Origin of the sequence: Achromobacter sp. Root565 (genome assembly GCF_001427425.1) — a bacterium.
Classification (GTDB): domain Bacteria; phylum Pseudomonadota; class Gammaproteobacteria; order Burkholderiales; family Burkholderiaceae_B; genus Achromobacter; species Achromobacter spanius_D.
Map to the genome: position 1 here is coordinate 2,657,621 of NZ_LMGO01000001.1, position 205,043 is coordinate 2,862,663.

Below are 205,043 nucleotides of genomic sequence, written 5' to 3' on the forward strand. Positions count from 1 at the left end.
GCGGGCGTCTCGACCGCCACGCCGGGCGACTTCACGGCCGGCAGGTAGAGCGTAAACGTGGTTCCCATGCCCACGGTGCTGTCCACCGTGACATCGCCGCCGGACTGCTGCACGAAGCCCTGCACCTGGCTCAGGCCCAACCCGGAATTCTCGTGCTGTCCCTTGGTCGTGAAAAAAGGCTCGAACACGTGCGCCAGCACGCCGGGCGCGATCCCCGCGCCAGAATCCTGCACCGACAGGGCGACGTGCGGACCGTTGAGTTTGGAGTGGCCTACCAGTTCCGACGCGTCGGGCACGACCTGGGCCAATATCTTGAGCTGGCCACCGGATGGCATGGCATCGCGCGAGTTGATGACCAGATTCAACAAGGCCGATTCCAGTTGCCCCGGATCCGCGAAGATCGTGCAGTCGCCCGGCCCGAACTCATAGCTGATCGCGACCGACGACCCGACCGAGGTCTCGAAGAGCTGGCGCATCGACGCCAGGCTGTCGCGCACATCAAACACGTGGGGCTGCAGCGGCTGCCGCTTGGCGTAGGCAAGCAACTGCCGGGTCAGCTGGGCCGCCTTTTCGGTGGTGTCGATGATGATGCCCACATAGCGCATCAACGACGGGGGCAGCTCCGGATAGCGCTTGATGAACTCCGCCGAAAAGCGGATCGCCGTCAGGAAGTTGTTGAAGTCGTGCGCGACCCCGCCGGTCAGGCGGCCGATGGCCTCCATTCGCTGGGCGTGGTGCATGGAGTCGCGCGCTTCCTGGAGCTGCTCGCGCCGCTCCTTCTGTTCGGTGATGTCGCGCGTGATCTTGGCGTAGCCCACGAGGACGCCGCGGTCGTCGTGGACCGGGTCGATGACCACGCTGCACCAGAAGGTGCTGCCGTCCTTGCGGACGCGCCACCCTTCGGCCTCGAAGCGACCCTCCAACCGCGCCGTTTCCAGCGCGCGCCGCGGCACCCCGGCATTTCGGTCTTCGGATGTGTAAAAAACGGAGAAATGCTGACCGATGATCTCGTCCGCGCTGTAGCCCTTGAACCGTTCAGCGCCAGGATTCCAGCTGCTTACCCGACCTTTGGCGTCGAGGAGATAGATGGCGTAGTCCCTCACAGCGCCTACTAGAAGGCGATAAGGGTCCTCGGACGGAAAATCCGGTAACGAAGTCATGCAATCTCCCCACCTGCATATCTATTCATATTCAGTGCGCTCAGCAAACGCCGTGCCGTCCGCGCAATCCTATTACAGCAATCGCCAGACGGGCACGGAATTTGCTGTAACGCATGTCAGTGGGCGGTCCATTCGAGGCGCCGTCCGGGCATAGAGGGCCTGAGCAATGCAACCGATTCGTAAAGCTGTGTTCCCCGTCGCGGGCCTCGGCACCCGCTTTCTTCCCGCCACCAAGGCCATGCCCAAGGAAATGCTGCCCATCGTCGACCGGCCGCTGATCCAGTATGCCGTCGAAGAAGCGGTCGCGGCAGGCATTACCGAACTGATCTTCGTCACCGGCCGCAACAAACGGGCGATCGAGGATCACTTCGACCGGGTGCCCGAACTGGAGTACGACCTGGAGGCGAAGAACAAGAACGCACTGCTCGAGACCGTCCGCAACGTCATCCCGGACAGCGTCAAGTGCGTCTACACCCGCCAGCCAGCCGCCCTGGGGCTGGGCCATGCGGTGCTCTGCGCGGCGACCATTGTAGGCAACGAACCGTTCGCCGTGCTGCTGGCGGACGACATGATAGATGCAGACGCCCCCGTGATTGGCGAGATGATGAAGGTGGCCCGGGAGTTCGAGGGGAGCGTCCTGGCGATCCAGCAGGTTCCCAAGACCAATACGCACCAGTACGGGATCGTGTCCGGCAGCCGCAAGGCGCATGGCGTCATGAGCCTGACCGGCATCGTGGAAAAGCCCAAGCCCGAGGATGCGCCGACCGACCTGGCGGTGGTCGGGCGCTACATCCTTGAGCCCGAGATCTTCGCGCTGCTCGAAGCCACCCAGGCGGGCGTGGGCGGCGAAATCCAGCTGACTGACGGCATCGCCGCCCTGCTCAAGTCGCGCAAGGTCTTCGGTTTCGAATACGAAGGCGTGCGCTATGACTGCGGCAGCAAGGAAGGCTTTTACCGCGCCACGATGGAGATCGGGCGCAAGTATCACAACCTGGCTTGAGAAAGGAATCTTCCCATGACTGACTCGAAACCCGCTCCCCCGCCCAATCCGCCGCCCTCCCCCCACGTCGAGCGCGCCGACACCGGTTACACGGGCCAGCCGGCCGTGGACGGTCCGCCGTCGGGCGATGTCAATCAGAACCCGGACTCCAATTCGGGGTACCCCGCCGGCGGCTCGCAAGCGCCGGCCGGCAAAGATCCGTACGGACGTCCCAAGAAAGCCGGTTCCTGAGCCAGCCCACCCGGATTTGCCTTGCGCCTTCAGCGACCGCACGCGGCCTTCCGCGTGCGGTCGCTGCCCTATGCCCGTTCTTTCCGCTGTCTGAAGATACGGCCGACGCGCGCGCCGTTCCCGCCAAGTTGTAGATGAATCAGTTGCCGATGAGCCCCCTCTTTACCCATTTGGCGAAACGCGCCGCCGCTTACCGCGCCGCCATCGCCGAGGACAACGTCCGCCTTCCGCTGCAAACCGTCGCGGCGGTGCTGCTGGCCTACGGCTGGATGACGTGGTGGCAGATGCCCGACGTCGCCTGGGGCGCCTTCTCCGCCCTCTTTGTGGTGCGCGCCACGCTCGAGGGCACGGTCGGCGAGGCCGCTGCCCGCATCCTGGGCGCGCTGATCGGGGTGGCGTTGGGCATCACGCTCGTGCCGCTGGCCCACGCCGCCAACATTCCCGCGCCGTGGGCCATCGTGGCCGGCGTCGGCGCCGCCGCCTGCCTGTCGATCCGCTGGCCCACGCTGAACTACAGCCTGGTCACCGCGACCATCCTCACCGTCACGCCGGACGCCGACATCGTGGCCGGCGCGGTGAACAAGACGCTCGCCATCGTCGTGGGGTCCATTGCCGGAATTCTTGCCGCCTTCGCGGTGCTGCCCCTCTCGGCTCGATACAGCATGCGCTACAACCTTGCCGCCTCGCTGCAGCTCTACGGCGAGCTGCTGGTCGAGTGGGCCGCCGCGGTCAACGAAGGGCGTGCCCGCCCTCGGCCGCGCGACAAGCCCGCGCTCGAACGTACCCACTGGCGCGCTCGCGACATGGCGAGCCAGTCGCGATCGGTGCCCATTCGTATCCTGGGCGCGGACACGCAGGCCCATCGGCTGCAGGAACGGATCGAGGAACTGTGGCTGACCGTGCCCTTGATGGAACGCGTCGGCGGCATGGAACTGACCGACAACGTCTGCCTCCGTCTGGGCCCCGCGCTGCACGACGTCGCGCAGGCTGCGCGGCAGCAGATCGACGGGCTGGCCCGGGTGATTCGCGACAAGGGCGCCGAAGCGCCCATGTGCAGCACCGGCGAGCCATTTGCCAAACTTGATGCCGCCGTGGAGGAAGCCGCGAGCGGCGGCGGATTCACGGCCCGCGAGCGCGTGGCCGTGGATCTCATCCGCTGGTCCTGGCACGAAGTCACGCGGGAACTTGACGCCTTGTGCGACACCGTGCAGCCGGAACCCTGACAATCGCAAGGCCGGATGCGGGACATCCGGCCTCGGGTGGTCAAAGCGTCAAGGCGTCAGCACGACCTTGATGCAGCGGTCCTCCTTGTCCCGGAACGTCTTGTACAAATCAGGCCCGGCCTGCAGCTTGGCGCGATGCGTGATGACGAACGACGGATCGATTCTGCCCTGCACGATGAGGTCCAGCAGCTCGTCCGTCCAGCGCCGCACGTGGGTCTGGCCCATGCGCCAGGTCAGACCCTTGTTCATCGACGCGCCAAACGGAATCTTGTCGATCATGCCGCCATACACCCCCGGCACCGAGAGGATCCCGGCGGGCTGGCACACGTACATCATTTCGCGCAGCACGTGCGGTCGGTCGGTCTCGGCGCCCACTGCCTGCTTCACGCGATCGTACAGATGCTCCATCGAGCTGCTGGCATGCGACTCCATGCCGACCGCGTCGATGCATTTCTCCGGACCCTTGCCGTTGGTCAGCTCCTTCAACCGTTCCACGACGTCCTCGTCCTGAAAGTTGATCGTGACCGCACCGCAATCGCGGGCCATCTGCAGGCGCTCCGGCACGGACTCGATGCAGATCACCTGGCGCGCGCCCAGCAGAATCGCGCTCTTGATCGCCATCTGGCCGACGGGGCCGCCGCCCCACACCGCCACCGTGTCGGTCGATTCGATGTCGCACTGCTTGGCCGCCTGCCATCCGGTGGGCAGGATGTCCCCCAGAAAAAGCACCTGTTCATCCGACAGTTCATCGGGCACCTGCACGTGCGTCGAATCGGCAAACGGCACGCGCACGTATTCCGCCTGGCCGCCGGCGTAGCCGCCTGTCAGATGGGTGTAGCCGAACAACCCGGCCGTCGTGTGGCCGAACATCTTGGCCGCCTGTGCCGCGTTGCGGTTGGTGAGTTCGCAGACCGAGAAGTTGCCGCGTTTGCACTGGTCGCATTCCCCGCAGGTGATGGTGAACGGGATCACCACGCGGTCGCCGATCTTCAAGTTCTGCGCCTGCGCGCCGACTTCCACGACTTCGCCCATGAACTCATGACCCATGACGTCGCCGGACTTCATGCCGGGCATGAATCCGTCGAACAGATGCAGATCGGATCCGCAGATCGCGCACGCGCTCACCTTGATGATCGCGTCGCGCGGATGCTCGATGACGGGATCGGGAACGGTGTCGTAGCGGATGTCGTGTTTGCCGTGCCAGCAAAGTGCTTTCATCAGAATCTCCTTTGACGTGACCGCAACACGCGATCAGGCGTGGCGCAGCAACTGCCATGCCGCGCGACGATTCATCAAAAACGTTTGCGCGGGCGCACGAGCCAACGCAGATCCTGCGACGGCGGTCGAAAAATATCCACGGCGAGCCTACGCCTTGCCCCGCAATGGCCGGTGATCCGCGCAATGCTTTCAAGCCGCGCGGCCCGCGCGAGATCGGCACGATGCTTGCGGAGGGCCTTATTCCAGGAGCCCTAATGAAACTTGTCCGCCCTCCGCCGACACCACCGTCATCGCGCTGCGGCCCGGCGCGTCGCCCGGGGCGATGTTCCAGGCGCTGGCGGATACCGATGCGCGGGTCGTCTGGGCGGATTCGCAGGGATCAGTGTGGGTGATGACCGCGATCCCGACGGCGAAGAAGTTGCGCTTATTTGCCTCGGGCGCGATGTACGTCAGCGGGTCGGTGGCACCGGCCGGGTGTTCGGCGTGGTTGAAGGCGGGCACGGCCAGTTGAGGTGCGTTTTTCTTATGGCCGGTGTCAGACACCCCGCATAACGACCCGCAGTTTGAAGGACACCGCGTAGGGGTGTCAGACACCTGGGAGCATCCGCATCCGCGAGCGCGAAGCGTCATCGCCGGACGCAAGACACAGCGTAAGCTCCACCAGGCCGCCCGCGCGGCCGCCGTGGGGCGGGCCCCGCCAAACGCTCCATGCCCACACGGACGCCGGCAAGAACCTTAAGAACTCAACTCGCCCCAACGCCCGGCAAGTTCAAGCCACCGGAGCCCGGCGTGGCGTCGGCCTGGGGTGCGCGGGGCGTGTAGATGCGCCCGAGGGAATCTGAAGGCAGTCGCCGAAGGCGACAACGAAGATGACAACGGGGAAGTCCGGAGCGAAGGCTCCGGACCGCAATCGTAGCCCCGCGCGCCCCAGGCCGACGCCGCGCCGGGCGTCAAAACAGGCGCCTCTTCTTCGCGGACGCGTCGCGCGGCATGTCGTCGCCCTCGCGTGCTTTCCCCCGCCCTGGCGGCCGGGCGAATTTCATTTTTTACGATCTGGCGGCTGCCCTTCTCCGGACCGGTTGTCCACGGGCGGCGCATCCGGTGTGGCGCGACCAGGATCCCAGACGTCCTCGGGATCCATGCCCGGCGGGAACTGCCGCCCCGCGCCGGTGCGGTTCGGATCGGCCGGGCGGTCCGACAGCGTGCGTTCGCCAGGCGGCACCGGCTTGCGGCCCGCGTCGGCGGGATCGTCCTGATGGGAATGGGGTTTAGTGCTCATGATGCATCTCCTTGGGTTGTAGTCAGGGCCAAGACGTTTCCTTCATCGGCAACACCATAACCTCGGGCACCACGGTCTCCGGCGGTTGCGTCAGCACGAAGCGCACAGCACGCGCCACGTTGGCGGGGTCCTGCAGCGTGCCCGTGTCGATATCCGGAAACCGGTCCAGCAAGAACGGCGTACGCATACCGCCCGCGATGACCGCGCTGACCTTGATGCCCATGCCGCGCAGTTCGGCATGCAGTGCATGCGACAACCCCATCAACCCCCACTTGCTGGCGTGATAGGCACTGGCATTGGGCCACGCGCGCCGCGCGGCGGTCGACGCCACGTTCACGATATGACCACCCGGACTAAGCCGGTTTTTACCCAGCTTGGCCATCAGGAAAGGTCCGGTCAGATTCGTGCGCAGCACGCGCTCCCACACATCGGCGTCAAGCTGGTCGATGGAAGCCGTCACATCGATGCCGGCACTGTTAACGATGGCGTCCAACTTGCCGAAATGCCGCACGATCGCGTCCATGCACTCGGCAACGTCGGCCGCCACGCCCACGTCCATGATGCAGGCCATGACGTCTGCGCCCCCTTCCTTCAACTTGCCCGCGACAGCATTTGCGCGCTGCTCGTCGATGTCGCTGACCGCGACACGCGCACCTTCGGCCGCAAGCTGCTCACACAGCGCCGCACCCAGTCCGCTGCCCCCGCCCGTCACAAGGATTACCCGCCCGTCAAGGCTCTCGAATTCGTGCATGGTTGCGCTCCTTTAAGCCGCGATGCGTGCGGCGATCCGATCTTCCCGCGACGCATCGGCCACCATGCGTCCCTTCAAGCCCTGGCTGATGCTGCGATGCGTATTGACCACGCAGAGGCCGCATGCACCAATAGCCCGAACGGCGAACAGGAGGCACACATGGCAAACCCAGCATACAAACGTGTCATGGAGGTGGTGGCAGCCGCTGCCGATGGCAGCACCTACCGGATCGACAGATACTGCTCACAGCCCCAGGGCGACCAGAAGACCAGCTCTTATTGCTGCCTGCCCGACGGCCAACTCGTCACGTGGCAGGGCGATGGACATTACAAGCTGCCGGACGGCACGGTCGTCACGATGGTGGCATCGAGACTCTGCCAATAGCCGGCGCGCCTGACACGAACCCCGCGGCTACATCCCGCGAATCAGCAGTCCAACGATGAACAGCACGGCCACGGCGCCAATCCAGACAGCTAGCATCAGCCAGGGTCCCCGGCCAGTCTTGGCGCCGCGCCGCGCCGGGCGGGCGCGAGTGGAAGAATCGTCAACAGGTTTCATGATGCGCTCCCGGATACCCGCCCCCGGCTCGTGACCCGATCACGGCCCTGTGCCGAAAGGAAACAGGGCCGCATTCATCGCCACCGGCTTCATGCAGGTTGCAATTACTTCGCCTTGCCTACCTTGGCCGCTTCAGCATTGGTCTGCTTCAGCGCCAGCATGCTCAGCTTTTCGTCGGTGGCCTTTTCTTCGGCCAGCGTTTCCTTGAGCAGCGTCAACGCCTCCGTCTCGCCCAGTTGCTTGGCGAAGGTGCAGAGTGTGCCGTAGCTGGCGATCTCGTAATGCTCGACCTTCTGCGCCGCAGCAATCAGCGCGGCATCGCGCACCGGGCCTTCTTCGACGTCTTCGATGACGTCCTTGCCTTCTTCCACCAGCCCTTCCATGGCGGCGCACTTGATGCGCTTGAGCCGGAAGTCCGCACCTTCAACGATCTTATCGATGCGTTCAATCTGGCCGCGCGTTTCCTCAAGGTGCGTGGTGAAAGCCTCCGCCAGCGTGGGATCAGTGGCGGCGCGAGCCATCTTCGGCAACGCGCGGGCCAATTGCTTTTCGGCGCTGTAAATATCCGATAGCTCGTGAATAAACAGGTCCTTCAACGTCTTCTGGCTCATGATCACTCCTGTGTTCGGAATCACTTCTTGGCAGACACGCTTTGCTGCAGCGTTTTGGCGGCCTGCAGATGCTGCTGCAAGCTGGGCAGCGTTTCGATCGCAAACTGCTTGACCTCGGGGTCCTTCACTTCCTTCGAGGCCTTCTCAAAGAGCTTGACCGCATCCTCGTGCGCGTCCACGCCGATCTCGTCGGCATACGCCTTGTCGAACCCTTCGTCACGCAGCCCCAATGCCTTGAGCTTGGCCGTCTGCATCAACGAAGGATCCTTGGGCGGTTCAAAACCCTTACTCTTGGCCAAGGCCTCAAGCTGCTGGCCCACCTTGGTGTGATCGTCAATCATCTTCTGCGCAAATTGCTTGACCTCGGCGTTCTGCGACTTTTCAAGCGCCATCTTGCTGCCGGCAATCTCAAGGTGGCCGGACTCCGCCGCGTCGGTCAGAAAGCCGCGAGCCTCGCTATCCAGCTTGTTCGTTGCAGCGGGAACCTGCGCGCCCGGGGCAGCCGGGGTTTGCGCGAGCACAACCGAACTCATGCCAAGGACAATTGCAGCGCCAAGCCCTGCCTTCAAAAGACGGTTTTTCATTCGGACCTCCAGTAGTAAATAAGTCGCCGGCTGCCGGCCTGATGCCGTCCGGCGCACGAGGGCCATCCAGCAAACGTCATGCCCGGTGAAGCAGCGCGGCGCGGCCCGTGGGCCGCATTGCTGCGTTCGCCATCAGCCAAAATCGCCTTCGCCCACCTGGATGGGTCCGTCTGCCGGCACCCACTGCGCGCGGTGCGCCAGCTCGCGCAGCGCGTCGGCGCCGCTCTCGAATGCCCGCAGCAATTCCGGCGCGGAGTCATCGGCGGCGCCGAACCGCTGCCGCAGCACATCGCCCGATATTTCGAACTGCCGTGTCACGCCCGCCGTCTCCATCTCGAACACAATTGCATCGCCTTGCGCTTTCGCGTGGGTCGCTTTGGTGAATTTCATTTCAGTTCTCCTGGCGCGTTTGTTGATGAAGACGCGCCGCAGGACGGCGCGCCGGCCATCAGGGCCAGCAAGTCGTGTTCCGTTCGCGCGGCGCACGTCAAATCTTCCGATCATGTAGAAATCGCATCGGTACGCACGCATCAACCGGCGACCCGGCCCGCAGTCATCTTGCCGCCATGCGAGACGGGAACAATAGTTGCGGCTGCTCGCGTGTCACAGCGGCAGGGTTACCGGGCTCTGGTTGGGGAGTCTGGTGGCCGGCACGGCCTCGCCACGTCGCTGTGACGTTTGCGTTTTGTTTGGACCGTGAATCTTCGCCCCGCACCGCGGGGCGCTTTTTTCGCGGGGGAAAACAAGAGTCTTACGACGATGTAACAAGGAAACGCCGCGTTACACGCACTTCGTTGCGCGAGCGATGTGCCATCGGCACACTAGCCGCTCGCATCTTTTGGGAGAGTTGCCATGCAAGTGGATATCCAGGAGTTGGGAGCAGACGCCGCGCGCCAAGGGTTGACCCTTTTGGATTGCCCCTACCTTCGCACCGCAGCCATGCCTGCGCAGACCGGCGAATCAGTCAATGAATGGCGCAGCCGCGTCGAGATGTGGAAAGCTGGGTGGAAAGACGGCGTCAGATCTCGCGTCGTCGGCCGCGCGCCGTCATCCCCATTCATGATCACGCGCAGGTAGCGACTGCCTGCGACGCATATCCCGCCAGGGCCCTGGACATCGTCCAGGGCCCAATTCATTTGACCGTCCGGCGGACACGTGGCGGCGCACTTTCATGGCCGAAATCGCCGGCTCGGACTGGTCGGGAATTCTTGCACTTTGTTGCACCCCCCCAGAGGCACTTTTCGGAAAATCCCGAGCAGGAAAATTCCTGAACACCACTCTCTGGAGCGCACGATGAATACTGAAAATGGTATTTGCGTAGATGGATTCAAAGTCCACTGCGATGTCATTGAGTTGCCAAGCGGCAAGTACCGGCTCGACGTCACGACCCGACGTGACGGCGACCGCGGCGGGAAGGCGGTCTGGCCCATCCCGAGCGGCAAACTATTTGCCGCGCAGCACGAAGCCGAGCGCCACGCCAAATGGATCCTGAAGGGCATCCGGCGCGTGGACGCCAGCGGCGCCCCGCAGTTCTGCCTGACCTGATCGCTGTCTGACCCAGCGCCACACGCGCGTAAGTCTTCTGGAGCGCCCTAGGGCGCTCTTTTTCATTGACCGCGGCCACGCCCCCGGGCCGGGCACGCGCATTGCTAGAGAGCGTCACAGCCCTGTAGCATCAGCGCGCTATTTCAGCGCCGCACGACCGCAGCACGATTTGCCGGCAGCCCCCACAACGGCGTGCCGGCCTTCACCCGAGGAGCATCATGGAACGGCCATGCCACCGCACGCACAAGGACTCAGCGCTTACGGCAGACGCATGGCCAGCTTGGGCGCTGACGCCGCCACGCTTTCCGGGATCGCCTTAAGTGCCCCGCCACGCCGCGCAGGACGGCCAAATCCTGCCGGATCCGCGCGCATCCATGCTGAAGGGCCTGCTCGGAACCTCTCTGCTCGCACTCAGCGCGTTCGGCGTCTTCGCGCTGTGGCGCTACCTGGACACATCGCATCCGGCGGTGGGCGCGGCGCTACTGGGCGGCTTGCTCGCCGCTGGCGCGACCGCACTGGGCGCGTTGCCGGTCGCCTTCTCGCAACGCGTGCCCGAGCGCGTGCAGGACACATTGTTGGGATTCGGCGCCGGCATCATGCTGGCCGCGTGCGCCTTTTCCCTCATCATTCCGGGCCTGGATGCCGCCCGCGAGCTGGGCAGAGGACCATGGGGCGCCGGACTCTCCATCGCCGGCGCCATCCTGCTCGGGGCGTCGGCGCTGCTGGTTCTGGACCGCGTGCTGCCGCACGAGCACTTCATCAAGGGCAAGGAAGGCAAGCCAGCCCGCAACCTGCGGCGCACGTGGCTTTTCGTCTTTGCGATCACGCTCCACAACTTTCCCGAAGGCCTGGCGATCGGCGTCGGCTATGCCGGCGCAGACCCCGTGCAGGCCGGCTCCCTGGCCATGGGCATCTCGATTCAGGACGTGCCCGAAGGCTTGGTGGTGGCGATCGCGCTGCTGGCCGCCGGCTACCGGCGCGCGTTCGCGGTGGGCTTCGGCATGGCCTCTGGCCTGGTCGAACCGCTGGGCGCGGTGCTGGGTGCGGCAATCGTCGGCTGGTCGGCGTCGCTGCTGCCTTGGGGATTGGGCTTTGCTGCGGGCGCGATGCTCTTCGTCATCAGCCACGAAATCATTCCCGAGACCCACCGGAAAGGGCACGAAGTGCCCGCCACCTGCGGCCTGATGCTGGGCTTTGTGCTGATGATGGTGCTGGACACCGCATTGCAATGACGACCGCCTGACGATACGGCGTAACCGGTATAAAAGCCTCACTCCACCCTTCGGTGCACAGTTGCGTTGACGACGCTCATCCGTTTTCAGTAATTTAGGACGGTGAGCCTGCGCTCACGTTTTTTGTATATGCCGTTTTTGTCTATTTCTCATTAAGCCGTTTCGTCTGCAAGCCAACCCCAGGAGCTCGAATATGAAGAAGCACCTACTGATGATTGGTCTTATTGGCTCAATGACCTTCGCGGTCACCGGCCAGGCAGCTGATGCAAAGAAGCCTCTTGCGCTGTGGCAATGCCAGGATTTCCTAGGCGTTCAAGAGACCTATCGCCCCGTCGTCGTCAGCTATGCAGAAGCGCTTAACAACAAGGGCAAGCCCGAAGAGGCCGTGCTCGACGTCGAGGGCATCAGCACCCGCACGCCGATGCTGGTCAAGCAGTGCAACGAAAACCCTAAGCAAATGCTCCGCGACGCCCTGGCGGGTCTGAAGAAATAATCGTTCCCACTCCCCTGGGGCCTCGCGCTCTGGGGGAATCGTGTGCTCGCAGTTATAACCCCAACGTAAGCAGCATCAGGAAAGCGCCAAACAGCACGAAGTGCGTCAGGCCTTCGATCGCGTTGGTCTGGCCGTCGTTCAGGTTGATGGCCGCGACGATCAACGTCACCAGCATCATCAACGTCTGCAGCGGCGTCATCGCCATGTCGATCCGCTGGCCGGTAAAGAGAGCCAAGGCTTCCATCGCGGGCACGGTCAGGATCACCGTCGACAACGACGCGCCGAGCGCGATGTTGACCACCGACTGCATGCGGTTGGCCAGCGCCGCCCGGAACGCCGTCAACATCTCGGGCGCGGCCGAAATGCCCGCCACCACCAGCGCGATCAACCCAACCGGCACGTCCATGCCTTCCAGACCGCGGTTCAGCGCATGCGACATCAATTCGGCCAGCGCGCCCACCGCAATGATGCCGACAGCCATTACCGCAGCCGAATGGCGCCAGCCGGGACCACCGCCGGGCGGCACGGGCGTGCGTGTCTTTTTCTCGGGATAGCTATAGCTGAAGAAATAGCTGTGAGGCCCGGTCTGCATCCGCACAAACACACCGTACATCAGCAACATCGACACGACGGTGAAGGCGCTGTAGGCCCGCCAACTGGGCTGCGGCACGAACTCGGGGATGATCATCGACACCGTGACGGCAGTCAGGATCATCACGCTATACGTGCGCGCCGAATCATCGTTGTAGGCCTGCTCGCCGTGCTTGAACCCGCCGATCAAGGCCGCCACGCCCAAGATGCCGTTGATATCCAGCATCACCGCAGAATAGATGCTGTCGCGAACCAGCGTCGGCGATCCCGCCTTGGACGCCACGATCACCAGCACAATCACTTCGACCAGCACCGCCGACAACGTCAGGATCATGCTGCCGTAAGGGTCACCCAGCCTCTGTGCGATGCGTTCCGCGTGGCGCGCAACGCTCAGCGATGCGGCAAGAATCGCCGCGATCAACACGGCGGTCTCCGCCAGGCTTGCAGCTTGCCCAAGCCCCTCCAGTTGCGGGTCGACCACGAACCCCGCGACCGCGAGCAAGCAGGCCAGCAGCAGGAACATTTCGGATTGCAGTAGGGATTTCATCGCAACCTGACGGGCTGGAACACCGAGAGCCTAGCACGCGCCGTTCCGCCAGCGGCGGTGCCAGCGCGTGGGCACACGGCTTGCTGTGTTCAGAGCCCGTGCATGTATGGATGGAGCGCCATGCCGACCAGGAACGCAGTAAAGCGGCCGTCCGGATCCAGGTCGCGATCACGACCCGGGAAGACCGGCAAACGCAATCCGGTCTCCCATTTTTTTGACCGGTTCGCAACCCTCGTGACCAAGTGGGCGGGCTCGCCCGTCGCCTTCGGCATCGCGCTGATCGCGGTCGCCCTGTGGGCGACTTCAGGGCCTGTGTTCGGCTTCTCCGAGACCTGGCAGTTGGTCATCAACACTGGCACGACCATCATCACGTTCCTGATGGTTTTCCTGATTCAGCAGAGCCAGAACAAGGATAGCGAGGCGCTTCACCTGAAGCTGGACGAGCTGCTGATTGCGGTCAAAGGCGCCGACGAGCAACTGGTCGACGCCGAGCGTCTGGACGAAGACAAGCTTCTTGCCTTGGCGTCCGCATTGACGGCCCGCGCCCGGAAGCAGCATCGTCAACGGGCGCGCAGCCGCCGGCAACGCTGACAGGTTGCCCGGGCCGTCAGGCGCGCACACCGCGACGGTGGGTGTGCAGCCAGATGGCCCGTGCAAAAAATGGTGCGCGCCTTCGCACGCGCCCTTCCAGGATCAGGCCGACGCCGCGATCTGCCGGATAGCGGCCTGCGTGATCGCTGCAAACGCCTTCGGATGGTTGAACGCGCGCGCCGTCAGCATTGCGCCATGCACGGTGGACATGAAGGCCTGCGCCTCGACCTGAGCGCTATCGCGCAAATGAAACCGCCCCGCCTTCGCCCCGTCTTCAAGCACTGACGCGATCCACGCGGTCAGGTCCTTGAAATAAGCCCGCACCTCGGCCGCCACTTCCGGCGGAATCATCGGCGACTCCGCCGCCAGCATCGCGCAGATGCACATCGAGGCGCTGCCTTCGCGGATGCACTTGGCCCAGTAATCCGTGTAGGCAGTCAGACGCCCCACCGGATCCGCCACGTGCTGATCCAGCGCCGCCAGGCCGGCAAGGGCCTCTTCGCGATGACGCATGACGACCGTCAGGACGAGCTCGGCCTTCGTCGGAAAGTGATGGTGAATGCTGGGTTTGCCGATGCGCACGCGCTCGGACACGTCCGCGTAGCTGAACCCGTGATAACCGCCTTCGGCGAGCAGCAGTTTCGTGTGCGCGACGATCTCGACGGCACGGGCAGAAAGTTCCAGGGCTACGGCCAAAATGACTCCGATTGGCGGGATGGCGCACGTCGATACGAATGGCCGCCAATCTACTAGTTGGTCGGTAGGATGTCAAGACGGGCTCGCCGCCTCCCGGACCGTCTCCAACTACGGAATCGCCGACACGTCCCGCCCCGTGGGCGCCGCGAGGCTGCCCGAGGGCAACGAGGGATCCGGCGGACGCGCGGGAGCCGGCTGACGAGACGGATCCGAAGGCCGCATCGGACGCGAGGTCTGCGCCGCCAGCAACGCCCGCGCCGTCCGCAGCCGCCTCACCTGATCGTCAAGCTGCGCCCGCAGACGCTCGATCTCCGCGTCATCGGCCGAACGCTCGGCCGCCGCGCGCACCGCTTCGACCATCTTCTCCAGACGCGCCATGTCGGGATCAGGCATCGGATTGCTGACGCGCCGCACCTGCATGCGGCCCATCAATTCGGAGACGCGGTCGCGCATCGCCACCGCAGCCATGGCGCGCAAGGGCTGGCGCAAAAATCGCGGCCATCCCAGCGTCGCCCCCGCGGCAAGCGCCGCCGTCCGGGCCCACGCCGCGCCCACCGTGCTGCGGGGCGCGCTGCGCCGCATGGGAACGGCGAGCGCCTGGCGGTCGCGCTCCATCTTGGCCAGAAGGGCCACCTTGTCAGCCAGCGTGGTTGTCATAATGGCTCCGTGCAGCAGCGGTATCGAGGCGCACCTGATGGCTCAGTTCCGCAAAGGGTGATCCCTTCGGCGCGCTACGTGTTGAAATGGCGAGCGAAATGAGCGTGATGAGCAACCACGCGCCGGCAACAAGCCACGCCGCCAGCTTGCGATGCTCGGTATCCCAGAAGCTCACGATGGCGGCGACGGACACGAACCCCAACGTGCCCAGGCCGCAGAAAACCAGGGCCACACTGCTGATGACCGTGGCGACCAGCGCGGCCCGGTATAGGGACAATTCAATACCCACCAACTCGACATAGTCCCCCGAGCGTTCGGCGGCAAAGGCCGCGATGCGGCGCAATCTGCGTAATCGTTCCGAAATCATGGCGTCTCCTTGGGCTTGGCCGTCCCTGTCAGCAAATTGCATTCCGGCGGCATTCTGCGCGGTCTCTTATGCCCGCCCGGCCGCGCGTCGCCCGGTCAATCGGAGCAACAGCCCCGCCAGCTGCTCCAGCCGGTAAGGCTTTGACAACAGCGGAATACCCTCTTGCCCCGCCCTTTTCACTTCCTCGCCCAGAAAGCCGGTCATCAATGCGACCGGAAGATCCGGCCGTTGGGCGCGGACTTCCCGAGCCAATTGAATACCGCTCTTGCCGCCGGGCATCATGGCATCCGTCAGCATCACATCGATGACGGCGTTGTTGCTTAACACTTCCAACGCTTCGGCTGCACTGGCGGCGGGCGTCACCACATAACCCAGTTCTTCCAGCATGCTGGCGGTCAAGGTCGCAACGGCAGCGTCGTCTTCGACCAGCAGCACGTTCAACGCCGCAGGCCGCTCCTGGACCGTGCCGGCCTCAGCCGACTTGCCCTGCGCAGCCAGCCGCCTTTTTGACCGCGGCAGGCAGACCGAGACGATGGTTCCAACGTCCATCTCCGTGGAGAGCTCGATGGCGCCACCCGACTGTTTGGCAAAGCCGTACGCCTGCGCCAGCCCCAGCCCCGACCCCTTGCCGACGTCCTTGGTGGTGAAAAACGGCTCAAACACGCGTTCAGCTACCGCCGCGCTCATGCCCGTTCCGGTGTCTGACACCCGCAATGCGATGTGGTCGACGGTCAATTCACCCTTTCCGGATGCCGCCACGTTCTCCGTCCGGATTTCGATCACGCCGCCGTCCGGCATGGCGTCGCGCGCATTGACCGCCAGATTCAAGATGACGAGTTCCAGCTCGCCGGGGTCCACTTCGACCGGCCAGAGATCGTCAGCCAGCGCCAGCGCAATGACGATGTCGCCGCGCAGGCTGCGCTCCAGCATCTCGAGCATGTTTCGAACGACCACGTTCAGGTCCAGAACCTGCGGACGCAAGGCCTGGCGACGTGCAAACGTCAGCAGTTGACGCGACAACGACGCGCCCCGATCCACCGCCTGTCTCATCGAGGAATACAAGCGGGTGCGCCGCGCGTCGTCGATTGGTCGCTGCAACATTTGCAGCCCGCCTGAAATGACCATCAGCAGGTTATTGAAATCGTGAGCCACCCCGCCCGTCAGCTGACCCAGCGCTTCTAGCTTTTGCGCCTGACGAAGCGATTCTTCGATCTTGCTGCGTTCGCGCATCTGCTGCTGAAGTTCGGCATTGGCCACTTCCAGTTCGCGCGTTCGGCTTGCGACGACCGACTCAAGCACCTGGGCAGCCTGCTTCTCAGCCTGAAGCAGCGAGCGGATTTCATATTGCCGCGTCCGGGCCCGCGCCGCCGTTTGAACCATGGTGGTCAATGCAAGGCTATGAACTGGCCGCTCCAGCAGCGAAACGTTGCCCAGCAGTTCGATCATTCGCTCCCGCCACCGCACAACCGGGCCGGTCTGCGTCTTGCCCGTCAACACGACAAACGGCAGCCCGGACCACGCCGGCTGGGCCTTCAACCACTCGGCTACCCGCTCCAGGCTTTTGCCGAACAGGCCTTCCTCGGTCAGGCAGACGGTCAGGACGCCGGTCTCGGCCTGCGTCAGCAGGTCCTCGATATCCCGGCAAACGAGCGTGTCGAAGCCCGCGCGCTGCAGCAACCGCGCGGCGGCCTCCCCGTCGCGGCCGATCGGCGCATAGACCAGCACACGCGCTTCGGCATCCTCAGGTCGGCGCATCGGGATTATTCAGCAGAAGGCGCAGGTCGTCGCCCGTGTATTGCGGCTGTCCGGAGAATATTCCCTGAAAGGAGGTCAATGGCGGGCCGACGACCAACCCTTCTCCCGACATGCTGAATTCGCGGATGGCATGCTCGTGTGCGCCACTGCGCTTCTTGACGACGGAAATGGCGCGTCGGACGCGTCCCTCAAACTCGAAGTATCGCAGCATGATCACCGTGTCACTGAGATAGCTGATGTCCATGGGCGTTTCCATCGGTCCCACCATACCGTGCTGCGCCAGGATCATCACCGTTGTCACGCCCTGCTGCCCAAGGTAGCTCAACAGTTCGTGCATCTGCAGAATCAAGAAGCGGCCGTCAGGCATTGCGTTCAAATAGCCGTTCAGGCTGTCAAACACCACCACCCGCGCCCCGTCCTCCTCGACCGCGCGGCGAACCAGCGCCGTGAATTCGCCTGGCGCCATTTCCGCGGGATCGATTTGCTTGAAGGTCAGAAGACCCGCTTCCCGCGCGGATTCCATCGGCAATCCCAACGCGCGGGCGCGCGCAAAAAACGTAGCGCGCGACTCGTCGAACGCGAAGATGGCCGCATGCTCGCCGCGCTGCGTCGCCGCCAGCGCATAGGTCGCCGCAAGCGAAGACTTTCCCACCCCCGCGGCGCCAATCAGCAGAACATTCGTGCCGCGATCCAGCCCTCCGCCCAACAAGCTATCCAGTTCGGCATTGCCGCTGGGCGTGGGAATCGGGGCAAACTCTTTGTGATGCTCCGCCGCGACGAGCCGCGGATAGACCTCCAGCCCACCCCGCTTGATTGTGAAGTCGTGGTAGCCGCCGCGAAAATCCATGCCGCGCATTTTCAATATGCGCAGCCGCCGCCGCTGGGCGCCGTAGTCGACCGCAATCTGCTCGAGTGCGATGACGCCGTGCGAGATGGAGTGCAATTGCAGGTCGTCCTCTTTGGCCGCCTGGTCGTCCAGCAAGATTACTGTGCACGAGCGATTCGCGAAAAAGTGCTTCATCGCCAGGATCTGGCGGCGATAGCGCAGCGAACCCTGCGCCAGCAGACGCAGTTCCGACAGGCTGTCAATGACGACCCGCGCCGGATCAAGCGATTCGACCTTGTCCAGAATCAGGCGCGTGGTCTCGGTAAGCTCCATCTCGGCGGGATGCAGCACGGTGAGTTCCCGATCGGGGTCCAGAACCTCTTCGGAAACCAGCTCAAGGATCTCGACACCGTCCAAGGACCATCCGTGGCGGTGCGCGACCAGTCTCAGTTCCGCTGGGCTCTCGGACAGCGCGACATAAAGCGCGCGCTCGCCTTGGCGCACGCCTTCCAACAGGAATTGCATTCCCATGGTCGTCTTGCCTGTGCCCGGCCTGCCTTCGCAGAGATACATTTTGTTGGGGTCCAAGCCGCCGCCAAGGATGTCATCAATGCCGGTGTTTCCGGTCGAAATCCTTGCGTCAGGCTTGAAAGCCGCAGTCTGTTCTTCAGTCATTGCGCTCATGGCTTTCCCGTAGTACGAGTCAGAGAACAAGCATATCGCCAACGCCAACCGCGAATGGCATCCAGCCGGAAAGATATGTTACGTACTGAATCGCCCGTCTGAGGGACGATATCGCGGTCGCCCCCCCTGGAAGGGCCTCATGACCGGACGTCAACGGCAAACCAATGTCGCGGGGCGCCTCCCGTCTCACGATGGGAGGCGTTGGCAACCCGCACAAAACTGAAACGCCCGCCTTCTGCATACAGCATGCAGAAGGCGGGCGTCTTGTAAATCAGCTCAGGTTATTCGAACGAAATCTGAAGCTGGGGATTTATCTTCCATTCGAATCGGGCGCTGGCTTCGCCGCCGCCGGCGTCTTGGGCCAGCACCACGTACCGGCCTTCCTGCGGCGTTGGTGGCACCAAACCGCGCAGCGTTCCGGTGGCCTCGTCAAACTTCAGGCCTTCCGGAAGCCGGGCGGGCGTCGTGCCGTCCTTGTCGAACAGCGCGTAGCGCACGGCGCCGCTCCCGCCATTGGCGTTCACCACAGGCAGCGCCGCCGGCATCGTGGCGCCCGCGGTCAATTCAATCGGATGGGTCGAGATTTCCAGCGCCGGCGCCAGGTTGAAATCCACGGGAATGGAGACTCGGGCACCGCCCTCGTCGCTGATGGTGGCCGTGAGCCCCACCATTTTTTCCGAGGACTTGGGCACGGCGCCGCTGACACGGCCGCTACCGTCAAGCACCAGACCAGAAGGCATGCGCATGGCACTGCCGTCGGGGTTCGAATAGGAAACGGCGTAGTTGCCCGTACCGCCGCTGACGTTGATGAACTTTACCGGGCTCTTGATTCGTCCACCCGCCGTGGCTTGAATGGAACCGCCCTCGACGTTCAAGGGCGGATTGATGGTCAATTGCACCGTACGGCTGGCCTTGCCGCCACCGCTGTCTTCGACCTGGATGAGATACGTCAACGTCTTGGGGCTGGCGACCGAGGGCGCCGCGCCGGACAGCGACCCATCGGATCCAAACACCAGGCCGGCGGGCAGCTCCGCAGGTTTGCCGCTGGTGTCGAGCAACCGGAAATTCAACGATCCTGTGCCGCCCGACGTGCGCACCCGGATCAGTTGGGAATTGAGTGTTGCACCCGAGGTGATGGAAAGGCCCTTGTCCGGCGCCGCGGCCGCCGCACGAGCACGGGCGATGTCCTGACCCCCTGTGGTCGCGCCGGACGCTGCCGGGGCGCTCGTGGAAGCTGCCGGTGCCCCTTTGGCGGGCGCTGCACGTTGCGTGATCTTTCCCACGGGCGGTTTGAAGTCTTCGGCGGCGATGACTTGGCCTGGCTTGACTGCGATCAGTCCAACAGCGACTCCCAAGCACGCGAATCGGGAGATCATTTTCTTGTTCATAACGGTCCTTGTGACTTAATCAACGATGCGCTGTGCGCGTTAAACATTTCTCGACAAGCCGGGCGCAGCGGCGCCCACTCTTCGAGACCCCAATCACCTCGTGTCCTTCAGGCAGACCTTGATGCTCCGTTTTGGCGCTTTGCATTGACATCACGGATGTCGTGCAAGGCTGCAGGCCACGTTCAGCGTCAATGAATCTGAAAACTGGGCGTCACATTATTTCAAGATCGACAGACCGGAATGCAGAGTAAAACTACCCTTTTGCAGGCACGTAATCCGGGTCTTCCTCAACGAAACGCCAGTCGTTGCCGGGCTTTATCAGACCAATGAAAAGGCGTGCCAACGCGAGCGAGGTGTTGATGTTCAGCTTCGAATAAACCCGCGCCTTGTGGTTGTCGACGGTTCGGACCGATATATGGAGATGCTCTGCGATCTCCTTGCTGGAGTTTCCGGCGATCACGCCCTGAACGATCACCAGTTCGCGCGGCGTGAGCATCGCTTTCCGCGCTTCTTCCTCGTTCGCCCGGACCCGATTCAGGTAAGCGCCACGACTCAAGCGCAGCGCAAAGTGAATGGATTGGCAGAGCCGGCTTGAATTCAAAGGCTTTGCAAAGAAGTCGACCGCGCCGCGCCGCATCGCTTCAACCGCATCCCCGAACTCAGGCTCGGACTTGATGAAGATAGTTGGCAAGGCAGCGTTCGCCTGCACCATGTCGCGCTGCAAGGCTGTGTCGGCCGCCTGCTTTTCGAAATCCATGATCAGGCAGTCGCACTCGCCCGCCGAATAAATGGACAAGAAATCGCGGACCGTTCGGCTCTGCACGACCTCAATGGAAAAATCCCCAAGAATCCGCCGGACCGCCCATGCCGACGATTCGTCCTCGTCAACGATATATGCCTTGGCGCCAGCAGGGTTGGCAGTGGGGGTGGGATTGGAATCGGCCGGGGATGCTGCTTTGACCCGCGGCGCGAGGCGGGCATCTTGGAAAAAACGCGGGCGATACTGCCCCCACCTCAGCGACTGTTCGAAATACGGCATCATCAGTAATGGCAAGAATGCAAAGCGTCCGACATAGCGGCAAGCCGTTGCAGACCGCACTGACGATTACCTTGCGGCCACCTCGCTTGATCGCGTGGCATGCAGGCCGCAATGGACTTGCGCGATCAAAGGTGTAGGCACCGGGATACTTACGCTGTATCGGCCTGGCACGGCGATAGCGGTGAAGCGCATCCGGAAATCTGCATCGGCCTGCACACGAGTGACGAAGTATAGGAACGAGGCGGGCCGCGTTCCCATCAGAGGATTTCTAATTTTGGAGAGATACGTCGCGACCGGGACCGCGTGACAGCCAAGTGGTTGGCATGTCGTCACCAAGGGTATGGTCCCGAGGCAGGATCAATCCCCAGCTATCAGCTTAGGATTCTCGCGAAGACTCGCCTCGCCGCCTCTCGCCGTGAGAGCGAGGCTGGACTTGGCCACGGAGCCCAACTGCTGTTGGGCGCTGGACTTCATGCAAGACGCGCGCTATTGCGGCCGACGATTCAGAACGCTGAACGTGATCGACGAAGCCAACCGGGAAAGCCGAATCAAAACGCCTTTATCGAGCGGTTCAATCGCACTTATCGCACTGAAGCTCTTGATGCACATCTGTTCGCCAACCGTCAGCAGGTTCAAGCAATTACCGACCGATGGCTGGTCGATTACAACGAGTACCGCCCACACGAATCGCTGGGTGGCCTACCGCCGGTGCAATGCATGCCTCGATTAACCCTTGCTCCGATCGGCTATCGGCCAATGTCTACTTGACAGAGTTGCTTGCGGGGTCAGATATCAGTTTCTGCAAGCGCGCGCCGAGGGCGGCGCGCCAGCCCGTGCGAACAAAGAGATCTCTCAAATGGCGACCATCTGCCATTTCGGCGTCCGGTGGGATTTGATGGACAAAAACCCGTTCAAAGAATCGCATTGTGAAAAGAAAAAAGGCACTTCGCCTTCGCGTAAGTGCCTGATTTCACAAGAATTCTTGGGGTGGCTGATGGGGCTCGAACCCACGACAACCGGAATCACAATCCGGGACTCTACCAACTGAGCTACAGCCACCTCTGGTACTGCTTTGCACTTCAGTTTCCCTCAGTGCTTGACTTCACTACCTTCATCGCCGTGCGTCCTTGAAATCTGGTTCGAAAGATGCTCAACAACGAAGAGGCCGAATTCTAGCACGATTTTTTGAAGGATGTGAAATCGCCTACGAAAAGTAGTCTTGCCACGGGCGGCAGCCTTGCTATTCTTGCGCTTGGTTAAACACTGGAGGCCGTGTCTCAAGCCATCGCCATGGATCGCATACACGCATTTTTGATCGAATACTGGCCTCATGTTGCCTTTGCCATCAGCATCGTGGCGGGTACGGGCGCGGCGGTGCATGCCGCGATGACCAAGCAGGATGTGCGGGCGGCCATTGGCTGGGTGGGGGTGGCGATGTTCTCGCCGATCCTTGGGGCGCTCTTCTATTTTGTGGCGGGGATCAACCGTATCCGCAAGACGCGGGTGTCGCAGCAGCGGGACGACGCGATGCTGGAGGATGCCGGACAGGTCGCGACGGCGCCGGTGGATGTGGTGCCGATCTCGGGCGAGCAGTTCGCGTCTTTGAAAGTGCTGGGTGACCGCGTGAGCCGGTTCGAGCTTCTGGGCGGCAACGAAGTGCGGCCGCTGTCGGGTGGCGACGAGACGTATCCCGCTATGTTGCAGGCCATCCGCGAGGCGCGGCACTCGGTGGCAATGCAGAGCTACATCTTCGATAACGATCCGATCGGGCGCGAGGTGGCCGAGGCGCTGATCGAAGCGCAGGCGCGCGGCGTGCAGGTGCGGGTGCTGATCGATGCGGTGGGGTCGAAGTATTCCCGGCCGCCGATCGTGCGCATGCTGGCGCAGGCGGGCGTTCCCGTGGCGCGGTTCATGACCAATCCGATGGGTGTGCTGCGCATGCCCTACGCGAATCTGCGCAGCCACCGCAAGGTGCTGGTGGTTGACGGACGCGTGGGCTTCACGGGCGGCATGAACGTGCGCGCGGCCTTTGTTAGCGCGCTGGCAGGGGATGCCACCAACCACGATACGCATTTCCGCGTGGAAGGACCGATCGTGACGCAGCTCATGTCGGTGTTTGCGCATGACTGGAACTTCACGACGCACGAATCGCTGTCCGCCAAACCGTGGTTCGATCCTGATTACCTGCCGCCTTCGGGCCGCGTGCCGATCCGCTGCGTGCCGTCCGGTCCGGACCGCGCGCTGGGCAGCACGCACAACATGCTGCTGGGTGCGTTGGCCGTGGCGCGGCGTCACGTGCGGATTCAGTCGCCCTACTTTCTGCCGGATCAGACGCTGATCGGGGCGCTAGCCACGGCGGCGCGCCGGGGGATCGTGGTGGACATCGTGATCCCGGGCAAGAACAATCTGCGCCTGGTGGACTATGCGATGACGGCGCAGCTGGACCAGGTGGTGCGCACGGGCTGCCGCGTGTGGCGATCGAGCGGCGCGTTCGATCACTCCAAGTTGATGACGGTGGACGGCTCCTGGACTTACGCCGGGTCATCAAACCTGGACCCGCGCAGCCTGCGATTGAATTTCGAGCTGGACACCGAGATCTACGATCCCGAGGTGGCGCGCTGGATCGGCGCGCGCGTTGATGCGTTGATCGCCAATGCGCACCGCGTGACGCTGGAGGATCTGCTGCAGGCGCCCTTTACGAAGCGCCTTCGCAACAAGGTGATCTGGCTGGCCACTCCTTATCTGTAGCGCGGTGCACGGTACGGAATGCCGGGTGATCGGCGTATTCCCAACCCGCAAACCTGTGCTGCCGGCTATGCCGGCTTCGCCGGTTAGCCGTCCGAAGCAGGCACCGCTGCATGCCGCACCGCGAACACGGCGCTGGCCTTGAGCATGACGCGGCCTTCCACCTGCAGGCGGCAGGTCGCGTAGATGAGACGCTTGCCCTGCTTGTCGATCTGCACGTGGGCCTCGAGCCAGTCGCCTGGATTGACGGCATTGAGGAATTCAACGGACATCTGCGCCGTGACCACAGACACGTGGGCATCTTCGGAAATGACGAGGCCGAGCGCGCTGTCGGCGAACGTGGCCAGAAATCCCCCGTGCGCCATGCCGTGCATGTTGCCGTGCGCCGTGGTGACACGCAGCGCCAGCACGTTGTCGGCCTTGCGGCGGTAGAACGGGCCGAGGTCGTTCAGGTGGCGCATGAACTGGCTGCTGGGATACCAGGGCGTGAAACCGGCGGGAAGAGAGTCTGTCATGGCTGGCGATGCAAGAGTCCCGAAGGACGATCCCCGAAAGTATTCCAGACGCGCGGGCGCAGGCATAGCGCGGTGATCGGCGCGCGGACGCATGCGGAATTCTCAACACGCGCCCCCCATGGAGGCGGACAGTCGCCGCGCCCTCCCGGCCCCGCCCGCACCTTCTGAGGGTAAGATTTACGGCACAACGATCACCCTACATGGCAGGAGCATTTGAAGATGGCGAAAGTCGGCATGGTTGGTATCGGCCTCATGGGCCACGGCATTGCAAGCAATCTGGTCAAGCATGGTCACGCGCTGACCGTGCTGGAACACCCGGGTAACCAGCCGCTGGACGCGCTCAAGGCGGCCGGCGCGGTCAGCGTGGCCAGCGGCGCCGAGCTCGCTGCACAGTCGGATGTGATCATCCTGTGTGTCACGGGCAGTCCGCAAGTCGAAGCCGTGCTGCTGTCGCCGGCCGGCGTGCTCGAAGGACTGCGTCCCGGCACCGTCATCATCGACTGCTCGACGGCCATCCCGTCGTCGACCGTGAAGGTTGCGCAGGCCGTCACCGAAAGCGGCGGACGCTTTCTGGACGCGCCCATGACGCGCACCCCGAAGGAGGCCGCCGAGGGCCGACTGAATCTGCTGGTGGGCGGTGACGCGGCGCTGTTCGAGGAATGCAAGCCGCTGCTCGCCTGCTTTGCCGAGAACATCACGCATGCCGGCCCGGTGGGCGCAGGCCACCGCATGAAGCTGCTGCACAATTATGTGTCGCTGGGCGTGGTGGCGCTGCTGTCCGAAGCCGCGGCGTGCGCGCTGCGCTCGGATATCGACCCGGCTGTCTTTGCCGAAGTGCTGGCCAAGGGCGGCGGCGGTGGCGTGGCGCTGGAGCGCATCAAGCCGTATCTGCTGGAACAGGACCCCTCGTCGCTGCGCTTTTTCATGTCGAACGCGCAGAAGGATCTTTCGTACTACAACACCATGGCTGCCGAATCCGGCGCGGTCCGCGAGATCGGCGCCGCCGTGCAGCAAACGTTCGATCAGGCGGTCGCGCAAGGCGGCGGCGAGCGTTATGTGCCCGAGCTGGTGTCGTTGCTGAAAGACCGTTAACGCCTGCGGGCCGGGGGTGCGGCGCACCCCCGGCATACCGCCGCCACGCGGGCGATTCAGCGTCCGGCGGCAGGCACCGCGCTTGGCGCGCGCATGACCCCGCGCGGCGGCAGGCGCATCGAGATGAACGCGGCCAGGAACAGCAGCGTGCCGGCCGCCCCGAACGCCACCCAGTGCGTGCCAAATGTCTCGAACGCCCAGCCGCCCAGCCATGAGCTGATCATGCCGCCGATCTGGTGGCCCAAGTACGTCAGGCCGTAGAGCATGCCGACCAGGCGTATGCCATACACGTCGGCCAGGATGGCCGAGGACAGCGCGATGCTGCCGGCCCAGACGATGCCGCCGATGGTGGCGGCCAAGTACAGTTCCCAATGCGCGCCCACCATGACCAGCGCGAAGAAACCCAGGCCCCGCACCAGATAAATCGCGGCAAGGATGTTGCGGCGTTCGACCTGATCGGACATGCGGCCGAGCACCAGGGTGCTGAAGATGGCGACCAGGCCGATCAGGCCGATGCCCAGCGAGCTGGTGGTGGCGTCAAAGCCGTGGTCCATCAGCATGGGCATGCCGTGCGTGCCCAGCAGGTTCATGCTGAAACCACAGGCGAACAGGCCCAACGCAACCTGCCAGAACGGCAACGTTCGCAGGGCATCACCCAGCCTTGGCGCGGCCGCCTTGGCTGCCGGCCTGGCCGCGCCGGTCTCTTCGATGATCTGGTGGGGCAGCAGGTCGGTGTGCTCGGGCGCCTCGTCGCGCATCACAAAGAGCGCAACCGGCACGGTCAGCAGCGCAAACAGCACCGCAAAGCCCAGCAGCGTTTCCTGCCAACCCACGGCCGAGATGGCGTAGGTGAGCGTCGGGGTCATCAGCGCAATGCCGGCCATCGACCCCGTGGACAGGAAGAAGAGCGCCATGCCGCGCTGGCGCGTGAACCAGCGGCTGATCACGGGCGTCAGCGCGACCGGGCTGGTGAAGGCCAGACCGATGGACAGCGCGACGCCGAAGGCCAGCAGGAATTCGAGTGGGCCGCGCGCGAAGACGGTCCAGATCGAGGCCAGTACAACGATGGCCGTGCCGGTCAGCAGCACGAAGCGCGTGCCGCGCACGCTGACCAGATAGCCGGCGAGCGGCATGCCCAGGCCATAGCACAGCATGCCGATGGCGACGATGCTGGAGAGCAGGCTGCGCGAAAAACCCAGCCCCTCGGCCATGGGCAGGAAGAACGGTCCGATGCCCATGCGCAAGCCGACCGTAAACAGGGTGAGTACCGTGGCGGCGCCGACGATGTTCCAGCCGAAATACCAGCCGCCCGACTCTTGCTTGTCCAATCCTCTTCTCCTCGATGTCTTTTTTATGGCCGCTTGCGCGCCAGGACTTGCAGACACCGAGGGCAGGCACGGAGGGACGCTCCGCTGTCGACAGGGGGTGGGAAGGACCAGGCGTGAATCGGCTTGCTCGCGCCGGCGGACTGACTCCGCCGGACGCGTCATATTACTCCCGGCTATATGTGAATGCGACGGAGATCCGCAAATGCTGTCCGGTGAGCGGCCAGGCCTGCTCCGCCCCGCTCTGCCCTAACGCAGCACGTTGCGCACGAACCGCAGTCGGACGTCTTCCCCGTTGTAATAGGCGGCGTTGAAGAAGGTGTGACGCGCTTGATGGTTGATTGCTATTGGGCGGTGTCAGACGCCTGGCGCCGGTGGCCTTTGGTGGGTGTCTGACGCCCAGGGCACGGCGGCGGGTTATCGCGGCGGCTCGTGGATCAGCCCGCCTGCTCCAAAAAGGCCTGCAATGCGGGCACGGTGTTCAGCACGTGCTGGCGCATGGCGGCTTCGCACCGGGCCGCGTCGCGGGTTTGTAGCGCGTCGATGAGTTCCTGGTGCGATTCGCGGACGCGCAGCACGCGGCCGGGTTGGGCGGCCCATAGGCGCATGTAGGGTTCGACGACCGAGTGCAGTTCCGAGATCTGGTTCAGCAGGCGCGGTTGTTTACAGAAGCTGCACAGGTATTCGTGGAATTCGCGGTGGGCGGCGGTCCAGTCGAGGTCTTCGTTTGCGCCCTGGTCCAGCTGCTCAAGCATGTTGGTCAGGCGGCGGATGTGTTCGGGTCCCATGTTGGCCACGGCATTGCGTGTGGCCAAGCCTTCGAGGACCGAGCGCATTTCGAAGACCTCGAGCATCTCCTGCTGATTCAGGCCGCGCACCACGGCGCCGCGGTTGGCGCGGATTTCGACCAGGCCTTCCGAGGCCAGGCGACGCAGCGCGCCGCGCACCGGCATGCGGCTGGTGCCGATTTCGGCGGCCACCACGTCAGGCACGAGGCGCTGGCCGGGTGCATAGCGACCCAGGCGGATTTCGCGTTGTAGATGCAGGTACGCCTCGTCTTCGGCGCTGATGGCTGTCTTCTGGAATTGCAGCACTGACGTCCCCGGGCTGGAAAAGCCGCCATGATAGATAAGGGCGAAAATAACACAAATTGGATCCAATGATCCATGGATGCAAACACTAATGGCCGGGGGTTCGCTCCTTGCGTTTAATTCAGGCCAGGACGCGGCAGACCGCGCCTGCGCGGCCGGAACGGGCAAGAGATCCGCCCGGCCCACACGCTTTCCATAACGCGATCAAGGGGAATCCATGAAATTTCGTCTCATCCGGGCGCTGGCAGGCGCCGCCGCGATGGCCTTCGGGGCGCAAGCGGCCGCGCAAGCCACGGACTGGCCGCAGCATCCCGTGCGCATCGTCGTGCCCTTCCAGGCCGGCTCGGCCACGGACCTGATCTCGCGCCAGCTTGGCGCGGCACTGTCCGCCGAACTGGGCCAGCCTTTCGTCATCGAGGCCCGCCCGGGCGCTGCCGCCGCGATCGGCAGCGCGTCGGTCGCGCGGTCGGCGGCGGACGGCTACACGTTGCTGATGGGCGGCCCGGCGGCCGTCGTCACCAACCGCTTCCTGCAAAAGCGCCTGGCTTACGACCCCGATGCCTTCGAGCTGGTGTCGATGGTGGCCTACACGCCCAACATCCTGCTGGCCAATCCGTCGCAGCCGTTCAAGACGCTGCCCGAAATGGTGGCCTACGCGCGCGCCAATCCCGGCAAGCTGACGTACGCCTCGTTCGGCACGGGCACGACCTCGCACATGGCGGGCGAGATGCTCAAGTCCGTCGCTGGCATCGACATTCTGCACGTGCCCTACAAGGGCGCCGGCGAAGCGATCCCCGCCCTGCTGAGCGGTCAGGTGTCGATGTACTTCGACACCATCATGACCGGCCTGCCCCAAGCCAAGAGCGGCTCGCTGCTGGCGCTGGGCATGTCCAATTCGCAGCGCTCGGCGCTGGCGCCGGACATCCCCACGATCGCCGAGCAAGGTTTCTCGGGCTACGACATCGCGCCGTGGTACGGCCTTGTCGCGCCGCAGGGCACGCCTGCGCCGATCCTCGACAAGCTGAACCAGGCCGTCAACAAAGTGCTCGCCGATCCCGCATTGCGCGGTAAGCTCGCCGAAGCCGGCGCCGAGCCGCGTGGCGGCAGCCGCGAGGAATTCGCCGCCTTCATCAAGGCCGAGATTCCGCGCACCAAGCAGCTGATCGACCAGGCCGGTATCACCCCGCAGTAATTTTTCTAACGAGTTCCAGCATCCATGTCCTCCCCCTTCGATTGGTCTTTTCCGTACGCTTCCCGAAAAATGCCGGTCCTGGCCGCCAACGCGGTCGCGACCAGCCAGCCGCTGGCTGCGCAGGCGGGACTACGCATGCTGCTGGCCGGTGGCAATGCCGTTGACAGCGCCATTGCCACCGCGATCGCCCTGACCGTCGTCGAACCCGTGATGAACGGGATCGGCGGCGATATGTTTGCCCTGGTCTGGCATGACGGCCAGCTCCACGGTCTGAACTCCAGCGGCTGTGCGCCGGCCGCGTGGACGCCCGACTACTTCAAGGGACGCGACGCCATGCCGGGCACCGGCTGGGGCACGGTCACCGTGCCGGGCCAGATTGCCGGCTGGAAGGCGCTGTCCGACCGCTTCGGCAAGCTGCCTTTCGCCAAGCTCTTCGAACCCGCCATCGCGTACGCCGAGGAAGGCTTTGCGGTGTCGCCCACCATTGCGCGCCAATGGGCCAACCAGGCGCCCAAGCTCGCGGCCGAGCCCGGCTTTGCCGAGGCCTTCCTGCCGCAGGGCCGCGCGCCGCAGGCGGGCGAATGGTGGCGCTTTCCGGACCAGGCCAAGACCCTGCGCGACATCGCCGAAACCGGCGGCGAGAGCTTCTACCGAGGCGAACTGGCCCGCAAAATCGCGGACTACGCCAGCAAGACGGGCGGCGCGCTCAGCGCCGTAGACCTGGCCGAACATCAGGCCGAATGGGTCAAGCCTATTTCGCAGTCGTTCCGCGACTACGAGCTGCACGAGATCCCGCCCAGCGGCCAGGGCATTTCGGCGCTGATGGCGCTGGGCATGCTGGAACAATTCGACCTGGAAAGCATGGGCCGGGACAGCGCCGACTATTATCACGTCAGCATCGAAGCCATGAAGCTGGCGTTTGCCGACCTGCACCATCACGTCGCCGATCCGCGCCACATGCGCACCGACGCGCGCGCCCTGCTTGACCGCGCCTATCTCGCCGAGCGCGCCCGCCTGATCTCGATGGACCGCGCCAGCGTACCCACCGCAGGCACGCCTGCCACCGGCGGCACCGTCTACCTGACCGCGGCGGACGCCAGCGGCACGATGGTGTCGTTCATCCAGTCCAACTATCACGGCTTCGGCTCGGGCGTGGTCGTGCCGGGCACCGGCATCAGCCTGCACAACCGCGGCCTGAACTTCGTGCTGACGCCCGGCCACGTCAACCAGGTCGCGCCTCGCAAGAAGCCGATGCACACCATCATCCCCGCGTTCGTGACGCGCGGCGGCCAGCCGGTCATGTCGTTTGGCGTGATGGGTGGCTCGATGCAGGCGCAAGGCCATCTGCAGATGGTCACGCGCCTGGCGGCCTTTGGCCAGAACCCGCAGGCCATGAGCGACGCGCCGCGCTTCCGCGTCGAGAAGGGCCCGGTCGTGAACGTGGAATCGCATCTGCCGGCCGACGTGGTCGATTCGCTGCGCGCGCGCGGCCACAACGTCGCGGTGGCCCCGGTGGACAGCCTGGAGTTCGGCTCGGCACAGCTCATCTGCCGCCTGCCGCAAGGCGGCTACGTGGCGGCGTCGGACTCGCGCCGCGACGGGCAAGCGGTCGGCTTCTGACGCATTGCGGGGCACGCCGGGCTTTTCCTGGTGGAAGTTCGGCGACAATCCGTGACCTGCCGGCGCGCGCCCGCGCGCTGGCAGCCAGCCGCCCTCGCGCGCCGTCACATCCCTGCAGCAGCGCCGTCCGATACTCCCGCGTCGCTGTATGAAGGACCGAAATGCCCCACCCGGATTCACCGCCCCGCCTTAAACGCGCGCACGCCACGCGGCGCGCGCTCCTGATCCTGCAATGCCTTCCCGCCACGCTGGCCGCCGTCAGCCTGCTTGTATTGGCGTCGGCGCCCCTGCCCGGCCGCGCCGCGCTGCCTGTGGCCGTCGGCGGCCAACCTCTGCCCTCGCTGGCGCCGATGCTCGAACGCGTCACGCCGGCTGTCGTCAACATTTCAGCCTCCAGCGACGCTGCGGCATCGAGCGGTGGCCGCTCCGCAGCGCCCGGCAGCCTGCGGCAGAACGTGGGCTCGGGCGTCATCGTGGACGCCAGCCAAGGCAACATCCTGACTAACCATCACGTGGTGCGCGGCGCGTCCGCCATCCGCGTGTCGCTTCAGGACGGGCGCACGTACAACGCCACCGTGGTGGGTAGCGACCCGGATACCGACCTGGCCGTGTTGCGCATCGCCGCGCAGAACCTGCAAGCGCTGACGCTGTCCGACTCCAGCGACCTGCGCGTGGGCGATTTCGTGGTGGCGATCGGCGATCCCTACGGCCTCGGACAGTCCGCGTCGTCCGGCATCGTGTCGGCGCTGGACCGGTCCAGCCTGCGCGCCGCGGGCTACCAGAACTTCATTCAGACCGACGCGTCCATCAATCCCGGCAACTCGGGCGGCGCGCTGGTCAACCTGAACGGCGACCTGGTCGGCATCAACACCATGATCTATACGCCCTCGGGCGGCAACGTGGGCATCGGCTTTGCCATCCCGTCGAATCTGGCGGGCGAAGTCATGCAGCAACTGCTGCAGCACGGGCAGGTGCAGCGCGGCGGACTAGGCTTGGACACGCTGGACATCACGCCGCGCAATTCCCGCCAGCTTGGACTGGCGCCGGGATCGACCGGGGTCGTCGTGGCGCGGGTCGCCGATGGCTCGCCCGCGCAAAAGGCGGGCGTCCAGGCCCGCGACCAGATCCTGTCCATGGACGGCAAGACGATCGGCTCCAGTGCCCAACTGCGCAACGCTGAAGGCCTGTTGCCGGTGGGCCGCCAAGTGCGTCTGGGTTTATCCCGCGCCGGTGCAAAGACCGAGGTCCTGCTTCGCATCGAGCCCGAACAGAACGAGCGGCTGCATGCCGGATCGCTGGACGCCCGGATGATGGGCGTGGAGTTTTCCGAGGTGGGACGCGCGCAACGCGTGCAGGGCAACGACGGCGCCACGGTCAGCGCCACTTTTCCCGATCGCGGTCCTGTGGCAGCGCGGCTGCAGCGCGGGGATATCGTCATCGGCGTGAACCAGCGGCCGGTCAGCACGCTTGCCGACCTGCGCAACCTGCTGGCCGGCGCAGGCGCGCAGCCACTGGTGCTGACACTATTGCGCGGCCGAACCGCCTACATACTGCAGGTGAATTGAGCGATGCGCTGCCCGGGAATCGTGGCAGAATGGCCCGACCCGGCGCTCAGCGCCGGTCCTCGGGCAAGCCATCACGACATACCAATGCCATCGCGGGCGCGCCCGGCCCGCCACAAGGAGCATGGATGAACTGCATTCCGACTCAAACGCGCCTGAAGCTGACCCGCCTGCTGCTGACGGCAGGCCTCGCGGTGATCGCGACCGGCGCAGCCGCACAGGACAAGGCGCCGCAGATCATGCAGGTGCCCGCCGACAACCGCATCATCTGGCAGGCGCCGGCAGAAGGCGCCATCACGTACGAATGCCGGTTGACGCAAACCGACGGCGCGCGCTACGCGTGGGTCATCGCGGGCGCAGCCGCCACGCTGGGCGCGGGCCAGTCCGGCCAGACCGGCACCTACAAGAGTCCGCCGGAAACCTGGCGGGCGGCCGACGGGTCGACCTTGACCGGCATGGAAACCGTGCGCGCCAATGCCGGGCCTGACCGTCTGTACGACCAGCTCGTCCTGGCCAATCCGTCGTCGGGCGTAGGTTTGTTGACCGGCGTGACCTACATCCAGCGCTTCGTGCGCGCGGGCGGCGGCGTGCCGCAGGCGCCCTGCTCGGCGGCCAACAAGGGCCAACGCGAGCAGGTCAAATACCAGGCCGATTACGTGTTCTGGAAACCGAACTGACGTCGGATCGGTGAGCGGACGCACGGCGGCGCAGGCACTTGCGCCCGCCGTCCGTGCACCGTCATCGGGCAAACACAGGGTGTCACGGCGCCACCGACATGCCCTGCTTCAACGCATTGACCAGCCCGGGATGCCGGGCTTTTTCTTGCGTGAGTGTGTAGGCGGAAAACGTCACCACCTTCTTGCCTGAAGCGGCAAACAGCGCCGTCAGCTCGGCCGGACGGCCCGATAGCTTGCTGGTCGCGTCCAGCTGAAAAACGCCGATGTTGCCGACCTTGAACGCGCCGTCGCCCGTCTTCTTGAACGTTGGCACCGCTTCCTTCTGCTGCGACTGGAAGCCCGCCGCCATCGCGCCCAACGTGAACGCGTCGTCGTCGCCGACGGCCAATTCGACCGGCACATCGATCACGATGATGGCCTGCATGGTGGCGCGGTTCAGATAGATCTTGCCGGAGACCTCGGGCGTTGCCGGGTCCGCCGGAAATTCGGTTTCGGTGAAGCCAGCGGGGATGAGGACCTTGAGCTTGCCGTCAAGCACCTGCAGCGTCTGCGGCTGCGGCGGGGGAGCGGAGGCGGCATCGACCGCCGCACCGTTAGGGTCCTGTTGGGCGGCCGGCGATCCGGCGGCGGGTGAACCCGCGGCCGGCGAACCCGCGGCCGGCGATCCGGAGGGCGGAGGCACCGCTGCCGGCGCTGTTGGTGCCGGCGCTGTTGGAGCCGGTGCTGCCGGTGCCGGCGATGCAGGAGTTGGCGCCGCGGGTGCCGGCGTCGCAGGCGCTGGCGACGCCGGCGCTGGTGCTGCGGGCGCTGGTGCTGCTGGCGCTGATGCTGCGGGCGCAGGCGCAGGCGCCGACGCTGCTGGCGCTGGCGCTGCGGGGGTCGCTGGCGCTGCAGGCGCCGCCGCAGCAGGCGCCGGTGCCGCTGCTGCCGCCGCATCCGCCGACTGAACATTCTGGGCCTGCGCCGATGCGCCTACGCCCATGGCCAGCGCCAACGCCAATGTCGTTTCCGCGAGCCGTGCGTTGTGCGTGTGCATAGCTATCCGATGATTAGGCTGAGCGTTCAATACTACAACGACACTCCTCTGCCCTAACGCGATGACGGTCCGTCAGGGTGATCCAAAATGCTACGCAATCCGGCATCCGCAAATGGCAAAGCCCGCGCGAAGCATGCGCGGGCTTTCAGATTGCCGTGATCGGAGTTCGGGTGAGCGGACTGGGAGTGGAGCTAGGGAGGTGGCCGCTTTTTTCGCGTCTGTGGCCGGGTAAGACGCCCAATCCGCTCAGTGCAACCGCGGTGCAGGGCGCAAGCGGCGCGCGCCGGGCGCGCGCCGCTCATCACGTCTGCCGCTTAGAAGCGGTGACGGACACCGACCATACCCACCGTGCTCTTCACGCCGTCGATGAACGCGAAGTCCGTGGCGTAGGAGCCCAGCGCGTACAGGTTCGTACGCTTGGACAGGTTGTACGTGTAGCCGATGCTGTACACGTTCATGGCCGAATCGCCACCGGTCAGCAGATCGCTGTCCGGATCGGCACGTTGCCACGAAGCCAGGATGGAGCTGGCGCCCAGCGGAACGGTCACGCCGACCATGTACGAATTGGCCTTGAAGTCTTCGACGCCAACGTTCGAGCGGAAGCCATCGGCGATGGTTTCAGTGCTGCCGAAGGCGTTGATGCTTTGGCCGGTGAACCAGCCGTCACGCGTCTGGCCGAAGGCGGCTGCCAGCTTCACGACTTCAAAGTCGTACGAACCGGCGATGCTCCACGCCTTGGGCGTGGCGTCGTTGCCGAGCTGGTTGGCGGGGTTCAGCTGGTCGTACGTCAGGGCGACGTTCAGCGGACCGTTCACGTAACGCACGCCGGCGGTGATGGCGCGGGTGTTGTCAGCGGTGCGGAAGCCGGTCTGGGCAGCGGTCGTGTCGGCGATGTTGAACGAGTAGCCGATGCCAGCCTGGAAGCCGCCGAACGACGGGGTCGAGTACTGGACCATGTTGTCGTAGCGGACGGTGTTGGCCGCGCTGAACGCGTTGCCGATGTTGGCCTGGCCATAGCTGGCGCCGAACGGATCGATCGAGCCCAGGTACTTGGAGGCGATGTTGGTCTGGCGGCCGAATTCCAGCAGGCCCCACGACGAGCTCTTCAGGCCGATGGTAGCTTGACGGCCGAACAGGCGGCCGCTCTGGCCCGATTGGCCGTTGGCCGAGTTGAAGCCGCTTTCCAGCGTGAACACGGCGGAGAGGCCGTCGCCCAGGTCTTCGGAACCGCGCAGGCCCCAGCGCGAGCCGCTCGAAACGCCGTTGCTCATGCCGACCTTGGATTCATGGAAGCCATCGCCCTTGATCCGCTGATAGCCCACGCCCGTATCGATCAAGCCGTACAGCGTCACCGAGGTTTCCGCCTGCGCCATGCCGGACAGCGCGGCGAAGATGGCGGTGGCGAACAGAGTCTTTTTCATTACAGATTCCCATTGATGTGAACAGACATGCGCATGTAGCCAGACCCGCATTGCAGGCGGCACAGTGATGCACACGGCGCATGGCAGGAACGGATTCTAGGGACGCAATATGTCAGTTCTGGGGACACAAGCGATTTCGCGGAAAGAAATGGAAATAATCGCTTTTCTGTGGCGCGAGGCCGACAGCGGCGCGCGTGTTTGCCACGCCAGAAGGCGTGTCATGCGCGTGTGTTATGAAGACAGGATGCGGGTTGCGCGCTTAGCGGCTTGCGGACGTAACGCTGCGCGCAAAGGTGCGCAGCAGTTGGCGCGCATCGTGCGTGGGAACAAGGCCGGCCACCATCGCGGTCACGTCGAGCCCCTCTGCCTCGAACACTGGCGCGCGGCGCGACAGGCACGCCGACATCAGCGCCGGCGAGAACTCGGGATGAAATTGCACCGACCACGCTTTCGGGCCATATCGCAGGACCTGGTGCGGATCATGCCGCGAACGCGCCAGGACTTCGGCGCCCGGCGGCGGCGTCAGCACGCTTTGCTCGTGCGTCAGATTGGCCAGAAAGCGCCGCGGCAGCGCGCCAAGCAGCGCATCGTCGCCCACGTCCGTGCAGAAGTCGATGGCATGCTGGCCAATCTCGCGGCCCTGCGGATGAAAGTCGACGACGCCGCCGAGCGCGTGCGCCATCAGTTGATGGCCGTAGCAGATGCCCAAGAGCGGCAGCCGCGCGTCATGCGCGCCGCGCAGCCATTCGGCCGTGCGCTCGCTCCAGGGTTCGCGGTCCGTCACCATGGACCACGATCCCGTCAGCACCGCACCGGACACGTCGTCCCACGCGGGCAAGGCTTCATCGTCGTGGGGCTTTACGACCCGCACCGGCAGGTCCGGGGCGTCCAGCGCGGCCAGCATCCAGTCGGATTGTTCGCCCTGCGCCTGCCGCAGGTCTTCGGGCGGGCGGCCCATCTGAATGATGGCGAGCGGTTTTCGGGTCATGGACAACGATTCTGCGGAGGGGGGATGTCGGAGTTTACTTTCCGAACAGGCGCCGCAGGCGCTGGGACTCGGCAAGGTTCAGGCGCTTGGCTTCGTCTTCGGCGTAATCCCGCTCGCCGACATCGTAGGAGCCTTCGTGCAGGCATTTCTTGCGGTTGGCCTTGCACTCATTACTGGCCCGGGCCGGCGTGGCTTCCGACATGCTGGCCTTCTCCGCTGGCGTCGGCTTGCTGGACGAGCATCCCGCCACCAGCGCGACAAAGAACAACGCCGCGCCGCAGCGGCTGATCGAGAGGATCGACATTTTTCCGGCCCTACAGAAACGCTATAGCCACTTTTATAGCAAAGCCGGGCGGGGAAAGACGTGTTAAGTCGTAGCAGAAATGCGCGCGGGCAGGTGGGGAAAGATGCTAGAAGGATCAAACAATGCCTTGATGCGCTGCTCGAGCGCGACAGCCCGGGAATCACCGCCGGACTGCATTTCCGCCGCGGCGGCCTGCCCGGGAGGGGTGGCGTCGAAGGTGAACTGCTCCACCCAGGCCAGCGTTCCCCGGCTGCCCGCCAGCAAACGGGCCATATCCGGCGCCCGCCGATGATCGACGCGCAGCGCATCCAGCCGATAGCGCGCCGGCCAGACGTCGGACGCGCACCAGGACTGCATCAGCGGCTCGCACAACATCTGGAACAGCACGGGGATCAAGCGCTTTGCCATGGGGCTGTGCACACATGGCACGCCCCCCGCCCCCATTTGCCCGAACCGTTCCCGCGATCCGTCCGACAGCATGACATCCACCGACTGCAGATGCCGGCTGCGGCCGCTGCGCGCAAACCAGGCCGCCAGGGTCTGACCGGGATGCGCGTGCGGATGGGAAAGCAGCTCATCGGCAATCGCCGCGGGCAGACCGCCTATCGTGCAGCCGGGTCCGGCCCGCCACAGCCGGCCGTTTTCGCTGGACGTTAAATCTGCCAGATGACGGCGCACGTCCACGCATATCGTCGGCGTGGCCGGATCCACCCGGGAGATCAGGTCCCGCGGAGAGTCGTGTTCGAGCGCATCGTCCAGACCCCCGCTAACCCCGGCGGGGACCAGTTGCAGCTTGAATTGGGCACACCACTGGAACAGCATTCGCACCTGGTTGGCATCGGCGGGGCTGACCCAAGCCACCGGCGCCACCGCGCCATCGCCCGGGTCGAAACGAGCGCCGGGCATCGACTGCGTCAGCCTCAGAAGCGCCTGCACGTCTGCATGGGGCATCGGGCGGCCGGTCAGGAAGGCCCTACGTGACGCAAGCACGGTGACCCTCTCTGTATCGATGCAAGGCCCGCGCACGGAAAAGCAAATGGGCCATCAGCGCGTCCATCGGTTCAATTGTGGCAAAGCGAACTGGCGGCGAATGTCTCGAAGTCCAGCTCCAGTTGGGATGCCGGCCGGCGCATGGCAGGTGAGGCTGTCGGTGACCTGCCCGCCGCATCCGCGGCAAGCGACCGGTTCGGCGCGCGGCCGGCCGGCGATTCCACATTGGGCAACGCGGCCTTGGCGGGAGGGCCGCCGTCGTCGGCATTGCACGACGCCAGCATGAAGGTGAAGAGTGCCGCGCCAGCCAGCCGGAACACGTTGCTGCAGTTTCCCATGACAGTTTCTCGCAACAATGGCCATCAGAACCACGGCGCGCGCGACATCACGTTGCCGTAATACAGCATGCGCCCGGCGAACTCGCCGCTGAACAGCACGGCCATGTAACCCACGGAAGCCGCGACACCCCAGTTGCTGCCCAATCGCCGTCCGACATGCAGCGCGAGAAGGATGCCGGCGCCGGCCAGCGTGGCCAGGATCTGCCACCACAACAGATAGCTGGTGGCGTCCGCACCGGGAATCTGGAACCGGATGATCAGCGCGGCGCTGACGAGCAGCCAACCGAGTCCCAAGCCCCATTTCAGGATGCCCGCGGGCGTCTTCTTGAGGGCGCCCAGGATCAGCAGGACCGTTGCAAAGCCCATCAGCAAGGTCGTGCCGTAGAAGCCCAGCCAGGTTGCGGGGGTGCGCCACAGCGGATGGATCTTGAGCTGGTAGTAGATCATCGTCATCGCGGCCAGCGTGACGAGGCCACATGCGGCAGCGAGCCAGCCCAGCAGCAGATTGCGCCGCGAGGCCGTGGGAGTCACCCAGCACGACAGCAGCCAGAAAAACGCCACGCCGTTCGTCACCATGAACAACAGGGCCTCTCGCGTCAGCCAGGAACTACCGGGGTTGTTGAACCCGCGATAGAACCAGAATGGCGACCCGATATGGGCCACGGACGCCAAGGTGCCGAAGCACAGGGCGATCCACACCAGCACCGCCGCGATCCGCAGCGACTTGCCCTGCAACACGTTCTCCGCGCCGGCAAAGGCCTGATGGCAGGTCAGCGCCAGAATGCCGCCAATGCCCCATTGGGAAAATGTCGTGAAGAACACCAAGGGGAACTCATAGTGGTTGGACATGATCACTTCTCCCTGCTGACAACGACGATGCTGGGCCCGCTGATGGTGGGGTCGGGCATGCCGTACAGCGCTTCCAATTCGACCCAGCCGGTGGCGTGCCGCTTGCGCAGTTCCTCGATGTCGCCAAATTGCAGCGCCGCCGCAGGACAGGATTCCACGCAGCGCGGCATCAGGCCCTGATCGATGCGGTCCGCGCACATATTGCACTTGCTGGTCTTTCCCTCGACGGGATCGAACACCGGCGCGTGGTAAGGACAGGCCATGATGCACATCTGGCATCCGATGCAGTCGTCATGGTTCTGGATGACGATGCCGTCGTCGCGCTTGGAGTAGGTGCCTGCGGGGCACACCCGCATGCACTGGGGGTCGGCGCAGTGATTGCACGACATCGTGATGAAGGACTGCGCGTTCGGAAGGTCTTCGTTGAACTCCCGTACCTTGCGCCACAACACGCCGGACGGCGTCCGGTTTTCGGACTTGCACGCCATCATGCATGTGCGACAGCCGTTGCAGTCTTCCATGTTGATATAGAAACCATATTGCTTGGCCATGATTACGCCCTCACATTCACCAAGGTGCTGTTGCAGCAGTGACCAGCACTCAACGGCTCGTAAGCGTCATTCGTGACGTGGCTGCTGCTGCCGCCCTGTTGTTCCCACCAGCCGTTCTCGATGGAGACAACGCCCTTCTTGATTCGCGTGCTGACATCCGCGATCGCCCGCCACTCGCCCCGGTCGTTGTAGACCGTCACCCATTCACCATGGCGGATGTTGCGTTCGATCGCATCGTCGCGATGGATCATGACCTGCGGCTTGTTGCGCTGGACTTCCAGAATCCATTCGTTGGCGCCGTGGCTGGAGTGGATGCTGCGAGCCAGCTTGCGTTGCACGGCCATCAGCGGATACTTCTGCGCCAGGTCGGGCGCCCCCTTCGGCGATTCCTTGACGGGGTAATAGGCAAGCACCGGGGAATAGCCCTTCTTCTGCCAATCCTCGACGAAGAAGTTCGCTTTGGTCGTCGACGTCCTGAACTTGCCGTCCTTCCAGGGAATGACGTCGCCCTCATGGGGCTTGATCGGCCCCTTCTTGAGCATCTCGCGCGTGATGCCCGTGCCCGCCAGCACCGTGTCGATGTAATGCTCGATCGGCTGGTTGAACACCTCGCCAAAGCCGAAGCGTTCGGCCAGACGCGCGAAGATCCAGTAATCGGGCTTGGCCTCGCCGGGCGGCTCGACCGCCTTCTCCATCAGTTGCACCTGATGGCTGCGGTCCGCGGCCATCAGCGATACATCCTCGAAGATCGTCGTGACGGGTAGGACCAGGTCCGCGTACAGCGTGGACGAGGTCATGAGGTTGTCGGCCACCACGACAAACGGCACCTTCTTCATGGCCGCCTTGACCACGTTCGTGTTGGGCATCTGCGTCAGCATGCCCATGGTCATGATCCACCAGAAGCCGATCGGACCGGGCTTGTCGTTTAGCACCCATTCGCCCACCTTCGGAATGGGAATCGGCGGAATCTTCTTCAGATTGGGCGACGGCGGAATGGGCGGATTGAACCGCGCCAATTGCTTGGCGCCGCCGGCATCGCAGACGCCCGCGCCCGGCTTGCCGATGTTGCCCGTGAGCAGCGCCAGATAGAACTGGCTGGCCGCCACATACGTGCCGTGTTCGGTCCGCTGGGCGCCGCTCATGTTCTGGATGATCATGGCAGGCATCGTGGTGGAATAATCGCGCGCCAGACGCAGGATGGTCTGCACGGGCACATCCGTTTCCCGGCTGACCTCGTCCAGGGTCCAGGGCTTGGCCTCGGCATACACATGATCGAAGACCGTGGCGTAATCCGCGCCGTCGGGCAGTTCCGACCGGAACAGCGCCGGCCGCACGCCCGGGGCGTCATGGCGGGCCAGTTTGCCGCTGGCCAGGTCGTAGACCAGGTAGCTGTCCGGGTCGGTTGCGCTTTGACGCATCAGTTGCTGCTTGGCATCCACCAGATAGACCGCGCCGGTGCGGGCCCGGAGAAAGGCGTCGTCGATCCGCCCTTCCTCGATGATGATCTTCATCATCCCCAACGCCAATGCGGTGTCCGTGCCGGGGATGATGGGAATCCATTCGTCGGCCTTGGCGGCGGTTTCGCTGTAGCGCGGGTCGATCACCACCAGGCGGGCGCCGTTCTTGCGGGCCTCGTTGTAATGGGTCCAGTACGCCTGCATCGTGACCGCGGGGTTGTTGCCCCAGCATAGGAGATACCGGCTGTCCGCGATCGTGTCGCGCGTGTCGGCATAACGCAGGCCCAGCATCGGCATCATGGCTGCCGTCACGGCGACACAGCACAGGCTGCCGAGCTGCTTGGTCGCCCCGCCCAGATAGTCGAAGAACGCGTGGCCCATGGCGTTCTTGATGTTGTCCATGTTGCCTGCGTGAGTCGACAGCAGCATGCCCGCGTTGCCGTGCTGCTTGATCGTGGCGCGGATGTTCTTTTCGATCAGGTCGAAGGCCTCGTCCCAGGAGATGGGCTTGAACTTGCCCTCGCCCTTTTCGCCGACGCGCAGCAGCGGCGTGGTGACGCGATCCTTGTGCTGGACCCATTTGGTGCGGCTGATGCCGCGCAGACAGCCATTGATGTGCCCAAGCCCTTGTGTGTTCTGCGCCTCGACTTTGACCAGTTCTCCCTTGTACGTATAAGCCGTCAGGTTGCAGTGCAGGCACTCCATCGCACAGGTCGAATGAAACGACTCCAGTTCGGAGTACTTGTACCGAGGCTTGCCAGGCGGCACCCACACGCCCTTGGTCTGCGGCGTCGGAGAGGCAGGGTCGGCCTTTCCTTCCGGCATATGCAGCACAGCGGGCGATGCCGCGACCAGACCTGCGCCGCCCAGGCCCTTGACGACGGTCCGACGCTTGAATTTGACCTTGCCGATATCAAACATGCTTGACTCCAACGATCAGTCCAGAAGGCAAAACCACACTGCTAATATGGTTTTATTCATGGTAGACCTCATTGACTACATCGCACGGTCTAGTGCTTCTTGTGGATTGACTCAGGTCAAGCAACGCCAAAGCGTTTTCAAACTGGAACGATGGACATCTACAGCCCCGAGGCGACGGCTTTATCAAGGGGATCAACGCATCCGGTAATGTTTGGGCAAGATTTCGGACGTGAAGGGCCTTGATCCGGCCCCCCGGACCGAGGCAAGCTTGTCATGCCTTCATACCAGGACCTCCGATGACGCAACGGCGAACCCGCGGCCGGACCACGCGCGACAGGCATGCCCCAAACATTCGCAAGGAGCACGCCGATGGAAAGCGTTGACGTGCGCGTACTTCGCGCCGCGCGCGACTGGCAGGTGGCCGGGCATCGGCTGATGCTGGCCACCGTCGTCAAAACGTGGGGGTCGTCGCCGCGGCCCGTGGGTTCAATGATGGTGCTGCGCGAGGACGGCCGCTGCATCGGCTCGGTGTCCGGCGGCTGCATCGAGGACGACCTGATCCACCGCTACACCCGCGCCTACGGCGACGGGGCCATACCGCAGTCGGCGCCCGAGCTCGTCCGCTACGGTGTCACGGCCGACGAGGCGTACCGGTTCGGACTGCCCTGCGGTGGCACGCTGGAATTGCTGCTCGAGTTTGCGCCGGACGCGGTGACGCTGGATGCCCTGGTCCACCGACTGGAAGCGGGACAGCTCGTGCAACGGACTGTCGAATGCGCCAGCGGCGCGGTCACGCTGAGCGGCGCTTCGGTGCCCGAGGCCCTGCATTTCGATGGCGTCACCCTGTCCAGCACGCTTGGGCCCCAGTATCGCCTGCTGCTGATCGGCGCCGGATCGTTGGCCGAATACCTTGCGACCATGGCGCTGTTCAATGACTTTGCGGTCACCGTGTGCGATCCGCGCATCGAGCACCTGGGCACCTGGTCCGTCGACGGCGTGGCGTTCACCACCGAGATGCCCGACGATGCGGTGCGCGCGCTGAATCCCGATTCCCGCACCTGTATCGTGGCGCTCAGTCATGATCCGAAGCTTGATGACATGGCCCTGCTGGAAGCGCTGCACAGCGCAGCCTTCTACGTCGGCGCCATCGGCTCGCGCCGCAATGCCGCCAGCCGCCGGCAGCGGTTCATCGAGCATCTGGACGAAACGGAAGCATCGATGCAGCGGCTGCATTCGCCGGTCGGCCTGCACATCGGCAGCAAGACGCCGGCAGAGATCGCGGTCAGCGTGATGGCGCACATTCTGGCAGTGAAGAATGGCGTGATGGGGGGATAGCGGCGCGGCCGTTCGCAAGCGATGTGTACCTGTCTATACTAGAGCCCACATCTCCACGCGCCGACGCGTCGCACATCCAGGATCCCACGTGGCCGCTTCTCCTCCCCGATTGCCCGTCCAGGCCAATGCCCTGCCCGCCCCGCTGTACGCGCAAGTCAAACAGATGATCGCGCAGCAGATTCGCAGCGGCGCCTGGCCCGCGCATTACCGCGTCCCGTCCGAGGCCGAGCTGGTCGATGAACTGGGATTCAGCCGCATGACGATCAACCGCGCGCTGCGCGAACTGACCGCCGAAGGCCTGCTGGTGCGGATGCAGGGGGTCGGCACGTTCGTCGCGCAGCCCAAGGCGCGCTCGGCCCTGTTCGCCGTGAACAACATTGCCGACGAAATAGCGGCGCGCAATCACCGCCACCACAGCCGCGTCGTTCGTCTGGTCGAAGAACCTGCTGGCGCCGAGCAAGCGCAAGCATTGGACATCCGCGCCGGGCAGCCGGTCTTTCATTCGCTCATCGTCCACTACGAAGACGACGTGCCGATCCAGCTTGAAGACCGTTACGTCAATGTCCGCTTTGCACCCGACTACTTGCAGCAGGACTTCACGCAAAGCACGCCGTACGAATACCTGACACGCGTGGCGCCGCTGAGCGCCGGCGAGCACGTGGTCGAGGCGATTCTGGCCAAGCCGCGCGAGTGCCAGTTGCTGCAGATCGACCGCGAAGAACCCTGCCTGCTCATCCGCCGCCGCACCTGGTCCGGCGACCGCGCGGTGACGCTGGCCCGTCTGATCCACCCGGGTTCGCGCCACCGGCTGGAAGGCAAGTTCACGACGTGACCTCCGCCGCTTTCCGCCACGTTTGCGAGTGACTGCACGGGTCTTTCCCGGCTGAACTGCAACGCGCCATCACGGCGCCCTCCCGCACGCTGCTTCCCATGCCGAAACCTCACAGGTTTCGGCATTTTTCATTGGGGTAATCCCTCAGTCAAAAATCAGTCATCTACTATTGTATATACAACCATAGTCATTCTAAGATTTGTCGACCTTGGCGCTGGATCACCGCGCGCCTCGACCCGATCCAGGAGACTGATTTGAACCCTTCCCCCCGATTCCGCGACGCCGTCGTCCGTGCCCCGCGCGGCAACCAACTGAACACCAAGAGCTGGCTGACCGAAGCGCCCTTGCGCATGCTGATGAACAACCTCGACCCCGATGTGGCCGAGAACCCGAACGAACTCGTCGTCTACGGCGGCATCGGCCGCGCGGCCCGCGATTGGGACTGCTACGACAAGATCGTTGAATCGCTCAAGGCCCTGAACGACGACGAAACCCTGCTCGTGCAATCTGGCAAGCCGGTGGGTGTGTTCAAGACGCACGCCAACGCGCCGCGTGTCCTGATCGCCAACTCCAACCTTGTCCCGCACTGGGCCACGTGGGAACACTTCAACGAACTCGACGCCAAGGGCCTGGCCATGTACGGCCAGATGACCGCCGGCAGCTGGATCTACATCGGCAGCCAGGGCATCGTGCAAGGCACGTACGAAACCTTTGTGGAAGCCGGCCGCCAGCATTACGGCGGCAACCTTGCCGGACGCTGGGTGCTGACGGCCGGCCTGGGCGGCATGGGCGGCGCGCAGCCGTTGGCAGCCACGCTGGCGGGCGCGTGCTCTCTGAACATCGAATGCCAGCAGAGCCGCATCGACTTCCGTCTGCGCACCCGCTACGTGGATGAACAGGCGGCCAACTTGGACGACGCACTGGCCCGCATCGCCAAACACACGCAGGCCGGACGCGCCGTGTCCATCGCGCTGTGCGGCAACGCCGCCGAGATCCTGCCCGAACTCGTGCGCCGCGGCGTCAAGCCCGACATGGTCACCGATCAGACCAGCGCGCACGACCCCTTGAACGGCTACCTGCCCGCCGGCTGGTCCTGGCCGGAATACCGCGACCGCGCACAGCGCGAACCGGCGGCGGTCATCAAGGCCGCCAAGCAATCCATGGCCGTGCACGTTCAGGCCATGCTGGCGTTCCAGCGCCAGGGCATCCCAACCTTCGATTACGGCAACAACATCCGCCAGATGGCCAAGGAAGAAGGCGTTGCCGACGCGTTCGACTTTCCCGGCTTCGTGCCGGCCTACATCCGTCCGCTCTTCTGCCGGGGCGTGGGTCCCTTCCGTTGGGCGGCGCTGTCCGGCGATCCGCAGGACATCTACAAGACCGACGCCAAGGTCAAGGAACTGATTCCCGACGATGCGCACTTGCATCACTGGCTCAGCATGGCCCGCGAGCGCATCAGCTTCCAGGGCCTGCCCGCGCGCATCTGCTGGGTCGGCCTGGGCGAGCGCGCCAAACTGGGCCTGGCTTTCAACGAAATGGTGCGGTCAGGCGAACTGTCGGCGCCCATCGTCATCGGCCGCGATCACCTCGATTCCGGCTCGGTCGCCAGCCCCAACCGCGAAACCGAATCCATGCGCGACGGCTCGGACGCCGTGTCCGATTGGCCGTTGCTCAATGCCCTGCTGAACACCGCCAGCGGTGCGACGTGGGTGTCGCTGCATCACGGCGGCGGCGTGGGCATGGGTTTTTCGCAGCATTCCGGCATGGTCATCGTGTGCGACGGCACCGACGCCGCCGCCGAGCGCATCGCCCGCGTGCTGACCAACGACCCGGCCACGGGCGTGATGCGGCACGCGGACGCCGGCTACCAGATCGCCATCGACTGCGCACACGAACAGGGTTTGAACCTGCCCATGGTGACCGGCAAGCGCTGACACCCGCGCGGCGCTGCCTCCCGACGGACCGGCCGGCGCAACAGATCGCTTAACAACGATTGCAAGCAGCCGGACCACCGGCGTAGGAGAAGAGGAATGGAATTGCATGTGAAACCGGGCCAACTGACGCTGGCCGACCTGCGGGGCGCCTATCGGCAGCCAGTGCGCCTGACGCTGGATCCCGGCGCCGCGCAGGCCATCGACGCCAGCGTGGCCACGGTTGAACGCATCATCGCCGAAGGCCGTACCGTCTACGGCATCAATACCGGTTTTGGCCTGCTGGCCTCCACCAAGATCGCGCGCGAAGACCTGCAGGCGTTGCAGACTTCGCTGGTTCGTTCCCACGCGGCGGGCGTGGGCGAAGCCCTGGACGACGCCATGGTGCGTCTCATCATGGTGCTCAAGATCAACAGCCTGGCGCGCGGTTACTCCGGCGTGCGCCGCCACATCATCGACAGCCTGATCGCGCTGGTCAACGCCGGCGTCTACCCACACATTCCGCTCAAGGGTTCGGTGGGCGCGTCGGGCGACCTGGCCCCGCTTGCGCACATGTCGATAGTGCTGCTGGGCGAGAGCCAGGCACGCTACCAAGGCAAATGGCTGCCCGCGCGCGAGGCGCTGGCGCGCGCGGGCCTGGAGCCGCTGACCCTGGCCGCCAAGGAAGGGCTGGCTCTCTTGAACGGCACCCAGGTGTCCACGGCATTCGCACTGCGCGGCCTGTTCGAAGCCGAAGACCTGATGGCGGCAGGCCTTGTGTGCGGCAGCCTCAGCGTCGAGGCCATGCTGGGCTCGCGCGCGCCGTTCGATGCCCGCATCCACGCCGCGCGTGGCCAGCCTGGGCAAATCGACGTGGCCGCCGTCTACCGCAGCCTCTTGGGCGACGACAGCGAGGTCGGCCATTCCCACGCCGATTGCGGCAAGGTGCAAGACCCCTACTCCCTGCGCTGCCAGCCCCAGGTGATGGGCGCCTGCCTCACCCAGATCCGCCATGCGGCGCAGGTCCTGGAAATCGAATCGAACGCCGTGTCCGACAACCCCCTGGTGTTCGTCGAACAAGGCGACGTCATCTCGGGCGGTAACTTCCACGCGGAACCGGTGGCGCTGGTCGCCGACAACCTCGCACTGGCGCTGGCCGAGATCGGCGCGCTGGCGGAACGGCGCATCGCGCTGATGATGGACAAGCACATGTCGCAGTTGCCGCCGTTCCTGGTGCGCAAGGGCGGCGTGAACTCGGGCTTCATGATCGCCCAGGTGACCGCGGCGGCACTGGCAAGCGACAACAAGGCATTGGCGCATCCGGCCAGCGTGGACAGCATGCCCACGTCGGCCAACCAGGAAGACCACGTGTCGATGGCGCCCAACGCGGGCAAGCGGTTGTGGGCCATGGCCGACAACGTGCGCGACATTCTGGCCATCGAATGGCTGGGCGCGTGCCAGGGCCTGGACTTCCGCGAAGGGCTCAAGACGTCACCGCAACTGGAAGCCGCCCGCCGCGCCTTGCGCGAGAAGGTGCCCCACTACGAAGAAGACCGCTTCTTCGCCCCGGACATCGCAGCGGCCAGCGGGCTGATCGCCGCGCAAGTCATGAACGCCCTGATGCCGGCGGGGCTGCTTCCCAGCCTCTGACCCTGCCCCCCGGCCGGACGCATCCGGCCGCCATTGCCACGCCGCGCGCACGGGCCCATCAGAAGGCGACTGCGCGGCGCTTCACGCGAGACCGACCAAGGAACCGAGAGAGACAACGATGCAAGCATCCTCGCAGTCAGACACACCGGCAGAAGCGCAGACACTCAAACGGGGCTTGAACGCCCGGCACATCCGCTTCATGGCATTGGGCTCGGCCATTGGCACGGGCCTTTTCTATGGATCTGCCGAGGCGATCCAGGCGGCGGGCCCTTCGGTGCTGCTGGCCTACATGGTCGCCGGCGCCGCCGTCTACATGGTCATGCGCGCCCTGGGCGAAATGTCGGTGCGCAACCCCGTGTCTGGCTCGTTCGGCCACTACGCCACCCAATACCTGGGCCCGCTGGCGGGCTTTCTGACGGGCTGGACCTACGCATTCGAGATGATCATCGTCTGTCTGGCCGACATCACCGCGTTCGGGGTGTACATGGGATTCTGGTATCCCGACGTGCCCCGATGGATCTGGGTCTTGTCCATCGTCTTCTTCATCGGCGCCATCAACCTGCTTTCCGTCAAGGTATTCGGCGAACTGGAGTTCTGGCTGTCACTGCTGAAAGTCGGCGCCATCGTCGCGATGATCGCCGGCGGCCTGGGCATCATGCTGTTCGGCATGGGAATGGGCGCGGACAGCGCCGCAACCGGCATGCACAACCTGTGGGAACACGGCGGCTTCATGCCCAACGGCGTGGGCGGGCTGATTGCATCGTTTGCCGTGGTGGTGTTCGCCTTCGGCGGGATCGAGATCATCGGCATCACCGCCGGCGAAGCCAAGGACCCCGGCCGCACCATTCCACGCGCCATCAACGCGGTCCCGATGCGCATCCTGCTGTTCTACGTGCTGACGCTGTTCGTGCTGATGTCCATCTTCCCGTGGACGCAGATCGACAGCAAAAGCAGTCCGTTCGTGCAGATCTTCGACAGCCTCGGCATCAGCTCAGCGGCCACCATCCTGAACATCGTCGTGATCTCGGCGGCGGTATCGGCCATCAACAGCGATATCTTCGGCGCGGGCCGCATGCTGTTCGGCATGGCCCAGCAAGGCCAGGCGCCTCGCGGCTTTGCCGCCGTATCGGCCAACGGCGTGCCATGGATGACGGTGGTGGTGATGTCCGTGGCGCTCCTCGTGGGCGTATTGCTGAACTATCTGATCCCAAAGAACGTCTTCGTCCTGATCGCCTCCATTGCCACGTTCGCCACGGTCTGGGTGTGGCTGATGATCCTGCTGTCGCAAGTGGCGATGCGGCGCAAGATGAGCCCGAAGCAGGTCTCGCAACTGAAATTCCCGGTTCCGCTCTGGCCGCTGGGCCCCTTGCTCGCCATTGCCTTCATGGTCTTCGTGATCGCGGTGCTGGGCTATTTCCCCGGCACGCAGAAGGCCCTGGGCGTGGGCGTCGTCTGGATCGCGCTGCTTTGCCTCGCTTATCGCCTCTGGGTATATCCCAGGCGCCTTCCCGAACGCGAGCCGGTTCCCGCAGCCCAGGGTTCCGATTGATCGACGCGGCGCCAGCCGGCGTGGTTTGCGCCTGCGAGCCCCTGCTGCAAGGAGACATACATGAGACAGGTCTGGCGACATTGCCACGCCACCACGATGGCGGACGGCACGTATTCCATGATCGAGAACGCGGCCATCGTGACCCGCGCCGATCGCATCGAATGGATCGGCCCCGATTCAGAACTCCCCGCCGTGGATGCCGCGCATGTCCATGACTTAGGCGGCGCCTGGGTCACGCCGGGCCTCGTCGATTGCCACACCCACTTGGTGTTCGGCGGCGACCGCAGCCGGGAGTTCGAACAGCGCCTGCAAGGCGTCGACTACGCCACCATCGCCGCCCAGGGCGGCGGCATCGCCAGCACCGTCCGCGCCACGCGCGCGGCGACCGAAGACGAGCTGTACGCCAGCGCCCATCGCCGTGCGCTGCATCTGCTGCGTGACGGCGTCACGACGTTGGAGGTGAAGTCCGGCTACGGGCTGGACTTGGAGAATGAACGCAAGATGCTGCGCGTGGCGCGGCGGCTGGGCCAGACGCTGCCGCTGACCGTGCAGGCAACCTGCCTGGCCGCGCACGCGCTGCCGCGCAAGTATCACGGCCGCCCAGATGAATACATCGACGAAGTTGTGCAGCACATGCTGCCGGCGTTGGCGGCCGAGGGGCTGGTCGATGCCGTGGATGCGTTTTGCGAACACCTGGCATTTACGCCGGAGCAGGTGGAGCGGGTGTTCCAGGCGGCGATGCGGCTGAACCTGCCCGTGAAGCTGCATGCGGAACAACTGTCGTCCCTGCACGGGGCGAGTCTGGCGGCGCGTTATGGGGCGCTGTCTGCGGATCATCTGGAGTATCTGACCGAATCCGACGTATTGGCGATGGCAAAGGCCGGAACGGTGGCGGTGCTGTTGCCTGGGGCGTTCTATGCGCTGCGGGAAACCCAATTGCCGCCGGTGGATCTGCTGCGGCAGCACGGCGTCCCGATCGCGATATCAACGGATCTGAATCCGGGGACGTCGCCAGTGCTGTCGCTGCGGTTGATGCTGAGCATGGCGTGTACGTTGTTCCGGATGACACCGGAGGAAGCCTTGGCTGGGGTGACGGTGAATGGGGCGCGGGCGTTGGGGTTGTCAGCAACGCATGGGTCGTTGGAGGCGGGGAAAGTGGCGGATTTTGTGGCGTGGGACGTTACGCACCCGGCGGAGCTGGCGTATTGGGTGGGTGGGGATGTGCCGAAGCGGGTCGTTCGGCATGGGGCATTGCTGAGCATGTCGACGCTTTAGCATTCTGGAGAACGCCGTCGGGAACTCGGGCAGATCTTGGAGATAGCGTTCTCTTCCCCAAAAAGAAGATAACAAGTCGGCATTTCAACAATTGATGATGGCCGCCGACGTGCTCGCAATCAGGCTTGCCCCGCACGTGGTCTTCATCCCCTCCTGCGCAACCGGGATGCCGCCTATGTTGTAAGCGGCATTACCCTCAGCAATCGCGAAGACACCTTTGCACCTGGGGCAAGAGACCTTGTGACCCAAGCCGGCCAAAGGTCTCCCATCGAAGTTGGTGTGTTCAAAGCCCTCCAGCACCACGCCGCCATGGTCGGTCCCGTCGCCCTTGCGAATAATGTTCGGCATCGCCATGTCTCCTTCGCCTAGCCCTAGTTGCGCCTCGGCCCCGTTGGGCCGTCGCCGGGAAGCCCCGCAATAAAGTCATCAAGCATGCGCTGCTCCCGAGCGACCACTGCGGGGTTTCGGTAGAGCGGCGCATTGCGCTGCTGCTCCCGCTGAAAGTTAATTACCTGTTGACCGTGCCAGGCCTTGAACTCGGGGGAAGGCACTTCACTCAACGGCGAGTGCTGGGGCCGCAACGCCACGTCAAACGGGTCGTCAACTGGCTGCTTGCCTGGCGACGGCGCGCTGATGCCGATGAAGGTTGCGCGATCGGTGCGGCGCAACGGCACTACCATGCTGCTGTCCGCGTTGAGGTAGCTCGCCATCGTGGCCAGGGCCAGCCCAACGAACGGCGATGCGGCACCCGTGTCGCCCAGCCGCTGGGTCAGGTCGTAGCTTTGAGCCGAGTCGAGCAGATCTACCGGGTGCTGTGCTGCATGCAACGCCGGAGCCAGATCGGCGATGGCGCCAGCCGGCCTTCCCGTGTCGAAGAAGGCCCGCGCAGGTGGAGCGCCCAGCGCCGAAACCGCTTGGTCCCAGCCGCCGGCAAGCGCTTTATCGCGTGGAGCGCCCTTGAGCGGGATCGAGGTCTTTCCCTGCTGATGCAATGAAACCGTCACCGGCCGATGCAACCGCGCCAGCACCTTCAGCCGATCCCACTGTTCAAAACCGCGTTGCGTGATTGGGGTGGGGAAAAACGGACTGGGCTTGAAAGTATGTGGCGGCGTGCGCTCCCAACCGCTAAAGGCAGGGTCGATCGAGTCGGGTTTGGACTTCGTGTACTTGGCGAACTCGCGCAGCCAGGCGATGCGCTCGGGGCGGGCGACGACCAGCGCCACCACACTATCGGTCAGTTCGCCTGGTTGGCGAGGGCCCGTGCCAAGGCCAATGGGCTTTTCACCCTGACTCATCAGGATGCGAGCCATGTTGTAGCCCTCAACGACATACAGCAATAGCGCAGGCATGTCAGGGTTTTGCTCGAAGACGCCAAAGACTGCCTCGATCATGGCTTCTGGCGTGTCGTTGCAGATGACGCCATTTTTCAACTGTGTGATGCGGTGCCAATGCAGCCCCGCGTCTCCGAGCTCCAGGCTGGCCATGTCATTCAACATTTCGGCCGCTTCCTCGGGAAAAAGCCGCAGACGTTCCGCTTTGGGGTTATAGCCTCGAACTACCGTTATGGTGGGAATTCGCCAGCGCTCCGGGAAACTTCTCAGCGCGAGCTCGGTTGCGTTGGAAATTCGCTGTTGCCAGGCCATGTTTTTGAGCGTCGCATCGATTGGATAGTGCCTCGGATCCATTGGGAGTGCCGTGCTTAGACGCAATGTGTTGGGCTGGATCGCGTTTTGCTTTTGCAGTTGCGCCCAGACCTGGCCTTGTCGGAAGACATCAATGCTCACTCCCAAGCGAACGATATCTAGTGTTTCGAGGCGAGGAGATGTGCTCGGAGCATTGAAGTACATGGGAACACCTGATGGTAGTGAGTCAGCAGAAACAGGTTGCCAAGGCCTGTCGATGGGCGGGAGTGGACAAGAGATGGCGACCAGTGGATTTGCGGAACCTTCGACTGCAGAAGCGGAACCACTGGCTACTATCAGAAGTGCAACTAGGCTCGCGTAGTTCGATAGCCGCTTCATCGGTATGCTCCTGATACTCCGGGCGCCAAGTGCACGCTACGTTGGCGATCACCAATGGTTTCACTCTCGACCAAAGTGGGAATGGATGCGCTTAGGGCGCACCCTGGCAAGAATCCTCCGCCGCTAGACGCCGCAGAACCTGCACGGTCGTAATTCGGCTCACGATTGCTGCGATACAGATCGGTCGCATCGATAAGGTGTCTATTTACTTCGTTCTCGGCCCTATATAGTGCGACAAGCGCCTCATTGGGCAGGTCAACGTCACTTGAGTTGGGCGCGATCCCATTTCGACCGTCTCTGTAGTTCTTTTTCCAGCCAAGCCGCCAATCCGCCACCCTGCACAAATAGGCATAGAACACCTCATCGTCAATGCTGCAGGCCTGCCCAATAGCCAGGTCGTAAGCCACGGCGCGACGACTGTGCATGCCGCTCATCGGAATCGCCGAATGAAACGAGATGGCTTCGTTGCTGCCCGCCGGCGCATCCATCATCCGCCTGCGCGCCTGGTTTGGCGTCTCTTCGAACACCGCGTCGTAACGCCCTTGCCCCAACGGCTTGACGTGCGCAACACGGTGCCAGTCGGCGGCCCATGCGCTGTTTTCCGGGTCCAGGTAGGGGTTGCGGCTCGGGTCATTCAGGTCAGTCGCCTTTTCCTCCAGCGCCCGCCGCAGCGCCGTTCCGCTCAGGCTGTCCGTGGAAAGTGTCATCACCCGCGTGGTGTGGACATCAATGCCGCCGTTCGTGATGGAAATCGAAGCGTCGATAGGGTCGGTCGCAGTCCACACGGGTTTGACGCCCCGGGAACCTGTACGATCCAGCGTCGTGCCGCCGGCAACGAAATCCGGCAGAAATGGAACTGGCAGAGCGGGCGCTTGTACGGTGACGGTCTGTCCCGGCGCGAAGTCAGCGTTGGCGACCATCGTCCGCCCGGCACCGAGCTGGGTCCCTTCCCAAGTTCGCTCTCCGTGCCGCACCAGCTCGTAGGAATGAGATGGCGGCTTGCCGACCTCTTCACCTTTGCCATCTCGCTCGCGCATCGTAAAAATGCGTTGAAAGAAACGATCTCCGAGCGCCGGCAAGGCTGGGACTCTGACACGCCGGTACCCGCCTTCCTCCGAACTTGTCTGATAGGCCGGGTTGTAAGGTCTGGTCGTGGAGGCGTTAAGGTCGAAGACACCGTAACTTACGGCTTCCGCAACCCCCTGCCACCCGATGCCCTGGACGTTTGCCATCCCTACCGTCTGGTCCTGCGGCGAGAAGTACAGAAACACGCCACCGCGGTTGTCGCGTTCGGCGAACGTAACCGCGTTGCCATCGACCGAAGTTTCACATTGCTGTCCGGTCCAGCGCAGGCCACCGATACAGCTGTCCTTACCGGCATCGGCCATGTCGGCCAATGACGGCGTCGGATGGGGTTTCTTGCCGATAAAGTTGACGATGTTGCTTAGCGTCTTCACCCGCGCCGGGGCCGTCTGCTGAGAGTCGCCCAACTCGCTACGCTCGAAGAACGTCTCCGCCAGGCTGTAGGGCGGGCTCATCAGCACGAAACCATCAATCGGTCGCAAGCCCTCGTCGTGAAGCATGGCGTTGGCCAGCAGCGTAATGAGATTGCCCTGGCTATGCCCGACGACGTTGATGGTGTCGTCTTCGCCAGCGCGACCATCGGGATGCCGATAGGCGCGGATGATCCTGACCAACATCGCCAGCCGCTGCGCCGCCAGCACCATGTATCGCCGGGAGGGTGCGGGAAACAGCGGATGGTCGGGAGAACCAAACATCGCATTGGCAGGCATCCCCGCGACCTTGCCTGAGAATCCCTGGCCAAACATGTCCGGCAGGGTCGTGGTGGCATTGGCGAAAAAACCGCCTTCCTTGGTCCCGGCCTTGTCCAGCCGGTTGCCGAAACGGTCCAGCCACTCGCCATGCGGAGTCTGCTTCGTTATTCGGCCTTCCTCTTCCCGATATCCCCAATAAAAGGGGATCACCACGCTGCGCGAATGACCGCCATGCTTGCCCGCTGTCGCTCGGCGGCGGTAGTACACCGCATCAGGATCCGGCGCTTTACCGTCATCGTCCTTGGGCGATGTGTACCGGGCCGGATTGAGCGCAGCCGGGCTGCGCTCTCCCCGGTTGGTGAACAAATGGTCCAGTCGTTCGTTCAGGCCGGTGCAGATGCCTGTCTCCAGGTCGTCGTAAACACCAGCTAGATCATTGACGCCGTGAATCAGGATCACGATGCAAGGCTTGGGCTGCTGCTTCTGGGCGTAAGCGTCCGACGCGTTAGGCGCGACGATGGCGCGGGTCTTCCCGGTAATGGGGGGTGAGTGCATCCGGTAAATCTCCTCTTCTTTTAGGGCGGCGCGCTAGACGCCTCAATCCACTCGAGGCGCTTTCCGCCAGCCAGGCAATTCGTCAAACTTGCTTTTCCTTATCGGCCGCTGCCTGCATTGCCACGTCCGATGACCGTGAGGGCGACGCCGCTGAGCCATTTCGAGGAAGCAGCATTAACGAGGCAATGTGCATCGCCCCCATCTCCACCAGGCGCGTGCCGCCCTCGGCGTCTGTGACGCCATCAATCACATCCCCATTGCTGAGCGTGATTCTGTACGGATGCCCGGCGGCCGGCCGTTCGCCGTCAGGCAACGTCAATACAAAGCGCCGCTGAGTCGATCCGACATCAAACTGCGGCAACGCGCCTGTTTCGCTTGCCGCCCCCAACCAGTTGTAGCTACCCGATTTGAAGGTCATGGCCCCGGGGCAGCCGTACTCGATGTTGCCCCCTGCCATCTTGATATAGGCGCCATGGCATAACAGCGTGATGTGCTTGTCGGCGGTTACCAGAACATGTTCATTACTGGCGCTGACCACGACGCTTTTGTCTGCCAGCAGGTGGATCGACGCTTGTTGAGCCTGAACCCGCACCTGTCCTTGATGCGCGATGTGGCGCAGGTCGCCGCTTTGCGTGAATTGACTGATGCCCTGCCCGGCGTTCATGACGATGGACTGGCCTGCCGTGACATGCTGATTCTGCTCAGCGACCGCGTCCAGATGCTGGCCCGCAGCGAGCGTGATGGAGCGCGGCGTGGCGGCCGCAATGCCTGCCGGGCTGCTGAGACCTATCAGGGGTTGCCCACCGTTCCCGCCGCTTTCGTCGTTCGCCCCATGTCCCAAGTCGCGGACGGCGTTGGACAAGGTTGCCTGGGGTCCTGCATCGTGCGGCAGATTTTGATGCTGCTCGGCGTACTCACCCAGGTTCTTCGCCAACTCAAGCGCACTTTCCAGACATTGGACCAGTTGGGTGCGCGCAAGATGTCCCCCTTGGGCGTTCGGTTGTTCATCCGTGGTAAGCAGCAGGCCCCGTGCAGCGCGCAGCGCGCCGTGCAAGTCGGTACGCAGCTCGAAGCCTTCCCCACGGGGCTTTCCGCCGCGTGGGCGGGGGTGCGTCAGGTAGCCAAGGTGCAGATGACTGGCGCCATGATCGTTCATCAGCGCGGCGCTGATCTGAGAAGTGGTGTCGTCCAGCCGCAGCTCGCTGGCGCGGTTGCCTTTGTGTTCCTTGCTTTTGACCGTCGCCAGTTCCTTGAACTTTGGCAGTTCATACGGCGGCAACTGCAGGCGGTTGTAGGCCCTTCCCGTGATGATCGGCTGGTCCGGATCCCCATCCAGGAACTGGACGATGACCTCCTGGCCGACGCGCGGGATGGCCATGTGGCCCCAGGTTGCGCCAGCGATGTTCTGCGACACGCGGATCCAGGAGGAGCTGTGTTCGTCCTGCTTGTCCAGGCGGTCCCAGGGAAAATGCACCTTGACTCGCCCAAACGCGTCGGTATGGATTTCTTCGTTGGGTGGACCGACGACCAACGCGTTCTGTGGTCCGTCGAGTCGCGGCCTGGCCAGGGGCTCGGCGCGCCACTCGGCGTCATCGGGCACCAGTTCGGCCTCGTAGTGGTAGTAGGTGCCAAGCTGCGCGTCGGCGCTTTCCTCACCCTGGCTGGTGTGCTGTGTGCCCCGGTGGACGATGCTGACAGGACGCCAGCCGCGGTTCATGTCGTCTCGGGGATGACCGGCCAATGTAAAGGAGATGCCCGGCTGCAGCCGCGGGTCATTGCCTTCGACCAAGGCTATGCGCGCATCGCGCCGATGCCCTCGCAGGCGGTTCTCGGCGAAGGGCCTGCCGGCCTCGTCAAACTTGGCACGCGCCGGATAGTCGTAACGCTCGTAGCGGCGGCCTTGGTGAGCAAGGTCGTGTCCGTCGCGGCTGTGCTGGTGGGTGTAGCGAGGATTATGGAACGTGTAATCGCGCTGCGTCTGGAGCGCGGTGCGCACGTTCTCTGCGTAGGCAAACCGGCGCAGCGCAGGTTGCGGCTGGTCGCCGCCGGGCGTCGGGTTGTAATGAACCGGCTCGTCGCCCACTCGCCCGTGGATGAAGAGGCGATCGCTGTGGACCAACCGATGCCCCTCGGCGCTGTGGCGGAAGGAGTAGAAGAATCCCTCTTCGCGCATGATGCGCTCGACGAAGTCGTAGTCCGTATCGCCGGCTTGCACGCAATATTCGCGGGCCTGATGCTCGGTGGTATTGCGCTGCTCGTAGTCCTGGTTGAGGCCATGCGCCTTGAGCACCGCCTCCGCGATCTGCGGGACGCTAAGGGACTGGAAGATGCGCCAGTCGGAACTCAGCTTCAGTCGCGCAAGACGCGGCTCGACGATGACGGAATAACGGGTCCGGCGAAATCCGGTGTCGCGCTGAACAAAAGAGGAAACCGCGCCTTGGACGTAGCGCACTGGCGTATCGCCATGCCAGAGCGTAAGGAGACCGGGACGGTCGAGCACGCTGCCAAAGTCGATTTCGTGATTGGCGCTGGTCAGCTCGACGGCAAGATGGAAGGTCTGACTGAGGCCTTCCCGCAATTCAAACGCGACGACCTCGAAGTCGTCGCGCGCCTCACCGCCAATGATTTCGAAGGTAAAGCGCAGATGGGACTGGGAGGGCATGGCGAGCTTCCTGTGGGGACATGCCGCGCTGCTCGCTCTTGGCGACGCGCGGCAGTGTCCTTTTTAGAAGCTGCCCATACAAGTCGTAAATTGCCATCCGTCTTATTGATGCGCGGGAACGGTCCTATTGTGATCGGCCGGCCCGCACACGGGGATTCGCCCCGAAAGGCACTCAGGCGGTCAGGAACCGTACGACTTCCGCCCAATCATTCGTGGACAACGCCACATCTTCGTAGTCGCCTTCTTCCTCGTCCCAACGCGAGACGCAGTAGCGCTGGCTTCTGCCGGATTCGCGGTCAGCGTAGTTGGCGTAGTCGACATACACCTTCAAGCCGCGCTCCTCGTTCACGAAAGACGGGGCTGCGTCGATACGCTCGGACGCGTCTAAGTAGCCTTCGGGCAGCGTCGGAAGGGTGGTTATGTCGTAGCGGGGAAATTCGCGACGCAGTCGATCAAGGTTCATAAGAAAAGCCAGTGGAGCTGGCGCGGCAGGAGGGGCTCGAACCCCCACCCCGGGCTTGGAAGGCCCGTGGGAAACCCACCTAACGCCTTGATTTTACTCGGGTATTTGTGATCTGCGTTAGAACAAATCCCGGTTAGGGGCCCCGATTATATGCGGCTTTGCTGCCCCTCGTTCTAACGCGGCATGTCCTACTTCATCCCCCTATCGAGCATCCCGGAGGGTGCTGGGCCTGTATCCATTGACTTTGAATGCTTGTCGAGCTTGTGACTTACCTTCCTCTACCGAGGGACAACAATGGACCAGGACGCAGAAGTTACGAAGGTCAATGAGGCGCGAAATATTGCCCGAGCTTGGGCTGTGCGCAACGGTCAGAATGCCGATCGATGCGAAGTGCCAGCCGAAGGGTGGTTCGGGGCCGGGCATGATGTTTGCACCGGACGCGCGCTGGAAGCTTATTTGTCTAGCCGGCTGAAGTATTAACCGAGTCGGATATGTGCAGCCACTAGCAAACGCTAAAGGACGCCGAGCAGCTGCTATGGAATCGGCGGCAACTCGCGCGCCCGCTTCATACGCGTCTGCGTCTGCTCCGGGGACCGGTCGGTCGGAAAATGGTGTCGAGCAGCGACTTGCCACCTTCACCTCGCCTAAATATTGCTTGTTTCAAATGAGCGGTAGGGAAAGGCTTCGGAAGGTCGTACCGTGAAGAGATGGCATTTCGCCGCAATAGACCAACGGGTACATATATGAGTTTGACCGTTCGCATGAATTCGCCTGGTGACCAATCAGGCAGACCCAACGAGAAAGACTTGCCTGGCAAACACCTAGCGGAGCAACCTCGGCAACAACAGGAAGACGCCACGCAAGAGATCGCAGCTAGCGAAAAAAAGGAGTCCAACGTCGACAAGAATCCTTAACTCGAAGGATCGTGACAGTGTGCTGGACAGTCCGTCTGGCAAAGGCTCGCCCTCCTCTGAGTAGCGTGGTTTACGGCAATTAATCGGCAGACATGCCTACTTGAATGGGAGTTCCTCATGAAGAACTTAAGCAGTTCAGACTTTGACGTCGATGGTCAGCCTATGCGATTGAACGCATGCGATGTTGGTGGGAAACGTTCACCTCCATCCCACTCTTCGCCCGAAACGCAAACCCAAAGGCAGAATCAGACAGAGAGCCATGTGGCGCCCGGCCAGGAACGTCCTACAAAAGAGGAAGGTTCCAACGCGGTGAAAAATGGCCGCGGGCACGGTCCGCGCGCACACACCGACTGGAAGAAATAGTCCGCGTCGAGCCACAATTAGCGGGCGGCGCTACTCCCGGGAGTGGTGGATGCAATAGCGACTTGGCTCTCCGAGAATCGGCAGCGCTTGCCGAACGGCCACACCACCTTCCTAACATCTCAATCAGTCAGCACCTGAGCACAGTACTTGCGAGCCCCAAGGCGCTGCGGCGGTGGACACATCCTTCGGGCCCTCAGGCGAATGGCACCTCCGCCTGAGCCGCCGCAGCAACGCCTTCAAGTGTAAATATTGCCTGCACGGAATGACGAACTCCCGGCGCACACATCTGGAACCGAAGGTGGTCTGCCCTCGGTGCCAAACGCTCACGACCGCAGCTCCCAGGCCAGCAATGACGCGTCGCTCATGCTCGTCAAGAACCCCAGGGTCCAGCATCTTGACAAACGTAAGCAGTTGCACGCCACCCTCGTTTAGCCAGCGCTCAATCTCATGGTCATCTTGATGATCGTGCCAATGGTGAATCCTAAAAAAGATCACCCGTTGCGAGGCGCGCAATCTTCGCCTTTAACGCAGACTTAGTAAACGCTGCTTGAGCACTTTGACGATTTAGCACCTGTTGGCGCGCGTCAAGCGGAAGCTCATCCCAAAGGCTCAAAATTGACGCTCCAAGGAAGGCGAGAATTCGACGCTCAGACTCCTCATACTCCTCGATAGCAAATGATTTGGCGAGCGAAGCGAGCTGCGACCCCCCTTCATTGTCCCAACGCTCATGTGCGTTTACACCCGTTGACTGTGTCATGGCATCCTCCCGTCGGTTGCCTGAACTTAGTGTAGGCCAGGGACAGTCAGAGCCTTACGCTTGTTTCAATTGGGTCTTAGGACATACATGCCATTGGGCGTACCGTGAATAAGTGACATACGTCACGACAACTCAAGAGGTAGACAGCATGACATTCCCTACTCGCTTCGGCGCCGCCGGTCCTCCTTCGCAACCGGGTCAGGACGGACAGCCGATCAAACAGCAAGAGCAGCAAACCCAGGAACAAAAAGAAGAAGCCGCGCGCGAACAGGCTCAGGGTGATCCCACCAAGCAGCGCACGCCGCAGTAGCCTTGGGCATCAGTCGCTCTTGTGTAATTAGCCTCGGCACCTGTGCCTAGCATCCAGAGCAAGTCTATAAGCGCTGGCTCATCGCATGGACGCGAGAGCTGGCGAATGCGACGGAGTAACGTTCTAACGCAGGCATTTTTATTCTAATGATTGCCTTGTTAATCAACGCTAGAATGATGCAATAGCTTGATCTTCCTAGCTATTCTGGCGCGGCAGGAGGGGCTCGAACCCCCGACCCCGGGCTTAGAAGGCCCGTGCTCTATCCAGCTGAGCTACTGCCGCGCGGTGTGGTGACGCCCGGAACCCGTCCGGGCCGCGCATTTTACCCTGTTGCAGAAAAAGTGGGTCGTCCCCGAGCGGGCGTCCCTACTCCTCGCCAATGTCCGTATGCGTGGACACCCACAACACGATCGCATCCTCCGGGCTCAGACTGATCACCCGGTGCCCCATCCGGCTATCTATATAGAAGCTCTCCCCCGCTTTCAGCCGGGCCGGTTCATAGAACTCGGTATAGAGCTGAACCTCCCCTTCCAGCACATACACAAACTCCTCCCCCCCATGCCGGCTCCAGTCCTGGAACTCGTCAAAGGCCCGCGCCTTAACGCGGGTGTGAAAGGGCATCATGCGTTTGTGCGACAGCGCCGTGCACAGCAGGCGGTGGTCGTAATACGGGGTTTCGTACTGCCGGCCTTCGCCTTGGCGGCTCAGGCTGCGGCGGCCGGTGCCCATGTGGGCGTCGGAGGCGATGAAGAGTTCGGCTACATCCAGGTCCAGGCCCGCCGCGATCTTGATCAGGTTGTCATAGGTGGGGGACAGCAGGCTGTTCTCGATTTTTGACAGGGTGGACGCGGCCACGCCGGTGGCCTCGGCCGCCTGCTTCAGGGTCCACGCACGCGCCTGGCGCAAGGCTCGCAGCCGTTGTGCCAATGCGCTCTGTTTGTTGCCTTGCATCTGTATACCCTGTCATGCCCGCGATAGTCATGCCCGCGATTGACGCTCACGCCACCAGTCGCGCGCCTGGTAAGACCAATAAGTCAGTTGAACCGCCGCCGTGCCCAGGCTCCCGCCGTTCCAGGCCAACCCGAAAGGTTCGAAGAGCTTGTAGCGCTGCGTGTCGCCGGTGATCGCCTCGGCCACAACGCGTCCGCCAATGGACGTGGTGTTCATGCCGTGTCCGCCGAACGCGGTGCAATACCAGACGCCCGCACCCAGCAGGCCGATCTGCGGCATCAGGTGCCGCGCGTAGGCCATGCGTCCCGACCACGCTGCCTCCACGCGTACCCCTTGCAATTGGGGGTAGACGTTGAGCAGTTCGCGGCGCAGGGACTCGGCCAGATCGGGCGGGTCGTCGACACGGGTGGTGATTCTACTGCCCCAGCCGATGCGGCCGCCATCCAGGACGCGGTAATAGTTGCCGGCGCGCCGGTCGTCGCCGATGGCGGCGGTGCTGCGGATGGCTTCCCGCACGCGGTCGCCCAGCGGTTCGGTCAGCATGATGTAGGTAGCGATGGGCAGCATCGCGCGGCGCAAGGCGGGCACGACGTCGCCGGTGTAGCCGCCGGTCGCCAGCACCACGGTGGCGGCGTCGATCTGGCCCTGCTCGGTCTTCAGATGCTTGACCGGGCCGTCCAGCGTGGCCTGCACGACGGGTGAATCCTCATGGATGCGCACGCCAAGCCTCACGCACTCGCGGGCCAGCGCGCGCGCGTAGTTCAGCGGATGGAAGTGAAAGGATGAGGGGTCTTCGATGCCCTGGTGGTAGACGTCGGACACCAGCCGCTCGCGAACCTGGCTGCGCGAGAGCAGCCGCACGTCGCGGCCGAAGTCGCGCTGCTGGCTGTCGCACCACTGGCGCAGCGCATTGGTGGCCTCGTAGCGCACGACGCGCAGGCGTCCGTCGACCTTGTGGGCGTCGGCGATGCGCAGGTCGCGGATGTTGTCGCGGATGATTTCGACGCCCTCCATCGACAGACGGTAGAGCTGGCGATAGTGGTCTTCGTCGACGTGCTTGCGGATGGCGTCGGCTCCCGCGGAGAACGCTGGCGACACCGAGCCGCCGTTGCGACCCGAGGCGCCCCACGCGATGCGTTTCGCCTCAAGCAGCGTCACATTACGGCCTCGCCGGGCCAGTTCCAGCGCGGTGGACAGGCCCGCCAGCCCCGCGCCGATCACGCAGACGTCGGCGCTGGCCGCGCCTGCCAGCGGCGGATAGTAGGTGTCGCCGTCGGCGAGCGTGCGCTTGTAGTAGGTGTCGATGTACTCGGAGACCATGATGTCGGCTCAGTGCAGGCCCGCGCCTTGCAGGCCCCCGGTCAGGCGCCTTTCCAGCCAGTTGGCCAGGCGCAGGAGCGGGTAGCAGTAGATGAAATAGATGGCGGCGATCATGCCGTAGATGAACAGCGATTTGGCCGGAAAGGTGATGATGAACACTTCGCCCTGGCGCGTGAGTTCGGTGATGCCGACCACGGACAGGATGGCGGTGCTTTTGATCAGCATGACGTAGACGCCGCTCATGGGCTGCACGATCAGGCGCATGGCCTGCGGCAGAATGACCAGCCACAGGATCTGGAGCGGACGCAGGCCCAGGGTCATCGCGCCTTCGGTCTGGCCCCGCGGCACGGCCTGGATGGCGCCCATGACGATTTCCGCCACGTAGCAGGACGTATAGACCGACAGCGCCACGAAGGCTGCCGTGCCGGAATCCCAGTGCAGCAGTTCGATGCCGGAGCTGGGCAGCACGAAGTAGAAGATGTAGAGCTGCACCAGGAACGGCGTGCCGCGCAGAATATGGATGTACAGCCCCAGGATCTGATGCACGCCGCGAATGCGGTAGCTGCGGATCACGCCGATCACAAAGCCCAGCAGCGAGCCGGCAATGATGGCCACGAAGGAAATCTTCAGCGTCTCCCAGAAGCCCTTGAGCAGAAAGGGCAGCACGACGCCGGCGGTGGAAAGATAGGAGTCCAGCATGATTACCTCGCGTTCCAGGCCGGGCCGGCCAGCCACAGGCTTACGCCCTTGGACAGCAGCAGCATGACGCAGTAGATCAGCAGATAGCCTGCCGCGATGGTCAGGAAGGCTTCGTTGGGCACGATGCGTTCGCTGTTCATCTGCACGCCCGCGGCAACCAGTTCAAACACCGTGATCAGGGACAGCAGCGAGGTGTCCTTGATCAGCACGGCGGTCTGGCCCAACAGCGGCGGCAGCGTGTTGGCGAAGGCCTGCGGCAGCACCACATAGCGCAGGCGCTGGTGGTAGTTCATGCCGCAGGCCTTGGCGCCTTCGATCTGGCCGCGCGGCACGGACTCGATGCCGACGCGGATGATTTCGCTCATGTAGGCCGCGTGATGCACGGTCATGGCGAGGATGCCCAGCACCATCTCGCTCCAGCCCTTGGCGCCGGGCACAAGATAAGGCACCGCGTAATAGACCAGGTAGATCTGCACGAGCAGCGGCGTGGAGCGCACGAATTGCACATACGCCGCCACCGGACGCCACACCAGGGCGCGGGACGACATATGGGCAAGCGCCAGCGGAACCCCGGCCAGCACCGACAGCACCAGGCTTGCGCCCGCTGCAATCAGGGTATTGGCCAGGCCTTCGGCGAATTGGCCCGTGTACTGGCTGACGATGCGCCAGTTATAGAAATCGATCAACCAGTCCATGGGCGGTCCCGTCTCCGATCAGTGGTCTTTCTTCCAATCGGTGGAGTACCAGTACTGCACCAGTTCCGGCAACGTGTTGTCGGCGGTCTTGAGTGTCTGCCAGTTGTCCAGCCAGAACTTCAGGCGGAAAGCGTTGGGGCCGACGGCGAACGCCAGGGGCTCGCGCACCATCACGCCTTCCAGCACCCGCAGATTGCCGAAGTCGACGAGGAACTGGTTGGCGGTGGACAGCGACATGATGCCGGCGTCCAGCCGGCCGCTCGACAGCGCCTGGCCGACCGGGGCGCTGCCGCCCGAGAACTCCTTGAGCGTGGCCGTGGGCAGCATCTTCTTGCCGACTTCGGCGTAGGTGCTGGCGCCCAGCGCGCCGACGGTGACGCCCGACTTGTTCAATTCGGCGTAGTTCTTGTACGGCGAATCCTTGGGCACCACGGCGACGGTGTCGGCGTAGAACATGGGCAGCGAGAACAGCACCTGCGCGGCGCGCTGCGGCGTCGGGGTCATGTCGGCGGCCACCATGTCGGCCTTGCCCGACAGCAGCGCGGGCAAGAGGCCCTTCCATTCATAATCCTGCAGCACCAGCTTCACGCCCAGGTCGTCGGCCATGCGCTTGGCGACTTCCACGGCCAGCCCCGTACGCTTGCCCGTCTTATCCATGAAGCTCATCAGCGGCCCGGAGGTCTGCACCGCTACGCGCAATTCACCGCGCTTGATGATGTCGGAAAGTTCGTCCGCCTGTGCCGGCAGGGCCACGGTGGCGGCCGCCAGGGCGACGCTGGCCACGCCCAGCCATTGTTTGATTTTCAGCATTGCTAACCCCTTTGGTGATTGGACCCATATCGTTCCGGGCAAGGCACATCGCGCCGGCAGCGCCCGGATAAGCCGGACCGGCGGGACTACAGAATCTTTTCCAGGAAGGCGCGGGTGCGCGCTTCTTTGGGGTGGCCGAACACTTCGTCGGGTGTGCCCATCTCCACGATGCGGCCGGCGTCCATGAAGAGCGCGCGGTCCCCCACGTCGCGAGCAAAGCCCATTTCGTGCGTCACCACGGCCATCGTCATGCCGTCGCGAGCCAGGGCGCGCATCAATTCAAGAATGCCGCCCACCGTTTCAGGATCGAGCGCCGACGTGGCCTCGTCGAACAGCATGAGCTGCGGGTCCATCGCCAGCGCGCGCGCGATCGCCACGCGCTGCTGCTGGCCGCCGGACAACTGGCTGGGGTATCGGTCGCCGAATTCCGCCATGCCGACGCGGCCCAGGAGGTCGCGGGCGTAGCGTTCGGCGTCGGCACGGCTGCGCCCGCGCACCACGCGCTGGGGTAGCGCCACGTTGTCGAGCGCAGTACGGTGCTGGAACAGGTTGAAGTGCTGGAACACCATGCCGACGTCGGTGCGCCAGCGGTTGACGTCGGTGGCCGGATCCGTGAGCGACACGCCATTGACGCGGATCGTGCCGCTGTCGATGCTTTCCAGGCCGTTCAGGGTGCGCAGCAAGGTGCTCTTGCCCGAGCCGGACGGGCCGACCACGACCATCACCTCGCCGCGTTCGAGCTGGCAATCGATGCCGTCCAGCGCCAGATGCGGGGGATGCCCGTCGCGCTGATAGGTCTTCTTGACTGCCTGAACAACGAGCAACGGTTCCGCCACGAATCCACCTTCAGGTGCAGTGCGCCTCAAAAATATTTCGCATTTCACGTCATAGTTTCGTATAGTAAATTTTTTTCCAGAATCGCCACTTAGGCATAACCCTTAAGCGAAGACGCTGACTTCGCGAGGCATCGAAGGAACCGGCATGGACACTCCTCAAGACATCCTGCGCAATCTCGGACTCAATTCCAGTGCGCTCACCGGCGGCACCCTGATCGCCCGCAGCCCGATCGACGGCGCCGAGCTGGCGCAGGTGCATGAGCACACGGTGGCCCAGGCCCACGCCGCCATTACCCGCGCACGGCAAGCCAGCCTGGCATGGCGTGACGTCCCCGCCCCGCGCCGCGGCGAACTGATCCGGCTGTTCGGCGAAACCCTGCGCCAGCACAAGCAAGCGCTCGGCCGCCTCGTCAGCCTGGAAGCCGGCAAGATCGTCGCCGAAGGCGAAGGCGAAGTGCAGGAAATGATCGACATCTGCGATTTCGCCGTCGGCCTGTCGCGCCAGCTCTACGGCCTGACCATCGCGTCCGAACGCCCCGGCCACCGCATGATGGAAACGTGGCATCCGCTGGGCGTCGTCGGCGTCATCAGCGCCTTCAACTTCCCCGTCGCCGTCTGGTCCTGGAACGCTGCGCTGGCGCTGGTGTGCGGCAATGCCGTCGTCTGGAAGCCGTCGGAAAAGACTCCCCTCACCGCCCTCGCCTGCCAGGCGCTCTTCGCGCAGGCCGTCCAACGCTTCGGCGACGCGCCCGCCGGCCTGTCCGAGGTCCTGATCGGCGGCCGCGAGGTCGGCGAGGCCCTGGTCGACTCGCACACGGTGGCGCTGGTGTCCGCCACCGGCTCCACCCGCATGGGCCGCCAGGTCGGCCCGCGCGTCGCGCAACGCTTCGGCCGCGTCCTGCTTGAACTGGGCGGCAACAACGCCATCATCGTCGGCCCGACCGCCGACCTCGACATGGCCGCCCGTGGCATCGTCTTCGGCGCCATCGGCACCGCCGGCCAGCGCTGCACCACCACCCGCCGCCTGATCGTCCACGAAAGCGTCGCCGACGAACTGGTCCAGCGCCTGCACAAGGCCTATTCCAGTGCCCCCATCGGCAACCCGCTCGATAGCGGCAACCTCGTCGGCCCCCTGATCGACCGCGCCTCCTTCGATGCCATGCAAGCCGCCCTGACGGCCGCGCGCGAGCAAGGCGGCAAGGTTGCGGGCGGCGAACGCGTCCTTGCCGACCAATATCCCGACGCCTGGTACGTGCGCCCCGCCATCGCCGAGATGCCCAGCCAGACCGACGTCGTCTGCCACGAAACCTTCGCGCCCATCCTGTACGTGATGCGCTACAAGGACTTCGGCGACGCGCTCGCCATGCAGAACGGCGTCCCGCAGGGCCTGTCGTCCGCCATCTTCACCAACGACCTGCGCGAAGCCGAAACCTTCCTGTCCGCCGCCGGCTCCGACTGCGGCATCGCCAACGTCAACATCGGCACCTCCGGCGCCGAGATCGGCGGGGCTTTTGGTGGTGAGAAGGAAACTGGCGGCGGCCGCGAGTCGGGTTCGGATGCGTGGCGCAACTACATGCGGCGCGCGACCAACACCATCAACTACTCGCGGAATCTGCCGCTGGCGCAGGGGATCAAGTTCGGGGAGTGACAGCCAGGGCGCGGGCCCAGCACGAGCTCCATCCCCGCGCCCGCATACCCTCCAAAAAAAGCCCCGCGCATTGTCGACAACGCGCGGGGTTTTTGCATTTCTTACAGCCCATACATACGATTAGCCTGACTTACAAACTGTTGCCGGGGACGGTGCTACATTGCCTGATCACAAAAACCAGACACGTCCTCAATGACCTCCAGCCGTCCTTTTCACCGCTCTTCCGCCCCCCGCCTCCTTGCGGCCATCCTGGCCCTCGGCGCGGCCGGCTCCGCCGCGGCAGGCGTGTCTTACCGGCTGGACCGCCCGTCTGCCGCGCCCGGCGAGACCGTCACCATCGAGGCCGTGTTCTTCAACGAAGGCGGATCGCGCGTCGACTGGCAGGCCCCGCCTGAACTCGTCCTTCAATGGCGCAGCCCCGACGGCCAGATCGTCCGCAGCCTCGCCAAACTGAAAAGCGGCCGCGACAACTACAGCGTGCCCGTCAACAACTTCGCGCGCATGTCCTGGTCCGCCGAAGTGCCCGCTACCGCGCGCGGCCTGCAAGCTGTCTCCATCGAAGGCCAACCGTCCATGATGGCGCTCGATGCCACCGGCCGCGACAGCGGCACCCTCGCGACCACGCCCGCCCAGACACCCGTCGTCGACGCCCGCAGCGGCCAACCCATCCCGCCCGCCGCCGTCGCCGCCGCAGGCGCGTCGCCCGAAGCCGGCCCCGCCCCCGCCGCGACCATCGAACCCACCGTCGAACAAGCCGCCTTCGACAAATTCCGCAGCGCGTTCTCCGCCTACAAGCCCGTCTACTTCGCCGTTGGCACCCGCGGCCTCACCACCGCCCGGTTCCAGATCAGCGCCAAGTACCGCCTCATCAGCCCGCGCGGCGGCGAAGACACCTGGCACGACGACTTCTACCTGGGCTACACCCAGACCTCGCTGTGGGACCTGGAAAGCGACTCCAAGCCCTTCATCGACACCACGTTCAACCCCAGCGTTTTCTGGATGTCCGACGACATCTGGAAATCCGAGAACCAGAACTGGCGCTTCGGCATGAACACCGGCGTTGAACATGCCTCCAACGGCAAGGACGGCGAAGACTCGCGCTCGCTGAACGACGGCTACATCGAGCCGCGCTTCCATTACCGCTTCGACGGCGGCAGCACCCTCACCTTCGCCCCCAAGGTCAAAGCCTACTTCGGCGTCGCCAGCGAAAACAGCGACTACTCCGCCTACGCCGGCCACGTCGACTGGCAACTTCGCTGGGCGCAGGACAATGGCGCGGTTGTCTCGGCGATGTACCGCCAGGGAGATCAGAAGCGCCGCACGACGCAACTGGATTTTGCTTGGCCGCTACGCCGCACGTTCCTGAACTGGAACGGGTACTTGCATTTGCAGTACTTCAACGGCTACGGCGAGACGCTGCTGGGGTACAACCAGCGCAACGAAAGCCAGTTCCGCGTGGGGCTGTCGCTGATTCCGTAAACGCACAATGCGGCACGCAAGCGTCAAATGAAATCGCCGGCCTGACAAGCCGGCGATTTGCTTTGCGCGCGTATCAATGTGTCGCATCCGTCTGCATGCCGGTGTCAGACACCCAGGTAGCAGGACCGCTAGCACGTGACAGCAGTTCATCGGGTGTCAGACACCTTGGGCCATTCGAGCCGTCGACGCAAGACACCCGAACGCCAGATAAGGCCGCCCGCGCGGCCAAAATCTGGCAGCCCCGCAAGATCTTCCGGCCATCAACAAACCTACAGAAGAAGGCCAAGCAAGCCGCCCTCCCCGCCGGCCGTCCGACCTGATACGACGCAGCCCGGTGCGGCGGTGGCCTGGGTGCGCCGGGCGTGTAGATGCGCCCGAGGGAATCGGAAGGCAGTCGCCGAAGGCGACAACGACGATGACGACGGGGCAGTCCGGAGCGAACGCTCCGGACCGCAATCGTAGCCCCGCGCACCCAGGCCACCGCCGCACCGGGCGTCTCAAGATCCCACACCGAAGCCGCACCGGGCGACTCAAGAACCCGCACCAAACCACACCGGGCGACTCATGAACCCGCCCCGAAGCCGCACCGAGCGGCTCAAAAACCCGCCCCCCCCCCACACCGGTCGTCAAAAGAACCATCCCCCACGCCGACAAATTCAAAGAAGGGATTTCCCTCAATCCCCCCGCAACTCCCATCCTGTCCCGTAAACTCCGCGCAAAAGCGCAGCCAAAAATCCGCGCACCAAGGGGATCCGGGGCAATTCCCCCGGCAGATTCAACAAGCACCAGGCCATTCATGTTTGCCGACCTGAAGCACCTCTCGCACCACGCCGCCTGGCGCCGTCAGCTGGAAATGCTGCTCGAATCCGCCGGCGAAGGCATCTACGGCATTGATCTGCGCGGCCGCTGCATCTTCATCAACAGCGCCGGCGCCGACATGCTCGGCTACACCCCAGACGAGCTCGTCGGCCGCAACATGCACTACCTCATCCACCATTCCCACGCCGACCGCACCCTGATGCCGGTCCACGACTGCCGCATCTTCAAAGCCTTCCGCGACGGCCGCGGCGAACGCGCCGACGACGAAGTGCTCTGGCGGCGCGACGGCTCGTGCTTTGACGCCCAATACGCCTCGTACCCCATCCGCAATGATCAGGAAGTCGTAGGCGCCGTCGTCACCTTCTCCGACATCACCGCCCGCAAAGGCATCGAACGCGAACTGCAAAACACCCAGGCCCTGCTCGAACGCCGCGTCGGCGAACGCACCGCTGAACTCAGCGCCGCGCACGAATCCCTGCGCCGCCTGTCCTCCCACCTGAGCACCCTGCGCGAAGAAGAACGCGCCCACATCGCCCGCAACATCCACGACGACCTCGGCGCCTCCTTCACCGCCCTGCAGTTGGACTTGAACTGGCTGCGTCGCCAGCTAAGCGCCACCCCCGCCCTGCAAGCGCACCTGGACCGCATGCTCGACGTCACCCAGACTGCCATGGGCGCCACCCGCCGCATCCTCAACGACCTGCGCCCCGTCGTCCTGGATCACCTGGGCCTTTGGGCCGCCTTGGAAGCCCTGCTGCAAGACCTGCAAACCCGCAGCGGCCTCCAATGCCGCTACCTCTGCCCCCCCGACACCGAAACCCTGCGCCTGGACCGCAACGCCGAAATCGCCATCTACCGCATCGTCCAGGAACTGCTCACCAACGTGCAGCGGCACGCCCGCGCCCGCAGCGTCAGCGTCAGCGCCGCCTGGGGCGCCGACGGCCTTGTTCTCACTGTCGAAGACGACGGCGTCGGCATGCAACTGCCCGAAGACCGCCACACCTTCGGCATTCTCGGCATGCGCGAGCGCGCCCGCGCCATCGGCGGCGACCTTGCGCTCGACAGCGCCCCCGGCGCCGGCATGCGCGCCCGCCTGCGCCTGAACCCGCTGGCCGCATGAAGGAAACTCTGCCATGCCCCTGAACCTGCTCATCGTCGACGACCACCTCATCATCCGCCGTGGCCTCGCCCGCATCCTGGAAGAAGACCCGCGCGTCGCCCTCGTGCACGAAGCCGCCGACGGCCCCGCCGCCCTGCGCGCGCTGCGCCAAGCCCATTACGACGCCATCGTCCTGGATGTTGCCCTGGGCGAACGCGACGGCCTGGATGTGCTGAAAAGCGTACGCGCCGACCACCCCGGACTCGGCGTCGTCATGCTGTCCGTCTACCCCGAATCCCAGTTTGCCGTCCGCGCCCTGCGCGCCGGCGCCCACGCGTATCTCAACAAAGGCTGCGAACCCGAAGAACTGCTCGCCGCGCTGACCAACGCCGCCGCCGGCAAGATGTACGTCACCCCCACCGTCGCCGAGCTGCTCGCCCACACGGTGCGTCAGGACAGCTCCCGCCCGCCGCACGAACTCCTGTCCAACCGCGAGTTTCAAGTGCTGCAACTGCTTGTCGCCGGCCGCTCCGTCTCGGCCATCGGCGAACAGCTCGCCCTGTCCGTCAACACCATCTCCACCTACCGCAGCCGCATCTTCGAAAAGCTCAACGTCCGCACCCTGGTGGAACTGGTCTCCTACGCCAACACGCACCAGTTGGGTGCGATCTGAGCGCTTGCGCACTACCGCGGCGCACCGCGCGCACCACGTAGTAAGCCCCCTACACGCGTTTCGTTGAACCGGCGATACCGGCTGCCGCCGGGCAGCCCCATGATGGCTCCATTCCCGATCGAAGGAGCCACCATGTCCCTCTTCAGCAACCCATTCGACGCCAACAGCCGCCTTGCCTGCGGCTGCGGCCGCCATGCCTCGCAGGCCGAACACGAGCGCGCCGCGCAGGCCGCCGTGGATGGCGACACCACCGGCAACGCCGTCGAACAGGCCGTCATGCGCGCCCTGTTCCCGCAGGATGCGCTGCGCCGCCGCTTCCTGCGCGCCGTCGGCAGCGGCACCGCCATGGCCGCCATCGCGTCGATCTTTCCGCTGGCCGCCGCCAAGGAAGCCTTCGCGCAGACCGCCGGACCGCTGGAGAAACAAAAGCTCAAGGTTGGCTTCATCCCCATCACCTGCGCCACGCCAATCATCATGGCCCACCCCATGGGCTTCTATGGCAAGCAGGGCCTGGACGTAGAAGTCGTCAAGACCGCCGGCTGGGCGCTCATCCGCGACAAGGCCATGTCCGGCGAATTCGACGCCGCCCACATGCTGTCGCCCATGCCGCTCGCCATCTCGATGGGAGTCGGCGCCAGCCGCGCCGTACCGTGGACCATGCCCGCCGTCGAGAACATCAACGGCCAGGCCATCACGCTGTCCATGAAACACAAGGACCGGCGCGACCCGAAGGACTGGAAGGGCTTCAAGTTCGCCGTCCCCTTCGACTACTCCATGCACAACTACCTGTTGCGCTACTACCTCGCCGAGCATGGCCTGGATCCTGACACCGACGTCCAGATCCGCTCCGTGCCGCCGCCCGAAATGGTCGCCAACCTGCGTGCCGACAACATCGACGGATTCCTGGCGCCCGATCCTGTCAATCAGCGCGCGGTCTACGACGGCGTCGGCTTCATCCACACCCTGTCCAAGGCCATCTGGGACGGCCACCCCTGCTGCGCGTTCTCCGCCAGCAAGGAGTTCGTCACCACCATGCCCAACACCTACCAGGCCCTGCTGAAAGCCATCATCGAAGCCACGGCGTACGCCCGCAATCCCGCCAACCGCAAGGAAATCGCCACCGCCATCGCCGCGCCGAATTACCTGAACCAGCCCGTCACGGTGGTCGAACAGGTGTTGACCGGCACCTACGCCGACGGCTTGGGCAAGGTGCTGACCGATCCCAACCGCATCGACTTCGATCCCATGCCCTGGCAGTCGTTCGCCGTGTGGATCCTGACGCAGATGAAGCGCTGGGGCCAGGTCAAGGGCGACGTCGACTATCAGAAGATCGCCAGCGACGTCTTCCTGGCGACCGACGCCGTGCGCCTGATGCGCGAGGCCGGGCTGACCCCGCCCGCGGAAACCGGCAAGACCTTCAGCGTCATGGGCAAGCCCTTTGACCCGAGCCAGCCCGAGGCCTACCTCGCCAGCTTCAAGATCCGGAGGACCTGATGGGGTCCGTGCAACACTGGCGGGCCACGTTCCTGTCCATCGCCCTGTTCCTGGCGTTCCTGCTGCTGTGGCACGCCGCCACCCGCTCCGATGCGGGCGAGGCGACGGTGGACCCGGCCTACGCCGCGCTGGTCGGCAATGCCGCGGCCAGCGGGTCCAAGACGCCGTTTCCCGGCCCTGCCGAAGTCGGCGCGCAGTTGTGGCAGCACCTGAAGGATCCCTTCTATGACCGCGGGCCGAACGACAAGGGCATCGGCATCCAGCTTGGCTACTCCGTGGCGCGCGTGCTGACCGGCTTTGGTCTTGCCGCGCTGGTGGCGATACCGCTGGGATTCCTGATCGGCATGTCCCGAACGGTGTACCGCGCGTTCGACCCGTTCATCCAGGTGCTCAAGCCGATCTCGCCGCTGGCCTGGATGCCGCTGGCGCTCTACACGATCAAGGACGCCAACACCTCCGCCGTCTTCGTGATCTTCATCTGCTCGCTATGGCCCATGCTGGTGAACACCGCGTTCGGCGTGGGCGCCGTGCGGCAGGACTGGCTGAACGTGGCGCGCACGCTGGAAGTGTCGCGGCTGCGCACGGCGCTGCAGGTCATCCTGCCCGCCGCCGCGCCCACCATCATGACCGGCATGCGCATCTCGGTCGGCATTGCGTGGCTGGTCATCGTGGCGGCCGAGATGCTGATCGGCGGCACCGGCATCGGCTACTTCGTCTGGAACGAGTGGAACAACCTGTCCATCTCCAACATCATCTGCGCCATCGTCTTCATTGGACTGATCGGCATGCTGCTGGACAACCTGCTGGCGCGCGCCGCCCGGCTGGTGAGCTATCGGGAGTAACGCGCATGAGCCAATCTTTCCTGCAGGTCCAAGGGCTGGGCAAGCGTTACCCCGGACGCGATGGCCGTCCGCAGCCGCCCGTGTTCGAGAACATCGACTTCCAGATCGACAAAGGCCAGTTCGTCTGCGTCATCGGCCACTCCGGCTGCGGCAAGACCACCATCCTGAACGTGCTGGCCGGCATCGACGACAGCAATGAAGGCATCGTCATCATGGACGGCCGCCAGATCGCGGGGCCGTCGCTGGAGCGCGGCGTCGTGTTCCAGGCGCACGCGCTGCTGCCGTGGCTGACGGCGCTGCAGAACGTGGAATTCGGCGTGCGCTCGCGCTGGCCGGCCTACAGCCGCGAACAGGTGCGCGTGCACAGCCAGCGCTACCTGGACATGGTCGGGCTGGGCCACGCGGCCGGCAAGAAGCCCTGCGAACTGTCCGGCGGCATGAAACAGCGCGTCGGCATCGCCCGCGCCTTTGCCATCCAGCCCAAGATGCTGCTGCTGGACGAACCCTTTGGCGCGCTTGACGCGCTGACGCGCGGCGCCATCCAGGATGAGCTGCGCGCAATCGTCCAGGAAACCCGCCAGACCGTCTTCATGATCACGCACGATGTGGACGAAGCCATCCTGCTGTCCGACCGCATCCTGCTCATGAGCGCGGGCCCGTACGCCCGCATCGCCGAATCCGTCACTGTGGACCTGCCGCGCGACCGCACGCGCGCAAGCCTGCATCACGAACCTCGTTATTACGACATCCGCAACCATCTCGTCGACTTCCTGGTCGACAAGGCCATCCACAAGGAGTGAATCACCATGATGTCCCGCGCTGAAGTCACCGAACTCGTCGTCACCCGCAAGCTGGAAAAAAAGCTCTCGTGGGGCGCCATCGCCGAAGCCGTCGGCCAGAGCAAGGAATGGACCACCGCCGCGCTACTGGGCCAGATGACCATGACCGAGGAGCAGGCGCTGGCCGCTGCCCGCGTGCTGGATTTGCCGGCGGACGCCGTCGTGCAGCTTCAGGTCGTGCCCTACAAGGGCTCGCTGCCGTCCACGGTTCCGACCGATCCGCTGATCTACCGCTTCTATGAACTGATCAACGTCTACGGCACCACCTTCAAGGCGCTCATCAATGAAGAGTTCGGCGACGGCATCATGAGCGCCATCGACTTCAAGATGGACCTGTCGCGCGAGGCCGACCCCAAGGGCGACCGCGTGCAGATCGTGATGAGCGGCAAGTTCCTGCCGTACAAGACGTACTGATGCGGGTAAGGCGGGACGCGTCCCGCCCTTGGCTAGCCTTCGGCGGCCAGCTCTTCCCAGCCCAGTTCACGGGTGCGCTCCAGCGTCACCGTGACCTGGGCCGCCGCTTCGCGCACCGCCTCGATGAGGTCCTTCCCGTTCAGCAGCCGCGACGCGACGCCCGCCATGAACACGTCGCCCGTGCCGTGTACCGACGGCGGAATCGCGATCTCCGGGTGCGTCACCACGGTGGCGTCGTCGCGCGTCACGGCCACCAGTTGCAGCGTGCCGGGCGCGGCGGCCATCGGCGCGGCGCTGGTCGCGACGATCCATTGCGGCCCGCGCGCGATGAGCTCGCGCGCCGCGGCCACGACTTCATCCACCGACGACAGCGGCCGCCCGACCAGCAATTCCAGTTCGAAATGATTGGGCGTCATGCCCTCGGCCAACGGCACCAGCAGATCCCGGTACTGCGCGACCAGCCCTTCGTTCACGTAGAGCCCGTCATTGCGGTCGCCCATCACGGGATCGATGAACACCCGCAGTTCCGGACGCGATGCCCGCACGGCCGACAGCCATTGCGCCAGCAGGTTCGCCTGCCCCGGCTGCCCCAGATATCCGCAGACCACCGCGCGCGCCACCTGGCTTACGCGCCGTTCGTCCAATCCCTGCAGCAAGCCCTCGAACCAGTCCAGCGGCACCGCCCCGCCATGCAGCGTCGGATAGTGCGGCGTGTTGCTCAGGATGACGGTCGGCAGCGCGATCGCGCGCAGTCCCGCCTTGCGGAACACCGGCATCGCGGCATTGTTGCCCACATAGCCATAGACAACTTGGGATTGAATCGAGACGACATCCACCTGCGCGGTGCGGGCGGGCAGCGCTGCGCCTGGGGCGGGGGCAGCGGTAGTTGCGGTCATGAGGATTGCTCCTGGGTATGGGCCGAAGGCTTTCAGGCCATCCGAGTAATGAAATAGATCTTCTTGACGAACTGGTCCACTTCCCAGCGGCCCGTATAGCCTTCGGGCATGACGAATGCCTCGCCCACCGTCAGTTCATGCACCGTGCCGTCCGGGTCCACGAGACGCGCCGCGCCTTCGACGATGTAGCCAAATTCGATGTAGCCCGTGGTGTTGGACTGGAAGGAGCCAGCCGTACTTTCCCACACGCCGGCCTCTGCCTTGCCCGCGTTGCCTTCAAAGGCGGTCACGGTGCGAAAGGCCGCATCGCCCGACAGCGGACGGCGCGGCTTGCCGGGCACGGGGTTCTTCATGGGGCCGGCGTCGATGCGGACGAGCCGCGATTGATCGTTTTTCATCGGGGTTCCTGTGTCTTCCAAAAGCAATTCGATACGCCGCTCGCTCAGTGCGCCGCCACCACCAGCACTTCGGCCATGGCGCGGCTGACGGTGCGCATGCGGTGCGGCAATTCGGAGTCGAAATAAACGGAGTCGCCGGTTTCCAGGCGGAACTGGCGTTCGCCCACGTGGACCTCGATGGCGCCCTTGAGCACCAGCAGGAATTCCTCGCCCGGGTGCGGAAAGACCGCGGCGGCGTCCGGAAACTCGCGTGGCGGATGCACCACGAACGGCTCCATCGCCTTGACCTTGCGGCGGCCGGCCAACGACTCGTAATGATATTCGCTGCCCAGCCCGCGCCGCTGCAGGGCCTCGCGGTCAGCCACGCGCACCACGCTTACCACCTCGTCCTGCGCGGCGTCGTCGGCGCCGACCAGTTGCGACACGCCCACGCCATAGGCCTCGGCCAGGCGCAGCACCGTCGAGATGGAGGGCTCGCTCAGGCCCCGCTCCAGCTTGGAGAGATAGCTCTTGGTCAGTCCCGTGCGCTGCGCAAGCTGTTCCAGGGACAAGCTTTGCTGGCGGCGCAAGGTGCGTAGGCGGTGCGGCAGGTCGATCATGGGGCGGAAAGGCGCAAATACAACCGGTAAGAATGCCCGAAACGGGCGCTTCCGTCGAGCGCCCCCGCCCCATTCGCGTCAGCTCAGCACATTGGCGTGCGTCCGCAGCGCCCGGCGCGCGTAGTACGAAAAGCCCACCTGCGACCGCTTCGGCGTCAGGATCCAGTCGTGCGCCTCGTGTCCCAGTTCGGGCGGAATCGGCTGGATCTTGCCGGCGGCCATCGCCAGCAACTGCATGCGCGCCGCGCGCTCGAACTGCAGCGCCAGCACGCAGGCCTCTTCCACCGACCCGGCCGCGATCAGCATGCCGTGGTGCGACAACAGGATGGCGCGCTTGTCGCCCAGCGCTTTGGAAATGATCACGCCTTCCTCGTTGCCCACCGGCACGCCAGGCCAATCCTTCAGGAAGGCCACGTCGCCGTAAAGCGGACAGTTGTCCATGTGCGAGACCTCCAGCGGGACCTCCAGCATCGACAACGACGCCACATGCAGCGGATGCGTGTGGATGATGCAGTTCACGTCGGGACGCGCGCGGTAGATCCAGGAATGGAAGCGGTTCGCCGGATTGGGCATGCCGCCGCCTTCCTGCACCACCAGGTCCTCGTCGACCAGCAGCAGATTGCTTGCCGTGATCTCGTCGAAGCCCAGGCCCAGGCGCTGCGTGAAATATCGGTTGGGTTCGGGCGCGCGCGCGGTGATCTGGCCCGCCAGGCCAGAATCATGCCCGCCGTCGAACAGAATGCGGCAGGTCAACGCCAGCCGCTCGCGCAGCGTCCATTGTGGGGTCTCGAACTGGCGCTGCATCTCAGCCTGCGCGCGCGCGATCAGTTCATCCTTTCCCAGGTGCATCGTATCGGCCATCATGTCTCCGTCATGCCGTTTCGATCAACGGCGTAAATCCCGGCAGACTGCGCATGCGCGCCAGCCAGGCAGTGATGTGCGCAAAGCCGGACAGGTCGTAACCGCCCTCGCCCGCCATGCTCGTGTAAGGGTACAGCGCGATATCCGCGATGGTCGGCGCGGTACCCACCAAGTAGTCGCGGCCCGCCAAATGCGCGTCCATCAGCGCGGCGGCCTTCATGCCGGCCGCGCGCCACGCCACCATCGCCGGGTCGTCCGCCTTCGCCGTTTGGCGTAGATGGATCAACAGGCGCGGCTGCGCGAAGGCGTGCATGTGCTGGGTCTGCTCGAAGCTCAGCCAGCTCGACACCTGCGCCTGCGCCAGCCGGTCTTCCGGCAGCCAAGGCGTGCCCATGCCCAGATACCAGAGAATGGCCTGCGATTCCGCCAGCCATTGTCCCTCTGGCGTCAGCAGCGCGGGCACCTGCCGCCATGGGTTGATGCGCGCGAAGGCGTCGGTTTCCAGGTCGCCCTGGACGATGTCGAACGTTTGCCGCTTGACCGGCAGGCCCATCAGCCCGCAGGCCAGCCGGATCTTCCAGGCATTGCCCGATCGCAGCGTATCCGCCAGCTCCAGCGGCTTGCCCGCCAGCGGGTGCGTTACCCGAATATTCATGCGTGGCTCCATTTCATGTGCGCGGTTGCTAATCCATTCTGATGTTGGCGCGCTTCACGATCTCGGCCCACTTGCTCTTTTCGCCGCCGATGAAGCGCTGGTACTCGTCGGGCGTGCCCGTATAAAGCTGCGTACCCTGTGCCGCCAGCTTTTCCTTCAGCTCTGGCGACGCGAGTGTTTTCTGCAACGCCGCGTTCAGTGCGGCCATGACCTCGGGCGGCGTGCCCGCAGGCGCAAAGAACGCGTTCCACGAACTGATTTGCAGGCCCGCATCGCCCGCCTCGGTGCTGGCGGGCACGGCCGGAGCAGACGGCAGCCGCTTGTCGGACGCCACTGCCAAGGCGCGCAATTTGCCCGACGCCACATGGGGCATGATGACCGGACTGGCGTCCATCACCACATCCACCTGCTCGCCAATCGCCGCGTTCACCGCCTCGCTGCCGCTCTTGAACGGCACGTGGACGATATCGACGCCAGCCGTCAGCTTCAGCAATTCCAATCCAAGGTGCGGCGAACTGGCGTTTCCTGCCGAACCGAAATTCAGCTTGGCCGGATTGGCCTTGGCGTATTTGACGAACTCAGCAAACGACGCGGCGGGCACGCCCGCCCGCACGGCCAGTAGATACGGCGACCCGGACACCATGCCCACCGGCGAAAACTTGTCCGCGTCGTAGCTGAGCTTGGCGTAGATCAGCGGATTCACGACCTGCGTGCCCACCGTCCCCATGAAGATCGTGTAGCCATCGGCCGGCGCCGCGGCCGCCACCTGCGCCGCGATCACGCCACCCGCGCCGGGCCGGTTCTCGATCACGATCCCCTGCCCCAACACGTCCCCCATTCCCTTGCCCACCTGCCGGGCGACGATATCCGTGATGCCGCCAGCGCCAAACGGCACCACCAGCCGGATCGGCCGGTCAGGATATGCGGCCTGCGCGCCTCCTGACATACCTGCGGTTATCGCCAGCGCGGCTACCAAGCTCAAGACCTTCACCTTCATGCCATTCCCCTTGTGTGCGCCGTCGTGGCGCTATGACACAAAGTGTCCTATAGAGCATTGATTTTCCGCAAGAGGAATTTGATTAGGGAAATCCTTGAGCAGCAGGAATAGAGTTCGCCCTTTTTTGTTGAAGTTCGCCTTTTGGCTTTGGTGGGCAACACCGGGCTTTTGCACGCATCTTGCCCTCTTCTCTGCAAGCGGAGGGCCTACAGACCGAAGAAAGGCGAACTATGTGATAGACGAGCTTAGACTGGCACGACAGCCTTGAACTGTGGTGCTTGGGTGTAAAACCACGGCTGCTTTAATCGTGAAGTTGATGTCCCGCAGCACTAGGCTTTCAGCTGCGGTTATCAGAACCGGAAGCACTGCGGTTAATCTTGTTGGTTGGGCGCGCCCGTAGTTTTTAGCCGCATTCGCCCACCTCAACGACGGCTGTCGAAGACACAACGACAATGTCGACGCTCGCCCGCAAGTAGTAGCCGAAGTCGTCTTCGCTCACCAACTCCTTCATACGTTCATAACTCATAACGCTTTGCAGAGAGCAGTTCGGAAATACAAGATGATTGGGGCACAGCTGCACGAGCATCTGGTAGATGGTGAACTCACGCTGGCTGTTGAACACCTGTTTGACGGCACTAGTACCCTGAGACCGAACAATTCGTCCGATCACCGCGTGTTGAGATTCGCGCTCAAGTAGCGGTTCGATGTGAGGATTGACTCGAAATGTTCTTTCCGTAACTAAGAGCATTCCAAGGTCAACCAGTTTTACGTAATGTCGCCCAGCCCAGGTCAGATCCATGCCGGCGTACGTGGCAACCTCTTCTAGTCCCGTATAGCTTTTTATGCTGGCGAACACACTGAGTAGCTTGCGCGCCGGCGCGCTCAAAGATGGCCAGCGACTTACCGCTGTCCGCTCGAACTGGTCGCGCTTGTTTAGGATAGCAAGTCGTGCAACCGCGTCACTCAGGAGCTGTTGCACCACGTCAGCACGACTTGCCGTCCTTTTTGCTTCTTGGAGCCTTTCGACATACCCCTGCACTCGTCCCAGGTCCTCAGATCGCGCCCAAAGCAGCTTGGCGTTCTGAATGCCAGCCTCAGCAACATTTTTGGAAGTCTCGAGCTCGATGAGGTAGTAATGCAAGGCCTTATCAGCGTCGCCAACCACTTGCTCTAGGTATGCCAAGCGAAACGCATGCCCCGTCTCAAGAAGGTCGTCGCTGAAGGAACGCGCCAGTGGCAGCAACTGAATGCGAACCTTGTCGCCTGACTTGGACAACACACCGAAGATAGGGCCCGCGACCTGGCGCCAGAGGTCCTCGGTCTTTTTATCCATCTTCCCACGTACCGTCGCTAGCCGCTCCAACGCATCGATCAATGGTCCAGCCTCAGACTCGCCCAGGTCCTCGCCGTCGAAGTCCCCTGAGTAGTAGTGCTGCGAAGGCGGAACGCCAACATCTGTCGTTCGACGCATGGCATCGAGCAACAATCTCATCCGACCCGCCACCCCTTGAATGACGTAAGCTGCCGCGAACTGAAACGAGATACTCTGTTCGCACAACCAAGCAAGACCGGGCATTTCCTGATCGCCTTGGTCTTCGTCCTCCAGCGGGGAAAAATCTGCATTCGCAACAAAAATCCGGTATAGGCTTTCCAGCTCGTCTCGACGACAGAAGTCGTCGGGCGAATACTCGAACAGCCGCAGAAGCATTTCGCCGACCGAAGCAATGTGTAGCCCTCGCTGCCCCACGTAGATTTCGCGTACTTCATCGCCGACCGTCATTGTCAGATGATCACCGAACCAATGCGTGCCGCCATCCGAGAATTTCATCAAGGAGCCTACGGCGAGTGACAGATGCTCGTCCACTTCGTTGCGCGGCGCAACCAGAGTGCAGAGCACACGACGCACAGCTTTGGCCACAGCATCCAACACTAACTCACGATGGATAGTAGGCTTTGTCGCCCAGCCAACGATCTTTCGAGAAAAAAGATCCATGACTATGGCCAAGTAAAGCCAGCCTTGCCAAGTTCGAATGTAGGTGATGTCGGTTACCCAGACCTCGTTAGGCCTCGAAACGGTAAATTTGCGCTGCAACAGGTTGGGGATCAGCGGTGATGGCTTGGATTCTGGTATATGCCTCGTGCGATAGCCAAGCGTAGTAGCCAGCGCGCGAAACGCCAAGAACCCGGCACATAGCTGAGATGCTGTACTTGTCGCTGTGCGCTTCAATGAACTTATACGCTTGCCTTCCTTTACTTGGCGCCTTGTTCCCAGACATGAATCATCCCCAATCGGTTCAGATGCTACTCCTGTCCAACAAGCCGTGGTAACTCCACAAGCGCCTTGCTCAGATCGGTGGTCAGCTGGAAGCCGTCAAACCAGGATTCGCCATGTCCTGTATTGATGGCACGGAGGCGCTTGCGATCCGTGCCCGCTTGCGGCTGCGCATTCAATCGGTCGTTGCAACATGCTAGTCGTTCGTGGATGTCCAACGCAGTTGAAAGGTCATCCGCCAACAAAGGCGAACTTTGACGTAAATATCTGCAGTCCAAAGATGCTGTTTCCGGAAAAGGCGAACTTCTAGCTCGCAAAATTTCGAAATTCCTCCTAAGGTCGAAAAGGCGAACTTTATTCCTGCTACTCACCTTGAGCAGCAGGAATAGAGTTCGCCCTTTTTTGTTGAAGTTCGCGTTTCGGCTTTGATGGGCATCACCGGCTATTTCGCGCCCATCTTCTCTTATTCTTCGCGGATGGACGGCCTGCAGGCTGAAGAAAGGCGAACTTTGCAATAAACGCTATTGAACTAGCGCGACAATCCAAGCCGGCAGATTTGGGGCATGCCCGTACGGGCATTGGGGAAGAGACACGGGCGTTTCGAGCACTCCTGCTATAGGTTGGGAGCTGTAAAAGAAGAAAGCCGTGCGTTGTATGGACGGCCCGGAGGCCCTGTGGTCAGTGGCCGCTTCCGGCCAGAAACGGTCTGTCGCCGTAGCGGGCTCCAGACTAAGAACGACCATCGCAAGTGCTTCAAGCGACGGCCGTTGTAGGCTGAGTGCGGTGCGGCCGGTCAGCGACATATTCCGCTATCCACCAGCCGCCTCGGTCGATTCGACCGACACAGTGCGACCTCCTGCAGGTCTGCCCCTTCTCGCAAGGCGTTATGGTCGTGTCCTGTGTCCGTACCTACCCTGCGCTAGATTTGATCTGAGGATCCGTAGAGACTGCAGCGCCCCCAAACGTTCAATCCTGGCCGCACGAGCTGAACGGCAAGCTGGATGAACTTCTCGAACAAATGTTCAACCTGGATGCACTTTATGGCTAGAAAACCAACTGAGGTATTCGGGTCCGTTATCGCACCGAATGGCCAGGGGGTTTCCCCGCCAGCCGATGATCTGCTTGAGCGTGCGGATCACGCGCTCGGACGGCAACGAGAAGTCAACCTCAATGCCCAGTGCCTCGCGGTTGAAGTCGTCGATCACCTTGAACACGCGGATTTCAGTTCGAGTTCGCGATAGATCCGGTACACGCGCTTATGGTTCCAGCCGAAGCCTCGCACATTGCACAGATACAGGAAGCACAGACCAAAGCCCCAATTGCGGTGGTTGTCAGTTGGGGCCGCTCCTGAGTTGGCCGTAGCTGAGCTGGTCCGCGGCGTAGCAATCGCACGCCACCTGCTCCAGGCCTGGCCTGTTCAGGATCTCGATGTTTCCGCGGCGATACGCGATCAGCTTGCGGTGCTGAAGGGCCGAGGCCGCCACCGTTACGCCGACCCGCCGCACACCCAGCATATAAGCCAGGTATTCATGAGTGAGGTGAAAGCTGCCCGAATGCGCGCGGTCTTGCGTCATCAGCAACCAGCGCGCAAGCCTGCCCTCGAGGAAATGAGAATGCATGCAGACCGCGGTCTGGGCGAGCTGCTGCAGGATTACCACGGTATAGCGGCCGATCAGGCCGCGCAGCGCTGCACTGGCGTCCAACTCCTGCCGGAACAGATTCGCTTTCATGCGCAAGGCGGACCCGGCGCCCTGCACGACGGCGCGCAATTGCGAGGTATCGGCGCCCAATGAAACGTCGACGCTCCACATTCCTTCATTGCCGACCAGGCCCACCTCCAGGGAAGCACCGTGCTTCTGCGGCAGAATCAGGGAGATATAGCTCCCGCGCGGAAAGTAGACGTCGTTGATGCGGTCGCCGGGCTGAAGCAGGCATTGCCCGAAGTCCAGGTCAACGGACTCGAAGCGATCCAGCAAACGGGGCCGCTCCCGGCTGGGCAACGCGGCGAGCAGGCGGTTGGGAACATCGGCGATCGCGGGGCGCGGCAAGTTCTGCTCCTGGTTCCATCTCAGGCGCGGACCGCGCCGCCAGTTTGACTCAGCAGGCGCTGATACTCCTGCTGCACGACCATATAGCATTCGCAGACACGAGCCTCCAGCGCTGCGCGGTCCAACACGGTGATATGGCCGCGGCGATACCGGATCAGACCGGCCTCCTGCAGGTGGCCGGCCGCCTCGGTGACGCCTTCGCGCCGCACACCCAGCATGTTGGCGATCAGTTCCTGCGTCATGGCGAGTTCGTCGGATTGCAGTCGGTCCAGGCTGAGCAGCAGCCAGCGGCAAAGCTGCTGGTCCAGCGAATGATGTCGGTTGCACACCGCTGTCTGGGCCATTTGCGTGAGCAGCGCCTGGGTGTATCGAAGCAGCAGGTGCTGCATGGCCCCACCTCGGTCGAACTCGTCTTTCAGCGCCTGACCCTTCAACTGATAGGCGGACCCCGCGCTTTGGACTATCGCGCGGCTGGGCGTGGTTTCTCCGCCCATGAACAAGGAAATGCCAACGATGCCTTCATTGCCGACCACGGCAATTTCGGTGGAGGCGCCATCTTCCATGACGCACAGCAACGAGACAATGCAGTCGATCGGGAAGCAGACATGCCGCATTCGGCCGCCCGGTTCGTACAAGGCTTTTCCCAACGGCAGGGAGACGCGTTCCAGAAGCGGAAACAATCGTTCCATCTCCTGCTGTGGCAACGCCGCCAATAGTTGATTCTGAGGGGGATCGCGTGAATCAGGCATGAAGAGTCCCTCCAACAAGCCCAGTTGCAACGGCCCTATCCTGGGCCGCAACCCGAAAATCCTCCGGCACACTTTGCCCACTCGGCAGGGGCAATCGCCACGCGCTATGTGCGGTGGCGAACGGAGTCCTGCCCAGAGTAGCGCACTATTGGTCGCTGGCCCCGCTAAGCGGGCCGGCGCGGCCAGGTCAGGAATCCATCCCTGCGCTGACCCTGTCACGCTATGGGAAGCCCAGACTCAAGTCCGTTCGCTGGCGCACATAGCGCCGGCGGCCTTGGCATCCAGGTATTTCTGCACCAACGCGCGCGTGGAGCTGTCCAGCCCCTGTGCGTGGGCCTGCCCGGCCCCAAGCGCTTGCGCGATATGCGCGGCTAGCGTCTTGCCTAGCTCCACGCCCCATTGATCGAAGGAGTCGATGTCCCAGATTACGCCCTGAGTGAACGCGCTGTGCTCATAGAGCGCGACAAGCGCGCCCAATGTCCGGGGCGTGAGCTTCGCGGCCAGGAGCGTATTGCTGGGGCGGTTCCCCTGCACCTGCCGGTGCTTCCCTCGAGCCTGCGCGTCGCCAGGGCCGCCCCCCTCGTCCAGAGGGCGTCCGAAGGCCAGGGCCTGGGCCTGGGCGTACATGTTCGCCAGCAGTTCTTCATGGCCGCCCGCCGATGACGGCAGCGGCGAAAGGAATCCGATGAAGTCGCAGGGCACGATCTGGGTGCCCTGATGCAACAACTGATGGAACGAATGCTGGCCATTGGTCCCGCAGGCCCCCCAGTAGACCGGACTGGTTATGCTGCCGACCGGGGCTCCGTCTTGGGTTACGGACTTGCCGTTGCTTTCCATCATCAATTGCTGGACATAGGAGGGGAAACGTCTCAGATCATGGGCATAAGGCAGAATCGCAACGGATCGCGCCCCGAGAAAGTTGTTGTTCCACACGCCCATCAAACCAAGCAGAACGGGAAGATTCTGTTTCATCGGCGCGGACAGGAAATGAGTGTCCATGTCGTGGAAGCCGGCCAGCATCTCGCGGAAGGCGGCGGGCCCGATGGCGGTCAGCAGCGCCAGGCCCATGGCGGAACACAATGAATAGCGGCCGTTGACCCATTCCCAGACGTCGAATACATGCTCCGGCGCGAAACCAGCCTCGATGGCGGCGTCGCGATTGCCCGTTACCGCCACGAAATGCGCCCGCAGCGCGCCCTCGTCCTGGATGTCTTCCAGGCACCAGGCTCGCGCGGCGGCCGCGTTTCGCAAGGTTTCGGGTGTGTGGAAGGTTTTCGAGCAGACAATGAACAGCGTTTCGCGCGGGTCCAGATCACGTGTTGCCAGAAAGAAGTCGGCGCCGTCCATGTTGGACACGAAACGGAACTGCATGTCCCGCCGTCCGTAGTGCTGCAGGGCCGCGCAGGCCATTCCTACACCGATCGCGGAGCCGCCTATGCCCAGGTTCACGATATTCCTGATCTTTTTGCCGGTCCCGCCGAACCAGGTGCCGCTGCGCACCTTGCCGGCGAAATTTTCCATGCGGCGCAATACGCGCTGAACGTCAGGCACCACATCCCTGCCATCCACCCGCACGCTGGCATCGGCCGGCATGCGCAATGCGACGTGCAATGCCGCGCGGCCTTCGCTGGAATTGACCGGATCGCCGTTGAACATGGCGTCTATCTTCGCCGGCAGACGGCTCGTGCAGGCCAGGCGCAACAACAGCTCGAGCGTCCTGCGGGTGATCCGGTTCTTGGAGTAATCCAGGTACCAGCCGGCGGCTTCCTCGCTGAAGCGCTGCCCGCGCTCCGGGTCAAGCTGGAACAGGTCTCGAAGGTGCCGCGGGCGCACTTCGTCCAAGTGCTCGGCCAGCGTCTGCCAAGTGTGGGAGAGCGACACGTCGCTCGGGCCGCCCGTTGCTCGTCTGACCATTGCGCTGTTCCTCCAAGCCGAACGACCGGCCCCACAAGAATGCGGGGCTCGGGTCGCTTATGCCACAGGCTGTGAAGGGAGTCCGTGCGGTAGCGTACAGAGCCTGCGGTCGTGCTTGGTCAATCTATGGCCATGAAACCCATTGATTGGCCCTCGCTCGAAGCCGCGCCCGAGTGGATAGACCTGTTTACCCGAAGCAAGGCCACGCCGCACTCCGCCGAAAGCGAGCCGCCGTTGCGCGCGGAGTTGTTCAGCGCCCTGCAGATGGAGCAGCACGGCCAGGCCTTGGCCGGCGCGCATCTGGTGGGCACATCGCGACCGCCGGACACTTTGCTGCCGCGGTTGACTGAAAACCAGAAGTTGCTGGCCCAGGCCTGCGCGCTGCTGATGGAGTCCATGCGGCAGAACCGCCGGATCACGCCGGCCGACGAATGGCTGCTGGACAATTTCTACCTGATCGAAGAGCAGATCCGGCTGGCCAAGCGGCACTTGCCCAAGGGCTACAGCCGCAGTCTGCCAAAACTGGACGCGGGCCCCTCCAAAGGGCTGCCGCGGGTGTACGACATTGCGTTGGAGATGATTTCCCATAGCGACGCGCGGATCGATGCCACGGGCATCCAGGCGTTCGTGGCCGCCTATCAATCAATTGCGCCGCTGCAACTGGGGGAACTGTGGGCGGTTCCCATCATGATTCGCCTGGCCCTGATCGAGAACCTGCGCCGCGTCGCCATCCGCCTAGCGTACGCGAACATGAACCGCGGGCTGGCGGACACGTGGGCCGACACCATGCGCAAATCTGCCGAGGAGGATCCCACCGGTCTGATACTTGTCATCGCGAACATGGCGCGATCGAATCCCCCCATAGACGGTTCGTTCGTTGCGGAACTGGCCAGACGGCTCCAAGGGCACGGCCCGGCGCTGGCGCTGCCCCTGACGTGGTTCGAACAGCGGCTTGCCCAGTCAAACCTGACCATTGAACAAATGGTCCTCGCCGAGAACCAGCAGCAGGCCGCCGACCAGGTGTCGATCAGCAACAGCATCGGCAGCCTGCGCACTTTGTCGAAGACGAACTGGAACGACTTCGTGGAAGCCGTCAGCATCGTGGACCGGACCCTGAGCCAGGATCCCGCCAACGTCTACCGGAGCATGGACTTTCCCACCCGAGACCACTACCGCCATCGAGTGGAGCGGATGGCGCGCAATTCTGACCATGCCGAAACCGAGATCGCCGCCATGGCGATCGACCTGGCCGCCGCAGCGGCGGCCGACCCGACCCCTGGCGTCGATCCGCGTCGCGGGCACGTGGGCTTCTACCTGATCGACCAGGGCCAGGACGAGCTGGCAAAACAGGCCAAGGTTAGATCCAGCATGGCGGAAAGGCTGGCCCGCATCTCCCCCCGCGCCGCGCTGCGCCTGTATGCGGGCGCCATCATCCTCCTGACGGGCGCGGTCAGCGCGCTGCTGCTGGCGATGGCCCATGGGGCGGGAGCCGGCCCCTGGGCCATGGCGTGCTTCGCCTTGCTGTCCGTGGTGGCCGCCAGCCATCTCGCCGTGGCGATCGTCAACTGGTCCTTGACATGGCTGGTGCGCCCCCAGCGTCTGCCGCGCATGGATTACGCCAAGCGAATCCCCGACGATGCCCGCTGCCTGGTCGCCGTCCCCACGATGCTGATCGACCTGGATGACGCGGACACGCTCGCCGAAGCGCTGGAGATCCGCTTCCTGGCGAATCCCGGGGACAACCTGAGCTTCTGCCTGCTGACGGATTTCGCGGACGCCGCCTCGGAGCATCTGCCGTCGGACGCCCTGCTGCTGGAGCGCGCCAAGGCGCAGGTCCAGGCCCTGAACAAGAAATATCGGACGCTGGGACGCAGCCCGTTCTACCTCTGCCACCGCCCCCGCCGCTGGAACGAACAGGAACGGATCTGGATGGCCTACGAAAGAAAAAGAGGAAAGCTGGCCGATCTGAACGGCCTGCTTCGCGGCCAGGGCGCTGACGCATTTTCCTGCGTGGTGGGCGACTTGGCGGCGCTCGCCGGCACCAGGTACGTCATCACGCTGGACACCGACACCGACTTGCCTCGGGAAACCGCCTGGAAGCTGGTTGGCGCGATGGCCCATCCGCTCAATCAGGCGCAGTTCGACCCAGCGACGCGTCGGGTAACGCGCGGCTACGGCATCCTGCAGCCCCGGGTGACGGTAAGCCTGAACGACCTGTCGGCGTCGCCGTATGCACGCCTCAATGGTGGCGATCCGGGCATCGATCCCTATACCAACACAGTCTCGGACGTTTACCAGGACATCTTCAAAGAGGGGTCCTTCATCGGCAAGGGCATCTACGACGTGGACGCCTTCGATGCGGCATTGAAGGACTGCTTCCCGGACAACCGGATCCTGAGCCACGACCTGCTGGAAGGCTGCTATGCACGCTCGGGCCTGCTAAGCGACGTCCAGCTATTCGAAGGGCAGCCCGCCCGCTACGTCGCGGACGTCAGCCGCCGGCACCGTTGGATACGGGGAGACTGGCAGTTGCTGGGCTGGCTGTTCGGCCGCGCGCCCGCAGCCCCGGGCGCGGAACGCGGACCGCCCCTGCCTGCGCTGGCGCGCGCGAAGATCCTGGACAATCTGCGCCGCAGCTTGGTCCCGGCCAGTCTTGTGCTTTTGCTGGCGCTGGGCTGGATGCTGTTGCCGACCCCGTACCTGTGGACCGTCGCCTGCGTGATTATCCTGTTCCTGCCCGCCCTGTTCGCCTCCGCCTTGAGCGGGGTAAGGAAAGAAGAAGACGTCGAGCTGTCACGGCATCTGGTCGGCTGGTTGGCGCCCACGCTGCAGCAATTCACGCGGGCGGCGTTTTCCTTGACCAGTCTGGCTCACGAAGCCTTGTACAGCCTGGACGCGGTCATCAGGACGCTGTACCGGCTGATTTCGCGCCGGCGGTTGCTGGAATGGAAGGCGTCAAGCATCACCAACCAGGACAGCGGGACGCGTTCCGGTCCGTTCCTGCTTTCCGTCTGGGGCTCGCCCGTGCTCGCCGCCGCCATCGGCGCAGGTGTGATGCTGCTGAACCCATCGGCCTGGGTGGCTTCCTTGCCGGTGCTGGCACTATGGGTGGCGATGCCTGCCATCGCGTGGCGCTTGAGCCGCCCGCCGGTGCTTGCCCGGATCGACTTGTCTCTCGACCAAAACCAGTTCCTGAGAATGCTGGCGCGCAAGACCTGGTCATTCTTCGACGGCCACGGCGGCGCGGAAGACAACTGGCTGATACCCGACAACATCCAGGACCAGCCGTCCCCGGCCATCGCCCACCGCACCTCGCCCACCAACCTGGGGCTGGCGCTGCTGGCCAACCTGGCCGCTTACGACTTCGGTTACCTGCAGGCGGGCCGTCTGCTGGAAAAGACGCAGGCGTCGCTGGGCACCATGGCGACGCTAGAGCGCTATCTGGGCCACTTCTACAACTGGTACGACACTGTCACGCTGAAGCCGCTCGCCCCGCTCTACATTTCGACAGTGGACAGCGGCAACCTTGCCGGCCACCTGCTCACCTTGCGCCCCGGCCTGCTGGAACTGGCGCATGCGTCCATCCTGCATCCCCGAACATTCGAGGGTTGCGCCGACGCATTCGCGGTCTTGCGGGAAGCCGTCCCGACCGACGATTCGCCCGAATTGGAGGCGCTGGCCGACGCACTGGCGTCCGCCACCCTGGCAGGTCCCGCGACATTGGGGCAAGCCAGGCAACATCTCGACCGGCTATGCCAACTGGCCGCCGGCCTGACCGCACGCTACGCGGCGCCGGAATTCGCGCAGGCGCTGTGGCACGGCGAGGCGTTGTTGCGCCAATGCGAGGCCGCGCGCGATGAGCTGGCTCTGCTTGCGCCCTGGCGAGCCTCGCCCGCCGGCGTCGGATGGGGAGACATGCCCGAATTGAACGCCGTGCCGACCTTGCAGCAGGTCGCGGGTCAGGCCACGGGATTGCTGCCCGCCTTGCGCGCGCGGCTGTCGCTGCCGGAGACTTCCTCCGACGAGCGGGCATGGCTGCTGGAGACCGAGCTTTCCGTGGTCGTGGCGAGCGAGCGGGCCCGCGAACGCCTCGCCTTGATTGCCCTGCTGGCCGACACGCTGGCCGAGATGGCGGTGGCCGATTACGGGTTCCTGTACGACAAGGGCAGCCGCCTGCTGGCCATCGGCTACAACCTGACCGAGCGCAGGCGCGACGAGGGCCTGTACGACCTGCTGGCCTCCGAGGCCCGCCTTTGCAGCTTCGTGGCAATCGCGCAAGGCCAGCTCCCGCAGGAAACGTGGTTTGCCCTGGGCAGGCAGCTCAGCAGCGCCGCGGGCGGCACCGTGCTGTTGTCGTGGAGCGGCTCGATGTTCGAATACCTGATGCCGCGGCTCGTCATGCCGTCCTACGCGCATACTCTGCTGGAGCAGACCTGCAAGTCGGCCGTTCGCGCCCAGATCGAGTACGGCGACAAGCTCGGCATTCCCTGGGGCATGTCCGAAAGCGCGTACAACCTGTTCGACATCGGCATGAATTACCAGTATCGGGCGTTCGGCGTGCCGGGCCTCGGTCTGAAGCGGGGGCTTGCGGATGACGTGGTGGTGGCTCCGTACGCATCCATTCTGGCGCTGATGGTGTCACCCGACGAGGCGTGCAGGAACCTGCAGCGCCTGGCCAAGGAGAACCTGCTGGGTCGCTACGGGTTCTACGAGGCCATCGACTACACGCCGCGCCGCCTGCCGCCGGGCAAGACCGGCGCCATCATTTATGCCTACATGGCGCACCACCAGGGAATGGGGTTCCTATCGATCGCAAGCGTGCTGCTGGGACGCACGATGCAGGCGCGCTTTGAAGCCGATCCGTCCTTCCAGGCCACTCTGCTCCTGCTGCAGGAGCGGATCCCTCGCGCGGCGGCGGCCCACACCAAGGCCGTGGAACTATCGGTCATCCGCAGCACCGCGTCGGGACTGCCAGAGGCATCGGTGCGCGTGTTGGATACCGCCGACACCGCCATTCCCGAAGTGCAGCTCCTGTCCAACGGACGCTATCACGTCATGGTCACCAACAGCGGCGCGGGCTCGAGCCGTTGGAGAGACCTGGCCGTGACCCGCTGGCGCGAAGACGGTACCTGCGACAACTGGGGCACGTTCTGCTACCTAAAGGACAAGGACAGCGGCGCCATTTGGTCCACGTCGCACCAGCCTACCCTGACGCGGCCGAACCACTACGAAGTCATCTTCTCCGAGGGACGGGCCGAATTCCGCCGCACCGACCATCAGATCGACACGCACACCGAAATCGTCGTGTCGCCGGAAGACGATATCGAGCTGCGGCGCTGCCACCTGACGAACCGGAGCCGCGAACGGCGGACCATAGAAATCACCTGCTATGCCGAGATCGTCATCGCGCCGCCCATGGCGGACGAACTGCATCCGGCGTTCAGCAATCTCTTTGTGCAGACCGAGATCGTTCCGTCCGAACGCGCCATCCTGTGCTCGCGCCGGGGCCGCAGCCCGGCGGACAATCCGCCGAGAATGTTCCAGCTTCTGGCGATCCATGGCGGCAATCCCGGTACGGCGTCCTATGAAACCGACCGGTCCATCTTCCTGGGCCGAGGCCGCTCGGCGGCTGATCCCCAGGCGCTGGAGGGCGACGCGCCGTTGACGAACAGCCAGGGGTCGGTGCTGGACCCGATCTCCGCGATTCGCTGCGAGATCACCCTGGAGGCGGAGGAATCCGCGGTGATCGATCTGGTGCAGGGCGTGGGCGACAGCCGCAGCGCCTGCATGAACCTGATCAGCAAATACCGGGATCGCCACCTGGCCGACCGGGCCCTGGAACTGGCGTGGACGCACGCGCAGGTACTCGTGCGCCAATTGAACGCCACCGAGGCGGATGCCCAGCTCTATGCGCGGCTTGCCAACGCCATCGTCTACCAGAACCCGGCCATGCGCGCGGAGGCGGCGACGCTGCTGAAGAATCGCCGGGGACAATCGGGTCTGTGGGGATACGCCATCTCGGGCGACCTGCCCATCGTGCTGCTCCGGATCAAGGATCCGGCAAACTTCGAGCTGGTTCGCCAACTGGTCCAGGCGCATGCCTACTGGCGGCAGAAGGGCGTGGCGGTGGATCTGGTGATCTGGAACGAGGACACGGGCAGCTACCGCCAGGCGCTTCAGGACCGCATGATGGGTCTGATCTCCGCGGGCGTGGAGGCGCACATCATCGACCGCCCGGGCGGTATCTTTGTGCGCCCCGGCGACCAGATATCGGAAGAGGACCGCACGCTGCTGCTGGCGGTGTCGCGCATATCGCTCAGCGACGCGCTGGGTACGCTGGCGAACCAGGTGAACCGCCTGGGCCTGCCGGAGATCCGCACTCCGCCCATGGTGATCTCGACGCCGCCCCTGCCGCCTGCCGCGCAAGCGGCCGCCGCGCAGGAGCAGTCCGAGCTACTACATCACAACGGGCTGGGCGGTTTCACGCCCGACGGAGAGGAATACGTGATCACCACAAGCCGGGGCCAGCGCACGCCGGCGCCCTGGGTGAACGTCATTGCCAATGCCGGCTTCGGCACGGTCGTGTCCGAAAGCGGACAGGCCTATAGCTGGAGCGATAACGCCCACGAGTACCGCCTCACTCCCTGGCACAACGACGCGGTTAGCGACGCCTGCGGAGAAGCCTTCTACCTGCGCGACGAGATCAGCGGCCACTGCTGGTCCCCTGCGCCCTATCCGGCGGGCGGCGAGTCCGCCTACGTCACGCGCCACGGCTTTGGCTACACAGTGTTCGAACACTGGGAAGACGGCATCGAATCTGAACTGTGCGTCCATGTCGCCCAGGATGCGCCGGTGAAGTTCTACGCGTTGACGCTGCGCAACCGGTCGGGGCGGCGCCGTCGCCTGTCGGCAACCGGCTACGTGGAATGGGTGCTTGGCGACCTGCGCGCAAAGACCTCCATGCACGTCACGACCGAGATCGATCCCGACACCGGTTCACTGCTGGCACGCAACAGTTTCAATACGGATTTTGCCAGGCACATCGCGTGGTTCGACACCAGCAGCGCGAGCCGGACCATGACCGGCGACCGCAAGGAGTTCATCGGCAGGAACGGCACCCTGCGCCACCCGCAAGCGTTGCGCCGCAGCCGGCTCTCGGGCAGGACGGGCGCGGGACTCGATCCCTGCGCGGCCATCCAAGTCCCCGCCACGCTGGAGGACGGTCAGGACGTGCGAATCCTCTTTCACCTCGGCGCGTCGGCGCAGGGTATCGAACAAGTCAGGCAACTGGTGCGCCACTACAGCGAGCCGGGCGCGGCCGGAAGCGAACTCCAGGCGGTCAGGCGGTATTGGCGGGACACGCTGGGTGTCGTGCGCATCGACACCCCGGACGCGGCCGTGAATACGCTGGCCAATGGCTGGCTGCTCTACCAGACGTTGGCCTGCAGGCTGTGGGCGCGCAGCGGACACTACCAGTCGGGTGGCGCCTACGGCTTTCGCGACCAACTGCAAGACGTCATGGCGCTGGTGCTCGCCCGCCCTGCCCTGGCACGCGATCACCTGCTGCGCTGCGCGGCCCAGCAGTTCGTGCAGGGGGACGTGCAGCATTGGTGGCATCCGCCCACGAACCGCGGCGTGCGCACGCGCTGCTCGGATGACTACCTGTGGCTGCCGTTTGCCACCTGCCACTATGTGAAGGTGACGGGGGACACAGGCGTGCTGGCTGAAGAAGTGGGCTTCATTGAGGGCCGCCTGCTTAACCCCGGCGAGTCTTCCAACTACGACCACCCCATTGCGTCCAGGGAGTCCGCAAGCCTGTACGCGCACTGCGCCCTTGCCTTGTCGCACGCCTTGAGCGCCGGCGGCGCGCATGGCTTGCCGCTGATCGGCTCCTGCGACTGGAACGACGGCATGGACAAAGTCGGAGAAGCCGGACGCGGCGAAAGCGTCTGGCTCGGCTTCTTCCTTTACGACACGCTGACGCGGTTCGCGCCAGTGGCCCGTGCGCAGGAAGACCTGGCGTTCGCCGCGCACTGCGAATCGGAAGCCGCCCGGCTGCGCTTGTGTCTTGAAGCGTCCGGCTGGGACGGCGGGTGGTACAGGCGGGCCTATTTCGACGACGGCAGCCCCTTGGGGTCCGCCGAGAATCCGGAATGCCAGATCGACGCCATCTCCCAAAGCTGGGCCGTGCTGTCGGACGCCGCCCGGGAGGACCGCGCCCGCCTGGCCATGCAGGCCGTGGACGACCGGCTCATCGACAACGCCCGCGGACTGATACGACTGCTGGATCCGCCTTTTGATTCCTCTGGCCTGAATCCCGGCTACATCCGAGGCTATGTGCCTGGCGTGCGCGAGAACGGCGGCCAGTACACCCACGCCGCCATCTGGACCGCCATGGCATTCTGCGGCCTTGGCGAAGATGCGCGAATCGGTGACCTGCTGACGATGCTAAACCCCATCAGCCATTCCGACTCCCCCGCAAAAGCTGCCGTCTACAAGGTGGAGCCTTATGTCATGGCCGCCGATATCTACACCACGCCCGGGCAGCGAGGCCGTGGCGGCTGGACCTGGTACACCGGCTCATCGGGCCTGATGTACCGCCTGATCCTGGAATCGGTGCTGGGGATGCGCCGGCGCGGCGTATCCATGAGCTTTCACCCCTGCCTGCCCGCAGACTGGAACGCCTTCAAGCTGCACTACCGGCACGGGGCTACGGTGTACTCCGTGACCGCCCTGCGCGGACAGTCCGAGAATGGCGCGGGGTACGTGACGCTTGATGGAGTGCTGCAGAAATCGGGTGAAATCCCCTTGCTGGACGACGGAAGGGATCGCGAGGTCATGATCGTGTTACAGGCGTGATCTCCCCGCCGTCGCACCGTAGAGCGCACCAATAGATACCTATTAGTGTGTTGTGGAAGATGCCACGTGCCTGCCTGGATACCGTGAGGCGTTCAAAACGGTTGATGGCTCAATCACTTGGGAATGGCCGCTCTATTCCGGGACATGTCGCGCGCGCAAAACGACAGGCCGCTTAGGGCTCCAATCCCGCCACCGGCAAAGCGAACAGCACGATCCCCGGATTCGCCACGACAAACCCCGTGCCCGCCAGGAAGATCACAGGCGACAGCGCGCGCGCCATGTCCGCGCTACCTTGCGAATCTTGCACCGTAATGCGATACGACTGGTCCAGCGCCGTCTCCGTGGATCCGCCCGCCTGCGCCGCACCCGGCGTCGCCGGCCGGGCAAGATAGCGTTTGCCCTTGAGGTGGTGGGTGTAATAGACCATCCCTTCCTTTGTGGTCTGAAAGTGCATGGCCAGCGCCTGCTCCCGATCACGCGGCGTCGCGTTGTCCTTCAGTTGCAAGCGCACGTAGCCCCACGTGAAGCCGTCGGCCCCGACATAAAAGTCACGCGGAATCCCTGCGGTCAGGCGGGTGCGAAAGTCAGCTTTCATCGCCTGCGCCATCGCGGGCGGCATGTCGAACAGATAGTGATACTGCGGGCCCAGCACCGCAAACGTCTTGCCGTCCGACGACACCATCAAAGTGGAGACGTTTTCGGTGTAGGTCTTGGTCGACGCGCAGCCCGCCATCAGGAGGGCAAGCGCGGAGAGAAGCAGCGTGGTCAGAAAGCGTTGCATGGATCCATTGGTGCGTGTATTACCCGAGCACTACACGAACCAGCGCAACGTGTAGGCGTTGTACCCATCGCGTCAGATTGTAGACGCCAAAATCAAGCTGTTTTGCGCATTGCGCTCACCTGCGCGCTGACAGGCGAACAAGGTAAGAAATGGGACGAATGATTCGATGACTTCCATAGTCTGGCTCCGCTCGCCGGCAGACTGGCGCGAGGCGGTATAAATCCGTCACCGCGTTCATCACGATGTTCAAGAAGGCGCTGGGGAAGTATGCCTGTCCCGAGGCAAGAAAAACAGCACCAACAACGAGCATGCTCCGGCGCAAAGGAACGCGATATCGTACCTGCCGCTGATCGCCACCGTCGCCGCGAAAGCAGCCGGCGCCACGATGTTCACCAAACTGACCAATATCGAGGCGCCCGCAGCAGTTTCCGCGATTTGGTGGGCCGGCGAGCGCCGGGCAACCTCCGCAATTTGCACACCGTTCCAACTTGCCGCGGAACAGCCAGCGACAAAGGCTAGAACCATGAGAGACCACAGCGGCCATTGCGCAGTGGTAAATCCCAAGAGAATTGTCGTGCCTGCAGAGAACAGGGCAGCAATCGACAGGCTTCCCGTGGCCGAACCCAAGCGGTCCGAGAGCCAACCCAACGCAATTCTGCCGACGACCCCGCCTACCTGCATCACGGCAAATATCGCACCCGCCAAGCTCAAGGAAAAGCCCAGCCTGTCCACCAGGTAAACCACGGTGAATGCGAACCAGCAGCTTTGGGATACGGCAAACAGGCTGCCCACAATCGACATCTTCAACAAGCCGGGATTGTTTCCTAGCGACGCCAACGGCACGCTGAGCATGCGTAACGAGTGCAGCGTAGGAACGATGGATGTCCGCCGCCTCTTCGCCGAACCTCTCACATCCAAGATCTCGCTCAATCGCCAGGTCAGCGCGGTTGGTACCAATACAATCACCGCACAGACAATGAGGGCCAAACGCCAACCGATAAGGGCGATCACTACGGGAATGCACAGCCCCGCGATCATTCCGCCCAGAGGAACACCCGCCTGCTTGACCGAGAACATGAGATTGCGCATCTCCGGCGGCGAGAATCTCTGCAGCACCTCACTGCCCGCCGGGTTCGCAGCCCCGTTGCTCATACCCATGGCAAAGCAGGCCACCAGGGCTACGGCCATGCTCGGGTAATAGAAAAGTCCCATGCTTGCCGTTCCCAAGACCAGCGCAAGCTGCAGACTGCGCGTTCCTCCAATTTGCCTAAGCATGGACGAGCCGACAACGAGAATCATCAGGCCGCCTAAAGCGTTGCTCGCAGTCAGGTAACCGATGGAACTACCGCTCCATCCGAACTCTTCGGACATTGCAGTGGCAACGATCGGGATGAGGCGTGAAAGAAACGCGGAGACAGTCTGTAGCGTAAAAATGGCGACTACAGGCATGACCCATGCGGTGGAAGAGCTCTTCATGGCGGCGGGACCCAAGATGGTGACGAGGGTGATCCCTCGTTAAAGCCAGGCGAAATGATACCTACTGCGCGGCGTCTGATTCGCCCACGGGACCGTCGCCCGTGACTATCTGCATGTTCAGGGCGACCTCAAAGCCCGCCCCCGGCCGAGATGGGCCGGGCCTGGTCGTCGAACTTGGCGATCGCGGAATCGTTCGCAAACCAAGGTCGAGCCCGGAAGCCCACCGAAGCACCAAGATAAGGCTGCGTGGCAGGCTTCGCGATAATTGGCGAGACTCGAGAAATCCATCATTGATTTCGTCTTAAATCTGTGTAGCCTTTCGAAGTAGCAACCAAGCCGCACCGCTTTGCCAGATCGCTAGCCAGCGCCTATTGCGTCTTCCGGGATGCTCGCTGGTTTGCCCGTCCGCATGTCACTCGTACGTATTTCCTTAAATACCAGAGGGCGAAAATGGTTGAACCCCAAACCCTGGCGGAGCGGAAAACGGTAGGCCGGCAGGCGCGGCGCCGAGCGAAGCGATCTCAACATGCGCAGATCGGCAACACGGCGCGTGATCCCATCGAGCTTCTGAAAGCCAATAGTGCTGGCCGCGTCGAGGCACTGATTCCATTGCGTTATGGGCGCATGGCGGTGTCGCCGTTCACCTTCTTTCGAGGCAGCGCGATCCTCCAGGCCCACGACCTTGCGGGGACTGTCGATTCCGGCATCGTCTTTCCGATCTGCGGTGACGCCCATCTGATGAACTTCGGTGGCTTTGCAACACCGGAACGACAACTTGTCTTCGATCTGAATGACTTCGACGAAGCCGCAACGGGTCCATGGGAGTGGGACGTAAAGCGCCTTGCGGCGAGCTTGGCGATCGCCGGTCAACATGCGGGCGCTAAAAAAGGCACGATCAGCGACTTCATACACACGGCCGTCCTCGAATACGCTGCGCGCATGCGCGAGTACTCCAGCTTCAGCGCCCTCGAAATGTGGCACGAAATCCTTTCGTTCGAACGGTTGCGGGACAGTGCAGCAACGGACGAGGGGCGCAAACTCATCGACAAGACGATTGCAAAGGCCGGAACCCGTACCCACGACAGCGTATTGAGCAAAATGGCCGTGCAGCGCGACGGCGCCTGGACAATTCAAGATGCCCCGCCCGCCTTGTTCCATCCGGCGGGCCCGGCCTCGTTGCTCGGCCCCGCCAGCAACTGGACCGATACACATGCCTGGCGAGGCAAGCTGGCCAATGCATTCGAGGCTTATACCGAGACGCTATCTGCCGACCAGCGCACCTTGCTACGGCACTACACGCTGAACGACATCGCCTTCAAGGTCGTCGGTGTAGGCAGCGTGGGAACTTTCTGCCTGGTGATGCTGTTCATCGATGGGCATGGGAAACCCTTGTTCCTGCAAGTCAAGGAAGCGCGCAATTCGGTGATCGCCGACTACTACCCCGCGTCAGGGGAGAAGCACCAGGGCGAGCGCGTGGTGGTCGGACAGCGGCTGCTGCAAGGCGCAAGTGATGCCTTTCTTGGCTGGACGTCCGGGCCTGCTGGCCGGAACTTCTATTTCCGGCAGTTGCGTGACATGAAGGTATCGGCGGAGATCGAGCGTATGAGCAATACCTTGCTCCTGGGCTATTCCCGCTTTTGTGGCTGGGCGATGGCGCGAGCCCACGCCAAAGCCGGCGGGAAGGCCGTTGAGATTTCTGCCTATCTGGGGCGTGGAGAGGGCTTTTCCGACGCGCTGAACAAATACGCATTGGCTTACGCCGATCAGAATGAAGCGGACTATACGGCCTTCATTCGTGCGTGCCGCTCTGGAAAGCTGGAAGCCCGAAGCGACGAAGACATGGCAGCGGATTTCCGCATTTGAAGTCTTCTTTCAGACGCCCTACCCGCAGGCACGCATTTCGGCTATCGCTCAGCGTATCGGGAAGTACATACCAGCCAAGGTTCCATTCGCGCCGCAATAAGGCGGACCCGATGCACCCGCGCCGGGCGGCTGCTCCTCGACGACCAGCCCATCACCCTGGCGCTTCAGGTTCAGAACCCAACCCTTGGTGTCGACGCTCTTGACCTGCAGGCGCTCGCCCTTGGCCTTGCCGGAGGCTTCCACGTTGCACGACCAGCTTCCGGTGCGAGGCTGGTCGGCCGAACCTTCATACAGGATGTCGCCGTCGGGCTTCTTCCAGAGCGTGATCTCGCCCGAGATGTTGCGCCATCTGCCGGTAAAGCCCTTGCGTTCGCCCAAGTCCAGCGAGGCGAGGAACGCGTCTCGGTGTTTCATGCGGGTCGCGATTTCCTCAACGGGCTTGTTTTTGTCGAACGGCTTCTCGAAGGCGTCGTCGCGCACCTTGGTGAAATCGCGTTGGTCGCGCAACAACGCTTCGGCCGTAGCGGAGTCCAGGGATTTGCGCGCTTCGTTGTAGCGCTTGGCGATGCTTGCATCGAGCGCCGCGAGTTGCGGATTGGCGCAGATGGCTTTTTCTGCTCCCGTGCGTGCCTTGGCGCAGTCAAACGAAGGCGAGACCTCCGTCGCCGCCGCGGCGGACAGGGAAAGTGCGCACAGCACAGCGGCGCAGGCGGCGGGGAGTATCGTTTTGGTCAGCATGGTGTCGTGGATGATAGCGAGAATTTGCCCTGCCCGTCATCACTTCCCACAAGCGGAAAACGCTCATCGAGCCATCCCGTGATACCGCCGCGCATCACCTTCACCGGCCGCCCCAACTGAGCAAGCCGTATTGCGCCCCGTGTCGCGCCATTGCAATGCGGACCCGCGCAGTACGTCACGAAATCGTGTCCATCGGATAGCTCGCCAACTTCGACTCGACTCCAGGAGCCTCATTCTGACGTCGCACCGCGATTCGGATAAGTGGCGTAAATGCCATTAACCGGTAACATCACGCCACGCACAAACATCTCGTCGTCGCGCTGGCCTATGACCGGCTGTGTACTTTCGAATTCGGCTGCGTGACCGAGCTGTTTGCGCTCGAGCGTCCGGAGCTTGGCGTCGATTGGTATCGCTTTGCAGTCTGCGCAAGCGAGCCCGGCCCGCTGCGTGCGGCAGGGGGCATCACGGTTGCCGCGCCCTACACCCTCAAGCTGCTCGATCAGGCGGACACGATCGTGGTCCCCGGCTGGCGCGATGCGGACGAAATGCCGCCATCGCCGTTGCTGAAGAAGCTCCGCAAGGCGTACGAGCGGGGCGCGAGGCTCTGCTCGATTTGTTCCGGTGTGTTCGTGCTGGCGGCGGCGGGGGTGCTCGACGGTAAAACTGTCACCACCCACTGGCGATACGCCGCAAAGCTGCAGCAACGCTACCCGCAAGTGCGGGTCGAGCCGAATGCGCTGTATGTCGATGAAGGACAGATCATCACGTCGGCAGGCTCGGCAGCCGGTCTGGACATGTTGCTTCACCTCGTGCGACGCGATTACGGGGGAGCCGTGGCAAACCGGGTCGCGCAGCGGCTCGTGGTGGCGCCGCATCGGGAGGGTGGTCAGGCGCAATTCGTGCCGCGCCCCATGCCGCATGACGAAAGCGGGCGCGTGGCCAAGCTGATGGACTGGATGCGCCGACATCCCGCTTTGCCGCACACCTTGCGCTCACTGGCAGAGCACGCCGCCATGAGCCCGCGCACGCTGCAACGGCAGTTTCATGACGCGACGGGCATGGCGCCGTATGAATGGCTTGTCCGGGAACGGGTGGCGGCCGCCCGGGACATGCTCGAAGCCAAAACGCCCTTGCCGATTGGCCGCATTGCCGAACTGGCCGGGTTCGGCTCGGAAGAGTCCATGCGCAGGCACTTCCGGCGCATCGTACTGACGAGTCCGACCGCTTACCGGGACAAGTTCGGCAACGGCTTGTAGGCGCTTTCGGGAAGACCGCTCAACTCTTGGCAGCCGTCTGCCCTACCAGCGGATCGTATACGGCCTGTCCCCCAGCCCCCACACGCCGTCTTTCCGTTCCAGCATGATGTGCCGGGTTTCCCACTCGTCCGGCTGATCCTTCGAGGGAAAGCCGCTTATCTGAGGATAGAACGCGGGATCCGCCGCCCAATCCGCGGTGGCGCGATCCAGCCGCCACTCGAACTTCACCGCCGACACCGCGTTGGGGTTTTCGTCGAACGGATTCTTGCCCGGCTTGGTGTAGTTAAGAATCTTGCCGACCTGCAGGCCAGGGGCGCAGAACTTCGCGGTGTAGAGCAGTTTGGAACCGAAGAGGGCTTGGCCGTCGGTATAGTACGCGCGGCCCTTCTCGGTCAGCGCCATGCGGCTGGTGGCGTCGTCGGGATCCTCATCCGGTTTTGGAGGTGAACCGTCGCCATCGGCGCTGACGCGCTTGACCGTGATGAGTTCGTGCTTGATCAGCGCTTGCACGATTTTGTCCTGCTCTTGCAGAAAGACCGTGTAGACATCGGTCGGCAAGGGCCGCACACCCACCACGTTGACGCAGGCGCTGCCTGGCGCATTGGTGGGCGTCGCCATGGCGTCGACCAGGATGTTGTGTATCTTGCTTTCGGTCAGGCCTGGGCCCAGCGGGGATTCCTTCCAGGCATAAAACCCCACGGCTGCGACGATCGCCAGACCCAAGGCCCAGACCTTGCGCGGAATTCGGCGGCGTCTGGGCGTGCGCGACTGCTGATTCATTCCCTTCCTTGCGGCTGGTGGTCTCGCGATAGTAACGCGGGACGCCGGGGGCTTGCAGCGCGCCCGGCCGCGTCCCGCGGGTGGAGCCATTCCGCCGTCAGGGCTCGTACTTCGAGATCTTCGTGCCCTCGAGCGATACGCCTGCCATCAGGCCTCCGTTGTTCATCACGAAGCCAACAATCGGCTGCTTCGCGGTGTTCGTGTCGATGCGTCCGTTAGCGCCAATATTGACGATCGCCACCGTGGCATCGGCCCCAACGGTCCAGCCGCTGCTGTTGCGAAACTTGTTTAAGGCGTCATCCGTCATGAACAGCAGGACCATCGCCTTCGATTGCGCGCCCGCTTGAAAGCCGATCGACCCGGACGTCGTGCGGTAGTAGCCTACCGCCGACTGCCCCACGCGCAGCACACCTTTTCCATGCTCGGCGCCGACAATGAAACTTCCGCTGAGCACATCCGGGAAAATCAGCACGCCCCTGGCACGAGCGACCAGTTCCCTGGACGACGGCGCGGCTTCGTAAAGCTTGGACAGGGTCGCGTTGGCCGCGTTGTTCAACGCTTCCCGCGTATCGGTTTTCGGCGCGGCGGACGGCTTGGACGGCGGCGTCGTGGTACAGCCGCCAAAAACAAGGCCAGCCGCAACGATGGTGAAGAGGGCCATACCTGTCCGGCAGACGGCAGAATATTTATGAGACATGACGTTCTCCTTTTGTGGTGTTTCGCACGGGAAACTAGGCAAGACATGAAGAAAGCAAGGGGAAAACCGGCGCCGGGAAGGACGCGCGGGCCACGCGATCGCTACGGTATGACCATGCGCGTTCAGGGTGCGACCTGATAGCCGCGCTGCTGCATGCAAGCGGCATAGGCCGACGATGCGTTCGTAGTCTGCTGCGCCTGGTCCGCGCGATCCTGACGCCGGTCCTGGCGTTGGCGCGACCCGCCCACCACCATGCCCGCTGCGGCGGCGTCCTTCGCCTGGTTCTGTCGGTACGCCTGCTTGGTGTCGTCATCCATGCGGTCATACACCTCTTCGTGCTGGCGGCCACGCGCGCCCGCGACGGCAGCGCCCGCTGCGGCACCGGCTGCGGCGCCGCGGGCTCGTCCGCCGGCCGACGGCGTGTCGGCGCCCGCCGCGCTCGTCGTGTTGGCCGACTGCGCCTGGCACGCGGCGATGTCCTGCTGGGTCAGTTCGGGAGTCTGACCTTTGAGCGGCGTAACGGTCTGGGCGGTCGTTGACAGGCAGACGCCTGAGAGCACGATCGCCATACAAGGGAAAATCGACTTGTTCATGAGAATCTCCAGGTCCACATCGCCCGGGTCGCCAGCGCTCATGTCCCGTTTGGCGGACACCAGCACCAGCCCGGCTTTCAGGCTTCCAAAGATGGAAAGCTCCGTGTCATGCAGTTCAGGGGTACAAGTTCGAACAGCCGTAGACGAGCAGCGTGTTTCGCGGGCCCAGCGCGAAGCACGAAACCAACTCAAACGGGAAAAGGCGGGGTAGATGAGACGTATCGCGGATATTCATTGCGGCCTCCGATGCATAAGACAACGGTCAATGAAGATGCCTCTTGCGCAGCTCCTAAAGAGCGGCAAGTGCCGAATTGCGATTCGTCACATGGGACTTGTTCTGGTCAGGCGCCAGGCGCAGCGCACCATGATTGATGCGACAACTACCCCTTGCGGGTGATCGTCCCAATAGTCTCAAAGATGCTGATTCTGCAGATGAATATACTGCGCCGAATAAAAAACGACACCATCGTTTTTACAGTGACGGAAGACGCCTCGGCCGGTTGGTGGTCGCCTTGCGGCTGGCGGTCGGGCGATAGTGGGGCTGCCGCACGGCAGCCCCGGTTTCAATGCCGGATCTCCGCCAGAAACTTCTGCGCCCGGGCAGTCTGCGGCCGGTTGAAGAACTCGTCTGGCGTTCCGGTTTCCACGATCCGCCCGGCGTCCATGAACCACACGCGATCCGCGACTTCCCGGGCGAAACCCATCTCGTGCGTGACGCACACCATGGTCATGCCGTCTTTGGCCAGGCCCTTCATGACCTGCAGCACTTCGCCGACCATTTCCGGATCCAGCGCGCTGGTCGGCTCGTCGAACAGCATGACGGGCGGGCTCATGGCCAGCGCGCGGGCAATGGCCACGCGCTGCTGCTGACCGCCGGACAATTGCGCGGGGAAGGCGTCCGCCTTGTGGGCAAGCCCCACCCGTTCCAACAGTTGCATGGCGCGCTCGCGGGCTTCGGGGCGGCGGGCGCGCTTGAGCTGCAGCGGCGCCAGCATCAGGTTGTCCATCACGGACAGATGCGGAAAGAGATTGAACTGCTGGAACACAAAGCCGATATGGCTGCGCAGCGCGTCCAAGTGCACGTCCTTGCCGTAAATGTCCTTGCCGTCGACTTCAATGACGCCCTTCTGGATGGGCTCCAGCCGGTTGACGGTGCGGATCAGCGTGGATTTACCCGAGCCGGACGGCCCGCACACCACGACGACCTCGCCTTTGCCGACCTGCGCCGTCACGTCGGCCAGGGCCTGATATTCGCCATACCACTTCTGCACTTCGGAAAATCGGATCATGTCGGCACCACTTTCTGGGTAGGCGCAAGTCCGGCGCGCCGTCGGCCAATACGGCGTTCGGTCAGGTGCACCAGGGAACTCAGGCCAAAATTCAGGACGAAATAGGTCAGCGCAAGCAGCCCGAACACTTCGAACGGCTTGGTCAGCAACACGCTGTTGATCTGGTTGGCGGCGTAGGTCAGCTCCTGCACGCTGATCACATAGGCCAGCGAGGTTTCCTTCACCGTGGAGACAAACTGGCTCAGCATGCTGGGCAGCATGTTGTAGAGCGCCTGCGGCAGGATGACGCGACGCATGGTCTGCATGTAGGACAGGCCCAGCGCCCGGCTGGCTTCCTGCTGCCCTGGCGGCAACGCCTGGATGCCGGCGCGGATGATTTCGGCCAGATAGGCGCTTTCGTAGCAGACCAGCGCCACCACCATCGTGGTTGTGCCGGCGACGGGGCGGCCGATGATGATGGGCACGAAGAAGTAGGCCCAGAAGATGAACATCAGCAGCGGCAGGCCGCGAACCAGGTAGACCACGGCCGACGAGGGCCAGTAGAAAATCCGGTAGGGGCTGATGCGCCCCAGCGCCAGCAGCACGCCGCAGGGTAGCGCCAGGGCGAGGCTGATGGCAGCCAGACCCAGGGTGGCGGCCAGTCCGCCGATCGGACCATGCGGATACTGGCCGATCAGAAGCAGCAGCCAATTGTCTTTGAGGATGTCCCACATGGTCAGCGCACTCCCAGCGGACGGTAGCGTCGTTGCAGGATCGCGCCGCCGCCCATGATCAGGAACGAGAGCACGAGATAGATGGCCGTCACCGCCGCATAGGCCTCGAACGTGCGAAACGTGTTGTTCTCGATCTCGCGCCCGGCCGCCGTCAGCTCGGTGACGCCGATGGCCATCGCCAGGCTGGTGTTCTTGAGCAGCAGCAAGGTCTGGTTGAGCAACGGCGGGATCGCAATGCGGAAGGCCTGCGGAAGCACCACCTTGCGCATGGTCTTCAGGAAACTCAGGCCCAAAGCCCGCGCGGCCTCGACCTGCCCGGGCGGGATACCGCGCACCGCGCTGCGCAGATCTTCACAGACGTAGGCCGACATCACCAGCCCGATAGCGATGCAGGAAAGGATGAATTCGCTGCCATGACTGTTGAGCCAGTCCGTGACAGGGGCCGGCAGCAGCGCGGGGACGCCGAAATACCAGAACATGATGTGCACCAGCATGGGCACGTTGCGGTGGAACGCGACATACGTCGCGATCAAACCATTGGCAACGGGCGAGCCCGTCAGGCGGATCACCGCCAGCAGGCTGCCCACGAAGAACGCCAGAATCCAGGAAAGCCCGGCCAGCGCCAAGGTGGTGATGAACCCCCTGAGCAGCCAGTCCGGGTACTCGCCTTGAAAAATGGCGCCGAAGTCGAAGATGTAATGCATCGAACCAGGCTCCAGCGCGCGCGGCGCATCAACCCTTGATGGCTTCGATATGGAAGTCGCGCTTGATGTTGAACTGGGTGCCGGTGCCGAACCACTTATCGAAGGTCTTGGCGGCCTGTCCGGAAGCTTCCATACCGTCCAGCACCTTGTTCACCTGATTCAGCATCGCCGTGTCGCCCTTGCGCACGCCGACGCCCCACGGTTCGATGAACAGCGCGGGCTCCAGGATCTTGACCGGCACGGCGCTCGAGGCGGCCTGGTTCTGCAGCTTGACCAGCATCAGTTCCGAACCGACGAAGCCGCTCACCTTGCCCTGCTGCAACGCCAGGAACGCGCCGCTGGGATCCTTGAAAGTGACGGGTTCGACGTTCGGGATGTTCTTGCGCGCGCCCTGCTCCGACGACGATCCGCGCACGGCGCTGACCCGCTTGCCGGCGAGATCGGCGGGCGCTTTCAGATCCTTGTCCGATTCGCGCGACAGGATCTTCTGCGGGCTGACGAAATGCTGGTGCGAGTAATCGATCTGCTTGGCGCGCTCCGGCGTCCAGCCCAGATTGGCTGCCACCACGTCAACGCGGCCGGCGATCAGTTCGGGGATACGCGCTTCGACGGCGATCAGCTTGAGCTCGAGCGGCACGCCCAGGCTGTCGGCCAGCGCCTGGCACACGTCGACTTCATAGCCGACGATGCCGCGGGTCTTCGGATCCTGGAAGCTGAACGGCTCGGCCGTGCCCATGGTGCCGCAGATGAATTTGCCGCGTGCCTTGATGTCCTGAAGCGTGTCGGCATTGGCAGCGGGAGCAAGCGTCGCGGCCAGGCCAACGATGGCGACGAAGGAGGAGATGAACGTCTTCATGGAATTCCCTTGATATGTAGGTATGGATGCTGCAAAAAAGCCGGTGTCAGGCCAGCCGCGCGCACGCGTCGCTGATCCGGCGGCAACCCTCTTCGATGTTTTCCATCGACGTCGCGAAGCTCAGCCGCAGATACGGCGACAAGCCGTACGCCGTGCCGTCCAGGCAGGCCACGCCAGCCTCGTCCAGCAGGTACATCACAACGTCGAGATCGCTGCCCAGCTTGTGGCCGGCAGGCGTGGTCTTTCCCATCAAGCCTTCGACTGAGGGATAGACGTAGAACGCGCCCTCCGGCACCGGGCAACGGATGCCAGGCACCGCGTTCAGCAGCGCCACGATGCGGTCGCGCCGATCATGGAACAACGCGTTGGCGTCATGAACGCACTGCTGATCGGCGGTCAGCGCGACGCGCGCGGCCGATTGGCTGATCGCGCTGACGCAGCTCGTGCTTTGCGAGATCAGCGTGGCCATGGCCTTGATCAGCGCCTTCGGGCCGCCCGCGTAACCCAGACGCCAGCCCGTCATCGCGTAGGCTTTCGAGACGCCGTTGATGGTCAGCGTGCGCGCGGCCAGCTCCGGTACCACTGCCGCGGGCGACACATGCCGCGCGCCGCCATAGGACAGGTGTTCGTAGATCTCGTCGGTCAGAAGCCAAACATGCGGATGCCGTGCCAGCACCTGCGCCAACGCGCGCAACTCGTCCGCGCTGTACATGGCGCCGGTGGGGTTGCTGGGCGTGTTCAGCAAGACCCACTTCGTGCGCGGCGTGATGGCGCGCTCCAAGGCGGCCGGGGTCAGCTTGAAGCCGTCCGACTCGGGGCAGATCACCACGACCGGCGTGCCGTCATTGACCAGGACCATGTCGGGATAGGAGACCCAGTACGGCGCCGGAATGATCACCTCGTCGCCGGCCTGCACGGTGGCGGCCAGCGCGGTGAAGATCAGCTGCTTGGCGCCCACGCCGATGATGAGTTCGTCCGTGCCGTACTCCAGGCCGTTCTCGCGCTGAAATTTGGCGCGCACGGCGTCAAGCAGCGGCTTGGCGCCGACAGAAGCCGTATAGCGGATATCGCCGCTGTTGAGCGCGTCTATGCCTGCCTGGACAATATGGCCCGGCGTGGGCAGGTCGGGCTCGCCCACCGTGAAGTCCACGATGTCGCGGCCCTGGGCGCGCAGTTGGTCGACCCGGCTCTTGGCCACCATGCTGGGCGACGGTTTGATGGCGCGGGTGCGTCCGGCCAGGAAATCCGCGGTTACGGCGCTCATGCGAGCCCCCGCGCGGCAAACGCAGCCTGCATCCAGCTCTGGCTTTTCTCGCCGGTGGCGATTTCCGCCATGATGCGCGCTTCCTTGTCGGCATGCGCACGGGCGGCGGCGATCAGGGCCTCGGCGTCCGACGCCGCGAAGCTGACCAGCCCGTCCTCGTCGCCCACCAGGATGTCCCCCGGGTTGACGACTTGCCCGCCGATCGAGACCGGGACGTTGACCTCGCCGGGGCCGTCCTTGTAGGGGCCGCGGTGGATGTGGCCGCGCGCATAGCAAGGGAAGCTGTCGGCTTCGAAGGCAGCAACGTCACGGATCGCGCCGTCCACCACGACGCCCGCGCAGCCATGGATCTGCAGATAGCGCTTCATGATTTCGCCGAGCACGGCATTGGACAGATCGCCGCCGGCGTCCACCACCAGTACGTGGCCCGGCTGGATCTGCATCATGGCCTTGTAGATCAGCAGGTTGTCGCCGGGGCGGGTCTTGACCGTCAACGCGGTGCCGACCAGCTTGCCGCTTCCGTTGTAGCGGCGCAGTCCGCAGATGCCTTCGCGGCGTGCAAGGTTGTCGCTGAGGTGCGGGGTGACGATGCCTGCAAGCGCTTCGCGTATGGAAGCGGGCGCAACGGGAGGTGCGGGCAATTGGCGCGCGCCGGTGGAAATGGAAGCCATGTCGGTCTGCTTGTCCTAAGTCGAAGGACGCTCCGTATTTCGCGCTGTCGCTAGCGAGGCGGGGCGGCCGGTAATGAATCAGACCGAATGGTGCGAGCTTTTGCGATTCCGAAAAAGGGATTAAATTTCAGCGAACTTCATCACTTCTTAGAATATAGGGGTTACCCCCTATCGGAACTTTCGGAATGAACCTCATGCCCTGCTGCACGCCCGCATGCTGACTTTCAAACAGATCGAAGCGCTTTACTGGACCGTGCGGCTGGGGACTTTTTCTGCCTCGGCGCAGAAGCTGCACACCACGCAATCGGCCATCACCAAGCGCATCCAGGAACTCGAAGCCGACTTCGACATCGCCCTCTTCGACCGGTCAGGCCACCGGGCCGAGCTGACGGCGCGGGGGCATGAGATCTACGCCTTGGCCGAGCAGATGCTGGGTCACCGCGACCGCTTGCTGGCTCGCCTGAAGGGCCAGCACACGCTGACGGGCACCTTCCGGTTTGGCATCACCGAGATCACCGCGATGACGTGGCTGCCCGCCCTCATCCGTCTGCTGCGCGTGCACTATCCGCGCATCACGCTGGAACCGCACATCGACCTGGGCGCCGATCTGCTCAAGCGTCTGCAGGCCGGGCAGCTGGACATGGCCTTTCTTCACGGTGAGTTCGCCGAACCGAATTTGCAGGTCGTCGCGCTGCAGCGCCTGGAATTTGCCTGGATGGGCAGTCCCGACCTGATCGACGCCAGCCGCATCTACACGCCGGCCGAAATTGCCCGGCTGCCGCTGCTGCGCCAGAGCCGCGAGTCCGGGCTGAACATGATCTACGACGGCTGGCTGCGCCCGCACACGGCGGCGAGCAACATCTTCACGATCAACAGTCTCATCGCGATGGCCGGTTTGACCGCCGCCGGGTTCGGCGTGAGCTGCCTGCCACGCGACTACTTCGCGGACATGGTCAGCGCGCGGCAACTCGTCATCGCGCGCACCACGGTCGCGCCGCCTCAGTCGGTGTACAGCGCGATGTTCCGCCGGGATGCGGATGTGGCGTTTTGCGAGAGCGTGGCGGAATTGGCGGAAAGCTGCTGCGAGTTTTCAACGGGCTGGCGTTTGCGTTAAGGCGGGAAAATGGCCGCATGCGCGGCCGCTTCAACCGGGGTCGCGCTGGATCAATCGACCTTTGCGCCCGACTGCCGCACCAGCTCCGCCGCCGCCGGCATCTGCTCTTTCACGAACGCCCAGAACTCGTCCGGCGTATTCGGTTTCCCGGGAAACGCGCCCTGCTCGACGAACTGCTTCTGCATCTCGGGCTTGGCGATTGCCTTGTTCAAGGCCGCATTCAACGTTTCCAGCACCGGCTTCGGCGTGCCCGCCGGGGCGACAAGACCGTACCAGTTATCCGTGTAGAGCTTCGTGCCCTCTTCTTCAAAGGTCGGAACATCCGGCATGGCGGGATGGCGCTCCCTTGCCGCCACGGCCACTGCGCGCAGCTTGCCGCTTCGCACGTACGGAACAGGCCCTGTCGTAATGGCAAAGTCCATGCGGCCGGCCATCAGGTCGACCAGCATCGGGCCGGAACCCTTGAACGGAATATGCGTGATATCGAGGCCGGTGAGCTTGATGAACTGGGCCGCGGCCAGATGCTGGGACGAGCCCGAGCCGCCGGATCCATAGTTCAGCTTTCCAGGCTGCGCCTTGGCCGCCGCGATGATGTCCGGGACCGATTTGAACGGCGAGTCATTCGGGACCAGCAGCGTGCCCGGGGATGTGTTGATCTGGCCGATTGGCGCGAAGTCCTCGATCGGCCGGTAGGGCAGCTTGGAGAACAGCGCGGAATTGAAACCATGGGACGCGGAGGTGGCGAGCATGATCGTGTAGCCGTCGGGCTTGGCTTCGGCGACGAGCTTGGACGCAATGTTGCTGCCCGCGCCCGGGCGGTTGTCAACGATGACCGCCTGCTTCAATGTCGCCGCCATTTCGGCGGCGACAAGCCTGGCAAGCACGTCCGCGGATCCTCCCGCGGCCCAGCCCACTATCAGGGTGATGGGGCGCTCCGGAAAGGCGCCTTGGGCGAGGACGGGAAGGTGCGCACCCGCCAGACTCGCAAGGGCGAGGCAGAGCAGGCGGCGCCGGGTGGCGGCCGAGGTCTTCATGGTGTGTCTCCTGGTGTTTTTCTGGGGTGGTAAGAATCGTGGCGCTATGGCGATCTTCCATCGACGACGATGACGTCCGGGGGCAGCGGCTGGCCTTGGAGCGCAGCCACCACGCACTGCGCGGCGCGTCTGTTGGCGCGCGCCAGTCCTTCACGGCTCGAGCCGCCGGTGTGCTGCGTGCAAATGACATTCGGCAGCGCCAGCAACTCGCGGGTGACCGCCTCAAGCGACGCGTCACGTTCCGATCCGATGACATCGAGCCCCGCGCCAGCAAGCCTTCCGCGCCGTAGCGCCGCCAACAATGCCCCATCGTCGACCAGTTCGCCGCGTGCGGTGTTGATGAGTATCGCGTCGGCCTTCATGCGGACCAGGGCGTGCTCGTTGATCAGGTGCCGGGTGGAATCGGTCAGCGGGGCGTGCAGGCTGATGAAGTCGCTGTTTGTCAGGACAGTATCCAGCGTAGCCAGTTGCACGCCGTGCAGGTCCGCTTCATCTTGACGCAGGTAGGGGTCATGCGCGATGACGCGCACGTCGAACCCTGCCAGCCTGCGTGCCACCAGCCGCGCGATACGCCCCATGCCGATCAATCCGACCGTCTTTCCCGACAGCTCCGTCCCCACGAGAACGCCCTTCTCGCCGGACTGCATGCGCCGGTGCGACTCGACGTAGCGTCGACCCACGGCGAGCATCAATCCGACAGCGTGGTCGGCCACGGTCGCTTCATTGCTGCCGGGTGTGATGGTCAGTAGCCTGCGGTGCGCCTTCACGGCGGCGGCATCGATCGTGTCGTACCCAACGCCCCGCCGCGCCAGCACTTGCAGTTTGGGGTAGCGCGCCAGGAGGTCCGACGAAACCGGGGGGATTCCCATGATCCAGGCGCGGCAACGTGCGAGCGCATCGTGCATATCGCCCGTGATCACCGAATCGACCGCGTCAGGCGCAATGCCGCCCGTAAGCACTTGCAGACCCGCATTGCGCAGGATGTCCGCCGCCTTGTCATCAAAGAAGCGCGCGGTCACGAGAACACAGGTTGTTGGAATCACGGCATCTCTCGTTGGTGCTAGGAACGCAGCCAGCGCCGCGCGCGCTCGACGATGGGGCGATCGATCATTCGACCGTCCAGCGTCACCACCGCAAGCCCTTGGGCATTGGCCTCGTCATCTGCCGAGAGCACCCTGCGCGCCCAAGCGAGTTCATCCTCGGACGGGCCAAACCCGGCGTTGGCCACAGGCACTTGCCGGGGATGTATGCAGGCTGTGCCACTGAAGCCGACATTGCGCGCAAGCCGGATCAGACTGGCGAACGCCGCCATGTCGTTGATTTCCGCGATGCTGCCAGGCAGGCCCCAGCACGCCAGGCGGTATGCGCGTGCGCAACACGTCACGGCCTGCGACGCCCACAAGAGGGACTGCGGATCCGCTGGCACGCCCATCTCGGTTGCGTAGTCCTCGGCGCCGAACCCCAGCGCCGCCACCCTGGGGTGCGACGTGGCGATGCGTTGCGCCTGCATCACGCCCAGCGGCGTTTCAATGAGGGCGGCGATGGGAAGGCCGGCAGCATCCGGCGCCTGACGCCCATCGATACATGCCGCAAGCGCCTGCACGTCTTCCGGCGACTCGACCTTTGGCAGCAATATGCCGTGCAACCGCGATAGCGGCAGTGCGTCAATGTCCAGCGCAAACAGATCCCTGGACGCATTCACGCGAACCATTACGGGAATCACGTCGGCCAGCGCCTCGATGGCGCGCCGGGCCATGACGCGCGCCTCGCCTTTCAGCGCGCCGGGGACGCCATCTTCGAGATCAATGATGATCGCATCAGCGCCGCGCGCCGCCGCCTTGGCCCACAGATGCTCCGAGGTGGCGGGAACGAATAGCAGGGAACGCACGTCATTCAGTTGCACTTGATTGCTCCGCGCGCAGAGAGTTCTTCGATATGCGCGTCGTCCAAGCCCGCCTCCCGCAGGACTTGCGCCGAGTGCTGTCCCAACAGCGGTGCGGCATGCCTGATCTGGCCGGGCGTGTTGACAAGGCGCGGCATGACGTTCTGCATGAACGTGCCGCCGGCGTGAGATGGCGTCACGTAGCAGGCGCGATCGACCACGTGGGGATCGGCAGCAAGCGCGGCGGCGTCATGAATCGGCCCCGCAGTCACGCCTTGAGCGCGCAGATGCGCCAGGCATTCGTCGCGGTCAAATTTGGCGATGGCATCGGCGATGAGGGCATCGAGCTCTGCATCATTGGCGAGGCGCGCGGCATTGGTGGCGAAGCGCGCCTGCCCGGCGAGATCGCCGCGGCCGATGGCCTCCAGCACCCGGCGAGCCATGGCGTCCGTGGATCCCGACAACGCCACCCAACCGCCGTCCTTGCACTGATACACACCCCGGGGAGACGCGATTTTCACGGAAGGTCCCGTCACCCGGCCGGTAGCCGAATAGGTGGTCACGTCGGGCCCCATGATGGCAAGCATCGGCTCAAGCAGGGAGAGGTCCACCACCTGCCCCTGCCCGCCTTTTACTTCGACCTCGCGGACCGCCGCCACGGTCGCAAACGCGCCAGCCAGGCCGGCCACCATGTCGGCCAGCGCCAGGTTGGGCAGCTGGGGAACGCCATCGACAGCATGCTTATGCGCAAACCCGCAAAAACCTTCGAGCAAGCTGCCGAATCCCGGCAGATCCCGATACGGCCCCGTCTGGCCCCAACCGGAAATGCGCACGATCACGAGCTGACGGTTGATGTCGTGCAACGACGCCGGCGCCAGTCCCATGGCCTCCAAGGTACCGGGCCGGAAGCTCTCGATCAGCACCTGCGCGCCTGCCACAAGCCTGCGCAACAATTCGATGGCCTCATGATCACGCAGGTCCAAGGCGAGGCTCTTCTTGTTGCGGCCATACACCTGCCACCAGGCGTCCAGGAAGGCGCCATCGCCCAGATCTTCACGCCAATGACGCAACGTATCGCCTTCGCGTGCGGACTCCACTTTGATGACGTCGGCGCCGAAGTCTGCCAGTTGCATGGACAGCATGTTTCCCGCAACCAGCCGTGAAAGATCCACGACCCGTACGCCGGACAGCGGGCCCGCCGAAGCGCTATTGGGTGGGGTAGTCGAATTGCGTTCCATAGAATCGGGCAGAAGCTGTTGATGGGCGGGCGGCTGGCATGAACGATGCGGGCGCGCCGACTTGCACGTGCGCGGCAACGCGGCCCTTTAGAATGCAACCACCGTTCAGCCTTGATCCATCCTAACGTAGACTATGTGCTATGGCAAATAATGATATAGCAAGGAAAACCCTACCCGCTTCCGGACCGAAGCGTAAGCCGGCGTCCAAAAAGGACGTGGATTCGCACCGGCCCGAGGTGCTCATCACCTATCGCGTTTCCGTCCTGGCGCAAACGCTCTCGCGCCTGGTTGATGCGTCGGTTCGCGCGAATCTGGATCTGACAAGCCGCCAGTGGCGCGTGCTGGTGGTGTTGAGCCGGCTAGGAGGTTCGTCCGCGTCCGGGGCAATCGCACGGATGGCCAGCTTCGACCACAGCCAGGTCAGCCGGGTCACGATGGAGCTGGCCGAGAAAGGCTTGCTGACCATGTCGAACGATCCGGATGACCGCCGCAAGCAGATCCTTACCTTGACGCCGGATGGGATCGAGCAGCTCCGGCTCGGCCTGCCTCATTCCCTGGAACGGGAAGCGCGGCTACGAGGCCGCTTGACTGAAGACGAGTACGCCAGCTTCATGAAGGTGCTCGGCGAGCTGGAGGACGAGGCAAACAACCTCCTGGAAGAGGTCAAGCGTGGCGGCTGACATCCCTTCCGCGAGCAGATCCGCTTGCCGGCCATGCACGAGCGAACGCGCCCGGGCGTAGTCGACCGGAACAATCTCGCCCGGGCTACAGCATCCTTTTTTCGACGTGCGAATAGCCAAAGTTGTAGAAGCTGCCAACCCGGGACAGCATCTCGGGTTCTTTATCCCGCTCTGCCCAGATGCGCGCCAACCGCAGCGTGTCCAGCTTGGTGACTTGAATATCCACACAGATCAAGGAGATCGCATTGGTGCTGAATTCAGGCTGGCCGCGCGGCGGCGCGCGATTCGTTGCGATAGACTCCCGGCTTGTTTGGCATTGAATCAGCAGGAGTTCACGCAATGAGCAGCATTTTCCCAGACGATATGTGGGCGGTCGGCGAAGCCCGGATCAACGGTCTTCCGGTTGTCATTCGTTTTCGTACCGGGCTGCCGCCCGAGTCCGATCGCCAGGTCAACGACAACCTGATCATCATCACCTGGGCGTATCAGGGCATCGAGATCGGCATGCCGAATGACGAAGACAAGCAGCGCACCAACGCGTTTGGAGAAGACATCGAAAAGGGCTTCGAGAATTCGGACGCGGGTGTGCAGGTGGCTTGCCTGACCGGCAATCATCAGAAGGAATGGCGTTACTACACGCCGAATGTCGAAGCCTTCCTGGAAGCGTTCAACACGTGCCTGGCGGGGCATCCGGCCTATCCGATCGAACTGCGCATGTTCAAGGATCCGGACTGGAATGCCTTGTCTGGATTGCAGCCCGAAGGGTCGGACCAACTGCATTGAGCCCAGCGTGCTGCTGGTCTGCTTGTCACTGCCGCTTTGGCCGTTCAGGGCCGCGGAGCCGCCCGACTCCGAGAAGGCGCGCGTTCGCAGATCGCTCCACGCAAAGCCCACGAAAGGCTCGATGCGGGTGCTGGCCGTCAACGGCAACGAATAGCCCAGCTCGGTGGCGCACGTCTTTGGATTGCCCTATCGGATATTTGCCTGCCTGCTCGGGCTGGTCGCGGTCATGTTGTCCGTGACGGGCGTCCTGATCTGGCGGCGCAAACAGCGGGGCCGGTCCCATGCCGCATCCCGCCGGCCCGGCTGACGCGTCGCTCCAAGGCTTTAAGGCGCGGCCGGTTTGATGTTCTGGTTATGCCGGAAGAGGTTGTGCGGATCGTAGCGGGTCTTCACCTGGACCAGGCGGTCGAAGTTTTCGCCATAGGCCGCGCCCACCCTTGCCGTCTCGTCCTGCGTCAGGAAATTCACATACACGCCGCCTTGGGACCAAGGCTCGGTGGCCTTGAAGATGTCGCGTGCCCAGGCGATGCACCGTTCATCGTCCTTCGGATCGTCCCAGCGTCCGTGCACGTTCATGGCGAACTGCGCGGACCGGTGCGGATACGCGGTGGCGGACACCGGCACCTGCATCGCCGCGCCGGCGATGTGGCCAAAGAAGATTTCGCACTGCGGCGACGGCACGTTCTGGACCGCTGACACGACGGCGTCGATCAGGCCGTCCTCCAATTCCCCGATGTTGTGAGACTTCCAGTAGTTGCGCGCGCCAGGGGTCAGCAATGGATCGAACGCCTTCTGCCAGGCCGCGTAAGGCATCGGCCCAAGGTGTTCGCCGTAGGGTTCGCCCAGGCCGCGCACCACTTGCAAGGCATCCGGCCCCTTGTCCACGCCGCCCGTGTAGCACGATGCGAAGGCGACGATGGGTTTGCCGTGCACGGATGCCGGCAGGAACGGCAGCGGCGGCGCCTGCCGCAGCACGGCCCACACGGTGAGCTCCGGCGGCATGGAGCGCAGCGCATCGCGGTATCGCGCCAGTGCCTCGCGGCCCTGTTCTAGCGGCACCACCACCAATCCGCCGTAGACCTCCGGACCCACGGGATGCAACTGGAATTCAAACATCGTGACCACGCCGAAATTGCCGCCGCCGCCGCGCAACGCCCAGAACAGGTCCGGGTTTTCGGATTCGCTGGCGTGCAGCAGCTGGCCGTCCGCCGTGACGACATCGGCGGACACCAGATTGTCGACGGTCATGCCGAACCGGCGCGTCAACCAGCCGAAACCGCCTCCCAACGTCAGGCCGGCCACGCCGGTCGTGGAATTGATGCCCAAGGGAACGGCCAGGCCGAACGCCTGCGCTTCGTGATCCAGGTCCGATAAGGTGGCGCCCGGCTCCACAAAGGCCCTGGCGCGCACGGGGTCGATGCGCACCGATTTCATGGGTGACAGGTCGATCATCATGCCGTCATCGCAGACGGCGGTGCCCGCGATGTTGTGGCCGCCGCCGCGCACGGAAATCACCAGTTGGTTTTCGCGTGCGTAATCCACGGCGCGGCGCACGTCGGCGGGCCCCGCGCATCGCGCGATGACAGCGGGCCGCCGGTCTACCGTGGCATTCCAGATCTTGCGGGCCTCGTCGTAGCCGGGGTCGCCGGCGGACAGGACCGGGCCCCGCGCCGAGCTGCGCAGGCTTTCCAAGGTGCTGCTGGACAGTTTGTTCATCACACATCTCCTTGAAGGCGATGTATTTACAAACAGCGTCTAAAGCAAGCCGTCTATCTGCTGGGGCGCGACATGGGATTTGCCTCCTTGGAAAAGGGGCCATGACCCTGTGCACATGATTGCCCGGCGAACGCCGCGCGGGGGAAGGCGGCAGACGCCCTGTGCCGTGCGCCGGAGCGTGCGTGATGGGGAAAAGTATAGGCCTTGCCCGCGCGGGCAGGAACCCTATGGGTCGTTTTTCAGGACGCCGCGCACGTTCAGGATCGCCAGTCCCAGTTGCAGCGCAATAAGCGCCCAGGCGTCATCGTGAAGCCCCCAGGCCACCCACAGCACGTTACTGGCCAGGAAGACCCAGAAGCCCGCGGTGCGGCGCCCGGCGCTGCGGGACGCGACCAGCCAGGCGGCGGCAAGCGACGCCGCCATGGCCGGCCACTGCAGAAAATCCCACAATGCGTCAGGCGTCATCGGTTACCGTCCGCACGCGAGCGGCGCTGCGAGGTCACGGCTTGGATCGGGCGCCCTGCCCGCGATTGCGCTGGCTCTGCTGATCCTGGCCGGTGCCGATCTGCGTGGTGTGGCCCTCTTTCTTGGTGCGGTTCTGCGTATCGCCGTGACTTGCCTGCGATTCGCGGGGCGTGTCGTCCTGGCTGCGGTCCGGCTTATCCGTTTCGCGGGTGCTGTCCTTGTGTTTAGTCATGGTCTGCTCCTTTCGTCAGGGTCATCGTGGTTCGTATCGGAGACCGGTCATTCCTTCGCAGTTCCGACGTTGCCGGTGCTGCCGGGGCCCGAGCTGCTCGCGCCTGAATTCGAGCCCATTCCGCCCCCAACGCGGATGCGGTTCTCGACATCGTTCACCCCCGCGCACTCCACCGTGCAATCCTCGACGTGGTGCTTGGTGCGCCGGTTGGGAACGGTGCCCTCCAGCACGACATGGCCGTCCAGAACCGCGACCGAGACGTCGCTCACGTCCAGGCCGCTATGGGCCAGCGCTTCGCACACGTTCTCGCGAATGCGATCGTCCGAACGGATGTAGCCCTTGGGATCGGTCCGGCGCGATGCACGATCCCGCCACGCGGTCGGGCCGCGGTTGTAGCCGCCCCGTTCGGCGGTCTCGAACGACATGGATTCTTCGCGCCATGCCGGACGATCGCCGTAGTAACCGCCTTCGTCATCGCCAAAGGACGTGGGACCGTCGTAGGCCTGATCCCGGCCGCCATAAGCGCGGTCCCGGCCACGATCCTCACGGCCATAAACCTGTTGACGCTGGAACGAGGGATCTTCGTTCGAAAAGCCGCCGTAGCTGCTTTGGCCGGGGTCGGCACTACGGCTGCGAACCGGCTCGCGGGTGTCGCGCGCGCCGCCTTGGCGCGTGCCTTCGCCCTGATATCCATACGAGGGCGCGGGGTCCTGCCACGGTTCCCGGTCGCCGCGATAGTTCGACGTATTCCTCGGGTCTCTGCTCATATCGTCTCTCCCGTTGCAAGTTGCGAATCAAGCAGGCTGGGTGCGAGCCGAAACGCGCACCTATGGCCTGCCCGTCCGTTCTTCGCAGCAAGTGTTGTGCCGGGCGCACATCGTGCAGCGGGCCGCGGCGGGTCCACGCTGTATGGCCGATAGGCCAAAGGCCGCCGCGATGCTAAGAATGGCCCATGCGGTCAGAACGCCGTGGCAAGGCAGAACAACCGCATCCGGCATAACGACACACGACATTCAGGAGATCAATATGGCTTCAGGATCCAGGCTGTCCGATGTAATCGTAAAACTCCCCGATCGCTCCACCTGCCGCGTAGAACGGCGTTTGATCGCAAGGAGAAGCAAGGAAGCATCCGGCGTCCCCATCTATGTCTGCACCCTGCCGACGGGCGAGCCCGTCACGTGGCTGGGAGGCGGCAAATACCGATTGCCGTGCGGGTCGGTGGGCGTGGCTGTGGCCCACAAACCCCCGGATAGATGACGCGGCAGGCGGCACGCGGCTTGCTGGGCGCGGGTGTTCACTCAGGAGGGACGGGCATGAATGCCATCGAACGAGTCGCCGCCTACATGCATGAGCATTCGTTGAAACTGGTGACGGCCGAGTCCTGCACGGCGGGGCTGATTGCCGCCACGCTTGCCGACATCCCAGGCGCGGGCGCGCTGCTGGACTGCGCGTTCGTTGCCTACTCGCCGGGATCCAAGCAAAAGTGCCTGGGCGTGACCGCCCGGACGCTGCAACGCCACAATCTCACGAGTGAAGCCGTGGCGCGGGAAATGGCCCTGGGCGCGGCCCGCAACAGCCCGGCGAATGTGGCGATTTCAAACACGGGCGTCACCGACGATACCGACCCCGACGTTCCCGCCGGTACGCAGTGCTACGCATGGGTGTTCAAAGCGGGACCGGCCGACGCCTCGCCCGCAATCTATGCCGAGACGACGCGCTTCGACGGCGACCGCAACGCCATTCGCCGGGCCAGCGCAGCGCACGCCTTGGCGCAGCTGATCGCGTATCACAAGCAATGGCAGGACGGTGAACGCCCCTCCGCCTCCGGATCCGCCTGAGTGCCGGGGCCGATCGCCGCTGCGTCCCACTCCCCGCGCAGTGCGGTGGCGAAGCCGCCGTCGACGCGCGAGTATGGCCGGGCGCTCGTGGTGACGCGTGGCAGGCAGGTCCATGCAATGTGCGCCCCGCCGGCTTCCAGCTTGTCGACCAGGGCCTGATCTTCGCTGCAGTTCAACGCCGCAAATCCGCCGATGCGCCGGTACGTGGGCGCTGCGACGCCGAGGTTTGCGCCATGCACGTGCCGGTGGCCGTCGCGATCGTGGTAGTGCGCCGCGAACGCCCGGCGTGCGCGTTGCGCAAACGCGCCGTGCGCTTCCCATCCCGCGACTGAAACCGTGCCGCACACCACTTCCGCATTCAGCGAAAGCTGGTCGGCCAGCCAGCCGGGCGATACGCAGGTGTCGGCGTCGGTGAAGGCAAGCCAGCGTGCGCCGGCATCCAGCAGGTGCTGCGCGCCCGCCGCGCGCGCCAGGCCGACGTTGCGCGCCTGGACCGTCAGCAGATCCACCGGCCAGCCCGCCGCGCGTTGCGCCGTCCCATCCGCACAGTGATCCAGCACCACGACGATACGCACCGCTTCGCGGCCAAGACGCGAATGGCGCGAGGCGCGCGTGACGGCCCGCAGGCATGCGCCGATATAGCGCTCCTCGTTGTGCGCAGGAATGCATACGCCGATCATGAATGGCTTCCTTGGGGTTGTCTGCGCCAGAGGTCCAGGCGGAACGCGTCCTCTTCGTGATGCACTTCCCGCGCAAGGCCGGACAGCGCGCCAATCGCCGCGTGCAGGGTGTCCGTGGGTTGGAGGCGGTCCGCAAAATCCGGACGCCAGTGGCAGGCGACGATCTCACCATGCTCTGCAAGCGATGCATCGACACCGCTCAGGAACAGGGAGAGCGCGGCGTCGTCCAGGTAATACGCCACTTCCGACACGACAATGAGGTCAAAGCCACCCGCCGGGGTGTCGGGCCACTGCCGCGGCAGGTCCAGCGCCAGGACCTGCACGTGGTCCATGCCCTCGCCGTCCACGCGGGTTCGGCACTGCGCGGCCGCGGCCGGCGCGACGTCGACCGCGCAGACGCGCGCACAGCGCAGCGCAAGGCACCGGGTCATTTCCCCCGTGCCGCAGCCCGGCTCGAAGGCGTGGCGATAGCGTTCGCGGCGCAACGCCGCCAGCACGAGACCGCGCTTGCGGCGTTCGTACCAGGCGCTTGCCACGCGCCAGGGATCGGGGTCGGCTCGATACAGACGCTCGAAATGGTCTGCGGCTACAGCGCCCATGGCACGCCTCCATGATCGAGGACGGCTTGGCCGTGCGCCGCCTGGTCTCGATCCGCATGGCTCTGCCGGAGGAAGACCGGCAGATCGGCCATCACCTGCGCAAAGTCCGGATCGCGGCATAACGGCCCCGCACCCAGCGCGCGCGCAGCCCGTCCGATTACCTCTGCCGCAGCCGACTCCACCGCCAGACGCGCGCGGGCGCAAGCCAACCCGCACGGCTGCCGCGGGTGCGCATCGATCTCAGCGGCGGTCGCGCGCAACACCGCCCGCGCCTGCACCAGCGCCACATCGACGGCGCCCAGGTGCGCCAGCCGGTGAGGATCGGCGGCATTCAGGGGCAATGCTCGGCGCAACGACTCCGCGATGTGGAGCAGTCCGCCATACCAGCAGGCGGCGATGCCCGCCCCGCCCTGCAAAAATCCCGGACGATGCACGTAGTCGCCCGGCTTGCCCACGAGCGTGGACGGCGCGTCGCGAAAGACCACGTCGACGCTCGCCGATGCGCGCATGCCCACGGCATGCCAGCCGGAATCGGTCACTTCGACGTCGTCCTGTTCGATTGCCACGGCAACCAGACACGCCTCTCCCGAGGGATTCCAGCCGCTCACCAGCGCGTGCGTCACCACTGCCGCGCCCGAACACCACGCCTTCACGCCCTGCAGCACTACCGAGCCATCCGGCCGAGGCAGGATCTGGACGCGGTGGTCCGGCGGCTCCGCGCACCACACCGCCCAGCGGCTCCGGGCCGGTGGCGCGGGCGCACGCAGTTCCGCCAGGATGGCGAGGGCATCGGTGTGGCCCTCAAATAGCTTGGCCAGGCTGAGGTCAGACGCCGCCACGCGAGCCAGCGCCTGCCAACGGTCCAGCGTGCGGCCCGAGCCGGGCAGCGGCAGTTGATCGCATCCCTGCTCCACGAGCGCGCGCAGCCACCGGCCCGGATCAATCGGCGCGTGCGCATCGGCCAGCATCTCGCCGATCAGTTGAAGCGGGAAATTCGGTTGGGATAACAGGCCTGGGCGTTCGGTCATGGTGCGGGTCACAGACGGGATGGGCGAGTGCACGCGGGGAGTGCACCCCTACGTAGCAAACGCCGTGCCCGTCACGCCACGTTCGGCGGCGTCCATCCCAAGGGCAACGCATCGCCCTCCACGCACGCGACCAGCGACGCGCCCTGCCCGCCCTGCACCGCATGCCCGCCGGTGAAATCCGAGAAGGCTGGCAGCACGGTGATCCCCGGGCGCATCCAGAATGCCGGCCAACTGCGCGGCACGCCCGGCACACGCGTTTTCGGATGCACGTGGCCGGCGATCACGTGCCGGCCCTGCGCGTCCGGCGTCGGCAGGTGGCGGAACAGGAACGGGCCATCTGCCCACCCCTCGCCCAGCTGGCGCATGCCCAGCGCCGGGGCATCCAGCGCGCGGTCGTGGTTACCGGCCAGCACCGCCACGTCCACGGCCGGATTCGCCTCGCGCCACGCGATCCACGCATCGCGCCAGGCGGCCTGCGCGGCGGGGCCGTGCAGGACGTCGCCGACGATCAGCAATTCCGTGGCGGCCGTGGCGGTGAGCAGGTCCGACAAGCGCCGCAGGTCGTCCATCGTGGCGCCGCGCGGCACGGCGATCCCCGCCTGGCGAAAGACATGGCTCTTGCCCAGATGCAGGTCCGCGATGACCAGCCGGGACCGCGCCGGCCAGTGCAAGGCGCGCGCGCCCAGCAGCACGACGGGCTCGCCGGCCAGCGCCAGCGCAAGCCCTGCCTCAGGCGATGCGTGCATAGCGCTTCTCCAGTTGTTCGGCGGCGCGTTTGACGCGTGCCTGCCAGGTTTCGGTGCTGAGCTGCCCGCGCAAGCTTTCCGTCCACAACGGAAACGACAGCGGCGTCAGCGCGCGCGGCTCGCACAAGGCCAGTTCGCGGCGCTGGCAGTCCTGCAGCGCGGCCAGGAGGCGCGGCGCCTCCAATTGCAGCTCAAAAACTTCCCGCTCTGCCTGCGCCAGCAAGAGATGGTCGGGGTCGTAGCGGCGCAGCACGTCGTAAAGCAGCCCGCTGGACGCCTGCACCTGCCGCAGCGAGCGCGCCGCCTGACCAGGTAGCGACGGCGTCAACAACCCCGCAACGCGCGCGATCTCGCGGAACTGGCGGCGAGCCATTTCGCCCAGGTTGACGCCGTCGCGCAGGTCGTCCGCCATGTTGTCGGGACTGAGCAGCGCGCGCAGCAACGTGTAGTCCAGCGCGGCGGGTTCGGCCAGCGTCAGCATCAGGCCGTAATTGTTGACGGTGTAGGAGATGGTGTTGGGCTGCCGCCGGCCCCAGCGCAGCGCGACGATCGCGGCGATGCCTTCGTGCACGGCCCGGCCGGCGAATGGAAACAGGAAGAGATGCGAGCCGCGCCGCGTCTTGATGAGTTCGGCTACCAGCCGGCCGTGGTCGGGCAGCGCACTGGCCTGTTCCTGGATACGCAGGAGCGGCTCGACGGCGCGCATTTCCGGATGCGCACCCGGATGGGAATACAGGCTTTCGACCTCGCTCGCCAACTGCGTGGACAAGGGCATGCGGCCGCCCTGCCACGTGGCCACGGGCCCGTCGCCGCCCTTGGCGCGGCGCACGTAGGCGATCATGCCTTCCAGCCGCACCAGTTCCAACGTGCGGCCCGCAAACTGGAACCGGTCGCCGCGCCGCAAGCGCGCCAGAAACCCTTCCTCGACCGCCCCCAGGCTGCCGCCGCGCAAGTACTTCACGGCCACGGCCCCGTCCGACGTGATGGTGCCGATCGACAGCCGATGCCGGAACGCGATGCGCCGGTCGTGCACGCGGTAGCAGCCGTCTTCATCGCGCACGACGCGGTGGTAGTCCGGATACTTTGCGAGCGCGCGTCCGCCCTGCACGATGAAATCCAGCACGGCCTGCCAGGTATCGGCGTCGAGCGTGGCGTATGCATGCGTGCCGCGAACCTCTTTGTACAGCTCGCCGGCCTCGAAGCCGCCGCCCAGCGCCAGCGTCACAGCGTGTTGCGCCAGGACGTCCAGGCTGCCGATGGGCGGCTGCCTGGACTCGATTTCGCCGCGCGCGATCGCCTGCCGGGCCGCGGCATACTCGATCAGTTCCAGCGCCTGCGCGGGCACGCAGACCACGTTGCCGGACTCGCCGGGCCGGTGCTTGGCGCGGCCGGCGCGTTGCAGCAGGCGCGCGACGCCCTTGGGGCTGCCGATCTGCAGCACCTGATCCACCGCCGGAAAGTCCACGCCCAGATCCAGGCTGGACGTGGCCACCACGCAGCGCACCGTGCCATCGCGCAGCCCTTGCTCGACCGCAGTGCGCAACTTGGGATCCAGCGAGCCGTGATGCAGCGCCAGCGTGCGCGGATCCTCCGGCCAGATCGATTCCAGCGCGCGATGCCACAGTTCGGCTTGCGCGCGCGTGTTCGTAAAGAGCAGCGTGGCGCGCACATCGAAAAGACGTTTGAAGACGCGTTCGAGCTGCGAGAGCCCCAGATGGCCTGCCCACGGCAGCGCACGGCTGCGTTCGGGCAGCAAGGTGGAGATCTGGATCTTGCGGGGCTTGGCGCCCGCCACCAGCGCGCTGCCGGGCGCCTGCGGCAGCAGCACCGCACGGGCCTCCTCCAGGTTGCCGAGCGTGGCGGACAACCCCCACGTGCGCGCTGCTGGCGACAGCTTGCGGACCCGCGCCAGGCACAGTTGCAGCAGCACGCCGCGCTTGTTGCCCAGGAGTTCGTGCCATTCGTCAACCACGATGCTGCGCAGGGCGCGAAAGCGCAGCGAGGCATCGGCGTAAGACAGCAGCAGCGCCAGCGATTCTGGCGTGATCACCAGCACGTGCGCCTTGCCCTGCCGCGCCAGCCGCTTGTCGCGCGTGCTGGCGTCGCCGGTGCGCAACGCCACGGTCCAGTCGATGCCCAGCTCGCTCGCGGTCTGCGTCAATGCCCGCGTCGTGTCCGCAGCCAGCGCGCGCAGCGGCGTCACCCACAGCACGCGCGGGCCCTCGCCCCTGGCCGCTTTCTCCCGCGTGATTTCGGGTGTTCCTTCGGGTGTGCCTTCGGGTGTGCCTTCCTGAAGCGCCTCCAGCAGCGGACCGCCAAATGCCGCCAGCGTCTTGCCGCTGCCTGTCGGCGTGTGCAACAGGCCCGACTCGCCATCCAAATAGCGGCGCCACGTCTCGCGCTGAAATGGCGCGGGCTTCCAGCCGCGCGCCGTGAACCACGCAACCAGCGGCGCGTCCCAGCCCCGAGCCACGCCGCTCATCGTGCCAGCGCCTTCAGCGTGTCGAGCTGGTCGGCCTGATCCGCCGGCTTGTCGTGCCGCCAGCGCAAGATGCGCGGAAAGCGCACGGCGATCCCCGACTTGTGCCGTTTGGACACGTTCACGCCTTCGAATCCCAGTTCAAAGACCTGCACCGGTTCGACCGAGCGCACCGGACCGAAGCGCTCGCGCGTGTGCGCGCGCAGCCAGCGGTCCAGCTCCAGGATCTCCTTGTCGTCCAGGCCCGAGTAGGCCTTTGCAATGGGCACGAGCGCGTCGCCTTCCCACAGCCCGAAGGTGTAGTCCGTATAGAGTGTGCTGCGGCGGCCGTGGCCGGATTGCGCGTACAGCAGCACGGCGTCGATGGTGAGCGGGTCGATCTTCCACTTCCACCAGTCGCCGCGCCGCCGGCCGCTTTGGTACGGCGCGCTGCGGCGCTTGAGCATGAAGCCTTCAACGCCGCGCTCGCGCGATTCGCCGCGCAGCGCGTGGGCCTCGTCCCAGCTTGACGGCGCGACGGCCGGCGACATGCGCAGCCGCGGGTCGGGATGGCGGCGCAGCAGCGCTTCCAGCCGCGCGCGCCGTTCGGCCTGCGGCAACTCGCGCAGGTCGGCGCCTTCGAGTTCGAGCAGGTCATATGCCAGCAACTGCACGGGCGCCTCGGCCAGCCACTTGGGCCCGGGTTTCAGGCGTTGGATGCGGGTTTGCAGCGCCGAGAACGGCATGGGATCCGTGTTGCCGTCCTGCCAGGCCAGCAGCTCCCCGTCGATGACGCAGTCCACGTCCAGCGCAGCGGCCGCCGCTTCAACCTCCGGAAAGCGGCCGTCCAGCCGCTCTTCGCCGCGCGACCAGATGGAGACCTCGCCGCGCCGCCGGATGAGCTGCGCGCGGATGCCGTCCCACTTCCATTCGAGCAGCCATTCGTCGATGGGCCCGAGCACGGCGGGATCGCCTTCGAGCGGTGACGCCAGGAAAAATGGATACGGCTGCTGACGGTCGCCGGGCAGCTCCTCGGTGCTGAGCAGATCGCGCAGGAACGCCGGGCTGGGCGACCACACGCCCAGCATGCGCTGCGCAATACGGGCGATGGGCACGCCCGACATTTCGGCCAGCGCTTGCTGCACCATGCGCTGCGACACCCCGACGCGCAGCGCGCCGGTCAGCAGCTTGTTGAAGACCAGGCGCTCTGCGTAGGGCAATCCCAGCCAGGCCGAGACGACGACCTCGCGCCGCTCGGACTCATCGCGATTGGCGATGGGCAGGAGAATTTCTTCGATCCAGTCAGCCAGGCCGCGATCCGGCGCGGCGACCTCCGGATCCGGGACCAGCAGCGCCAGCGTTTCGGCCAGATCCCCGACCTGGTCATAACAGGCGTCCAGCAGCCAGGGCGCGGTGCGGGATGCGTCAGCGGCCCAGGCCCGCAACTCGCCCACACCAGCGATCTTCTTGCGCGTGCTCGTGATCTTGCCGCCTGCCAACAGATACAGCGCCCAGACCGCGTCGCGCGGCGGTGCATCGCGGAAGTACGCCACCAGCGCCGCGCGCTTGTCCAAGGTGGCGGTGCTGCGGTCAAGCTCCTGATACAACGCCGCGAATCGCTTCATGCCTGCGTCCGTTCCCCTGTCGATCTTGAAGGCGTTCGATGCCCGCCCTAGTCATCTTCGCCATACTGCGTCACCAGCGTCTCCGCGGCGATGCCCGACTCATTCAGCGTGCGCACCAGCGCCTCGGTGTCGCCGTGCGTGGCGATGACGCGCTTGGCGCCGGTGTCGCGGATGGTGCGCAACAGGTCCGGCCAATCCGCATGGTCCGACACGACGAAGCCGCGATCCATATTGCGGCGGCGCCGGTTGCCGCGCAGCCGCATCCAGCCCGACGCAAAACCGTGCTGCGCCTTGCGAAAACGCCGCAACCATGCGCTGCCCGCCGCCGACGGCGGCGCCAGGATCAACTCCCCAGCAAATCCCGTTCCCGAGGCTGCGGAAGGGCCGTCCGCGTCGATGACCAGACGCGTGTCGGCGAGCGGCACGCCGGCCTTGCGATAAACATCCACACCCGCCGCGATCGCGCCGTGCAGGTAGACGGGCCGATCCGCAAAGGGCATCAACTCGGCCAGCACGCGCTGCGCCTTGCCCAAGGCATAGCAATAGAGAATGGCGGCCTCACCGCGCGCGGCGCAGTGGTCGCGCCACTGCACGATATCGCGCGCCACGTCCGAGGCGCTGGGCCAGCGGTAGATGGGCAGGCCGAAGGTGGCCTCGGTGATGAAGGTGTCGCAGGGCACGACTTCAAACAGGCTGCATGTCGGATCGGGCTGGCGTTTGTAATCGCCGGACACGACCCAGACCTCGCCATCGACTTCGATGCGCACCTGCGCGGATCCCAGCACGTGGCCCGCCGGATGCAGCGACACGCGCGCATTGCCCAGCGTGAAGGCTTCGCCGTATGCATGAACCCGGTAGTCCTGGTCGCCCAGCCGCCATTGCAGGATGGGCAAGCCTTCGGCGCTGGTGTGGTAACGCCCCATGCCCGGGCGCGCATGATCGCCATGGCCATGCGTGAGCACGGCGACTTCGACCGGCCGCCACGGATCGATATGAAAGCCGCCGGCCGGGCAATACAGGCCTTCCGGACGCAATTGCACGATGTCGCGCATGGCACCTCCCGATCGGCGCGGCGCGACGATTTCGCGGCCGCATGATCTTGGTTATACCTCGCGAGGACGCATGAAAGTGCTCGACAAACACGCCGCTAACATCCTATGAGAAATTAAAAGTTCAGTTGCAGACGGCGGGCAACGTAAGACAGTAGTGTTGAACGGTGGCTTAAAGGAGAGAATATGCGTACAAATCACATCCTCACGATTATTGTTGTGGTCGTCGTCGCTTCGGTCGCCCTGTCGATCGTTCCTTGGTAGCGAGGCCGGACATGACACGGAATCTTCATGCCCCCTGCTTTGCCGCTTTCCTTGCTGGACCAAACGCTGCGCGCCATCCCGCGCCGCTATTGCGTGGGGCCACTGCTCGCGGCCCCCAGCGGGCTTGAAGATGCCGACCCGGCGACGGCGCTTGCCATCGCCATCGAACAGGCCCGCGTTGCATTAAGTGCTGGCGCGGCGCCGCCACCGGCTTCTGAGCGCCTGTTCTTAGGCGCACTGTCGCAACTGATTCGGGACGCGTTGCGCGAACGCGGCGGAGACTCTGCGTTTCAGGCCATGGTGCTGCGGCATCAATCCCATCTGGTGCGCGAACACGCATGGCTATCGGCACACGCGCAGGCAGACAGGCGCGCGGTGCGTACGGCCGTGGATGCGTTTGCGCATCCGGGCAAACGGCGGGGGATGCCGGCCGGGCCTTTCGTGCAAGCGCTTGCGTCATTGCATGCGGCGGCTGCGGCGGAGGACTGGGACGCATTGACGCGAGGCGCGCAAGCATTCCTTGCCGCGCCGTCTTCAGACACTTGGGCGGACCCGGCGATTGCCGGCCCGCTGAACCGGCTGTTGCACGATCCCGCGTTGGCGCGTTTGCGGCGGCTGGACGCGTTGGCGTCGGATCCGCTGGTCCAGCGCTATCAAACCCTTTGGCAACGGCAAGGTCCCCGGCCCGGCACGCCGCAGGCCGCCGCGCAGGGTCTGGACGCGCGCCGCCGCGGCATCGCCGTCGAAGCGTTGGCCGAGCAGGCGATTGCCGCGCTGGCCACGCATCTGGCTTCCATCACGGGCGAGACCTATCGGGTTGCAACGTCAATGCGCGTGCCCGCGTCGATACCCGGCAATGCCGACCGAGCCAAGACCGAATGGGACGTGGCGCTGCTGCGCCAGACCACCGGTGATGCATCGGATCCCGTTTGGGATGTTTGCCTGTTGGTGGAGGCCAAGGCATCCACGGACGCCGCAACGACCGACCTGCCTCGCTTGCTGCGCGGCCTGCGATTGCTTGCGCACGCGGATGCGCAGACCATCTATGCATTTGAAAGCCACCAAGGGCCGGTGCGCCTGCGCGGCGCGGCGTTGGCGGCGCTATCGGCGGACGAGGCTGGTCTCGCCAGGACGGTCCTGTACTTTTCCGATGCGCCGGCGGATGCCGCACCGCGCCTGCTCAATGCCGCGGGCCGCATGCAACTGCTTTCGGCGCAGGAAAGCCTGGACTACGCCAGCTTGGTAAGCGCAGGCGAGGCGCCCGATGCGTCGGCGCTGGCGCCTGTGTGGCAACAGTTGCTGATTTCGCCCCGCTGGAGTGCGGTGCTGAATCAGCTTGCGCTATTGCGGCAGGTGCGGGAATTGATGGTGCATGGGGATGATGTGCACGCAGCGATTACGAGTGTCACCATGCATACTTCAGGGTGGCCAGCACCAGGCGGCCCGCGCCGTAGGTGCACGCCGTGGCGGTGACGCAGGTGCCCACGTAAGTGCGGTCAAACAGGTTGCTGGCGTTCAGGTCCAGCGTCAGTCCGCGCATGGCTGGCTGCAGCTGGCCGAAATCGTAAGACAGCGCCGCATCGAACAGCGTGACCGCCGGAATCCGCAAGGTGTTGGCCGGGTCGCCCCAATCGGCGCCGATGTAGCGCACGCCCGCCCCCAGTCCCAGCCCTTGCAGCGGGCCGCCCTGCACCTTGTAGCCCAGCCACGCGGCCGCCTGATGGGCCGGCGCGTAGTATTGCTTCTTGCCCTGGCGCGACTCCGGCACACCGTTGACGATATCGACGTTGGCGCTTCGCGTGACCACGGCATCGACATAGGCGTACGACGCGATCAGGTCCCACCCCCGCGCCAGATTCGCCTTGCCTTCCAGCTCGATGCCGCGTGCGCGAATCTGGCCGGTCTGCGTCTGAAAGCCCGGCGGCCGTCCGGGCGTGGTGTCGCTGGTCAGCACGTTGTCCTGCGTGAGCTGATACGCCGACAGCGTGACCAGGCTGTCGCTGCCGGGCGGCTGGTATTTCAGGCCGGCTTCGATTTGCCGGCCTTCGGCGGGCCGAAAGGGATTCGAATTGAAGTCCGTTCCCCCCGTTGGCGCGAAGGACGTGGAATACGCCACGTACGGCGCCAGGCCGTTCGCCATCAGATAGGTCAGGCCTGCGCGGCCCGTAAAGGCGGAATCGTCTTGCGCCGTTTTGGCCGACGTCAATTGGTTGCGCGTCGTGCTGCGCGCCATGTCGTAGCGCCCGCCCAGCGTCAGCAGCCAGCCGCCATAGGCAATCTGGTCCTGCAGGTAGATGCCCGTCTGTTCAGTGTCTTGCCGCGTGTCGATGCGCGGGATCAGATCCCGCAGCCCCGGGCGCGGCTTGCCATAGACAGGATTGAAGAGATCCAGCGCGGGCACCCCGGCAATGACGTTGGCGAATTTATAGGTATCGCGCATGTCGAGATAGTCCAGCCCCATCAGGAATTCGTGTCCGACGGCGCCCGTACGGAACCGCGCGATGGCCTGGGTGTCGACGTTAAGCGTCGCGCCGGTACCCTGCCCGCGCGTCATGGTGCGCGACCACGTCCGCATGTCCACCGGACTCAGCAGATAGCCGACCGCGGTGCGGGCCTCGCCGCGCATGTGGCTGTAGCGTAATTGCTGTTTGACGGTCCATGTGTCATTGAACGCATGCGTGAACAGATAGCCCGCCGAATACTGCTCGCGGTCATAGCGATCCCAGCCGGGTTCGCCGGGAAACCGGTCGCGCGGGATGCGGCCATTGGGATTGCTGTAGAGCGTTCCCGCGGCGGGCAGGTTGCCGTACAGCGGCACCTGCCGGTCCTCCTGGTAGAACCCCAGGAGGCTCAGCGACGTGGCCGCGCTGGGACGCCATGTCAGCGCCGGCGCCACGAAAATGCGATCGTCCTTGGTGTAGTGCGAGGACTGCGCGGCGTCGCGGGCCAGCGCCACCAGGCGGTAGCTCCACACGCCGCCTTCATCGACGGGACCGCTCAGATCCGTCGCGGCCTGCGCGCGGCCGTAGCTGCCGGTCTGCAGCGCGATCTCGCGCTGCGGCGTGGCGGTGGGCAGCTTGCTCACCATGTTGATCAGGCCGCCGGGATTGTTCTGGCCATACAGCACCGACGACGGCCCCTTGAGCACCTCGATCCGTTCCAGACCATAGGGCTCGATCTGCAGCATGCCGAAGCTGTAGGCGCCGAAGGGCAGGCGCGCGCCGTCCAGGTTGTTGCGCGCCCCGAAGCCGCCGCGCAGATAGATGTTGTCGTAGCGCAGATCCGTGCTGCCGCCCGGCGCGTAGACGCCCGGCGTGTAGGCCAGCGCCTCGACGATGCTGCGCGCGCCGCGCGAGGCGATCTCGTCACGCGTGACGACGTTGACCGTTTGCGGGATTTCGATGATCGGTGTGTCGGTCTTGGTGCCGGTGGCGCTGCGTAGCGCCACGATGCCCGTCACCGGCCCATAGGCGGATTCGTTCGCGCCTTCCACCCGCACGGCGGGCAGCAAGGCTATGGGACCCGGCGGCAGCAGCCGAAGCGTGTAGACGTTGGCCGCGTCACGGCGCGCCGCCAGATGAGTGCCGGCCAAGAGGCGGGCCAGGCCTTCCTCCACCGGCCACGTTCCTTGCAGGCCCGCCGTCGCCCGGCCTTCGGCCAGGGCTGGATCAAACGACAGGTTGATGCGCGCCGCACCGGCAAAGGCCGTGAGCGCGGGCCCGAGCGGACCGGCCGGGATGTTGAAGCGGGCGGATGCATCTGCATGCGGTGACGCGGCCGAGAATGGCGCGGCCGCGCCGGATTGCGCGTACGCCTGTGGCGCGTCCACGGCCAAGGCCAACGCCGCACATAGCGCGCTGGCGCCCGCGGCGGCGCGGCGCTGCGGCCAGGCCGCGGAAGGAGTGAATCTTGAAGACATGCTGATCCCGACAGAGTCCAAGCGAAGGTGCTTTATGAACATGTCGGACGAGCGCGCAAAAGGTGACAGGCGCGGAGGGGACAAGCGTGGCGGTGACAACGTGCCGGACCGCGCCGCGCCTCAAGCGGGAACGACGCTGACCCAGTATCGGGTCCGGGTCACCACGCGCACCGGCAGGCTTCGCGCCACGGCGAGCAGCGCGGCGTCTGTATCGTCCACCTGAAATCCGCCGGATATCCGCAGATCGGCCACGGCGGGATCGCAGCGCAGCACGCCGGGGCGATATCGGCCCAGCTCCTGCAGAAAATCCCCGAGCCGCTGGTTGTCCGCGTACAGCACGCCGTCCAGCCAGGCCGCAGGGGAATGCGGGCTGGCGGCAGGTGCCTGCACCGCCGCCACGGAGAAATCCGCGCGCTGGCCGGCTTCCAGCACGAGGCCTGCCGTGCCTGCGCGCGGTTGCACCCGGACCCGGCCTTCGATGACAGCCACGCGGGTGCGCGCGTCCATCTGCCGGACCGAGAAGTACGTGCCAAGTGCCTGCGCGCTGCCCTCGGCGGTACGCACCCGCAAGGGGCGGGGATCGGCAGCGCCCGAATGCGCCGAGCGCAGCAGGATTTCCCCTTCCCGCAGCCACACCAGGCGCTGCGCGGCAGCGTAGGCCAGATCCACCGCGCTGGCGGTATTGAGCACCAGAACGGCGCCGTCAGGCAGTTCGATCCGGCGCCGTTCGCCGCTGCGCGTGGCGTAGTCGGACGTCCATTGCGCCGGCGCCGCGCGCCACGCCAGCCAACCGGCGGGCGCCGCCACGATCAGGCCGGCCAGCGCCTTCAGTCCCGCTCGCCGCGAGGCCGTGGCGTGCACGGTGGCGCGCCCCAGGCCGGGCGGCAGGCCGCCCAGCTTGGCCAGCACCGCCTGCGCCCGCGTCCAGGCGCGGTCGTGCTCGTCGCTGCGCTGGCGCCAGCGTTCGCACGCCAGACGATCGGATTCGGAGAAACGCCCGGAATGCAGGCGCACCAGCCACTCGGCAGCCTCGCCGGCAATCCGCGGGTCGATCGGCATGCCCGCGCCGGTCATGCGTCCGCCAGGATGCAATGCGTGAACGCCTCGGCCATGTAGCGTTTGACCGTGCGGACGCTGACGCGCATTTCGGTGGCGATCTGCTCGTACGTCAGGCCATCCAGTTGCGACAGCAGAAAGGCCGCCCGCACCTTGTCGGGCAGCGCGGCCAGCAAGGCGTCCACCTCGCGCAGCGTCTGCAGCACGGCGAGCCGCTGTTCTTCGGAAGGCGCATGCCGCGCCGGCATCGCGGCCAGGACCTCAAGATAGGCCTGCTCCAGGGCAAGGCGCCGATACAGATCCACCATCAGCCGCTTGGCGATGGTGGTCAGATAGGCGCGCGGTTCCTGCAGGTCCGGCAGGGCCCGGCGCCGATACGCGCCGAGCAGTCCGACAAAGGTGTCCTGCGCCAGATCCGCCGCATCCGCGCTGTTGCCCAGCCGGCGCCGCAGCCATCCGAACAGCCAGCCGTGATGCGCGTCATAAAGCCGCTGCACGGCAATGGCGGGAGAGGGATCGGGGGTCGGCATGGATCGGCGCCAGGCAAATTATCTAAATAGGAAGCAGTCGCAATTATCCCGATTAAGTGGCGGCGTGACAACGGCGATTGCCGGGCGGGAACGCCGGGTCATCCGCTGGGGTGATCTGCGGGCCATGCCCCGGGCTATCTCCGCGCTATCTCCGGGTTTCCCCCCATAAGCAGCACTCTCCCCCTGGATAAGAATTCAGGGTTGCTTGTCCGCGGCCGCCGCGTGTGTGGCGTGCCAACCAACCCCGAGGTCCCAGGCATGAAGGCGTTCTTCCACGACGATCAAAAGCTTCACCACCCGCAGACCTATTTCTCGCGCGGCAAGATGCGCACGCCGCAGGAGGTGCCGTCGCGGCTGGACGGCCTGGTGCAGGCGGCGCGCAAGCTGGGATTCGACGTCCACGCGCCCGCCGACCACGGCGCTGGCGCGATCGCGGCGGTACACAGCCTGGATTACCTGCGCTTTCTGCAGGACGCCCATGAAGACTGGATGAAGTTGCCCGGGGACTGGGGCGGCGAGGTGGTGTCCAACGTCTTCGTGCGTGAACCCAATGCGCTGCGCGGCGTGCTGGCCAAGGCCGGACGTTATCTGGCTGACGGCAGTTGCCCGGTCGGCCCCAAGACGTGGCAGTCGGCGTATTGGTCTGCGCAATGCGCCATCGCGGGCGCCGATGCCCTGCTGGCCGGCGACCGCAACGCCTACGCGATCTGCCGCCCGCCCGGCCATCATGCGCGACGCGACGCCGCGGGCGGGTTCTGCTACCTGAACAATGCCGCCATCGCCGCAGAACGGCTGACATCGAGATTTCCGCGCGTGGCCATCCTGGACACCGACATGCACCACGGCCAGGGAATACAGGAGATCTTCTACGAACGCAGCGACGTGCTCTACGTTTCAATCCACGGCGATCCCGAGAACTTCTACCCGGTGGTCGCGGGCTTTGAAGACGAGCGCGGCGCGGGCGCGGGCCATGGCTACAACATCAACCTGCCCATGCCGCACGGCTCGCCCGAATCCGTGTTCTTCGACCGGCTGGCGCAGGCGCGCCGCGCAATCAAGTTGTTCCAGCCTGATGCACTGGTGCTGTCGCTGGGTTTCGACATCTTCGAAAAGGATCCGCAGGCCATGGTCAGCGTGTCCGAAGACGGCTTTGAACGTCTGGGCCGCGAGGTCGGCGAGCTGAGTCTGCCGACGCTGATCGTGCAGGAAGGCGGCTACTACATCGAAGGCCTGGAATCCAACGCCAAGCGCTTCTTCGCAGGTCTGGCGGGCGCTTGACCCGCCGGCGGCCGGGCGTGTTCAAGCCTCGGCCGCCGCTTCCCACATCGTCACCCTATCCCGCCCCGATTGCTTCGACTGGTACAACGCCTGATCGGCGCATTTGATGACGGCCTGCGGCGATACGCCATCCCGCGGCCACAGCGCCACGCCCACCGACACGGTCACGCCGCGCACGCCATCGGGCATCGGGCGCGCCGCCACGGCCGCCCGGATCCGCTCGGCCGCTTGTGCCGCAGTCTGTGCCGCGCCCCGCGCGGCGTCCTGCGTCGCATCCTGCGCGCCAGGCTGCGGCAGGATCATCACGAACTCCTCGCCGCCGATGCGAAAGGCCTGGTCCCCGGCGCGCACGTTCTCCTGCAGCGTCCGCGCCAGGGCAACCAGCACCTTGTCGCCGGTCGGATGGCCGTACACATCGTTGACCTGCTTGAAGTGGTCCAAATCGAGCGCAATAACCGCGAACGGCGCCGCGCCCGCCACCAGCTCGTCGATCCGCGCGCGCAGGGCACGGCGATTCATCAGCCCGGTCATGGGATCGGTCAGCGATTCCGTGTTCAGCCGGCCAACCTCGTCCCGATGCCGCGCTTGCGCGGTTGCCAGCGCCTGACGCAGCTTTTCGGCCTCGAAATACCAGGTCTTGAGCGTGCTGGCGCGCAAGGCCGAGGGACCGACCGGCTCGTCGCTCGCAAAGGCGTCGGCAAGCCGCGCGAGCGGCCGCGCGATCGCGTAGGCGCATGCGCAGACGAGCAGCAAGGTCAACGCCACGGCCGGGATGGCGAACTGCAGCGACGCGCCCAGCAGGTCCTTGAGCGGTGACAGCGCACTTTCGAGCGGACGCTGCACCACGACTGCCCAGTTGCCCTTGACCAGCGGCGCGTACCCCGCGATCACCGCCGCGCCGGAAGCGTCCGTCACCTGCTCCACGCCCGGCCCCTTGGCGGGCGACAGGCGCGCCCGGACCGCGCTCGCTATGTCGGCGTCCGCGCCATGCCGGTACAGCATCTGGCCCTCGCCGTTGACCAGGTACACGGACGTGCCGTCCGCATACGCGTGCTGGCCGACCAGCCGGTCCAGGCCGCCGCCGTGTTCCAGCACGACGACGGCGGCGAGATAGCCCGAGACGGCGTGTTGCGGGCCAGGCACAGGTTCGACCAGTGTCAGCGTCGCAAAGCGGGCGCCGGGCAGGCAGCACGGTTGCGCCCATTGCCCCGCGCGTAGCTCGCGCACGCCCAGATCGTCCAGTTTCCTGATCGCGGCCAGCGGCGACGAGCCGCCTTCGGACCGGCGAGTGATCTGGCCGTCTCGATCAGCCAGCAGCACGGCCGTCACGCCCTCTATCGTGCCGGCCAGTTCCGACAGTTCGCCCTGGAGCGCGCCGGGCGCATCGGCCAGCCGCTGGATGCGGTTCGCGCCGGCGGTGAGCTGCCGGTCGCCCGTCTGGATATACAGGTTGATGATGTCGGCCAGCTTCTGCGCGTAGGCCAGATTGGAGTCGAGCGTATTCTTGACGACCTGCGTCTTCTGCGCCTGGTAGCCCGCATACATGGCATTGAAAAAGCCGACCGCCACGCTGAGCACCGCCAGCGAAATAAGCACGGTCAACAAGCGCACCCTGCGTTCTCTTGCCATGCTGCTCCTGAAGAGGGACCAACCGCGAATCGCCCGGACTCGACGTGGCTGCCGGATGCGCGCACCACGGAGAACGGCTGCGCAGCCGCAGGCTGGCGGGCCGGCGCATCGTGATCACGCAGAATACCCAACAATTTTGGGGTAATCCAGCGGCGCACCAGGTGTCAGACACCCTTGAGACAACCTCTCAAGATGACGCTCATCTCCCCAGGGTGTCAGACACCCACCTGCCACGGCCCGCCATCGCCCCACCAGGTGTCTGACACCCTTGAGGCAGCCGCCCAAGCTGACGCTCATCTCCCCCGGGTGTCAGACACCCACCTGCCACGGCCCGCCATCGACCCACCAGGTGTCTGACACCCTTGAGGCAGCCACCCAAGCCGACGCTCATCTCCCCCGGGTGTCAGACACCGACCTGCCACAGCCCCGCCATCGCCACACCAGGTGTCTGACACCCTTGAGGCAGCCACCCAAGCTGACGCTCATCTCCCCAGGGTGTCAGACACCCACCTGCCACGGCCCGCCATCGCCCCACCAGGTGTCTGACACCCTTGAGGCAGCCACCCAAGCCGACGCTCATCCCCCCAGGGTGTCAGACACCGACCTGCCACAGCCCGCCATCGCCCCACCAGGTGTCTGACACCCTTGCGGCAGCCGCCCAAGCCGACGCTCATCTCCCCAGGGTGTCAGACACCGACCTGCCACAGCCCGCCATCGCCCCACCAGGTGTCTGACACCCTTGAGGCAGCCGCCCAAGCTGACGCTCATCTCCCCCGGGTGTCAGACACCGACCTGCCACAGCCCGCCATCAGCGCGCGCCATGTTTCAGCCGACGCGCGAAATCCGTTGTTTAATCGGCGCTCCCTCGCGGGAAACTTCGCTCGGATGGCGGTGCAGGCCGGTCCAGGCGATTCCAACTACAAGATTCAGGATTTCGCACGTGTTTCATGTCATCACAGGGCTTATCGCGCTCTACGTCATCTGGCGCTTCGTCTGGCAATTGAAGTGGCCCGCCTCCGGCAGAGTGCTGCTATCGGTATTGGTCGTGCTGGCCGCCGAGCACCATCTCATTACCCGCAACTTCTTCGGCACCATGGCGTCGCCCGAGGTGCCCGCGGCCGTTTTGATGGCGCTGGGCTGGGCGTTCGGCGCGCTCATTCTGCTGGCAAGCTTTCTCTTCATCACGGATGTGGCGGGACTGATCGTGTCGCTGTTCTCGCGCCGGCGCGGCCGCGCCCTGCTGGGCTGCACGCGGCTGCGCGCCGGGTCCGCCATCGCCGCGCTTGCGCTGTCCGCCGTTGGCGTCTGGCAGGCCGTGCGCGTGCCGGAGGTCAAGACGATCGAGGTCGCCCTGCCCAACCTGCCGCGTGCGTATGATGGCTTTCGCATCGTGCATCTGACCGACCTGCACGCCAGCCGCCTGCTGCAAGGCGACTGGATGCAGGCCGTCGTGGCGCGCACCAATGCGCTCAAGCCGGACCTGACGCTCATCACGGGCGATCTGGTCGACGGCACGCCCGCGGCGCGCGCCGCCGACGTGCAACCGCTGGCCGATCTGCGCGCGCAATATGGCGTGGTGGCGATTCCGGGCAACCACGAGTATTACGCCGAGTACCTGGGCTGGATCGAGGCCTTCAAGAAACTTGGCCTCCGCATGCTGCTCAATGAACACATGACGCTTGAACGCGACGGCCAGCCGCTGGTCTTGGCGGGCATCACGGACAGCGTCTCGGCGCGCGTGAACCAGCCCCTGCCGGACATCGACGCGGCCATGAAGGGCGTGCCGCCGTCGTCGGCGGTGATCCTCTTGAGCCACCGGCCGGTAGGCGCCGTCCGCCACGCGCAAGCCGGCGCCGGTCTGCAACTGTCGGGCCACACGCACGGCGGCCAGATTCTGGGGCCGCATTTCATCACTCAACTAGCCAATGAAGGCTATGTGTCGGGCATGTACCAGGTCGGCAACATGCAGCTCTACGTGAGCAACGGCGCGGGCCTGTGGCCGGGCTTTCCGATCCGGCTTGGCCGGCCGTCGGAGATCACGCAGATCGTGCTGCGCGCCGCGCCGCCCGCCTGACGCTGTCCTGCCACAAACGCGGCGGCGCATTGACAAGCGCCGCCGCGCTGACTTAGCATTCGGCCCTGCTTTTTCAACGCTTTCCGCTTTCTGGGTGCAACCGTGTCTGCCATTCGTCAAATCGCCTGAACGCCGACGAGTACCGTCCTGGTACCGCGGTCAGCCTGCCCGCATTCGCTGCTCGACGCCATGTAATGAGCACACCCCCGCCCGGCAGGCGCGGATCCAGGAAGCGCAACACACCCCATCCCCGCTTCCCCTCCCGTAAAGACTGTGTCGTCGGCTTTTCCCATTTGCTGGAGAAGACCCATGACGCTGGATTTCTGCGCCTACGCGCAATCGCTTGACCTGTTCCGATACCCCCGAACGCCCCACCTGGAAGGCTCGCGCCTGCAGGACGGGGACGAAGGCCATGACCACGTGTCCTATCGCACGCTGGCCGGCCAGACGCTCGTCGTCGAAGAAAAGCTGGACGGCGCCAACACCGGCATCAGTTTCAGCCCGTCCGGCGAACTGCTGCTGCAATCCCGCGGCCACTACCTGGTGGGCGGCGGCCGCGAGCGGCAGTTCAGCTTCGTCAAGGCCTGGGCCGCCGCGCATGCCGACTGGCTGCTGGATCGGCTGGAGGACCGCTATGTGATGTACGGCGAAACGCTGTCGAAGAAGCACTCCGTGTTCTACGACGCCCTGCCGCATCACTTCTTTGAATTCGACGTGCTGGACCGGCGCACCGGCGAGTTCCTGTCGACCGGCGCGCGCCGCGCGCTGTTGGCAGATGGTCCGGTGCTGTCCGTGCCCGTGCTGTACGAAGGCCCGGCGCCCGCGCGGCTGGCAGACCTGAAGGCCCTGCTCAAGCCGTCGCTGGCCAAGACGGATGGCTGGCGCGATGCCTTCGAGGCCACCGTGCTGCGCGAAGGCCTCGACTTGGCGCGCGCCTGGAAGCAGTGCGACAAGTCGGACCTGTCGGAAGGCCTCTACATCAAGGCCGAAGCCGACAGCACGACCGTCGCCCGCTACAAGTGGGTGCGGCGCGACTTCGTGCAGGCCATTCTGGATTCGGACATGCACCATTCGGAGCAGCCATTCATCCCCAACCAGCTCGCCGACGGCGTCGACCTGTACGCCCCGCGCCTCGCGGTGGATTGGGACACCTTGCGCGGCGCCCGCACCGGAGAGACAGCATGAATCACGAACAGATCCGCGCCCTCGTGCCTCAGCCGGGGCGCGGCGCCGACTACACCGCATGCCTGACCGCCTTTCCCGCGCTGGAGCTGGCCAAGACCACGCCGCAGGATCCGCGCTACCACGGCGAGGGCGACGTGTGGACGCATACGCAAATGGTGGTGGACGCGTTAATCGCGCTGCCGCAATACCAGGCCGCGTCCCGCGCCGATCAGGAGATCGTGTTTCTGGCCGCCCTGCTGCACGACGTGGCCAAGCACGGCACCACGGTGATCGACCCGGTCACCGGCGCCATCGGCCAGCCCGGCCATTCACGCAAGGGCGCCATCGACGCGCGCATCGCGTTGTGGGATGCGGGCGTACCGTTCGCGGTGCGTGAGGCCATCTGCCGGCTGATCGCCACGCATCAGGTGCCGTTCTTCGCGCTGGAAGGCTCGCGCCGCGGCCGCTCGCCGGAGTTCATCGTGCGCGAGCTGTCGTGGCAGGTGTCCCTTCCGCTGCTGGCAATGCTGGCCGAAGCCGACATGCGCGGCCGCATCTGCGCGGATGCGGGCCGCGTGCTGGACAACATCGCGCTCTTTTGCGAGCTGGCGCGTGACGAGCAGTGCTTCGGTCAGCCCCGCGCCTTTGCCGACGCACACACCGCCGTCAGCTACTTCCGCGGCGCCGACGTGCATCCCGACTACGCGCTGTTCCAGGAGCCGGGCTCGCGCGTCATCGTGATGTCCGGCCTGCCGGCGTCCGGCAAGAACACGTGGGTGGCGGCGCATCATCCGGATCTGCCGGTAGTGTCGTTCGACGATGCGCGCGAGGAACTGGGCCTGCGCCACGGCAAGAACGAGGGCATGGTCGCGCATCTGGCCATCGACCGCGCAAAGACCCTGTTGCGCGCCCGTGCGCCGTTCGTCTGGAATGCCACCAACCTCAGCGAGCTGATGCGCAAGAAGACGCTGGACCTGCTGTACGCCTATCACGCGGACGTGGAGCTGGTGTATCTGGAAAAGCCGCGTGCCGAACTGCTGCGCCGCAATGCGCGGCGCGACACGTCGCTATCCAACAAGACGCTGACCGGCATGTTGCACCGCTGGGACCTGCCGCTGCCCACGGAGGCCCACCGGGTGGTCTACGCGGTGTAGCGCGGGTCAGGCAGGCACTGTCGCCGGCGCCAGCATGCTGTCGCGCAAGCGCAGCACCGACGCGCACGAGGTGTCGCGATGCGTCACCAGCGACAGCGACAGCGCGCCCTGCGCATCCGGGTCGGTCAGGGGCACGAACGCCACGTGCGGCGTCGAGTAGGCGCGGGTCACGCCGGGCACCAGCGCCACGCCCAGCCCGCTGGCGACCAGGCTGACCAGCGTCTGCACCTGGATCGCCTCCTGGCTGATGCGGGGCGAAAAACCGGCCTTGTGACACAGCGCCAGCGTCACGCCGTTCAGGCCCGGCACCTTGGCCGGCGAATACAGCACGAAGTTTTCGGACCGCATGCGTTCAAGCGCGATCGGGCCGGCGTCGGCCAAGGGGTGGCGGGCGGGCACGGCCAGCATCAGGTCGTCGCGCTCGACCACCCATGAATCGAGCGCGCTGTCTTCGGCCAAAGGACCGCGCACGAGGCCCGCGTCGATCTCATTGGCGCGCAGCATTGCCACCAGCCCGACCGTGCTGTCTTCGCGCAGGTCCAGTTGCACATCCGGGTACTGCGCGCGGAAAGCCGGCAGACAGCGCGGCAGCAGCATGTACGTGGCCGAACCCACGAAACCCAGGCGCAGCGTTCCCCATTCTCCCAAGGCCACCCGGCGGGCGGCCTGGCGCGCCTGATCGGTATGGAACAGCGCGCGGCGCGCATCGGCCATCAGGGCGTCGCCCGCCGGTGTCGTGGTGACGCCCTTGGCGCCCCGCACCAGCAGCGGCACGCCCACCGCGTGCTCCAGTTTCTGAATCGACACCGACAGCGCGGGCTGGGCGATGTGCAGCGCATCGGCGGCGCGGCGGTAACTCCCCAGTTCGGCGATCGTGACGAACTGCCGAAGCTGGCGCAAATCTATAGCCATAACAGATTCCGTATCAAGCAATACCGAAGCCATATTAGACGCGTATGTGCGGCGCCGATAGGATTTCCGCCATGACCACACCTCCCCCTTCAAACGGCCCGGCGCTGGATGGCATCCGCGTCCTGGACCTGACTTCCGTCGTATTCGGCCCCTATGCCTCGCAGATCCTGGCCGACTACGGCGCGGACGTCATCAAGGTGGAGGCGCCCGACGGCGACTCCACCCGGCGCACCGGCCCCGCGCAGGAGCCCGGCCTGTCCGCGATCTTCCTGGGCCTGAACCGCAACAAACGCAGTATCGTGCTGGACCTGAAACAGCCCGCCGCGCGCGAGGCGCTGCTGACGCTGGTGGATCAGGCCGACGTGCTGATGCACAGCATGCGGCCGGCCAAGATGGCGGCGCTGGGGCTGGACCCCGCCACGCTGTGCGCGCGCAACCCGCGGCTGGTCTATGCCGGCCTGTACGGCTTTGGCGAAGGCGGCGCCTACGACGGCCGCCCGGCTTACGACGACATCATCCAGGGTCTGTCGGGCTTCGCGGATCTGGTCGGCCGCCAGACCGGCGCACCGCGCTACCTGCCCACCGTCGCCGCCGACAAGACCTGCGGCCTGGTCGCCGCGCACGCGATTCTTGCGGCGCTGTTCCAGCGCGCGCGCACCGGACAGGGCCAGCAACTGGAAGTGCCCATGTTCGAGAACATGGCGTCCTTTGCGCTGGTGGAGCATTACTACGGCCGGCATCTGGCGGACGAACCCGGCGACGCCGGCTATCCGCGCGTGCTCACGCCCTGGCGCCGGCCCTGCCAGACCGCCGACGGACACGTCTGCCTGATGCCCTACACCGACGCCCATTGGCGCGATTTCTTCAACGCCGCCGGCCGCCCCGACCTGGCGCAGGATCCGCGCTTTGCCGACATTTCGGCGCGGACCCGGCATATCGAGACGCTCTACGAATTGCAGGCCGGCATCGTCGCGGCCCACGACACGGCGTACTGGCTGGCGCTATGCGAACGGCTGCAGATCCCGGCCGCGCCCGTGAACCGGCTGGAAGATCTGGAGACCGATCCGCACCTGACCAGCGTCGATTTCTTCGTGCCGCTGGAAAGCGCGTCCGGCAGCCATTACCGCTTTCCCCGCAACCCGGTGCGCCTGCAGCACTCTCACGTGCCGCCCGCCATGCCGCCGCGCCTGGGCGAACACACGCGCAACGTGCTGGCCGAAGCGGGCATCGCGCCTGCCCAAGTCGATGCGCTGCTCGGCACCGGCGCCGCCCGGCAAGCCGGCGCCCCCCTTTCCGAAAACACCAAGGACCCCGCATGACCCAAGACCGCAACACCGCACCCATCGCCCAGTTGGGCCACGGCTTTTACTGGCAGGACCTGACGGTCGGCCAACGCTTCCAGACGTTTCGCCGCACGGTGACCGAGACCGACATCGTCAACTTCATCAGCGTCACGGGGATGCTGGAGACCATCTTCATCGACGCCACCTACGCCCACGGCGCCATCCAGGGCCGGCCCGCGCCGGGCGCGTTGACCTATGGCCTGATCGAGGGACTGATCATGCAGGGCATGGTGCAGGGAACGGGCCTGGCGCTGCTGGAGGTTCACAAGAAGATGATTGCGCCGGTGGTGGCGGGCGACACCATCTGGGCCGAGATCGAAGTGACCGGCGTGCGCCCGACCTCGCAGCACAACCGCGCGGTGGTCACGTCCGCCATCGACGTGCGCAACCAGCACGGCAAGCCGGTGATGGCCTACACGGCCGTGCGCATGCTGGCCGGCAGGCCGCGCTGACCGCTATCGGCGGCAAGCGCCCCGCGAGAGGACGCCGCCGCCAATCCGCAGTACCCATAACAGCACAAGGAGACAACCCATGAAAAAAGCACTGCTGGCGACCACGCTGGCCATTCTGGCGCTAGGAGGCGCCGCCAGCGCCCAGGCCGCGTGGCCCGACCGCCCGATCACGATGGTGGTGCCCTTCCCGCCCGGCGGCCCAACCGACCTGGTGGCGCGCGTGCTGGCCAAGCAGCTGACCGACCAGCTTGGCCAGACCGTCGTCGTCGAAAACAAGGGCGGCGCCAACGGCAACATCGGCATGCAGTACGCGGCCGCGGCCAAGCCCGACGGCTACACCGTGCTGTACAACACCTCGTCCATCGCGCTCAGCCCCAACCTGTATCGCTCGCTGGCCTTCGACCCGGTCAAGGATTTTGCGCCGGTGTCCACCACGGCCGTCATTCCGCTCGTCCTGCTGGTGCACCCGTCCGTGCCCGCCGATACGGCGCCCGCCTTCGTGGACTATGCCCGCAAGCATCCCGGCAAGCTGTCGTATGGGTCCGCCGGCGCCGGCAACGTCACGCATCTGGGCGCGCTGCTGCTTCTGCGGTCGCTGAACATCGATGCGGTCCACGTGCCCTATCGCGGCAGCGCCCCCGCCATGACGGACCTGGTCGGCGGACAGGTCCAGGTGATGACCAACACGCTGAACGATTCGCTGGGCTTCATCCGCGAAGGCAAGCTGCGCGCGCTGGCGGTGACCAGCGAGACGCGCAGCGACCAGCTGCCCGACGTGCCAACGGTAGCGGAAACCGTGGCGCCGGGTTTTGGGATGGGGGCTTGGCAAGGCGTGGTGGTGCCGGCCGGCACGCCCGCGCCTGTCATTGAAAAGCTGAATGCCGAGATCCTGCGCGCGCTGAAATCGCCGGAGATGCAGAAGCAGCTCAAGGTGCAAGGCGCGCAGGCGCTGGGGTCGACGCCGCAGGAATATGCCGCCTACATCAAGAGCGAGATCGCGCGATGGGGCGAGGTGGTGAAGGCGGCGAACGTGAAGCTGGATTGAGGGCCGTACGACTCAGCGTCCCGCAGCCTTGGCGCTCAAGCCATTTGCCACGCCCATGTCGGTCTTGGGCACGTCGCGCAGGATCACGCGGACGTCTTCGCCGGAAATGTCGAGACTGGCACACACCGCCTGGTTCAGCGCCGCGATCAGCGCCGCCTTCTTGGCCTCATCGCGGCCTTCGATCAGGTCCACGTCCACGCGCGCCATGCGCTTGCCGATTTCCCCCGCAACGATCACGTGTTCCGCCGGGATTTCGTGCAGCACGGCGCGCACGCTGGGCAGCGGCGCAGCGATGCTTTCCACCACCGCGTTGGATGCCGCCTTCAGCAGGGCGGCTTTCTGGGCGGCCGAATGGCCTTGCATGATCTGGACGTTCAAGAGGGGCATGACGGGTTCCGAGGGTGCACGAAGAGGAAGGCCATCATATCGTGACTGCGCCCGCGTGCAAGCAAGTGCACGCGGGCGCAAGGGGTCATGCGGGAAAAGCTGGAATCAGGCGGCGGCCTTGCCTTCGCGTTCCAGTTCCGGTTGGGCGTCCGACGCGTCCGCGTCCGCCGTGGCCGGGGTTTCAGTCAGGGCTTCGGCCGAAACCGGCGTCTCGGTCAGGGCCGGCGTGACCAGCTCCACGACCTTCTTGCGGGACAGCATGCCCAGGAACTCGTCGTCCTCGCCCGTCACGGCGACCGGCTGGTCGCTGTGCACCAGCTGCGCCAGCACTTCGCCCAGACCCGCGGTGGCGGGCACCGAGGCCAGGTCCTCGACAAAACGGGACACATCGCGCGCGCCTTCCTGCATGGCCTTGGCGGCCGCCTTGGCGGTCAGGACGCCAGCGAGGCGCTTGCCGTCCAGCACCGGCGCGTACTCGTAGCTGAGCGCGTTCATGCGGTCCACGGCATGCGCCGGGCGCGAACGCATCGTCAGCGTCAGGCGCGCCGGATTCACGGCGTGGGTGGCGTTGAGCACCTTGGTGCGGTTCACGTCCTGCAGGAACGACTGCACGTAATCGTTGGCCGGGTTCAGCAGGATGTCTTCCGGCGTGCCTTCCTGCACCAGTTCGCCGTCCTTCAGGATGGCGATGCGGTTGCCCAGGCGCAGCGCTTCGTCCAGATCATGCGTGATGAAGACGATGGTCTTGTTGAGCTTGGCTTGCAGTTGCAGGAGCTGGTCCTGCATCTCGCGGCGGATCAGCGGGTCCAGCGCGGAGAACGCTTCGTCCATCAGCAGGATTTCGGCATCGGTGGCCAGCGCGCGCGCCAGGCCGACACGCTGCTGCATGCCGCCCGACAGTTGATGCGGGTACTGATTCTCGAAGCCCGACAGGCCCACCTGTTCCAGCCAATCGCGGGCGCGCTTCTCGCGCTCGGCCTTGCCCACGCCCTGCACGGTCAGCCCGTACGCGGCGTTGTCCAGCACCGTGCGGTGCGGAAACAGGCCAAAGCGCTGGAACACCATGCTCATCTTCTTTTGGCGGAAGACTTCCAGGTCGCGCTTGTTCAGGCTGACGACATCCACGCCATCGACCAGGATGTGGCCCGCGCTGGGCTCGATCAGGCGGTTGAAGTGGCGGATCAGCGTCGACTTGCCGGAACCCGACAAGCCCATGATGACGTAGATGCTGCCTTCTTCGATGGACAGGCTGATGTCGCGCAGACCCAGCGTGTGGCCGCTCTTGGCCAGCAGCTCTTCCTTGCTCATGCCGCCCTGCGCGGCTTCCAGCCACTTTTTCGGATGCGCTCCGAAGATCTTGTAGATGTTCTTGACTTCGATCTTGCTCATCGCTGGCCTCCCATGCGCATGCGCTGTCCATACGATTGCGTGATCCGGTCGAACAGCACGGCCAGCACCACGATACCCAGGCCGGCCAACAGGCCCCGGCCCACTTCCAGGCGATTGATGCCCAGCAGCACTTCATAACCCAGGCCGCGCGCACCGATCATCGACGCGATCACCACCATCGACAGCGCCATCATCGTGGTCTGGTTGATGCCGGCCATGATGTTGGGCAGCGCCAGGGGCAATTGCACGCCGAAGAGCTGCTGGCGCGGGTTGGCGCCAAAGGCGCGCGACGCTTCCAGCACTTCGCGGTCGACCAGGCGGATGCCCAGGTCGGTCAGACGGATGAGCGGCGGCACGGCGTAAATGACGGTCGCGATGATGGCGGGGATCTTGCCCAGGCCAAACAGCATGACGACGGGAATCAGGTACACAAAGCTGGGCATCGTCTGCATCACGTCCAGCACGGGCAGCATGCCCGAACGCAGCCAGTTGACCCGCGCCATCAGCACGCCCAGCGGAATGCCGATCAGCACGGACAGCCCTGCCGCCATGATCATCAGCGCCAGCGTCTGCATGCCGGCGTCCCACAGGCCCAGCACGCCGATCACGCACAGCAGCGCGCCCATCGCGACGCTCAGGCCGATGCGGCGGCTGACGCCATAGGCGATCGCAACGGTGACCGCGACCACTGCCCACCAGGGCGAGTTGCGCAGCAGCTGCTCCAACCACACCAACGCGTGCAGCACGGGCTGGGACAATTTCTCCAGCGTGTCCGCGTAGTTGGTGACCAGATGATCGACAAAGCCGTCGATCGCCCCCCGTACCTGACGGGCGGGAATAATTTCAGGAAACATGCATTCGACTCCATTCTGGCGCGCTCGCCGCCCGTGTCGCCACCGGGCGCGCCGGCGCAGCGGAAAACAACGAGACTGAGACGGGTGCCTGGCACCTGGACGGATGATGGATCGCGCAGATCACATCCGCATCGGTGCCCTGCACCGGTATCACTGCCACCGCGGGTGGCGGCACAAGCACGCTTGCCGGGCCGGACGCATGCGCCCGGCCGGCGGCCATCCCGGCAAAGAGGTCCGGTCCCTCAAGGGGCCGGTACGCGCCACCGCGGCGCGCAGCCAGGATCACAGTGCTTTACAGCGCGCTTTGGACGCGCCCGGCGACGTCAGCGGGGACCCACTTGGTCCAGACGTCGGGTTTGTTCTTCAGGAACCACTTGGCCACGGCGGTGGACTCATCGCCGGACTCTTCCATGTGGGCCAGGGTTTCGTTGATGACTGGCAGCGGCACCGAAACCTTGGACAGGAATTCGGTCAGCTTGGGCGCATCTTCGGAGAACTTGGTGTTCACTGCCGTAAAGACGGGATTGTCGGGATAGGCGCTGGGCTCGGGCTTGGCGCACTTGGGCGACGTCAGGCACTTGTGCTTTTCGGCGTCGTAGGGCGGCAGGTCCAGCTTGACCAGATCCATGGCGCCAACCAGCGGCGTGGGCGACCAGTAATAGAAGACCACGTTCTGCTTGCGCTTGTAGGCCGACATCAGGGCCGCCTTCTGCGCCGCGCCCGTACCGGGCGAATACAGCGTGTAGGAGTCGTCAAGCTTCAGGGCATGGAACAGGTTGTTGCTGGTGACTTCGCAACCCCAGCCTGCCGGGCAGCCGTAGAAACGGCCCTTGCCGGGCTCTTCCGGATCCTTGAACTGGTCCTTGAACTTGGGCAGGTCGGCCGCCGACTTCAGTTCCGGCAGGCGCTCGGCCGTGTACTTGGGGATGTACCAGCCTTCGGCGCCCATGTACAGGTCACCGATGCGCTTGACCTTGCCGGTCTTCTCGGCACGGGCCCAGGGGTCGGCCACGCTGTTCAGCCAGATTTCGGTATTGATGTCCAGATCGCCGCGCTCGAGGGCGGCCAGGGCGGGCAGCGTTTCGGTGGGCAGGGTTTCGGTCTTGCAACCGTAGCCCTTTTCCATGATGAAACGTTCGACGTCAACCAGGACCAGATTGGATTCCCAGTTCATGGCGCCGAAGGTTACCGGGCGCTTGATTTCGCATTGCGGGGCGTCGGCGGCATGGACCGCACCGGCAAACGCAAACATGACGGCCGCGGCGGCCAGGGTCTTGACAGGGGTAAAACGCATTGGCTTTTGCCTCCATAGGTTCAGGCACGCACGCCAGGAACAAGCCCGGGAGGCACCGTGGAGCTAAGGGGGTTGTGCGGAAGACGGGCTGAACCGCCAATACAAACCGACACTAGCAACAAGACGGCCCGCGAGGGACGCGGCGTCTTGCAAGACAGGGAGCTTCAAAAACGAGTTTTTGAAAACCCAGAGAAAGGGGACAAACTGAACGAAGAAGGCAGCATCTTAAACGAAATTGATATGCAGACCAACCCCAAGGGTGAATGAAACAGATACATTCGCCACGAAAAAGGTACGGGAAAACCCGGTGTCCACCTGGGCGGTTGGCAGTTTTCCCCAGGGGAAATTCATGCAGGGAGGGCCGATACATTTAGTTAACAATATGTTCGGATAAACACATACAGAGCGTTCCAAAACGGGGTTTGGAAATGCGAAACGGCCGGTCGGCGGGGCCGTTTTCATGCGCGTTCAAGGCGGCCCGGCGGGGCGGCTATGCCGCATTTGGGAGGAGGTGTCTGACACCCTTTCGGCAATGCGGCAGGTTGAAGGCCGTCTCACCAGGGTGTCAGACACCGGGGCAGTTCGGTGCCGCTACTTCCTGGCGAACGACTGCTGATGTGGAGGTGTCTGACACCCCTTTCGGCAATGCGGCAGGTTGAAGGCCGTCTCGCCAGGGTGTCAGACACCGGGGCAATTCGGTGCCGCTACTTCCTGGCGAACGACTGCTGATGTGGAGGTGTCTGACACCCTTTCGGCAATGCGCCACGTTGAAGGCCGTCTCACCAGGGTGTCAGACACCGGGGCAATTCGGTGCCGCTACTTCCTTGCGAACGACTGCTGATGTGGAGNGATGTGGAGGTGTCTGACACCCTTTCGGCAATGCGCCACGTTGAAGGCCGTCTCACCAGGGTGTCAGACACCGGGGCAATTCGGTGCCGCTACTTCCTGGCGAACGACTGCTGATGTGGAGGTGTCTGACACCCTTTCGGCAATGCGGCAGGTTGAAGGCCGTCTCACCAGGGTGTCAGACACCGGGGCAATTTGCCGCCGCTACTTCCTTGCGAACGACTGCTGATGTGGAGGTGTCTGACACCCTTTCGGCAATGCGCCACGTTGAAGGCCGTCTCACCAGGGTGTCAGACACCGGGGCAATTCGGTNGATGTGGAGGTGTCTGACACCCTTTCGGCAATGCGCCACGTTGAAGGCCGTCTCACCAGGGTGTCAGACACCGGGGCAATTCGGTGCCGCTACTTCCTTGCGAACGACTGCTGATGTTGAGGTGTCTGACACCCCTTTCGGCAATGCGTCAGGTTGAAGGCCGTCTCACCAGGGTGTCAGACACCGGGGGCAGTTCGGTGCCGCTACTTCCTTGCGAGCGACTGCTGATGTGGAGGTGTCTGACACCCTTTCGGCAATGCGGCAGGTTGAAGGCCGTCTCACGAGGGTGTCAGACACCGGGGCAATTCGGTGCCGCTACTTCCTTGCGAGCGACTGCTGATACGGCCCAGCGTCCAGCGCGCCCGCCGGAAGATCCCCCTTCAGCGTCCCGTTGTCCTTGAAAATCTGAAACTCGCGCTTGAGCGTATCCAGGTCCGCCTCGTTCAGCGACACCCGGTAATTCTCGTCCCAAAGGTCCGCGAACACCTGCGCATCCGCCTGCGGCAGATTGCCCGCTTTCTGCACCGCGCTGACCACCTGCGCGGGATTGGCGTGGCCGTATTCCAGCGCCTTGCGCAGCGCCACGATCGCACGCACGACGGCGTCCGGGTTCTTCTGCTGGTACTCCGCGCGGACCAGGCCCACGGCGTTGTAGGGCACGCTGTCGCTCTTGGTCAACGTCTTCCACTGATCGCCAAACGTCGACAAGGTACGCACCTTCAGGTCCTTCAACTGCGCGGTCGTGACGTTGCGCAGCGCGGCCGCGTCCACTTCCTTTTGCGCCAGGAATTGCACCAGACGCGGCTCATTGCCGGGCACCAGCGTGAAATCCTTCTCCTTGATCCCGTGGTTGCCCGCCAGCACGGCGCTGGCGATGGTGGCGGTGGAACTGCCCGCGGGCGACATGCCGATCTTCTTGCCCTTCAGGTCGGCCAGCGTCTTGATCGGCGAGTCCTCCAGCACCACGAAGGACACATTCGACGGCTGCGTTGCCAGCACGATCTTCACCGGGACGCCATCGGTCGCCAACGCAAACGCGCCCGCGGCCGGGGATCCGAAGGCCAGGTCGATGGCATTGGCGGCGATGGCGCGGGTCGGGCCATTGACGTCCGAGAAGTGCACGTACTCCACCTCCAGCCCCTGGTCCTTGAAGAAGGTGCCGGCTTCCAGCACCGCTCCGTAACCCAGCGTCAGCCCGCTGGGCCAGTAGCCGACGCGGATTTTTTCGGCATGCGCGGGCGCCGCGGCCAGGCCGCCGGCCAGCACCGCCAAGAACGCGGCGCGTTTGATCAATTGCAAGGCTTTCATGAGTGCTCCAGTAGTGAGTCCTGTCCGGTCAACGCGCCGGCGGCAGGTGTCGGTAGGTGGGATCGGTGCGGTCCAGTCCGCGCAGCAGCGCCTGCCACAATCGCGGGCTGCTGCGGCCGGCGGCGCGGTCGAAGGTCTGTGCCGCGCGCTGGATGGCGTCGCGGTCGGGCACGGCGACGGCCTGGCCAGTCGCCTGGATCTGCAACTGCGCGCGGCAGGCAAATTCCAGGAAATACATCAGCTCGAACGCCTCGCCGACCGTCGCACCGCAGGTCAGCAGGCCGTGATTGCGCAGCATCAGCGCCTTGTGCGGCCCCAGGTTACGCACCAGCCGCGCGCGCTCGTCCAGGTCCACCGCCACGCCTTCGTAGGCGTGATAGCCAATGCGCCCCTGAAAGCGCGCCGCATGCTGCGTGTAGGGCAGCAAGCCATCACGCAGGGCGGACACCGCCACGCCGGCCAGCGTATGGGTGTGCATCACGCACACGGCGTCCGGCCGAGCCTGGTGCACCGCCGAATGGATGACGAAGCCAGCCCGGTTGATGCCCAGCCCGGTCGGATCGTCCAGAAGCTCGCCGTCCGCGCCTACCGTCACCAGGTTGTCGGCACGGACCTCGTCGAACAGCAGGCCGAACGGATTGATCAGGAACTGGTCTTTAGCCCCCGGCACGCGCGCCGAGATGTGCGTATAGATGAGATCGGTCATGCCGAACTGCGCCGCCAGCCGATGGCAGGCGGCGAGGTCGATGCGCATCTGCGCGCGTGCGGCCGCCAACGCGTCAGGATCGGGCTTGGGTGTCTGCGCCACCTGCGGCCTCCCAGAAGACGATTTTGCGATGCAGCCAGCGCACCGTCTGCGCGCCGGCAACGCCAAATGCGGCCAGCAGGATCACGCCGGCAAACATGGTGCTGACGTTCAGGTTGACCGCGGCCGATCCGATCAGGTAGCCCAGCCCTGCCTCCGACGAGACCAGCTCGCCCACCACGGTGCCGATCAGCGCGAGCGACACGCCGATCTGCAAGCCGGCAAAAATGTCGCCGGACGCCGCGGGCAGCTTCACGTGACGGAAGATGTACCAGCGCGACGCCGAGAACGCGCGGCACGCGTCGATCAGGTCCGGATCCACACGCCGGATGCCCACGATGGTGTTGATGAACAGCGGGAAAAAGCAGATCAGCACCACCAGCACCACCTTCGACGCCAGTCCGAAGCCGAACCACACGAGGATCAGCGGGGCCAGCGCCACCTTGGGCGTGGCCTGAATGGCCACCAGCAGCGGATAGACAAATTTCTCGAACGTGCGCGATTCCGCCAGCAACGCCCCCAGCACCAGCGCCAGCACGCTGCCGATGGCGTAGCCGATAAGCGTCGCGGCCACGGTGTAGCCGATGTGGCGCCAGATGGTGCCGTCCTGGAATACCGACACCAGCGTGCTGAAGACAGCGCCCGGCGTGGTCAGGATGTAGTCGGGAACCTTGAAGTAGGTCACGGAAAAATGCCAGGCCAGCAACACCGCGGCCAGCGTGGCAAGCGGGTACAGGACAGCGGTCAGTCGTTGCATGGGCTCATCCGATGAAGTGGCGCCGAAGGTGATCGGCGGCGGCGGTAAACGCGGGTTCAGCCAGCGTCGCCATCGTGCGCGGACGGGGGATATCAACCTTGAAGTCCTCGACCACCCTGCCGGGCCTGGCCGACATGACCAGCACACGGTCCGACAGCATCACGGCTTCGGGAATGCTGTGCGTGATGAACAGCACCGACTTGCGGTCGCGCATCCAGATCCGCTGCAGCTCCAGCGTCAGCGCCTCGCGCGTCATCGCGTCCAGGGCGGCGAACGGCTCGTCCATCAGCAGCAGCCGCGGGTCGCGCTGCAGCATCCGCGCCAGCCCCACCCGCTGCTGCATGCCGCCGGACAGTTCGTTGGGGTAGTTGCCGGCAAAGTCGCGCAGCCCCACGAGGTCCAGCAGTTCCCGCGCGCGGCGCTCGGCAACGGCGCCGCGCTCGCCCGCGGTTTCGCTGGGCAGCAGAACGTTGTCCAGCACCGAGCGCCACGGCAGCAGTGTCGGCTTCTGGAAGGCGACGCCGATGTCGCGGCTGGGGCCGGCCACCGGCACGCCGCCGACTTCGACCTGGCCCCGCGTGGGGGCCAGCAGCCCGGCAGCAAGCTTGAGCAGTGTGGACTTGCCGCAGCCCGACGGCCCGAGGATCGTGACGAACTCGCCCTCACCCACTTCCAGTTCCACGTCGCGCAGCGCGTCGATGCTGCCACGCCGCGTCTGGTAGGACACCGACACCGCGCGCGCCTGCAGCAAGGGCGCTGCCGTCATTGGACCGCCTTCGCCTGCGCGCGCACGGCGGCGGCGTCGAACGCCGAGAACTTCGGCACGAGCTGGTTGCTGAAGATCTTGTCGACGGGAATGTCGGCGGTGTTGAACTCGCCCGCCTCGTGCATTGCGCCCACAAAGGACCGGATCACCGCCAGGTCGAATTCGCCCGGCACGCGGTCGGTGCCATCGGGGCGGCGCAAGGTGCTGTCCATGCGCTTTCTGACCAGCACAACGGCTTCATCCAGGTGCTTCTGATAGTCGCCGTCCTTGGGCTTGGCTTCCGGCTGGTACTTCCAGAACGTTTCGGCGCACAACCGCGGATTGGCATCGCACGCCAGCACCGCCTTGGTGTACGCACGCCCGAAGCGGGCCAGCAGCTCGGGCTGGTCGCGCAGCGTGTCTTCATGCGCGATGAAGCCGTTGCTGTTGATCTTCTGGAAAATCGGCGGATACGGCAGGCGGCGGACCTTGGTGCCGGTCAGCTCCAGCATCGCGGTCCACGAGCTGTTGTAGTTCAGGGCGTCCACCCTGCCCTCTTTCAGCGCCAGAAAGCCGGATCCCAGCACGCCCACCGCCACGATGTCCACGTCCTTGCCCGGCGCCAGCGACTCCTGCCGCAACAGCGCCCGCGTCGATGGAATAGTGCCCCAGGTCAGCGCGCCGACCCCGATCTTCTTGCCCTTCAGGTCCTTGATCGTCTTGATGGGGCCGTCAGCCAGCACCGCCAGCTCCAGCTCGTTGGACGGAATGGTGTTGTAGAAGTAGCGCACCGGCAGCGGCGTCTTGCCTGTCTCGTAGCTGGCCAGCACGGGCTCCGGCAGCGGCAGGCCGATCGTGACCTTCTTGGACGCCACCTGAGGCAGCAACGCGCCCGCGCCCTGGAACACGATCGTCTTGACCTCGATGTTCTCCTGGTCGAAATAGCCCAGGTCCTTGCCCAGTCCGTACACGCCGCCACTGGCGACGGTAAGCGGAATGCCCAGCGCCACGGTGACAGTGTCGGCGGCCTGCGCGGCCGGGAAGGCGGCCAGCGCCACGGCGGCGGCAGCGATGCGCGCAAGGGTTTGTGCGGGTTTGGTCATTGCAGTGTTCCGTTGGTGTTGGGGTGTCTCTCGGGTCGGGCCAGCGCGTTCCGCGCCCGCTGTTTGAGCAGGTTGCGGTCGACCTTGTTGGTGGAAGCCAGCGGCAACGCATCCAGAAACCAGACGCGGCGCGGGTGCTGGTAGGCCGGCGCGTGGGTCAGCACGTACTGTTTGACCGCGTCTTCGGTCAGCACGCCGGGCGCGGCGGGCACGACAAACGCCACCGGCTTGTGGCCCTTGATGTCGTCCGGCACCGGCACCACGCAGGCCTGCTGCACGCCGGGCAGCGTTTCCAGCACTTTCTCGACCTCGCCGGGAAAGATGTTTTCGCCGCCGGACACGAACATGTCGTCGTCGCGGCCCACGAAGTAATAGAAGCCCTGCGCGTCGCGGCGCAGCACGTCGCCCGTGACGTAATAGCCGTCGACGGTGATGGCGGCGCGGATATCGGGACGGTTGTGATAGCCCAGCATGATGCCGGGGCTCTTGACATGCAGCACGCCCTGATCGCTCTCGTTGCCCGCGGCGTCCACGAGCCGCACCTGCACCTGCGGATGCGCATGGCCGATCGACATGTCGGGCTGCGGCAGTCCGGCCGGGTGCGGGCCGAACGTGACGGGGCCAGCCTCCGTGGTGCCATACGAATTGATCACGCGCGCCTTGGGCAACGCGCGGCGGATGGCGGCCTGCAAGGCTTCACTGACGGGCGCCGAGCCCATGCGCACGACCTCCACGCTGCTCAGATCGGCGTGGACGAGCAGATCCTCTTCGCGCAGCACCATCGCCATCATCGGCGGCACGGACGTGAGCCAGGTGGGGCGGTAGCGCGCAATGGCCTCGATGTAGGGCCGCGGCTTGAACTGCGGCAGCAGCACGATGGTTGCCTGCCCGGCCAGCGCAAGCTGGGACAGCGCCAGCGCGTTCATGTGATACATCGGCGCGGCGATCAGGTAGCGCTGCCCGGCCAGGCTTTGGCCGGCGAGCCGCGTGCGCACCACCCACAGGTGGCTGCGATGCGACAGCACCACGCCCTTGGGCTTGCCGGTGGATCCAGACGTGTACAGGAAGAACGCGGCTTCGTCCGGCGCCGGCGTCACGGCCTCGAACGGTCCCGGGTCGAGCAAGGCGTCCAGCCCGGTCTCGCCCGGCGCGCCAAACTCCACGACAGGCAGATCCGACGGCGTCTGCGCGCGCCGCGCGGCATCGCAGAAGACCAGCCGCGCACCGCTGTCCTGAATGACGAAGTCGGACAAGGCGCGCGGAAACTTGTAGTTCACCGGCACGACAACCAGGCCCGCCCGCTGCGCGCCCAGCAGCACCGCCAGGAACTGCGCGCTGTTGGCGGCCAGCACCGCGACGCGATCGCCGCGTTGCAGCCCGCGGCGCAGCAGTCCGCGCGCGACGGCGTTGCACAGGTCTTCAAGCTGCCCGACCGTCAGGCGCGTCTCGTTCTGCTCATCGTCCAGCGCGATCACCGCCACGTTGTCGGGATGGGCGCCCGGCGGCGTGAGGCCGCCCAGGTTGTACGCATGGAAGCCGAGATCAGTGCTCATAGACGAAGTCCAGTAAGGTGTTCAAGCCCGGCAGGGCGACGGCCAGACCGTTCACGCCATCGCGTTGCCAGGGCCGCGCGCGCAGGCCATCGCCCAGCGCCGCGACGTGTCGCTCCAGCGCATCGGGGTTGCCCGCGCGCATGGCGATGGCGCCGAAAAAGCTGTCGCGGCCCAGCGCATCGCAGGCTAGGTCGCCGTAGCGCTGCGCGTAAGCGTCGGCATCCAGCAGGTCAACCGAAAAGCCGGGGCTGGGTATCGAAAAGCCGCGCCCGTCCAGATGCACCTGGCCGAACGCCGCCTGCGCATAAGCCTGCGCGTCGGCCTGCGCCCGGGCGGACACCAGCGTCAGGCCCGCCAGGCCGCGCACGCCATTGGCGTGCGTCTGCCATTCCGACCGCCACACCAGTTCCGGCGTCAGGTGCTGGCAGTAATAGACGCGGCCAGCCTCGAAGGCGCCGGGCTGGTAGCGCACGGTGCGAAAGCTGGCCTCGTGCTGCACACCGTCCAGCTCAAGCGCACGGGTGAACGCGTGCAACGGGGCCACCGCGGCGCCCGCGCGCGTCAGCGCCGCATGCACGGCGTCGGCCGAGGCCGGCTTGTAGACCAGCCCGTCGATGCCCGCGGGGTTGTCCAGGATCTCCTGGCGCAAGGTGCCACCATCGGTCGGCAGGCCGATCAGCTCCAGGTAATCGTCCTGGAACACCATCAGGTGATTCACCGACCCGAACGCGTGCCGGCCTTGCGGCGTCAGCGTGAACCCCAGCGCCGCGAACAGGCGCGCGGCCGCATCGGTGCCAAAGCGCGTATTGATCACCAGGTGATCGAGTGGCAGAGCGCTGTCCATGCCCCTTCCCCCTCAGGCCTTGGGCGGCGCGGTCAGGTACACGCCGCGCCCGCTGGCCAGCAGCACGCCTTGCGCGTCCTCGATGCGCGCTTCGGCCACCGACAACTGCTTGCCGGCCTTGACGACCTTGCCGCGGATGGTGAGGTCGCCCTGGATCGCGGGCCGGTGATAGTCGACCCGCAGGTCCACGGTCGGCACGCCACGGCCCGTGTGGGAGACGAGCGCCCAGTCCGCTGTCAGGTCGATCAGCGCGGCCAGAATGCCGCCGTGCGTGTAGGGGTTGTCGGGGTTGACCGACCATTCCTCGCGCCACGTGGCCTGCAGCACGATCTCGCCGTCGCCGACCGACAGCACTTTCAGGCCAAGCCACTGGTGATAGGGACTGCGCAAGAGACGCGCCTGGATATCAGCCGCGGCGGGCAGGTTCTGTTCAGACATGTTCAAGGTTCCGATGGGGTTCAGGGAGCGACGATGATCTTGCCGATGACCTTGCGGTCGCGGATGGCGGCCAGGCCTTCGGCTGCTTCTTCCAGCGGCACCACGCGGTCGATCAGCGGTGCGATCTCGCCGCGGTCGACCTGGTCCAGCAAGGCGAGCAGGTTCTCGTCGTAGAAGCTGTTGGAGCCCTTGACGGTCAGCTCGAAGCTCCAGATGTAGCGCAGGTCTTCCTTCGGGTCGTAGCCCGCGGTGGCGCCGCAGGTCAGCAGAACCCCGCCGCGGCGCAGGCAGCGCAGCGACGGCACCCAGGTGTCGCCGCCCGTAAAGTTCACCACCACGTCCACCCCGCCGGCGGTGCCGCGGCGCTGCGGCTTGCCATACTGCTGGATGGCCCATTTGGAGAAGTCGGTCTCGCGGTAGTCGACGACGTGATCCGCGCCAATCTCACGCAGCCGCGCCAGCTTGTCCGCGCCACTGGCGCAGGCAATCACCTCGGCGCCCAGGCGCTTGGCCAGAATGACGCTGGCCGTGCCCACGCCGCCGCTGGCGCCCAGGATCAGCACCTTGTCTCCGGCCTGCACGGTGCGGTGCGTGATCAGCATGCGGTGAGCGGTGCCATAGGCCACCGGCAAGGCGGCCGCCTGTTCGTACGTGACGTTGGCCGGCAGCGGCAGAAGCTGCGCCGCCGACACCAGGCAGTACTGCGCCATGCCGCCATCCAGCATCTCGCCCATCAGGCCCTTCTCGCGGTTCAGCGGATTGACCAGCACGCGGTCACCGGCCTTCCAGCCCTCGACGTCCGCGCCGACTTCGGCGATCTCGCCGGCCAGATCCAGGCCGATGATCACCGGCAGCGGCACCTTGATGCCGGGCATGCCCTGCACCGTGAAGACATCGTGGTAGTTGAAGGACGAGGCGCGCACGCGCACCACAACGTGGCCGGGAATTGCCTGCGGCACAGGTTTGTCTTGGACGACCGACAGTTGGTCCAGGCCGCCGTGCGCGTTGAGCACGAGCGCCTTCATGGTTTGGGACATGGGAATGGATCCGTAACGGGAGAAAAAAAGAAAGAAGATCAGTCCGCGGCGGCGCGGCGCCAGCGGAACAGGTGCGTCTCCAGCGGCTTGAGCACGCAGAATTCGATCAGCACCATCAGGCCGACCAGCGTGATCGTCCACGCGAACACCTGATCCGTCTGCACGAGGTCGGCCGCCTGCCGCAGCCGGTAGCCCACGCCGTTGGACGCGCCGATCGTCTCGGCCACCAGCGACACCCGCCAGCCGAAGCCGAAGGCCAGGCGCGCGCCGGAGAAGAAGTCGGGCAGGATGGACGGCAGATAGATCGTGCGCAGAATGCGCAGCGGCGACATGCGGAAGCTGCGCGCCAGTTCAACCAGATCGGCGCGCACCGACCGGGCGCCCTGCCAGACGTTGGTCAGGATCAGCGGCAGCGCGGTCATGAACACCACGAAGATGGTGGTGGCGTTGGAGATGCCGAACCAGATGATGGCGAAGATCGCCCAGATGGCCGAAGAAATCGTGTTGGTGACTGCCAGCACGGGTTCGAAGAATTCGCCCAGTTTGCGGCGGCTGCCAAACAGCAGCCCCAGCGCGGTGCCCGCCACGGCGGCCAGCGAAAAGCCCGCGATGACGCGCCAGAACGTCACGCCCAGATCGCGCCAGAACGTATCGCTGGAAACCAGCCGTCCCAGCGCGTCGGCCACGCGCGCCGGCCCCGGCAGGATGTACGCGGGCACGCCGCGCGCGGCGAACGCCCATGCCGCCAGCAGCAGCGCCACCAGCAGCAGGCGCCGGCCCGCATTGCCGCCCAGGACACGCCATGCCGACACGCGGACGGCCGAAATCGAAGTCTGGTTCATGACGCTACACCCGCACGCGCAACTGACGGATCAGCTCGGCGACCTCAGGTTGCGACGGCGCGCGCGGCCTGGCCAGCGTCACCGGCGCGATCTCGCGGATGCGGCCCGGCCGTGGCCGCAGGATCACCACCTGGTCTGCCAGCACCACCGCTTCCTCGACATCGTGCGTCACGAACACCACGGTCATGCCCCGGCTCGCCTGGATTTCCAGCAGCTCGGCGTGCATCTGCGCGCGAGTGCCGGGGTCCAGCTTGGAAAAGGGTTCGTCCAGCAGCAGGATACGCGGCGCGTTCACCAGACTGCGCGCCAGCGCCACGCGGCTGCGCATGCCGCCGGACAACTCGTGCGGATAGGCCGACGCGAAGCCGGCCAGCCCCACCGTTTCCAGCGCGGCCAGCGCCCGCGCCTGGCGTTCGGCGCGCGGCAGGCGCGTGGCCTCCAGGCCGAAGCAGACGTTGTCCCGCGCGGTGCGCCACGGCAGCAGCCGGTCGTCCTGGAACAGATATCCCACTGCACGCCAGTCCGTGTACGCCGCCGTGCTGGCGCCTTCCACCAGGATGTTGCCCTCGTCGGGATGCGCCAGACCCGCGATCAGGTTGAGCAGCGTGCTCTTGCCGCAGCCCGACGCGCCCAGAATGGCAACCACTTGACCATGCGGAATGTCCAGGTCGATGCCTTCGAGCACCTGCAGGGGCGTGTCGTCGCGGCGCGCAAAGCGCTTGGACACCTTACGCAGCGAGATGGCGGCGGACGCGGGCTGGCGGTCGGGAGATATGCGGCGGACGTGTTGGATGTCGGACAGATCGGTCATGAAAGGCACGGTTGAAGACGATGCCCTGCACGCCACGCTTGGGGCGAACCGACATCATGCCTCGCAGCTTAAGCGTCATGCACATACATCGGAACGACCGATTTCCCATCTGCAAATGGCGTGAAGTCCTTAGGTGAAAACCGGCTATCGGCATGCGGAAATCTTCGTTGGCAACCTGGATTTGCCCACCTAAGTTCAGGGATTTTCCCGCCCCAATTGGAACCCTCAAGCATGCCAGCCCGTCTTGCCGTCACCCCCGCCACCGCGTTGATCGACGTTCCCCGCGTCTTCACGCTGGAAGGCTTTCATCCGCATTCCGCCGTGACCCTGACGCTGACTTCGCGCCAGCCCGATGGCGAGACCTGGCGCAGCCGCAACACCTTCCTTGCCGACGCGAAGGGGTCGGTCGACGTGTCCGGGCAGGCTCCCGAATCCGGCGGCTACGGCGTCGCCGATGGCCAGGGTCCGATCTGGTCGCAGTCGCCCGCGCGGGCCGGCGATGCTCAAGACGCCGATGACCTGCCCGCCCCCGAAAGCGCGGATGGCGTCATCCATTTGATCGCGGCGGCCAGCGACACGCACGGCAATCACGCGTCCGCCCGCTTCGAACAGCGCCACGCGGACATCGGCGTCACCCGGCAGCCCTTGAACGAGGACGGCTTGGTGGGCGTGCTGTATACCCCCGCCGGCCCCGGCCCGCATCCGGCCATCGTGGTGCTGAACGGATCGGGCGGCGGCATCAACGAAGCGCGGGCCGCCCTTTTTGCGTCGCGCGGCTATGCCGCGCTGGCGCTGGGCTACTTCGGCGCGCCCGGCCTGCCGGACTACCTTTCCGCGATCCCCCTGGAATACTTCGAGCGCGCGCTGCAATGGCTGCGCACCACAGTCAGGCCGGCGGGCGATTTCGTCGCGGTCAGCGGCCATTCGCGCGGCGGCGAACTGGCGCTGCTGCTGGGCAGCCTGTATCCGCAGGCCGTATCGGCGGTGATCGCCTATGTGCCCAGCTCGGTCGTGCACGGCGTGCTGAACGCGGGCAAACCGGGCACGGGCCGCTTCGGTCCCGCCTGGACGCAGGCGGGCCAGCCCCTGGCGCACGTCTGGGAGAACAACGCCGCGCAGGATTGGGGCCTCGTCGACAGCCTGCCCGAGCCGCGTCGCCAGGCGCAGGCGTTCGTGAACGCCCAGCAGGATGCGGCCGCCGTCGCGCGCGCCCGCATTCCGGTGGAACGGATAGCGGGTCCGGTCCTGGTGCTGTCCGCGGGCGACGACGGCTATTGGCCATCGACCCAGTACGCCGCCGACGTGGCAAACGCCCTGCAGGCCGCCGGCCACCCGCACGCCGTGGAGCATCTGGACTATCCCGACGCCGGACACGCCTTGCAGGCGCCCGGCGTGCCCACTACCGAGATCGCTCGCGCGCATGCGGTGTCCGGCATCGTGCTGACCGGCGGCGGCGACGCCGCAGCCAACGCGCGCGCCAACGCGGACTCGTGGGCGGCGGTGCAGCGCTTTCTGGCGGCCGCGGTCGCCGAACGCGCGGTGACCGCCGCATGAGCGCGCAGCAGACGCCCGGCGCGGGCGCGCTGGCGGGCCTGACCCTCATCGAACTCGAAGGAATCGGCCCGGCGCCGATGGCGGCGATGCTGCTGGCCGACATGGGCGCGACGGTCCTTCGCATCCAACGCCGGGATCCCGTGGCGCAAGGCATCCAGCGCGAACCGCGCTTCAACCTGTTGCTGCGCAACCGCACGTCGATTGAACTGGACCTCAAGCGGCCGGAATCCGCGGCGCTCGTGCTGGACCTGGTCGAGAACGCGGACGCCTTGATCGAAGGGTTCCGGCCCGGCGTCATGGAGCGGCTCGGCCTCGGTCCGGACGCGTGCCTCGCGCGCAATCCGCGTCTTATCTATGGCCGGGTCACGGGCTGGGGCCAGACCGGCCCGCTGGCCCTGTCGGCGGGACACGACATCAACTATCTGGCGATCACCGGCGCCCTCGAGGCGATCGGCCGGCAGGGGCAGCCGCCCACGCCGCCGCTGGCGCTATTGGGCGACTTCGCGGGCGGCGGGTTGTATCTGGCACTGGGCATCCTGGCCGCGCTGATCGAACGCGCGCGCAGCGGTCTGGGACAGGTCGTGGACGCGGCCATGGTCGATGGCGTGGCGTCCCTGTCCACCGCCTTTCATGGCCTGGCTGCGGCAGGCGTATGGCGGGCCGAGCGCGGCACGAACCTGATCGACTCCGGCGCGCCCTTCTACGACGTGTACGCGTGCCGTGATGGACGCTACGTCTCCGTTGGGCCGCTGGAAGCCAAGTTCTTCAAGACGCTGCTGACCCTGCTGGAACTGCCGGCGGAGCTGGCCGCGTGGCAATCCGACCGCGCCCGCTGGCCTGCGCTGCGCGAGCAGTTGGCGCACGCCTTTGCCGGCCGCTCGCGCGAAGAATGGACCGCGCGGCTGGAAGGAACCGATGCTTGCTTCGCACCGGTGCTGAGTTTTGACGAAGCGCCGAATCACCCGCACCTGCGCGCACGCGGCACGTTCGCCGAGGTCGACGGCATCGCCCAGCCGGCGCCCGCGCCGCGCCTGAGCCGCAGCACGGCGCCGCCGATCACGCCGGTCGCGGCGCCATTGCGCGGCACCACGGCGCTGGCCGCGCTGGGCCGCTGGCTGCCGCCCGACGCGCTGGAGCGCGCACGGGCGCAGGGCTTGTTCGAGTAAACCCGCTGACCGTCAGCTACCCGCGGCGGCGTGGGCCGGCGCGAAGAAATAATCCTTCCAGCTTTCCGCCTGCCCTTGCAGCACGCCGATCTTGCGCAGCTTGTCGGCATACACCTTGGTCTGCTGCGGCGTGATCGTGAACTGGTTCTCGGGATCGTCCAGGATCTTCTTCACGAAATCCGCCGGCAGCTTGGAATTCTGCTGTCGGATGAAGATCGCGGCGGCCTCGTCCTTGTGCGCGGGAATCCACGCCGCAGCTTCCGCCAGCGCGGCGTAGAACGCCTGATAGGTCTTGGGATTGGCGTCGTGGAATTTCTGCGTGGTGTACAGCACGTTGAACGTCGCGGGTCCGCCCAGAATGTCGTACGAACTGATCACTTTGTGCACCGCCGGATTGCGTTCCAGCGCCTGGTAGTAGAACGGCGCGCTGGAAAAATGCGCATTCACCTCCAGGCCGCCGGAGATCAGGGCGGTGGTGGCGTCCGGATGCGGCAGGCTGATGGAGATATCGTCGAAGCGCTTGAAGTTGTCCTTGCCGTAGCGCTTGGCCGCTTCGATCTGCAAGGTGCGCGACTGGAATCCGACGCCAGCGGCCGGCACCGCGATGCGGTCCTTGGCGCCGAAGTCGTCCAGTGTCTTCACCGCCGGATTGTTGCTCAGCAGATAGTTGGGCAACGACCCCAGCGCCGCCACCAGCTTCACGTTCTGCTTGCCGCGCGTGCGGTCCCACAGCACCAGCGCAGGCGGCACGCCGGCCGACACCATGTCCAGCGCGCCGGCGAGCAGCGCCTCGTTCATGGCCGACGCGCCAGAAATCTGCGCCCATTCCACCTTGATGTCCACGCCGGCCTGCTTGCCGTGCTTCTCGATCAGTTTCTGGTCCTTGACCACATCAAGGATCAGATAGGCGATGCCAAACTGCTGCGCCACGCGCAGCGTGCCTTCGGCATGCGCCGGTGCGGCGGCCGCGACTAGCGTTGCAAAAGCCAGCGCGGAGGTCGCCGCGAAGCGCCGCAGGGGAAAGGGATTGATGGACATGAGGTCGCGGGCTCCTTGGGCCGGTGGGTTCGCCACGCCGCGTCATTCGCTGCGTAGGGTGACCGGCGATCCTAGCAACGCGCGCTCGGCGGCGGAACGAACTATTTCTGCTATCCAAATACCGCCGCTGGCAGGCCGCTTGGCGCAGCCGCCATGCCCAAGCCGCACGCCCCAGCGCGGCCGTAAGAAACAAGCATATGTCCAGATATTCTTTGTCGGCGCAGCCTTCGCTCCGTAGCATGACCCCAAGCTATTTCACATGCATATCGGGGTTTGGAATCATGAGTTCGTACAAGAAGCTGCCTTCCATCGACGCCGCGCGCCGGCGTCTGTTGTTCCATATCGGTTCGGTGGCCGCCGCAGGCGCCGCGGGCGCGCTGCCCGGCGTGACGTTCGCCCAGTCCCGCGAGCAGGCCACGCTGGCTTCCGGCAGCGCGGGCTACACCTGGGCGCTGCCGTTCGTCGCCGAAAGCGGTGGCTACTGGAAGGCGCGCAACGTGGATCTGAAGGTGCTGGATTTTCCGACCGGACGGGACTCGATGCAGGCCCTGCTGGCCGGCTCGGCCAACTTCTCGACCACCACGGATACGCCGCTGGTCTTTGCCGTGTTGCAGGGTCTGAAGCCCGGCATCCTGGCCAATTTCAGCCGCTACTCGTACGACATGAAGATCGTGGCGCGCGAAGGCAGCGGCATCGCCGCCGACCAGCCCGCCAGCCTGAAGGGCAAGAAGATCGGCACGCCCGCCGGCACGTCGGGGCAGTACGCGCTGGCCAAGTATCTGGAATTCGCAAAGCTGTCCGCCAGCGACATCACGCAGGTGAATCTGGCGCCCACCGATCTCATCGGCGCGCTGGTGCGCGGCGACATCGACGCGTTTTCCTGGACCGCGCAGGCCGGCAACGCGGCGCTGCGCCAAAGCGGCGGCAAGGCGTTCTTCCTGACGCAGGATGGCTACGAGAAATTCTTCCGCAGCCACCAGTTGCTGCTGGTCAACCAGAACACGCTGGACACGCGCCAGGCGCTGGTCAAGGACGCCATCGGCGCGCTGCTCGACGCCGAAAAGCGCATCGCGCAGGACCCGGCGTGGCCCGACTTGATCGCCACGCGCATCCGCAGCACGCCCGCGGAGGTCAAGCAGGCGACCTCGGTATTCGAATTCAAGGTGGGATTCGACGACAGCTTCGTGGACGACCTGGTGAATCAGGCCAAGTGGGCCATCGACGCCAAGCTGGCGCCCGCTCCCGCCGGCGACTTGCGCGCGTTGTTCCGCGCCGCGATCAAGGACGCGCCGCTGTCCGCCGCCGCGCCCGACCGCGTCAAACTGGCCTGACGGCATGGGCGCCCTGATCGAATTCCAGCGCGTGTCGCAGTTCTTTGCCACGCGCGGCAACGCGCCCGCGCAGGCGCTGCACGAGGTGTCGCTGGACCTGGCGGCCGGCGAGTTCACGTGCCTGATCGGCCCCTCGGGCTGCGGCAAGACGACGCTGCTGCACCTGCTGGCGGGCTTTCTGCAGCCCACCGACGGCGCGGTCCGGTTCCATGGCGAACAGGTCGAACGCCCCGGTCCCGAACGCGGCGTGGTGTTTCAGGAATATGCGCTCTTTCCGTGGATGACGGCCCGGCAGAACGTGGAATTCGGCCTGCGCGCGCAATCGGTCGCCGCACCGCAACGCCGCCACCGCGCGCTGGCGGCGCTGGAGCGCGTGGGTTTGGCTGCGTCCGCTGACCGCTATCCGCACGAGTTGTCCGGCGGCATGCGCCAGCGCATCGCCGTGGCGCGGTCCCTGGTCGTCGAACCGAAAGTCCTGCTCATGGACGAGCCGTTCGCAGCCGTGGACGCGATGACCCGCGCCGCGCTGCAAAAGGACCTGCTGCGGCTGTGGCAGGAGACCGGCGTATCGGTGGTGTTCGTCACCCACAACATCGACGAAGCGATCTTCCTTGCGCAACGCGTCGTCGTCATGGCGCCGCATCCGGGCACGATCAGCGACGACATCCGCATTGGCCTGGACTATCCGCGGCAGCGCGGGTCCATTGAATTCGCCCAACACTACAACCGGATCGAAGCCGCGCTGGCGGCCGGCGCCCAAAGGCAGGCAGCATGACCTCATTGACCCTGCGCCGCGAATCCGTGGCCGAGACGACCGCTGATGTTCCCGTCCAAGCCGATCACGCGGCCAGCGGCGATGCGCGGCCCGCGCGTGCGGGACTGGCCGACCGCTTCCAACAGGCGCACGCGCGAGCGGAGCGCGCCCGTCGCCGCCGCCGGCTGCTGTTGAACCTGGCCGGCATCGCGCTGTTCCTGCTGGGGTGGGAAGCCATCCCGCACGTGTTCTCGTGGATGAACCCCGCGCTCTTTCCGCCGCCGTCGCGCGTGCTGCAGGCCGCGTTGCCGCTGATCGAATCGGGCGAACTGGCCGGGCACATCACCGCCAGCCTCACGCGGGCCGCGGCAGGATTCAGTATCGCGCTGATCCTCGGCATCACCGCCGGCATCCTGACGGCGCGGATCGCGTTCCTGCATCACCTGAGCGAACCCGTGCTGCATGGCTTTCGCTCGGTGCCGTCGCTCGCCGTCGTTCCGCTGGCGGTGCTGTGGTTCGGCATCGGCGAGCTGCCCAAGATCGCGCTGATCGCCTGGGGCGCCTTCTTTCCCATCTGGATCACCACCTTCATCGGCGTGCGCGACACCAACATCGTGTACCTGCGATCGGCGGCGGCGCTGGGCGCCGGCAGGCTGCGCACGCTCTTTCTCGTCATCCTGCCCGCCGCCCTGCCCTTCATCCTGGCCGGCGTGCGCCAGGCCATCGCCGTGTCGCTGATCGTGCTGGTGGCGGCCGAGCTGTCGGGGTCGACCCGTGGCATCGCCTACATGATGTCGCTGGGCCATCAGCTTTTCCAGGTGGAGATCATGTTCATCGGCCTGGTGCTGCTGGGCACATTCGGCTTCCTGGCGGACCGCCTGTTCGTCTGGGCAGCGCGCCGACTATTCCCCTGGTATCAAAGCGCCTCCTGACATGAGCCTTTTTCACAGGCGGGCCGCACCCCGCACGCTGGTGCTGCGCAACGCGCGCATCCATACGTTTCATGACGCCCGCCCATCGGCCCATGCCATCGCGCTGGCAGACGGCCGGGTCGCGGCCTACGACGAGCAAGCCTTGGCGCTGGCGGGCGGCGATGCGCAGGTGCTGGACCTGCAGGGCGCGACGGTAATTCCCGGCATCAACGACAGCCATGCCCACATGGAGCGCGAGGGGTTAAAGACCCTGCGCCCCTCGCTGGCCCACGCGCGCAGCGTTGCAGACGTGTTGCAGGTGGTGCGCGAGCAGGCGCGGTCCACGCCGCCCGGCGACTACATCGTCACCATGCCGGTGGGCACGCCACCCTATTTCTTCGGCGGCGCGGCGCAGTTGGCGGAAGGCCGGCTGCCCAGCCGGCAGGAACTGGACGCCGCGGCGCCCGACCACCCCGTCTATATCCCCGCGCCCTTCGGCAACTGGGGTAAGCCGCCCGGAAGCGGCGCGCTCAACAGCCTTGCGCTGGCACGCAATGGCCTGACGCCGGCATCGCAGCCCCGCTGCGGCGGCATCGAACTGGGCCGCGATGCCGCCGGCGAACTGAACGGCAGCATCGTCGAGCGCAACGCCCGCCCCGCCGTCGAATTCGACCTGCTGCCCGACGTGCCGCGTTTTGGCTATGCCGACCGGCTGAAGGGCCTGCGCATCTCGCAGCAGCTTTATCACGCCAAGGGCACCACCAGCATTTACGAAGGCCACGGCTGCGCGCCCGAGACCATCTCCGTCTACCGCAAGCTATGGGAAGACGGCGAGCTGACCATGCGTTCCACGCTGGTCGTCAGCCCCGCGTGGAGCGATCTGGCCGAAGCGGCGCGCGCCATGCGCGACTGGCTGGCCACCGCACGCGGGCGCGGCTTGGGCGACCCGTGGCTCCGGATCAGCGGCATCCATATCGCCTACGGCGGCGATCCCGTCGTGGCCTGCTGCGCGCGCGCCAACCTGCCGGACACCGGCTGGTCCGGCTTCGTCGAACAGGCCGTTACGCCATCGGACTTCCGGGCGCTGTGCCTGCTGGCGGCCGAACATGACCTGCGCGTCAACGTCATCGTCTCGGACAAGTTGCACGAAGTCGTACCGGTGCTGCGCGAGGTCAACGCCCGGTTTCCGCTGGCCGGCCGCCGCTGGGTTGTGCAGCACATCGCCCGGTCGCGCATCGACGACCTGAAGGCGCTCAAGGCGCTGGACGTGCTGGTCACGACCATTCCCACGTATTTCCTGTGGAAAGGCGGCGCGGCCTACCTGGACGAACCCGACGGCGGAGAAGGCGTGGTGCCGCATGCCGACATGCTGGCGCTGGGACTCGATGTATCGCTGGCGACCGACAACATTCCTTACGACCCGTTCCACACGCTGTGGGTGGCGGGCGTTCGGCAGGAGCGGCTGACGGGCCGCGTCATTGGCGCCGGGCAGGCGCTCTCCGCCCACGATGCGCTGCGCGCATTCACCGTGGCCGGCGCGCGGTTGAGTTTCGACGAAGACTGGAAGGGCCCGCTCGCGCCGGGATTTGCCGCGGACTTGGCGGTGCTGCATCAGGACCCGATGCAGTTGCCCGCTGCGGCGTGGCGGGACGTGCGCTGCACAATGACCATCGTGGGCGGGCACATCGTGCACCGCGAGCCGGACTAACGGCCCGGTCCGCCCCCCAACAGCTTGAACGACTGGTCCGCCGTACGCAGATCGCGCGAATCGCGGTTCCAGCCGATCTGACGCCGGTAGCTGCCCAGCAATCCGGCCCGCACCAGTTCGTCTTCGGCCACCGGCGCAGGCGCATCGGCCTGGGGCGACACGTACATGGCGTCTTCGGGGCACCACGCCTCGCACATGAAGCAGGTCTGACAGGCGTCCTGGCGCGCGATGACCGGCGCCGCCCCTTCCACGATGTCGAACACATTGACCGGGCACACCCGGACGCAGATATTGCAGCCCGTGCAACGGCTGTCGCTGATGAGCTCGATCATGCCGCCAGCCTCGTTTGCGTTGCGGATTGCGGTGCGGGCTGCGGCACGGATTGCGCCCCGCCCCCGTCCAACGCGCGCGGCTGCACCCACACCTCGTCCAGCCCGCCAGCGCTTAAATGATGGTATTGCGCGGCGTCCTGCTCCAAGAAGTCGTAGCGTTTGTGCATGCCGCGCGTCTCGCGGCGGGCCAGCGCGCTGCGGTACATCCAGCGCGACGTGGCCAGCATGGCCGCCGCCTCGCGCGTCGCCAGCAGATCCGCGGCGGCCGCGGGCGCCGCCGACCGCAAGCCGTGCCACTGCGTGTCCAACCGGGCGACCGACGGCTCCAGCACGTCCGCCGTCCTGAAATAGTTCCGCTCGAAGGGCATGACCTCGTCCTGCACCGCCCTGACCAGCGCGGCGGCATCCGCGGCGCGCGCGCCGTTTCCACGCAGGCCCGCGGCCCCCGCGGCGATGACGGTACGTCCGCGGCCGCGCGCGGCCAGCGCATGGCCGGCAGCGCCGGCGCCGGCCCAGGATCCGGACGAGATGGCCCAGGCGGCGTTATGGCTGCCGCCCCCGGTAAAGCCGCCGCAGATGGGCTCGCGCGTTGCGGCATCACCAGCGGCGTACAGGCCCGGCACGGTGGTCGAACAATCCGGCCCCGCCAGCCGCAGGCCACCTGTGCCGCGCACGGTGCCCTCCAGCCGAAGCGTCACGGGAAATCGCTGCGTAAACGGGTCGATGCCGCTGCGGTCGAACGGCAGGAAAAAGTTCGGTTGCGCGGCGCGCATCGCCTGCCGCGTGGCCTCGTCGGCCTGATCCAGGCGCGCATAGACTTTCTGGCGCAGCAGTTCGCGCGCGATGACCGAGCGCCCGCCCTTGGACGCCGCGCCGGGGATCGGCACGCCGTCAACGTCGGTGAAGGTCGCCCAGCTATAGAACAGCGTCTTGGTCACCGAGCCGAACTCGGGCGCAATGCCGTAGGCGTTGGAAAACTCCATGCCCGACAGCTCCGCGCCCAGTTCGGCTGCCATCAGCAGGCCGTCTCCGGTCAGCACGTTGCAGCCCAGCGCCCGGCTCAGGAAGGCGCAACCGCCCGTGGCGATGACGACCGCCCCCGCGCGCACCGTCCACGCGCCGCCCCGCTGCCGGTCCACGCCCGCCGCGCCGGCGACCGCGCCGTGCTCATCGCGCAGCAGTTCCAGCACCGGGTGATGATCGAGAATCCTGCCGCCCGCCTGCTTGACCTGCTTGCGCATCAGGCGCATGTACTCCGGGCCCTGCAGCGAATTGCGGCGCGACACGCCGTCGCCATCCACCGGAAAGGGATAGCCCCAGTCCGCCAGGGTATTGATGCCGTCCCACGTCCGGTCCAGGACGCGGCCCATCCAGCCATGGTCCGCCAGCCGGCCGCCCATGTCGTAGCGGCTGGACATCGCGGCGGCGCGCTTCTGCGGATCGGGATCGACATACCAGACTGCGGTGCCGGCCGCGGCGGTGGCGCCGGACGACCCGCAATAGCCTTTGTCCGCCAGGATGACGCTTGCGCCGGCCTGGGCGGCGCAGACCGCGGCCCAAGTCCCGGCGGGACCGCCGCCGATGACCAGCACATCCGCCTCGTAGCCCGAATTGGCGCTGCCTTGCGGCGCCGCATATTTGCCGGCCATGGAACCCCCTGCTGTGATTGCTTGCAATGGAAGGTTCGATGGTATGCCGCTCGCCCTCCGCCACGAACGACGGATCGGCGATTTGCAAATCACCGGGGTTGCGCGCAGTGTCCGGCCTTCAATGCCCGGGCACGTCTCCGTACATATAGTCCCGCCGCCACGGATACGACAGATCGGCGGGACGATCCAGTTCGTCCGCGCGTCCCGTCGCGGGATGCTGCGCCAGGATCTGATGCAGCGCGATCCATCCATGCTCGAAGGCCATCGCGCTGCCGGCCAGGTACAGCCGGTAGGCACGCAGCGACCGCTCACCGTGGTCCGCCCCCAGAATGCGCGCCGCCTCCGGCAGCCGCGCCTCCAGCCGATCACTCCACGCCCACAGCGTGCGCGCGTAATGCGGGCGCAGGTTTTCGGCGTCCAGGTCTTCCAGGCCGCCGTTGGCCAATGCCTGCATCACGACGCTGACATGGGTGAGTTCGCCGCCCGGGAAGATGTACTTCTCGATGAACTCGCCCATGCCATTGCCGAGTTCCGCGTTATCCACGCCGGCGGCGGTGATGCCGTGGTTCATGATGAGCCCGCCCGGCTTGAGCAGACGCCGCAGCGTGGCGAAGTAGCTTTCCAGTTGCGCGCGGCCCACGTGCTCGAACATGCCCACCGACGCAATCTTGTCGTAAGGCTGCGATGCGTCCAGCTTGCGGTAGTCCAGCAGCTCGATGCGCACGCGATCGGACAACCCTTTATCCTGGATCAGCCGGCTTACGTGCGCGTGCTGGTTGCGCGACAGCGTGATGCCCGTGGCGTCCACGCCGTAGCGTTCGGCCGCCCACAGCAGCAGTCCGCCCCACCCCGCGCCCACATCCAGGAATCGCTCGCCCGCCGCCAGGCGCAGCTTGCGGCAGATGTGATCCAGCTTGGCCTCCTGCGCCTGCGCCAGCGTCATGCCGGGCTCGCGGTAGTACGCGCAGGAATACACGCGGCGCGGGTCCAGCCACAAGGCGTAGAAGTCGTCGGACAGGTCGTAGTGAAATTCGATCTGCCGAGCATCGCGCTCGAGGGAATGGCGCCACACCGACATCACCTTGCGCACCAGGTCGGTCAGCCAGCCGCCGCGCGCCGCGTCCATCGGCGACCCGGGCAGCAGTGCCGCGGCCGCCGCCATCACATCGCGCATGCTGCCCTCGATATCGATGCGGCCTTCGACATAATCCTGCCCCAGCACCCCGACGGCCCCTTCGGCCAGATGCGCCAGCGCGGTCATGTCGTGCGTCACGAACCGCACGCGCGGATCGGGTGCGCCGAGCACGGCGCCATCGGGCAGCACAAGTTGGACGGGGACAGGCAACGCCTGAAGTTTGCGCTCCACGACAGATAGCAAAGGATTCACGGCTTCTCCTTCCGGATGCGTAGGGACACAAGGGACGCTAACGCAAAACACCCGCAATCTTCCTGTAAGCCCGCCCATGATAAAGTCCCCGGCTTGGCGCGGCCAATACCGTCTGCACTACCGCGCGCCCTGTCTCTGCGTTTTACCGCGATCTACATGCCCCCAATGCACACATCCCGCAGCAGCCTGCCCGGTTGGCTCATTCTCATGGGCGCGCTGACGGCCATCGGCCCGTTCGCCATCGACATGTACCTGCCCGCGTTCCCCACGATCGCGGCGAACCTTGGCGTCGCCCGCGGCGATGTCGAGCGCACGTTGGCGGCGTACCTGATCGGCCTGGCGCTGGCGCAGGTGTTCTACGGCCCGATGGCGGACCGCTACGGCCGCAAGCCGCCGCTGCTGGTGGGCCTGACACTGTTCATGATCGCCTCGCTGGGATGCGCGCTGTCGGGTTCGGTCGAAGCCCTGACCGGCTGGCGTGTCGTGCAGGCGATGGGCGGCGCGGCCGGCATCGTGATCCCGCGCGCGGTCATCCGCGACCACTATGAAACCCACGAAGCCGCGCGCGCGATGTCGCTGCTGATGCTCATCATGGGCCTCGCGCCCATCCTCGCGCCGCTGATCGGCGGCCAGCTGCTGGCCATTACCTCGTGGCGCAGCCTGTTCTGGGTGATGCTGGCGGGCGGCGCGATGCTGATGGCCGCGGTCATCCTGATCATGAAGGAATCGCTCACGCCGGACCGCGTGGTGCCGCTGCGCTGGAGCACCATCCTGCAGAACTATCGCGGCCTCTTCGCCCACCGCGGCTTCATGTCGCACAGCCTGGCGGGCGGTTTCGGACAGGCGGGCATGTTCGCCTACATCATCGGTTCGCCCCGGGTCTTCATCGAACTCTACGGCGTGCCGCCGCAATACTACGGCCTGCTGTTCGGCGCCAACGCGCTGTCGCTCATCATCTGCTCGCAGATCAGCGCCCGCCTGCTGCGCACCTATACGCCGCGCCAATTGCAGCGCCGCGCGCTGGTGACGCTGGCCTGCGCCAGCCTCGTCGCCGTCGCGCTGACGCTCGCCGGACTGCTGACGCTCCCGCTGCTGATGTTGTGCCTGATCGCCTACATGGGCAGTCAGGGCTTCGTGAACCCCAACTCGGCGGCGCTCGCGCTGTCGGACCAGGGCAAGCGGCTGGGCGCCGCCTCGGCGCTATTGGGGACGCTTCAACTGTCTTGCGGCGCCCTCGCCGGTTTTGTGGTCAGCGCCTGGCAGGCCGACACCGCCCTGCCCCTGACGACCACCCTGGCAGCCTGCGCGTGCCTGTCCTGGACAGCCGGCCGTGTGGCGCGTTCGCACACGTCGTAGCCCTTTGGCTTGATTTACTTGGGAATTCCGTATTAGAATCGCGGTCTTCACATGAAGTTTCCCGTGCAGGACTACTATGCTTTGTAGTTCAGCACTCTGACCCCCAACCGCGTGTTGTGAATTCAAGTGTGAATTCAAGCGGGTGGCAGGCAGCGGGTATAAGCACTGGGGTGAAATCACTTTCCCCCTCATCCACTAAGACTGGGTGGCCGGCCAAGGCAGCGCACAGCGCAGCCCACTCAGCCCGGCGGCTAAACCCCCGTCTACCCCCCAAGCGATGCGCGGCAAGAACGACACTAAAGAGGTGCATCCATGGCACGCGTATGCCAAGTGACCGGCAAAGGCCCGATGGTGGGCAACAATGTTTCGCACGCGAACAACAAGACCAAGCGCCGCTTCCTGCCCAACCTGCAATCGCGCCGGTTCTGGGTTGAAAGCGAAAACCGCTGGGTTCGCCTGCGTGTTTCGGCCAAGGCCATCCGCACGATCGACAAGAACGGCATCGACGCCGTGCTGGCCGAAATGCGTGCCCGCGGCGAACAGGCCTAATCGGCCGCCCCGCCAATCTACATACTAGGAGCACGACATGGCCAAAGGTATCCGCGAAAAGATCAAGCTCGAGTCGACCGCCGGCACGGGTCATTTCTACACGACCACCAAGAACAAGCGCAACATGCCCGAGAAGATGCTGATCAAGAAATTTGATCCGGTCGCTCGCAAGCACGTCGACTACAAGGAAACCAAGCTGAAGTAATTCAGCCGGTATCCCGCAAAAAAGGCCCTGTCATGCAGGGCCTTTTTTATTGCCGTTACTTTCTTGCCGTTTATTTTCCACCGCGCCTGCACGCCATTTGCCGCCGCGCCGAAGCCCATGTTTCAATTAGGCCGCACCCGCGGCGCCCCAGGCGCGCGCGCAAGGCCGATTCATTCTCACGCTGCGACAAAACCCGCCATGATCCGTCCCTGCCTCTCCCTGCTGCGCCGCGCCGTCGCGCCCGCGCTCCTGGCCCTCGCGCTGGCGCCGGCCTCCCCCGCCGTCGCGAAAGACAAGGAACCGCCGATCCGCATCGGCGAGATCAACAGCTACAAGGCCATTCCCGCCTTCCTGGGCCCGTACAAGAAGGGCTGGCAGTTGGCGCTCGAAGAAGTCAACGCCTCGGGCGGCGTGCTGGGCAGAAAGCTCGAGGTCATCTCGCGCGACGACAACGGCAACCCTGGTGACTCGGTCCGCGCCGCGCAGGAACTGCTGGCGCGCGAAAAAGTCGAGTTGCTGTTTGGCGGCTTCCTGTCCAACACGGGGCTTGCGCTGACCGACTTCGCCAAGCAGCAAGAAGTCTTCTTCCTGGCCGCCGAGCCCCTGACCGACAAGATCACCTGGCAGGAAGGCAACCGCTATACCTACCGCCTGCGTCCGTCCACCTGGATGCACGTGGCGGCGCTGGCCCCCAAGGCGCTCGCCCTGCGCAAGAAGCGCTGGGCCATCGTCTACCCCAATTACGAATACGGCCAGTCCGCCGTGGCCACGTTCAAGGCCATGATGCAGTCCTTCCAGTCCGACGTGGAATTCGTCGCGGAACAAGCCGTGCCGCTGGGCAAGGTGGATGCCGGCGCCGTCGTTCAGGCGCTGGCGGATGCCAAGCCCGACGCCATTTTCAATGTGCTGTTCGCCGCCGATCTGACCCGCTTCGTGCGCGAAGGCAACACGCGCGGCCTGTTCGAAAACATGCCCGTCGTGTCGCTCTTGTCCGGCGAACCCGAATACCTGGAACCGCTGGGCGCGGACACGCCCACCGGCTGGATCGTCACCGGCTACCCCTGGTACGCCATCGACACCCCAGCCAACAAAACCTTCGTCGAGGCCTACAAGAAGCGCTTCAACGAGACGCCCAAGGTCGGTTCCGTGGTCGGCTATGCGTCGCTGATGTCCATTGCACAGGGCCTGAAGGCCGCCGGTTCCGTCGACACGGAAAAGCTCGTCGACGCCTTTGCCGGCCTGAAGGTGGACACGCCCTACGGCCCCATCCAGTACCGCAAGATCGACCATCAATCCACGATGGGCGTCTATGTGGGCGTGACGGCGGTCGAAGACGGCAAGGGCATCATGAAGGACTTTGCCTACATCGACGGTGCACGGCTCCAGCCGCCTGACGAGCAGGTGCGCAAGATGCGGCCGGCGCCGGCCCGCTGATGAATGTATCCGGGCTGCTGCTGCAGCTACTCAATGGCCTGGCCGACGCCAGCGCGCTGTTTCTGGTCGCCGCCGGACTTTCGCTGATCTTTGGCGTAACGCGCGTGGTCAACTTCGCGCACGGTTCGTTCTACATGCTGGGCGTGTACCTGGCCTGGACCTTCACCAGTTACTTCGGCGGCGGCGCGGGCTATTGGCTGGGACTGCTGCTGGCGGCGCTGGCGACCGGCCTGATCGGCGCCGCGGCCGAATTGCTGGTGCTCAAGCGTCTGTACCGCGCGCCCGAACTCTTCCAGCTTTTGGCCACCTTCGCGCTGGTCCTCATCATCGGCGATGTCGCCCTGGCGGTCTGGGGCCCCGAAGACCTCTTCTCCGCCCGCGCACCGGGCTTGTCGGGCGCCGTCCAGATCCTGGGCCGCCGCTACCCCGAATACGACCTGCTGCTGATCGCCGCCGGCCCCGTCGTGCTGGGTCTGCTGTGGCTGCTGCTGATGCGCACACGCTGGGGCCGGCTGCTGCGCGCCGCCGCCGAGAACCGCACGATGCTCGCGGCCCTGGGCGTGAACCAGGCCTGGCTGTTCACGTCGGCCTTCACGCTGGGCGCCTTCCTGGCTGGGCTGGGCGGCGCGCTGGCCGCGCCGCGCGTACCGGCCACCCTGGGCCTGGACCTGGAAATCATCGCCAGCGCCTTCGTGGTGGTGGTCGTGGGCGGCCTCGGATCCATACCCGGCGCGTTCCTGGCGGCCGTCCTCATCTGCGCGGTCAAGGCGCTGTTCGTGTTCCTGGGCCAGGTGGCCATCGGCCCGTGGGTCTTCAACCTGTCCAAGCTCACGCTGCTGGCCGAATTCGCGGTGATGGCCGTGGTGCTGGTGGTCCGGCCTTGGGGCCTGATGGGCAAGCCGCCTGCGCCAGCCTCGCACGCCGGCCCGCCCGAACGCCCCATCGCCCCGGCCGGCCCGCGCCTGCGGCTGGCCTATGCCGTGTTGCTGGCCTTGTTGGCCCTCGTGCCCGTCGCCACGCTGTACTGGCCCTATCTCAGCATCCTGATGACCGAGATCCTGATCGCCGCGCTGTTTGCCGCCAGCCTGCACTTTCTGACCGGGCTCGCCGGCATGACATCGTTCGGCCACGCCGCGTGGTTCGGGCTGGGCGCCTACGGCGCGGCGTTGCTCCTGAAGCTGGCGGCCATCCCCATGGAGGCCGCGCTGCTCCTCGGACCATTTGCCGCGGCGTTGGGCGCGCTGGTGTTCGGCTGGTTCTGCGTGCGCCTGTCCGGGGTGTACCTGGCCATGCTGACGCTGGCCGTCGCGCAGATTCTATGGGCCCTCACCTATCAATGGGATGACGTGACCGGCGGCAGCAACGGGCTGACGGGCTTGTGGCCGTCGGCATGGCTGTCGCAGGGGCCGTGGTTCTATTACCTGTCGCTGGTGCTGTGCGCGGCCGGGGTCTGGTGGCTGCGGCGGCTGGCGTTTTCGCCGCTGGGCTTTGCGCTGCGCGGCGTGCGCGATTCGGCCTTGCGTGCCGAGGCGCTTGGCATGGACACGCGGCGCATCCAGTGGGCGGGATTCGTGGCCGCCTCGTTCGCCGCAGGCCTGGCCGGGTCGCTTTATGCATTTTCCAAGGGCAGCATCGCGCCCGACGTGCTGGCGGTAAGCCGCTCGGTCGACGGGCTGGTCATGGTGCTGCTGGGCGGCATCCAGACGCTGGCCGGTCCGCTCGTCGGCGCGGCATCCTACACCTGGCTGCAGGACGTCGCGGCACGCAGCACCGAATACTGGCACGCGGTGCTCGGGCTGGCCATCCTGGCGCTGGTCATGGCCTTCCCCGAAGGACTGGCCGGCGCGGCGGCCCGCCTGCGCAGGAGGTCCGCATGACGACGGCGACTCCCCTGCTCCAGGTGCGCAACCTGCGCAAATCCTTCGGCGGCATCGACGCGCTGGCCGATGTTTCGTTCGATCTGCACGCCGGGCACATGCTGGCCCTGATCGGCCCGAACGGCGCGGGCAAGTCGACATGCTTCAACGTGCTGGGCGGACAATTGCGCCCGGATTCGGGTTCGGTGCGGCTGGACGGCCAGGAGCTTGTGGGCTTGTCGGCCGGCAAGATCTGCCGGCTGGGCGTGGGCCGCAGCTTCCAGACCGCAGCCACGTTCCGATCGATGACCGTGCTTGAAAACGTGCAGACGGCCCTGCTGTCGCGCGACCGCCTGCTCTTTAATCCGTGGCGGCGCGCCTCCCGCCATGCCGTCGATGAAGCCAGGACCCTGCTGTCGCAGGTGCAGATGGCTGACAAGGCTGACGAGGCCTGCGGCACGCTGGCCTATGGCGACGTCAAACGCGTGGAACTGGCGATGGCGCTAGCGCATCAGCCGCGCCTGTTGCTGATGGACGAGCCCACGGCCGGCATGGCCACCAACGAGCGCCACGCGCTGATGCGCCTGACCCGGCAACTGGCAGACACGCAGCGCATCGCCGTCCTGTTCACGGAACACAGCCTGGATGTCGTCTTCAAGCACGCAGATCGCATTGCAGTGCTGGTGCGCGGCGGCCTGCTGGCCGAAGGCGCCCCCGCGGCCATCGCGGCCGACGAGCGGGTCAAGGCCGCTTATCTGGGCACCGAGGCGCCGCAAGGCGCCTGACGACGCCAGCCTCATCACCCATCCCGCTGCGGGCTGTCCGGCTGGCATTCCCAGAAAATCCGGGCCGTGCATCCCGCGCAGATGTTCCGGTCCAGCTTGGCGTAGATCGCATGCAGCGCTGTCGCCTTATCCGGAAAGATGTGATCGGCGCCCAGCCGTTCCAGGAATCCGGTGCGGCGCCACATGTCCATCACCTCGGGCCGCGGCCGGTGAAAATACAGGTCGCCGCCCATCGCGCGCCGGGCCGCCAGTTCGTCGTCCCAGACCTGCGCACCGGCCAGGTCGATGAAATTCATGCTTTTGGCCATCACCAGCAGATGGCGCGGCGCGCCCGGCGCCGAGCGCAGGTCATGCAGCCGCTGCGCCACGTGTGCCGCCGCGCCGAAATAGACCGACCCCTCCATGCGCAGCAGCTTCAGTTGCGGGCACTCCGGCAACGCGTCCGGCTGATGCTCCAGTACGACGAAGCGGCGATCCAACCCGCGCGAGTCAAATCCCATCGTGCGCATCGCCGGCCGCGACGTGCGGTGCAGATACACCATGAGCGACAGCACGGTACCCAGCAGGATCGCCACTTCCATGCGAATGGCGATCGTGGCGGCCAGCGTCGCGCCGGCGATGGCGCATTCACCGGGCTGCGTGCGCAGCAGATGCCGCCAGCGCGGCACGTCCAGCAGCGTCCAGGCCACCAGCAGCAGCAATCCCGAAATGGCGGCATGCGGAATCAACGCCAGCAACGGCGCGGACACCACCACCAGCAGCATCAGGAGCAATGCCGAAAATACCGACGCCAGCGGCGTCTTCGCGCCGGCCTCGAAGTTGGGGATGGACCGATTGAGCGAACCGCAAGACAGATAACAGGAAAAGAACCCGCCAACCACGTTGGACAAGCCCTGCCCCACGAACTCGCGGTTCGCGTCGATGCGCTGCCCCGACCGCGACGCCACCGCCTTGGCAATGGAGATCGACTGCGCCAACGCCACGATGGTCAGCGCGAACGCCAGGCTCAGCAGATCGGGAAGCGCGCGCCAGTCCACGCTGGGCACGTGAAACGGCGGCCACGGCTGCGCGATGGCGCCCAGCACGGGAACCGGCGCGCTGCCGGGGGCCACGACCCACGTGTTGAACACCCATGCCGCGAATGTCCCCGCAGCCAGGCCGATCAGCATGTACGGCTTGCGCTTGTCCAGCCGGCGCGCCACCAAGGCCGTGACCAAGGTGGCCAGCGTCACCAGCAAGGCGCCCGGATGCACTTGGCCGAGATGCGTGGCAAGGCTTTCCAGCACCGCCCCCGCGCCGTGCGCCTCTGGCGACGGCAGGCCCAGCGCATCCTTCAACGCATGCACCGCGATCAGCACGGCCGCGCCGCTGGTAAAGCCAAACAACGCCGACGGCGATATGAAGTGGGCCAGCGACCCCAGCCGCAAGACGCCCACCAGCCACTGCATGACCCCGACCAGCACGGTCACGGCAAGCGCAAGCTGGATGTAAGCGGGGCTGCCCGCAGCCGCCAGCGGCGCCAGCACGGCAAAGAGCGCCAGCGAATTCGCATTCGTCGGCCCGGACATCACGTGGCGGCTGGAGCCAAACAATGCCGCCACCACACAGGGCACGATGGCCGAGTACAGGCCGTACTCCGGCGGCAGGCCCGCCAGCGTCGCAAACGCTACGCCCTGCGGCAGCACCAGCAACGCGCCCAGCAGGCCGGCAGCCAGATCGGCGCGCAGCGTCAGCCGGTTGACGTCATCCACCCACGAGCCGAAAAGCCGGCGCGCGACGTTCATTCCCCCCTGCATCATCCTGTCTTGTTCCCTGGGCATCGGCGCTCACGCCGGTCCGGCTAGGGTAAACGCTCGACCTTGACCATGCAACGCGGCGATCAGCGGATCAGCCCGCGTCGCCTCCACGGCGCGCCTTCATGGCCTGGCCGATCGCGGCCAGCGCATCGTCAGGAATCAGCCGCGCCGCCATCGGCAGCAACTCGTCCTCTTCGCGCCGGATATGCGCGTCGTAGGCCTCGGTGAAATCCTGGACCTGCTGCGCCGGCAATTGCGCCGGGCGCCCCGCCGCGATCTCGGACAGCGTCTCGCGCAAGGGTTCCCACAGGCCGGCCAGCCGCCGGTGATCGGCCATCAGGCTATCCACCAGCACGTGCAGGCACACCGCGTCCGATCCCGCCATGGAATCGATCAGGGCGGGGAATAGGTCCTCCTCCTCGTCTTCGTGGTGATGCGCGGCCGCAGTGTCGAAATACCGGCGCACGCTGGTGGCGGCGGTTTGCGCCGCGGCGTCGCTGCCATGCGCGGGCAGATGCGCCGCCAGCCGCGCCAGCGTGGCGCATTGGCGCGCGATGCGCCCGTGGCAGGCCGATAGCAGCGCCAGCGGATCGTCAGGGCCCGGCGCCGCCGCCGGGCCGCCTGGAAAGCTCACTGCCATCGCCCATCTCCGAATCGTGTTGCGTTATCCCTGCGTGCCGCGCCACCACAAGCGGATGGAGTCCCACGCGCGGCCGGCAATGCCCGCCTCGGCCACCGGTTCCAGCGCGACAACCGGGAAGTGCATGGCGGGCTTGCCGTCCACCGTCACCTGCAGTTCGCCCACCGTCGACTGCGCCGCAATCGGCGCGATCAGCGGCGCCTGCGGCGCCCAGACCGACTCGACCTTCGCGCCAGCCGGCACGGTCACGTACGCGTCGCGCGAGAAACCGACCTTCAGGCTGTCGGCCTCGCCCTTCCAGACTTCCGGCGTGGCCACGGCCTGACCGCGCGCGTACAGCTTGATGGTATTGAACCCCTGGAAGCCCCATTCCAGCAACTCGCGGCTTTCTTGCGTGCGCAGCTTGTCTGAGGCGGTGCCCACCACCACCGTGATCAGCCGGCGCTGATCGCTGCCATTGGGCCGCCGCGCCGTGGCGATGATGCAATAGCCCGCCGATTCCGTGTGGCCGGTCTTCAGCCCGTCCACGCTCGGATCCAGCCACAGCAGCCGGTTGCGGTTGGGCTGGGTGATCTTGTTGAAGGTGAACTGCCGCGCCGAATCGTAGGTCTTGTAGAGCTGCGGGAAGTCGCGGATGAAGCGCGTGGCCAGGATCGACAGGTCGCTCGCGGTGGAATACGTGTCCGGATCCGGCAGCCCATGCGGACTGGCGAAACGCGTGGCGTGAAGGCCCAGACGCGCGGCGGTGTCGTTCATGCGCGCGACAAAGGCTTCGACGCTGCCCGACACGGCCTCGGCCAGCGCCACCGCCGCGTCATTGCCCGACTGGATCATCAGGCCGCGCAGCAGGTCGTCCACGGACACCTTGGAGTTGGGCTCCAGGAACATCTTCGAACTACCCGCCGGCACTTTCCAGGCCCGCGTCGAGATCGTGACCAGCTGGTTCGCCGTCAGCTCTTTCTTTGTCAACGCATCGAACACGACGTAGGCCGTCATGATCTTGGTCAGGGACGCCGGCTCGATGCGCGTCGTGGCCGCGTGCGACGCAATGACCTGCCCGCTGGTCTCATCCAGCAGCAGCCACGCCTTGGCCGACAGCGCCGGCGCGGGCATCGATTGCGCCATGGCGCTGGATATACATGCGGTCGCGACGAGCAGGCTCGCCGCCAACTTCTTCATCAACATATAGCTGCTTCACTTCCATGTTCTGGTTTTCTTCGGGCGCGCGCGACCGCAAGGAAAAGGCCTGATTCCAGGGACTCTCCGTCTCTGCCTGCCGCGCGCGCCGCCCGCAATTGGAACATGCGCCGCAATATAGGTTCATCCGCGAGCCTCGCCACAGCGCCTGTCCGCACGCTTTCACAGCAATATCCACCGCACGCGCGGCTTGCGAATAACGCTCGCGAAATCGCCAACGAATGTCACGACATCTTGCGAAACCCCTTGCAGAAAGCACTTTTCTGCGTCGAAAACAACAAACAGTGGCTTAAAACCCGTTGGAAAGCCGCTTTTACCGCCACTCTTCCGCTATCATCGGGCGCGTAGCGTCAAATGCCGATATCCGGCACGCGCTGCTCCATGTCCTCAACATACGGATTTTGACCATGGCCACGAAAGCTAAAGCTCCTGCCAAGAAAGTCACCAAGACCGCCGTCAAGGCGCCCGCAAAGAAGGCAACTGCCGTCAAGCCCGCCGCCAAGCCCGCCGTGAAGCCGGCAGCCAAGAAGGTCGTCGCCGCCAAGAAGGTCGCTGCTGCCCCCAAGGCCATCAAGGCTGCACTGAACAAGACCCAGCTCATCGCCTACATCGTTGAGCAATCCGGCGTCGAAGCCAAGTCGGTCAAGGCCGTCCTGGCCAGCCTGGAAACCTCGGTGCTGGGTTCCGTGGACAAGAAGGGCGCTGGCGAATTCACGCTGCCCGGCCTGTTCAAGGTTGCCGTGCAAAAGGTTCCCGCCAAGGCCAAGCGCTTCGGCAAGGATCCGTTCACGGGTGAAGAGCGTTGGTTCCCCGCCAAGCCGGCTTCGGTCAAGGTGAAGGTTCGCCCGCTCAAGAAGCTGAAGGACGCCGCGCAGTAATTTCATTACGCGCAGTATCCGGTCAAGCCGGGAAGGGCCCGCCTCGCAAGAGGCGGGCCCTTCTTTTTGTGCGCGCACGCCGTGCAATCCGGCGCGCGCGCTATGCGTTGCGTCACCCGCGCTTTGCGTTGTGGTCGAGCCGCTGCTAGAATTTTGTCTTTACGTGAAGATACTTCACATTAAAACACTAGCCACTCAACATGAATGACCTCGTCGATCTCGTGATCTCGCAGTGGGCCAAGGAGTGCCCCTCGCAAGACTTCGCCGCCATGTCGGTCGTCGCGCGCCTCTTTCGCCTGAACGCCTTCGCGGCCCGCAACGTCAACCGCACCTTTCGCCAGTACAACCTGCATCAAGGCGAATTCGACGTGCTCGCGACGCTCTACCGCACCGGCGCCCCCCACGCCATGAATCCGCAAAAGCTCGTGGAAGCCCTGTTGCTGACTTCCGGCGCCATGACCAACCGCCTGGACAGGCTGGAACAGGCCGGGCTGCTCGTGCGCAATCCCAACCCCGATGACCGGCGCGGCGTGATCGTGTCGCTCACCACAGACGGGCTGCGCGTGATCAAGGTCGTGCTCAAGGAATACCTGACCGACCTGAATGAGTTGCTGGAGCCGCTGTCGGCGGCCGAGCGCCGCCAATTGGCGGGTCTTCTGAAAAAGCTGCTGCTCAAGCAGGATCAGGACACACCCGGCAGCGTCGGCGCGTAAGCCGCCGCTCCCGCTTCAACTTCAATTCCTTTTCCGCTTCAGATCAGTGACTTCCGCCGAACAATCCACCCCAACGCTCACCGCCCCCATCATCCTCCTGATGTCGGTGGCAACCGGCCTGGCCGTCGCCAGCAACTATTACGCGCAGCCCCTGCTGCACACCATCGGCCAGCAGTTCTCGATTTCGAACGCCGCCGCCGGCGCGATCGTCACCACCGCGCAGCTCAGCTACGCCGTGGGGCTGATGCTGCTGGTGCCGCTGGGCGACATGTTCGAGCGCCGTTCGCTGATCGTGCTGATGAACCTGCTGTCGGCGGGCGGCCTGCTGATTTCCGCCTTCTCCACCAGCATCTCGATGCTCATCATCGGCACCGCCCTGACCGGCATGCTGTCCGTCGTCGCCCAGATCCTCGTGCCGTTCGCCGCCACGCTGGCGGCGCCCCACGAGCGCGGCAAGGCCGTCGGCACGGTCATGAGCGGGCTGCTGCTGGGCATCCTGCTGGCCCGCACCGCGGCGGGCGCGCTGGCCGACGTGGGCAGCTGGCGTACCGTGTACTGGGTCGCCGCCATCCTGATGCTTTGCATGTCCGCCGTTTTGTGGCGCGTGCTGCCCCGCTACCAGAGCCCGACGGCAATGAGCTATCCGCAATTGCTGGGCTCCATCCTGCGCATGTTCGTCGAGGAACCCCTGTTCCGCGCCCGGTCGCTCATCGGCGGGCTGCTGTTCGCCGCCTTCAGCATGCTCTGGACGCCGCTGACCTTCCTCCTGGCCAGCCCGCCCTATGAATACAGCAACACCACCATTGGCCTGTTTGGCCTGGCGGGCGCCGCCGGGGCCTACGCCGCCAACCGTTTCGGGCGCCTTGCCGACCGCGGCCTGGGCAACCTCGCCACCCGCGTGGGCCTGCTGCTCCTCCTGGGTTCCTGGGGCCTGATGGCTTTCGGGCAGGTGTCGGTGCTTGCCCTGCTGGCCGGCATCCTGGTGCAGGATCTGGCGATCCAAGGTGTGCACGTCACCAACACCAGCTCCATCTACCGCCTGCGGCCCGAGGCGCGCAGCCGCCTGACCGCCGGTTACGTCACCTGCTACTTCATCGGCGGCGCATCGGGATCGCTGGTATCGTCCTGGCTGTACGCCCATTTCGGCTGGCCCGCGGTGGTGATCGCGGGCGCCGTCCTGGCGGCCTTCACGCTGGCTTATGGCGCGCTTGCGCCCAGTGCGCGCATCCCCGAAATGCCCTCGCCCCCTGCCAGCGCCTAGCACCTCCTATAATCAGGGGTTTTGACCGCCACCGCGCCCCGGCGCGATGGGGCGGCTCACCCCTTTATTGCCACCGCGCACGAGCCCATGCAGGAACGCTACCTCCCCACTACCGTCGAAGCGGCCGCCCAACAAGACTGGCAGGCCCGCGACGTCTATCTGGTCCACGAACACGCAAAGAACGCCGACGGCTCCGAAAAGCCCAAGTTCTACGCCTGCTCCATGCTGCCCTACCCCAGCGGCAAGCTGCACATGGGCCACGTGCGCAACTACACCATCAACGACATGATGGCCCGCCAGTTGCGCATGCGCGGCTACAACGTCCTGATGCCCATGGGCTGGGACGCCTTCGGCATGCCGGCGGAAAACGCCGCCATCAAGTCCAAGGTGCCGCCCGCCAAGTGGACCTACGACAACATCGCCTACATGAAGAAGCAGATGAAGGCGATGGGTCTGGCGATCGACTGGACGCGCGAAATGTGCGCCTGCGATCCGCAGTACTACAAGTGGAACCAGTGGCTGTTCCTGAAGATGCTCGAAAAGGGCGTGGCTTACCGCAAAACCCAGGTCGTCAACTGGGATCCGGTCGACCAGACCGTGCTGGCCAACGAACAGGTCATCGACGGCCGCGGCTGGCGGTCGGGCGCACTCGTCGAAAAGCGCGAGATCCCCGGTTACTACCTGCGCATCACCGACTACGCCGACGAGCTGCTGGGCGCCGTTCAGAACGACCTGCCCGGCTGGCCCGAGCGCGTGCGCCTGATGCAGGAAAACTGGATCGGCAAGTCCGAAGGCCTGCGCTTTGCCTTCCCGCACCAGATCGCCGGCCAGGACGGCCAGTTGATCCAGGACGGCAAGCTGTACGTCTTCACCACCCGCGCCGACACGATCATGGGCGTGACGTTCTGCGCCGTGGCGCCGGAGCACCCGCTCGCCACGCACGCCGCGGCCGGCAATGCCCCGCTGGCCGCGTTCATCGAACAATGCAAGCTCGGCGGCACCACCGAGGCCGAAATGGCCACGCGTGAAAAAGAAGGCATGCCCACGGGCCTGTTCGTCACGCATCCCATCACGGGCGCGCAGGTCGAGGTCTGGGTCGGCAACTACGTGCTCATGACCTACGGCGACGGCGCCGTCATGGGCGTGCCGTCGCACGACGAGCGCGACTTCGCCTTCGCCAAGAAATACAACCTGCCCATCGTGCAGGTCGTGGACGTGGCCGGCAAAGACTACTCCACCGACGCCTGGCAGGAATGGTACGGCGACAAGCAGTCGGGCCGCACCATCAATTCCGGCAAGTACGACGGCCTGTCCTACAAGGACGCCGTGGACGCCATCGCGGCCGACCTGGGCGAAAAGGGCCTGGGCGAAAAGCAGACCACCTGGCGCCTGCGCGACTGGGGCATCTCGCGCCAGCGCTACTGGGGCACCCCGATCCCCATCATCCACTGCGAAGACTGCGGCCCGGTGCCGGTCCCGGAAAAAGACCTGCCCGTGGTCCTGCCCGACGACCTCATCCCCGACGGCAGCGGCAATCCGCTGGCCAAGAACGAAGCCTTCCTGTCCTGCGCCTGCCCCAGCTGCGGCAAGCCCGCGCGCCGAGAAACGGACACCATGGACACGTTCGTGGACTCGTCCTGGTACTTCATGCGCTACACCTCGCCCGGCAACGACAACGCCATGGTCGATCAGCGCAATGACTACTGGATGCCGATGGACCAGTACATCGGCGGCATCGAGCACGCCGTGCTGCACCTCTTGTACGCGCGCTTCTGGACCAAGGTCATGCGCGACATGGGCCTGCTCAACTTCGACGAGCCCTTCACCAAGCTGCTGTGCCAGGGCATGGTGCTGAACCACATCTACTCGCGCAAGACGCCCCAGGGCGGCATCGAGTATTTCTGGCCCGAAGACGTCGACAACGTCTACGACGACCGCGGCGCCATCGTCGGCGCCAAGCTCAAGTCGGATGGCTCGGCCATCAATTACGGCGGCGTGGGCACGATGTCCAAGTCCAAGAACAACGGTGTCGATCCGCAATCGCTGATCGACACGCTGGGCGCCGACACGGCCCGCCTGTTCGTCATGTTCGCCAGCCCGCCCGAACAAACCCTCGAATGGTCCGACTCCGGCGTCGAAGGCTCCAACCGTTTCCTGCGCCGCCTCTGGTCCATCAGCTACGCGCGCCGCGAAGCCGTCGCCCGCGGCCTGGCCCAAGGCACGGACTGGACGCAGGCGCCCGCCGCCGTCAAGGATCTGCGCCGCGAAGTCTACGGGCTGCTCAAGCAGGCCGACTACGACTACCAGCGCATCCAGTACAACACCGTCGTGTCCGCCTGCATGAAGATGCTGAACGCCATTGACGACGCCAAGCTGCCGGAAGGCGCTGACGCCGATGCGGCCTATGCCGAAACCGTCGGCGTCCTGCTGCGTGTGCTGTACCCGGTCGTGCCGCACGTCACCTGGCACCTGTGGCAGGACCTGGGCTACGCCAAGGAACTCGGCGACCTGCTCGATGCGCCGTGGCCGCACGTGGACGAAGCCGCCCTCGTCGCCGACGAGATCGAGCTGATGTTGCAGGTCAACGGCAAACTGCGCGGCTCCATCCGCGTGGCCGCCAAGGCCCCCAAGGAAGACATCGAAAAACTGGCCGCCAGCCAGGAAGAGGTCGCCCGATTCCTGGAAGGCCGTCCGCCCAAGCGTGTCATCGTGGTTCCGGGCAAACTGGTCAACGTCGTAGGCTGATGAGGTCAAGCATGCACTTCGCCGGGCAACAATCGCAACTCTCCCGCCAAACCTGGCTGCTGCGCGGCGCCTGCCTGGCGCTGTTCATGCTGCTTTCCGCCTGCGGCTTCGCGCTGCGGGGCACCACCCCGATGCCGTTCGAGCGGCTGTACGTGGGCATCCCCGACACGACCCAGTTCGGCGCGGACCTGCGCCGCGCGCTGCGCGCGGCCTCGCCCAACACCAAGCTGGTGGACACGCGCAAGGAAGCGCAGGCCATCCTGCAGCAAGTCAGCGACACGCGCAGCCTGCGCGAGGTCTCGCTGAACGCGCAAGGCCGGGTTGAATCCTACGAACTTGGCATCAACTACACGTTCCGCCTGATCGACGCCAAGGGCCGCGCCCTGGTGCCCGACACCACGCTGTCCATCTACCGCGAAATGCCGTACGACGACCAGGTGGTGCAGGCCAAGCAGGGCCAGATCGAAACGCTGTACAAGGCAATGCAGCGCGATCTGGTCTCGCGCGTGCTGCGCCGCATCACTGCGCCAGACGTGCACAAGGCATTCGAAGCCGCCCAATCGGGCGTCGACGACGAAAACATGCCGCTGTTCGACCCCAACGAAGCACCACAACAGCGCGTGCCCACGCCCTGGCAGACGCCGTCCGTCACCGATCCGGCCATCGTCCGCTAGCCCATGGCACAGCCCCTGGACGCGGATCGGCTGGCCGAACACCTGCAGCGGCCTGGCAACCGGCTGGCGCCGCTGTACACGGTCTCCGGCGACGAACCGCTGCTGGTGACCGAAGCCGTCGACGCGTTGCGCGCCGCCGCGCGCAACGCTGGCTACACCGAACGCCTGTCCATGGTGATGGACGCGCGCAGCGACTGGAGCGCGGTCCTCGCCGCCACCCAGAGCGTGTCGCTGTTCGGTGACCGCCGCATCCTTGAAATCAAGATTCCCACCGGCAAGCCGGGCAAGTCTGGCGCCGACACCCTGACCAAGCTGGCCGAACAAGCCGAAAAGCAGCCCGAGGCCGACACCCTCGTGCTGATCGCCTTGCCACGCCTGGACAAGGCCACCCGCGAAAGCCGCTGGATGCAGGCGCTGGTGCGCGCCGGCATGGCCGTCGACATCGCCAACATCGAACGCGGCCGCCTGCCCGCCTGGGTCGGCATGCGCCTCGCGCGCCAGAACCAGCGCGCCGACAGCGCCACCCTGCAATGGATGGCGGACAAGGTCGAAGGCAACCTGCTGGCCGCCCACCAGGAAATCCAGAAGCTCGGCCTGCTCTACCCCGAGGGCCAGCTCGCCCCCGAGGACGTCGAACGCGCCGTACTGAACGTCGCCCGCTACGACGTCTTCGGCCTGCGCGACGCCATGCTGGCCGGCGACATCGGCCGCACCATCCGCATGATCGACGGCCTGCGCGCCGAAGGCGAAGCATTGCCGCTGGTGCTCTGGGCGGTCGGCGAAGAAATCCGCCTGCTCGCGCGCATCGCCGAGGCGCGCGCGCTGGGACAGGACGCGAACGGCCTCATGCGCCGCCTGCGCATCTTCGGCGCCCACGAACGCCTTGCGCTGCAGGCCCTGAACCGGGTCCAGCCCGGCGTCTGGCCCGCCGCCGTGCAGCACGCTCACGAAGTCGACCGCCTCATCAAGGGCCTCTCGGTGCCCGGCCGCCTCTCGGATCCCTGGGAAGAAATGACCCGGCTGGCCCTGCGCGTGGCCGCAGCCGGCGGACGACCGTGAAGGCGGCCTCGCCGCCGCCTTCGCCTCGTCCTCCTTGCGCTCCCCCTCCCGGTCCCCCGACCGGATCTCGCCCGGCCCGACAGCCGGATATACACTGAATCTCCAGGCGGCGCCCGCGCCGCCCCATCACATCATCGACGCCGCCATGTCCTCGTCCTCTATCGAACAAGCCATGCTCACCCTGGGCGAAAACGCCCGCCGCGCCTCGCGCGCCATGATGCGCGCCGACAGCGCGGCTAAAAACCAGGCGCTGATCGCCATGGCCGACGCGCTGGCCGCCAGCCACGACGAACTGAAGGCCGCCAACGAGAAAGACGTGGCCGCCGCCCGCGCCAATGGCCTGGAGCCCGCCCTGCTGGACCGCCTGACGCTGTCGGACAAGACATTGGCGCACATGGCCGAAGGCCTGCGCCAGATAGCCGCCCTGCCCGACCCGATCGGCAGCATCACCGCCACCTCCGTCCGGCCCAACGGCATGCGCGTCGCCCAGATGCGCGTGCCGCTGGGCGTGATCGGCATCATTTACGAATCGCGCCCCAACGTCACCATCGACGCCGCTGCCCTGTGCCTGAAATCCGGCAACGCCGCCATCCTGCGCGGCGGCAGCGAAGCCCTGCACTCGAACGTGGCGCTCGGCCGCATCGTGCAGATGGGACTGGCCGCCGCCGGCCTGCCGCAGGATGCGGTGCAGGTGGTCGCCACCGCCGACCGTGCGGCCGTGGGCGCGCTCATCACCATGACCGAACACATCGACGTGATCGTGCCGCGCGGCGGCAAGGGCCTCATCGCCCGCCTGTCCCAAGAAGCCCGAGTGCCGCTCATCAAGCACCTGGACGGCAACTGCCACATCTACATCGACGCCGCGGCAGATCCCGACAAGGCCCACGCCATTGCCCTGAACGCCAAGACCTACCGCTACGGCATCTGCGGCGCCATGGAGACGCTGCTGATCGACGCGGTGGCCGCCGTGTCCATCCTGCCCAGCCTGGCCGCAGCCTTCTCCGAACACGGCGTGGAACTGCGCGGCTGCCCGCGCACGCTGGCGCTGCTGCCGCACGCCACGCCCGCCACCGAGGAAGACTGGGCCACCGAATACCTGGCGCCCATCCTGGCCGTGCGCATCGTCGACACGCTGGACGACGCCATCGAACACATCGCACGCTACGGCTCGGGCCACACCGACGCCATCGTCACGCAAGACCTGTCGGCGGCCCAGCGCTTCCAGCGCGAGGTCGACTCCAGCTCTGTCTACGTCAACCTGCCGACCTGCTTTGCGGACGGCTTCGAATATGGCCTGGGCGCCGAGATCGGCATCTCCACGAACCGTCTGCATGCACGCGGCCCCGTGGGCCTGGAAGGCCTGACCACGCTCAAGTGGGTGCTGAACGGCGAAGGCCAGACCCGCGGCTGAAATGCCCCGCGCGCGCCCTGCCCCGCCGGGTGTGGCGCGCTGACGCAGCCCTGAACACGGGGCCGCGCCAAGCCCTCTACAATAGGGCCAGCTTTTTTGCCTGAATTCGTCCATCCCACGCGGCCCGGCCGCGCATCGTTGAGATCCCCATGCATTCACCCGTCATGGCCATGGCCTTCAGCCTTTTCGTGCTCTGTTTCATCACCTGCACGATCAGCGGCATCGTCCTGTTCTTCGTCAAGACCAAGCAAGTCAACGCCGCGCTCAAGCATCCCTACCTGCAGCACCGGCCGTTCAAGCAGTTTCCACTGGCGATCCAGGCCGCAATCATGCTGGATTATTTCTTCCGCCTGATGTTTCCGGGCACGCGCTTCTGGCTGGTCGGCAACGCCAATGACTTGCTATCCCACGTCGAACCCAAGAAGATTCCGCTTGCCCTGAAATGGCCGATCGTCGGTTTCTGGGGCTCGTGCTGGCTGGGCCTGATTGCCATGATCGTGTTGTGGATCATGCTGTTCCTTGGAGCCTGAACGCATGCAGATCAGATTTGAAGACTATCCCGGCAGCGTCGACGCGGCGCGCTTCCTGATCGCCGCGCGCCAGACCGGCATCGCCGGCCCGCGCCTGCCCGCCGAATGCCGCCCGCAGTCCCTGGGTCAGGCGTTCGCCGTGCAGCAGCGCACGGCCGAATTGCTGCGCGCCACCCGTCAGGACAGCATCGCCGCCTGGAAAAGCGCGCTGCCGTCACCGGAAAAAACCGTCGTGGCGCCCATTTACGCGTCAGGCACGGCGGACGCCGCGGCCGGTCCGGTCGCCAGCAGCACCGACGTCGTGCGCATCGAACCCGAAATCGCATTCCAGCTTGCCCGCGACCTGCCGCCGCGCGACACCCCTTACACCGAAGCCGAAATCGACGCCGCGGTGGGCGACGCTCGCCTCGCACTTGAAGTCCTGGGCTGTCGCTACGCGTCCCCCGAACATGCCAGCCTGCCCGAACTGCTGGCGGACCACATGTTCAATCAGGGGCTGGTGCTGGGCCCCCGCATCTCCTCGCCCGATGCGGCGCCCGGCTGCATGACCCTCACGCTGACGGTAGATGGCGTCGAGGTCGAGCAGCACGCCGGCATCCACCCCAACGACCGTCCCAAGGCCGGACTGTATTGGCTGGCCAATTTCCTGCGCGAGCAAGGGTTGGGTCTGACGGCCGGCCAGCACGTCATCACCGGTTCGTACGCGGGCTTTCTGGACGTGCCCGCGAACAAGGACGTCGAACTGGCGTATGGCGACCTGGGCGTGTTGAAGGTGCGCTTCGGCGGTTGAGACCGCGTTGCGCTGTTACCGAGGCGCCGGCTCCGCAATGCCGACCACCTCGCCCCCGGCCTCGATGATTTCGCCGGCCGCCAGGCACAGGTCCTCGCGGAACCGCCCCGCCACCACCTGCACGCCCACCGGACTCGGCCCCGCGCTGCTCATGGCGCTGCCCATGGCCACGGACAGTCCGGGCAGGCCCATGAACGGCAAGCCGATCTGGGTCATCTGCGCGCGCCAGACGCGCGCGTAGGCCGCGTCGCCCTGCAAGTCCAGGTTGTCGGGGAACGGCAATTCGGCCGACACCGGCAGCAGCAGCACCGGGTACTCAGCAAAAAACACCTCCCACAGGCGCGTGAGCGTCGCGCGGCGCGTCAGCACCGCCGAAAAGCTTGTCAGATCGGCGCTTGCCGCCTTGTCGCGCTGCCCCGCCAGCGCCACCAGCGCGCCTCGGTCGCCCTCTTTTTCCGCTGCCGCCACCATGGCGTCATAGCCGTCTGCCATCCACATGCGAACCTGCAGGTCGGCGGCCTCCTGCATCGGGGGTATGGCGTCCAGCGTATCGACCGACCAGCCTGCCTCGCTGAGCCGCCGCGCCGCTTCCTGCAACGCCTTCACGATGGCCGGATCGGTGTCCATGCCGTCGGGATTCAAACACAGCGCGGCCCGCTTCGGCACGTCCGGGCCGGTTAGCGGCGCGGGCACCCACCAGGGATCGCGCGGATCCGGCGCAGCCAGCGCGGCCAGGCCCAGCCGCACATCGGCAATGGTGCGCCCCAACGGCCCGGACACCGCCGTGATCTGCCCGCCGATCGAGCGCTCCGGCAGCGCGGCGTTATACGCCGCCACCCGGCCCAGCGACGGACGCAGGCCATGCACGCCGCACGCGTACGCCGGATAACGGATCGAGCCGGCGATATCCGTCCCATGCGCCAGATGCCCGATACCGGCCGCCACCGCGGACGCGGCGCCGCCGGACGAGCCGCCGGGCGTCAACGCCGGATTGCGGGGATTGCGCGTGTCGCCATGCAGCGCGTTGCCGGTAAACCAGCGCAGCGAAAACGCCGGCGTATTGGTGCGGCCCACGATCACCGCGCCGGCGCGCCGCAAGTTGTCGACGACGGGGCTATTGCGCTCGGCGATCAGGTCCTTCTGCAAGCGCACGCCGTTGGTCGTGGCAAAGCCCGCCTGATCCACATTGACCTTCACGGTGACGGGCACGCCCGCCAACGGGCCGGGATCTTCTCCGCGTGCAAGCGCCGCGTCCACGTCGGCCGCCTGCGCCAGCACGTCTTCGGGCCGGTGATCCACCACCGCATTGATCGCGGGGTTGACGGCATCGAGCCGTTGCAGCGCGCTTTGCGCGGCCTGCACGGCGGACACTTCACGCTTGCGGACAAGGGCGGCAAGCTCAACTGCGGACAAACGCCAAAGATCGGACACGCGCAACTCCTGAGGTCATGGTTATCCTGCGGGCCAGCAAACCTTAGCGCCAGTCACGCCGCGCCACAACCCTCGGCTTACCGCTAATTGCTCTCTTCAAACACGTCGACAATCGCGTCCGCCACCGCCCGCACGCGCGCCGTTCGGTTCAGGTCGCCGTGCATCACCAGCCACAGGTCATAGGCCTCGCTGCGCGTGGGCCAGATCCGAACCAGTTCAGGATGATCCGGCGCCATATGGGTCGGCAGCTCGCCGATGCCCAGTCCCGCCACCACAGCGTCGATGATCATCAGCCCGGAATTGACCTCGACGCCGATGCGGCCGTTGCGGGTGGGCTCGCCGCATAGCGAATCCGACCAGCCGGGCAGGACGGCCTGCTGATACGCGATCAAGGCATGGCCCGCGAAGGCAGTCCCGGGCTTGGGTTCACCATGCGCCTCCAGGTAAGCCCGCGACGCGTACAGGCCCACCTCCTTGCGCGCCAGATGGCGATGGATCAGATCGGGGTTGTCGGGCTTGATATTGCGGATGGCCAGATCCGCCTCACGGCGCGTCAGATTGCTGATTTGAATACCGGTGGACAGCACCACGCGGATATCCGGATGCTCGGCATGGACCCGCTTGATGGCCTCCATGATGAAGTAGCGGGCCACCGTTTCCGAGGTCGCGACACGGACCACCCCGGAAAGCCGGTGATCCAGCCCCTGCATCTGGCGCTGAAGCTGATCCGCCGCCTGTTCCATGCGCTCGGCAGCGGCAAAGGCCAGTTCGCCCGCTGCGGTCGGCACATAGCCGCTGGGCGTGCGCAGGAACAGCCGCGCATCCAGCGATGCCTCCAATGCCGCCAGACGCCGGCCGGCGGTGGCCTGGTCGATCTGCAGCACCGCCGCCGCGCCGCGCAGCGTTCCCACGCGGTAAATCGCAAGAAATATCCGTGCGTTGTCCCAGTCCATTCCACGTCCGTGATGCAGTTTTGCATGACTATAAAGCAGAAATTCGGCTTTTTTGCATCACCAAGACGTCTTAAGCTTTGCACCCTCCGCGCGCTGCGCAATCAGAAAGAAGCTTGCCATGTCCACCGCCTGCCGCCCCGTCGCCTCAATGGACGCGCCGCCCGCTCCCGCCACGGGATGGGTGCCTTTGGTCACCCTGGCCGTCGGATTCGTCATGGCCATGCTCGACGTGACGGTGGTCAACGTCGCGATCCCCAGCATCGCGCTCCAGTTCACGGTGCCGCTCACGGACCTCGTCTGGATCGTCGACGGCTACACGCTGACGTTCGCCGCGTTGCTGCTGATTGCTGGCGCGCTGGCCGACCGCTACGGCGCCAAGACCCTCTATCTGACGGGGCTGGGCGTGTTCACCGCCGCGTCCCTGCTATGCGGACTGGCGCCAAACGCCGACATGTTGATCGCGGCGCGGATGCTGCAGGGCGTTGGCGCGGCGCTCTTCATGCCAAGCTCGCTCAGCCTGCTCACGCACGCCTATGCCGACGAAAACGTGCGCAATCGCATGCTGGCCGCATGGTCAGCGATTGTGGCCGTCGCCGGCGCATCCGGACCGTTGCTGGGCGGCGCACTGATTCACCAATTTGGCTGGCGCGGCATCTTCCTCATCAACATCCCGCTGGGCCTGGCCGGCCTGTGGCTCGCCCGACGCCGCATCGCGGCCGCACCCCGGCGACCGCGCGCGCTCAACCCCTTGAGCCACCTGCTCGGCATCGTCGCGCTGTCTTCCTTGTGCTTCGTGCTGATCCAGGGCAACGCGTATGGCTGGACCTCCCCGCTGATCGTCGTCACGGCGCTGCTGAGCCTGGCCACCATGGCGCTGCTCGTGCAACGCGAACGTCGGCACGCCCAGCCCATCATCCCGCGCGCCCTCTTCGCCACCCATCAATTCGCCGCGGCCAACGGCGTGGGCTTCCTTATCAACCTCGCGTCGTATGGCCAGCTGTTCCTGCTGAGCCTGTTTTTGCAGCACGCGCGCGGCGCCGACGCATTGCAGACCGGCATCGAACTCGTGCCGATGCTGGCGGTGTTCTCCATCGGCAATCTCATCTCGGGCCGCGTGTCGTCGCGGTGGAGCGTGTCGGCCTCTCTGCTCGCCGGCGTCTCGCTCGCGGCGGTGATGAGCGCCATCGGCATCGCCACCTTCACGCCCGGCGTCGCCTACTGGCCGTTCGCCGTTGTCGTCGCGCTGGCCAACCTGGGCGTCGGCATCGCGGTGCCTGCGATGACCAGCATCGTCATGCAGGTCTCCGGCAGCCAGCACGCCAACAGCGCGGCGGCGGCCCTGAACGCCAACCGCCAATCCGGCGCGCTGGTCGGCGTCGCGGTCATGGGCACGATCCTGCATCTCTTGCCGGACTGGCACGCCAGCCTGCCCGCGGCCTACTGTGTGATCACGGTCAGCTACGTCATCACCGTCGTACTGGCGATGCGCTACCTGCGTCGCGCCCGCAACGCCTGAGCGCGCAGCCGGCGCTCCCTTCAACCGGTCGCCAGAATCGCGACGCCACGGCCAGCGTAGAACCTGTTGAAATCAGCCAGCGGAAGTTCGACATCCGCTTGCGACCCCGGCTCACCCGACGGGTTATGAAACGTCACGGACTCGGGCGTGGCGCGCGTCACCAGCACCAGATGTCCACCCTGTTTCGGCGGCTCCCTGTCGGGCCATCGGATCCAAGGGTGGACCGACGCCATGAAGTATTCCGATTGCGCCATCAGACCCGGCAGGTCCGACGCGGGCAGATCGACGCGCACCTGCGCACGCAGGCCGAAAACGTCGGCGACGTATCGCACGAACGGCGCATAGATCAGCCCCTTGATGTTCCCGTCCGGCTCCTCGATATACGCGCCATACGGCAAGCTGCCGCGGGCGAGCGTCAAGGTCGGATGGATGCGCCCCGTCCGCGCCGCCAGCACCATCTTCAAACACGCCATGCCGCAGACATGACTGGCCCAGCGCACATACTCGTCCAGATCCCGCGCACCGGAATCGCGCCATGCGGGATCATGCGCGAGGTCCAGCTCCTTGCGAATGATCTCGCCCGCCCGATGCGCGGACTCCCATTGGCAGAAATACGGAACGGACACACGCGCGGGCGTCGGACTCATGCAAGGCTCCCGGGGATTCGGAAAAGTCCTAATCTTGCCGCCGACGAGCCCGCGTGGCAACGGCCCCGGCTTTGCTTCACAATGAAGCAAACTCAACAACGGAGACCAGCATGTCCAGCCTTGCGCCGTCCAGTCCTGCTTCGTCCGGTTCTGCGCCGTCCAGTCCTGCATCGTCAGCCCCCGGCCCGATCCGCCGCGTCGCCATCATCGGCGCCGGCACCATCGGCGCCAGTTGGGCAGCGCTGTTTCTCGCGCACGGGCTGGAGGTCGTCGTCAGCGATCCCGGTCCGAATGCACAGGCCCAAACCATTGCCCGCGTGCAGGCGGCGTGGCCGGTCCTGGCCGAACTTGGCCACGTGCGCCACGGCGCCACCGCCGACGCGTTGCGCTTCGAGCCCGACCTGGAAGCGGCCTTGGCTGGCGTCGACTTCGTGCAGGAAAACGCGCCCGAGCGCGAAGATTTCAAGACCGACCTCTTCGCCCGCATCGACGCCGTCCTGCCTCCCCACGTCATCGTCGCCTCCAGTTCGTCCGGGCTCATCATGAGCCGCCTGCAATCGCGCTGCCGCCATCCCCAACGCTTCGTGATCGGCCACCCTTTCAATCCGCCGCACCTCATTCCGCTGGTCGAGGTCGTCGGCGGCGACCAGACCGGCCCCGAAACCATGGACCGCGCCATCGACTTCTACCGCAGCATGGGCAAACACCCCATCCGCCTGAACAAGGAAGTCCCCGGCCACATCGCCAATCGCCTGCAAGCCGCGCTGTGGCGCGAGGCCATCCACCTCGCCGCTGAAAACGTCGCCAGCGTCGCGGACATCGACGCCGCCGTATCCCAGGGCCCCGGCCTGCGCTGGGCCCTCTTCGGCCCGCACATGACCTTCAACCTGGGTGGCGGCGAAGGCGGCCTCGCGCACTTCATGCACCACCTGCTCGGCCCCGTGCAAACCTGGTGGGACGACCTCGGCACCCCCGAAGTCACGCCGGCGCTGCAACAACGCCTGATCGAAGGCGTCAATGCCGAAGCCGGCCACCAAAGCATCGCCGACCTAGTCGAAACCCGCGACGCGCAACTCACCGCGTTGATCAAGGTGCTGCACCGGTAACGCCCTCAGAGAGCGAAGCCGGGGCATCCGACGCTTGGCGCAGGTCCGAAACTTGCTCCGATCCTGAGTACCGGGTCATGCGACAGGCGCCGGATCGTCAGACAGGCACCCGCCCTCGGCAAGAAGTGCGCTCTACATCCGACCGTCTTCGTCATCAACGAAGGAGTTTTCTCGAATGATTTCTGTAATTCACGACACCGATCATTCCCGCTTCACCGCTACCGTCGACGGCGTACTCTGCGTCCTCGACTATCAACTCCAGAACGGCGCCATGGCCATCACGCACACGGGCGTGCCCAGTGCGGTCGGCGGCCGAGGCATCGCCGCCGAATTGACCCGTCAGGCGCTGCTCACCGCACGCGAGAACGGCTGGAAGGTCCGTCCCTACTGCTCCTACGCCGACGCCTACATTCGACGCCATCCCGAATACACTGATCTATTGGCGTGATCCGCTCTCGCGATTTCTGGGTACGATTCATCTGGCCGATACATCTCCCCGATGCCTCGGCTCGAGTCGTTTGCCTGATTCTTGTGCCCGCTGCGATTGCCTGATTCGTGTGCTCGATTCTTGTGCGCGATCCGTCTGCCCGGTCCGGCCGCCTGATGACGCTACCTGACCGAGTGCCGCGATGTGTCGCCCGATCTCTCGCCTGATCTGTTCACTGACTTCAATTGCCCCCGCCGTGCCGAAGCAATCAACCTCTTCCAAAACACCCTGCCCCTGCGGCAGCCCCCGTTCCTATCCCGAATGCTGCGGCCGCTGGCACGACGGCCCGCAATCGCTGCAAGCCCCGACAGCCGAAGCCCTCATGCGCTCGCGATACAGCGCCTTCGTGCTCGACAAGCTGCCCTACCTGCTGGCCACGTGGCATCCCACCACGCGCCCGGCGTCGCTAGAGCCCAACCCGCCCGGTTTGAAATGGCTTGGCCTGCAGATCAAGGCCGCAGCCGACCAGGACGCCGAACACGCCACCGTCGAATTCGTGGCCAGAAGCCGCCTGGACGGCCGCGCCAGCCGCATGCACGAGACCAGCCGCTTCCTGCGCGAGAACGGACAATGGTTCTACCTCGACGGCGACGTGCGCTAACCACCCATACCCAACGTTGATGTCCACCAAAGGGGTGTCGCGTGTCCAAACCGGCAATGCCCGAATGCCTAGTTCATCACCGTGTCGGACAAAGGCGTGGTCCCCGCGGCGCCCTTCAGCTTCGTCAAGGTGATGGATCACCAGCCGCCGACGGTCGCGATCAGTCCAATGCGCCACCAGGCGGGGAATTCAAGGACACCGGCGCCAACATCATCGCGCCGATGCGCCAGCTAATCGTCCGCGCTAAGGCGCGAACTGTTGTAAATCCCCGCCAATGGCCTGCTTCAGCGCGTCCAGCAGATCGATCCCAACGGCGCCAAGCCCGCGCGCGTCGCCCACGATCGCCAGCTCAGTCGGCGGCACATCGGCAAACCCGTCTGCGGCGGCCAGTTCGACGTGCGTCTCCAGGCGCGCCGAGGCCGGCAACAGACTGATCCCCAAGCCCGCAGCGACCGCCGCCTGCACGCCGGCCAAACTGTGGCTGTGGTATGCGATATGCCACGGCCGCCCCGCGCTTTCCAGCGCATAGATCATCCGCTTGCGATACACACATCCCTGCGGAAAAAGAACCAGCGGCACCACCGCCGCCCGCTCATTGCGCTGTTGGCCGCCTACCCACACCAGCCGTTCCGGCCAGGCCGCAATGCACGGACCATCGCCAGGCTCCCGCTTGACCAGCGCCAACTCCAGCTCGCCCGACGCCAGCCCAGCACGAAGATCCGTGCTCATCCCGCTAAGCGTTTCCAACCGCACCTCAGCATGGCGCGCGGCAAATTCCGCCAACAGCACCGTCAACCGAGAAACATCAAAATCCTCTGGCACGCCCAGCCGTATCACCCGCGCGGTCCGCGGCGCGGCCAACACATGCTCCGCCTCGCCAGCGATCGCCAGCAAGCGCCGCGCATAGACCAACATCAACTCGCCATCCTCGGTCGCCGCCACATTGCCGCTGGCGCGATCGCGAAGCAGCAACGTCTTGCCCACGCTTTGCTCAAGCTTGCGCACCTGCTGGCTGACAGTCGATTGTGTGCGATGCACCCGACTGGCGGCACGGGTGAAGCTGCCTTCATCCACCACGCAAACCAGCGTCTTCAATAGTTCAAGATCAAGCATTCGCTTCGACTCGTTGTTATTGATCCAGGCCGGCCATATTGCGCGTCTGCGCGTTGCCGTTCCCGTGCCGTGTCCGTCCGTTTCCACCGGATCGCATCCGCTTTCGCCCACACATCCTCTGATGCATGACAAGCTTATTTATATATCGACTGACCAAGCACGTTTTATTAATTTTACAACTGCTCTGGACGAACCTTACGCTGTGGCTTCCACCCTTGCCCAAGGTACCGACATGCCTCTCAACCAAACTCGACCCCAATGGCTCACCTTTGACTGCTACGGCACCCTCATCCAATGGGACGAAGGCCTGCAAGCCGCAGTGAAAAAGATCCTCGAGGCCTATCCCGGCTCCGCGCTGCGGCCGACCGCCGCGCAGTTTCTGCATGAATACGACGAACACGAACACCACCTCGAGCGCACGCCGCCCTACCAAAACTTCGCGTCGGTAACCCGCGAATCGTTGCGGCTGACGATGGCCCATTTTGGCCTTCCATACCGTCCCGAAGATGCAGAGACGCTTACAAGCAGCATCTCCCGCATGCCGCCGTTTCCCGAAGTCGTGGACACGCTCGGCAAGCTCAAGCAAGCCGGCTTCCGCCTGTGCATCATTTCCAACACGGACGACGACATCATCGCCGGCAACATCGCCCAATTAGGCGGCCATATCGATCGCGTCATCACGGCTGAACAGGCGGGCGCCTACAAACCCTCACGCACCATCTTTGCCCACGCCCATCAAAACCTGGGCATCACGCCCGCAGATGTCGTGCACATCTGCGCCAGTCCGCACCTGGACCTCGTCGCGGCACGCGACATCGGCTTCCGATGCGTCTGGATCGACCGCGGCACCGGCCGCAAGCCCTTGCCTGACTACCGCCCTGACGCTACCGTAGCAACTCTGGATCGCGTGCCGGACCTGTTTCGCGACGCCGGCTGGCTCTGATCCCCATCCATCTATTATTGAAGGTTGCCATGAACCACGAACCCGGTTTTGCCGACGCACTCTTCCATGCCGATTCCGTCACCGCACTGCGCACCGACTTGGCGCTGGCACTCCGTGCGGCCGCAGCGCATGACCTGGGTGAAGGCGTCTGCAATCACTTCAGCGTGGCGTTGCCCGGCGATCCCGATCATTTCCTCCTGAATCCTCGCGGCTTGATGTGGAACGAGGTCCAGGCGGACGACATCGTCCTCGTCGACGCGCATGGCAACAAACTCGCAGGCCGCCACGACGTCGAACCGACAGCCATGTTCATCCACGCCGCGATCCACCGGATCGCGGGCAAGGCCTGTGTGCTGCACACCCACATGCCCTATGCCACTGCCCTCACGCTCACCTCGGACCGCGGCCTGGACACCACCCTTTCGCAAAACGCGATGCGCTTCCATGGACGCCTCGCCATCGACGCCGAATACAACGGACTGGCGCTGGACGTCACAGAAGGCGAACGCATCGCCCACGCCATGCAGGGTGCCGACATCGTCTTCCTCGGCAATCACGGCGTCGTCGTGTGCGGCGAACGCGTCGATTACGCCTACGACGATCTCTTCTTCCTCGAACGCGCCTGTACCGCGCAAGTTCTCGCGCAGTCCACCGGACGTCCGCTTGAACCCGTCAACGCAGACATCGCCGCCAAGGTCGCCGCCCAGATCCAAAGTGAACGCCTGCAATCCGAGCTATTTTTCAAAGCACTGCGCCGCCAGCTTCCCTAATCTCGACAGTATCGAACCCAAACACAAAAACCCCTCGCGGCGCCAGCCGCGAGGGGTTTCTTTATTCGAACGATATCCAGACGGTATCRGCTTGTGCGCACCGCCACAAAGACAAAACCCCGCAGGGGATACCTGCGGGGTTTTGAGCAATAAAAGCCTGACGATGACCTACTTTCACAGACGTCCGTCCACTATCATCGGCGCGAAGGCGTTTCACTGTCCTGTTCGGGATGGGAAGGAGTGGTACCACCTTGCTATGGTCGTCAGGCGTAACTGGTTGAGCGGYTGCGGTTAGGCAACTGCTCCAATCTTGGAAGAAGCGCAACGTGTGGCGATCAGAGCCTGGAGCTCGATGATCGRCGCACAGTGGGTGTAATTGTGTTGGCTGGCTGCTGACGGTGCAGCCAGTATTTTGTATTGAACGACACTTGGAACGCTATAYCACCAGGTCAATAACCATCAGTGTTATAGGATCAAGCCTCACGGGCAATTAGTATCGGTTAGCTTAACGCATTACTGCGCTTCCACACCCGACCTATCAACGTCCTGGTCTCGAACGACCCTTCAGGGGGATCAAGTCCCCGGGATACCTAATCTTCAGACGAGTTTCCCGCTTAGATGCCTTCAGCGGTTATCTCTTCCGTACTTAGCTACCCGGCAATGCCATTGGCATGACAACCGGTACACCAGAGGTACGTCCACTCCGGTCCTCTCGTACTAGGAGCAGGCTCCGTCAAGTATCCAACGCCCACGGCAGATAGGGACCAAACTGTCTCACGACGTTTTAAACCCAGCTCACGTACCTCTTTAAATGGCGAACAGCCATACCCTTGGGACCGGCTACAGCCCCAGGATGAGATGAGCCGACATCGAGGTGCCAAACACCGCCGTCGATATGAACTCTTGGGCGGTATCAGCCTGTTATCCCCAGAGTACCTTTTATCCGTTGAGCGATGGCCCTTCCATTCAGAACCACCGGATCACTATGTCCTGCTTTCGCACCTGTTCGACTTGTCAGTCTCACAGTCAAGCACGCTTATGCCATTGCACTATCAGCACGATTTCCGACCGTACCTAGCGTACCTTCGAACTCCTCCGTTACACTTTGGGAGGAGACCGCCCCAGTCAAACTGCCCACCATGCACTGTCCCCGATCCGGATAACGGACCAAGGTTAGAACCGCAAACAAACCAGGGTGGTATTTCAAGGATGGCTCCACGTGATCTAGCGACCACGCTTCAAAGCCTCCCACCTATCCTACACAGGCCGGTTCACAGTCCAATGCAAAGCTACAGTAAAGGTTCATGGGGTCTTTCCGTCTAGCCGCGGGTAGATTGCATCATCACAAACACTTCAACTTCGCTGAGTCTCAGGAGGAGACAGTGTGGCCATCGTTACGCCATTCGTGCAGGTCGGAACTTACCCGACAAGGAATTTCGCTACCTTAGGACCGTTATAGTTACGGCCGCCGTTTACCGGGGCTTCGATCAAGAGCTTGCACCCCATCACTTAACCTTCCGGCACCGGGCAGGCGTCACACCCTATACGTCGACTTTCGTCTTTGCAGAGTGCTGTGTTTTTAATAAACAGTCGCAGCCACCGATTCTCTGCGACCCCATCATGCTAAGCGCGCAGGCGCTTCACACTACCGGGGTATACCTTCTCCCGAAGTTACGGTATCAATTTGCCGAGTTCCTTCTCCTGAGTTCTCTCAAGCGCCTTGGAATATTCATCCCGTCCACCTGTGTCGGTTTGCGGTACGGTCTCGTACAGCTGAAGCTTAGAGGCTTTTCTTGGAACCACTTCCAATCACTTCGCAAGCAATGCTCGCTCGTGCCAYACCCTTGATTTACGCGCCCGGATTTGCCTAAGCGCCATCTTCGATRCAGCAACAGGGACATCCAACACCCTGATGATCTTCCGCGATCCGTCCCCCCATCGCACTGTACGACGGTGCTGGAATATTAACCAGCTTCCCATCAGCTACGCATCTCTGCCTCGCCTTAGGGGCCGACTCACCCTGCGCCGATGAACGTTGCGCAGGAAACCTTGGACTTACGGCGAGGGGGCTTTTCACCCCCTTTATCGCTACTCATGTCAGCATTCGCACTTCTGATACCTCCAGCAGCCTTTACAAGCCACCTTCGCAGGCTTACAGAACGCTCTCCTACCGCGTGCACTAAAAGTGCACACCCGCAGCTTCGGTTTATCGCTTAGCCCCGTTACATCTTCCGCGCAGGACGACTCGATCAGTGAGCTATTACGCTTTCTTTAAAGGATGGCTGCTTCTAAGCCAACCTCCTGACTGTCTATGCCTTCCCACTTCGTTTCCCACTTAGCGATAATTTGGGACCTTAGCTGGCGGTCTGGGTTGTTTCCCTCTTGAGTCCGGACGTTAGCACCCGGTGCTCTGTCTCCCAAGCTGTACTTGCGGGTATTCGGAGTTTGCCATAGTTTGGTAAGTCGCCATGACCCCCTAGCTATAACAGTGCTCTACCCCCCGCAGTAATACTTGAGGCACTACCTAAATAGTTTTCGGAGAGAACCAGCTATTTCCAGATTTGTTTAGCCTTTCACCCCTATCCACAGCTCATCCCCTAATTTTTCAACATTAGTGGGTTCGGTCCTCCAGCACGTGTTACCGTGCCTTCAACCTGGCCATGGATAGATCATCTGGTTTCGGGTCTACACCCAGCGACTRAATCGCCCTATTCGGACTCGCTTTCGCTACGGCTTCCCTATTCGGTTAACCTTGCCACTGAATGTAAGTCGCTGACCCATTATACAAAAGGTACGCAGTCACCCCACAAGGAGGCTCCTACTGTTTGTATGCATACGGTTTCAGGATCTATTTCACTCCCCTTCCGGGGTTCTTTTCGCCTTTCCCTCACGGTACTGGTTCACTATCGGTCGATCACGAGTATTTAGCCTTGGAGGATGGTCCCCCCATCTTCAAACAGGATTTCACGTGTCCCGCCCTACTTGTCTTACGCTTAGTTCCACACACAGAATTTCGTCTACAGGGCTATCACCTGCTACGGCCGGACTTTCCATTCCGTTCGACTATCCTGCGYGCTAAAACGTAAAGGCTCATCCGATTTCGCTCGCCACTACTTTCGGAATCTCGGTTGATTTCTTTTCCTCGAGCTACTGAGATGTTTCAGTTCACCCGGTTCGCTTCCACTAGCCTATGTATTCAGCTAGGGATACTGCATTGCTGCAGTGGGTTTCCCCATTCGGATATCTGCGGATCAAAGCTTGTTTGCCAGCTCCCCGCAGCTTTTCGCAGGCTACTACGTCCTTCATCGCCTGTGATCGCCAAGGCATCCACCATATGCACTTAGTCGCTTGATCCTATAACGCTGTAGGCTATAGGACCTGAGTATTAGCGTTTGTGCCGTTCATAAGTTTCAAAGCAGTCTGAGGCTTGCACCYCAGTCTTGAGAACTTGGAACAAAAATAATGCAATCACAACCCGTGCCCATCYTCATCAGCARCGCTGATTACTYGATGAACACATTTTCGTTGTGCTTCTTCCAGATTGTTAAAGAACAAATATAGCTGTTGRGTAAAACCCAACTCATAACATCGTGAGCCACGACACTATGAGTTGGCCTCTACATCGCCACCGGCGATYAATGAGAATCAATGGTGGAGGTGAACGGGATCGAACCGATGACATCCTGCTTGCAAAGCAGGCGCTCTCCCAGCTGAGCTACACCCCCATATCCCGCTTGACGCGAAATACYTGGTGGGTCTGGTTGGATTCGAACCAACGACCCCCGCCTTATCAAGACGGTGCTCTAACCGACTGAGCTACAGACCCAAAACCTTCT

183 protein-coding genes, 4 tRNA genes, 2 rRNA genes and 6 pseudogenes (1 of these 195 cut by a window edge) are annotated in these 205,043 nt (G+C 65.0%); 75 read left to right on the top strand and 120 right to left on the bottom strand.

Going from position 1 to position 205,043, the window contains the following annotated elements; translation table 11 throughout:
- A protein-coding gene (locus ASD71_RS11865; protein ID WP_056563719.1) for a PAS domain-containing sensor histidine kinase crosses the window boundary here: on the bottom strand, positions 1-1,160 show its 5' portion. The gene continues 391 nt to the left of window position 1, outside the view; 1,160 of the gene's 1,551 nt are visible here — the first part of the coding sequence; the start codon lies at positions 1,158-1,160; its stop codon lies off the left edge, out of view.
- Between the two features lie 166 nt (positions 1,161-1,326).
- Here ASD71_RS11865 and galU point away from each other — a divergent pair, with 166 nt between their 5' ends.
- From galU to ASD71_RS11880, 3 genes are all read left to right on the top strand, one after another.
- The gene (gene galU, locus ASD71_RS11870; RefSeq protein WP_056563721.1) at positions 1,327-2,160 is read left to right on the top strand and encodes a UTP--glucose-1-phosphate uridylyltransferase GalU; all 834 of its coding nucleotides are present in this window, start codon (positions 1,327-1,329) and stop codon (positions 2,158-2,160) included.
- A 15-nt stretch (positions 2,161-2,175) separates the two neighbouring features.
- Entirely contained in the window at positions 2,176-2,391 is a 216-nt protein-coding gene (locus ASD71_RS11875) for a hypothetical protein (RefSeq protein WP_056563723.1), read from the top strand.
- A 149-nt stretch (positions 2,392-2,540) separates the two neighbouring features.
- Entirely contained in the window at positions 2,541-3,614 is a 1,074-nt protein-coding gene (locus ASD71_RS11880; protein WP_235512108.1) for an FUSC family protein, read from the top strand.
- 48 nt (positions 3,615-3,662) lie between these two features.
- Here ASD71_RS11880 and ASD71_RS11885 read toward each other — a convergent pair whose 3' ends face one another.
- The 4 genes from ASD71_RS11885 to ASD71_RS11900 all read right to left on the bottom strand — a co-directional run bounded on the left by ASD71_RS11885 (position 3,663) and on the right by ASD71_RS11900 (position 6,862).
- Complete coding sequence (locus ASD71_RS11885; RefSeq protein ID WP_056563727.1) at positions 3,663-4,832, bottom strand: zinc-dependent alcohol dehydrogenase; 1,170 nt, start codon at positions 4,830-4,832, stop codon at positions 3,663-3,665.
- Positions 4,833-5,069: 237 nt separating this feature from the next.
- On the bottom strand, positions 5,070-5,375 hold the full coding sequence (locus ASD71_RS11890) for a hypothetical protein (RefSeq protein ID WP_156395128.1): 306 nt from the start codon (positions 5,373-5,375) through the stop codon (positions 5,070-5,072).
- A gap of 496 nt (positions 5,376-5,871) precedes the next feature.
- On the bottom strand, positions 5,872-6,111 hold the full coding sequence (locus ASD71_RS11895; RefSeq protein WP_056563733.1) for a hypothetical protein: 240 nt from the start codon (positions 6,109-6,111) through the stop codon (positions 5,872-5,874).
- A gap of 22 nt (positions 6,112-6,133) precedes the next feature.
- Entirely contained in the window at positions 6,134-6,862 is a 729-nt protein-coding gene (locus ASD71_RS11900; RefSeq protein WP_056563735.1) for an SDR family oxidoreductase, read from the bottom strand.
- Positions 6,863-7,021: 159 nt separating this feature from the next.
- On the opposite strand from ASD71_RS11900, the gene ASD71_RS11905 reads away from it, so the two are divergent.
- Positions 7,022-7,246: a hypothetical protein gene (locus ASD71_RS11905; protein WP_156395129.1), complete on the top strand. Its 225-nt coding sequence runs from the start codon at positions 7,022-7,024 to the stop codon at positions 7,244-7,246.
- A 27-nt stretch (positions 7,247-7,273) separates the two neighbouring features.
- On the opposite strand, the gene ASD71_RS27970 is transcribed toward ASD71_RS11905, so the two are convergent.
- The 4 genes from ASD71_RS27970 to ASD71_RS11920 all read right to left on the bottom strand — a co-directional run bounded on the left by ASD71_RS27970 (position 7,274) and on the right by ASD71_RS11920 (position 9,005).
- Positions 7,274-7,420, bottom strand: coding sequence for a hypothetical protein (locus ASD71_RS27970; protein WP_156395130.1), 147 nt, complete (start codon positions 7,418-7,420; stop codon positions 7,274-7,276).
- 104 nt (positions 7,421-7,524) lie between these two features.
- Complete coding sequence (locus ASD71_RS11910) at positions 7,525-8,031, bottom strand: ferritin-like domain-containing protein (RefSeq protein WP_056563741.1); 507 nt, start codon at positions 8,029-8,031, stop codon at positions 7,525-7,527.
- A gap of 20 nt (positions 8,032-8,051) precedes the next feature.
- On the bottom strand, positions 8,052-8,615 hold the full coding sequence (locus tag ASD71_RS11915) for a DUF4142 domain-containing protein (RefSeq protein ID WP_082578870.1): 564 nt from the start codon (positions 8,613-8,615) through the stop codon (positions 8,052-8,054).
- A 132-nt stretch (positions 8,616-8,747) separates the two neighbouring features.
- Positions 8,748-9,005: a DUF1488 family protein gene (locus ASD71_RS11920; protein ID WP_056563748.1), complete on the bottom strand. Its 258-nt coding sequence runs from the start codon at positions 9,003-9,005 to the stop codon at positions 8,748-8,750.
- Between the two features lie 462 nt (positions 9,006-9,467).
- Between ASD71_RS11920 and ASD71_RS11925 the strand changes: the two genes are divergently transcribed.
- The 4 genes from ASD71_RS11925 (at position 9,468) to hdeA (ending at position 11,885) form a co-directional block, all read left to right on the top strand.
- A complete protein-coding gene (locus ASD71_RS11925) occupies positions 9,468-9,692 on the top strand; it encodes a CrpP-related protein (RefSeq protein ID WP_056563751.1) in 225 nt (74 codons plus the stop codon).
- 216 nt (positions 9,693-9,908) lie between these two features.
- Positions 9,909-10,160, top strand: a complete 252-nt coding sequence (locus ASD71_RS11930; protein ID WP_156395131.1) for a hypothetical protein — start codon at positions 9,909-9,911, stop codon at positions 10,158-10,160.
- A gap of 374 nt (positions 10,161-10,534) precedes the next feature.
- The gene (locus ASD71_RS11935) at positions 10,535-11,392 is read left to right on the top strand and encodes a ZIP family metal transporter (protein ID WP_056566799.1); all 858 of its coding nucleotides are present in this window, start codon (positions 10,535-10,537) and stop codon (positions 11,390-11,392) included.
- 193 nt (positions 11,393-11,585) lie between these two features.
- Positions 11,586-11,885: an acid-activated periplasmic chaperone HdeA gene (gene hdeA / locus ASD71_RS11940; protein ID WP_056563757.1), complete on the top strand. Its 300-nt coding sequence runs from the start codon at positions 11,586-11,588 to the stop codon at positions 11,883-11,885.
- A 52-nt stretch (positions 11,886-11,937) separates the two neighbouring features.
- Here the strand turns inward: hdeA and ASD71_RS11945 are convergent, their stop codons facing one another.
- Positions 11,938-13,023, bottom strand: coding sequence for a calcium:proton antiporter (locus tag ASD71_RS11945; RefSeq protein WP_056563761.1), 1,086 nt, complete (start codon positions 13,021-13,023; stop codon positions 11,938-11,940).
- Between the two features lie 120 nt (positions 13,024-13,143).
- Between ASD71_RS11945 and ASD71_RS11950 the strand changes: the two genes are divergently transcribed.
- Complete coding sequence (locus tag ASD71_RS11950; RefSeq protein WP_082578871.1) at positions 13,144-13,614, top strand: low affinity iron permease family protein; 471 nt, start codon at positions 13,144-13,146, stop codon at positions 13,612-13,614.
- A 102-nt stretch (positions 13,615-13,716) separates the two neighbouring features.
- On the opposite strand, the gene ASD71_RS11955 is transcribed toward ASD71_RS11950, so the two are convergent.
- The 7 genes from ASD71_RS11955 to ASD71_RS11985 form a co-directional block, all read right to left on the bottom strand.
- Complete coding sequence (locus tag ASD71_RS11955; RefSeq protein ID WP_235512112.1) at positions 13,717-14,310, bottom strand: TetR/AcrR family transcriptional regulator; 594 nt, start codon at positions 14,308-14,310, stop codon at positions 13,717-13,719.
- Between the two features lie 108 nt (positions 14,311-14,418).
- Positions 14,419-14,967: a hypothetical protein gene (locus ASD71_RS11960; protein ID WP_056563767.1), complete on the bottom strand. Its 549-nt coding sequence runs from the start codon at positions 14,965-14,967 to the stop codon at positions 14,419-14,421.
- Positions 14,948-15,334, bottom strand: coding sequence for a phage holin family protein (locus ASD71_RS11965; protein ID WP_056563770.1), 387 nt, complete (start codon positions 15,332-15,334; stop codon positions 14,948-14,950). The genes ASD71_RS11960 and ASD71_RS11965 overlap by 20 nt, the downstream gene beginning before the upstream one ends.
- Positions 15,335-15,400: 66 nt before the next feature.
- Positions 15,401-17,089 (bottom strand): response regulator, encoded by a 1,689-nt coding sequence (locus tag ASD71_RS11970; RefSeq protein ID WP_056563773.1) that lies wholly within the window; start codon positions 17,087-17,089, stop codon positions 15,401-15,403.
- Positions 17,076-18,599, bottom strand: coding sequence for an ATPase domain-containing protein (locus ASD71_RS11975; protein ID WP_369818951.1), 1,524 nt, complete (start codon positions 18,597-18,599; stop codon positions 17,076-17,078). Before ASD71_RS11975 ends, ASD71_RS11970 begins: the two co-directional genes overlap by 14 nt.
- Before the next feature lie 281 nt (positions 18,600-18,880).
- Entirely contained in the window at positions 18,881-19,975 is a 1,095-nt protein-coding gene (locus tag ASD71_RS11980) for an Ig domain-containing protein (protein WP_156395132.1), read from the bottom strand.
- Positions 19,976-20,240: 265 nt separating this feature from the next.
- Positions 20,241-21,029: a response regulator transcription factor gene (locus ASD71_RS11985; RefSeq protein WP_056563784.1), complete on the bottom strand. Its 789-nt coding sequence runs from the start codon at positions 21,027-21,029 to the stop codon at positions 20,241-20,243.
- Between the two features lie 403 nt (positions 21,030-21,432).
- Between ASD71_RS11985 and ASD71_RS27645 the strand changes: the two are divergent.
- Positions 21,433-21,794: pseudogene (locus ASD71_RS27645) on the top strand (transposase); the annotation flags it as partial.
- Between the two features lie 215 nt (positions 21,795-22,009).
- Here the strand turns inward: ASD71_RS27645 and ASD71_RS11990 are convergent.
- Positions 22,010-22,085, bottom strand: a tRNA-His gene (locus tag ASD71_RS11990).
- A gap of 231 nt (positions 22,086-22,316) precedes the next feature.
- Between ASD71_RS11990 and cls the strand changes: the two genes are divergently transcribed.
- The gene (gene cls, locus ASD71_RS11995; RefSeq protein ID WP_056563786.1) at positions 22,317-23,774 is read left to right on the top strand and encodes a cardiolipin synthase; all 1,458 of its coding nucleotides are present in this window, start codon (positions 22,317-22,319) and stop codon (positions 23,772-23,774) included.
- A gap of 83 nt (positions 23,775-23,857) precedes the next feature.
- Here cls and ASD71_RS12000 read toward each other — a convergent pair whose 3' ends face one another.
- Positions 23,858-24,286: a PaaI family thioesterase gene (locus ASD71_RS12000; RefSeq protein ID WP_056563788.1), complete on the bottom strand. Its 429-nt coding sequence runs from the start codon at positions 24,284-24,286 to the stop codon at positions 23,858-23,860.
- A gap of 219 nt (positions 24,287-24,505) precedes the next feature.
- Here ASD71_RS12000 and ASD71_RS12005 point away from each other — a divergent pair, with 219 nt between their 5' ends.
- The gene (locus ASD71_RS12005) at positions 24,506-25,378 is read left to right on the top strand and encodes an NAD(P)-dependent oxidoreductase (RefSeq protein WP_056563791.1); all 873 of its coding nucleotides are present in this window, start codon (positions 24,506-24,508) and stop codon (positions 25,376-25,378) included.
- A 56-nt stretch (positions 25,379-25,434) separates the two neighbouring features.
- On the opposite strand, the gene ASD71_RS12010 is transcribed toward ASD71_RS12005, so the two are convergent.
- Positions 25,435-26,706 carry an MFS transporter gene (locus ASD71_RS12010; RefSeq protein WP_056563794.1) on the bottom strand — a complete coding sequence of 424 codons (1,272 nt, stop codon included), beginning with the start codon at positions 26,704-26,706 and terminating at the stop codon, positions 25,435-25,437.
- A gap of 434 nt (positions 26,707-27,140) precedes the next feature.
- Positions 27,141-27,797, bottom strand: a complete 657-nt coding sequence (locus ASD71_RS12015; protein WP_056563797.1) for a GntR family transcriptional regulator — start codon at positions 27,795-27,797, stop codon at positions 27,141-27,143.
- Positions 27,798-28,011: 214 nt separating this feature from the next.
- Between ASD71_RS12015 and ASD71_RS12020 the strand changes: the two genes are divergently transcribed.
- The 4 genes from ASD71_RS12020 to ASD71_RS12035 all read left to right on the top strand — a co-directional run bounded on the left by ASD71_RS12020 (position 28,012) and on the right by ASD71_RS12035 (position 32,845).
- Positions 28,012-28,986, top strand: a complete 975-nt coding sequence (locus ASD71_RS12020; RefSeq protein ID WP_056563799.1) for a tripartite tricarboxylate transporter substrate binding protein — start codon at positions 28,012-28,014, stop codon at positions 28,984-28,986.
- A gap of 24 nt (positions 28,987-29,010) precedes the next feature.
- Positions 29,011-30,606 carry a gamma-glutamyltransferase gene (gene ggt, locus ASD71_RS12025; RefSeq protein ID WP_056563802.1) on the top strand — a complete coding sequence of 532 codons (1,596 nt, stop codon included), beginning with the start codon at positions 29,011-29,013 and terminating at the stop codon, positions 30,604-30,606.
- Positions 30,607-30,767: 161 nt separating this feature from the next.
- On the top strand, positions 30,768-32,171 hold the full coding sequence (locus tag ASD71_RS12030) for a trypsin-like peptidase domain-containing protein (protein ID WP_082578873.1): 1,404 nt from the start codon (positions 30,768-30,770) through the stop codon (positions 32,169-32,171).
- Positions 32,172-32,296: 125 nt separating this feature from the next.
- On the top strand, positions 32,297-32,845 hold the full coding sequence (locus ASD71_RS12035) for a DUF3455 domain-containing protein (protein ID WP_056563805.1): 549 nt from the start codon (positions 32,297-32,299) through the stop codon (positions 32,843-32,845).
- 82 nt (positions 32,846-32,927) lie between these two features.
- Here ASD71_RS12035 and ASD71_RS28135 read toward each other — a convergent pair whose 3' ends face one another.
- On the bottom strand, positions 32,928-33,527 hold the full coding sequence (locus tag ASD71_RS28135) for a hypothetical protein (protein ID WP_162253537.1): 600 nt from the start codon (positions 33,525-33,527) through the stop codon (positions 32,928-32,930).
- A gap of 17 nt (positions 33,528-33,544) precedes the next feature.
- Here ASD71_RS28135 and ASD71_RS28210 point away from each other — a divergent pair, with 17 nt between their 5' ends.
- Entirely contained in the window at positions 33,545-33,883 is a 339-nt protein-coding gene (locus ASD71_RS28210; RefSeq protein ID WP_200949382.1) for a hypothetical protein, read from the top strand.
- 312 nt (positions 33,884-34,195) lie between these two features.
- On the opposite strand, the gene ASD71_RS12050 is transcribed toward ASD71_RS28210, so the two are convergent.
- The 8 genes from ASD71_RS12050 to ASD71_RS12085 form a co-directional block, all read right to left on the bottom strand.
- On the bottom strand, positions 34,196-35,302 hold the full coding sequence (locus tag ASD71_RS12050) for a porin (protein WP_056563812.1): 1,107 nt from the start codon (positions 35,300-35,302) through the stop codon (positions 34,196-34,198).
- A 259-nt stretch (positions 35,303-35,561) separates the two neighbouring features.
- Positions 35,562-36,290: a glutamine amidotransferase gene (locus tag ASD71_RS12055; protein WP_056566808.1), complete on the bottom strand. Its 729-nt coding sequence runs from the start codon at positions 36,288-36,290 to the stop codon at positions 35,562-35,564.
- Positions 36,291-36,324: 34 nt separating this feature from the next.
- Positions 36,325-36,594: a hypothetical protein gene (locus ASD71_RS12060; protein WP_056563814.1), complete on the bottom strand. Its 270-nt coding sequence runs from the start codon at positions 36,592-36,594 to the stop codon at positions 36,325-36,327.
- 63 nt (positions 36,595-36,657) lie between these two features.
- Positions 36,658-37,545: a hypothetical protein gene (locus ASD71_RS12065; protein ID WP_056563816.1), complete on the bottom strand. Its 888-nt coding sequence runs from the start codon at positions 37,543-37,545 to the stop codon at positions 36,658-36,660.
- A gap of 110 nt (positions 37,546-37,655) precedes the next feature.
- Entirely contained in the window at positions 37,656-37,922 is a 267-nt protein-coding gene (locus ASD71_RS12070; RefSeq protein WP_056563819.1) for a hypothetical protein, read from the bottom strand.
- A gap of 24 nt (positions 37,923-37,946) precedes the next feature.
- Positions 37,947-38,771 (bottom strand): DmsC/YnfH family molybdoenzyme membrane anchor subunit, encoded by an 825-nt coding sequence (locus ASD71_RS12075; RefSeq protein ID WP_056563821.1) that lies wholly within the window; start codon positions 38,769-38,771, stop codon positions 37,947-37,949.
- Between the two features lie 2 nt (positions 38,772-38,773).
- On the bottom strand, positions 38,774-39,322 hold the full coding sequence (locus tag ASD71_RS12080) for a 4Fe-4S dicluster domain-containing protein (RefSeq protein WP_156395133.1): 549 nt from the start codon (positions 39,320-39,322) through the stop codon (positions 38,774-38,776).
- Positions 39,323-39,324: 2 nt separating this feature from the next.
- Complete coding sequence (locus tag ASD71_RS12085; RefSeq protein ID WP_056563824.1) at positions 39,325-41,700, bottom strand: molybdopterin-dependent oxidoreductase; 2,376 nt, start codon at positions 41,698-41,700, stop codon at positions 39,325-39,327.
- Positions 41,701-42,069: 369 nt separating this feature from the next.
- On the opposite strand from ASD71_RS12085, the gene ASD71_RS12090 reads away from it, so the two are divergent.
- The 6 genes from ASD71_RS12090 to hutI all read left to right on the top strand — a co-directional run bounded on the left by ASD71_RS12090 (position 42,070) and on the right by hutI (position 50,251).
- A complete protein-coding gene (locus ASD71_RS12090; RefSeq protein ID WP_056563826.1) occupies positions 42,070-43,035 on the top strand; it encodes an XdhC family protein in 966 nt (321 codons plus the stop codon).
- Between the two features lie 88 nt (positions 43,036-43,123).
- The gene (gene hutC, locus ASD71_RS12095; RefSeq protein WP_255357176.1) at positions 43,124-43,867 is read left to right on the top strand and encodes a histidine utilization repressor; all 744 of its coding nucleotides are present in this window, start codon (positions 43,124-43,126) and stop codon (positions 43,865-43,867) included.
- A gap of 254 nt (positions 43,868-44,121) precedes the next feature.
- Positions 44,122-45,801 carry a urocanate hydratase gene (hutU, locus tag ASD71_RS12100; RefSeq protein ID WP_156395134.1) on the top strand — a complete coding sequence of 560 codons (1,680 nt, stop codon included), beginning with the start codon at positions 44,122-44,124 and terminating at the stop codon, positions 45,799-45,801.
- 96 nt (positions 45,802-45,897) lie between these two features.
- Positions 45,898-47,427 carry a histidine ammonia-lyase gene (hutH, locus tag ASD71_RS12105; RefSeq protein WP_056563834.1) on the top strand — a complete coding sequence of 510 codons (1,530 nt, stop codon included), beginning with the start codon at positions 45,898-45,900 and terminating at the stop codon, positions 47,425-47,427.
- Between the two features lie 118 nt (positions 47,428-47,545).
- Complete coding sequence (locus ASD71_RS12110; protein WP_056563836.1) at positions 47,546-48,976, top strand: amino acid permease; 1,431 nt, start codon at positions 47,546-47,548, stop codon at positions 48,974-48,976.
- A gap of 60 nt (positions 48,977-49,036) precedes the next feature.
- The gene (hutI, locus tag ASD71_RS12115) at positions 49,037-50,251 is read left to right on the top strand and encodes an imidazolonepropionase (RefSeq protein ID WP_056563838.1); all 1,215 of its coding nucleotides are present in this window, start codon (positions 49,037-49,039) and stop codon (positions 50,249-50,251) included.
- Between the two features lie 84 nt (positions 50,252-50,335).
- Here hutI and ASD71_RS12120 read toward each other — a convergent pair whose 3' ends face one another.
- The 6 genes from ASD71_RS12120 to ASD71_RS27655 all read right to left on the bottom strand — a co-directional run bounded on the left by ASD71_RS12120 (position 50,336) and on the right by ASD71_RS27655 (position 59,761).
- The gene (locus ASD71_RS12120) at positions 50,336-50,599 is read right to left on the bottom strand and encodes a PAAR domain-containing protein (RefSeq protein ID WP_056566813.1); all 264 of its coding nucleotides are present in this window, start codon (positions 50,597-50,599) and stop codon (positions 50,336-50,338) included.
- A 23-nt stretch (positions 50,600-50,622) separates the two neighbouring features.
- Entirely contained in the window at positions 50,623-52,098 is a 1,476-nt protein-coding gene (locus ASD71_RS27980) for a DUF2875 family protein (protein ID WP_162253556.1), read from the bottom strand.
- A 170-nt stretch (positions 52,099-52,268) separates the two neighbouring features.
- On the bottom strand, positions 52,269-54,602 hold the full coding sequence (locus tag ASD71_RS12130; protein ID WP_056563841.1) for a DUF3274 domain-containing protein: 2,334 nt from the start codon (positions 54,600-54,602) through the stop codon (positions 52,269-52,271).
- 82 nt (positions 54,603-54,684) lie between these two features.
- Positions 54,685-57,264, bottom strand: a complete 2,580-nt coding sequence (locus tag ASD71_RS12135) for a type VI secretion system Vgr family protein (RefSeq protein ID WP_082578875.1) — start codon at positions 57,262-57,264, stop codon at positions 54,685-54,687.
- A gap of 172 nt (positions 57,265-57,436) precedes the next feature.
- Positions 57,437-57,727 (bottom strand): hypothetical protein, encoded by a 291-nt coding sequence (locus ASD71_RS12140; protein WP_056563843.1) that lies wholly within the window; start codon positions 57,725-57,727, stop codon positions 57,437-57,439.
- Positions 57,728-59,485: 1,758 nt separating this feature from the next.
- Complete coding sequence (locus ASD71_RS27655; RefSeq protein ID WP_082578876.1) at positions 59,486-59,761, bottom strand: hypothetical protein; 276 nt, start codon at positions 59,759-59,761, stop codon at positions 59,486-59,488.
- A 148-nt stretch (positions 59,762-59,909) separates the two neighbouring features.
- Here ASD71_RS27655 and ASD71_RS28215 point away from each other — a divergent pair, with 148 nt between their 5' ends.
- A complete protein-coding gene (locus tag ASD71_RS28215) occupies positions 59,910-60,071 on the top strand; it encodes a hypothetical protein (RefSeq protein WP_200949386.1) in 162 nt (53 codons plus the stop codon).
- Positions 60,072-60,276: 205 nt separating this feature from the next.
- Here ASD71_RS28215 and ASD71_RS12150 read toward each other — a convergent pair.
- The 7 genes from ASD71_RS12150 to ASD71_RS12180 all read right to left on the bottom strand — a co-directional run bounded on the left by ASD71_RS12150 (position 60,277) and on the right by ASD71_RS12180 (position 65,382).
- A tRNA-Arg gene (locus ASD71_RS12150) sits at positions 60,277-60,353 on the bottom strand.
- 84 nt (positions 60,354-60,437) lie between these two features.
- On the bottom strand, positions 60,438-61,022 hold the full coding sequence (locus ASD71_RS12155; RefSeq protein WP_056563846.1) for a helix-turn-helix domain-containing protein: 585 nt from the start codon (positions 61,020-61,022) through the stop codon (positions 60,438-60,440).
- 27 nt (positions 61,023-61,049) lie between these two features.
- Positions 61,050-62,342, bottom strand: coding sequence for an FAD-binding oxidoreductase (locus ASD71_RS12160; protein ID WP_056563849.1), 1,293 nt, complete (start codon positions 62,340-62,342; stop codon positions 61,050-61,052).
- Positions 62,343-62,351: 9 nt separating this feature from the next.
- The gene (locus ASD71_RS12165) at positions 62,352-63,041 is read right to left on the bottom strand and encodes an amino acid ABC transporter permease (protein WP_056563852.1); all 690 of its coding nucleotides are present in this window, start codon (positions 63,039-63,041) and stop codon (positions 62,352-62,354) included.
- Between the two features lie 2 nt (positions 63,042-63,043).
- On the bottom strand, positions 63,044-63,736 hold the full coding sequence (locus ASD71_RS12170; RefSeq protein WP_056563856.1) for an amino acid ABC transporter permease: 693 nt from the start codon (positions 63,734-63,736) through the stop codon (positions 63,044-63,046).
- Between the two features lie 18 nt (positions 63,737-63,754).
- Positions 63,755-64,546, bottom strand: coding sequence for an ABC transporter substrate-binding protein (locus tag ASD71_RS12175; RefSeq protein WP_056563859.1), 792 nt, complete (start codon positions 64,544-64,546; stop codon positions 63,755-63,757).
- A gap of 86 nt (positions 64,547-64,632) precedes the next feature.
- Entirely contained in the window at positions 64,633-65,382 is a 750-nt protein-coding gene (locus ASD71_RS12180; protein ID WP_056563861.1) for an amino acid ABC transporter ATP-binding protein, read from the bottom strand.
- Between the two features lie 145 nt (positions 65,383-65,527).
- Here ASD71_RS12180 and ASD71_RS12185 point away from each other — a divergent pair, with 145 nt between their 5' ends.
- The 8 genes from ASD71_RS12185 (at position 65,528) to cynS (ending at position 74,689) form a co-directional block, all read left to right on the top strand.
- Complete coding sequence (locus ASD71_RS12185; RefSeq protein WP_056563864.1) at positions 65,528-67,030, top strand: aldehyde dehydrogenase family protein; 1,503 nt, start codon at positions 65,528-65,530, stop codon at positions 67,028-67,030.
- A gap of 192 nt (positions 67,031-67,222) precedes the next feature.
- Positions 67,223-68,509 carry a phospholipase A gene (locus tag ASD71_RS12190; protein ID WP_056563867.1) on the top strand — a complete coding sequence of 429 codons (1,287 nt, stop codon included), beginning with the start codon at positions 67,223-67,225 and terminating at the stop codon, positions 68,507-68,509.
- A gap of 796 nt (positions 68,510-69,305) precedes the next feature.
- Positions 69,306-70,448: a PAS domain-containing sensor histidine kinase gene (locus ASD71_RS12195; RefSeq protein WP_056563869.1), complete on the top strand. Its 1,143-nt coding sequence runs from the start codon at positions 69,306-69,308 to the stop codon at positions 70,446-70,448.
- A gap of 13 nt (positions 70,449-70,461) precedes the next feature.
- Complete coding sequence (locus tag ASD71_RS12200) at positions 70,462-71,100, top strand: response regulator transcription factor (protein WP_056563872.1); 639 nt, start codon at positions 70,462-70,464, stop codon at positions 71,098-71,100.
- A 132-nt stretch (positions 71,101-71,232) separates the two neighbouring features.
- Positions 71,233-72,594 (top strand): CmpA/NrtA family ABC transporter substrate-binding protein, encoded by a 1,362-nt coding sequence (locus ASD71_RS12205; protein WP_056563875.1) that lies wholly within the window; start codon positions 71,233-71,235, stop codon positions 72,592-72,594.
- Entirely contained in the window at positions 72,594-73,436 is an 843-nt protein-coding gene (gene ntrB, locus ASD71_RS12210) for a nitrate ABC transporter permease (RefSeq protein WP_056563878.1), read from the top strand. Before ASD71_RS12205 ends, ntrB begins: the two co-directional genes overlap by 1 nt.
- Positions 73,437-73,441: 5 nt before the next feature.
- Positions 73,442-74,236: an ABC transporter ATP-binding protein gene (locus ASD71_RS12215; RefSeq protein WP_056563881.1), complete on the top strand. Its 795-nt coding sequence runs from the start codon at positions 73,442-73,444 to the stop codon at positions 74,234-74,236.
- 9 nt (positions 74,237-74,245) lie between these two features.
- Positions 74,246-74,689 (top strand): cyanase, encoded by a 444-nt coding sequence (cynS, locus tag ASD71_RS12220; RefSeq protein WP_056566815.1) that lies wholly within the window; start codon positions 74,246-74,248, stop codon positions 74,687-74,689.
- 32 nt (positions 74,690-74,721) lie between these two features.
- On the opposite strand, the gene pdxK is transcribed toward cynS, so the two are convergent.
- The 12 genes and pseudogenes from pdxK to pgi all read right to left on the bottom strand — a co-directional run bounded on the left by pdxK (position 74,722) and on the right by pgi (position 86,078).
- Entirely contained in the window at positions 74,722-75,585 is an 864-nt protein-coding gene (pdxK, locus tag ASD71_RS12225) for a pyridoxine/pyridoxal/pyridoxamine kinase (protein WP_056563884.1), read from the bottom strand.
- Between the two features lie 32 nt (positions 75,586-75,617).
- Entirely contained in the window at positions 75,618-75,983 is a 366-nt protein-coding gene (locus ASD71_RS12230; protein WP_056563887.1) for a cupin domain-containing protein, read from the bottom strand.
- A 44-nt stretch (positions 75,984-76,027) separates the two neighbouring features.
- Positions 76,028-76,582 (bottom strand): helix-turn-helix domain-containing protein, encoded by a 555-nt coding sequence (locus ASD71_RS12235; RefSeq protein WP_056563890.1) that lies wholly within the window; start codon positions 76,580-76,582, stop codon positions 76,028-76,030.
- A gap of 78 nt (positions 76,583-76,660) precedes the next feature.
- Complete coding sequence (locus tag ASD71_RS12240) at positions 76,661-77,443, bottom strand: aldolase (protein WP_056563893.1); 783 nt, start codon at positions 77,441-77,443, stop codon at positions 76,661-76,663.
- A gap of 10 nt (positions 77,444-77,453) precedes the next feature.
- Positions 77,454-78,098 (bottom strand): glutathione S-transferase family protein, encoded by a 645-nt coding sequence (locus tag ASD71_RS12245; protein ID WP_056563896.1) that lies wholly within the window; start codon positions 78,096-78,098, stop codon positions 77,454-77,456.
- A 28-nt stretch (positions 78,099-78,126) separates the two neighbouring features.
- Positions 78,127-79,095: a Bug family tripartite tricarboxylate transporter substrate binding protein gene (locus ASD71_RS12250; protein WP_369818952.1), complete on the bottom strand. Its 969-nt coding sequence runs from the start codon at positions 79,093-79,095 to the stop codon at positions 78,127-78,129.
- A gap of 1,897 nt (positions 79,096-80,992) precedes the next feature.
- Positions 80,993-81,353, bottom strand: a pseudogene (locus ASD71_RS28630) (DDE-type integrase/transposase/recombinase); the annotation flags it as partial.
- A 43-nt stretch (positions 81,354-81,396) separates the two neighbouring features.
- Positions 81,397-81,882 carry a hypothetical protein gene (locus ASD71_RS27985; RefSeq protein ID WP_156395136.1) on the bottom strand — a complete coding sequence of 162 codons (486 nt, stop codon included), beginning with the start codon at positions 81,880-81,882 and terminating at the stop codon, positions 81,397-81,399.
- A 540-nt stretch (positions 81,883-82,422) separates the two neighbouring features.
- Positions 82,423-82,703 (bottom strand): annotated as a pseudogene (locus ASD71_RS27665) (DDE-type integrase/transposase/recombinase); the annotation flags it as partial.
- Positions 82,699-83,415, bottom strand: coding sequence for a Crp/Fnr family transcriptional regulator (locus ASD71_RS12265; protein ID WP_056563905.1), 717 nt, complete (start codon positions 83,413-83,415; stop codon positions 82,699-82,701). The gene ASD71_RS12265 and the pseudogene ASD71_RS27665, both read right to left, overlap by 5 nt.
- Positions 83,416-83,435: 20 nt before the next feature.
- Positions 83,436-84,164 carry a Crp/Fnr family transcriptional regulator gene (locus ASD71_RS12270; RefSeq protein ID WP_056566821.1) on the bottom strand — a complete coding sequence of 243 codons (729 nt, stop codon included), beginning with the start codon at positions 84,162-84,164 and terminating at the stop codon, positions 83,436-83,438.
- A 237-nt stretch (positions 84,165-84,401) separates the two neighbouring features.
- Positions 84,402-86,078, bottom strand: a complete 1,677-nt coding sequence (pgi, locus tag ASD71_RS12275) for a glucose-6-phosphate isomerase (protein WP_056563908.1) — start codon at positions 86,076-86,078, stop codon at positions 84,402-84,404.
- Between the two features lie 132 nt (positions 86,079-86,210).
- Between pgi and ASD71_RS12280 the strand changes: the two genes are divergently transcribed.
- Entirely contained in the window at positions 86,211-94,937 is an 8,727-nt protein-coding gene (locus ASD71_RS12280; protein WP_056566822.1) for a GH36-type glycosyl hydrolase domain-containing protein, read from the top strand.
- Between the two features lie 172 nt (positions 94,938-95,109).
- Here ASD71_RS12280 and ASD71_RS12285 read toward each other — a convergent pair whose 3' ends face one another.
- A complete protein-coding gene (locus ASD71_RS12285; protein ID WP_056563910.1) occupies positions 95,110-95,718 on the bottom strand; it encodes a hypothetical protein in 609 nt (202 codons plus the stop codon).
- Between the two features lie 246 nt (positions 95,719-95,964).
- The gene (locus ASD71_RS12290; RefSeq protein WP_056563913.1) at positions 95,965-97,194 is read right to left on the bottom strand and encodes an MFS transporter; all 1,230 of its coding nucleotides are present in this window, start codon (positions 97,192-97,194) and stop codon (positions 95,965-95,967) included.
- A gap of 450 nt (positions 97,195-97,644) precedes the next feature.
- On the opposite strand from ASD71_RS12290, the gene ASD71_RS12295 reads away from it, so the two are divergent.
- Positions 97,645-99,057 (top strand): DUF2252 domain-containing protein, encoded by a 1,413-nt coding sequence (locus ASD71_RS12295; RefSeq protein WP_056563917.1) that lies wholly within the window; start codon positions 97,645-97,647, stop codon positions 99,055-99,057.
- A gap of 48 nt (positions 99,058-99,105) precedes the next feature.
- Here ASD71_RS12295 and ASD71_RS12300 read toward each other — a convergent pair whose 3' ends face one another.
- Together ASD71_RS12300 and ASD71_RS28385 are read right to left on the bottom strand one after the other, a co-directional pair.
- Positions 99,106-99,795, bottom strand: a complete 690-nt coding sequence (locus tag ASD71_RS12300; protein WP_056563919.1) for a lysozyme inhibitor LprI family protein — start codon at positions 99,793-99,795, stop codon at positions 99,106-99,108.
- Positions 99,789-100,015 (bottom strand): annotated as a pseudogene (locus tag ASD71_RS28385) (rhodanese-like domain-containing protein); the annotation flags it as partial. The gene ASD71_RS12300 and the pseudogene ASD71_RS28385, both read right to left, overlap by 7 nt.
- 79 nt (positions 100,016-100,094) lie before the next feature.
- Between ASD71_RS28385 and ftrA the strand changes: the two are divergent.
- Positions 100,095-101,051 (top strand): annotated as a pseudogene (ftrA, locus tag ASD71_RS12305) (transcriptional regulator FtrA); the annotation flags it as partial.
- Positions 101,052-101,093: 42 nt separating this feature from the next.
- On the opposite strand, the gene ASD71_RS12310 reads toward ftrA, so the two are convergent.
- The 9 genes from ASD71_RS12310 to ASD71_RS12350 all read right to left on the bottom strand — a co-directional run bounded on the left by ASD71_RS12310 (position 101,094) and on the right by ASD71_RS12350 (position 108,618).
- Positions 101,094-101,831, bottom strand: a complete 738-nt coding sequence (locus ASD71_RS12310; RefSeq protein ID WP_056563925.1) for a hypothetical protein — start codon at positions 101,829-101,831, stop codon at positions 101,094-101,096.
- A gap of 97 nt (positions 101,832-101,928) precedes the next feature.
- The gene (locus tag ASD71_RS12315) at positions 101,929-102,528 is read right to left on the bottom strand and encodes a YSC84-related protein (protein WP_056563928.1); all 600 of its coding nucleotides are present in this window, start codon (positions 102,526-102,528) and stop codon (positions 101,929-101,931) included.
- A 122-nt stretch (positions 102,529-102,650) separates the two neighbouring features.
- A complete protein-coding gene (locus ASD71_RS12320; protein ID WP_056566826.1) occupies positions 102,651-103,121 on the bottom strand; it encodes a YMGG-like glycine zipper-containing protein in 471 nt (156 codons plus the stop codon).
- A gap of 563 nt (positions 103,122-103,684) precedes the next feature.
- Positions 103,685-104,410 (bottom strand): amino acid ABC transporter ATP-binding protein, encoded by a 726-nt coding sequence (locus ASD71_RS12325; protein WP_056563931.1) that lies wholly within the window; start codon positions 104,408-104,410, stop codon positions 103,685-103,687.
- A complete protein-coding gene (locus ASD71_RS12330; RefSeq protein ID WP_056563934.1) occupies positions 104,407-105,123 on the bottom strand; it encodes an amino acid ABC transporter permease in 717 nt (238 codons plus the stop codon). The genes ASD71_RS12325 and ASD71_RS12330 overlap by 4 nt, the downstream gene beginning before the upstream one ends.
- Positions 105,124-105,125: 2 nt before the next feature.
- The gene (locus ASD71_RS12335; protein WP_056563936.1) at positions 105,126-105,827 is read right to left on the bottom strand and encodes an amino acid ABC transporter permease; all 702 of its coding nucleotides are present in this window, start codon (positions 105,825-105,827) and stop codon (positions 105,126-105,128) included.
- A gap of 28 nt (positions 105,828-105,855) precedes the next feature.
- Positions 105,856-106,683 (bottom strand): ABC transporter substrate-binding protein, encoded by an 828-nt coding sequence (locus ASD71_RS12340; protein ID WP_056563939.1) that lies wholly within the window; start codon positions 106,681-106,683, stop codon positions 105,856-105,858.
- 46 nt (positions 106,684-106,729) lie between these two features.
- The gene (locus ASD71_RS12345) at positions 106,730-107,947 is read right to left on the bottom strand and encodes an aminotransferase class I/II-fold pyridoxal phosphate-dependent enzyme (protein WP_056563941.1); all 1,218 of its coding nucleotides are present in this window, start codon (positions 107,945-107,947) and stop codon (positions 106,730-106,732) included.
- The gene (locus ASD71_RS12350) at positions 107,944-108,618 is read right to left on the bottom strand and encodes an RraA family protein (protein ID WP_056563944.1); all 675 of its coding nucleotides are present in this window, start codon (positions 108,616-108,618) and stop codon (positions 107,944-107,946) included. The genes ASD71_RS12345 and ASD71_RS12350 overlap by 4 nt, the downstream gene beginning before the upstream one ends.
- 214 nt (positions 108,619-108,832) lie before the next feature.
- Between ASD71_RS12350 and ASD71_RS12355 the strand changes: the two genes are divergently transcribed.
- Positions 108,833-109,732 (top strand): LysR family transcriptional regulator, encoded by a 900-nt coding sequence (locus ASD71_RS12355; RefSeq protein WP_056563946.1) that lies wholly within the window; start codon positions 108,833-108,835, stop codon positions 109,730-109,732.
- Between the two features lie 50 nt (positions 109,733-109,782).
- Here ASD71_RS12355 and ASD71_RS12360 read toward each other — a convergent pair whose 3' ends face one another.
- Genes ASD71_RS12360 through ASD71_RS12375 form a run of 4 tightly spaced genes read right to left on the bottom strand, consistent with a single transcriptional unit; the run spans position 109,783 to position 113,964 of the window.
- Positions 109,783-110,766: a tripartite tricarboxylate transporter substrate binding protein gene (locus ASD71_RS12360; RefSeq protein ID WP_056563949.1), complete on the bottom strand. Its 984-nt coding sequence runs from the start codon at positions 110,764-110,766 to the stop codon at positions 109,783-109,785.
- A gap of 44 nt (positions 110,767-110,810) precedes the next feature.
- Entirely contained in the window at positions 110,811-111,809 is a 999-nt protein-coding gene (locus ASD71_RS12365; protein WP_056563952.1) for a phosphoglycerate dehydrogenase, read from the bottom strand.
- Positions 111,810-111,826: 17 nt separating this feature from the next.
- Entirely contained in the window at positions 111,827-112,669 is an 843-nt protein-coding gene (locus ASD71_RS12370; protein ID WP_056563954.1) for a CoA ester lyase, read from the bottom strand.
- Positions 112,660-113,964 (bottom strand): CaiB/BaiF CoA-transferase family protein, encoded by a 1,305-nt coding sequence (locus ASD71_RS12375; protein ID WP_235512114.1) that lies wholly within the window; start codon positions 113,962-113,964, stop codon positions 112,660-112,662. Before ASD71_RS12375 ends, ASD71_RS12370 begins: the two co-directional genes overlap by 10 nt.
- Before the next feature lie 158 nt (positions 113,965-114,122).
- On the opposite strand from ASD71_RS12375, the gene ASD71_RS12380 reads away from it, so the two are divergent.
- The gene (locus tag ASD71_RS12380; RefSeq protein WP_162253557.1) at positions 114,123-114,566 is read left to right on the top strand and encodes a MarR family winged helix-turn-helix transcriptional regulator; all 444 of its coding nucleotides are present in this window, start codon (positions 114,123-114,125) and stop codon (positions 114,564-114,566) included.
- Between the two features lie 85 nt (positions 114,567-114,651).
- On the opposite strand, the gene ASD71_RS12385 is transcribed toward ASD71_RS12380, so the two are convergent.
- On the bottom strand, positions 114,652-114,906 hold the full coding sequence (locus ASD71_RS12385; protein WP_056563962.1) for a hypothetical protein: 255 nt from the start codon (positions 114,904-114,906) through the stop codon (positions 114,652-114,654).
- Here ASD71_RS12385 and ASD71_RS12390 point away from each other — a divergent pair.
- Positions 114,906-115,349, top strand: a complete 444-nt coding sequence (locus tag ASD71_RS12390; protein WP_056563965.1) for a DUF695 domain-containing protein — start codon at positions 114,906-114,908, stop codon at positions 115,347-115,349. The genes ASD71_RS12385 and ASD71_RS12390 overlap by 1 nt on opposite strands.
- Positions 115,350-115,409: 60 nt before the next feature.
- On the opposite strand, the pseudogene ASD71_RS28635 reads toward ASD71_RS12390, so the two are convergent.
- A pseudogene (locus ASD71_RS28635) lies at positions 115,410-115,460 on the bottom strand (hypothetical protein); the annotation flags it as partial.
- Between the two features lie 52 nt (positions 115,461-115,512).
- Between ASD71_RS28635 and ASD71_RS28640 the strand changes: the two are divergent.
- Positions 115,513-115,656 carry a PepSY domain-containing protein gene (locus ASD71_RS28640; protein ID WP_369818953.1) on the top strand — a complete coding sequence of 48 codons (144 nt, stop codon included), beginning with the start codon at positions 115,513-115,515 and terminating at the stop codon, positions 115,654-115,656.
- 17 nt (positions 115,657-115,673) lie between these two features.
- Here ASD71_RS28640 and ASD71_RS12395 read toward each other — a convergent pair whose 3' ends face one another.
- The 4 genes from ASD71_RS12395 to ASD71_RS12410 all read right to left on the bottom strand — a co-directional run bounded on the left by ASD71_RS12395 (position 115,674) and on the right by ASD71_RS12410 (position 118,529).
- Complete coding sequence (locus tag ASD71_RS12395) at positions 115,674-117,065, bottom strand: FAD-binding oxidoreductase (RefSeq protein WP_056563968.1); 1,392 nt, start codon at positions 117,063-117,065, stop codon at positions 115,674-115,676.
- 225 nt (positions 117,066-117,290) lie between these two features.
- Entirely contained in the window at positions 117,291-117,530 is a 240-nt protein-coding gene (locus tag ASD71_RS12400) for a hypothetical protein (protein ID WP_056563971.1), read from the bottom strand.
- A 34-nt stretch (positions 117,531-117,564) separates the two neighbouring features.
- The gene (locus ASD71_RS12405) at positions 117,565-117,762 is read right to left on the bottom strand and encodes a hypothetical protein (RefSeq protein ID WP_056563975.1); all 198 of its coding nucleotides are present in this window, start codon (positions 117,760-117,762) and stop codon (positions 117,565-117,567) included.
- Positions 117,763-117,809: 47 nt separating this feature from the next.
- Positions 117,810-118,529 (bottom strand): BON domain-containing protein, encoded by a 720-nt coding sequence (locus tag ASD71_RS12410; protein WP_082578878.1) that lies wholly within the window; start codon positions 118,527-118,529, stop codon positions 117,810-117,812.
- 546 nt (positions 118,530-119,075) lie between these two features.
- Here ASD71_RS12410 and ASD71_RS12415 point away from each other — a divergent pair.
- Positions 119,076-119,600, top strand: coding sequence for a CinA family protein (locus tag ASD71_RS12415; RefSeq protein WP_056563978.1), 525 nt, complete (start codon positions 119,076-119,078; stop codon positions 119,598-119,600).
- Here the strand turns inward: ASD71_RS12415 and ASD71_RS12420 are convergent.
- The 7 genes from ASD71_RS12420 to ASD71_RS12450 form a co-directional block, all read right to left on the bottom strand.
- On the bottom strand, positions 119,549-120,280 hold the full coding sequence (locus ASD71_RS12420; protein ID WP_056563982.1) for a glycosyltransferase family 2 protein: 732 nt from the start codon (positions 120,278-120,280) through the stop codon (positions 119,549-119,551). The genes ASD71_RS12415 and ASD71_RS12420 overlap by 52 nt on opposite strands.
- On the bottom strand, positions 120,277-120,879 hold the full coding sequence (locus tag ASD71_RS12425; RefSeq protein WP_056563985.1) for an SAM-dependent methyltransferase: 603 nt from the start codon (positions 120,877-120,879) through the stop codon (positions 120,277-120,279). The genes ASD71_RS12420 and ASD71_RS12425 overlap by 4 nt, the downstream gene beginning before the upstream one ends.
- Positions 120,867-121,907: a hypothetical protein gene (locus ASD71_RS12430; protein WP_056563988.1), complete on the bottom strand. Its 1,041-nt coding sequence runs from the start codon at positions 121,905-121,907 to the stop codon at positions 120,867-120,869. Before ASD71_RS12430 ends, ASD71_RS12425 begins: the two co-directional genes overlap by 13 nt.
- 71 nt (positions 121,908-121,978) lie before the next feature.
- The gene (pdeM, locus tag ASD71_RS12435; protein WP_056563991.1) at positions 121,979-122,653 is read right to left on the bottom strand and encodes a ligase-associated DNA damage response endonuclease PdeM; all 675 of its coding nucleotides are present in this window, start codon (positions 122,651-122,653) and stop codon (positions 121,979-121,981) included.
- Complete coding sequence (locus ASD71_RS12440; protein WP_056563994.1) at positions 122,637-125,135, bottom strand: ligase-associated DNA damage response DEXH box helicase; 2,499 nt, start codon at positions 125,133-125,135, stop codon at positions 122,637-122,639. The genes pdeM and ASD71_RS12440 overlap by 17 nt, the downstream gene beginning before the upstream one ends.
- The gene (locus ASD71_RS12445) at positions 125,132-126,736 is read right to left on the bottom strand and encodes an ATP-dependent DNA ligase (protein WP_056563998.1); all 1,605 of its coding nucleotides are present in this window, start codon (positions 126,734-126,736) and stop codon (positions 125,132-125,134) included. The genes ASD71_RS12440 and ASD71_RS12445 overlap by 4 nt, the downstream gene beginning before the upstream one ends.
- Before the next feature lie 47 nt (positions 126,737-126,783).
- Entirely contained in the window at positions 126,784-127,788 is a 1,005-nt protein-coding gene (locus ASD71_RS12450; RefSeq protein WP_056564001.1) for a ligase-associated DNA damage response exonuclease, read from the bottom strand.
- 288 nt (positions 127,789-128,076) lie between these two features.
- Here ASD71_RS12450 and ASD71_RS12455 point away from each other — a divergent pair, with 288 nt between their 5' ends.
- A complete protein-coding gene (locus ASD71_RS12455) occupies positions 128,077-129,522 on the top strand; it encodes a 3-deoxy-D-arabino-heptulosonate 7-phosphate synthase (protein ID WP_235512117.1) in 1,446 nt (481 codons plus the stop codon).
- Here the strand turns inward: ASD71_RS12455 and ASD71_RS12460 are convergent.
- The 3 genes from ASD71_RS12460 to ASD71_RS12470 all read right to left on the bottom strand — a co-directional run bounded on the left by ASD71_RS12460 (position 129,455) and on the right by ASD71_RS12470 (position 133,554).
- Positions 129,455-131,968, bottom strand: coding sequence for a TonB-dependent siderophore receptor (locus tag ASD71_RS12460; protein WP_056564004.1), 2,514 nt, complete (start codon positions 131,966-131,968; stop codon positions 129,455-129,457). The genes ASD71_RS12455 and ASD71_RS12460 overlap by 68 nt on opposite strands.
- Positions 131,969-132,088: 120 nt before the next feature.
- Complete coding sequence (locus tag ASD71_RS12465; RefSeq protein WP_235512119.1) at positions 132,089-133,027, bottom strand: FecR domain-containing protein; 939 nt, start codon at positions 133,025-133,027, stop codon at positions 132,089-132,091.
- Between the two features lie 11 nt (positions 133,028-133,038).
- Positions 133,039-133,554, bottom strand: a complete 516-nt coding sequence (locus tag ASD71_RS12470; protein WP_056564011.1) for a sigma-70 family RNA polymerase sigma factor — start codon at positions 133,552-133,554, stop codon at positions 133,039-133,041.
- A gap of 258 nt (positions 133,555-133,812) precedes the next feature.
- Between ASD71_RS12470 and ASD71_RS12475 the strand changes: the two genes are divergently transcribed.
- Positions 133,813-134,832, top strand: coding sequence for a histone deacetylase family protein (locus ASD71_RS12475; RefSeq protein WP_056564014.1), 1,020 nt, complete (start codon positions 133,813-133,815; stop codon positions 134,830-134,832).
- 21 nt (positions 134,833-134,853) lie between these two features.
- On the opposite strand, the gene ASD71_RS12480 is transcribed toward ASD71_RS12475, so the two are convergent.
- The gene (locus ASD71_RS12480) at positions 134,854-136,461 is read right to left on the bottom strand and encodes a diguanylate cyclase (RefSeq protein ID WP_056564017.1); all 1,608 of its coding nucleotides are present in this window, start codon (positions 136,459-136,461) and stop codon (positions 134,854-134,856) included.
- A gap of 940 nt (positions 136,462-137,401) precedes the next feature.
- On the opposite strand from ASD71_RS12480, the gene ASD71_RS12485 reads away from it, so the two are divergent.
- From ASD71_RS12485 to ASD71_RS12495, 3 genes are all read left to right on the top strand, one after another.
- The gene (locus ASD71_RS12485; RefSeq protein ID WP_056564021.1) at positions 137,402-138,535 is read left to right on the top strand and encodes a metallophosphoesterase; all 1,134 of its coding nucleotides are present in this window, start codon (positions 137,402-137,404) and stop codon (positions 138,533-138,535) included.
- A 309-nt stretch (positions 138,536-138,844) separates the two neighbouring features.
- Positions 138,845-139,720, top strand: a complete 876-nt coding sequence (locus ASD71_RS12490) for an RNA ligase family protein (protein ID WP_056564026.1) — start codon at positions 138,845-138,847, stop codon at positions 139,718-139,720.
- Positions 139,717-140,853 (top strand): AAA family ATPase, encoded by a 1,137-nt coding sequence (locus ASD71_RS12495; RefSeq protein ID WP_056564029.1) that lies wholly within the window; start codon positions 139,717-139,719, stop codon positions 140,851-140,853. Before ASD71_RS12490 ends, ASD71_RS12495 begins: the two co-directional genes overlap by 4 nt.
- Before the next feature lie 6 nt (positions 140,854-140,859).
- On the opposite strand, the gene ASD71_RS12500 is transcribed toward ASD71_RS12495, so the two are convergent.
- The gene (locus ASD71_RS12500; protein WP_056564033.1) at positions 140,860-141,765 is read right to left on the bottom strand and encodes a LysR family transcriptional regulator; all 906 of its coding nucleotides are present in this window, start codon (positions 141,763-141,765) and stop codon (positions 140,860-140,862) included.
- A 71-nt stretch (positions 141,766-141,836) separates the two neighbouring features.
- Between ASD71_RS12500 and ASD71_RS12505 the strand changes: the two genes are divergently transcribed.
- The 3 genes from ASD71_RS12505 to ASD71_RS12515 all read left to right on the top strand — a co-directional run bounded on the left by ASD71_RS12505 (position 141,837) and on the right by ASD71_RS12515 (position 144,605).
- Positions 141,837-143,084: a CaiB/BaiF CoA-transferase family protein gene (locus tag ASD71_RS12505; RefSeq protein ID WP_056564034.1), complete on the top strand. Its 1,248-nt coding sequence runs from the start codon at positions 141,837-141,839 to the stop codon at positions 143,082-143,084.
- The gene (locus ASD71_RS12510) at positions 143,081-143,560 is read left to right on the top strand and encodes a MaoC family dehydratase (protein WP_056564035.1); all 480 of its coding nucleotides are present in this window, start codon (positions 143,081-143,083) and stop codon (positions 143,558-143,560) included. The genes ASD71_RS12505 and ASD71_RS12510 overlap by 4 nt, the downstream gene beginning before the upstream one ends.
- A gap of 79 nt (positions 143,561-143,639) precedes the next feature.
- Entirely contained in the window at positions 143,640-144,605 is a 966-nt protein-coding gene (locus tag ASD71_RS12515; protein ID WP_056564036.1) for a tripartite tricarboxylate transporter substrate binding protein, read from the top strand.
- Between the two features lie 12 nt (positions 144,606-144,617).
- Here the strand turns inward: ASD71_RS12515 and ASD71_RS12520 are convergent, their stop codons facing one another.
- From ASD71_RS12520 to ASD71_RS12590, 15 genes are all read right to left on the bottom strand, one after another.
- A complete protein-coding gene (locus ASD71_RS12520; protein ID WP_056564037.1) occupies positions 144,618-144,992 on the bottom strand; it encodes a tautomerase family protein in 375 nt (124 codons plus the stop codon).
- 105 nt (positions 144,993-145,097) lie between these two features.
- Complete coding sequence (locus tag ASD71_RS12525) at positions 145,098-146,381, bottom strand: glycine betaine/L-proline ABC transporter ATP-binding protein (RefSeq protein ID WP_056564038.1); 1,284 nt, start codon at positions 146,379-146,381, stop codon at positions 145,098-145,100.
- Positions 146,378-147,235: a proline/glycine betaine ABC transporter permease gene (locus ASD71_RS12530; protein ID WP_056564039.1), complete on the bottom strand. Its 858-nt coding sequence runs from the start codon at positions 147,233-147,235 to the stop codon at positions 146,378-146,380. The genes ASD71_RS12525 and ASD71_RS12530 overlap by 4 nt, the downstream gene beginning before the upstream one ends.
- 292 nt (positions 147,236-147,527) lie before the next feature.
- Positions 147,528-148,529 carry an ABC transporter substrate-binding protein gene (locus tag ASD71_RS12535; protein ID WP_056564042.1) on the bottom strand — a complete coding sequence of 334 codons (1,002 nt, stop codon included), beginning with the start codon at positions 148,527-148,529 and terminating at the stop codon, positions 147,528-147,530.
- Between the two features lie 1,474 nt (positions 148,530-150,003).
- Positions 150,004-150,996 (bottom strand): ABC transporter substrate-binding protein, encoded by a 993-nt coding sequence (locus tag ASD71_RS12540; RefSeq protein WP_056564047.1) that lies wholly within the window; start codon positions 150,994-150,996, stop codon positions 150,004-150,006.
- Positions 150,997-151,024: 28 nt separating this feature from the next.
- Positions 151,025-151,804: a class II aldolase/adducin family protein gene (locus ASD71_RS12545; protein ID WP_235512121.1), complete on the bottom strand. Its 780-nt coding sequence runs from the start codon at positions 151,802-151,804 to the stop codon at positions 151,025-151,027.
- A complete protein-coding gene (locus tag ASD71_RS12550) occupies positions 151,776-152,558 on the bottom strand; it encodes an ABC transporter permease (RefSeq protein ID WP_056564048.1) in 783 nt (260 codons plus the stop codon). Before ASD71_RS12550 ends, ASD71_RS12545 begins: the two co-directional genes overlap by 29 nt.
- Positions 152,559-152,562: 4 nt before the next feature.
- Positions 152,563-153,324 carry an ABC transporter ATP-binding protein gene (locus ASD71_RS12555; protein WP_056564049.1) on the bottom strand — a complete coding sequence of 254 codons (762 nt, stop codon included), beginning with the start codon at positions 153,322-153,324 and terminating at the stop codon, positions 152,563-152,565.
- Entirely contained in the window at positions 153,321-154,406 is a 1,086-nt protein-coding gene (locus ASD71_RS12560) for an ABC transporter substrate-binding protein (RefSeq protein WP_056564050.1), read from the bottom strand. Before ASD71_RS12560 ends, ASD71_RS12555 begins: the two co-directional genes overlap by 4 nt.
- Entirely contained in the window at positions 154,403-155,959 is a 1,557-nt protein-coding gene (locus tag ASD71_RS12565) for a class I adenylate-forming enzyme family protein (RefSeq protein ID WP_082578879.1), read from the bottom strand. The genes ASD71_RS12560 and ASD71_RS12565 overlap by 4 nt, the downstream gene beginning before the upstream one ends.
- Entirely contained in the window at positions 155,949-156,803 is an 855-nt protein-coding gene (locus tag ASD71_RS12570; RefSeq protein ID WP_056564051.1) for a VOC family protein, read from the bottom strand. Before ASD71_RS12570 ends, ASD71_RS12565 begins: the two co-directional genes overlap by 11 nt.
- 12 nt (positions 156,804-156,815) lie before the next feature.
- Positions 156,816-157,241, bottom strand: a complete 426-nt coding sequence (locus ASD71_RS12575) for a PaaI family thioesterase (RefSeq protein WP_056564052.1) — start codon at positions 157,239-157,241, stop codon at positions 156,816-156,818.
- A gap of 20 nt (positions 157,242-157,261) precedes the next feature.
- Positions 157,262-158,266, bottom strand: coding sequence for a zinc-binding dehydrogenase (locus ASD71_RS12580; RefSeq protein ID WP_200949430.1), 1,005 nt, complete (start codon positions 158,264-158,266; stop codon positions 157,262-157,264).
- Between the two features lie 50 nt (positions 158,267-158,316).
- Positions 158,317-159,120: an ABC transporter permease gene (locus ASD71_RS12585; RefSeq protein ID WP_082578880.1), complete on the bottom strand. Its 804-nt coding sequence runs from the start codon at positions 159,118-159,120 to the stop codon at positions 158,317-158,319.
- A gap of 4 nt (positions 159,121-159,124) precedes the next feature.
- Complete coding sequence (locus ASD71_RS12590) at positions 159,125-159,931, bottom strand: ABC transporter ATP-binding protein (protein WP_082578881.1); 807 nt, start codon at positions 159,929-159,931, stop codon at positions 159,125-159,127.
- Between the two features lie 231 nt (positions 159,932-160,162).
- Here ASD71_RS12590 and ASD71_RS12595 point away from each other — a divergent pair, with 231 nt between their 5' ends.
- Positions 160,163-161,485 carry an acyl-CoA thioester hydrolase/BAAT C-terminal domain-containing protein gene (locus ASD71_RS12595; RefSeq protein WP_056564055.1) on the top strand — a complete coding sequence of 441 codons (1,323 nt, stop codon included), beginning with the start codon at positions 160,163-160,165 and terminating at the stop codon, positions 161,483-161,485.
- Entirely contained in the window at positions 161,482-162,651 is a 1,170-nt protein-coding gene (locus tag ASD71_RS12600) for a CaiB/BaiF CoA-transferase family protein (protein WP_082578882.1), read from the top strand. The genes ASD71_RS12595 and ASD71_RS12600 overlap by 4 nt, the downstream gene beginning before the upstream one ends.
- 12 nt (positions 162,652-162,663) lie before the next feature.
- Here ASD71_RS12600 and ASD71_RS12605 read toward each other — a convergent pair whose 3' ends face one another.
- Positions 162,664-163,689 carry an ABC transporter substrate-binding protein gene (locus ASD71_RS12605; protein WP_082578883.1) on the bottom strand — a complete coding sequence of 342 codons (1,026 nt, stop codon included), beginning with the start codon at positions 163,687-163,689 and terminating at the stop codon, positions 162,664-162,666.
- Positions 163,690-163,970: 281 nt separating this feature from the next.
- On the opposite strand from ASD71_RS12605, the gene ASD71_RS12610 reads away from it, so the two are divergent.
- From ASD71_RS12610 to ASD71_RS12625, 4 genes are read left to right on the top strand one after another with little or no spacing between them, the layout of a single operon-like run.
- Positions 163,971-165,020, top strand: a complete 1,050-nt coding sequence (locus tag ASD71_RS12610) for an ABC transporter substrate-binding protein (protein ID WP_056564056.1) — start codon at positions 163,971-163,973, stop codon at positions 165,018-165,020.
- A 4-nt stretch (positions 165,021-165,024) separates the two neighbouring features.
- Positions 165,025-165,795 carry an ABC transporter ATP-binding protein gene (locus tag ASD71_RS12615; RefSeq protein WP_056564059.1) on the top strand — a complete coding sequence of 257 codons (771 nt, stop codon included), beginning with the start codon at positions 165,025-165,027 and terminating at the stop codon, positions 165,793-165,795.
- A complete protein-coding gene (locus tag ASD71_RS12620; protein ID WP_082578884.1) occupies positions 165,792-166,706 on the top strand; it encodes an ABC transporter permease in 915 nt (304 codons plus the stop codon). Before ASD71_RS12615 ends, ASD71_RS12620 begins: the two co-directional genes overlap by 4 nt.
- A 1-nt stretch (position 166,707) precedes the next feature.
- Positions 166,708-168,393 (top strand): amidohydrolase, encoded by a 1,686-nt coding sequence (locus ASD71_RS12625; protein WP_200949389.1) that lies wholly within the window; start codon positions 166,708-166,710, stop codon positions 168,391-168,393.
- Here the strand turns inward: ASD71_RS12625 and ASD71_RS12630 are convergent.
- From ASD71_RS12630 to ASD71_RS12640, 3 genes are all read right to left on the bottom strand, one after another.
- Positions 168,390-168,725 (bottom strand): 4Fe-4S dicluster domain-containing protein, encoded by a 336-nt coding sequence (locus tag ASD71_RS12630; RefSeq protein ID WP_056564062.1) that lies wholly within the window; start codon positions 168,723-168,725, stop codon positions 168,390-168,392. The genes ASD71_RS12625 and ASD71_RS12630 overlap by 4 nt on opposite strands.
- The gene (locus ASD71_RS12635; protein WP_056564064.1) at positions 168,722-170,374 is read right to left on the bottom strand and encodes an FAD-dependent oxidoreductase; all 1,653 of its coding nucleotides are present in this window, start codon (positions 170,372-170,374) and stop codon (positions 168,722-168,724) included. Before ASD71_RS12635 ends, ASD71_RS12630 begins: the two co-directional genes overlap by 4 nt.
- Before the next feature lie 118 nt (positions 170,375-170,492).
- Entirely contained in the window at positions 170,493-171,761 is a 1,269-nt protein-coding gene (locus ASD71_RS12640; RefSeq protein ID WP_156395138.1) for a class I SAM-dependent methyltransferase, read from the bottom strand.
- A gap of 156 nt (positions 171,762-171,917) precedes the next feature.
- Between ASD71_RS12640 and ASD71_RS12645 the strand changes: the two genes are divergently transcribed.
- From ASD71_RS12645 to ASD71_RS12670, 6 genes are all read left to right on the top strand, one after another.
- Positions 171,918-173,117, top strand: coding sequence for a Bcr/CflA family multidrug efflux MFS transporter (locus ASD71_RS12645; protein WP_082578885.1), 1,200 nt, complete (start codon positions 171,918-171,920; stop codon positions 173,115-173,117).
- Between the two features lie 312 nt (positions 173,118-173,429).
- Complete coding sequence (gene rpmB, locus ASD71_RS12650; protein ID WP_056564075.1) at positions 173,430-173,666, top strand: 50S ribosomal protein L28; 237 nt, start codon at positions 173,430-173,432, stop codon at positions 173,664-173,666.
- A 37-nt stretch (positions 173,667-173,703) separates the two neighbouring features.
- Positions 173,704-173,871: a 50S ribosomal protein L33 gene (rpmG, locus tag ASD71_RS12655; RefSeq protein WP_003810296.1), complete on the top strand. Its 168-nt coding sequence runs from the start codon at positions 173,704-173,706 to the stop codon at positions 173,869-173,871.
- A 198-nt stretch (positions 173,872-174,069) separates the two neighbouring features.
- Positions 174,070-175,305, top strand: a complete 1,236-nt coding sequence (locus ASD71_RS12660) for an ABC transporter substrate-binding protein (RefSeq protein WP_056564076.1) — start codon at positions 174,070-174,072, stop codon at positions 175,303-175,305.
- Complete coding sequence (locus ASD71_RS12665) at positions 175,305-177,182, top strand: ABC transporter permease (RefSeq protein ID WP_056564077.1); 1,878 nt, start codon at positions 175,305-175,307, stop codon at positions 177,180-177,182. Before ASD71_RS12660 ends, ASD71_RS12665 begins: the two co-directional genes overlap by 1 nt.
- Positions 177,179-177,946 (top strand): ABC transporter ATP-binding protein, encoded by a 768-nt coding sequence (locus ASD71_RS12670; protein WP_056564084.1) that lies wholly within the window; start codon positions 177,179-177,181, stop codon positions 177,944-177,946. Before ASD71_RS12665 ends, ASD71_RS12670 begins: the two co-directional genes overlap by 4 nt.
- A gap of 14 nt (positions 177,947-177,960) precedes the next feature.
- Here ASD71_RS12670 and ASD71_RS12675 read toward each other — a convergent pair whose 3' ends face one another.
- The 3 genes from ASD71_RS12675 to ASD71_RS12685 form a co-directional block, all read right to left on the bottom strand.
- A complete protein-coding gene (locus ASD71_RS12675; protein ID WP_056564087.1) occupies positions 177,961-179,730 on the bottom strand; it encodes a SulP family inorganic anion transporter in 1,770 nt (589 codons plus the stop codon).
- Between the two features lie 103 nt (positions 179,731-179,833).
- Complete coding sequence (locus ASD71_RS12680; RefSeq protein WP_056564088.1) at positions 179,834-180,382, bottom strand: hemerythrin domain-containing protein; 549 nt, start codon at positions 180,380-180,382, stop codon at positions 179,834-179,836.
- A gap of 24 nt (positions 180,383-180,406) precedes the next feature.
- Positions 180,407-181,567 (bottom strand): D-alanyl-D-alanine carboxypeptidase family protein, encoded by a 1,161-nt coding sequence (locus ASD71_RS12685; RefSeq protein ID WP_082578886.1) that lies wholly within the window; start codon positions 181,565-181,567, stop codon positions 180,407-180,409.
- A 419-nt stretch (positions 181,568-181,986) separates the two neighbouring features.
- On the opposite strand from ASD71_RS12685, the gene ASD71_RS12690 reads away from it, so the two are divergent.
- From ASD71_RS12690 to ASD71_RS12730, 9 genes are all read left to right on the top strand, one after another.
- Positions 181,987-182,457 (top strand): HU family DNA-binding protein, encoded by a 471-nt coding sequence (locus ASD71_RS12690; protein WP_056564090.1) that lies wholly within the window; start codon positions 181,987-181,989, stop codon positions 182,455-182,457.
- Positions 182,458-182,657: 200 nt separating this feature from the next.
- A complete protein-coding gene (locus ASD71_RS12695; RefSeq protein WP_056564111.1) occupies positions 182,658-183,170 on the top strand; it encodes a MarR family winged helix-turn-helix transcriptional regulator in 513 nt (170 codons plus the stop codon).
- Positions 183,171-183,270: 100 nt separating this feature from the next.
- The gene (locus tag ASD71_RS12700) at positions 183,271-184,431 is read left to right on the top strand and encodes an MFS transporter (protein ID WP_056564112.1); all 1,161 of its coding nucleotides are present in this window, start codon (positions 183,271-183,273) and stop codon (positions 184,429-184,431) included.
- Between the two features lie 87 nt (positions 184,432-184,518).
- Entirely contained in the window at positions 184,519-187,176 is a 2,658-nt protein-coding gene (gene leuS, locus ASD71_RS12705; protein WP_056564114.1) for a leucine--tRNA ligase, read from the top strand.
- Between the two features lie 11 nt (positions 187,177-187,187).
- Positions 187,188-187,850, top strand: a complete 663-nt coding sequence (gene lptE / locus ASD71_RS12710) for an LPS assembly lipoprotein LptE (RefSeq protein ID WP_056564117.1) — start codon at positions 187,188-187,190, stop codon at positions 187,848-187,850.
- Positions 187,851-187,853: 3 nt separating this feature from the next.
- Positions 187,854-188,909, top strand: coding sequence for a DNA polymerase III subunit delta (holA, locus tag ASD71_RS12715; protein ID WP_056564119.1), 1,056 nt, complete (start codon positions 187,854-187,856; stop codon positions 188,907-188,909).
- Between the two features lie 145 nt (positions 188,910-189,054).
- Complete coding sequence (locus ASD71_RS12720) at positions 189,055-190,320, top strand: glutamate-5-semialdehyde dehydrogenase (protein ID WP_056564122.1); 1,266 nt, start codon at positions 189,055-189,057, stop codon at positions 190,318-190,320.
- A 149-nt stretch (positions 190,321-190,469) separates the two neighbouring features.
- Positions 190,470-190,850, top strand: a complete 381-nt coding sequence (locus ASD71_RS12725; protein WP_200949391.1) for a hypothetical protein — start codon at positions 190,470-190,472, stop codon at positions 190,848-190,850.
- A gap of 4 nt (positions 190,851-190,854) precedes the next feature.
- Positions 190,855-191,640 (top strand): 2-keto-4-pentenoate hydratase, encoded by a 786-nt coding sequence (locus ASD71_RS12730; protein ID WP_056564125.1) that lies wholly within the window; start codon positions 190,855-190,857, stop codon positions 191,638-191,640.
- Between the two features lie 15 nt (positions 191,641-191,655).
- On the opposite strand, the gene ASD71_RS12735 is transcribed toward ASD71_RS12730, so the two are convergent.
- Positions 191,656-193,071: an amidase family protein gene (locus ASD71_RS12735; protein ID WP_056564135.1), complete on the bottom strand. Its 1,416-nt coding sequence runs from the start codon at positions 193,069-193,071 to the stop codon at positions 191,656-191,658.
- An 83-nt stretch (positions 193,072-193,154) separates the two neighbouring features.
- Positions 193,155-194,024 (bottom strand): LysR family transcriptional regulator, encoded by an 870-nt coding sequence (locus ASD71_RS12740; RefSeq protein ID WP_056564138.1) that lies wholly within the window; start codon positions 194,022-194,024, stop codon positions 193,155-193,157.
- 118 nt (positions 194,025-194,142) lie between these two features.
- On the opposite strand from ASD71_RS12740, the gene ASD71_RS12745 reads away from it, so the two are divergent.
- Positions 194,143-195,540 (top strand): DHA2 family efflux MFS transporter permease subunit, encoded by a 1,398-nt coding sequence (locus tag ASD71_RS12745; protein WP_056564141.1) that lies wholly within the window; start codon positions 194,143-194,145, stop codon positions 195,538-195,540.
- 20 nt (positions 195,541-195,560) lie between these two features.
- Here ASD71_RS12745 and ASD71_RS12750 read toward each other — a convergent pair whose 3' ends face one another.
- Complete coding sequence (locus ASD71_RS12750) at positions 195,561-196,187, bottom strand: hypothetical protein (protein ID WP_056564142.1); 627 nt, start codon at positions 196,185-196,187, stop codon at positions 195,561-195,563.
- 110 nt (positions 196,188-196,297) lie between these two features.
- Here ASD71_RS12750 and ASD71_RS12755 point away from each other — a divergent pair, with 110 nt between their 5' ends.
- The 3 genes from ASD71_RS12755 to ASD71_RS12765 all read left to right on the top strand — a co-directional run bounded on the left by ASD71_RS12755 (position 196,298) and on the right by ASD71_RS12765 (position 198,381).
- Positions 196,298-197,293: a 3-hydroxyacyl-CoA dehydrogenase NAD-binding domain-containing protein gene (locus ASD71_RS12755; RefSeq protein ID WP_156395139.1), complete on the top strand. Its 996-nt coding sequence runs from the start codon at positions 196,298-196,300 to the stop codon at positions 197,291-197,293.
- A gap of 175 nt (positions 197,294-197,468) precedes the next feature.
- The gene (locus ASD71_RS12760; RefSeq protein ID WP_056564158.1) at positions 197,469-197,741 is read left to right on the top strand and encodes a GNAT family N-acetyltransferase; all 273 of its coding nucleotides are present in this window, start codon (positions 197,469-197,471) and stop codon (positions 197,739-197,741) included.
- A gap of 181 nt (positions 197,742-197,922) precedes the next feature.
- Positions 197,923-198,381 (top strand): YchJ family metal-binding protein, encoded by a 459-nt coding sequence (locus ASD71_RS12765; RefSeq protein WP_162253558.1) that lies wholly within the window; start codon positions 197,923-197,925, stop codon positions 198,379-198,381.
- 243 nt (positions 198,382-198,624) lie between these two features.
- On the opposite strand, the gene ASD71_RS12770 is transcribed toward ASD71_RS12765, so the two are convergent.
- Entirely contained in the window at positions 198,625-199,494 is an 870-nt protein-coding gene (locus ASD71_RS12770) for a LysR substrate-binding domain-containing protein (protein WP_056564164.1), read from the bottom strand.
- 232 nt (positions 199,495-199,726) lie between these two features.
- On the opposite strand from ASD71_RS12770, the gene ASD71_RS12775 reads away from it, so the two are divergent.
- Both ASD71_RS12775 and ASD71_RS12780 read left to right on the top strand, forming a co-directional pair.
- Complete coding sequence (locus ASD71_RS12775) at positions 199,727-200,437, top strand: haloacid dehalogenase type II (protein WP_056564165.1); 711 nt, start codon at positions 199,727-199,729, stop codon at positions 200,435-200,437.
- A gap of 29 nt (positions 200,438-200,466) precedes the next feature.
- Positions 200,467-201,207: an aldolase gene (locus ASD71_RS12780; RefSeq protein WP_056564166.1), complete on the top strand. Its 741-nt coding sequence runs from the start codon at positions 200,467-200,469 to the stop codon at positions 201,205-201,207.
- Between the two features lie 155 nt (positions 201,208-201,362).
- On the opposite strand, the gene rrf is transcribed toward ASD71_RS12780, so the two are convergent.
- The 4 genes from rrf to ASD71_RS12800 form a co-directional block, all read right to left on the bottom strand.
- Positions 201,363-201,475, bottom strand: a 5S ribosomal RNA gene (gene rrf, locus ASD71_RS12785).
- Between the two features lie 201 nt (positions 201,476-201,676).
- Positions 201,677-204,561 (bottom strand): 23S ribosomal RNA (locus tag ASD71_RS12790).
- Positions 204,562-204,856: 295 nt separating this feature from the next.
- Positions 204,857-204,932, bottom strand: a tRNA-Ala gene (locus ASD71_RS12795).
- 24 nt (positions 204,933-204,956) lie between these two features.
- A tRNA-Ile gene (locus tag ASD71_RS12800) sits at positions 204,957-205,033 on the bottom strand.
- Positions 205,034-205,043 lie beyond the last annotated feature (10 nt).

Excerpts from the sequence above, each read along its gene's own strand:
- ASD71_RS12345 (WP_056563941.1), bottom strand. The coding sequence starts at position 107,947 with ATGAGCGCCGTAACCGCGGATTTCCTGGCCGGACGCACCCGCGCCATC.
- ASD71_RS12175 (WP_056563859.1), bottom strand. The coding sequence starts at position 64,546 with ATGCTGAAAATCAAACAATGGCTGGGCGTGGCCAGCGTCGCCCTGGCG.
- ASD71_RS11885 (WP_056563727.1), bottom strand. The coding sequence starts at position 4,832 with ATGAAAGCACTTTGCTGGCACGGCAAACACGACATCCGCTACGACACC.
- ASD71_RS12075 (WP_056563821.1), bottom strand. The coding sequence starts at position 38,771 with ATGTCCAACCACTATGAGTTCCCCTTGGTGTTCTTCACGACATTTTCC.
- ASD71_RS12425 (WP_056563985.1), bottom strand. The coding sequence starts at position 120,879 with ATGGGCGCTGTAGCCGCAGACCATTTCGAGCGTCTGTATCGAGCCGAC.
- ASD71_RS12470 (WP_056564011.1), bottom strand. The coding sequence starts at position 133,554 with ATGCCGACCCCCGATCCCTCTCCCGCCATTGCCGTGCAGCGGCTTTAT.
- ASD71_RS12635 (WP_056564064.1), bottom strand. The coding sequence starts at position 170,374 with ATGGCCGGCAAATATGCGGCGCCGCAAGGCAGCGCCAATTCGGGCTAC.
- ASD71_RS12680 (WP_056564088.1), bottom strand. The coding sequence starts at position 180,382 with ATGGCAGTGAGCTTTCCAGGCGGCCCGGCGGCGGCGCCGGGCCCTGAC.
- ASD71_RS12610 (WP_056564056.1), top strand. The coding sequence starts at position 163,971 with ATGAGTTCGTACAAGAAGCTGCCTTCCATCGACGCCGCGCGCCGGCGT.
- ASD71_RS12395 (WP_056563968.1), bottom strand. The coding sequence starts at position 117,065 with ATGAACAAACTGTCCAGCAGCACCTTGGAAAGCCTGCGCAGCTCGGCG.
- ASD71_RS11935 (WP_056566799.1), top strand. The coding sequence starts at position 10,535 with ATGCTGAAGGGCCTGCTCGGAACCTCTCTGCTCGCACTCAGCGCGTTC.
- ASD71_RS12250 (WP_369818952.1), bottom strand. The coding sequence starts at position 79,095 with ATGAAGGTGAAGGTCTTGAGCTTGGTAGCCGCGCTGGCGATAACCGCA.
- ASD71_RS12670 (WP_056564084.1), top strand. The coding sequence starts at position 177,179 with ATGACGACGGCGACTCCCCTGCTCCAGGTGCGCAACCTGCGCAAATCC.
- ASD71_RS12590 (WP_082578881.1), bottom strand. The coding sequence starts at position 159,931 with ATGACCGATCTGTCCGACATCCAACACGTCCGCCGCATATCTCCCGAC.
- ASD71_RS12495 (WP_056564029.1), top strand. The coding sequence starts at position 139,717 with ATGAATCACGAACAGATCCGCGCCCTCGTGCCTCAGCCGGGGCGCGGC.
- ASD71_RS12065 (WP_056563816.1), bottom strand. The coding sequence starts at position 37,545 with ATGCCCCATGCAGACGTGCAGGCGCTTCTGAGGCTGACGCAGTCGATG.
- ASD71_RS12240 (WP_056563893.1), bottom strand. The coding sequence starts at position 77,443 with ATGGCCGATACGATGCACCTGGGAAAGGATGAACTGATCGCGCGCGCG.
- ASD71_RS27980 (WP_162253556.1), bottom strand. The coding sequence starts at position 52,098 with ATGTACTTCAATGCTCCGAGCACATCTCCTCGCCTCGAAACACTAGAT.
- ASD71_RS27970 (WP_156395130.1), bottom strand. The coding sequence starts at position 7,420 with ATGAAACCTGTTGACGATTCTTCCACTCGCGCCCGCCCGGCGCGGCGC.
- ASD71_RS12515 (WP_056564036.1), top strand. The coding sequence starts at position 143,640 with ATGAAAAAAGCACTGCTGGCGACCACGCTGGCCATTCTGGCGCTAGGA.
- ASD71_RS12770 (WP_056564164.1), bottom strand. The coding sequence starts at position 199,494 with ATGCTTGATCTTGAACTATTGAAGACGCTGGTTTGCGTGGTGGATGAA.
- ASD71_RS12285 (WP_056563910.1), bottom strand. The coding sequence starts at position 95,718 with ATGCAACGCTTTCTGACCACGCTGCTTCTCTCCGCGCTTGCCCTCCTG.
- ASD71_RS12730 (WP_056564125.1), top strand. The coding sequence starts at position 190,855 with ATGCAGATCAGATTTGAAGACTATCCCGGCAGCGTCGACGCGGCGCGC.
- ASD71_RS11930 (WP_156395131.1), top strand. The coding sequence starts at position 9,909 with ATGAATACTGAAAATGGTATTTGCGTAGATGGATTCAAAGTCCACTGC.
- ASD71_RS11925 (WP_056563751.1), top strand. The coding sequence starts at position 9,468 with ATGCAAGTGGATATCCAGGAGTTGGGAGCAGACGCCGCGCGCCAAGGG.
- pgi (WP_056563908.1), bottom strand. The coding sequence starts at position 86,078 with ATGGTCAGACGAGCAACGGGCGGCCCGAGCGACGTGTCGCTCTCCCAC.
- ASD71_RS12630 (WP_056564062.1), bottom strand. The coding sequence starts at position 168,725 with ATGATCGAGCTCATCAGCGACAGCCGTTGCACGGGCTGCAATATCTGC.
- ASD71_RS11975 (WP_369818951.1), bottom strand. The coding sequence starts at position 18,599 with ATGAGCGCAATGACTGAAGAACAGACTGCGGCTTTCAAGCCTGACGCA.
- ASD71_RS12325 (WP_056563931.1), bottom strand. The coding sequence starts at position 104,410 with ATGATCCGATTTTCCGAAGTGCAGAAGTGGTATGGCGAATATCAGGCC.
- ASD71_RS12280 (WP_056566822.1), top strand. The coding sequence starts at position 86,211 with ATGAAACCCATTGATTGGCCCTCGCTCGAAGCCGCGCCCGAGTGGATA.
- ASD71_RS12430 (WP_056563988.1), bottom strand. The coding sequence starts at position 121,907 with ATGACCGAACGCCCAGGCCTGTTATCCCAACCGAATTTCCCGCTTCAA.
- ASD71_RS12295 (WP_056563917.1), top strand. The coding sequence starts at position 97,645 with ATGGTTGAACCCCAAACCCTGGCGGAGCGGAAAACGGTAGGCCGGCAG.
- ASD71_RS12120 (WP_056566813.1), bottom strand. The coding sequence starts at position 50,599 with ATGCCGAACATTATTCGCAAGGGCGACGGGACCGACCATGGCGGCGTG.
- ASD71_RS12165 (WP_056563852.1), bottom strand. The coding sequence starts at position 63,041 with ATGCTGGACTCCTATCTTTCCACCGCCGGCGTCGTGCTGCCCTTTCTG.
- ASD71_RS12335 (WP_056563936.1), bottom strand. The coding sequence starts at position 105,827 with ATGCATTACATCTTCGACTTCGGCGCCATTTTTCAAGGCGAGTACCCG.
- ASD71_RS11915 (WP_082578870.1), bottom strand. The coding sequence starts at position 8,615 with ATGAAAAACCGTCTTTTGAAGGCAGGGCTTGGCGCTGCAATTGTCCTT.
- ASD71_RS12760 (WP_056564158.1), top strand. The coding sequence starts at position 197,469 with ATGATTTCTGTAATTCACGACACCGATCATTCCCGCTTCACCGCTACC.
- ASD71_RS12440 (WP_056563994.1), bottom strand. The coding sequence starts at position 125,135 with ATGAGCGGCGTGGCTCGGGGCTGGGACGCGCCGCTGGTTGCGTGGTTC.
- ASD71_RS12030 (WP_082578873.1), top strand. The coding sequence starts at position 30,768 with ATGCCCCACCCGGATTCACCGCCCCGCCTTAAACGCGCGCACGCCACG.
- ASD71_RS12460 (WP_056564004.1), bottom strand. The coding sequence starts at position 131,968 with ATGTCTTCAAGATTCACTCCTTCCGCGGCCTGGCCGCAGCGCCGCGCC.
- ASD71_RS12620 (WP_082578884.1), top strand. The coding sequence starts at position 165,792 with ATGACCTCATTGACCCTGCGCCGCGAATCCGTGGCCGAGACGACCGCT.
- ASD71_RS12490 (WP_056564026.1), top strand. The coding sequence starts at position 138,845 with ATGACGCTGGATTTCTGCGCCTACGCGCAATCGCTTGACCTGTTCCGA.
- ASD71_RS12465 (WP_235512119.1), bottom strand. The coding sequence starts at position 133,027 with ATGCCGATCGACCCGCGGATTGCCGGCGAGGCTGCCGAGTGGCTGGTG.
- ASD71_RS12055 (WP_056566808.1), bottom strand. The coding sequence starts at position 36,290 with ATGACCCGAAAACCGCTCGCCATCATTCAGATGGGCCGCCCGCCCGAA.
- rpmG (WP_003810296.1), top strand. The coding sequence starts at position 173,704 with ATGGCCAAAGGTATCCGCGAAAAGATCAAGCTCGAGTCGACCGCCGGC.
- ASD71_RS12780 (WP_056564166.1), top strand. The coding sequence starts at position 200,467 with ATGAACCACGAACCCGGTTTTGCCGACGCACTCTTCCATGCCGATTCC.
- ASD71_RS12290 (WP_056563913.1), bottom strand. The coding sequence starts at position 97,194 with ATGAAGAGCTCTTCCACCGCATGGGTCATGCCTGTAGTCGCCATTTTT.
- ASD71_RS12555 (WP_056564049.1), bottom strand. The coding sequence starts at position 153,324 with ATGACGGCAGCGCCCTTGCTGCAGGCGCGCGCGGTGTCGGTGTCCTAC.
- ASD71_RS12110 (WP_056563836.1), top strand. The coding sequence starts at position 47,546 with ATGCAAGCATCCTCGCAGTCAGACACACCGGCAGAAGCGCAGACACTC.
- hutH (WP_056563834.1), top strand. The coding sequence starts at position 45,898 with ATGGAATTGCATGTGAAACCGGGCCAACTGACGCTGGCCGACCTGCGG.
- ASD71_RS12725 (WP_200949391.1), top strand. The coding sequence starts at position 190,470 with ATGCATTCACCCGTCATGGCCATGGCCTTCAGCCTTTTCGTGCTCTGT.
- ASD71_RS28215 (WP_200949386.1), top strand. The coding sequence starts at position 59,910 with ATGACATTCCCTACTCGCTTCGGCGCCGCCGGTCCTCCTTCGCAACCG.
- ASD71_RS12390 (WP_056563965.1), top strand. The coding sequence starts at position 114,906 with ATGAGCAGCATTTTCCCAGACGATATGTGGGCGGTCGGCGAAGCCCGG.
- ASD71_RS12480 (WP_056564017.1), bottom strand. The coding sequence starts at position 136,461 with ATGGCAAGAGAACGCAGGGTGCGCTTGTTGACCGTGCTTATTTCGCTG.
- ASD71_RS12400 (WP_056563971.1), bottom strand. The coding sequence starts at position 117,530 with ATGACGCCTGACGCATTGTGGGATTTTCTGCAGTGGCCGGCCATGGCG.
- ASD71_RS12535 (WP_056564042.1), bottom strand. The coding sequence starts at position 148,529 with ATGCGTTTTACCCCTGTCAAGACCCTGGCCGCCGCGGCCGTCATGTTT.
- ASD71_RS12310 (WP_056563925.1), bottom strand. The coding sequence starts at position 101,831 with ATGAATCAGCAGTCGCGCACGCCCAGACGCCGCCGAATTCCGCGCAAG.
- rpmB (WP_056564075.1), top strand. The coding sequence starts at position 173,430 with ATGGCACGCGTATGCCAAGTGACCGGCAAAGGCCCGATGGTGGGCAAC.
- ASD71_RS12050 (WP_056563812.1), bottom strand. The coding sequence starts at position 35,302 with ATGAAAAAGACTCTGTTCGCCACCGCCATCTTCGCCGCGCTGTCCGGC.
- ASD71_RS12570 (WP_056564051.1), bottom strand. The coding sequence starts at position 156,803 with ATGGACAGCGCTCTGCCACTCGATCACCTGGTGATCAATACGCGCTTT.
- ASD71_RS12575 (WP_056564052.1), bottom strand. The coding sequence starts at position 157,241 with ATGTCTGAACAGAACCTGCCCGCCGCGGCTGATATCCAGGCGCGTCTC.
- ASD71_RS11875 (WP_056563723.1), top strand. The coding sequence starts at position 2,176 with ATGACTGACTCGAAACCCGCTCCCCCGCCCAATCCGCCGCCCTCCCCC.
- ntrB (WP_056563878.1), top strand. The coding sequence starts at position 72,594 with ATGGGGTCCGTGCAACACTGGCGGGCCACGTTCCTGTCCATCGCCCTG.
- ASD71_RS12020 (WP_056563799.1), top strand. The coding sequence starts at position 28,012 with ATGAAATTTCGTCTCATCCGGGCGCTGGCAGGCGCCGCCGCGATGGCC.
- ASD71_RS12665 (WP_056564077.1), top strand. The coding sequence starts at position 175,305 with ATGAATGTATCCGGGCTGCTGCTGCAGCTACTCAATGGCCTGGCCGAC.
- ASD71_RS12140 (WP_056563843.1), bottom strand. The coding sequence starts at position 57,727 with ATGAACCTTGATCGACTGCGTCGCGAATTTCCCCGCTACGACATAACC.
- ASD71_RS12170 (WP_056563856.1), bottom strand. The coding sequence starts at position 63,736 with ATGGACTGGTTGATCGATTTCTATAACTGGCGCATCGTCAGCCAGTAC.
- ASD71_RS12520 (WP_056564037.1), bottom strand. The coding sequence starts at position 144,992 with ATGCCCCTCTTGAACGTCCAGATCATGCAAGGCCATTCGGCCGCCCAG.
- ASD71_RS12580 (WP_200949430.1), bottom strand. The coding sequence starts at position 158,266 with ATGAAGGCGCTCGTGCTCAACGCGCACGGCGGCCTGGACCAACTGTCG.
- pdeM (WP_056563991.1), bottom strand. The coding sequence starts at position 122,653 with ATGCACGCATCGCCTGAGGCAGGGCTTGCGCTGGCGCTGGCCGGCGAG.
- ASD71_RS12690 (WP_056564090.1), top strand. The coding sequence starts at position 181,987 with ATGGCCACGAAAGCTAAAGCTCCTGCCAAGAAAGTCACCAAGACCGCC.
- galU (WP_056563721.1), top strand. The coding sequence starts at position 1,327 with ATGCAACCGATTCGTAAAGCTGTGTTCCCCGTCGCGGGCCTCGGCACC.
- lptE (WP_056564117.1), top strand. The coding sequence starts at position 187,188 with ATGCACTTCGCCGGGCAACAATCGCAACTCTCCCGCCAAACCTGGCTG.
- ASD71_RS12750 (WP_056564142.1), bottom strand. The coding sequence starts at position 196,187 with ATGAGTCCGACGCCCGCGCGTGTGTCCGTTCCGTATTTCTGCCAATGG.
- ASD71_RS12600 (WP_082578882.1), top strand. The coding sequence starts at position 161,482 with ATGAGCGCGCAGCAGACGCCCGGCGCGGGCGCGCTGGCGGGCCTGACC.
- ASD71_RS12565 (WP_082578879.1), bottom strand. The coding sequence starts at position 155,959 with ATGAGCACTGATCTCGGCTTCCATGCGTACAACCTGGGCGGCCTCACG.
- ASD71_RS12645 (WP_082578885.1), top strand. The coding sequence starts at position 171,918 with ATGCCCCCAATGCACACATCCCGCAGCAGCCTGCCCGGTTGGCTCATT.
- ASD71_RS12505 (WP_056564034.1), top strand. The coding sequence starts at position 141,837 with ATGACCACACCTCCCCCTTCAAACGGCCCGGCGCTGGATGGCATCCGC.
- ASD71_RS11905 (WP_156395129.1), top strand. The coding sequence starts at position 7,022 with ATGGCAAACCCAGCATACAAACGTGTCATGGAGGTGGTGGCAGCCGCT.
- hdeA (WP_056563757.1), top strand. The coding sequence starts at position 11,586 with ATGAAGAAGCACCTACTGATGATTGGTCTTATTGGCTCAATGACCTTC.
- ASD71_RS12235 (WP_056563890.1), bottom strand. The coding sequence starts at position 76,582 with ATGATCGACCTGCCGCACCGCCTACGCACCTTGCGCCGCCAGCAAAGC.
- ASD71_RS12540 (WP_056564047.1), bottom strand. The coding sequence starts at position 150,996 with ATGAAAGCCTTGCAATTGATCAAACGCGCCGCGTTCTTGGCGGTGCTG.
- ASD71_RS11950 (WP_082578871.1), top strand. The coding sequence starts at position 13,144 with ATGCCGACCAGGAACGCAGTAAAGCGGCCGTCCGGATCCAGGTCGCGA.
- ASD71_RS12445 (WP_056563998.1), bottom strand. The coding sequence starts at position 126,736 with ATGAAGCGATTCGCGGCGTTGTATCAGGAGCTTGACCGCAGCACCGCC.
- ASD71_RS12190 (WP_056563867.1), top strand. The coding sequence starts at position 67,223 with ATGACCTCCAGCCGTCCTTTTCACCGCTCTTCCGCCCCCCGCCTCCTT.
- ASD71_RS12085 (WP_056563824.1), bottom strand. The coding sequence starts at position 41,700 with ATGTTTGATATCGGCAAGGTCAAATTCAAGCGTCGGACCGTCGTCAAG.
- ASD71_RS12330 (WP_056563934.1), bottom strand. The coding sequence starts at position 105,123 with ATGTGGGACATCCTCAAAGACAATTGGCTGCTGCTTCTGATCGGCCAG.
- ASD71_RS12300 (WP_056563919.1), bottom strand. The coding sequence starts at position 99,795 with ATGCTGACCAAAACGATACTCCCCGCCGCCTGCGCCGCTGTGCTGTGC.
- ASD71_RS12605 (WP_082578883.1), bottom strand. The coding sequence starts at position 163,689 with ATGTCCATCAATCCCTTTCCCCTGCGGCGCTTCGCGGCGACCTCCGCG.
- pdxK (WP_056563884.1), bottom strand. The coding sequence starts at position 75,585 with ATGACCGCAACTACCGCTGCCCCCGCCCCAGGCGCAGCGCTGCCCGCC.
- ASD71_RS11960 (WP_056563767.1), bottom strand. The coding sequence starts at position 14,967 with ATGACAACCACGCTGGCTGACAAGGTGGCCCTTCTGGCCAAGATGGAG.
- ASD71_RS11910 (WP_056563741.1), bottom strand. The coding sequence starts at position 8,031 with ATGAGCCAGAAGACGTTGAAGGACCTGTTTATTCACGAGCTATCGGAT.
- ASD71_RS12455 (WP_235512117.1), top strand. The coding sequence starts at position 128,077 with ATGCCCCCTGCTTTGCCGCTTTCCTTGCTGGACCAAACGCTGCGCGCC.
- ASD71_RS12320 (WP_056566826.1), bottom strand. The coding sequence starts at position 103,121 with ATGAACAAGTCGATTTTCCCTTGTATGGCGATCGTGCTCTCAGGCGTC.
- ASD71_RS12340 (WP_056563939.1), bottom strand. The coding sequence starts at position 106,683 with ATGAAGACGTTCATCTCCTCCTTCGTCGCCATCGTTGGCCTGGCCGCG.
- leuS (WP_056564114.1), top strand. The coding sequence starts at position 184,519 with ATGCAGGAACGCTACCTCCCCACTACCGTCGAAGCGGCCGCCCAACAA.
- ASD71_RS12775 (WP_056564165.1), top strand. The coding sequence starts at position 199,727 with ATGCCTCTCAACCAAACTCGACCCCAATGGCTCACCTTTGACTGCTAC.
- ASD71_RS12530 (WP_056564039.1), bottom strand. The coding sequence starts at position 147,235 with ATGTTTCCTGAAATTATTCCCGCCCGTCAGGTACGGGGGGCGATCGAC.
- ASD71_RS12205 (WP_056563875.1), top strand. The coding sequence starts at position 71,233 with ATGTCCCTCTTCAGCAACCCATTCGACGCCAACAGCCGCCTTGCCTGC.
- ASD71_RS12615 (WP_056564059.1), top strand. The coding sequence starts at position 165,025 with ATGGGCGCCCTGATCGAATTCCAGCGCGTGTCGCAGTTCTTTGCCACG.
- ASD71_RS12315 (WP_056563928.1), bottom strand. The coding sequence starts at position 102,528 with ATGTCTCATAAATATTCTGCCGTCTGCCGGACAGGTATGGCCCTCTTC.
- ASD71_RS12695 (WP_056564111.1), top strand. The coding sequence starts at position 182,658 with ATGAATGACCTCGTCGATCTCGTGATCTCGCAGTGGGCCAAGGAGTGC.
- cynS (WP_056566815.1), top strand. The coding sequence starts at position 74,246 with ATGTCCCGCGCTGAAGTCACCGAACTCGTCGTCACCCGCAAGCTGGAA.
- ASD71_RS12415 (WP_056563978.1), top strand. The coding sequence starts at position 119,076 with ATGAATGCCATCGAACGAGTCGCCGCCTACATGCATGAGCATTCGTTG.
- ASD71_RS12270 (WP_056566821.1), bottom strand. The coding sequence starts at position 84,164 with ATGCCTGATTCACGCGATCCCCCTCAGAATCAACTATTGGCGGCGTTG.
- ASD71_RS12410 (WP_082578878.1), bottom strand. The coding sequence starts at position 118,529 with ATGAGCAGAGACCCGAGGAATACGTCGAACTATCGCGGCGACCGGGAA.
- ASD71_RS12685 (WP_082578886.1), bottom strand. The coding sequence starts at position 181,567 with ATGTTGATGAAGAAGTTGGCGGCGAGCCTGCTCGTCGCGACCGCATGT.
- ASD71_RS12595 (WP_056564055.1), top strand. The coding sequence starts at position 160,163 with ATGCCAGCCCGTCTTGCCGTCACCCCCGCCACCGCGTTGATCGACGTT.
- ASD71_RS12510 (WP_056564035.1), top strand. The coding sequence starts at position 143,081 with ATGACCCAAGACCGCAACACCGCACCCATCGCCCAGTTGGGCCACGGC.
- ASD71_RS12185 (WP_056563864.1), top strand. The coding sequence starts at position 65,528 with ATGGACACTCCTCAAGACATCCTGCGCAATCTCGGACTCAATTCCAGT.
- ASD71_RS12405 (WP_056563975.1), bottom strand. The coding sequence starts at position 117,762 with ATGACTAAACACAAGGACAGCACCCGCGAAACGGATAAGCCGGACCGC.
- ASD71_RS12745 (WP_056564141.1), top strand. The coding sequence starts at position 194,143 with ATGTCCACCGCCTGCCGCCCCGTCGCCTCAATGGACGCGCCGCCCGCT.
- ASD71_RS12550 (WP_056564048.1), bottom strand. The coding sequence starts at position 152,558 with ATGCAACGACTGACCGCTGTCCTGTACCCGCTTGCCACGCTGGCCGCG.
- ASD71_RS11970 (WP_056563773.1), bottom strand. The coding sequence starts at position 17,089 with ATGCGCCGACCTGAGGATGCCGAAGCGCGTGTGCTGGTCTATGCGCCG.
- ASD71_RS12475 (WP_056564014.1), top strand. The coding sequence starts at position 133,813 with ATGAAGGCGTTCTTCCACGACGATCAAAAGCTTCACCACCCGCAGACC.
- holA (WP_056564119.1), top strand. The coding sequence starts at position 187,854 with ATGGCACAGCCCCTGGACGCGGATCGGCTGGCCGAACACCTGCAGCGG.
- hutI (WP_056563838.1), top strand. The coding sequence starts at position 49,037 with ATGAGACAGGTCTGGCGACATTGCCACGCCACCACGATGGCGGACGGC.
- ASD71_RS12350 (WP_056563944.1), bottom strand. The coding sequence starts at position 108,618 with ATGGCTTCCATTTCCACCGGCGCGCGCCAATTGCCCGCACCTCCCGTT.
- ASD71_RS12720 (WP_056564122.1), top strand. The coding sequence starts at position 189,055 with ATGTCCTCGTCCTCTATCGAACAAGCCATGCTCACCCTGGGCGAAAAC.
- ASD71_RS12660 (WP_056564076.1), top strand. The coding sequence starts at position 174,070 with ATGATCCGTCCCTGCCTCTCCCTGCTGCGCCGCGCCGTCGCGCCCGCG.
- ASD71_RS12005 (WP_056563791.1), top strand. The coding sequence starts at position 24,506 with ATGGCGAAAGTCGGCATGGTTGGTATCGGCCTCATGGGCCACGGCATT.
- ASD71_RS12700 (WP_056564112.1), top strand. The coding sequence starts at position 183,271 with ATGTCGGTGGCAACCGGCCTGGCCGTCGCCAGCAACTATTACGCGCAG.
- ASD71_RS12155 (WP_056563846.1), bottom strand. The coding sequence starts at position 61,022 with ATGCAAGGCAACAAACAGAGCGCATTGGCACAACGGCTGCGAGCCTTG.
- ASD71_RS12200 (WP_056563872.1), top strand. The coding sequence starts at position 70,462 with ATGCCCCTGAACCTGCTCATCGTCGACGACCACCTCATCATCCGCCGT.
- ASD71_RS12675 (WP_056564087.1), bottom strand. The coding sequence starts at position 179,730 with ATGAACGTCGCGCGCCGGCTTTTCGGCTCGTGGGTGGATGACGTCAAC.
- ASD71_RS12000 (WP_056563788.1), bottom strand. The coding sequence starts at position 24,286 with ATGACAGACTCTCTTCCCGCCGGTTTCACGCCCTGGTATCCCAGCAGC.
- ASD71_RS12525 (WP_056564038.1), bottom strand. The coding sequence starts at position 146,381 with ATGAGCAAGATCGAAGTCAAGAACATCTACAAGATCTTCGGAGCGCAT.
- ASD71_RS12245 (WP_056563896.1), bottom strand. The coding sequence starts at position 78,098 with ATGAATATTCGGGTAACGCACCCGCTGGCGGGCAAGCCGCTGGAGCTG.
- cls (WP_056563786.1), top strand. The coding sequence starts at position 22,317 with ATGGATCGCATACACGCATTTTTGATCGAATACTGGCCTCATGTTGCC.
- ASD71_RS11965 (WP_056563770.1), bottom strand. The coding sequence starts at position 15,334 with ATGATTTCGGAACGATTACGCAGATTGCGCCGCATCGCGGCCTTTGCC.
- ASD71_RS12625 (WP_200949389.1), top strand. The coding sequence starts at position 166,708 with ATGAGCCTTTTTCACAGGCGGGCCGCACCCCGCACGCTGGTGCTGCGC.
- ASD71_RS12080 (WP_156395133.1), bottom strand. The coding sequence starts at position 39,322 with ATGGCCAAGCAATATGGTTTCTATATCAACATGGAAGACTGCAACGGC.
- ASD71_RS12755 (WP_156395139.1), top strand. The coding sequence starts at position 196,298 with ATGTCCAGCCTTGCGCCGTCCAGTCCTGCTTCGTCCGGTTCTGCGCCG.
- ASD71_RS12360 (WP_056563949.1), bottom strand. The coding sequence starts at position 110,766 with ATGAAGACCTCGGCCGCCACCCGGCGCCGCCTGCTCTGCCTCGCCCTT.
- ASD71_RS12560 (WP_056564050.1), bottom strand. The coding sequence starts at position 154,406 with ATGACCAAACCCGCACAAACCCTTGCGCGCATCGCTGCCGCCGCCGTG.
- ASD71_RS12090 (WP_056563826.1), top strand. The coding sequence starts at position 42,070 with ATGGAAAGCGTTGACGTGCGCGTACTTCGCGCCGCGCGCGACTGGCAG.
- ASD71_RS12130 (WP_056563841.1), bottom strand. The coding sequence starts at position 54,602 with ATGCACTCACCCCCCATTACCGGGAAGACCCGCGCCATCGTCGCGCCT.
- ASD71_RS11920 (WP_056563748.1), bottom strand. The coding sequence starts at position 9,005 with ATGAAATTCACCAAAGCGACCCACGCGAAAGCGCAAGGCGATGCAATT.
- ASD71_RS12035 (WP_056563805.1), top strand. The coding sequence starts at position 32,297 with ATGAACTGCATTCCGACTCAAACGCGCCTGAAGCTGACCCGCCTGCTG.
- ASD71_RS12215 (WP_056563881.1), top strand. The coding sequence starts at position 73,442 with ATGAGCCAATCTTTCCTGCAGGTCCAAGGGCTGGGCAAGCGTTACCCC.
- ASD71_RS11980 (WP_156395132.1), bottom strand. The coding sequence starts at position 19,975 with ATGATCTCCCGATTCGCGTGCTTGGGAGTCGCTGTTGGACTGATCGCA.
- ASD71_RS12500 (WP_056564033.1), bottom strand. The coding sequence starts at position 141,765 with ATGGCTATAGATTTGCGCCAGCTTCGGCAGTTCGTCACGATCGCCGAA.
- ASD71_RS27655 (WP_082578876.1), bottom strand. The coding sequence starts at position 59,761 with ATGACACAGTCAACGGGTGTAAACGCACATGAGCGTTGGGACAATGAA.
- ASD71_RS12450 (WP_056564001.1), bottom strand. The coding sequence starts at position 127,788 with ATGCGCGACATCGTGCAATTGCGTCCGGAAGGCCTGTATTGCCCGGCC.
- ASD71_RS11900 (WP_056563735.1), bottom strand. The coding sequence starts at position 6,862 with ATGCACGAATTCGAGAGCCTTGACGGGCGGGTAATCCTTGTGACGGGC.
- ASD71_RS12070 (WP_056563819.1), bottom strand. The coding sequence starts at position 37,922 with ATGGGAAACTGCAGCAACGTGTTCCGGCTGGCTGGCGCGGCACTCTTC.
- ASD71_RS11985 (WP_056563784.1), bottom strand. The coding sequence starts at position 21,029 with ATGATGCCGTATTTCGAACAGTCGCTGAGGTGGGGGCAGTATCGCCCG.
- ASD71_RS12060 (WP_056563814.1), bottom strand. The coding sequence starts at position 36,594 with ATGTCGATCCTCTCGATCAGCCGCTGCGGCGCGGCGTTGTTCTTTGTC.
- ASD71_RS12740 (WP_056564138.1), bottom strand. The coding sequence starts at position 194,024 with ATGGACTGGGACAACGCACGGATATTTCTTGCGATTTACCGCGTGGGA.
- ASD71_RS11880 (WP_235512108.1), top strand. The coding sequence starts at position 2,541 with ATGAGCCCCCTCTTTACCCATTTGGCGAAACGCGCCGCCGCTTACCGC.
- ASD71_RS11945 (WP_056563761.1), bottom strand. The coding sequence starts at position 13,023 with ATGAAATCCCTACTGCAATCCGAAATGTTCCTGCTGCTGGCCTGCTTG.
- ASD71_RS12135 (WP_082578875.1), bottom strand. The coding sequence starts at position 57,264 with ATGCCCTCCCAGTCCCATCTGCGCTTTACCTTCGAAATCATTGGCGGT.
- ASD71_RS12195 (WP_056563869.1), top strand. The coding sequence starts at position 69,306 with ATGTTTGCCGACCTGAAGCACCTCTCGCACCACGCCGCCTGGCGCCGT.
- ASD71_RS12230 (WP_056563887.1), bottom strand. The coding sequence starts at position 75,983 with ATGAAAAACGATCAATCGCGGCTCGTCCGCATCGACGCCGGCCCCATG.
- ASD71_RS12765 (WP_162253558.1), top strand. The coding sequence starts at position 197,923 with ATGTGTCGCCCGATCTCTCGCCTGATCTGTTCACTGACTTCAATTGCC.
- ASD71_RS11895 (WP_056563733.1), bottom strand. The coding sequence starts at position 6,111 with ATGAGCACTAAACCCCATTCCCATCAGGACGATCCCGCCGACGCGGGC.
- ASD71_RS12585 (WP_082578880.1), bottom strand. The coding sequence starts at position 159,120 with ATGAACCAGACTTCGATTTCGGCCGTCCGCGTGTCGGCATGGCGTGTC.
- ASD71_RS12355 (WP_056563946.1), top strand. The coding sequence starts at position 108,833 with ATGCTGACTTTCAAACAGATCGAAGCGCTTTACTGGACCGTGCGGCTG.
- ASD71_RS12420 (WP_056563982.1), bottom strand. The coding sequence starts at position 120,280 with ATGATCGGCGTATGCATTCCTGCGCACAACGAGGAGCGCTATATCGGC.
- ggt (WP_056563802.1), top strand. The coding sequence starts at position 29,011 with ATGTCCTCCCCCTTCGATTGGTCTTTTCCGTACGCTTCCCGAAAAATG.
- ASD71_RS12160 (WP_056563849.1), bottom strand. The coding sequence starts at position 62,342 with ATGGTCTCCGAGTACATCGACACCTACTACAAGCGCACGCTCGCCGAC.